The sequence below is a fragment of the Paenibacillus dendritiformis genome, from assembly GCF_945605565.1.
Classification (GTDB): domain Bacteria; phylum Bacillota; class Bacilli; order Paenibacillales; family Paenibacillaceae; genus Paenibacillus_B; species Paenibacillus_B dendritiformis_A.
Genome location: NZ_OX216966.1, coordinates 3,672,924 through 3,903,609 on the forward strand (window position 1 = coordinate 3,672,924; position 230,686 = coordinate 3,903,609).

At 52.2% G+C, this 230,686-nt stretch carries 205 protein-coding genes, 5 pseudogenes, 4 riboswitches and 1 other annotated feature (1 of these 215 running past the window's edge); of the genes and pseudogenes, 141 read left to right on the forward strand and 69 right to left on the reverse strand.

Annotation, left to right across the window (positions count from 1 at the left end; genetic code table 11):
* The 8 genes and pseudogenes from NNL35_RS16240 to NNL35_RS16275 form a co-directional block, all read left to right on the forward strand.
* Window positions 1–539: the 3' portion of an ABC transporter ATP-binding protein gene (locus NNL35_RS16240; protein ID WP_006674536.1), read on the forward strand. It extends 1,309 nt beyond the left edge of the window; the window shows 539 of its 1,848 coding nt (coding positions 1,310–1,848); its start codon lies beyond the left edge, outside the window; it ends in the stop codon at window positions 537–539.
* Entirely contained in the window at window positions 536–2,275 is a 1,740-nt protein-coding gene (locus tag NNL35_RS16245) for an ABC transporter ATP-binding protein (protein ID WP_006674535.1), read from the forward strand. Before NNL35_RS16240 ends, NNL35_RS16245 begins: the two co-directional genes overlap by 4 nt.
* 145 nt (window positions 2,276–2,420) lie before the next feature.
* Complete coding sequence (locus tag NNL35_RS16250) at window positions 2,421–2,819, forward strand: hypothetical protein (RefSeq protein WP_006674534.1); 399 nt, start codon at window positions 2,421–2,423, stop codon at window positions 2,817–2,819.
* Between the two features lie 2 nt (window positions 2,820–2,821).
* Complete coding sequence (locus tag NNL35_RS16255; RefSeq protein ID WP_006674533.1) at window positions 2,822–3,418, forward strand: gluconate 2-dehydrogenase subunit 3 family protein; 597 nt, start codon at window positions 2,822–2,824, stop codon at window positions 3,416–3,418.
* Window positions 3,415–4,989, forward strand: a complete 1,575-nt coding sequence (locus NNL35_RS16260) for a GMC family oxidoreductase (RefSeq protein WP_006674532.1) — start codon at window positions 3,415–3,417, stop codon at window positions 4,987–4,989. The genes NNL35_RS16255 and NNL35_RS16260 overlap by 4 nt, the downstream gene beginning before the upstream one ends.
* Before the next feature lie 229 nt (window positions 4,990–5,218).
* On the forward strand, window positions 5,219–5,950 hold the full coding sequence (locus NNL35_RS16265; protein ID WP_006674531.1) for a hypothetical protein: 732 nt from the start codon (window positions 5,219–5,221) through the stop codon (window positions 5,948–5,950).
* Between the two features lie 32 nt (window positions 5,951–5,982).
* Complete coding sequence (locus tag NNL35_RS16270; RefSeq protein WP_006674530.1) at window positions 5,983–6,429, forward strand: Imm63 family immunity protein; 447 nt, start codon at window positions 5,983–5,985, stop codon at window positions 6,427–6,429.
* A 363-nt stretch (window positions 6,430–6,792) separates the two neighbouring features.
* Window positions 6,793–7,740: pseudogene (locus tag NNL35_RS16275) on the forward strand (SMI1/KNR4 family protein); the annotation flags it as partial.
* A gap of 202 nt (window positions 7,741–7,942) precedes the next feature.
* Here NNL35_RS16275 and NNL35_RS16280 read toward each other — a convergent pair.
* Window positions 7,943–8,558, reverse strand: a pseudogene (locus NNL35_RS16280) (GNAT family N-acetyltransferase).
* A gap of 110 nt (window positions 8,559–8,668) precedes the next feature.
* Here NNL35_RS16280 and NNL35_RS16285 point away from each other — a divergent pair.
* Entirely contained in the window at window positions 8,669–9,328 is a 660-nt protein-coding gene (locus NNL35_RS16285; protein WP_006674527.1) for a GntR family transcriptional regulator, read from the forward strand.
* Window positions 9,315–10,307 (forward strand): DMT family transporter, encoded by a 993-nt coding sequence (locus tag NNL35_RS16290; RefSeq protein ID WP_006674526.1) that lies wholly within the window; start codon window positions 9,315–9,317, stop codon window positions 10,305–10,307. Before NNL35_RS16285 ends, NNL35_RS16290 begins: the two co-directional genes overlap by 14 nt.
* 118 nt (window positions 10,308–10,425) lie before the next feature.
* Here NNL35_RS16290 and NNL35_RS16295 read toward each other — a convergent pair whose 3' ends face one another.
* Window positions 10,426–11,001, reverse strand: coding sequence for a DUF421 domain-containing protein (locus NNL35_RS16295; RefSeq protein WP_006674525.1), 576 nt, complete (start codon window positions 10,999–11,001; stop codon window positions 10,426–10,428).
* 248 nt (window positions 11,002–11,249) lie between these two features.
* Here NNL35_RS16295 and NNL35_RS16300 point away from each other — a divergent pair, with 248 nt between their 5' ends.
* Together NNL35_RS16300 and NNL35_RS16305 are read left to right on the forward strand one after the other, a co-directional pair.
* Entirely contained in the window at window positions 11,250–14,246 is a 2,997-nt protein-coding gene (locus NNL35_RS16300; RefSeq protein WP_254553598.1) for a P-loop NTPase fold protein, read from the forward strand.
* Window positions 14,247–14,376: 130 nt separating this feature from the next.
* Window positions 14,377–15,537: a DUF6348 family protein gene (locus tag NNL35_RS16305; protein WP_006674523.1), complete on the forward strand. Its 1,161-nt coding sequence runs from the start codon at window positions 14,377–14,379 to the stop codon at window positions 15,535–15,537.
* A gap of 137 nt (window positions 15,538–15,674) precedes the next feature.
* On the opposite strand, the gene NNL35_RS16310 is transcribed toward NNL35_RS16305, so the two are convergent.
* The gene (locus tag NNL35_RS16310) at window positions 15,675–16,451 is read right to left on the reverse strand and encodes a Cof-type HAD-IIB family hydrolase (protein ID WP_006674522.1); all 777 of its coding nucleotides are present in this window, start codon (window positions 16,449–16,451) and stop codon (window positions 15,675–15,677) included.
* A 186-nt stretch (window positions 16,452–16,637) separates the two neighbouring features.
* On the opposite strand from NNL35_RS16310, the gene NNL35_RS16315 reads away from it, so the two are divergent.
* Window positions 16,638–16,745 (forward strand): YjcZ family sporulation protein, encoded by a 108-nt coding sequence (locus NNL35_RS16315; RefSeq protein WP_238535238.1) that lies wholly within the window; start codon window positions 16,638–16,640, stop codon window positions 16,743–16,745.
* A 69-nt stretch (window positions 16,746–16,814) separates the two neighbouring features.
* Here NNL35_RS16315 and NNL35_RS16320 read toward each other — a convergent pair whose 3' ends face one another.
* Window positions 16,815–17,687 carry a ComEC/Rec2 family competence protein gene (locus tag NNL35_RS16320; RefSeq protein ID WP_006674521.1) on the reverse strand — a complete coding sequence of 291 codons (873 nt, stop codon included), beginning with the start codon at window positions 17,685–17,687 and terminating at the stop codon, window positions 16,815–16,817.
* Window positions 17,688–17,959: 272 nt separating this feature from the next.
* Here NNL35_RS16320 and NNL35_RS16325 point away from each other — a divergent pair, with 272 nt between their 5' ends.
* From NNL35_RS16325 to NNL35_RS16390, 14 genes are all read left to right on the forward strand, one after another.
* Window positions 17,960–18,466 carry a hypothetical protein gene (locus NNL35_RS16325; protein WP_006674520.1) on the forward strand — a complete coding sequence of 169 codons (507 nt, stop codon included), beginning with the start codon at window positions 17,960–17,962 and terminating at the stop codon, window positions 18,464–18,466.
* A gap of 794 nt (window positions 18,467–19,260) precedes the next feature.
* Window positions 19,261–20,718: a BglG family transcription antiterminator gene (locus NNL35_RS16330; RefSeq protein ID WP_158000413.1), complete on the forward strand. Its 1,458-nt coding sequence runs from the start codon at window positions 19,261–19,263 to the stop codon at window positions 20,716–20,718.
* 152 nt (window positions 20,719–20,870) lie between these two features.
* A complete protein-coding gene (locus tag NNL35_RS16335) occupies window positions 20,871–21,224 on the forward strand; it encodes a hypothetical protein (protein ID WP_006674518.1) in 354 nt (117 codons plus the stop codon).
* A 219-nt stretch (window positions 21,225–21,443) separates the two neighbouring features.
* Window positions 21,444–21,941 carry an MCP four helix bundle domain-containing protein gene (locus tag NNL35_RS16340; RefSeq protein ID WP_006674517.1) on the forward strand — a complete coding sequence of 166 codons (498 nt, stop codon included), beginning with the start codon at window positions 21,444–21,446 and terminating at the stop codon, window positions 21,939–21,941.
* Window positions 21,942–21,953: 12 nt separating this feature from the next.
* Window positions 21,954–23,162 carry a methyl-accepting chemotaxis protein gene (locus tag NNL35_RS16345; protein WP_254553599.1) on the forward strand — a complete coding sequence of 403 codons (1,209 nt, stop codon included), beginning with the start codon at window positions 21,954–21,956 and terminating at the stop codon, window positions 23,160–23,162.
* Between the two features lie 262 nt (window positions 23,163–23,424).
* Window positions 23,425–25,218 carry a metallophosphoesterase gene (locus tag NNL35_RS16350; protein WP_254553600.1) on the forward strand — a complete coding sequence of 598 codons (1,794 nt, stop codon included), beginning with the start codon at window positions 23,425–23,427 and terminating at the stop codon, window positions 25,216–25,218.
* A 260-nt stretch (window positions 25,219–25,478) separates the two neighbouring features.
* On the forward strand, window positions 25,479–25,964 hold the full coding sequence (locus NNL35_RS16355; RefSeq protein WP_254553601.1) for a hypothetical protein: 486 nt from the start codon (window positions 25,479–25,481) through the stop codon (window positions 25,962–25,964).
* Between the two features lie 22 nt (window positions 25,965–25,986).
* Window positions 25,987–28,254 carry a TULIP family P47-like protein gene (locus NNL35_RS16360; protein WP_006679593.1) on the forward strand — a complete coding sequence of 756 codons (2,268 nt, stop codon included), beginning with the start codon at window positions 25,987–25,989 and terminating at the stop codon, window positions 28,252–28,254.
* Between the two features lie 116 nt (window positions 28,255–28,370).
* Complete coding sequence (locus NNL35_RS16365; RefSeq protein WP_158000479.1) at window positions 28,371–29,846, forward strand: TULIP family P47-like protein; 1,476 nt, start codon at window positions 28,371–28,373, stop codon at window positions 29,844–29,846.
* 23 nt (window positions 29,847–29,869) lie between these two features.
* Window positions 29,870–31,606: a TULIP family P47-like protein gene (locus NNL35_RS16370; protein WP_254553602.1), complete on the forward strand. Its 1,737-nt coding sequence runs from the start codon at window positions 29,870–29,872 to the stop codon at window positions 31,604–31,606.
* 834 nt (window positions 31,607–32,440) lie between these two features.
* Window positions 32,441–35,005 (forward strand): binary toxin-like calcium binding domain-containing protein, encoded by a 2,565-nt coding sequence (locus NNL35_RS16375; RefSeq protein WP_006677557.1) that lies wholly within the window; start codon window positions 32,441–32,443, stop codon window positions 35,003–35,005.
* 56 nt (window positions 35,006–35,061) lie between these two features.
* On the forward strand, window positions 35,062–37,614 hold the full coding sequence (locus tag NNL35_RS16380) for a binary toxin-like calcium binding domain-containing protein (RefSeq protein ID WP_006677558.1): 2,553 nt from the start codon (window positions 35,062–35,064) through the stop codon (window positions 37,612–37,614).
* Between the two features lie 142 nt (window positions 37,615–37,756).
* Window positions 37,757–39,001 carry an anthrax toxin lethal factor-related metalloendopeptidase gene (locus NNL35_RS16385; RefSeq protein ID WP_006677559.1) on the forward strand — a complete coding sequence of 415 codons (1,245 nt, stop codon included), beginning with the start codon at window positions 37,757–37,759 and terminating at the stop codon, window positions 38,999–39,001.
* Window positions 39,002–39,076: 75 nt separating this feature from the next.
* Window positions 39,077–39,688 (forward strand): ADP-ribosyltransferase, encoded by a 612-nt coding sequence (locus NNL35_RS16390; RefSeq protein WP_006677560.1) that lies wholly within the window; start codon window positions 39,077–39,079, stop codon window positions 39,686–39,688.
* Between the two features lie 78 nt (window positions 39,689–39,766).
* Here the strand turns inward: NNL35_RS16390 and NNL35_RS16395 are convergent, their stop codons facing one another.
* The 4 genes from NNL35_RS16395 to NNL35_RS16410 all read right to left on the reverse strand — a co-directional run bounded on the left by NNL35_RS16395 (window position 39,767) and on the right by NNL35_RS16410 (window position 44,152).
* Window positions 39,767–40,006 carry a transposase gene (locus NNL35_RS16395; RefSeq protein WP_083835570.1) on the reverse strand — a complete coding sequence of 80 codons (240 nt, stop codon included), beginning with the start codon at window positions 40,004–40,006 and terminating at the stop codon, window positions 39,767–39,769.
* An 18-nt stretch (window positions 40,007–40,024) separates the two neighbouring features.
* The gene (locus tag NNL35_RS16400) at window positions 40,025–40,831 is read right to left on the reverse strand and encodes an N-acetylmuramoyl-L-alanine amidase (RefSeq protein WP_006677562.1); all 807 of its coding nucleotides are present in this window, start codon (window positions 40,829–40,831) and stop codon (window positions 40,025–40,027) included.
* Window positions 40,832–41,349: 518 nt separating this feature from the next.
* Window positions 41,350–42,768 carry an AcpB/EbpR/MafR family transcriptional regulator gene (locus NNL35_RS16405; RefSeq protein WP_254553603.1) on the reverse strand — a complete coding sequence of 473 codons (1,419 nt, stop codon included), beginning with the start codon at window positions 42,766–42,768 and terminating at the stop codon, window positions 41,350–41,352.
* 313 nt (window positions 42,769–43,081) lie between these two features.
* Window positions 43,082–44,152 (reverse strand): carbohydrate deacetylase, encoded by a 1,071-nt coding sequence (locus NNL35_RS16410; RefSeq protein WP_006677564.1) that lies wholly within the window; start codon window positions 44,150–44,152, stop codon window positions 43,082–43,084.
* 288 nt (window positions 44,153–44,440) lie between these two features.
* Here NNL35_RS16410 and NNL35_RS16415 point away from each other — a divergent pair, with 288 nt between their 5' ends.
* The 3 genes from NNL35_RS16415 to NNL35_RS16425 all read left to right on the forward strand — a co-directional run bounded on the left by NNL35_RS16415 (window position 44,441) and on the right by NNL35_RS16425 (window position 47,493).
* Complete coding sequence (locus NNL35_RS16415; protein ID WP_006677565.1) at window positions 44,441–45,766, forward strand: helix-turn-helix domain-containing protein; 1,326 nt, start codon at window positions 44,441–44,443, stop codon at window positions 45,764–45,766.
* A 257-nt stretch (window positions 45,767–46,023) separates the two neighbouring features.
* A complete protein-coding gene (locus NNL35_RS16420) occupies window positions 46,024–46,236 on the forward strand; it encodes an aspartyl-phosphate phosphatase Spo0E family protein (protein WP_006677566.1) in 213 nt (70 codons plus the stop codon).
* A 45-nt stretch (window positions 46,237–46,281) separates the two neighbouring features.
* Window positions 46,282–47,493, forward strand: coding sequence for a tetratricopeptide repeat protein (locus NNL35_RS16425; RefSeq protein ID WP_006677567.1), 1,212 nt, complete (start codon window positions 46,282–46,284; stop codon window positions 47,491–47,493).
* Window positions 47,494–47,592: 99 nt separating this feature from the next.
* Here NNL35_RS16425 and NNL35_RS16430 read toward each other — a convergent pair whose 3' ends face one another.
* Window positions 47,593–48,549 carry an alpha/beta hydrolase gene (locus NNL35_RS16430; RefSeq protein ID WP_006677568.1) on the reverse strand — a complete coding sequence of 319 codons (957 nt, stop codon included), beginning with the start codon at window positions 48,547–48,549 and terminating at the stop codon, window positions 47,593–47,595.
* Window positions 48,550–49,277: 728 nt separating this feature from the next.
* Window positions 49,278–49,613, reverse strand: coding sequence for an antibiotic biosynthesis monooxygenase family protein (locus NNL35_RS16435; RefSeq protein WP_006677569.1), 336 nt, complete (start codon window positions 49,611–49,613; stop codon window positions 49,278–49,280).
* A 181-nt stretch (window positions 49,614–49,794) separates the two neighbouring features.
* On the opposite strand from NNL35_RS16435, the gene NNL35_RS16440 reads away from it, so the two are divergent.
* On the forward strand, window positions 49,795–50,262 hold the full coding sequence (locus NNL35_RS16440; RefSeq protein WP_006677570.1) for an SRPBCC family protein: 468 nt from the start codon (window positions 49,795–49,797) through the stop codon (window positions 50,260–50,262).
* Between the two features lie 82 nt (window positions 50,263–50,344).
* Here the strand turns inward: NNL35_RS16440 and NNL35_RS16445 are convergent, their stop codons facing one another.
* Window positions 50,345–51,319, reverse strand: coding sequence for a DMT family transporter (locus tag NNL35_RS16445; RefSeq protein ID WP_006677571.1), 975 nt, complete (start codon window positions 51,317–51,319; stop codon window positions 50,345–50,347).
* Between the two features lie 107 nt (window positions 51,320–51,426).
* On the opposite strand from NNL35_RS16445, the gene NNL35_RS16450 reads away from it, so the two are divergent.
* Window positions 51,427–52,329, forward strand: coding sequence for an AraC family transcriptional regulator (locus tag NNL35_RS16450; RefSeq protein ID WP_006677572.1), 903 nt, complete (start codon window positions 51,427–51,429; stop codon window positions 52,327–52,329).
* A gap of 62 nt (window positions 52,330–52,391) precedes the next feature.
* On the forward strand, window positions 52,392–53,864 hold the full coding sequence (locus NNL35_RS16455) for a protein adenylyltransferase SelO (protein ID WP_006677573.1): 1,473 nt from the start codon (window positions 52,392–52,394) through the stop codon (window positions 53,862–53,864).
* Between the two features lie 240 nt (window positions 53,865–54,104).
* Here the strand turns inward: NNL35_RS16455 and NNL35_RS16460 are convergent, their stop codons facing one another.
* Window positions 54,105–55,625 (reverse strand): FAD-dependent monooxygenase, encoded by a 1,521-nt coding sequence (locus tag NNL35_RS16460; RefSeq protein ID WP_006677574.1) that lies wholly within the window; start codon window positions 55,623–55,625, stop codon window positions 54,105–54,107.
* Window positions 55,626–56,034: 409 nt separating this feature from the next.
* Here NNL35_RS16460 and NNL35_RS16465 point away from each other — a divergent pair, with 409 nt between their 5' ends.
* The 3 genes from NNL35_RS16465 to NNL35_RS16475 all read left to right on the forward strand — a co-directional run bounded on the left by NNL35_RS16465 (window position 56,035) and on the right by NNL35_RS16475 (window position 59,147).
* A complete protein-coding gene (locus tag NNL35_RS16465) occupies window positions 56,035–56,583 on the forward strand; it encodes a GNAT family N-acetyltransferase (protein ID WP_006677575.1) in 549 nt (182 codons plus the stop codon).
* A gap of 259 nt (window positions 56,584–56,842) precedes the next feature.
* Window positions 56,843–58,357 (forward strand): ABC transporter permease/substrate-binding protein, encoded by a 1,515-nt coding sequence (locus NNL35_RS16470; RefSeq protein WP_006677576.1) that lies wholly within the window; start codon window positions 56,843–56,845, stop codon window positions 58,355–58,357.
* 79 nt (window positions 58,358–58,436) lie between these two features.
* Window positions 58,437–59,147, forward strand: a complete 711-nt coding sequence (locus NNL35_RS16475; protein WP_006677577.1) for a DsbA family oxidoreductase — start codon at window positions 58,437–58,439, stop codon at window positions 59,145–59,147.
* Window positions 59,148–59,231: 84 nt separating this feature from the next.
* On the opposite strand, the gene NNL35_RS16480 is transcribed toward NNL35_RS16475, so the two are convergent.
* Window positions 59,232–59,594: a winged helix-turn-helix transcriptional regulator gene (locus NNL35_RS16480; RefSeq protein WP_006677578.1), complete on the reverse strand. Its 363-nt coding sequence runs from the start codon at window positions 59,592–59,594 to the stop codon at window positions 59,232–59,234.
* Between the two features lie 145 nt (window positions 59,595–59,739).
* Here NNL35_RS16480 and NNL35_RS16485 point away from each other — a divergent pair, with 145 nt between their 5' ends.
* Complete coding sequence (locus tag NNL35_RS16485; RefSeq protein WP_006677579.1) at window positions 59,740–60,339, forward strand: nitroreductase family protein; 600 nt, start codon at window positions 59,740–59,742, stop codon at window positions 60,337–60,339.
* 187 nt (window positions 60,340–60,526) lie between these two features.
* On the opposite strand, the gene NNL35_RS16490 is transcribed toward NNL35_RS16485, so the two are convergent.
* The 4 genes from NNL35_RS16490 to NNL35_RS16505 form a co-directional block, all read right to left on the reverse strand.
* Window positions 60,527–60,757 (reverse strand): hypothetical protein, encoded by a 231-nt coding sequence (locus tag NNL35_RS16490; protein ID WP_006677580.1) that lies wholly within the window; start codon window positions 60,755–60,757, stop codon window positions 60,527–60,529.
* Window positions 60,758–60,921: 164 nt separating this feature from the next.
* Window positions 60,922–61,668 carry a type I methionyl aminopeptidase gene (gene map, locus NNL35_RS16495; RefSeq protein WP_006677581.1) on the reverse strand — a complete coding sequence of 249 codons (747 nt, stop codon included), beginning with the start codon at window positions 61,666–61,668 and terminating at the stop codon, window positions 60,922–60,924.
* Window positions 61,665–62,957, reverse strand: a complete 1,293-nt coding sequence (locus NNL35_RS16500; RefSeq protein WP_050979434.1) for an acyl-CoA thioester hydrolase/BAAT C-terminal domain-containing protein — start codon at window positions 62,955–62,957, stop codon at window positions 61,665–61,667. Before NNL35_RS16500 ends, map begins: the two co-directional genes overlap by 4 nt.
* Entirely contained in the window at window positions 62,954–63,655 is a 702-nt protein-coding gene (locus NNL35_RS16505) for a TetR/AcrR family transcriptional regulator (RefSeq protein ID WP_083835572.1), read from the reverse strand. Before NNL35_RS16505 ends, NNL35_RS16500 begins: the two co-directional genes overlap by 4 nt.
* A gap of 333 nt (window positions 63,656–63,988) precedes the next feature.
* On the opposite strand from NNL35_RS16505, the gene NNL35_RS16510 reads away from it, so the two are divergent.
* The 3 genes from NNL35_RS16510 (at window position 63,989) to NNL35_RS16520 (ending at window position 67,019) form a co-directional block, all read left to right on the forward strand.
* On the forward strand, window positions 63,989–64,273 hold the full coding sequence (locus NNL35_RS16510; RefSeq protein WP_006677584.1) for a helix-turn-helix domain-containing protein: 285 nt from the start codon (window positions 63,989–63,991) through the stop codon (window positions 64,271–64,273).
* A gap of 133 nt (window positions 64,274–64,406) precedes the next feature.
* Window positions 64,407–64,844, forward strand: a complete 438-nt coding sequence (locus NNL35_RS16515) for a 6-phosphogluconate dehydrogenase (protein ID WP_254553604.1) — start codon at window positions 64,407–64,409, stop codon at window positions 64,842–64,844.
* Window positions 64,845–65,042: 198 nt separating this feature from the next.
* Complete coding sequence (locus tag NNL35_RS16520; protein WP_006677586.1) at window positions 65,043–67,019, forward strand: elongation factor G; 1,977 nt, start codon at window positions 65,043–65,045, stop codon at window positions 67,017–67,019.
* 52 nt (window positions 67,020–67,071) lie between these two features.
* Here the strand turns inward: NNL35_RS16520 and NNL35_RS16525 are convergent, their stop codons facing one another.
* The 4 genes from NNL35_RS16525 to NNL35_RS16540 all read right to left on the reverse strand — a co-directional run bounded on the left by NNL35_RS16525 (window position 67,072) and on the right by NNL35_RS16540 (window position 69,889).
* On the reverse strand, window positions 67,072–67,533 hold the full coding sequence (locus NNL35_RS16525; protein ID WP_006677587.1) for an SRPBCC family protein: 462 nt from the start codon (window positions 67,531–67,533) through the stop codon (window positions 67,072–67,074).
* A 43-nt stretch (window positions 67,534–67,576) separates the two neighbouring features.
* Window positions 67,577–67,954: a VOC family protein gene (locus NNL35_RS16530; protein ID WP_006677588.1), complete on the reverse strand. Its 378-nt coding sequence runs from the start codon at window positions 67,952–67,954 to the stop codon at window positions 67,577–67,579.
* Window positions 67,955–68,030: 76 nt separating this feature from the next.
* On the reverse strand, window positions 68,031–68,876 hold the full coding sequence (locus tag NNL35_RS16535; RefSeq protein ID WP_006677589.1) for a helix-turn-helix domain-containing protein: 846 nt from the start codon (window positions 68,874–68,876) through the stop codon (window positions 68,031–68,033).
* A gap of 23 nt (window positions 68,877–68,899) precedes the next feature.
* Entirely contained in the window at window positions 68,900–69,889 is a 990-nt protein-coding gene (locus NNL35_RS16540) for a zinc-binding dehydrogenase (RefSeq protein ID WP_006677590.1), read from the reverse strand.
* Between the two features lie 132 nt (window positions 69,890–70,021).
* Between NNL35_RS16540 and NNL35_RS16545 the strand changes: the two genes are divergently transcribed.
* The 21 genes from NNL35_RS16545 to NNL35_RS16645 all read left to right on the forward strand — a co-directional run bounded on the left by NNL35_RS16545 (window position 70,022) and on the right by NNL35_RS16645 (window position 91,063).
* The gene (locus tag NNL35_RS16545; RefSeq protein ID WP_006677591.1) at window positions 70,022–70,885 is read left to right on the forward strand and encodes a LysR family transcriptional regulator; all 864 of its coding nucleotides are present in this window, start codon (window positions 70,022–70,024) and stop codon (window positions 70,883–70,885) included.
* 85 nt (window positions 70,886–70,970) lie between these two features.
* The gene (locus NNL35_RS16550) at window positions 70,971–72,098 is read left to right on the forward strand and encodes a DUF3626 domain-containing protein (RefSeq protein ID WP_006677592.1); all 1,128 of its coding nucleotides are present in this window, start codon (window positions 70,971–70,973) and stop codon (window positions 72,096–72,098) included.
* An 87-nt stretch (window positions 72,099–72,185) separates the two neighbouring features.
* Window positions 72,186–72,719 (forward strand): hypothetical protein, encoded by a 534-nt coding sequence (locus tag NNL35_RS16555; protein ID WP_254553605.1) that lies wholly within the window; start codon window positions 72,186–72,188, stop codon window positions 72,717–72,719.
* Between the two features lie 130 nt (window positions 72,720–72,849).
* Window positions 72,850–73,140: an NUDIX hydrolase gene (locus tag NNL35_RS16560; protein WP_006677594.1), complete on the forward strand. Its 291-nt coding sequence runs from the start codon at window positions 72,850–72,852 to the stop codon at window positions 73,138–73,140.
* 61 nt (window positions 73,141–73,201) lie between these two features.
* On the forward strand, window positions 73,202–73,423 hold the full coding sequence (locus tag NNL35_RS16565; protein ID WP_006677595.1) for a helix-hairpin-helix domain-containing protein: 222 nt from the start codon (window positions 73,202–73,204) through the stop codon (window positions 73,421–73,423).
* 1,052 nt (window positions 73,424–74,475) lie between these two features.
* Window positions 74,476–74,796 (forward strand): ArsR/SmtB family transcription factor, encoded by a 321-nt coding sequence (locus tag NNL35_RS16570; protein ID WP_006678540.1) that lies wholly within the window; start codon window positions 74,476–74,478, stop codon window positions 74,794–74,796.
* 21 nt (window positions 74,797–74,817) lie between these two features.
* Entirely contained in the window at window positions 74,818–75,870 is a 1,053-nt protein-coding gene (gene arsB / locus NNL35_RS16575; RefSeq protein ID WP_040733050.1) for an ACR3 family arsenite efflux transporter, read from the forward strand.
* Between the two features lie 3 nt (window positions 75,871–75,873).
* Window positions 75,874–76,293, forward strand: coding sequence for an arsenate reductase (thioredoxin) (arsC, locus tag NNL35_RS16580; RefSeq protein ID WP_006678538.1), 420 nt, complete (start codon window positions 75,874–75,876; stop codon window positions 76,291–76,293).
* A gap of 158 nt (window positions 76,294–76,451) precedes the next feature.
* Entirely contained in the window at window positions 76,452–77,495 is a 1,044-nt protein-coding gene (locus tag NNL35_RS16585) for a helical backbone metal receptor (RefSeq protein WP_254553606.1), read from the forward strand.
* A 36-nt stretch (window positions 77,496–77,531) separates the two neighbouring features.
* A complete protein-coding gene (locus NNL35_RS16590) occupies window positions 77,532–78,512 on the forward strand; it encodes a FecCD family ABC transporter permease (RefSeq protein ID WP_040733046.1) in 981 nt (326 codons plus the stop codon).
* A gap of 3 nt (window positions 78,513–78,515) precedes the next feature.
* Window positions 78,516–79,328 carry an ABC transporter ATP-binding protein gene (locus NNL35_RS16595; RefSeq protein WP_111153685.1) on the forward strand — a complete coding sequence of 271 codons (813 nt, stop codon included), beginning with the start codon at window positions 78,516–78,518 and terminating at the stop codon, window positions 79,326–79,328.
* Entirely contained in the window at window positions 79,312–79,830 is a 519-nt protein-coding gene (locus NNL35_RS16600) for a HugZ family pyridoxamine 5'-phosphate oxidase (protein ID WP_006678534.1), read from the forward strand. Before NNL35_RS16595 ends, NNL35_RS16600 begins: the two co-directional genes overlap by 17 nt.
* Before the next feature lie 28 nt (window positions 79,831–79,858).
* Window positions 79,859–80,329 (forward strand): DinB family protein, encoded by a 471-nt coding sequence (locus tag NNL35_RS16605; RefSeq protein WP_006678533.1) that lies wholly within the window; start codon window positions 79,859–79,861, stop codon window positions 80,327–80,329.
* A 98-nt stretch (window positions 80,330–80,427) separates the two neighbouring features.
* Window positions 80,428–81,369 (forward strand): ABC transporter ATP-binding protein, encoded by a 942-nt coding sequence (locus tag NNL35_RS16610; RefSeq protein ID WP_006678532.1) that lies wholly within the window; start codon window positions 80,428–80,430, stop codon window positions 81,367–81,369.
* 11 nt (window positions 81,370–81,380) lie between these two features.
* Window positions 81,381–82,139 (forward strand): ABC transporter permease, encoded by a 759-nt coding sequence (locus tag NNL35_RS16615; RefSeq protein ID WP_006678531.1) that lies wholly within the window; start codon window positions 81,381–81,383, stop codon window positions 82,137–82,139.
* Between the two features lie 5 nt (window positions 82,140–82,144).
* Window positions 82,145–83,128 carry an ABC transporter permease gene (locus NNL35_RS16620; RefSeq protein ID WP_254553607.1) on the forward strand — a complete coding sequence of 328 codons (984 nt, stop codon included), beginning with the start codon at window positions 82,145–82,147 and terminating at the stop codon, window positions 83,126–83,128.
* A 101-nt stretch (window positions 83,129–83,229) separates the two neighbouring features.
* Window positions 83,230–85,818: a winged helix-turn-helix domain-containing protein gene (locus tag NNL35_RS16625; RefSeq protein ID WP_006678529.1), complete on the forward strand. Its 2,589-nt coding sequence runs from the start codon at window positions 83,230–83,232 to the stop codon at window positions 85,816–85,818.
* Window positions 85,819–85,953: 135 nt separating this feature from the next.
* Window positions 85,954–86,400 carry a DUF1854 domain-containing protein gene (locus NNL35_RS16630; protein ID WP_138985661.1) on the forward strand — a complete coding sequence of 149 codons (447 nt, stop codon included), beginning with the start codon at window positions 85,954–85,956 and terminating at the stop codon, window positions 86,398–86,400.
* Window positions 86,397–87,248 carry a GNAT family N-acetyltransferase gene (locus NNL35_RS16635; RefSeq protein ID WP_006678527.1) on the forward strand — a complete coding sequence of 284 codons (852 nt, stop codon included), beginning with the start codon at window positions 86,397–86,399 and terminating at the stop codon, window positions 87,246–87,248. Before NNL35_RS16630 ends, NNL35_RS16635 begins: the two co-directional genes overlap by 4 nt.
* 497 nt (window positions 87,249–87,745) lie before the next feature.
* Window positions 87,746–89,263, forward strand: a complete 1,518-nt coding sequence (locus tag NNL35_RS16640) for an alpha/beta hydrolase family protein (protein ID WP_006678526.1) — start codon at window positions 87,746–87,748, stop codon at window positions 89,261–89,263.
* A 105-nt stretch (window positions 89,264–89,368) separates the two neighbouring features.
* Entirely contained in the window at window positions 89,369–91,063 is a 1,695-nt protein-coding gene (locus NNL35_RS16645; protein WP_006678525.1) for an alkaline phosphatase family protein, read from the forward strand.
* A gap of 159 nt (window positions 91,064–91,222) precedes the next feature.
* On the opposite strand, the gene NNL35_RS16650 is transcribed toward NNL35_RS16645, so the two are convergent.
* Entirely contained in the window at window positions 91,223–93,271 is a 2,049-nt protein-coding gene (locus tag NNL35_RS16650) for a serine hydrolase domain-containing protein (RefSeq protein WP_006678524.1), read from the reverse strand.
* A gap of 443 nt (window positions 93,272–93,714) precedes the next feature.
* On the opposite strand from NNL35_RS16650, the gene NNL35_RS16655 reads away from it, so the two are divergent.
* The 3 genes from NNL35_RS16655 to NNL35_RS16665 all read left to right on the forward strand — a co-directional run bounded on the left by NNL35_RS16655 (window position 93,715) and on the right by NNL35_RS16665 (window position 99,050).
* Window positions 93,715–94,518: a GNAT family N-acetyltransferase gene (locus NNL35_RS16655; RefSeq protein WP_100226415.1), complete on the forward strand. Its 804-nt coding sequence runs from the start codon at window positions 93,715–93,717 to the stop codon at window positions 94,516–94,518.
* Between the two features lie 179 nt (window positions 94,519–94,697).
* Window positions 94,698–96,779, forward strand: coding sequence for a serine hydrolase domain-containing protein (locus tag NNL35_RS16660; protein WP_254553608.1), 2,082 nt, complete (start codon window positions 94,698–94,700; stop codon window positions 96,777–96,779).
* 189 nt (window positions 96,780–96,968) lie between these two features.
* Window positions 96,969–99,050, forward strand: a complete 2,082-nt coding sequence (locus NNL35_RS16665) for a serine hydrolase domain-containing protein (RefSeq protein ID WP_006678521.1) — start codon at window positions 96,969–96,971, stop codon at window positions 99,048–99,050.
* Between the two features lie 59 nt (window positions 99,051–99,109).
* Here the strand turns inward: NNL35_RS16665 and NNL35_RS16670 are convergent, their stop codons facing one another.
* Genes NNL35_RS16670 through trhO form a run of 3 tightly spaced genes read right to left on the reverse strand, consistent with a single transcriptional unit; the run spans window position 99,110 to window position 100,961 of the window.
* Window positions 99,110–99,382, reverse strand: a complete 273-nt coding sequence (locus NNL35_RS16670; protein ID WP_006678520.1) for a YuzB family protein — start codon at window positions 99,380–99,382, stop codon at window positions 99,110–99,112.
* Window positions 99,379–100,044 (reverse strand): helix-turn-helix transcriptional regulator, encoded by a 666-nt coding sequence (locus tag NNL35_RS16675; protein WP_006678519.1) that lies wholly within the window; start codon window positions 100,042–100,044, stop codon window positions 99,379–99,381. Before NNL35_RS16675 ends, NNL35_RS16670 begins: the two co-directional genes overlap by 4 nt.
* A 17-nt stretch (window positions 100,045–100,061) precedes the next feature.
* Window positions 100,062–100,961, reverse strand: coding sequence for an oxygen-dependent tRNA uridine(34) hydroxylase TrhO (gene trhO, locus NNL35_RS16680; protein WP_006678518.1), 900 nt, complete (start codon window positions 100,959–100,961; stop codon window positions 100,062–100,064).
* A gap of 345 nt (window positions 100,962–101,306) precedes the next feature.
* On the opposite strand from trhO, the gene NNL35_RS16685 reads away from it, so the two are divergent.
* The 7 genes from NNL35_RS16685 (at window position 101,307) to bshB2 (ending at window position 108,017) form a co-directional block, all read left to right on the forward strand.
* Window positions 101,307–101,843 (forward strand): NADPH-dependent FMN reductase, encoded by a 537-nt coding sequence (locus tag NNL35_RS16685; RefSeq protein WP_006678517.1) that lies wholly within the window; start codon window positions 101,307–101,309, stop codon window positions 101,841–101,843.
* Between the two features lie 78 nt (window positions 101,844–101,921).
* Entirely contained in the window at window positions 101,922–102,116 is a 195-nt protein-coding gene (locus tag NNL35_RS16690) for a hypothetical protein (RefSeq protein WP_254553609.1), read from the forward strand.
* Between the two features lie 1,060 nt (window positions 102,117–103,176).
* Window positions 103,177–103,629 carry a TroA family protein gene (locus NNL35_RS16695; RefSeq protein ID WP_138985635.1) on the forward strand — a complete coding sequence of 151 codons (453 nt, stop codon included), beginning with the start codon at window positions 103,177–103,179 and terminating at the stop codon, window positions 103,627–103,629.
* A 392-nt stretch (window positions 103,630–104,021) separates the two neighbouring features.
* Window positions 104,022–105,935, forward strand: a complete 1,914-nt coding sequence (gene thrS / locus NNL35_RS16700; RefSeq protein WP_006677386.1) for a threonine--tRNA ligase — start codon at window positions 104,022–104,024, stop codon at window positions 105,933–105,935.
* 17 nt (window positions 105,936–105,952) lie between these two features.
* Window positions 105,953–106,870: a GNAT family N-acetyltransferase gene (locus tag NNL35_RS16705; protein WP_006677385.1), complete on the forward strand. Its 918-nt coding sequence runs from the start codon at window positions 105,953–105,955 to the stop codon at window positions 106,868–106,870.
* 184 nt (window positions 106,871–107,054) lie between these two features.
* A complete protein-coding gene (locus NNL35_RS16710) occupies window positions 107,055–107,405 on the forward strand; it encodes a YojF family protein (RefSeq protein WP_040731646.1) in 351 nt (116 codons plus the stop codon).
* 27 nt (window positions 107,406–107,432) lie between these two features.
* Window positions 107,433–108,017 (forward strand): bacillithiol biosynthesis deacetylase BshB2, encoded by a 585-nt coding sequence (bshB2, locus tag NNL35_RS16715; RefSeq protein WP_006677383.1) that lies wholly within the window; start codon window positions 107,433–107,435, stop codon window positions 108,015–108,017.
* Between the two features lie 181 nt (window positions 108,018–108,198).
* Here bshB2 and NNL35_RS16720 read toward each other — a convergent pair whose 3' ends face one another.
* From NNL35_RS16720 to NNL35_RS16735, 4 genes are all read right to left on the reverse strand, one after another.
* On the reverse strand, window positions 108,199–109,317 hold the full coding sequence (locus NNL35_RS16720) for a mandelate racemase/muconate lactonizing enzyme family protein (RefSeq protein WP_006677382.1): 1,119 nt from the start codon (window positions 109,315–109,317) through the stop codon (window positions 108,199–108,201).
* Between the two features lie 81 nt (window positions 109,318–109,398).
* Entirely contained in the window at window positions 109,399–109,782 is a 384-nt protein-coding gene (locus NNL35_RS16725; protein WP_006677381.1) for a YmaF family protein, read from the reverse strand.
* Between the two features lie 156 nt (window positions 109,783–109,938).
* Window positions 109,939–112,572: a magnesium-translocating P-type ATPase gene (gene mgtA / locus NNL35_RS16730; RefSeq protein WP_006677380.1), complete on the reverse strand. Its 2,634-nt coding sequence runs from the start codon at window positions 112,570–112,572 to the stop codon at window positions 109,939–109,941.
* 376 nt (window positions 112,573–112,948) lie between these two features.
* Window positions 112,949–113,118: riboswitch (M-box (ykoK) riboswitch) on the reverse strand.
* Window positions 113,119–113,192: 74 nt separating this feature from the next.
* Window positions 113,193–113,429, reverse strand: coding sequence for a hypothetical protein (locus NNL35_RS16735; protein ID WP_006677379.1), 237 nt, complete (start codon window positions 113,427–113,429; stop codon window positions 113,193–113,195).
* A 242-nt stretch (window positions 113,430–113,671) separates the two neighbouring features.
* Here NNL35_RS16735 and NNL35_RS16740 point away from each other — a divergent pair, with 242 nt between their 5' ends.
* The 10 genes from NNL35_RS16740 to NNL35_RS16780 all read left to right on the forward strand — a co-directional run bounded on the left by NNL35_RS16740 (window position 113,672) and on the right by NNL35_RS16780 (window position 124,641).
* Window positions 113,672–114,103, forward strand: coding sequence for a ribonuclease domain-containing protein (locus NNL35_RS16740; RefSeq protein WP_040731627.1), 432 nt, complete (start codon window positions 113,672–113,674; stop codon window positions 114,101–114,103).
* Between the two features lie 16 nt (window positions 114,104–114,119).
* A complete protein-coding gene (locus NNL35_RS16745) occupies window positions 114,120–114,395 on the forward strand; it encodes a barstar family protein (protein WP_006677377.1) in 276 nt (91 codons plus the stop codon).
* A 337-nt stretch (window positions 114,396–114,732) separates the two neighbouring features.
* Window positions 114,733–114,921, forward strand: a riboswitch (cyclic di-AMP (ydaO/yuaA leader).
* Window positions 114,922–115,029: 108 nt separating this feature from the next.
* Window positions 115,030–115,211, forward strand: a riboswitch (cyclic di-AMP (ydaO/yuaA leader).
* A gap of 118 nt (window positions 115,212–115,329) precedes the next feature.
* Window positions 115,330–115,746: a hypothetical protein gene (locus tag NNL35_RS16750; RefSeq protein WP_006677376.1), complete on the forward strand. Its 417-nt coding sequence runs from the start codon at window positions 115,330–115,332 to the stop codon at window positions 115,744–115,746.
* 116 nt (window positions 115,747–115,862) lie between these two features.
* Complete coding sequence (gene kdpF, locus NNL35_RS30665) at window positions 115,863–115,940, forward strand: K(+)-transporting ATPase subunit F (RefSeq protein WP_083835564.1); 78 nt, start codon at window positions 115,863–115,865, stop codon at window positions 115,938–115,940.
* Between the two features lie 33 nt (window positions 115,941–115,973).
* Complete coding sequence (gene kdpA, locus NNL35_RS16755; RefSeq protein ID WP_006677375.1) at window positions 115,974–117,653, forward strand: potassium-transporting ATPase subunit KdpA; 1,680 nt, start codon at window positions 115,974–115,976, stop codon at window positions 117,651–117,653.
* Window positions 117,654–117,665: 12 nt separating this feature from the next.
* Window positions 117,666–119,699, forward strand: coding sequence for a potassium-transporting ATPase subunit KdpB (gene kdpB, locus NNL35_RS16760; RefSeq protein WP_006677374.1), 2,034 nt, complete (start codon window positions 117,666–117,668; stop codon window positions 119,697–119,699).
* A gap of 25 nt (window positions 119,700–119,724) precedes the next feature.
* On the forward strand, window positions 119,725–120,339 hold the full coding sequence (gene kdpC, locus NNL35_RS16765; RefSeq protein ID WP_006677373.1) for a potassium-transporting ATPase subunit KdpC: 615 nt from the start codon (window positions 119,725–119,727) through the stop codon (window positions 120,337–120,339).
* Between the two features lie 78 nt (window positions 120,340–120,417).
* Window positions 120,418–122,742: a universal stress protein gene (locus NNL35_RS16770; RefSeq protein WP_006677372.1), complete on the forward strand. Its 2,325-nt coding sequence runs from the start codon at window positions 120,418–120,420 to the stop codon at window positions 122,740–122,742.
* Window positions 122,743–122,881: 139 nt separating this feature from the next.
* On the forward strand, window positions 122,882–123,271 hold the full coding sequence (locus NNL35_RS16775; RefSeq protein ID WP_006677371.1) for a VOC family protein: 390 nt from the start codon (window positions 122,882–122,884) through the stop codon (window positions 123,269–123,271).
* A gap of 170 nt (window positions 123,272–123,441) precedes the next feature.
* Window positions 123,442–124,641, forward strand: a complete 1,200-nt coding sequence (locus NNL35_RS16780; RefSeq protein WP_006677370.1) for an oxalate decarboxylase family bicupin — start codon at window positions 123,442–123,444, stop codon at window positions 124,639–124,641.
* A gap of 213 nt (window positions 124,642–124,854) precedes the next feature.
* Here the strand turns inward: NNL35_RS16780 and NNL35_RS16785 are convergent, their stop codons facing one another.
* The gene (locus NNL35_RS16785; protein ID WP_006677369.1) at window positions 124,855–126,363 is read right to left on the reverse strand and encodes an alpha/beta hydrolase family protein; all 1,509 of its coding nucleotides are present in this window, start codon (window positions 126,361–126,363) and stop codon (window positions 124,855–124,857) included.
* 90 nt (window positions 126,364–126,453) lie between these two features.
* On the reverse strand, window positions 126,454–126,861 hold the full coding sequence (locus NNL35_RS16790; protein ID WP_006677368.1) for a MerR family transcriptional regulator: 408 nt from the start codon (window positions 126,859–126,861) through the stop codon (window positions 126,454–126,456).
* 174 nt (window positions 126,862–127,035) lie between these two features.
* Here NNL35_RS16790 and NNL35_RS16795 point away from each other — a divergent pair, with 174 nt between their 5' ends.
* The gene (locus tag NNL35_RS16795; protein WP_006677367.1) at window positions 127,036–128,079 is read left to right on the forward strand and encodes an NAD(P)/FAD-dependent oxidoreductase; all 1,044 of its coding nucleotides are present in this window, start codon (window positions 127,036–127,038) and stop codon (window positions 128,077–128,079) included.
* Between the two features lie 84 nt (window positions 128,080–128,163).
* Here NNL35_RS16795 and NNL35_RS16800 read toward each other — a convergent pair whose 3' ends face one another.
* Both NNL35_RS16800 and NNL35_RS16805 read right to left on the reverse strand, forming a co-directional pair.
* Window positions 128,164–129,825: an AraC family transcriptional regulator gene (locus NNL35_RS16800; protein WP_040731622.1), complete on the reverse strand. Its 1,662-nt coding sequence runs from the start codon at window positions 129,823–129,825 to the stop codon at window positions 128,164–128,166.
* Window positions 129,826–129,859: 34 nt separating this feature from the next.
* Window positions 129,860–130,144 (reverse strand): hypothetical protein, encoded by a 285-nt coding sequence (locus NNL35_RS16805; protein ID WP_254553610.1) that lies wholly within the window; start codon window positions 130,142–130,144, stop codon window positions 129,860–129,862.
* Between the two features lie 13 nt (window positions 130,145–130,157).
* Here NNL35_RS16805 and NNL35_RS16810 point away from each other — a divergent pair, with 13 nt between their 5' ends.
* From NNL35_RS16810 to NNL35_RS16825, 4 genes are all read left to right on the forward strand, one after another.
* On the forward strand, window positions 130,158–131,213 hold the full coding sequence (locus NNL35_RS16810; RefSeq protein WP_006677365.1) for a FecCD family ABC transporter permease: 1,056 nt from the start codon (window positions 130,158–130,160) through the stop codon (window positions 131,211–131,213).
* A gap of 5 nt (window positions 131,214–131,218) precedes the next feature.
* A complete protein-coding gene (locus tag NNL35_RS16815; RefSeq protein WP_040731634.1) occupies window positions 131,219–132,253 on the forward strand; it encodes a FecCD family ABC transporter permease in 1,035 nt (344 codons plus the stop codon).
* A gap of 51 nt (window positions 132,254–132,304) precedes the next feature.
* On the forward strand, window positions 132,305–134,035 hold the full coding sequence (locus tag NNL35_RS16820; protein WP_006677363.1) for an ABC transporter ATP-binding protein: 1,731 nt from the start codon (window positions 132,305–132,307) through the stop codon (window positions 134,033–134,035).
* A 137-nt stretch (window positions 134,036–134,172) separates the two neighbouring features.
* Complete coding sequence (locus NNL35_RS16825) at window positions 134,173–135,018, forward strand: ABC transporter ATP-binding protein (protein ID WP_006677362.1); 846 nt, start codon at window positions 134,173–134,175, stop codon at window positions 135,016–135,018.
* A gap of 439 nt (window positions 135,019–135,457) precedes the next feature.
* Here NNL35_RS16825 and NNL35_RS16830 read toward each other — a convergent pair whose 3' ends face one another.
* From NNL35_RS16830 to NNL35_RS16840, 3 genes are all read right to left on the reverse strand, one after another.
* Window positions 135,458–136,828, reverse strand: coding sequence for an ATP-binding protein (locus NNL35_RS16830; protein ID WP_254553611.1), 1,371 nt, complete (start codon window positions 136,826–136,828; stop codon window positions 135,458–135,460).
* 89 nt (window positions 136,829–136,917) lie between these two features.
* Window positions 136,918–138,903 carry a DUF4339 domain-containing protein gene (locus tag NNL35_RS16835; protein ID WP_006677360.1) on the reverse strand — a complete coding sequence of 662 codons (1,986 nt, stop codon included), beginning with the start codon at window positions 138,901–138,903 and terminating at the stop codon, window positions 136,918–136,920.
* Between the two features lie 53 nt (window positions 138,904–138,956).
* Window positions 138,957–140,162 (reverse strand): tetratricopeptide repeat protein, encoded by a 1,206-nt coding sequence (locus tag NNL35_RS16840; RefSeq protein ID WP_254553612.1) that lies wholly within the window; start codon window positions 140,160–140,162, stop codon window positions 138,957–138,959.
* A gap of 294 nt (window positions 140,163–140,456) precedes the next feature.
* On the opposite strand from NNL35_RS16840, the gene NNL35_RS16845 reads away from it, so the two are divergent.
* The 4 genes from NNL35_RS16845 (at window position 140,457) to NNL35_RS16860 (ending at window position 143,496) form a co-directional block, all read left to right on the forward strand.
* Entirely contained in the window at window positions 140,457–141,245 is a 789-nt protein-coding gene (locus tag NNL35_RS16845; protein WP_006677358.1) for a class I SAM-dependent methyltransferase, read from the forward strand.
* An 18-nt stretch (window positions 141,246–141,263) separates the two neighbouring features.
* Entirely contained in the window at window positions 141,264–142,148 is an 885-nt protein-coding gene (locus NNL35_RS16850; protein WP_006677357.1) for an aminoglycoside 3'-phosphotransferase, read from the forward strand.
* Entirely contained in the window at window positions 142,120–142,737 is a 618-nt protein-coding gene (locus NNL35_RS16855) for a DNA-3-methyladenine glycosylase family protein (RefSeq protein WP_006677356.1), read from the forward strand. Before NNL35_RS16850 ends, NNL35_RS16855 begins: the two co-directional genes overlap by 29 nt.
* A 75-nt stretch (window positions 142,738–142,812) precedes the next feature.
* A complete protein-coding gene (locus NNL35_RS16860; protein WP_006677355.1) occupies window positions 142,813–143,496 on the forward strand; it encodes a DNA alkylation repair protein in 684 nt (227 codons plus the stop codon).
* 177 nt (window positions 143,497–143,673) lie between these two features.
* Here the strand turns inward: NNL35_RS16860 and NNL35_RS16865 are convergent, their stop codons facing one another.
* Genes NNL35_RS16865 through NNL35_RS16880 form a run of 4 tightly spaced genes read right to left on the reverse strand, consistent with a single transcriptional unit; the run spans window position 143,674 to window position 146,336 of the window.
* Window positions 143,674–144,492: an SPL family radical SAM protein gene (locus tag NNL35_RS16865; RefSeq protein ID WP_006677354.1), complete on the reverse strand. Its 819-nt coding sequence runs from the start codon at window positions 144,490–144,492 to the stop codon at window positions 143,674–143,676.
* Window positions 144,493–144,504: 12 nt separating this feature from the next.
* Window positions 144,505–145,221 carry a 2OG-Fe(II) oxygenase gene (locus NNL35_RS16870; protein ID WP_006677353.1) on the reverse strand — a complete coding sequence of 239 codons (717 nt, stop codon included), beginning with the start codon at window positions 145,219–145,221 and terminating at the stop codon, window positions 144,505–144,507.
* The gene (locus tag NNL35_RS16875) at window positions 145,214–145,762 is read right to left on the reverse strand and encodes a methylated-DNA--[protein]-cysteine S-methyltransferase (protein WP_006677352.1); all 549 of its coding nucleotides are present in this window, start codon (window positions 145,760–145,762) and stop codon (window positions 145,214–145,216) included. The genes NNL35_RS16870 and NNL35_RS16875 overlap by 8 nt, the downstream gene beginning before the upstream one ends.
* A complete protein-coding gene (locus NNL35_RS16880) occupies window positions 145,746–146,336 on the reverse strand; it encodes a bifunctional transcriptional activator/DNA repair enzyme AdaA (protein WP_006677351.1) in 591 nt (196 codons plus the stop codon). The genes NNL35_RS16875 and NNL35_RS16880 overlap by 17 nt, the downstream gene beginning before the upstream one ends.
* Window positions 146,337–148,139: 1,803 nt before the next feature.
* Between NNL35_RS16880 and NNL35_RS16885 the strand changes: the two genes are divergently transcribed.
* The 3 genes from NNL35_RS16885 (at window position 148,140) to NNL35_RS16895 (ending at window position 151,477) form a co-directional block, all read left to right on the forward strand.
* On the forward strand, window positions 148,140–148,538 hold the full coding sequence (locus NNL35_RS16885) for a hypothetical protein (RefSeq protein WP_006677770.1): 399 nt from the start codon (window positions 148,140–148,142) through the stop codon (window positions 148,536–148,538).
* A gap of 151 nt (window positions 148,539–148,689) precedes the next feature.
* Window positions 148,690–149,124 carry a MarR family winged helix-turn-helix transcriptional regulator gene (locus NNL35_RS16890; protein ID WP_006677769.1) on the forward strand — a complete coding sequence of 145 codons (435 nt, stop codon included), beginning with the start codon at window positions 148,690–148,692 and terminating at the stop codon, window positions 149,122–149,124.
* A 64-nt stretch (window positions 149,125–149,188) separates the two neighbouring features.
* Window positions 149,189–151,477: an ATP-binding cassette domain-containing protein gene (locus NNL35_RS16895; protein WP_254553613.1), complete on the forward strand. Its 2,289-nt coding sequence runs from the start codon at window positions 149,189–149,191 to the stop codon at window positions 151,475–151,477.
* A 58-nt stretch (window positions 151,478–151,535) separates the two neighbouring features.
* Here the strand turns inward: NNL35_RS16895 and NNL35_RS16900 are convergent, their stop codons facing one another.
* Window positions 151,536–151,700 (reverse strand): DUF3918 family protein, encoded by a 165-nt coding sequence (locus tag NNL35_RS16900; protein WP_083835576.1) that lies wholly within the window; start codon window positions 151,698–151,700, stop codon window positions 151,536–151,538.
* Window positions 151,701–151,919: 219 nt separating this feature from the next.
* Here NNL35_RS16900 and NNL35_RS16905 point away from each other — a divergent pair, with 219 nt between their 5' ends.
* Entirely contained in the window at window positions 151,920–153,167 is a 1,248-nt protein-coding gene (locus tag NNL35_RS16905) for a TolB-like translocation protein (RefSeq protein ID WP_006677767.1), read from the forward strand.
* Window positions 153,168–153,259: 92 nt separating this feature from the next.
* Here the strand turns inward: NNL35_RS16905 and NNL35_RS16910 are convergent, their stop codons facing one another.
* Window positions 153,260–153,556, reverse strand: coding sequence for a hypothetical protein (locus tag NNL35_RS16910; protein WP_006677766.1), 297 nt, complete (start codon window positions 153,554–153,556; stop codon window positions 153,260–153,262).
* Between the two features lie 159 nt (window positions 153,557–153,715).
* On the opposite strand from NNL35_RS16910, the gene NNL35_RS16915 reads away from it, so the two are divergent.
* Window positions 153,716–154,666, forward strand: coding sequence for a LacI family DNA-binding transcriptional regulator (locus NNL35_RS16915; protein ID WP_006677765.1), 951 nt, complete (start codon window positions 153,716–153,718; stop codon window positions 154,664–154,666).
* Between the two features lie 79 nt (window positions 154,667–154,745).
* Entirely contained in the window at window positions 154,746–155,357 is a 612-nt protein-coding gene (locus NNL35_RS16920) for an HAD family hydrolase (protein ID WP_006677764.1), read from the forward strand.
* A gap of 148 nt (window positions 155,358–155,505) precedes the next feature.
* On the opposite strand, the gene NNL35_RS16925 is transcribed toward NNL35_RS16920, so the two are convergent.
* The 9 genes from NNL35_RS16925 to NNL35_RS16965 all read right to left on the reverse strand — a co-directional run bounded on the left by NNL35_RS16925 (window position 155,506) and on the right by NNL35_RS16965 (window position 162,167).
* Window positions 155,506–156,327, reverse strand: a complete 822-nt coding sequence (locus NNL35_RS16925; protein WP_254553614.1) for a polysaccharide pyruvyl transferase family protein — start codon at window positions 156,325–156,327, stop codon at window positions 155,506–155,508.
* The gene (locus tag NNL35_RS16930; RefSeq protein ID WP_254553615.1) at window positions 156,275–156,547 is read right to left on the reverse strand and encodes a hypothetical protein; all 273 of its coding nucleotides are present in this window, start codon (window positions 156,545–156,547) and stop codon (window positions 156,275–156,277) included. The genes NNL35_RS16925 and NNL35_RS16930 overlap by 53 nt, the downstream gene beginning before the upstream one ends.
* A gap of 18 nt (window positions 156,548–156,565) precedes the next feature.
* Window positions 156,566–157,699 carry a glycosyltransferase family 4 protein gene (locus NNL35_RS16935; protein ID WP_006677762.1) on the reverse strand — a complete coding sequence of 378 codons (1,134 nt, stop codon included), beginning with the start codon at window positions 157,697–157,699 and terminating at the stop codon, window positions 156,566–156,568.
* Window positions 157,689–158,411 (reverse strand): glycosyltransferase family 2 protein, encoded by a 723-nt coding sequence (locus tag NNL35_RS16940; RefSeq protein WP_006677761.1) that lies wholly within the window; start codon window positions 158,409–158,411, stop codon window positions 157,689–157,691. Before NNL35_RS16940 ends, NNL35_RS16935 begins: the two co-directional genes overlap by 11 nt.
* Before the next feature lie 26 nt (window positions 158,412–158,437).
* Window positions 158,438–158,632 (reverse strand): hypothetical protein, encoded by a 195-nt coding sequence (locus NNL35_RS16945; protein ID WP_254553616.1) that lies wholly within the window; start codon window positions 158,630–158,632, stop codon window positions 158,438–158,440.
* Window positions 158,633–158,648: 16 nt separating this feature from the next.
* Window positions 158,649–158,960 (reverse strand): hypothetical protein, encoded by a 312-nt coding sequence (locus NNL35_RS16950; RefSeq protein ID WP_254553617.1) that lies wholly within the window; start codon window positions 158,958–158,960, stop codon window positions 158,649–158,651.
* Window positions 158,961–159,238: 278 nt separating this feature from the next.
* Window positions 159,239–160,117: a sulfate ABC transporter permease subunit CysW gene (gene cysW, locus NNL35_RS16955; RefSeq protein ID WP_006677758.1), complete on the reverse strand. Its 879-nt coding sequence runs from the start codon at window positions 160,115–160,117 to the stop codon at window positions 159,239–159,241.
* Window positions 160,118–160,197: 80 nt separating this feature from the next.
* Window positions 160,198–161,061, reverse strand: a complete 864-nt coding sequence (gene cysT, locus NNL35_RS16960) for a sulfate ABC transporter permease subunit CysT (RefSeq protein ID WP_006677757.1) — start codon at window positions 161,059–161,061, stop codon at window positions 160,198–160,200.
* A 38-nt stretch (window positions 161,062–161,099) separates the two neighbouring features.
* Window positions 161,100–162,167, reverse strand: coding sequence for a sulfate ABC transporter substrate-binding protein (locus NNL35_RS16965; protein WP_006677756.1), 1,068 nt, complete (start codon window positions 162,165–162,167; stop codon window positions 161,100–161,102).
* 379 nt (window positions 162,168–162,546) lie between these two features.
* On the opposite strand from NNL35_RS16965, the gene NNL35_RS16970 reads away from it, so the two are divergent.
* Window positions 162,547–162,735, forward strand: coding sequence for a hypothetical protein (locus NNL35_RS16970; RefSeq protein WP_138985645.1), 189 nt, complete (start codon window positions 162,547–162,549; stop codon window positions 162,733–162,735).
* Window positions 162,736–163,028: 293 nt separating this feature from the next.
* Window positions 163,029–165,566 (forward strand): DUF4855 domain-containing protein, encoded by a 2,538-nt coding sequence (locus tag NNL35_RS16975; protein ID WP_006677755.1) that lies wholly within the window; start codon window positions 163,029–163,031, stop codon window positions 165,564–165,566.
* 114 nt (window positions 165,567–165,680) lie between these two features.
* Here the strand turns inward: NNL35_RS16975 and NNL35_RS16980 are convergent, their stop codons facing one another.
* Window positions 165,681–165,974, reverse strand: coding sequence for a YerC/YecD family TrpR-related protein (locus NNL35_RS16980; RefSeq protein ID WP_006677754.1), 294 nt, complete (start codon window positions 165,972–165,974; stop codon window positions 165,681–165,683).
* Window positions 165,975–166,236: 262 nt separating this feature from the next.
* Between NNL35_RS16980 and hppD the strand changes: the two genes are divergently transcribed.
* The 10 genes from hppD (at window position 166,237) to NNL35_RS17030 (ending at window position 176,612) form a co-directional block, all read left to right on the forward strand.
* Window positions 166,237–167,406 (forward strand): 4-hydroxyphenylpyruvate dioxygenase, encoded by a 1,170-nt coding sequence (gene hppD, locus NNL35_RS16985; RefSeq protein ID WP_420798534.1) that lies wholly within the window; start codon window positions 166,237–166,239, stop codon window positions 167,404–167,406.
* Between the two features lie 30 nt (window positions 167,407–167,436).
* Complete coding sequence (locus tag NNL35_RS16990) at window positions 167,437–168,048, forward strand: flavin reductase family protein (protein WP_006677752.1); 612 nt, start codon at window positions 167,437–167,439, stop codon at window positions 168,046–168,048.
* Between the two features lie 25 nt (window positions 168,049–168,073).
* On the forward strand, window positions 168,074–169,009 hold the full coding sequence (locus NNL35_RS16995; RefSeq protein WP_006677751.1) for a fumarylacetoacetate hydrolase family protein: 936 nt from the start codon (window positions 168,074–168,076) through the stop codon (window positions 169,007–169,009).
* Between the two features lie 58 nt (window positions 169,010–169,067).
* Window positions 169,068–170,249 carry a homogentisate 1,2-dioxygenase gene (locus NNL35_RS17000; RefSeq protein ID WP_006677750.1) on the forward strand — a complete coding sequence of 394 codons (1,182 nt, stop codon included), beginning with the start codon at window positions 169,068–169,070 and terminating at the stop codon, window positions 170,247–170,249.
* Window positions 170,250–170,286: 37 nt separating this feature from the next.
* A complete protein-coding gene (locus NNL35_RS17005) occupies window positions 170,287–171,015 on the forward strand; it encodes a CoA transferase subunit A (RefSeq protein WP_040731951.1) in 729 nt (242 codons plus the stop codon).
* On the forward strand, window positions 171,012–171,686 hold the full coding sequence (locus NNL35_RS17010) for a 3-oxoacid CoA-transferase subunit B (RefSeq protein ID WP_006677748.1): 675 nt from the start codon (window positions 171,012–171,014) through the stop codon (window positions 171,684–171,686). The genes NNL35_RS17005 and NNL35_RS17010 overlap by 4 nt, the downstream gene beginning before the upstream one ends.
* Window positions 171,687–171,706: 20 nt before the next feature.
* Window positions 171,707–172,825 carry a histidinol-phosphate transaminase gene (gene hisC / locus NNL35_RS17015; protein ID WP_006677747.1) on the forward strand — a complete coding sequence of 373 codons (1,119 nt, stop codon included), beginning with the start codon at window positions 171,707–171,709 and terminating at the stop codon, window positions 172,823–172,825.
* Window positions 172,826–172,947: 122 nt separating this feature from the next.
* The gene (locus NNL35_RS17020; RefSeq protein ID WP_006677746.1) at window positions 172,948–174,114 is read left to right on the forward strand and encodes an acetyl-CoA C-acetyltransferase; all 1,167 of its coding nucleotides are present in this window, start codon (window positions 172,948–172,950) and stop codon (window positions 174,112–174,114) included.
* A 305-nt stretch (window positions 174,115–174,419) separates the two neighbouring features.
* Window positions 174,420–175,475 carry an LLM class flavin-dependent oxidoreductase gene (locus tag NNL35_RS17025; protein ID WP_254553618.1) on the forward strand — a complete coding sequence of 352 codons (1,056 nt, stop codon included), beginning with the start codon at window positions 174,420–174,422 and terminating at the stop codon, window positions 175,473–175,475.
* 252 nt (window positions 175,476–175,727) lie between these two features.
* Window positions 175,728–176,612, forward strand: a complete 885-nt coding sequence (locus NNL35_RS17030; protein WP_006677744.1) for an endonuclease/exonuclease/phosphatase family protein — start codon at window positions 175,728–175,730, stop codon at window positions 176,610–176,612.
* A gap of 143 nt (window positions 176,613–176,755) precedes the next feature.
* Here the strand turns inward: NNL35_RS17030 and NNL35_RS17035 are convergent, their stop codons facing one another.
* Entirely contained in the window at window positions 176,756–177,640 is an 885-nt protein-coding gene (locus NNL35_RS17035) for a LysR family transcriptional regulator (protein WP_006677743.1), read from the reverse strand.
* A 168-nt stretch (window positions 177,641–177,808) separates the two neighbouring features.
* Here NNL35_RS17035 and NNL35_RS17040 point away from each other — a divergent pair, with 168 nt between their 5' ends.
* Window positions 177,809–178,558 carry an SDR family NAD(P)-dependent oxidoreductase gene (locus NNL35_RS17040; RefSeq protein ID WP_006677742.1) on the forward strand — a complete coding sequence of 250 codons (750 nt, stop codon included), beginning with the start codon at window positions 177,809–177,811 and terminating at the stop codon, window positions 178,556–178,558.
* A 312-nt stretch (window positions 178,559–178,870) separates the two neighbouring features.
* On the forward strand, window positions 178,871–179,845 hold the full coding sequence (locus tag NNL35_RS17045; protein ID WP_006677741.1) for an NAD(P)H-dependent flavin oxidoreductase: 975 nt from the start codon (window positions 178,871–178,873) through the stop codon (window positions 179,843–179,845).
* Between the two features lie 90 nt (window positions 179,846–179,935).
* On the opposite strand, the gene NNL35_RS17050 is transcribed toward NNL35_RS17045, so the two are convergent.
* The 3 genes from NNL35_RS17050 to NNL35_RS17060 all read right to left on the reverse strand — a co-directional run bounded on the left by NNL35_RS17050 (window position 179,936) and on the right by NNL35_RS17060 (window position 183,894).
* The gene (locus tag NNL35_RS17050) at window positions 179,936–180,484 is read right to left on the reverse strand and encodes a GNAT family N-acetyltransferase (RefSeq protein ID WP_006677740.1); all 549 of its coding nucleotides are present in this window, start codon (window positions 180,482–180,484) and stop codon (window positions 179,936–179,938) included.
* A gap of 201 nt (window positions 180,485–180,685) precedes the next feature.
* Window positions 180,686–182,026 carry a lytic polysaccharide monooxygenase gene (locus NNL35_RS17055; RefSeq protein ID WP_006677739.1) on the reverse strand — a complete coding sequence of 447 codons (1,341 nt, stop codon included), beginning with the start codon at window positions 182,024–182,026 and terminating at the stop codon, window positions 180,686–180,688.
* A gap of 389 nt (window positions 182,027–182,415) precedes the next feature.
* The gene (locus NNL35_RS17060; RefSeq protein ID WP_006677738.1) at window positions 182,416–183,894 is read right to left on the reverse strand and encodes an aldehyde dehydrogenase family protein; all 1,479 of its coding nucleotides are present in this window, start codon (window positions 183,892–183,894) and stop codon (window positions 182,416–182,418) included.
* 291 nt (window positions 183,895–184,185) lie between these two features.
* Window positions 184,186–184,284, forward strand: a riboswitch (glycine riboswitch).
* Window positions 184,285–184,433: 149 nt separating this feature from the next.
* Here NNL35_RS17060 and NNL35_RS17065 point away from each other — a divergent pair.
* From NNL35_RS17065 to NNL35_RS17095, 7 genes are all read left to right on the forward strand, one after another.
* Entirely contained in the window at window positions 184,434–185,774 is a 1,341-nt protein-coding gene (locus NNL35_RS17065; protein WP_006677736.1) for an alanine/glycine:cation symporter family protein, read from the forward strand.
* A 275-nt stretch (window positions 185,775–186,049) separates the two neighbouring features.
* Window positions 186,050–186,370 (forward strand): transposase, encoded by a 321-nt coding sequence (locus tag NNL35_RS17070; protein WP_040734339.1) that lies wholly within the window; start codon window positions 186,050–186,052, stop codon window positions 186,368–186,370.
* Window positions 186,371–186,381: 11 nt separating this feature from the next.
* Window positions 186,382–187,302, forward strand: a complete 921-nt coding sequence (locus tag NNL35_RS17075) for an IS3 family transposase (protein ID WP_276540154.1) — start codon at window positions 186,382–186,384, stop codon at window positions 187,300–187,302.
* A gap of 488 nt (window positions 187,303–187,790) precedes the next feature.
* The gene (locus tag NNL35_RS17080) at window positions 187,791–190,313 is read left to right on the forward strand and encodes a GH39 family glycosyl hydrolase (RefSeq protein ID WP_100226360.1); all 2,523 of its coding nucleotides are present in this window, start codon (window positions 187,791–187,793) and stop codon (window positions 190,311–190,313) included.
* Window positions 190,314–190,481: 168 nt separating this feature from the next.
* Window positions 190,482–191,777: an MFS transporter gene (locus NNL35_RS17085; protein WP_006677448.1), complete on the forward strand. Its 1,296-nt coding sequence runs from the start codon at window positions 190,482–190,484 to the stop codon at window positions 191,775–191,777.
* Window positions 191,770–194,070 (forward strand): beta-glucosidase family protein, encoded by a 2,301-nt coding sequence (locus NNL35_RS17090; protein WP_006677447.1) that lies wholly within the window; start codon window positions 191,770–191,772, stop codon window positions 194,068–194,070. The genes NNL35_RS17085 and NNL35_RS17090 overlap by 8 nt, the downstream gene beginning before the upstream one ends.
* Before the next feature lie 5 nt (window positions 194,071–194,075).
* Window positions 194,076–196,385: a glycoside hydrolase family 3 protein gene (locus NNL35_RS17095; RefSeq protein ID WP_006677446.1), complete on the forward strand. Its 2,310-nt coding sequence runs from the start codon at window positions 194,076–194,078 to the stop codon at window positions 196,383–196,385.
* 172 nt (window positions 196,386–196,557) lie between these two features.
* On the opposite strand, the gene NNL35_RS17100 is transcribed toward NNL35_RS17095, so the two are convergent.
* Both NNL35_RS17100 and NNL35_RS17105 read right to left on the reverse strand, forming a co-directional pair.
* On the reverse strand, window positions 196,558–197,286 hold the full coding sequence (locus NNL35_RS17100; RefSeq protein ID WP_006677445.1) for an SDR family NAD(P)-dependent oxidoreductase: 729 nt from the start codon (window positions 197,284–197,286) through the stop codon (window positions 196,558–196,560).
* 196 nt (window positions 197,287–197,482) lie between these two features.
* A complete protein-coding gene (locus tag NNL35_RS17105) occupies window positions 197,483–197,893 on the reverse strand; it encodes a tautomerase family protein (RefSeq protein ID WP_006677444.1) in 411 nt (136 codons plus the stop codon).
* A 110-nt stretch (window positions 197,894–198,003) separates the two neighbouring features.
* Between NNL35_RS17105 and NNL35_RS17110 the strand changes: the two genes are divergently transcribed.
* The 6 genes and pseudogenes from NNL35_RS17110 to NNL35_RS30680 all read left to right on the forward strand — a co-directional run bounded on the left by NNL35_RS17110 (window position 198,004) and on the right by NNL35_RS30680 (window position 200,906).
* The gene (locus NNL35_RS17110; RefSeq protein WP_006677443.1) at window positions 198,004–198,879 is read left to right on the forward strand and encodes a LysR family transcriptional regulator; all 876 of its coding nucleotides are present in this window, start codon (window positions 198,004–198,006) and stop codon (window positions 198,877–198,879) included.
* 78 nt (window positions 198,880–198,957) lie between these two features.
* Window positions 198,958–199,197 (forward strand): annotated as a pseudogene (locus NNL35_RS30670) (ISL3 family transposase); the annotation flags it as partial.
* A pseudogene (locus tag NNL35_RS30525) lies at window positions 199,151–199,327 on the forward strand (IS1380 family transposase); the annotation flags it as partial. The pseudogenes NNL35_RS30670 and NNL35_RS30525, both read left to right, overlap by 47 nt.
* Window positions 199,328–199,681: 354 nt before the next feature.
* Window positions 199,682–199,924: a hypothetical protein gene (locus NNL35_RS17115; RefSeq protein WP_040731680.1), complete on the forward strand. Its 243-nt coding sequence runs from the start codon at window positions 199,682–199,684 to the stop codon at window positions 199,922–199,924.
* 380 nt (window positions 199,925–200,304) lie between these two features.
* Complete coding sequence (locus NNL35_RS30675; RefSeq protein ID WP_420832880.1) at window positions 200,305–200,421, forward strand: hypothetical protein; 117 nt, start codon at window positions 200,305–200,307, stop codon at window positions 200,419–200,421.
* Window positions 200,422–200,825: 404 nt separating this feature from the next.
* The gene (locus NNL35_RS30680; RefSeq protein WP_083835566.1) at window positions 200,826–200,906 is read left to right on the forward strand and encodes an IS3 family transposase; all 81 of its coding nucleotides are present in this window, start codon (window positions 200,826–200,828) and stop codon (window positions 200,904–200,906) included.
* Between the two features lie 59 nt (window positions 200,907–200,965).
* On the opposite strand, the gene NNL35_RS17120 is transcribed toward NNL35_RS30680, so the two are convergent.
* Window positions 200,966–201,667 carry a hypothetical protein gene (locus NNL35_RS17120; RefSeq protein WP_006677442.1) on the reverse strand — a complete coding sequence of 234 codons (702 nt, stop codon included), beginning with the start codon at window positions 201,665–201,667 and terminating at the stop codon, window positions 200,966–200,968.
* A gap of 115 nt (window positions 201,668–201,782) precedes the next feature.
* On the opposite strand from NNL35_RS17120, the pseudogene NNL35_RS17125 reads away from it, so the two are divergent.
* The 4 genes and pseudogenes from NNL35_RS17125 to NNL35_RS17140 form a co-directional block, all read left to right on the forward strand.
* Window positions 201,783–202,084 (forward strand): annotated as a pseudogene (locus tag NNL35_RS17125) (beta-glucosidase); the annotation flags it as partial.
* A gap of 293 nt (window positions 202,085–202,377) precedes the next feature.
* Entirely contained in the window at window positions 202,378–203,268 is an 891-nt protein-coding gene (locus NNL35_RS17130; RefSeq protein WP_006677440.1) for a carbohydrate ABC transporter permease, read from the forward strand.
* Window positions 203,268–204,152, forward strand: coding sequence for a carbohydrate ABC transporter permease (locus tag NNL35_RS17135; RefSeq protein ID WP_006677439.1), 885 nt, complete (start codon window positions 203,268–203,270; stop codon window positions 204,150–204,152). The genes NNL35_RS17130 and NNL35_RS17135 overlap by 1 nt, the downstream gene beginning before the upstream one ends.
* Before the next feature lie 65 nt (window positions 204,153–204,217).
* Window positions 204,218–205,567, forward strand: a complete 1,350-nt coding sequence (locus NNL35_RS17140) for an ABC transporter substrate-binding protein (RefSeq protein ID WP_006677438.1) — start codon at window positions 204,218–204,220, stop codon at window positions 205,565–205,567.
* 95 nt (window positions 205,568–205,662) lie between these two features.
* Here the strand turns inward: NNL35_RS17140 and NNL35_RS17145 are convergent, their stop codons facing one another.
* On the reverse strand, window positions 205,663–206,124 hold the full coding sequence (locus tag NNL35_RS17145; RefSeq protein ID WP_006677437.1) for a VOC family protein: 462 nt from the start codon (window positions 206,122–206,124) through the stop codon (window positions 205,663–205,665).
* 77 nt (window positions 206,125–206,201) lie between these two features.
* Here NNL35_RS17145 and NNL35_RS17150 point away from each other — a divergent pair, with 77 nt between their 5' ends.
* Window positions 206,202–207,749 (forward strand): UDP-N-acetylmuramoyl-L-alanyl-D-glutamate--2,6-diaminopimelate ligase, encoded by a 1,548-nt coding sequence (locus tag NNL35_RS17150; RefSeq protein WP_254553619.1) that lies wholly within the window; start codon window positions 206,202–206,204, stop codon window positions 207,747–207,749.
* A 5-nt stretch (window positions 207,750–207,754) separates the two neighbouring features.
* Here the strand turns inward: NNL35_RS17150 and NNL35_RS17155 are convergent, their stop codons facing one another.
* The 3 genes from NNL35_RS17155 to NNL35_RS17165 all read right to left on the reverse strand — a co-directional run bounded on the left by NNL35_RS17155 (window position 207,755) and on the right by NNL35_RS17165 (window position 209,615).
* Window positions 207,755–208,459 (reverse strand): TioE family transcriptional regulator, encoded by a 705-nt coding sequence (locus NNL35_RS17155; protein WP_006677435.1) that lies wholly within the window; start codon window positions 208,457–208,459, stop codon window positions 207,755–207,757.
* Window positions 208,460–208,648: 189 nt separating this feature from the next.
* On the reverse strand, window positions 208,649–209,113 hold the full coding sequence (locus NNL35_RS17160; protein WP_006677434.1) for a hypothetical protein: 465 nt from the start codon (window positions 209,111–209,113) through the stop codon (window positions 208,649–208,651).
* Between the two features lie 22 nt (window positions 209,114–209,135).
* Window positions 209,136–209,615, reverse strand: a complete 480-nt coding sequence (locus NNL35_RS17165; protein WP_006677433.1) for a GyrI-like domain-containing protein — start codon at window positions 209,613–209,615, stop codon at window positions 209,136–209,138.
* Between the two features lie 109 nt (window positions 209,616–209,724).
* Between NNL35_RS17165 and NNL35_RS17170 the strand changes: the two genes are divergently transcribed.
* From NNL35_RS17170 to NNL35_RS17180, 3 genes are all read left to right on the forward strand, one after another.
* A complete protein-coding gene (locus tag NNL35_RS17170) occupies window positions 209,725–210,687 on the forward strand; it encodes a helix-turn-helix transcriptional regulator (protein WP_006677432.1) in 963 nt (320 codons plus the stop codon).
* Between the two features lie 178 nt (window positions 210,688–210,865).
* Window positions 210,866–211,267 carry a GNAT family N-acetyltransferase gene (locus tag NNL35_RS17175; protein ID WP_006677431.1) on the forward strand — a complete coding sequence of 134 codons (402 nt, stop codon included), beginning with the start codon at window positions 210,866–210,868 and terminating at the stop codon, window positions 211,265–211,267.
* A 102-nt stretch (window positions 211,268–211,369) separates the two neighbouring features.
* Entirely contained in the window at window positions 211,370–211,549 is a 180-nt protein-coding gene (locus NNL35_RS17180; protein ID WP_006677430.1) for an H-type small acid-soluble spore protein, read from the forward strand.
* Window positions 211,550–211,711: 162 nt separating this feature from the next.
* On the opposite strand, the gene NNL35_RS17185 is transcribed toward NNL35_RS17180, so the two are convergent.
* The 3 genes from NNL35_RS17185 to NNL35_RS17195 form a co-directional block, all read right to left on the reverse strand.
* Window positions 211,712–212,575 carry a cation diffusion facilitator family transporter gene (locus NNL35_RS17185; protein ID WP_476703980.1) on the reverse strand — a complete coding sequence of 288 codons (864 nt, stop codon included), beginning with the start codon at window positions 212,573–212,575 and terminating at the stop codon, window positions 211,712–211,714.
* A 203-nt stretch (window positions 212,576–212,778) separates the two neighbouring features.
* Complete coding sequence (locus NNL35_RS17190; protein WP_006677428.1) at window positions 212,779–213,999, reverse strand: cation:proton antiporter; 1,221 nt, start codon at window positions 213,997–213,999, stop codon at window positions 212,779–212,781.
* A 2-nt stretch (window positions 214,000–214,001) separates the two neighbouring features.
* Entirely contained in the window at window positions 214,002–214,493 is a 492-nt protein-coding gene (locus NNL35_RS17195) for a cation:proton antiporter regulatory subunit (protein ID WP_006677427.1), read from the reverse strand.
* 202 nt (window positions 214,494–214,695) lie between these two features.
* Here NNL35_RS17195 and NNL35_RS17200 point away from each other — a divergent pair, with 202 nt between their 5' ends.
* The 3 genes from NNL35_RS17200 to NNL35_RS17210 are packed head-to-tail and all read left to right on the forward strand — an operon-like array spanning window position 214,696 to window position 217,125.
* Window positions 214,696–215,352: a TetR/AcrR family transcriptional regulator gene (locus NNL35_RS17200; RefSeq protein ID WP_006677426.1), complete on the forward strand. Its 657-nt coding sequence runs from the start codon at window positions 214,696–214,698 to the stop codon at window positions 215,350–215,352.
* Between the two features lie 15 nt (window positions 215,353–215,367).
* Window positions 215,368–216,282 (forward strand): ABC transporter ATP-binding protein, encoded by a 915-nt coding sequence (locus NNL35_RS17205; protein ID WP_006677425.1) that lies wholly within the window; start codon window positions 215,368–215,370, stop codon window positions 216,280–216,282.
* Window positions 216,283–216,288: 6 nt separating this feature from the next.
* A complete protein-coding gene (locus NNL35_RS17210; RefSeq protein ID WP_006677424.1) occupies window positions 216,289–217,125 on the forward strand; it encodes an ABC transporter permease in 837 nt (278 codons plus the stop codon).
* Between the two features lie 187 nt (window positions 217,126–217,312).
* Here the strand turns inward: NNL35_RS17210 and NNL35_RS17215 are convergent, their stop codons facing one another.
* From NNL35_RS17215 to NNL35_RS17225, 3 genes are all read right to left on the reverse strand, one after another.
* Window positions 217,313–217,981 carry a uridine kinase family protein gene (locus NNL35_RS17215; RefSeq protein ID WP_006677423.1) on the reverse strand — a complete coding sequence of 223 codons (669 nt, stop codon included), beginning with the start codon at window positions 217,979–217,981 and terminating at the stop codon, window positions 217,313–217,315.
* A 33-nt stretch (window positions 217,982–218,014) separates the two neighbouring features.
* The gene (locus NNL35_RS17220) at window positions 218,015–219,472 is read right to left on the reverse strand and encodes an RtcB family protein (RefSeq protein WP_050979427.1); all 1,458 of its coding nucleotides are present in this window, start codon (window positions 219,470–219,472) and stop codon (window positions 218,015–218,017) included.
* Between the two features lie 313 nt (window positions 219,473–219,785).
* A complete protein-coding gene (locus NNL35_RS17225) occupies window positions 219,786–219,998 on the reverse strand; it encodes a cysteine-rich CWC family protein (RefSeq protein WP_006677421.1) in 213 nt (70 codons plus the stop codon).
* A gap of 509 nt (window positions 219,999–220,507) precedes the next feature.
* Window positions 220,508–220,766: a binding site (T-box leader), on the forward strand.
* A 72-nt stretch (window positions 220,767–220,838) separates the two neighbouring features.
* Between NNL35_RS17225 and NNL35_RS17230 the strand changes: the two genes are divergently transcribed.
* The 7 genes from NNL35_RS17230 (at window position 220,839) to NNL35_RS17255 (ending at window position 230,480) form a co-directional block, all read left to right on the forward strand.
* Complete coding sequence (locus NNL35_RS17230; RefSeq protein WP_006677419.1) at window positions 220,839–222,518, forward strand: glutamine--tRNA ligase/YqeY domain fusion protein; 1,680 nt, start codon at window positions 220,839–220,841, stop codon at window positions 222,516–222,518.
* A gap of 261 nt (window positions 222,519–222,779) precedes the next feature.
* A complete protein-coding gene (locus NNL35_RS17235) occupies window positions 222,780–223,433 on the forward strand; it encodes a FusB/FusC family EF-G-binding protein (protein ID WP_006677418.1) in 654 nt (217 codons plus the stop codon).
* 146 nt (window positions 223,434–223,579) lie between these two features.
* Complete coding sequence (locus NNL35_RS30530; protein WP_337999306.1) at window positions 223,580–223,912, forward strand: DUF421 domain-containing protein; 333 nt, start codon at window positions 223,580–223,582, stop codon at window positions 223,910–223,912.
* Window positions 223,913–223,947: 35 nt separating this feature from the next.
* Window positions 223,948–224,292 carry a DUF421 domain-containing protein gene (locus tag NNL35_RS30535; RefSeq protein WP_338111479.1) on the forward strand — a complete coding sequence of 115 codons (345 nt, stop codon included), beginning with the start codon at window positions 223,948–223,950 and terminating at the stop codon, window positions 224,290–224,292.
* Between the two features lie 48 nt (window positions 224,293–224,340).
* Window positions 224,341–225,153, forward strand: a complete 813-nt coding sequence (gene speD / locus NNL35_RS17245) for an adenosylmethionine decarboxylase (RefSeq protein WP_006677417.1) — start codon at window positions 224,341–224,343, stop codon at window positions 225,151–225,153.
* 162 nt (window positions 225,154–225,315) lie between these two features.
* Window positions 225,316–228,786 carry a BadF/BadG/BcrA/BcrD ATPase family protein gene (locus tag NNL35_RS17250; protein WP_006677416.1) on the forward strand — a complete coding sequence of 1,157 codons (3,471 nt, stop codon included), beginning with the start codon at window positions 225,316–225,318 and terminating at the stop codon, window positions 228,784–228,786.
* A gap of 32 nt (window positions 228,787–228,818) precedes the next feature.
* The gene (locus NNL35_RS17255) at window positions 228,819–230,480 is read left to right on the forward strand and encodes a hypothetical protein (protein ID WP_006677415.1); all 1,662 of its coding nucleotides are present in this window, start codon (window positions 228,819–228,821) and stop codon (window positions 230,478–230,480) included.
* Window positions 230,481–230,686: the final 206 nt, after the last annotated feature.

Here is a 230,686-nt window from a genome sequence, read left to right on the forward strand (position 1 = left end):
TCTACGATACGATTGCAGCGAATATCCGGATGGGCAATACGGCAGCGTCGATGGAAGAGGTCATTGCCACTGCGAAGACGGCTTGCTGCCATGAATTCATTGTCAAGCTGGAGCACGGGTATGACACCAAAATCGGAGAAGGCGGGACCTATCTGTCCGGCGGAGAAGCGCAGCGGATCGCGATTGCCCGGGCCTTGCTGAAAAACGCGCCGATCCTGGTGCTGGATGAAGCGACCGCTTATGCGGATGCCGAGAACGAGAAGAAGATCCAGCAGGGTCTGGCCGAGCTGGTCAAAGGCAAGACCGTCCTCATCATTGCCCACCGCCTGTCTGCCATTCGCGCGGCCGAACAGATTCTGGTCGTGAAGCAGGGAGCCATCGCCGAGCGGGGAACGCATGACGAGCTGCGCGCCTTGAACGGGCTGTACGAGCAGATGTGGCAAGCCCACATCTGCGCGGCTTCGTGGAGACTCGGAGCAGGCGACAGGCTGCCGCAACAGGCGGAGGAATGCTGCACAACAGGGGGGCTTAACGGATGAATCGGTATTTGTACAATGTTTCCGGGGGGAATCCCCGGAGCTTATGGCCGTCCAGCTTGGCGGCGCTCCTGGATGGATTCGCAAAAATTATACCCGCCGCGCTCCTGATCGATATCGTGAATACGATTTATATCTCGTTCGCGCATCCGGAGACGGGCTTGAATACCGGGCGTTTGTGGACGGTCTGCGCCATATTGTTCGCCTGGCTGCTTGTGTCCTATGCGGCATGCTCCTTGCTGTACGACAAATCGTTCAAAGCGGCTTACCGTCTGGCGGCATCCGGCCGGCTGACCTTCGCCGAGCATCTGCGGCATCTGTCGCTGGGGTATTTCAGCAAGCGCGACCCGGGGGATATGACCAACTTGCTGTTAAGCGACTACGGGCAAGTCGAGCATACGATCTCCCACAATGTTCCCCAGCTCATCAGCGCCATCCTGCTGCCTTTTTTGGCCTTGGCCGGACTCGTGTTTCTCGACTGGAGAATGGCGTTGGCCATGTTCATTTCCGTTCCGTTCGGCGCGCTGCTGCTGTGGCTGACCGACGCGCTTCAGGCGCGTCTGAGCGAGAATCATGTTCGAGCCAAAAATGAAGCCGCCAGCCGGCTGCAGGAATATTTGACCGGGATCCGCGAGATCAAGGCTCACCATATGGGCGGGGAGCGCTTCGAGCGGCTGCGTCTGTCCTTCGAACGGCTGATGCGGGCATCGATCCGGCTGGAAGGCATCGTGGGGCCCGTGATGATGGGCGCGATGCTGCTGATCCGTTCCGGGATGACGATCATGATCCTGGCCGGCAGCTATCTGCTCGCAGGCGGAACGCTGTCGCTGCCTGTCTTTCTCCTCTTCTTGCTGGTGGGGACCCGAATATTCGAGCCTTTGACGGTCGTGCTGATGAATTATGGGGAAATGCGCTATTCTGCCCACAGCGCGCAGCGCATTATGGAGGTACGGCAGGAGCGGCCGATGGAGGGAACGGGCAGCATCAATCCGCATGGGAAGATTGTGTTCGACCGGGTCGCCTTCGGTTACAATGCCAACCAGCCGGTCCTGCGCGACTTGTCCTTTACGATCGAACCGAATACGATTACGGCTTTGGTGGGACCGTCAGGAAGCGGGAAGAGCACGGTGACTCGCTTGATTGCCCGCTTCTGGGATGTTCAGCAGGGTGCGATCAGGATTGGTGATCAGCCGATTCAGCAGGCCGACCCCGAGAAGCTGTTGCAGCATATTTCGATGGTGTTCCAAGATGTATATCTATTCCAGGATACCATCGGCAACAATATCCGGATCGGGAAGATGGATGCGTCGCAAGCGGAGATTGAGGAGGCGGCCAAGCGCGCTTGCTGCCATGACTTCATCTCGCAATTGCCGCAGGGCTATGATACGCCTGTAGGCGAAGGCGGCTCGACGCTGTCCGGCGGCGAGAAGCAGCGGGTGTCGATCGCCCGCGCCTTATTGAAGAACGCGACGATCGTGCTGCTCGACGAAGCGACCGCTTCGCTTGATCCGGAGAATGAAGCGGCTGTTCAGCAGGCGATCAATGAATTGGTCGCGGATAAGACGGTCATCATTATTGCGCACCGGTTGAAGACGATTCAACATGCGGATAAGATCCTGGTGCTTGACCAGGGCCGGCTTGTTGAGGAAGGCACGCACCCTGAATTGGTTGCCCAGGCGGGACTGTATGCGAACCTGTGGGGCTTGCAGCAGGATGCCGACGGGTGGCGGGTGAGATAAGGCAACGCGTATTGAATGGAAGCTCCCTGAAGCCTTTGGGCGGACGGGAGCTTTCTTAATATGCGGTCTTGAAGCAGGAATAGCCGGTCATCATGCAGGAAATAATTGAATGTAATTTTAGAAATCTGGAAAAAGGGGTCGCTGCATGAATTGGTCTGCATGGTCGATGGATCGAGTTCTTATTTTGTTTGTCAGTCTGGCGTTTCTTTTAATGAGCGTTCAGGTGACAGTGTTTCATTATCGCCAAAATTTTCACCACAAAGCGATGTGGGTGCCTGTTATCCTCTCTCCCCTATTTTTCATTGCCGGGATTGTGTTGACCTGGTATAACCAGGCCTGGCTTGCCGCTCTGTTCCAGGTGCTGATGTGGCTCGGCGTCTTATCGGGCTTGATCGGCTTTTATTTTCATTTTCGGGGAGTCGGGGTTCGGGTTGGGGGATGGGCCCTGCGCAATTTTATGATTGGTCCTCCCGTCATTCTCCCGCTTATGTTCACCGCGCTAAGCGCGCTTGGCTTGATTGCGATGTACTGGAAGGTGGGTTGACCATGGCGCGGCACAGTCATTACCCGTCTTTTGATGTCATGAAGGAGCGGCATGAATGGGATGATCATACCCAGACCATCGTGATGTCCCGCGTGAAGCCGAACAATGCTCTGCACTTTTTTACGCCGCCTGAGGCCGGCATGATACGGCGTATCGCCTCGCTGCTCGTAGACGATGAGACACCGGAAGCGCTCGATTTCGTGCTTGTCCATATCGACCGCACGATGCATCGCTCTCCAGGGGAGAGCCAGCGCAAGGCGGGCGTTCCCGAAGCGCCGAAGCTGCTTCGGGCGGGTCTCCACGCGCTGGAGCAAGCGGCCCAAGCCCTGCACTCTTCTTCTTTTGCAGACCTGGACGCGGACATCCAGAGACAATATTTGCAGGACATGAGCCAATCCGCCGCCAAGCCGAAAGGGGTCTGGACCGGCATACCGCAAGCCGAACTGTTCAGGAAGCTGTTGAATCTGACGGTCGAAGCGTACTGTTCTCACCCGAAGGTCTGGTCCGATATCGGATACGCCGGTCCGGCTTATCCGCGGGGTTATGTCCGCACGCAGATGGGACAATTGGATCCATGGGAGGCTCAGCCGGAACAATGATGAACCGAAAATACGCGAACGAAGAAGTGGATGTCGTCATCGTGGGCGCGGGCGCCGCGGGCGGCGTGCTGGCCAAAGAATTAAGCGAAGCGGGCATGAGCGTGGTCGTCCTCGATGCCGGGCCGTTCCGCGATCCGCAGAAGGATTTTGCGAGCGATGAGCTTGCGATGAGGAATCTGGGGTGGCAGGATACCCGGATCGTGGACGGGAAGGACCCCTTGACGATGGGGCATAACAATTCCGGCCGCGGGATCGGGGGCGGAACCGTTCACTTTACGGCGGTGTTTTTGAGGTTTCACGAGGCGGATTTCAGAGCAAGGACGCTGGATGGCGTCGCGGAGGATTGGCCGATCGGCTATCACGACCTGGAACGATACTATGCGAGAAACGAAAAGGAAATTGCCGTATCCGGACCGAAGCATTTCCCGTGGGGCAACTACCATGGACCATATCCCTATCCGGAGAGGGAGCCGCTCAGCCCGAACGCGTACATGTTCATGAACGGCTGCGACAAGCTAGGCATCCGCTCTTCTGTCGCTCCGCTCGCGATTCTGTCCGCGCCGTTCGAGGGCCGGCCGCCTTGCATCAATCGGGGCTTCTGCAATCAAGGCTGCATGCCAGACGCCAAGTTCAGCACCCTCATCGTTCATATTCCGAAAGCGATCCAGGCCGGCGCCGAGGTATTGGCGAACTGCATGGTGACCCGGGTCATCATGGGCACGGACGGGAAGGCGAAGGGGGTCGCTTTCATCCATGATGGGAAATCGTATGAGCAAAAGGCGAAGCTCGTCATCTTATCCGCCTACGTGGTCGAAACGCCGCGACTTCTGCTCAACTCGGCGACCGCACAATTCCCCGACGGGCTGGCGAACCGCAGCGGCTGGGTCGGGAAGGCTGTCATGGTGCACAGCAGCCACGACGTCTATGCCAAATTCGACAACGAAATCAGACTGTATAAAGGTACACCTGTGCTGGCTACGACCCAGGATTTCTACCGGACCGACCCGAACAATAACTTCGTGCGCGGGTATACCCTTCATTCTCACGGGGCGCGGCCGGTCGAGTTCGCGAGCGGAATCTCGAAGGCGGAGGGAGGCCCGGTGTGGGGAGAACGGTTACGGGAGACGCTGCTCGATTACAACCATTATGGAAGAGTCACGCTGGTCGGCGAAGTGCTGCCCCATCCGGAGAACCGGGTAACATTAGCGGATGACAAAGACGAGTACGGCTTGCCCCGCGCCAAAGTCACCTTCAGTTACGGCGATAATGATCGCAAGCTGATCGACCATGCGGTCGCGAACATGAAGGCCATTCTCGATGCCGCGGGCGGCAAGGTCGAATTCGTCATTCCGGATAGCGCCCATATGATGGGGGGCTGCCGCATGGGGAATGATCCAGAGAGCTCGGTCGTCAATTCCTATGGCCAATCCCATGACATTCCCAATCTGTTCGTCTGTGACGCGAGCATATTTGTCACTTCTGGCGCCGGCAATCCGACGAACACGGTCATGTCATTGGCGCTCCGAACAGCCGATTATATTAAGGAAAAGGCAAAGAAGCTGGAGTTGTGACGAGACCGGAGCAGTGCCGCTGGCGGCATCTCGTTCCGGCAGCCAACTTGTAAACGAACCCCTTTCGCAGCGTTGCGGAAGGGGTTGCTGCGTTATTGTGCACCTCTCCCTGTGGAAAATCAATCGGCAGATTTCTCCAGCTTAGTTCCCGGGACGCATCGAAAACAAGACGAGACTTGGTATGATATAAGATAGGCTCAAAGACTTCCATAGAAAAGGCGGTTCGAACATGTATATCGTATCTCTACGGCTGGTTCCGGTTCCGTCCGGGCTGTTTCGCCAAGTCGAGCAAGACATGCAGGTCGCTTTTCCCGACGGCTACAGCCGCTTCCTTCAACAATACGGCGAAGGGACATACAGGGGATGGTTCGATATCCACTCGCCGGATCCTGACGTATTGCCGCCGTTCGCCGAATACGATCTGTGGGAGCATGAGGAGACAAGTCCGATCACCCGGGAGCAGCTTCGCCAATGCGTGGCCATCGGGACTACGATCGACGGCGATTTCCTTGCCGTGCATCCGCAGGTGGCGGGAATCGTGTGGCTGCCGAGGCATTCCGAGACCATACGGGTCATACCGTCCAAGTCCGCTTCCTATACAGACACGCTGGATCGAATCTATCAAGAGACGTTCGGCGATGCCGAGTCTGCTGTGCCCGCTTATTTTGAACCGTGGAATGAGACGAAAAAACATGCCTTTTTTCTCTTCACTCCCGAGAACGGCAGCAGCCTGACCTTGCGCGAACTGGGAACACGATGCCGAGGCTTTTTCCAGCCGGATCTGCTGATCGACAATGAACATACAGGTAAAATCTTCATACGGGAACTGGGCGGCTACATCCGGTTGAATTACGCCTATGGGCGGGAGGTTGCGGTGTTCTATGAAGAGGAAGCGGCCGAGCTATTCGGGGAGATTGCCCATTTACTGCAGAACAATCATTGCCGCCCAGCTCCATTGTGAGCTTCAGGGCCTCAAGGGGGAAGCACTTATCCATGATGCATACGGAACGGGAAATTACGGCTAGGATTATCCGCCTGCTGCGGCACACTCCCATCTACGATGACTCCTATGAGAAGATGGTGACGCAGCCTTTTCAACAAGACTATATCGGCGATCTCAGCCCCTGCGTGCGAATTCGAGATCATGCGTATGAGCTGGTTATGTATGAACGAGGCGTGCAGATGCTAAGCAAATCGACCAAAAATGTGGATGACGTTATCTATTGGATTTTGGAGGATACCGTGAGCACGATCGCTCATGTGAAGCTGCTGCACAAGTATAAGGCGGACAATGTGAATACCCGCTTGCGATACACGAAGGAGATTGTGCAGGAATTGACGAGCATGGTCAATCAGGCGTTCCATGACATCGGCGGCATATATGAGGAATGGCACAAGGCCGGCAGGCGGCGCGAGCTTGAATCCAATCGTCCGTTGTGAAGCGGATTTCCGCTCCTGTGAGTAAGAAGTTAGATCGTAGAGAGGGGCTTGGCTGACAAATGCTAACGCTAGATTACATATCGAACGCAGTTCATGGGGAGCTATTCTTTGAAAAAATATTTTCTACAGACATCGATTGGGATAAACAATTAGACAGACGCGACACGGGGGAATTCGATGAGAATTGGATCTCGAACCATGAAATCGTACAAAATGCCGAGGCCCCCTGGATTAGAGGGCTGATCCATGATTATATGGAAGGAACATTTCCGACTTCTTCGAGAGTAGACGAGAACGGAACCGATGAATAGAGGTGGCATCATGAACGAAGAACTGATGAAGCATTTTGGAAAAGTTGATTTTGCCGATTTCTGGAACGATAGCGAGTACGCGTTAAAGGAATATGTTAGCGAGCCGCTGACGGACGAGCTTATTGCTTCTATCGAGGAGGAGCTCGGATATAAGCTGCCTGCCTCTTACATTGCGCTGATGGAGCAGCATAATGGCGGGGTGCCGGTGAATACCTGCTTCCCGACAGAGGAAGCCACCTCCTGGGCCGAGGATCATATCGCGATTACCGGCATTATGGGTATCGGACGCGAGAAGCCGTATTCCCTGTGCGGGGAGTTCGGCAGTCCTTTTATGATTGAAGAGTGGGGCTATCCCGATATCGGCGTCGTGATTTGCGACTGTCCTTCCGCCGGGCATGATGTCGTGATGCTCGATTACCGGGCATGCGGCAGGGACGGGGAGCCTGCCGTCGTCCATGTCGACCAGGAGTTGGACTATGCCATTACGTTGCTGGCGCCGAACTTCGCCGCCTTCATTCAAGGGTTAGTGAATGAGGAGGTATTCGACACCTCCGAGGAGGACAAGCAGGAGGACTTGCGGAGAGTGGCCCAAGGCCAATTTTCACCGCTGCTGTCGGAATTATGCGCCCATGTTGACGATGTGGCGGATATCGAAGGCGTCATCCGTACTATCTGTACAGACATCGTAGAAGAGAAGGGGTATTTTGCTTTTCATGCGGATGAGCGCTCCGTACTGATGTACGATCTGCAATTTTGGCTGTATACGAAGGCCTATCCGCAGACAACCCGGGAGCAGTACCTGGCCAACTACGAGAAAATGATCGCCTTCGGCGGAGCCTTCAGCACGGGAGGCTATGCGCCGGCTTTTATTACCGACTGGCTGGACGCCCGGCTGCAGCAAGGGCGGATTACGGACAGCGGCGGCATCCTGGAGTTGACGCCCGCCGCGGCGGAGCAGTTGATCGGACGGCTGAATGCGGTTGTTGCGGCAGATAGCTGAATTGAAGCCGGATGGAGGCATGCCTTTTCTGTCTTGGGCCCGAAATAAGGCTGCTGCTGTAAGACATATGTTCTGGAGTAAGGTTGCAAATTGCGGCTTGTAAGGTTTGTTCCGGAGGCAGCTAGTTATCGGATCAACCGCAGATGGTTGATCCGGTGCGGCTTCCTGATTCCAAGTCACTTCATCTGTATGGGACGAGTGCTTAGGTTATCTTGAAGCGTTTCCGCAAGCGAAGCGGTCAATTCGCTCTAGGGAGGCCAATGGCACATGCTTGCCGATGCGAACCATCAGGCAGTTCGCCGGATGGGAGCATATTTCCGGGGCGTCGGTCTCGAATCTCACCATATCCACGCATGCCATAACTGTTCCGTCATTCTGCGATATTCCCACGCGCTAAGCTTGCTGTGTTCCAAATCCCAATACCAGCAATATTCGGTCGGGAATACGATGACGTCTTCCATTTGATCATGGGCAAAAGCGAGCTGGAGCATTTCCTTGCCTAATCCGAGCGAACGGTAATCACCGGCAACTTCAATGGCGCCGAATTCGATCAGATCTTCCATCCGCGCTTCTCCCCAAGGCTCTCTCCCGTCCGGATAGTGGAACATAATATAACCGACTATCGTATCGCCATCGCGCGACACAATAATTCTCCCCTCAGGAAGAGCCGTAATGTCCTCCAGCGCCTGCTGCTGATCCTCAGGAGCGCGAAACGTCTTCAGAGCCGAATGCATTCGGAGAATGCGCAGCCTCTTAGGAGCTACTGACCCTTCCACGACCAATACTTTTTTGTTCCGTTGCAGCCCACTGGGAGGAATAAAGCTTTAGAGCAATATTTACCAAACTTCAATGCCGCACAGAATGATACGCGGCTTTTTTTCTTTTTGAAACCGTTGCTCGAAAAACCAATATGCGATATATTGGATTTATGGAAAAGAATATCATCAAACCAATTAAGCGCATGTCGTTACGAGATGAAGTCTATCTCACGTTAAAGAAGGCCATCATTAATCTGGAATTACAGCCTGAGCAGCGGTTGCATGATAAGGAGTTAGCTGAAAAATTCGGAATTAGCCGCACTCCGGTCCGGGAGGCCTTGAAGCGCCTTGAGGATGAAGGGCTTGTTGAGTCGATTCCGGGTTCGGTTACTCGCGTTGCTCCTTTGCATCTGGAGGAGGCGAAGCATGCATTTCCAGTGGTAGCCGTCTTGCATTCTTTGGCTGCTCGTCTAGCGGTTCCGCTATTGCAAGAGTCCGATATGGAAAAATTGGAATTCAGCAATAAGGCTTTGCTGGCGGCTATGGAGAAAAAAGAGATTATAAAAGCCATTGAAGCTGATGAGTTGTTTCATCATGTTTTTTTGGACGTGGCAGGCAATCCTGAAATCATGCGCGCGCTGGAACGAAGCATGTCCAAAATTCAGCGTCTAGAAATTTCCCAATTTGCCTCTGTAAAGGGTCTCAAGTCAGTAGAACAGCATCGGCAAATTATAGAGGCTTGTAAACATAAAGACGGAGAAACGGCAGCTCGTCTTGTGGAACAGAACTGGTTCAGTCTTGGAGAGTTGCTCACTTATGAAGCAGATTGAAGCAGGTAAACTGCGTCCGATTTTGTTGGGTGTTTGTGCGGCTTTCTTTTTTGCGTTTACGTTTATATTGAATCGATCCATGGAACTATCAGGCGGAAGCTGGGTATGGAGCGCTTCGCTGCGGTTTATCTTTATGGTTCCGTTCCTGCTGCTCCTGGTGATGAGCAGGAAGCAACTGCGGCCGCTGTGGCAGGTGATGCGAGAAAATCCCGGGGCATGGTTTTTGTGGAGCTTTGTCGGGTTTGGCCTGTTCTATGCGCCCTTATGCTTTGCGGCCGCGCATGCGCCGGGATGGATGATTGCCGGGACTTGGCAAATGACGATCATATCAGGCTCTTTACTGGCTCCGCTGTTCACAGAGACCATTCAAACACCGGATGGACTCATAAAGACAAGAAGCAAAATCCCGATCAAAGGCTTGGTTATGTCGGTTCTCATTCTTCTTGGCATAATTCTTATGCAAGTGGAGCAAGCTCAATATCTTGCGGCACAACATATTTTGTTGGGGGTTATCCCCGTCATTGTCGCTTCGTTTGCCTACCCGCTCGGCAACCGCAAAATGATGGAGATATGCGGAGAGCGTGTAGATGCTTATCAGCGGGTACTCGGAATGACCTTGGCCAGCCTGCCATTCTGGTTTTTACTGTCCTTGTATGGTTTTGTTGTGGAGGGAGCGCCAAGCAAAGAACAAACGATACAATCAGTACTCGTCGCTGTTTTCTCAGGGGTCATCGCGACGGTATTATTTTTCCAAGCTACTGATATGGTCAGAGGGGATATGCCAAAGCTGGCCGCTGTGGAAGCGACTCAATCGATGGAAGTGCTGTTTGCCGTTATCGGAGAAATCGTGTTATTGGCGGCTCCGCTTCCTTCTGTGTTATCTTGGTGCGGCATGTTCATCATCATGCTGGGAATGATACTGCATAGTTATGTGTCTCATAAGGATGGAAAGATACGCAATCAAGATGTAAGTGACTAAATAAAAAACCAATATACACGTCAAGGACTATCAGTTGCGGTTGAGACACCAGGAGAACCTTTGGAGCGATGGCTTTGGTGGTTCTTCTGGTGTATAAGAGCTTGATACTCATCGCATTTTACTGAAGCTTGGGGTCGATTGGATTCGGATGACGGTTTTGGCTTACTTCCTGGAAAAGGGGGCCTTGTCCCGTTTCCGTTCCTGATTTCTTGTCAAGAAGGCGCTCTAAGTCTCCAACGGTTACCGGTTTGGCGTGCCTCATTAATTCGTACCCGATTTGGCCATTGGGCTCTAATGTCGCAATTTTAACGTCGCTGATATTAGCGATTCCCTGCTGCCTAAGTCGTATTTCCAGTTGATCAACGGTCATTCGGATAGCATGCAGGTTATTTTGATTGATTTGCCCATTTTCAATCACGACGACAGATTTCCCGCTCATAAGCTTTTCGAACCAATCAAATTTTAATTGTAAAATTTCAATGAGTAAGAGCGTTACGATGAACATTGCAGCTGAACCAATCGCTTTCCAGAGTTGGTTGTTGGCAATCGGTTGAACGATAGTCGTCCCAATCGAAATCATGATAACAGTCGTGGCTACGCTCATTTGCGAGATCGATTTTCTGCCTGCAATCCGAAGAAGCACCATGCCCGCAAAAACCAAAAAGGCGGACTTCCAAATCCAAGCCAGATCCACAAGCACAACCTCCTCTAAGGTTATATTGATTCTCTTATGCTGCGAAATTCATCGTTTATTTATTCACATAATCTAAGCACCTAAGCAGCGCTTCACATGATATATAGAGGTTCCCGCTGCTCATATCTCCTATTCGGCTTGCAGACATCTGGAAAAAAACTCAGTTATCTCTTTATTATGACATAAAGTTCCTAAATCGATATTAGACATAATACGAGAGGATAAACGAGCGTTGATGGAATAAAGGGATGGCGGAGGAACTGAAGATGCTGGACACAAACGATAAGGGTGAATTTAGGAAAATAAATCATTACCTGCTATGTAAATTGTTTTTATTTGGCGTTCTATTGGCGGAAATTGTACTTGGGTGTATAGGAATTGTTTTCAGTTTTTATAGCAGCTCCATTCATCATCATAAGGAAACCTGGTTCTGGATGATAGGCGCGCTGTATCTTCTCATCATGGGGTCCTGCCTGGTTAAACGGAAAAGAGAGCTCTGGAAACACGCCAGGTTCATCATAAGGAGCAGGAGATATGATCTCCTCATCGTTTTTGCTGCCGGCATACTCTCGATGTTCTTCATTGGAGGTATCGGAATAGGTGATCTCCGTAATTGGATTGCGGTGCAGGCTTGGTCCACAATGGCCGTGCTGCTCTCCCTTCCCCTTGCTTTCTTTGCGGCGATAACGGTGAGAGAGCGGCAGATGAAACGGATGACAAAGATTTATAGAGATTCGAGCTTCATCAGTGATAAAGAAGGCCGAAGCAGACATGATGATGCGTTTGAATTTTCAGACATGGCCGTGAGATTTGCCGAGAGGGTATATAACCAAGGTTCGCCGGAAAGCTTGGTATTCGGAATTGATGCGCCATGGGGAACCGGGAAATCGACCTTTGTCAATCTGTGCAAAGAGCATTGGGATCATCACTACCATGATAAAATTATCGTGTACATGTTCGATCCGCTTCGATTTGAGAGCAGTGATAACCTGATGGAGAAATTTGCGGAGGGCCTCATGAAGGTGATAAAAGAAAATTTTTTCGCCCCGGAACTGGAAGCTCTTATGGCACGGTATGTCAAGCTGCTACATGATTCGAAGTTAACGTTGTCCATTCTGGGATTTCGCTTTGGGTTGCCTTTCGACAAGTCTTCCATTGAGACGACATTTGACAGGCTAGGAATGGTCCTGAGAACGATCGATAAGAAAATCGTGATTGTTGTGGATGATTTAGACCGCTTAACCTTTTCCAATATCAAAGAGATCCTGTTCGTTATTAAAAAATCCTTTATCCTTCCGAATTTATCTTATGTGCTCTGTTATGACACCGAGAATCTTGCTGCACTCGAGCATCAAAAATTAGATACGGAAAAAATTAATGAGTTTTTAGAAAAATTTATCAATATAAAAACGAGCTTGTTCATTGATCATAAATTATTGTTGAAATATTTTACGGAAAACACAGATAAATCATTAGCCAGGAACCTGCTAAGCAACCCTGAATTGGTAGCCAAGGCGGTCGAGGGGCTCAAGGATATATTTCATTCGAAAGAATATGATTTGTACATTCCTTTTATAGGTGATGCAAGAAAACTGAAAAGACTCATTAATACGATGCTCTTGCTCGAGGTTGAACAGTTGGATTTTTCGAATTCGGATTTTGACAAGCATGATCTGATACATCTGCTGATTATCTACATCAATTACCCTAATATTTTCAGGAAAATATACAATACGGAGGCACAGGGAAAGCGAGGATTTTTTTCACTCATTCGAATCTATGATGATGACTATCCAACAGACGATGACTCGCAAAGCGAAGAAGATATCTATAAAAATTCCACGAAGTATACGGCATACTTGGAAGGACTGACTGAAAATCAAAGGGTTGTGTTAAATAAAGTGTTTGACGCCAAGCAAAGACTGGGATCGGGGAAGAATATTTCTCAGGAGCAATTCACTTCCTATGCTTGTTTTAATGGATCGAAGTGGAGCCCCGGCGGCAGAAATTTGGAACAGTACCTCAATCTTATCATTAAAGTATCCCGTCCAGCCCACACACAGCAGTATAAATTTTATGTCAATTTGAAAAATGAATTGTTACATAGAACAAGCATTACTCAGGTGTTGCAGCGTGAAGAGTTTTCCTTCTCAAGCGGAGAGGCCAATCATGAAAAAATTTGGCGAATTCTAATTAATTCACCGCACAGTGAATATACACCAGCAAAAGCAAATGAAATTATTTCTTATGCGCTGGATTCATTACCGCAATATTCAAGTCTTGACCTCCAAAACATGAATGTTGGTTTTCGAAGCTTTACGCTTATTTTTTTCATTGCGAAATTGTTGGATAAAATTGGATGGGTGGACGAAGAAGGGCAGCATTGGAATAACAGCGACAACCATGTCATTCAAATTGCAGAATGGATTTTTGGAGAAAAGCAGCATAGACAGAATGGAATATTGGATACCCTGGCCAAGCGGGAGAGAGGGCTTCTTGGGCTGCGCGATTTATTGATCTTCCGCTTATGCTGCTGCGCAGATAGAGGCGGGGATATGTTTAATTTGTCAAGGGCATTGTCTATACATGGCGGACCCAATAATCCTACGGAAGGCAGTGTCAATGACATCGTTATCGGAGAAATGCGTGAACTCTCTCAATATATATTCCAGGTATTCAAAAACAGATATATAGACAAGCACATCAATATTTTCGATGAAGTGATGGGGCTGGCTGCCGAAGAGATTTGTGGCCGCTCTTACGATTATATTCAATCGCAGATCACGAATAAGGATTTCAACAACAAACTTCAAAGATGGAAATCAAAATTGCTGAACTTTATTATCTATCAATTAGGGAGCACGATCTATAGCAGCGGCATACCTTGTGGTTATTACAATATGCAAGGCGATAAAGACGGGCAAGGCATCAATAAGTCTATCAATAACTATCTTTTTAACATTTGTTTTAATCCGAAGTTAAATGAAAAAGGCTTTGATTATTTTTTGTATTATCTTTTTATCAATTTTGAAACGACATTCGGCCATACCAAGCATCGTGTGCCTCGCCTGGAAGGTTTTTTGAAAGTCCTTGATAAAGAGCGCATAAAAAATTATTGGAAAGAGTATGGGGACAGGATAAAAGGAAGGCAATGGAACGGGGAAGATAAGTTAATCAGCAGCGAAGACGAGGCTTCCTATACCCGCCATTTAGAAGAGACGTATAAAGTATTGGATGAATTATGACAGCAGGATGAAACCTAATTCCTCGGCTTCCGTATTCCAAGATATGTATTGAAAACGCACTGAAATGACGATAAGTTAGAAGTAATGTCCCTGTAGTTGCAACTGTTGAAGTCGAGAGAGGAGCTGCAAGATGAGCACAGAAAGAGAAGAATGGGTAGATTGGGACAATGAAAACATCGAGGATCCCGCACATTTCCTGCTGCATCGCGGGATGAGGGGACTGTTCGAGGCGGAGGAGATCATAGAGGGGGATCGTATCGTTATTCCGGCATGGCAGGTTACGATCCGTCCTCATGTGGCCAGATGGTCGGAGCAGTCCGTTATGCTTCAGTTTCACTTGAGTTCCCCGAGATGGGATCGCGATATCTTCGAAACGTCGGCAGGCATGGGCAGCAGCTTAAAAGATGCTCTCGGCATGGCGATCGGAAGCTTTGCCCTGTCGTTAATGGAGGGTATCGCTTCCATGGAGCAGGATAGGGAGCCTGACCGCCTCCGCTCGGAATACGGTGACACGGAACATCACTGGAAGGTGTATAAGAGCAATATCGTGGGTCTCGGCGAGTCTTCCGACGACATGCGTGCAACCCCGTATTGGGAAGCGCTCAAGGATGAGATTGCGAAGCGGGTTGGCAATCAGAAGCTCTGTTACATCAAAATCTATGGCGCGAAGCATGGGGACGATATTACCGGCGAATGCCGCATTAATAATATTCCAAGCCCTGAACTTGGCCAGATCGTAGCTGACATCGTAAGCCAATGGCAAGTCGAAGGCATTGCTTCCCGGAAGCAATTTATTTTGCTTCGGCAGTCCGAGGAGACGTACACGCCGTATCCTTATCAGGCCGAGGAGATTGCGGCCGCTACACATACCGCCGTTCAGATGTTCATGGAATGTGATACGCAGGAGAAGTATGAGGAATTTCCGGAGCGGTTAGCGGAGCGCTTGCAGGATGCCAGCTTGGCGGAGGAACTGTATTCGTTTTTACCGGAAATTTGTGCGGAGCATGCCTTCGATTCGCTGACCTATAATGAGGAGTGCTTGCTATTTAGGGGCGAGGAATCTTTTCCGGTTTATCGGACTCAGTTTGCCAGCTATTATCTAATCTATGACGCTTTGTTTGAGGGCTTTCGCGCGGATCAATTTGATGATGAGGTGTATAGGCAGTACATCGGCACCAGTTCGATATACAGTGTGATTTGCAAAGCAAAAGAGGAGGGCGCGGATCTGCTGGAGTATGGCGGCGTGCTGACGCTTTCCTTCGGGATGTCCGACCGCTATCAGTTTAGATGAACAAGGGATGCGCGCGCATCCATGATAAGCCCAAAGCTCCTGTCGTACATACTGGCAGGAGCTTTATCTGTGAAGATAGGTGATACGCACAAAAGGGGTCAGCCGGACCATAGCCCGCTAACCCCCGATGCGATAATTTATGCAATTAACCCGGCATGCCGCAGTCCCTGGCGGATGCCGCCTTCATCTACCGAAGAGGTAACATAATCAGCAAAAGGCAGCAGTTCCGGATGAGAGTTGCCCATCGCTATCCCGAGACCTGCTTGCTGGAGCATCTCCATGTCATTGAGTCCATCGCCGAATGCGACGGTATTCTCCGGTGCCAGGTTCAATCGTTCCAGCATGGCTTTGATTCCGACGGCCTTGGAGCCGCCCTTGATCAAGACGTCGATCGCTTTGGAATGCCAACGGATCATCCGAAGATCATCGAACATGTTGTCATATAAATGCTCGTCCTGCGCTTCGCAATGCAGAAACACTTGATAGATATCGGCTTTGCTCCAGAAGTCAGGATCATATCCGGGCCGATCGATACGGAGGGAATCGATAGATTCGACGACGAAGGGATGGGCTTCGGCATTCGCGAAAAATTGCTCGCTGCCTTCAAACACAAGGGGATGACGGTTGCGGCCCGCATATTCCACAAGCTTCTCTACACTCTCGCGTGGGAGAGGGCGTTGATAGAGGGGTTCTCCTTTGTACACGACGTAGGCCCCATTTAAGCTAACAAAAGACTCAATCTGAAGCTGCTCGGCAAGCGGCTTGAAGAAGTAGGGGGCACGCCCCGTGGCGATGACGGGTTCAACCCCGTTTTCTTTTAACTCTGCAATTGCCTCGATCGTGTCTTGCGGCACTCGTTTCTCATCATTGACCAATGTGCCATCGATGTCAAAAAATACAATGCTGTAACTCATGTCAGGTCTCTGCTCCAATCTCTGTCTTATCAATGCTGTTCTGCTACCAGTGTAGCATTGATTCGGGTCTAGAATAAATAGCTTGCCGGAAATAGCCTAATTATTTTCTGTATGGGATATAGCCAAGTCATAACGAACGCAACTTCAATACTATGAGTATGAACCTAGGGAAAGGGGGTTACTCGGATGGGTGATGTTGGATCTTGCGGACTCGGCGGTCTCTGGACTTCGACGGGTGTGATCTTGGTTCTTTTCATTTTGCTTGTTATCGTTTCTCGGGCCTTTATTTACTAGTTACATGGCTGTATCCTGCGTCTGCGCTCAAGGATCACTTTCATCGCATGCCCTGCTGAAGAAGCAGGGCTATTTCATTGTCTCCCACCTTATTTCCGCACCGTCGCTGATTGCCGTTATTGTACCTTGCTTGTCTGTCCGGAATATTGTAACGCCGGTCTTCTTGAGCCTGTTCAAAATCGCTTGCTTCGGATGACCGTACTTATTGTCTGCTCCCGCGCTGATTACCGCGTAAGCTGGATGTACGGCGTTCAGGAACTCCTGTGACGTTGACGTGTCCGAACCGTGATGCCCCGCCTTCAACACGTCGGCATGCAGCAGCTCTGTCTGCTTCAGCATATCCGTTTCGCTTCGCTTCTCGGCATCCCCGGTAAACAAAAATGACGTATCTTTATACGTTACCTTCAGGACTGCACTCCATGCGTTCAGATCCTTGCCATATTCGCTAACCGGTGCGACAAACTCGGCAGTAACGCCGTCAAGCGGGATAGACAATCCAGCCTTAGCTGATTTGATTTTCAGCCCCCGATTTTTGACGGCCAGAAGGAAATCTTTATACGTTTGGGTTGTATGAGAGACCCGCGGCGCATATACGCTTATGGTCGGAATCGCATCGATCACTGTATCCAGTCCGCCTATATGGTCAGCGTCCGGATGTGTCGCAATCACGGCATCCAACTGCTTGACGCCGAGGCTTTCAAGATTTTCGACGACATTCTGTCCTTTAGGATTGTCTCCGCCGTCTATAAGGATATGCTGCCCTTTTGGAGTCTTAATCAGTGTAGAATCTCCCTGACCGACATCCAGATAATACACCTTCAGCGTGCCGGCTGCTGCCTGGTGCGGCGGCGCGGTGTGGCTGGCAGTTGGTAGGCTTGTTGGAGAGCAGGCCGTCAGCAGCAGCACCCACACAAGTCCAAGTATGTATAAATGCTTTTTCATGTTCATACCTCCACCCAGCAATTGTACAAAGAATGAGCCGGGATGTAAATAAAGACGAATAGCCTGGGGATTAGACCCGAGGCTCTTTTCTGTACACACCCGCTCATGGCAACATCTACCTATATAGAGGGGCATTAGTCTTATACGAATGAGGTGATGACGATAGGATTGGATATGCCCCCTTCCTGGCAATAGGATTTTTTGGTTCTTTAATTTATATTTTCTGGTAAAATATATGTAATGCACACTTGCCATTAAACAGGAGGGATAGAATGGAAAAAAAACATCGTCCCGTTCTTTCTGGGATTGTACTTGTCATTGCCCTTATTAATCTAGGGATATATGGTTATCCCTACTTTTATGATTATGTTCTGAATGCGAAATCCTTTGCATTCCACGAAGTACTTCAAGAATATTTGAAAGAAAAAGAAATCAAATCGATTTCAATAAGTAAAACCGAAGACGCTAAGACAGAAGAATCGGGATTTGTTTTTTTGAAAGACGAACAGGAAATAAAATTATTCATAAAATCTCTTTCTGAAATACAAGTAAGGGGCATTTATTCTTCTACATATCGGAATCCAATGTACCTGATTTTTATTAAAAGCGAAGTAAATGGAGTAACCAAGATCATATTATCTCTCAAAATTTCAGAAAATGGAACGATTGCAATGAGTAAATCTTATGAACCCGAGAAATTTTACACCATTTCAGATGAATCCGTAATCGATAAATTAAAGTTTCTTGAGCAAGCCATCAACAAAAAGGAACCCCAGTGATGTAGCCTTGTCCAATAACAAATCGAGTAGTTCCATCAACATTACGATACTCTAAAAACGGAAGTTTCGCTTTAACTGCGTCATATTCTCGATTGTCATCCAAAAAGTCTCGAAGTGAACTCAGATAGTCGATTCCATTTTGAAGATGTACCTTAAGCCGATCGTTTTCATTCGGCAGCAACGATGTGAATAAACCGACAAGACCAGTTGCCAATCCCCATACGGAATGCTTGGAGAAAGCAGTGATTATCCCTACTACTGTGGCAGCATTACCCAGATACCCTGCCCATTCTGAAACACTAAGATTTTGTTTTACATTATCAAGGATAACCTGCTGTGCTTCCCGGAGAGTCTTAATTTCCCGCAGACGAGATCAGGCGAACTTGATTGTCGTTAGAAATGAAAGCTATCAGTTGTACTATAGTCATTGGTGTGCCAATACGCTGCCGAGAGATTTATGCAAAAAAGTTGAGGTAAACCCGCGGGCTCTGATTGTTTCACCGCAAGAGGTAGCATTGGCGACACGCGAGGAGAAATGAAAGTTTGCCCATGTTGGCGAACCAAATTTGGTCTTAGGTCGTAGTTATAACCAACCAAGAACATGCTCATTTTTTGATAAAAAATAAGCACACACAGTGCTTTATACATATTATGAAAATATGCTCATATACTAAAGTACAAATTTTAGTTCTATTTATCTATGAACAGCTCTATTGGAATCCTCCATAATGAAAGATGGTTTACGCTCCTTAAAAGAAGGTAGTGAGCACGGAACACATCAGAGGTGAATGGAAGTGAAAACTACAGAGCGGCTTGTTGCTGTATACCAATATTTAGTGGAGCATGACGGTTGGATTACAACCCAACAATTAGCTGCGATGCTGAGTTGTTCTGTTAGTACGATAAGAAATGATCTGGAAATACTAAAGTCTTTTTTACCGGATACTTGGTTTATTGAAAGCCGGAGGGGCAAGGGGGTTCATATCAATCGTCCCTCTAACCAACCAATTGTACCATTTAAACAGTTACTAAATGAAACAGATAGAGTTCAACATCTAATAGCATATCTCATTCATAATGAGTCAGGGTGTACATTGACAGAACTCAGCCAAAAATTATTTTATAGTGTGAGTACAATCAGTAAAATTATAAAGATATTAAAACATGAGTTGAAAAAATACCATCTAAAATTAGGAACAAAACCTGTGAAAATTCATGGAAATGAGTTTCATTTACGACAATTCTATTTTGACTATTACCTGAATAAAAACAGTACGGCTTGGATACAACCGGATGCTTTAAACTCGATATGTACTTTTATGGGGTCAATTGAACAAAAAGGGAGATTTAAGTTTTCTGACACTTCCTATATCCAACTTCCGATTGTATGGTCTGTCTGGAAAAGTCGCCTTTTGAAAAAGCAGTACATTACAAAATTTGTTTATCCAACAGTCTTTTGTGAATCCAGTGATTCATTTCACTGGATTATTCCAATGATTGAAGAACATCTAAAAAAACTGCATATAAGGGCAGGCTCTCATGAATTGCAATATGGAGCGGCTCTGATCCTTGGGGTACCGCGAATTGAGGGAAAAATGGCAGGGAGCACGAAGACTCTTAATGAAATGGCAGAGCAGTGTCATATGGATCCTGTTAGTAAATTGATTCAATCCATAGAAGAAAAAGCACGGTTGCCCTTTTCCGACGACCCCATTTTGTTTCAACAATTATATGACTATTATAAATACGCAAGTATAAGATGGATTACCGGAATTCACAGTAATGCGAATCAATATACGATAAAGATTAAAGAGAGTGAATTCAGTATTTTTAAGTCAGTCCATGAGGCCATGCACCACTATTTTAATTATGTAGAATCCATGAGGGAAGATGATGTTGCCGACATTACGATGTTCTTTGTGGCCAGCAAGCTAGGCTATCATATGAAGCAGAAAGAAAAAACAATATTACTGTATGTAAGTGAAATCGGTGTTATGAGATATGTGAAGTTGAAGCTGCTTGAAAATATTTGCGGACGAATCAAAATGGTTACTACAAATCATGCCCATGAGATGCAATATCTAGCCTCAACGAAAAATATAGATATCATAGTGACGACCAATCAGCAAAGTTATACTCTGCTGCCCAATAACATTCCTATCATCCATATAGACCCAATACCGTCCAGCTATGATATTAATATTATTCAAGATGCATTAAAACGGGTGTCTGATCATGGTAACTGCGGGTAAAACGATTCCGTTTGTTCTGAACTCTCCGCACGTATCCCCTTCCGTCATTTCATCTATATTATCTCCCTTTATCTAGTTACACATTTTCTGATCATTAATCTTACTTTTGTTACCGTTAGCATACTTTAGAAATGAGGAAGGAACAACGTAGTATGAATACTAGTGTGAATAATAAGTCTATTTTATTTCAAGTGATCGGTGAGCTTACTAGAGACGAGCTTCAGTTTCAAATTTGCGAATGGAAGTTATTGATTGAGACGAAAAGATACCTTGAAGTTAAAGCAACGAATGGAATGGTAAAAAGAATCTACAAGGAAAAAATAAATGTCGTTATCGGGGACACAAAATACTATGCCGATGGACATCTGTCGTGTTCGGCCTTTTGCAGGGAGGAAGATATTTCAACAATAAAAAAAGCTATCGTAAAACAACTCAAGCATCAAATAGCTGCATTCATGACTGACCTTACAATAAACCAAAGTGCTTTCTCGAAAAATGATTACTAATGAACTGTAAATTAAAAAGTAATTTTGTATATTTATTCTCTACTTCAATGCTAAAAAAAAGAATGTACGTAAAATCAAATAAATTAAAATAATGATCTATGTAACTAGTCACTTAAGTTGAATTAATGAGAGAGGGATGAAGGGGGATAGCTATAAAAAGTTTTTTCAACGTCTTGCTTTCACTTGAAGCAAGTTATTTCAATAAAGAGGTGGAACTGAATGATTACGAAATTGAGAAATATATCGGCGGGAAAAAAGTTGTCACTATTGGTAGCCACATTAATTCTATTTGTCGCCATTTCCAACATTATCAGTATTAGTGTCTTGAATTCGATAACGAAAAACACGGAACAAATCATTAATGAGCGCTTAGTGCCTTCCATTATAATGGGTAGCTATTCTTTTTTAAATCAGTTTATACATACCCAAATTTTACAAGACATACTCGAGGGTGATTATCAAAAAAGAATAGACATAGAAAAAAATGTGATGGATGCGGTTGAAAAAAACAGAAAAAATCTTGCCGCTTATCAAGAAACGAACTTAACTCCTGAGGAGGAAGTCCTCATTAACTCAATGCTCAGTATATATCCTAAATACTTGGAGGCCGTAACCCACGCCTTAGGACTGTCAAGAGCGAATAAGAGCCAAGAAGCTTATGATTATATCCAGACAACAGGACTCGCTATTTTAAATGAAATGGATGATCATGTTTAATCTGTAAATAACTTGAATATCAAATTAGCCGAGCAATTACGTGATGTGAGCTCGAAACAAGCAGTCACCACTAGAAGTTTGCTTCTAGGGGTAACCGTCTTGCTCATGATAATTGGAGCCGGCATGGGCATCGCATTTACCAGAATCATTGTCAAGCCGCTCAAAAAAGTCAGTGAAGTCATGAAAAAGGCCGAAGAAGGGGATTTGACCCAGAAGATTGATTATCCTTTTTCAGATGAAATCGGCCAAACCTCAGATGCAATTGATTCTATGCTCAATAGGGTGAACGGGTTTACGAAACAAATTGCACAAACATCGCAACAAATAGGGTCATTTACCGAGCAGCTTAACGAAAGCGTATCTCAGACGAGTTCAGCAAGTGAACACATTGCACAAAATGTACAGGAAATAGCGGAGGGTGCGGATCACCAGGTGCTGCTGGTGGATCAGGCTGTAGAGAGTTTAAATCAGATGGTACAAGATACGAATGTGTTAATTACGACTCAAGTTGCCTCCGTTAACGAAGCCGTAACGAACGCTTCCCATAAATCAACGGAGGGGAATAAAGCGATTGAGTTCGCAGAAACCCAGATGCAATCGATTCATCGAGTCATCTCGAACCTCGAAGAGACCATTCAAGGCTTAAATAGACGCTCCGGCGAGATTGCGCAAATCATGGACTTGATGAAAGACATTGGAGAACAAACAAATCTGCTTGCATTAAACGCTACCATTGAGGCCGCGCGAGCAGGGGACAGAGGACGCAGCTATATGGTTGTAGCTAACGAAGTACGCAAGCTTGCTGAACAGTCTTCTCATTCAGCGGATAAAATCGGCAACTTAATTCACGCGATACAGGATGAAGCATCCGAGGCGGTGCAGTCCATGCAAAGGACAAAAAATGAGGTGATAGCCGGGGGGAACGCCGTTGGCGATGCAGGACAGCTTTTCGAGGGAATCAAGGAATCGGTAGATGAAGTAGCCATCCATATTGGAAAGGTGATCTCTTCCGTAAATCAAATGACAATTGACGCCGAAGCAATACAAAATACGGTTCAATCTGTTAATCATTCAGCTATACTTTCCTCTTCCCGTTCGCAAAATATTTCTGCGGCGACAGAAGAGCAACTCGCTTCGATGGAAGTAATCTCTGCATCCACCGGAGAACTGACTCAAATGGCTGCTGATCTTCGCTCTCAACTTTCCTACTTTAAAGTATAAGAGGAAATCCGAGCTTTTTTACCTCGATAAAACGGGCTGTTTCAGGTTTAAACCTGAACGTCCCGTTTTTCTTTTTTTGGCAGAACGGGCCCGACAAGATCGAGAGCGTTCACATTAAGGCATATATTTTTTCATTAATAGGTGAAAATATGTGTGCTTTTTTTTAGAAAGTTACAGATATACTTTGCTTGTTATCGTGATTTGCATAAGGTGAGGGTTATTTCCGTGTATAATTTTGACTCGTAAAAAGGAGAGGGTACTCATGAAAAAATTAATTGATGAAAAAGCAGCTAATGTTCTTCCAGACGGTACGTACAAAATACAAATCGATGGCAGCAAAGAAAGTAAAGTTTTACAACATGAAGGTACCTCAGCGGTAATTGCAGAATGGGCTGGAGAGCAGTCTCAAAAATGGGACATTAGGTATCAGTCCCCTAATTGGCAAGGGATTGGCGGATATGTTATCCAACCAGCAAATACGGATAGATATCTTGCATGGGATAGAAATAAGGGAAGTTCTGTCATTGTATCTACAATTCCTGCAGCAGATATACAGTATACACGTTTTTGGAGAGTTGAGAAAACTCAAAACAACACATATATATTTAAGAATAACCATGCTCCGAACCCTAATCTAACGATAAGCGCAAAAACACTTCAGGTACTAAGCGGACATAATTACGAGTTTACTTTGAGTACAGACTTGAATAAACCTATTCCTAAAGGAAGAGCGTTAGTCATTACTTCAGATCCGCAATATCCTTGGACCAAAAATACAGATAATAACGTGCCAGAAAGTGATAGTGAGAAAGAAAGAGAGTCTGAAAGGTTAATACGAGAGCAATATCAAAGTATTAATAGCTATAATAATACGAAACAACAATCTTCGGTTATTATCAATGGAGATATAACCGCATTCGGGCATTCTTGGCAGCGGACCAAAATGCTTCATACACTTCTTCCTATCCTCAATAGAAATTACTACTTTGGGCTAGGCAACCACGATATTGAAAATAATCAAGGTGACTGTGCTGATGATGCATGTTTTGGCGGATCGATGTTGATGCTAAAGAGTCACATTGAGAAACTTGGTTTGCCGACATTCCAATATGATATCAAAAAAGCCTCTACAAGTTGGAGTGAACCTTGGAAGGGGAGTTTTGCTTATGCAATTGATTTCGGTACAATCTATTCACTACAATTAAACAATTATCCAACCATGAACGCATATGGAGGAAGCTACTCGAATTATTATGAGATCCATCAAAACTTAGATTGGATTGAAGCAAATCTGAAACATGCTTCGAAACTTGGTAAACCAATTATTGTAAATGTACACAAAGCGGACGGCTGGACGGGGGGACCAAGCCAGAGATTTATTGACCTATTGGAAGAGTATGATGTGAAAGCTGTATTTGCTGGACATTATCACAAAAGCTTAGGAACTTATTCAGCAAGCAGATTTTTTGGTAAGGTACCTGTGTTTTTATCGGGTAGTGCATCGCAATCTACTTATTTGATCGTAGAATATGATATGGATACGATGAATGTGTACAAAGTAACAAATAATAATTGGGAAGAAAAAAAACTAGTGAAAAGTATTAAATTGAATAATGGCAATTCCAATAATTACAAAATTGCGAGCGCTTTAAATGACTCCAGTGTCGTTGATATGTCTTTACAAAAAAATGGGGATGTTCATTTATGGCAATACGGCGGTGCTTTAAACCAAAAATGGAAACTTATCAATGATGAAACGAAAAAGGCGTATCAATTTAAAAATATGTACGATGAGAGCCTAGTATTAGCCTGGAATGACTACATGGGCTCAAGGAATGTATTTGCTACGCCTAATCAAGGGAAAGATGAGCATTATTGGCTCCTTGAGGATACAGGAGACGGTTATCATATTTTAAAGAATAAAAAGTATCCTTATTTCGTTTTGGATGTAGATAAGGCTGACACTGACAATGGCACAAATATTAAAGTAAATGAGCAGCATGATTTTAGCAGCCCGTATATTAAAGCACAAAAATTTAAATTGATACAAGTTTGAAAGCCCTTTCGAATGGTTCTTTTGCATACAGTTCTCAGGCTGTCGAGAAAATCTCGACAGCTATTTTTGTATCAGAAAGAATGGGCAAGACCGTCTGCGGACACTGGCGATATGATTCGTGGGAAGCCGGAAGGTTATTACGATTTAAGTTTCTATACATTTTTTTCATTGATAGATGAAAATATGTATCCTTTTTAAGGAAATTCAAAAGCTATACTTTAATCGTAGCTGAAAGGGGGATTGATTTTATAGGGAAAAGATTGGGAAAAGATTTTATCTGTCAAGCCTTTTCAAAATCTTGCTCGGTATTGAAGGATGTGATGAAAGTGAATATTTTTCCTTATCATTATGATGATGCGCAGACCTCATTCCATGGCACATTTTCGATCAAGAAAATAAACAAAGAATACCATTACAATTATGCTTACTTTCAACTTCATTTTTTAGAAGGCCAATTCCTTTTGCAAGATGCGCATCAAAATAAGATGTATGAAGAAAATGTCACAGGAGTCAAGGCTGTCGTAGCTCTTAAAAAAGAGTACTTGCAAGAAATACCGCCGACTCAACAAAAAAACCTGATTTTTAGAAACGTACGTGGATTAGAGAAAAACAACTATGACTTGATGGTAGTAAGCACCGATTTAGAAAATAAATTAGCGAATAAGTTGGTTTTAAAAGGAATGCTGCATCAGAAAATAAAGGAGCTTTTTATAGGGAATGAAAAGTACCTGTTGACAATTACATGAGGAATATAGAGGAGGAATCAATATGAGTGCCGGAAAACTGGATACCCTTACAATCTATGATTGGAATCAAACAGTTAATGATGTGAAAAATCAAGGAAGCATCCTTGCAAGGAACTTTCCAAGCTTCTTCTCTCAAGAAATTAATGAGCAGACCATGAAGGCAAAAGTCACAGGAATATGGCTGAAATGGGAATTAACGAATGAAGGCACGGGACAATATCCTATTTATAAATGTTATATAGAAGATGGAACATTGGAAGTGGATGTAGAAAATAAAACAAATAAGTATGACTTAAAAAACAGCTGGATTAAAATTTGCGCGAAAATCGAAATCGATAAAAGCAGTTCCACTGAGATGTATAAGTTTTCAGAAAAAGAAGATGCCTTATACTCTATCCATCATTCTTTCCCATTTGATAAAGAGAATCGAGTTGCATCTAATCTGTTAGAACATTTGTTCGTCTCATGGTTTAAAGAACATAGAAATCTATTAAATAATCATGTCAACAATTACAGGATCCATGTTCGTACATCAAATGACTTGACCCTGGCTGGATGGGATACCGGTTATGTAACGTCGTTCTCAAATGTAAATAAAACCATTCTAGAGAAAGAACTGTATCCTAAGGATTTCAAATATGAGTTTGAGGATCTTGACTTTGGATTTTTGTTCAATATGAAAGGAACATTTGATTCTTGGGAAATCACCACAGGAGCAGACGGGCAAAATGTAAATTTTATTTGTAAAATTGGTCAAAATAGCTCGCTTACCAATGAAACCGGTAATAAAACCTACGACTTTTCTTCTGATGCGTTCTTGAAAGTTCAAGTGAGATTAGAATATTTCAATTCAACAGAAAAAACGATTGAAGATCCTACCGGTTTGAATGATGGGAACCAAGTCGAATTGAGAGTGAAAACAGACCGGGACCAAAATCAGAATCCCCCAGTGGTTCTTGTGGATTCGTACTATTCCGAAGACCTGGCAAGTCCGTTGTTGAACAGTATCGCAACGAGTATGTTCAAGGAATGGTTAAATGAAAATATCGATAAATTCGAAAATATTTTTTCCTACTTTCTTTTACAAGAAACCGCAAAAAACGAAGATTTCCAATGGTTGAAGCCGACGACCGCTTATTACGGAGTAGCAAGCGTCGAGGATGAAAATAAGAAGCCGGATTTGGACAAGAGTGTCTTTTCCGTTATGTCGATGGTCGAGAATCATGTAAATAAATTTCCACAGCACACAGTAGATGCCCGATTATTACACGCAGTGAACAATGAGTCAGCCTTTGGAATTGATATGCCATTATTTGTGGAGAAATGGGTGGAAAATGCGTTAGTTGCTATGCAGATTGGTACACCAGAACAATTTGAAAAAACAGATAATGGATTGGTTATCTCGAATAAAGAGAGAATTAAGTTTGCCACAATAGAAAATGACTCGGGGAATGACGTGCCTGGTTATGTTGATGAAGGTAAATTCAGACTGGGCATAATCAATAATCAGCTTGTGCTAGAGATGGAAGACCTGTACTGGGAACAGGCAAGAGGAATTATGGGCCATGTTAATTATAAGCAAAGCTTTGACATTACCCTAAAAAGCGGCGTTGATGAATTAGGTAAAGAATATAGCAACGTCTTGATTCCAATTGAAAATACGGATCCGACCATGTTAATGACCTTTACGATTGAAGATTGGAAGAAGAATGAGAATTTGATTATTGAAATCGTTACAGGGGTCGCTATCGGAATTTTGGTAGGTTTCATTCCTGTCGGTAAGATATTCACAAAATTAAAAGATGTTGTAAGAAAAGCTTTCCGGCAATCCGGTAACCGGATGTCAGCCGAACTAGGATCAAGTGTCGCGATCGCCATGAGAGAAATAGCTCAGGAATCCGGAGAAACAGGGGCAGCATTCTTCAGAAGAATGAGTCAGGAAGCAGCTGATGAAGTTACCTTATTCACTAGACCGGGAATCACTACTCAGCAAATCATAAATGAAGTAGCAAATAAGCCGGAGAGCTTTTTCTCAAAGATATGGAAAAATAAATATAAGGTTATAGGAGGAGTAGTCGGGGGAGCAGTAGGGGGAATGGTGCCAACGGCCATTATTGGAGCCATTCAAAATGCACAACAAGAACATTATTCATTACTCCCAACAATCCATGAATTTGTCGCGAATTGCGTAGGAACCGTAAACTGGCCCGATAACAGTGAATTTGAGATTGAAACCGCTCAGCTTCAAGGCATTTATTTAATGGGTGGAAAACTAAATAAGGAAAAGTAAAGATTTGATCAAAAGCAATCCTTCTATAGTAAAAAATTACACGTACATGCGGGGAGCGCCGGACAAGACGTTCCCCACTATTAAAATTTTAATAAAGTAATGAGGTGACGATGCACGTGACGATTACCCATTCAACCAGCACTTTTAATTGGGATACCGTATTTGCCATTCCTATTGCAGAGGTTAACCGCATTATAAGGGAGCAAAAAAGCAGTCCGCAACATTTTGAGCTGAATGATTCAACTCATAATTTCAAAGGGGATTTTGGAGAATGGCAAATTATTACCGGCGGTGATGGAAATAGCATTCGAATGAATATACCTGTTCGGAATTTTCAGACGTTTCTGAACGAGGATCTATTTATAGGTGAATTTGGATTTCAATCTGCGGATTTGAATGTCCAGGTTAAGCTTAATTATCTGCCACATGAAACTATATCGAATAAGGCAACGAATGAACAGTTATATGACTTGAAAATTAAATCAACAAGCGCTGATCCAATTTATGATCCTGTAGTGATAGCCATTTCGATCAAAAATGTTGAAGGTCTATTTTTCCCGTGGAGCTTGAAAAGCAGTTTGTTTATTGATCTCCAGACGATCTTGAAAGAATTATTTATGCAGCAAATCATTACATGGTTGACATTGAACCTGGAAGCGTTCAACCACACTTTTAGTGTCGTTAACTTGAATCTGTACATTAGCGATGAGGAACCATGGACTTGGTGCAAACCTTCTTATGTCGATTATGCATACACAGATATTGAAGAAAACCTGGACAAAAGCTTGTTGGGAGTATTGTGTATGACCGGAGGCAGAAAAGGGGGAATCCAGCAGCAACAAAAGTTGGATGCCTATGTCATTCCCGAATCATCGAATGCCGGGTTTCTAATTGCAGAAGAACGATTTTTACTAGATGTGTTATTACCCACTTTACCAATGAAGTTCGAGTATTCCACGATCAACGACTATGAGGTAATCAATGCAAGCGGGGAAGCAGGCCAATACCAATATATATTGAGATTGAAAAAAGACAAAAAAATTAAGTTGGATAGGGTAGAAGTGAATGGATCAAGATACGATCCGTATATGACGGAAATGAGTCTAAGCTTAGTGAATGACACATTAAAGCTTGAAGCGGCCACAGAAACTTCTATAGGAGTAGGCGGCGTGGTAGGTTGCAGAACGATCAATTGGTATAAGTTAAAACTGGCGGAAAACGGAAATGGCGAACAAACGATAGCATATGAAGAAGCTCTACAGCCTACGGTAACACATTATGTCATCAAAGAAGGTTCAAATTGGGTATGGGAAGTTATAGCCGTCATTATAGGACTTTTAGCTGAGGCTATCTTAGCCATATTTACAGCAGGGGCATCCTTATTGATAGGATCCATTGTCATCTTAATATTGACGGGTGTTTTAGCTAAAACCCCTGATATTATTCAAAACTGGAATATTAATACTTCACCGAGCATCGAACCTTTTTTAGAAAATACGACTTCCGAGATTATTTGGAATGCCAGTGAAACTTTTAAATTAGATTATGCCGGGTTAGCAGGACCGCTCCAATTAGGCGGGAAGTTTGCATGAAAGAGTAGAAAGAAGGTGTTAATGTGAATACTTACGGTTGGGACATCATTTATGTGAATTCAAATGAGAGTATAAATAAGCAACTAAAGAAGTATATGAATGAAAATAAAATAACCTTTACCTATGAGGATGAAAACACATCTGTGAGCTTAACTTTTGATAATTGGGAGATTGTTCCCGGGGGATCAAGTAAACTCTTGCGAATGAAAACCCTTGTGAAAGAGGGGGAACTGACCTTTATGGGGCAGCGCACAGTGGTAAACGGTATATGCCCTCTCTTCGAAGTTCAACTTGGTTTCTTTGATGACAAAAATGATTCCTATATTCAGAAGCTAATGTTTAACTTTCAAGTAAAAGGAGGGAAGGAAGGGGATCAAAGGGAAGGAGCAATTACGGTAATTAATCCGGATATAAATCATGTATTTGCGGAAGGAAGCATGATTTACACCCTTTTAAAGTTAACACTAGCAGATATGTTTATCGCAAACAAAGAGAAAATATCTTATATATTTGCACAACTGAATATATCGCCGGACATTCCGTGGATGCAACCTAAAAAGTACAAATATTCTTATTATTCTCCGACTTCGAGTAAAGATAAAGGTTTTTTGTCCGTTCTGTCTGTCGTAACGAATCGGGACATATCTGGACTCACAGAGGGGATTGATGGTTCAATCCTGGATAATAATCATGATAGCTTTCTGGTGCTGTCTGAACGATTGTTTCTGGAGCATATCATTATGCCGGAATTGCCAAATTCATTCGGTAACGGGACAACAAAAAACCATTTTACATTTGAAGGCACATCGAATACAAGCGGGGTCATTAAGAATAGCAGGAATATAAATTGCGGTTCGGTACGATGGGGTTTAATCGATTATTATCCGGTACTAACAGAGTTAAAAATACAAGTCGAAGGGAACAGCCTTCGGATGAAAGCAGCGGGAAATTGTGACATTACGGGACTGGCAAGCTCGTATGTAACATTTGAAGTCGAAACGAAAAATACTTTTTATTTTAATAAAGCTTCGAAGAAAATTGAATTTAAGACTGACAGCAATCCAAAGGTAAGTTACGAGCGCCATATTCCATGGTGGATATGGATATTAGGAATAGCAGCTCCTATCGTGGATGTGATTATCCATTTTGTCACTGACGCCATTTCCGGTTCTGTTGCAGGAAATATCAAAATTGACACCAATACTTCTATTGGTGAGTTAAGAAGTGAAGTAGTGAAGTGGAGTGGTATGGATGAAGAAGAGATTGCAGATTGTGTGTTTGATGTAGCTTTTTGTATAAAAGGTATGAAATTGAATAATGGAAATTCCAATACTTACAAAATTGTAACTGCTTTAAATGACTCAAGTGTCGTTGATATGTCTTTACAAAAAAACGGGGATGTTCATTTATGGAAATATGGCGGTGCTCTAAACCAAAAATGGAAACTTATCAATGATGAAACGAAAAAGGCGTATCAATTTAAAAATATGTACGATGAGAGCCTAGTATTAGCCTGGAATGACTACATGGGCTCAAGGAATGTATTTGCTACACCTAATCAAGGGAAAGATGAGCATTATTGGCTCCTTGAGGATACAGGAGATGGTTATCATATTTTAAAGAATAAAAAGTATCCTTATTTCGTATTGGATGTAGATAAGGCTGACACTGACAATGGCACAAATATTAAAGTAAATGAGCAGCATGATTTTAGCAGCCCGTATATTAAAGCACAAAAATTTAAACTGATTCAAGTTTGAAAGCCCTTTCGAATGGTTCTTTTGCATACAGTTCTCAGGCTGTCGAGAAAATCTTGACAGCTATTTTTATATTATAAATTTTCACACGACACAGTGCGAAAGAAAGAATGGGCAAGACCGCTCCGGACACCGGCTATATGATTCGTGGCGGGAAGTTGGAAGGTGATTACGGGGTGCCCTCCGTTTAGGTTTCTCTACACTTTTTTCATTGATAGATGAAAATATGTATCCTTTTTAAGGAATTTCAAAAGCTATACTTTAATCGTAACAGAAAGGAGGATTGATTTTATAAGGAAAAGATTAGGGAAAGATTTTATCTGTCAAGCCTTTTCAAAATCTTGTTCGGTATTGAAGGAGGTGATGAAAGTGAATATTTTTCCTTATCATTATGATGATGCACAGACCTTATTCCATGGCACTTTTTCGATTAAGAAAATAAACAATATTTTATATATTTGCACAACTGAATATATCACCGGACATTCCGTGGATGCAACCTAAATAGTATAAATATTCTTATTATTCTCCGGCTTCCAGTAAAGATAAAGGTTTTTTGTCCGTCCTTCTGTCGTACCGAATCGGGACATATCTGGACTCACAGAGGGGATTGCTGGTTCAATCCTGGATAATAATCATGATAGTTTTCTGGTGCTGTCTGAACGATTGTTTCTCGAGCATATCATTATGCCGGAATTGTCAATTCATTTGGAAATGGAACAACAAAAAACCATTTTACATTTGAATGGAGTGGCATGGATAATTCACAAGTTTCAGATTGCGTACTTGATGTAGCTTTGTGTATCAAAGGGAAAAATAAATAAGAAGGAAGGAATAATGATGAAAGAGACGAGGCGAACCGTGGAAAATCAACAAGATCAACAAGTATTAAAGTCTGTGGGACAATTTTTCTATGGAGAGAATTTGGACGAACCGGCTTTTGTCAGCGGGCGTGGGATGAATGGGTTTAAGATCGATCCTGGCCAGTTGGAAGGAGCCGATTTGAAAAAGAAAGTAAAATCAGCCCGATGGATTGCCGATTTTACACCAAAGCAAACGGGCCTATATCAATTTATAACCAGCTCAAATCCGTATACACATATCTTTGTGGACGGACAAGAAGTAAAAGATAATGAAGTAACATTGACAGAAGGCGAGCATTATACATTTGTTATCCTCTATTTTGGGAACCCGGACGTAAAGCAAGAAGACTTGCTTCAATTAGAAGTGAAATATACATGCAACCGGCAAGAAACCGAAGAGATCGCAGCAGAGGACTTCTCCATTCCCAGAGAAATTTCCTTCGATAGTCTCCCCGTGGGCATTGTACCTCGAGCGGAAGGGAATGAAGAAAAGCTTATAGATACGGATAAGGATGGAATTTATGATGAATGGGAAATAAACGGATATACAGTAATTAATAATGTGGCTGTACCATGGAATGAGAAATATGCCGCTCAAGGATACAAAAAATATGTGTCCAATCCGAACGAATCCCATACGGCAGGGGACCCCTACACTGATTTGGAAAAAGCCAGCGGAAGAATAGATCGCAATATACACAAAGTGGCTTGGGATCCGCTTGTTGCAGCGTATCCAAGTATCACGGTGGGGATGGAAAGGCTAATTCTGTCCGATAATAAAGAATTTAGTTCATCGTCAGGAAAGAGTGTCAGCCGGGAGACATCTTCCAGCTCCAGTGCCTCCAATACGGAAGGAATTGATGTTAGCGCGGGTTTTTCTCTCTTGCAAGGGTTCTCAGGATCCGTTACCGGCAGTTATTCGCATACGTCTACGCATACGGTTAACTCTGCACAGACTTCAGGACAGGACTGGTCCACACACTTAGGTTTACACGCTGCGCAGACAGCCTATGTAAATGCCAATATCCGCTATTACAATACCGGAACAGCCCCTGTGTATAAATTTCTTCCCACCACAAACTTAGTATTAGGGAAAGAGACGATTGCTACCATCACAGGAGAAAAGAATCAGGAAGCTTTCAGCTTGGCTCCGAGTCAGGCCTACCCTAAAAGACATTTACATGGTATTGCCTTAAATACGTTAGATCAGTTCAGCTCCACTCCTATTTCCATGAATATCAATCAAGTGGACAGGTTAGAAAATGGAGAGAAATTGAAATTGGAAACGACCCAATTTCAAGGAGCATTTGCAAGAAGAGATCCATCAGGAAGACAAGTCGTTACAGAGGAAAACGAGTGGGCCAATTATATCCCGCAAATTGAGCGCGTGACAACCGGAATCCTGATAGATATTACAGGCGGACCGATGATAGAGCGCCGTATTGCGGCAAAAGACCCTGATAATCCCAATGACCTTACACCGGAGCTTACATTGGGCCAAGCGTTGGAAAAAGCGATAGGGGCTTACGAAGAAAAGGATAGATGGTATTTTGACCGTGCGGATAACACGCATATTCTGAGTCCGAACCTGGTCCATTTTATTTATAATCGCAGAACGGAAAAAAAGATTAAAAAGGAACTGGAAGGGAACAAGAATATAAAAAATTTCTACGATATGACAATCCGGCCGGGGATGAATATTCACATCAGTGTCCCGCTAGTATGGGATGATTTCAAGGATGAAGAGGGAGACTGGAAGGGGGGTTCATATGACCCGACGAATGGGTTGAATAACGGCAGATGTTACAAGATAGATCCGAACAGAGAAGTGTACAAGGAAGGGATTGTTTTAAAAGCCAATTCAAAATATCTAGTTATCATGGATATGAAAGGAAATGGCGCGGGTAAGGCTACTATTGAGTTCGGTGGAACAACAAATGAATTCGATATTCCTAACGGATATCGCAGACAAAAGGTAATGGTTGAAGTATTTGATTTTCCAGCCGACTTTAATAAATTAAAAATTTCGACAAATAGTACGGGAAGCGCTTACTTGGATAATTTTTCAATTGTAAAGGTAGGAAATGCATGGGACAAACTGAAAGAGGAAAATGAAGATTATTCTAAAAAGGTTGCGGGGCGAACTTTTTCCTTTAAGTCCTTGAATCCAGAAAGATATATGACTAGCTTTGCAGGTGAAGCCATTATGGCAAATTCAACAACAATGTTTGATCAGAAATTCAGGTTAGAATACCGGAGGCCTAGGGGAGCATTCTACATTCTTAGTTCTTCCAATAAAGTCTTGACATGGGATAGAGGGAGCCAAAAATTGATTTTTGCAGACAATACATCTGTGCTAAGCCAGCTTTGGTTCTTTCAAAAATCCGGAAGCAAAGGCTATAACATCGTAAGCGCTGCAGATAGAAGTAAAGTGCTGGAATACGGCCTTGAAGCCGTAAATAATACAATCCCGATTCGAATCGCGACATTAGATGAAGCAAAAAACAACCAATATTTTACGATATCCCCTCCATTTTAATAAATGAAGCTATAACTCGAAATGAATAAGAAGTTCTACAGAAGGAGAGAAGAACAATGGAAATAACAAGCCGAATCGAGGAAAATCAACAAACACTAAAATCGGTGGGTCAATTTTTCTATGGAGAGAATTTGGATGAACCGGCTTTTGTCATCGGAAGTGGAATGAATGGATTTAAGGTAGATCCCAGCCAATTAAAAGGAGTCGATTTGAAAAAGAAAGTGAAATCAGCCCGATGGATTGCCGATTTTACTCCAAAGCAAACCGGTCTCTATCAATTTATAACCAGTTCAAATCCATATACACATATCTTTGTGGATGGAAAAGAAGTAAAGGATACGGAAGTAATACTGGAAGAAGGAGAACAGTATACATTTGTTATCCTCTATTTTGGCAACCCGGATGTCAAGGAAGAAGACTTGTTTCAATTCGAAGTGAAATATACATGTAACCAGCAAGAAACTCAAGCGATTGAAGCAGAAGACTTCTCCATTCCTAGACAGGTTTCTTTTGAATATCTCCCTGGAGGCATTGACAACACAGAAGATGAAGAGCCTCTTTTAGATACAGATAATGACGGAATTTATGATGAGTGGGAAATAAACGGATATACCGTAATTAATCATTTAGTTGTACCTTGGGATGAAAAATATGCCGCGCAAGGATACAAAAAATATGTGTCCAATCCGAATGAATCCCATACGGCAGGAGATCCCTACTCTGACCTGGAAAAAGCCAGCGGAAGTATAGATCGGAATATAAAAAAAGTAGCTTGGGATCCGCTTATTGCAGCATATCCAAGTATTACGGTGGGGATGGAAAGGCTAATTCTTTCCGATAATAAAGAACTTAGTTCATCATCGGGAAAAAGAATCAGCCGGGAGACGTCTTCCAGCTCCAGTGCTTCCAATACGGAAGGAATTGATGTGAGTGCAGGTTTTTCTCTCTTTGAAGGGTTTTCAGGGTCCGTTACCGGCCATTATTCGCATACGTCTACGCATACGGTTAACTCTGCACAGACTTCAGGACAGGACTGGTCCGAACAATTAGGTTTAAACTCTGCGCAGGCAGCCTATGTGAATGCGAATATTCGCTATTACAATACAGGAACAGCTCCTGTGTATAAATTCATCCCCACCACAAATTTAGTGTTAGGGAAAGAGACGATTGCCACCATCACGGGGCAAATGAATCAGGAAGCCTTCAGCTTGCCTCCAGATCAAACGTATCCTAGAAGACATTTACATGCGGTAGCCTTGAATACGTTAGATCAATTCAGTTCTACCCCTATTTCTATGAATATCAATCTAGTGGATAGATTGGAAAATGGGGAAAAATTAAAGTTGGAAACGACCCAATTTCAAGGGGCGTTTGCAAAAAGAGACCCTGCAGGAGGACAAGTAGTCATCGAAGAGAATGAGTGGGCGAATTATATCCCGCAAATCGAAAGTGTAACAACCGGAATTCTGATTGATATTAAGGGCGGACCCATGATGGAGCGCCGTATAGCAGCAAAAGATCCTGATAATCCAAATGACCTTACACCGGAGCTTACGCTCGGCCGAGCACTGGAAAAAGCGGTAGGGGCCTATAAAGACGGAGAAAATTGGTACTTTAAAGATGAGTATACAGATGAAGCACATATGCTGAGTCCGAACCTGGTACATTTTATCTATGATCGAAGAACAGAAAGAAAGATCAAAAAAGAACTCGAAGGGAATAAAAATATAAAAACGATTTACGATATGACAATCCGGCCTGGAATGAATATTCAAATCAGTGTCCCTGTAGTATGGGATGATTTCAAAATTAACAATGGAAACTGGGACGGAGGTTCATACGACCAAACGAATGGCTTGCAAAATGGCAGATGTTACAAGATAGATCCGAATAAAAATGTGACCTACGATCTAGATGATATTACATTAGAAGCAAACTCTAAATATCTTATTAGCATGGATGTTAAAGGAAACGGTACGGGTAAGGCCACTGTTGAATTTGGCGGAACAACACGTGATTTCAATATTTCTAACGGATACAAAAGGCAAAAGATGATGTTTGAAATATTCGAATTTCCAGATGATTTTGGAAGCCTCACTATTTCAACGAATAGTACGGTATATATTGATAATTTTTCAATTGTAAAAATAGGAAATGCATGGGATAAATTGAAAGAGGAAAACAAAGAGTTCTCCAAAATCAATGATCAAAAGGATTTTTATTTTGCATCTACCGATTTAACACAATATATTACCAATTATAAGGATGAAGCATTTATAAAAAAGTGGGATGTTAATTCAAAACAAGAATTTAAGCTGGTCTATCATGTGTATAGGGGAGCCTTTTACATTTATGACATACCGGCCAAGAAAGTTCTGACATGGGACAGAAGAAATCAGAAATTAATATTTATGAATGATTTGGGTGTACGATATCAGCTTTGGTTTTTTCAAAAATCAGGAAACAAAGGATATAACATTGTAAGCGCCGCAGATAGAAGTAAAGTGTTGGCTTACGACATTGAAAAACCAGATCTAACACCACTTCAAATTACGACATTAGACGAAGCAAAAGCGAATCAATATTTTGTGTTATCGCCCGTAAAATAATATGTAGCACCTAGGGAATATATCTAAAGATCGCAATTGGTTTTCCTGGACAAACCTTGCCTTTTCTGGCGGGTTTGTCCCCCCATAATATAGGTGCAGATATCAGGTAACTTTAATAAAACAAGATATGGTGGAATGAGTGATGGATAAAAAACCTCTGAATTTCAAGAAAGATGAACGTAAAGCCGAAGCATGGAGTAAAAAGCGTTATTCGGCTTGGGTAAAAGCACTGCCAGATAATCGTAAAAAAGCAATCGAAGACTTTAAAAGAAAATCAATGGAAATTAATAGTAGTTTGAATGAAGTTCGTGGAAATATTGATGAACTAACTGATGAACAATTAAGAAATCAAATAAAAGAAATGAACATCATTATTAAACAACCCGTTAATCTACTAAAGGAAAGACAAATCATATATACCCATTTTGATCCCAAAGATTTAGGTTATTCCAATGAATTGCAAATGTTGGTTGGAAGCGAGAGCAGACAGTTAGATCGCGGGAAAATTAAAACTGTCGTAAATGAGTATAAATATGGCAACTTGACCGATTTAAAAACAGGAAATTTAACACTTTCCGGGGGAGAAACAGGACAATACTATGTAGCGGAGTTAGAGCTGCCGAAAGGAACCTATGTAGGCCACTTTGAAGATGGACAAACGGTATTGCCAACAGATTATGCGATAGAAATCACGAATAACATGTTCAGTAAACCGAAGGTTATTAGAGAAAATGGAAAAGAACTAATTAAAGTAAATGCAAGATTAATCAAAAAAGAGAAGATTGAAAACAAAATACGAGTTACGGAAACTAACTTGACTAAATTATTCAAGAATGGTTCTTTTGTTGTCAAATTAGATATTGGTGGGGGATTTGAATCCTATGCAATAGATCATGCGAAAGAAGCCATTTCTACTTTAATCAAACAATTACCATCAAAGTTATTAAATGATGCTATTGATTATTTAGATTCCATAACATTTACGGATTTGAAACTTAATAATAATGAGGGAACATTAGGTTATCATGATTCGATGAATGTGTTTGTAAGAGTGAAACACGAAATATTGATTCAAAAATTAGATCCAATTGTTAATCAGTCTGCCGTGTTATTACACGAAATGGGCCATGTAGTGGATTCAATGTTATTAAATGATACTTCAAAAAATAGAAAATTTATTGATATTTATAATGAAGAAAAAGATAAACTGACGAGCTTAGTGACACACAACAATTATGGCAAGGAAGACTCGGTAGAATTTTTTGCGGAAATATTCAAAGCAATGTACTCCACAGATCCGAAACAACAAGATGCTGTTAAAAAAGAAGCACCTAATGCTGTTGCTTATATAAAAACTAAAATAAAGGAATATATAGAGGATAATTAAGTAAAATAACAAGCAAATTTGAGTTCGAAAATGTTTCCTGCCAAAATGCTGTGTAGGGAGTAGGTGAGTCGCAATATGATAGATTTTCGTATTGACACAGTAAAAGCAAAAAAATGGGGAGAGAAAAAATATTCCCGCTGGAAATCCGCATTAACGGAGAATGAAAAAAGACAAATTACGGACTATACCAAAAACGCCAATCCTATAAACAGTTATCTTAGAGAAAATAACGGCAACTTAGGGGCCAATCCTAATATGGACGAGAAAATTGAATTATTGGACAAAGCATTATATAAGTCAAAATTAAATGATACCATAACCGTATATCGTGGGACGGACGGAATCATTTTCGGAGAAGAATTCCAGACCACTTTAATGAAGGGGAATAAAGTTAATGAGGAGGTGGCCAGGAAGATCAAAGGACAATTCGAAGGCACTATGTTATTGGAGCGGGGCTACTTAAGCACATCAATCGTTCTTGGGAACAATTTTCTGGCAAGAAACGTTCTTATAGAACTAAAGGTTCCTAAAGGAGAGAGTGCCGGGTATGTAGATCCAATTAGCTATTTTCCTGGCCAACTTGAGATGTTATTGCCCAGGAATACTCAATATTATATTGATAATATAAGGACGATTGTTAATGGCGGATCACAAAGATTAAAAGTTGAAGCTAGAATCATAAGATAGAATCTTTGGCTTTGAGACATCGGAAGATGAGAATGATGAAGCCGGCTGCTGATGCAGTCGGCTTCCGTCTCTATATTGTTATTTCCTTAAGGCGCTTTTCCCTGTACTGTACAATCCGCAAGAGGTGAGGCCACAGACAATTCCATACATGACGCCCATTTTCAAATCGCCTGGAGCGAGATATATAACGCCTGCCGCGATACCAAGGATAATGGACAGTACCGGGGCCAGACGACTCGAAAGGCCGAGCCCTTTTGCTATTTCCACTAATCCGACAATGACGGCCACGATCATAACCTCAGTGATCTCCATATTCATCTCTTCCTCCTCTCCGGTTTACGCATCTCTCAGTTCATAGCTCCACCCGTGTTCTTGGAACCATGTCTCCGCACGCGCCAAATTTTCGCCGCTTAACGTTCCTGTAACCGCATAAGACGTGCCATTATTTAAAAACTGAATCTGTGCCCAAAATCTCTTCTCCAGGAACATCTGAGAGAGCTCATGAATAGCGGCTATACTCAATCCGCCTGTAACGATTTTCTTTTTGCCAGAGGATTCAGGCGCTTCTCGGCCAGTTACTGTCTCCACGATTGCAGACATGACATTTTCTTTCTTATTCAAAAGTCTCCGCATATCGTCAGGATTCGTGATAAAAGCCAGCTCTATTAATATGGCCGGGGCGTTCGTGGAATTAAGCACCCGAAGCTCTTTCCGTTCCTTAGCTCCTCTGTCCCTAATTCCAACGGCCTCAGAGATTGCCCGGCTAACGCTTGCGGACAAGGCTTGTTGATCGTAATAAAGAACTTCTACCCCTGTAGCCGTTGATGCGGCCGCGTTAAGATGCAAGGAAATGTCTAATCTTCCATCTTTATCGTAGCTGTTACAATTGCGGACGATGTTGGCCAGGTTCTCATTCTGCGTTTTCCCCATGTCATCCGTAGTGCAGGCAACAGCTTGTCCCGCTTGCGTGAAGGCATCTATGAGCATGGCTGCAAATTCTCTGGCGACTTCATGTTCCTTGTAGCCGCATCCGGTTGCGCCCGGAACAAATGCGTTGTGCCCCGCATGGACGGTAATCATTTTATATCCCATGTTTCTCTCTCCCTTTGTAACAATGTGTGATCTTTTGATGTCCTTTCTCATTGCAAATCTTCCTTGCAGTTACACCTAAAATATACCTTTCGAGATTCCCGAAGGATGAAATATATTTTCGCCTATGAATGAAAATGTCTATGCTTTTTTGGGGAAAGCGAGAGGCATGTAAATGAAGTGGCAACCGCGCAGCCCTGTGGACAGCTTGGACAGAAGTGGGGGCAAGCTACAAGACCATTCGCTATTCAGGCAAAGAGCTGGATGCCACAGGACTGTTTTATAACGGATTCCGCTAAGCTGGCTGAATGCGGACCCGGCCGGAACAGTAAATAGATTGAACGCGTCCCGCATGGTGAGGATTAAGCCTATAAGTTTGATGGATCTGGATGGGAATGCGCCAATAAACATGGCGGATTATTGTGCCGAGGATAGAATAGCTTTTAAAGGACACCTTCAGGACAAATGTAAAAAGCATCAGAGCTGGATTTAAGCTGCTGATGCTTATTTATTGGACCGAACGAAGTCTCTGCAAGTACGAATGGAGCTCGGTATTGTTATTACCCCCGTTTTTATAGAGAAAGATTAAGTAATTGTTTAATAGACTTTAGATCTTTCAGCATAAGTTTGTCTGGAATCCAAATTACAGGAATTTGATTATTACTGATTTTGTAATTGGTTATAATGAAATCGAATTTCATCGTATTGCCTGGTTCAGTTTGAAGGTTGAGCACGTTGCCCAATTCATTATTTAATTTATGATAAATAAATTTTTTCCAATTTGTTGGTCCGGATAAAAGCAATAAAACCTTTTTTTTATATTTGGATAGGAGAATAGATAAAATATGAAACGTGATGTGGTAAGTCTCATCTTCAGATAATCTATTTTCATTAATTTCTTTATTCCATGCGACAATAAGAGGGTGAATGATGTTGTACCCCTCTATTAATTCATGAGGAATCGTCTTGAATTTACCCCAAAAGTATTCTAACGGTAAATTGAGATTTTTAAATATATAGATCTTGTGGAAAGAAAAATGGATGTTATGTCTTATTTCTTCTATTACTTTGGCATTCATATTTACTTCACTTGAAATCATGTCAATTAAAGCAAGGTGCTTATCGTAAAGTTGTTTATATGATCCAAGATAGTAATTCTTGATTTTACTTTTTTCATTATCATCCCCCTCGGAGATGAGGAAAAAAAATAGAGAAAAAAAGGAAAGTTCATTTTGGCGGAAGCTAACCTTATAGAAATTTTCAATCTCAGAGATAATAGCATAGGTGCAGTCTAACTTATCAGAGCTAAATATGTAGTCAATATTAAAATTTTTAGAAATAAAATGTTTACATATATTTCTATTTACAGACACATTGATAAGTATCGTTAATAGATTATAATCGATCTCAATGTTATAAAAACTAATATAGTTCTCAATTTTCTGTTGCAGTTTTAGGTCCGTTTTAAAGATTTCTTTATACTTTTGCACGTGGAAAAAGAAAATCATGTAGAAGTATCTAATATTCAGTTCCTTTCCAATTAATTGAATCGTTGTTCTGAAATTAAAATCCAGTTTAAAGTGTCTAAGTACTTTTCTAAAATTATTCAATTTTTTCTTCAATGTTAGTTTATCTAAGTATAGTATTTGAGACCATTTTTCCAGGCTATAATATTTTTGATTGAATATACCGCATAAAATGTTGTAAAGTTCACTGTTTATTAAGTAAGTAGCGATAATATTGGAGATCTGATCTAAAGGATCTTTTTTTAAAATGTACCCTTTAGAATTAATGCTTACTATATCCCAGTTATTTGGAAGAGAATGTTTTAATTGAGAAATGTCATTTATAATCGTTCTGCTTGTACATTGCAGCTTATGGGCTAAAACACATGAAGATACTATTCCTTCGCTATCTATCAAGGATTCCAATATTTGAATTTTTCGAATAGCTGCTTTATTTTGAATTAAGTGAGCGGTGAAATTATTCATGTAGTCTCCCCCTCGAAAAGCGATAACCGGTCAATGTGCAGATGTTAGTATCCTTTGTTGATGCAAATCCCCGAAACCTGTCTTTGTAACAATGTTTGTCTCCTTAATAAAAATTTTTATTATTTTTCTCCTTCTCATAAATTAATATTTCAGTTAGAAAATAACGTAATTTTACAAAGAAAAAACATACATAATTTCATTAATAGATGAAAATATGTATGTTTTTTTATATGTTTGTATTGGTCAACTTAAGTTGTGCAAGGGGATTACCAGTGAATGCGGCGAGCAGGAAATCGCTGGGGGTCTTCCTGAGCTAAAAAGAGATCTCGCGTCTTCTTCTGCAGACTTTGCGCTTACCTCTTACGTGTCTCCGGACTCGAGAACGCGCAGTTCTTGTTCTCTTTCTGTGGGACTTTTTCTTTTTCCTCCGCTTTCTTTTTATTTTTACTCTATTTTGCCGTGTCAAGATTGAACGGTGGGGCGCTTGCAGGAGACGCGTGTCCTCTTCAGGTATCTGGGAAAGTGAATGCTCTGATGTTGGCAACGGTGGAGTATCAGCCTCTACGGCCTGTGAGATGGAGTCATCCGTTGTTGACAAGTGGGAACTATCCGTTTCGGAGTTCAGGGCGGAGCGGATGGCTGGTAGTTGGCCATAATGAATAACTTGAAGTATGCCATGGGCTTGAAGTTCTGCAATGCATCCAACAACCTGTGGATCAATGAATACGGCCATTTCCTCTTCTCTGGCCGTCGTCCAAGTGGATAGCCGGCGGACATCATCGTCAACATAGCCAGGATGGCATAAAAGCTCCGTTATTCCTTCCGGGATATTGCGTAGCAGGCTCAAGAGGTGGGGGACACCTGTCTGACTATCAAACGTATACATCAAAAGTTCATCTGTGGCCCATGGAAGTTCAGGGTCTGGACGGCTGGACGGCAGCCGCACAGGAAGCTGTTCGTGCTGCACGAGCTTTTTAACGAGAGAATACACGACTGGATTGTCTAAATGAATATGGTGGTGCGAATCGACATGTGTAGGACGGAGACCATGCTTCAGCATACGACCGTATTGGTTATCGAGTTCACAGGCGATATCATGAGCTCTCCATTCCGCGTGGTTCCCGTGAAAGGATCCTCCAGCCCGAACAAGGGAGGGAACAAGAAGAGGATTCGTCGCGGGCGTTCCATATGTTAAGTTGAAATGCAATCCCACTCCTAATGACGGAGCAGCTTTCGCTAATGACACGGCTTCCAGGAAGCCGGGAGTATTGACCATTAAGGAAGCGCTGCTTACAGTTCCGAGACGATGTGCTTCCATAATACCGCGATTAATGCTGCACGACAGCCCGAAGTCGTCGGCGTTAATAATAACGTATCGAGGCAAATCAATCCCACCTTGCTGTTTTGCTTATAATAGATGCTATCTCCGGAGCAATGGTCAGTGCATTTATCCTGTACAAACGATCTGTAAATTTGTGCCGATGTTAATCAAGACATCAAAAAAATAAAAAATGCCAAGTTCAAGGTTTACTTAGATGATTTGATCATCTTTGCCAAGTCAATGGAGTAAACATCTTTTCAAAGGAAAGTTAACGAAATTTGGATTTATTTGTTGGGTAGTGTTCACAAAACTCGAATTATATGGTAATCTATAGGTGGTCAATTATATGCAATGCCAAAGGAAGGTGAGGCTGTGAGTACCGTTGCTGCGAAGCCACAGAGCTTGGGGGAGCTAATACAGTACTATAGGCAGAAGAAGGAATTGAGTCTGTCGAAGCTGCAAGAAGCGGTCGGCATAGATAAAGGCAGCCTGTCGAGAATTGAAAACAGCGAGGTCAAACGCCCTGATTTTCAATCGATCCTGTCGATCGCTGCGGTATTGGATATTCCCCATGACGCCATCGTAGAACAGTACATCGAGATCGGACATAAATCGGAAGTCATTTACGCTATTTTACAGAATGAATTGACAACACTCGAGTATCCTTCGCTCATAACGAAAATTGCCGCCAAGTTTCTTGAATCGCCCAACGAAGACAGCCTGGATGCAGTAGAGAAGTTGTATCACACTGTAGACTCCATAGATCATGCCCCCACTCAACTATCGTTGTTCAACCTCATTGTCAATTACTCACGCGCCCATGGAATCATGCCTTACATTGCCAAAGGATTGTATCGGAAGTACATGATTGAACGAAATGATTTCAGCAGGTTGAAGGAAACGTATCAATCAGGGAAATATATTTTGGATTACGCTGATTTTCTCAATGACAGTGAAAAAATAACAATTAACTATAGTTTAGCGGTTCATGCATATAGTCTTATGCTCTACGACGACTCAATAAAGTTCAGTGAATACGTCATAAAGCATGATAAAGGGAAATACAAACCGTACGCAATTAATAATATCATCTTTTGCTATTACAATCTTAAGAGGTTTGAAGAAAGTGAACAATATTTGGAAGAGTACAAAAAGTTTGATCTTCCTTGTGTTATTGAAAATTCACCATTATTCGAAGCATTCATCAGTGAAAAAACAGGAAATATCAATTTATGCTTGAATCAATTGAGTGAATATTTAAAACACTCTTCCGAATACAATTTGGTCTATGTTGTATCTGAATTGTTCAGCTTACATATACAAGCCAACGACCCCGGCACTGCATTACAGCTGCTTGATTATGAAGAAAAAATGGTGAAGTCCCTGCAAGACATTCGTACAACACCTGATAAAAGAGCAAAGTTGGCTGATTTTTATCAATTAGCGGGAAATATCCTTTTACAACAAAGTGCCGAGAGAGCTTTTGACTATTACCTTAAAAGTTTCGCTGAATATCTGAAAATTGGATTATATGAAAAAGCTTTTGAAAGCATTACCTTTATCAATCAAGCGATAATAGGTGATTCATCACTATTGGATATTGAACTTGTAAAAAAGATAAATTCTATGTATATGCAGGCTATAAACAAAAAAATTAGAAAGGGTTGGTATACATGAAGAAGCTTATGTCAAAATTGCCGATTCTTTTCCTCGCCGTCCTGACAGCACCATGGGTGGTGGCTGATTTTATTAGTTATACAGCTCCGTGGATTTTACCAAAATAATTCAAGATAATACTATCTTAAAACGCCAGCCATGGCGTTTTTTTATATTTTATGTATAAAGTTGTTGCATATTAATCCAGAATCAAGTCATATTTACCAACTTCATCTATAATCAAGTCAAATAATACAGTTTATGGATGAGGTGTGGAAATGAACCATCAATCGGTATGCAAAGGCGATTTAATCCCTTTTACTTATAGCTATGAGAAAGCTGGCTGTTTAATTGAAATCATTGAGAGCACCCGACAGGAGCTTATAGAAGTAGCCACGGAAAAAGAATGTCTTACTGACGAAACTGTTGTAAGATTAAGCCAAAAGTTGGACACATACCTTTTGGAATTTCAAAGAAGGAGCTGCGGCTAGAAGAACAGGATCTGATATTCCGGATTATTAGGGGAAGGTGAGGCTGTGAATACCGGTGCTGTGAAGCCTAAAAGCTTGGGGGAGTTAATTAAGTCTTATCTGCAAATGAATATCGACATTGCAGATCAGTACATTGAGATTGAGCATAAACCTGAAGTCATTTACTCTATTTTGCAGAACGAATTGGAAACACTCGAACATCCAGCATTAATACCCGAAATAGCCGCCAAGTTTCTAGAATCATCAAATGGCGCGGATGGAGTAAAGAAGCTGTACCGATCAATAGACTCCGTAGATGATACCTCGATTCAATTATCCGTGTATAACCTTATTATTGACTACTCGCGCGCTCATGGAATTTTGCCCTATATTGCCAAGGGATTAAATCGTAAATACATGATTGAGCGTAATGACTTCAGCAAATTGAAAGAGACCTATCAACTGGGAAAGTATGTATTGGACTATGCACAGTTTCTTAACGACAAAGAACGAATCAATTTTTATTATTATATAGGTGTTCATGCATTCAGTTTAATGAATTATGACGAATCTGTTTTTTATATGAAACATGTAGTGGAGCACGATAACCCAGAGTATAGTCAATGTGTGGCTTATGCTTATTTCGGGCTCTGCAGTTCTTTCTATTATATGGGTGATTACAAGGCTAGCCAATTCTACCTTGATGAGTATAGTAAGTATCCTTTTCCCGATGTGGCCGATAATGTGCATTTTACGTCGGCTTGTATAGAAGGCAAGAAGGGGAACATTGAAAATTCGATTTGTAAGTTAAGATCTTATTTACAAAAAACATCCGAATACAATATTATTTTTGCTGTTGTTGAACTTCTTGAACTGTATATACAAAAAAACGATTCTCATTCGGCAAAGACGCTTCTTGCTTATGAACAACAAATGGTAAAGTCGTTGCAGGATATTCGGACAACGCCTTTCAAACGCTCCTTTTTAGCTCGTTATTACCAGCTTATGGGGGATATCTTGTATCACGAAGATATGGAAAAATCGTTGGATTATTACATGAAAAGCGTTTTGGAATATGCGGGCATTGGTCAATATGATAATTCAGTCAACAGCCTTAGCTATATCTTTCAAGCAATTGCGAAGGGTGCAATTGTAGATAAGGAGACCTTAAACAAACTTGAATCGTCAATAAAATCAGTGGGGCAACTCTTATGGTCCCGCTCCGCATATTTGGTTGACATGGCATCGCGGTGTTCATGGGAAGTAGCCCGGGGATAAGGGGAAGTTAAAGATATTCAGACGCCGTGTGGCGTCTTAAATTGTTGAGAAAACCCTGTCTTTTTCTAAAAAGTACAGGGTTTCTCACAGGAGAAGGACTCACGTAACGAACCTTCCGATGAACCCGGCCACGGTTTTCTCGTACGTTGCCCGATCCATCCGGTATGCTTCTCCATGTCCGGCTTTCGGAACGATGTATAGCTCTTTCTCGGCGGAGCAATTTTCGTAAACTTTATGCACCATCTCCGTCGGCACGAACGTATCGTTGGCCCCATGAATGAAGAGAGTCGGCGTTTTCGACTTTTTCACCTGCTCCAGCGCGGAGGCTTCGCCGAAAAAGTACCCTGCCCGCAGTCTGGTCAGCAGGCTGGTGGTATCCACGATCGGGAATGCCGGAAGATGATACATGCGCCGTAACTGGAAGGAAAGCTGATCCTTCACAGAGGTATAACCGCAGTCTTCGACGATGGCTTTTACGTTCGGCGGCAAGTCCTCACCGCTGGTCATCATCACGGTTGCCCCTCCCATCGACACGCCGTGGAGAACGATTTGCGAATTCGCCCCATTCGCGTCCAAAACCCGCTGAATCCATTTCAAATAATCCTTACGTTCGGGCCAGCCGAAACCGATATAATGGCCTTCGCTTTCCCCATGCCCCCGAGCATCTGGGAGCAGGATGTTGTAGCCCCATTTATCGTGGTACATTCTGGCGTAACCGCTCATTTGCGTTGCGTTCCCGGAGTATCCGTGCGCGATGATGACCGTTTTGTCCGACGGTTTGGATGCCGGCAAATAATACGCCTTCAGATGAATGCCGTCATCCGAATCCATCTCCCAGCGCTCAAAGCTTTGGTTGTTCCACCAATCCTTGTCCGCCCGCGTGGTTTCCTTCGATTCCTCTACCTCCGGACTGGTTTTCAGGTCGGGATTATCGCTCAAAAAGTCCTTCGGTGCGCGCGCAATCGCCACGTGATAAAAGTAAAAGCTCCCAGCGGTAAGGATTACAATGACAAGTACAATCAAGGAAATAAAGCCTGTTACCATTTTTTTCTTCAATCCAGTTCTCTCCTAATAAACTCCTATCTATTTATTTTAATATAGCATAATGATCTTTATCGTTTCCATGCTGCGAGACTTGCTCGTTAGCCTGAGAGACCTTTTCTTTCGCTAACCAGCGCCGATACGTTAAATAAAAAGTTCAGTATAAATTTCTATTGACATTATTTTCTGGCTAGAGTAGTATATCTGGAAATTACATGTTTCGTTAACATTCTGTGAAGAGAAAGAGTGTGTTATAAGTCTTGTTCCCCAGAGAGCTGGTCATTTGCTGAAAGCCATGTCCAGGGTAAAACTGAAAATCATCTTATATCTCGTCTCTTAATGAGACGAGATTTTGTTTTTTATCTATCAAAAATAATAAAAAATAAGGTAAAGCAGGTGAAGGTGTATGAGGAAACTATTATTGAGGGAGCGGCGGGGCGACTGGCCGAAGAGGGAGGGCAGCGAATCCTGCACAGATGCAGGAATTTTCACTAGTTCAGCTGCTATCTGATGCCAATCCTGCAAAAGTGCATCATTTTCGCCGATTTTTGCTTTCTATCCTCTGACATGGCTTCAATTCCTGCAGTTTTGCAGGAATTCCAGTGATGGAGGGATCGCCCCAAGGGAATGCTGTAGTTTTGCAGTTTTTTCGGCAAGCCGCGCTGTAAGAAGCAGGGGGGCTATCTGACTGCAGAAAAAAACGACTTTTGGGACTGCCCCTAGCAAAGGCGGTTCATTCAACTTCACTTCGCATTTACTGCTTCAAACCCGTAATCGCGCTCGACCTTGCACACTCTCGTTTTATAGGTGCGATACCATTCTGCCATTCCTTTACGCTGCGCAACGAGGTGTCTCTCGTTTTGCTTCCATTTTTGTATCGCTTCGAGAGAATCCCAATAAGACACCGTGATGCCTACACCTTCCCGGGCACTTTCCACTCCCAGGAATCCGGGTTGGAGCGATGCAAGCTTTACCATTTCCTCGGCCATTTCAGCATAACCATAATCGCCATCTGTTCGTTCGGAAGTAAAAATGACTGCATAGTAAGGTGGCTGTGGGGTTTGGGCAATCCCGCTCATAAATATCCCTCCCTTGAAAAAACAGTTACAAACTCATTCTAAGTCGTTCCTTAATCCCGAAATTTTCCATCTTTCATCGACCAGGCGTGCGGACATAATGCTATATTATATAGAGAAAAATGAATAATACAACAGCAAGCATTTCCTGATCATTAGGGATGGAAAACGAGGAGGACGACAGATGTTAACCTTGAGTGAAGTGCCCATTGTAAAGGCAGAAATGCTGATTCGCAAGCCAGTCGAAGAGGTGTTTGAAGCTTTTGTCGATCCTGCGATTACGACCCAATTTTGGTTCTCCAAGAGCAGCGGAAGATTGGAAGCGGGCAAGCGGGTTCGGTGGGAGTGGGAGATGTATGGGGTCTCGGATGATATTCGGGTAAAAGCGATCGAAACCAACAAGCGGATTCAGATCGAATGGTCGGACGGGACCGAGGTCGAATGGACATTTGAACCCCGCACCGATAACCATACGTTCGTGGCGACGCTGAACTCTGGGTTCACGGGAAGCGGGGACAACATCGTCAACCAAGCCATTGACTCCATGGGAGGCTATACGATGGTGCTCTGCGGGCTGAAAGCGCTCCTTGAGCATAACATCGTCTTGAATCTTGTCGCGGACAAGGCTCCCGACGCTCACGTCAACCGATAAAAATTGCCTTCATTGCTTATGCAAAGAAGGCGTGCTGGCCGCAGTATGAATGGCGGAAAAGAAAAGGCAGTTGAAGGTATCGTTAGGACCCGCTGCCTCTAGTGAACCTTTTTATACGCGGGTACTTCATTTCCTTTTGTTTCGCTTGGGCGGAAGCCGATTCTTTCTTGAAGGCCAATATGAAGATCATGCCCAGAATACAGGCGGCGCCGACCCATTGCAACAATCCGAACGGTTCATTCAGCCATAAGACGGTTGCGAATACAGCCGCCAATGGCTCTAAGCTGCCGAGAAGGCTTGTTTCCTTCGGGAGCAGACTTTGCAAGCTTTCGATATAGAACCAGAACGCAAGCATCGTACCGCATATAATAACAAAAAGAAGATATCCATACGCTTCGGCTGTTAAGCTGTGGAAGTCCATGCGCCATGGCGGATGGATGAAGCTTAAGGCCACACCGCCCAGGATCATCGCCCAGCCGACAATGACAAGGGAATCATATTGCGCGAGTAAAGGAACCGCATATAAAGTATAAAAAGCCAGCGCGATTCCAGATAGCACACCCCATACGACGGCAGGTGCCGGCACCGACAGCTGAGAGAGTGAACCATTCGTCAACAAAAAGAAGCAGCCTGCCAAAGCGAGAGTAACGGTAAACACATCCTGCCGCGTCAGCACGGATTGTCTGCGAATCAGGGAGTACAGAATGATCATGACCGGCGCTAAATATTGCAACAGCGTGGCAACGGCGGCATTCCCATGTTGAATGGAGGCCATATAGGTGTATTGAACCGCGAGCATGCCGAATAATCCGAAGATAATGAGCTGACAAGCTGTCTTTCTGTTTTTCCATACCCCTAGAATCTGTGAACGGTCTTTCCGGAAGAATTGAACAGTTAACAGCAGAACGCCAGCAATAAGCAAGCGTGTCGTGACAAGCCAATTGACCTCAATGGCGAATTGTTGAAATAGCTTTTGGGCGACCGTGCCCCCAATGCCCCATAGAATTGCCCCGGTGATAACTAGAAAAAAACCCATTCTTCTCGTATTTGTCTTCATCGTTGAACCCTCACCCTTAAATCCAATAATAGTGATATAATAAGGAAAAAATCCGGAAATTAATACTTCAATCGAATGAAAAAATATCAATATATTGAGGCGAGCCAGTGCAAATCAAAAATTTCAAGATTGACCATAACTTGAAAGAGCTGACCGAGCATCGCACCGTCGAATTGCCGATTGCCTGTTATGAAACAACGATTAGGCAAAATATCAATGGCTATATTCCGCTTCATTGGCATGATGAACTTCAATTTGTGCTGATCCGCAAAGGGGAAGCCGTCTTTCAAATCAATGAAGAAAAACTAACAGTTCAAGAAGGAGAGGGGCTATTCATCAACAGCGGCTGTCTTCATATGGCCGAAGATAAAAATCACTCGGGCTGCGTGTATATTTGTCTAAATGTGTCTCCGCAATTCGTCTTGCCTCAAGAGCTCTATACAAGCTATGTCTATCCCTACATTCAGGCGACGAATTTGCCATACTTATACTTGAATAGACATGAGCCGTGGGGGAACAACATTTTAGATGCCATCAGCAACATTCATCAATGGATTAAACAGAAAACACCTTACTATGAAATCGACATCAACCTGCAGCTCACGTTCACTTGGAAGAACCTAATCGAGAATGGATTTCCGCTCGAATATGATCAGACGGCCATGGTCAAGAGTGAGCGAATGAAGGAAATGCTACAATGGATACATCTCCATTACGCGGAGAACATCAGGCTGGACGACATTGCCAGAGCGGGTCAATTAAGCCGTTCCGAATGCTGCCGGTATTTTAAGCGAATGCTGAAAACAACACCGCTTAGCTATGTAATAGACTATAGAATTCAAAAAAGCTTGGTTTTATTGCAGCAAGCCGACGCCAGTGTGACTGAAGTTTCCTATCAAGTCGGATTCAACAGCACGAGTTATTTCATCGATAAATTCCGGCAGACGATGAATATGACCCCGTTAGCCTACAAAAAATCGAGCTTGAATAAAGAACAACCAGAATCGTGAGGCATAATTAATGAACAGGAGTAAACGCTAAATCCATGAAGACACAGGAAAAGGGAGATACGATGACGGAGAATAGAGCAATCCCGGAAGGATGGAATTTCGATAACAGTTATGCCCGGCTGCCGCAGTTATTTTTTACGAGGCAAAGCCCCTCCCCGGTTCGGGCGCCGAAGCTGAGTATATTTAATGAAAAATTGGCGGCATCCCTTGGACTGAATGTTCAGGCGCTGAACAGCGATGACGGGGCGGCGGTGTTCGCCGGCAACCGGATTCCCGAGGGTGCCGCGCCGCTTGCCCAGGCTTATGCGGGGCATCAGTTCGGGCATTTTACAATGCTGGGGGACGGACGGGCGCTGCTGCTTGGCGAGCAGATCACGCCCACGGATGAGCGGATGGACATTCAATTGAAGGGCTCGGGCAGGACGCCCTACTCCCGCGGGGGAGACGGCCGCGCAGCGCTGGGGCCGATGCTGCGCGAATATATCATTAGCGAAGCCATGCATGGACTTGGCATCCCCACCACCCGCAGCCTGGCGGTCGTGACGACCGGCGAGCCTGTGCACCGCGAGACCGAGCTGCCTGGCGCGGTGTTGACCCGCGTGGCGGCCAGTCATCTGCGCGTCGGCACGTTTGAGTACGCTTCGCAATGGGGCAAGGTGGAAGATCTGAGAGCTCTGGCCGATTATGCCTGGCAGAGACATTTTTCGGAAGCTGACGCGGGCGAGAACCGGTATCTATCCCTGCTGCGGGAAGTGGTCAGGCGCCAGGCCGAGCTGATTGCCCAATGGATGCACGCAGGCTTCATTCATGGGGTGATGAACACCGATAATATGACGATTAGCGGCGAGACCATTGATTACGGGCCATGCGCCTTCATGGATGCCTATGATCCGGCGACGGTATTCAGTTCCATTGACGTTCAGGGCCGCTATGCTTATGGCAATCAGCCGTATATGGCCGCATGGAATCTCGCGAGACTGGCCGAGGCGTTGCTTCCGCTGCTCCATGACAATCAGGAGCAGGCTATCGAGCTGGCCGAGAAGGAGATTGCGGCGTTCACTAAGCTATATCAACGCCATTGGCTGGCAGGAATGCGGGCGAAGCTCGGGCTCTTCAATGAAGAGGAGGAAGATGAGTCCCTGATCGAAGAGCTTCTTGAGCTGATGGAGAAGCATTCGGCCGATTATACGAATACGTTCCGAACCTTAACTCTGGGTGACTCGGAGGAGTCGGGGCTGTTCGGAACGGACGAATATGCGCAGTGGCATGAACGGTGGCAGGCGAGACGGGGCAGGCAGGAGGAGCCGGAAGCCTCATCGCATCAATTGATGCGGGACAGCAATCCGGCGGTCATCCCGCGCAACCACCGGGTGGAAAAAGCGCTCGAAGCGGCAGTGGAGCAGGGAGACTACAGCGTGATGGAGCGGCTGCTGGCTGTGCTCGCGAACCCTTACGCATACTCCCCGGAACAGGCTGAATACGCCGCCTTGCCTGAGCCATCTGCGTGTCCGTACCGAACCTTTTGCGGAACCTGAACCGTATCATATGGGCCGATCGGGGAGGCGGAAGCGGAACGAACGTTCTTGCAGCGCCTTCCCGATTTTTGCAGAAGAATAGAAAGAACAGGTTAGGGATAATCCTGCGATTCAGGGCCGCTGCTTGATTAGCGGCGAGAACGGCAGAGACAGACGAAGCCGAACCCGCTGACAGCCTGAGGGCGGCCGCATGCAGAGCATGATACTGAGCAGCGGCCCCCTTGGGCTGCATTCCCTTTGCTACACTCTAGCTTTGGATCCAGGAGCAGATAACATCCAGGCTCGCAGCCCTTGATACCAATCTTCCGCAGAAGTGTCGCCCTGTGCCATCACCCACGCGATGTGTCCGTCCGGGCGAACGAGCAGCGCCTCGATGCCCTCCATTCCAGCATCCTCGATTTTGGCGGTGATGACGTGGATATGAGAATCGGCGCATGATTCCAGCAGATCCTCCGGAAGCGAACCGGCTCCTGGATGATGAATAAGCACGAATTGCCCGCCATGCATCAGTTGATAGAGCGTCAGAGGAGCGCCATCTGGCAGGACGAGCCTCAGATTCGGGCAGCGCCGGCCTATCCACGGATTCGTGCCTGTGCCCGGAAGAGGCTGATAAGCGATGCCGGTCGCTCCGACCTGCTCCGCTATCGACCGATTGGCGTCAGGGAAGGAGAGGAGGCGCGATACCAATTGTCTGAGGGCGGTTCCCGTCTCCGAGAAGTCGGTCATCAGTTGACCCTGGGCTCTCGTATCGGCGAGAAGTTGCCGTCCTGCTTCATGTCTCTCGGCATGGTAGCTGTCCAGCAGCCAGTCGGCCTTCGCATCATCGCGGAGGGCGGCCGCCAGCTTCCAGCCCAGATTGAATGCGTCTTGAAGTCCGACATTCAAGCCTTGCCCTCCAGCCGGGAAATGGATATGGGCCGAATCGCCAGCGAGAAATACCCGGCCAGCCCTGTATATTTCCGCTTGCCGATTGGCATCGCCGTATCGGGACAGCCAGACGGTGGAACGAATGCGGAGCGTCTTGCCGGTAATCCGTTCGATCCCGCCCTGCAGCTCTTCAAGCGTGACCGGCACGTCTGCAGGCAGATGCTGATGGAGCGGGTCGATCATCGCGAACCGGTAGGTCTCCTTGCCAAGCGGAACCATGAGTAATAATCCATGCTTGTTGGTCATGGATAGAAATGGGTGCTCTGGCGGTTCCTCCGGCACGATGTCGCCTAAAATGCCCGTCGAAGCCGTGTCGGTCCCCGGGAAGGGAATGCCCGACTGCCGACGAACGAAGCTTCGCGCTCCGTCTGCTCCGATCACATACCGTGCCTCCAGCAACATGGCTCCATCCCGACTATGCGAGTGAACGTGAACCGCTTGAGCATCCTGTGTTAATCCGGTAACTTCATGCCCCCGCCATATGGCTGCCCCAAGCTCCCTCGCACGCTGCTCCAAAAGCTCCTCCGTAACAAATTGGGGAATCAATAGCGTTAAGGGATAATCCGTCTCCAGAGCATCGAACCGCAATCGGGTCTCCAGATTGGCATAATGGCCCGTCGGCAGCGTTTGTCCCCGGGCAAGGAAGCGATCCGCGATTCCTCGCATCGCCATCAGCTCCAGGGAGCGAGGATGAAGGGTAAGCGCCCGTGAATTCCGCACCCGTTCCGTGCGACGTTCGAGCACAAGTGCGTCAACGCCGGCGAGCGCCAGCTCACACGCCGCCATCAGTCCTGCCGGACCGCCTCCGACAATGATAACATCAGCCTTTTTCATACCAGTCACGCTCCTTTTAGGAAGATATAAAAGTCAAATAATATTGTTTCAAATGAAACAATATTATTGTTGCATGGAGTGCCCAAAATGTCAAATGAAGGAAAAGGTCGAACTCATGATATGTGAGTTATTCCTATTCTGCTTAGGAAAAGTAGACCCGCATGATGTGCAATTATTGTTGTATGGGAAACAATGATTGTGCGCCCGCAGAATTGTGGATGCACTAGACAATAATGAAATAGTGTTATAGTATTAAGACTATTTAACTCTTAATGAAGAATTTGGGGAATCCAGATTTAGTAATGGAAACGTAAGGGGAGGTGTTAAAACTTCATTCTACAGGAGAACAAAATGGGGATGTAAAGTTTACGGGGTATGCACTATATCTTTTTTTGATGGGGTGAACATAATGATTTATCGTAAAGCAGAAAAAACAATAGAAACAAATAGATTGCTTCTACGTCTATTTAAAGAATCGGATGCACAAAATGTTACCGAATTATGTAATAATTATAATATATACAAAAGCACATTGACTTTACCATTTCCCTATCCTTTAGAATGTGCTCTTTCATGGATTGCAAATCATGAACAAAACTTTGAATTAGACCGAATGTATGAATTCGCTGTAACCGACAAAAATACCGGACAGTTATACGGCGCTATTGGTATTTCCAATCATAAACCATACAAAAATGGTGAAATTGCTTACTGGATAGGAGAGCAATATTGGGGAAAGGGATATGGGACCGAAGCAGCCAAAGCAGTTATCGAATTTGTTTTTACAGAGAAGAATTACCATCGTGTGTATGCACGTTATCTTAAATCGAATCCGGCATCCGGAAAGATAATGGAAAAATGCGGAATGACTTACGAAGGTACTCTAAAAGATCATGTTTATAAAAACGATACTTTCGAAGATCTAGTTTATTATGGAATTGTTAATCCGATGAAATAAGGAGAATTTATCAGACCAAACCGCACATAACGAATGGGGTTCAACGCATAGAATGCAAGATAGGGTAATGGAACAACGGCTGATCAACAGCCGTTTTTTTCGTGACTTGACGCTCACATAGCGAGCCGCCTAATCCGTGCCCGATTCCCGATTGACCTGTGCGGTACTTGGACAATCAATACGATGATCATCCAATGATGCGGCGATGCCCGTCAAGTCCGCGTAACGGGAGCGAGCCGCAGGAAAGAGGTTCCGGTTCATGAGTATCCTGTTCGAGGTATTGAGAGAACGGCAAGACCAATTATTCAGCGCCCTGCTCGCGCATGTTCAAATTTCGTTCGTCACCTTGTTTCTTGCCTTGATGATCGCGGTTCCGCTCGGGATCCATATTACGCGCCATCCGAACATGGCGGAAGGGCTCATTGGCCTCTCCGCGGTGCTGCAGACGATACCGTCGCTGGCCCTCCTTGGCTTGCTCATTCCGCTCCTCGGCATCGGGACGCTCCCTGCGGTAACGGCATTGGTGGCCTATGCGCTGCTTCCCATTCTGCGCAATACATACACCGGCATCAAGGAAGTCGATCCTTCCCTCGCGGAAGCGGCCCAAGCGATGGGGATGAGCAATCTGCAGCGCCTGATCAAGGTGGAGCTGCCGCTGGCGCTTCCGGTCATTATGGCCGGCATTCGCACGGCGATGGTGCTCATCGTCGGAACGGCCACGCTGGCGGCTCTGATCGGGGCGGGGGGACTCGGTGACATCATACTGCTCGGCATCGATCGCAACGATTCCATGCTCATTGTGCTGGGAGCCGTTCCGGCCGCGCTGTTGGCCTTATTCTTCGATTTCCTGCTGCGTAAGCTTGAGCGCCTGCCCTTCAACCGGCTGCTGACTGCGTTCGGCGTCCTTTGCGCCGCGCTGCTGCTCCTGATAGTGCTTCCCTTGGCCGTAAGAGAGCAGCCGAAGGAGATCGTGATCGCCGGCAAGCTCGGCGCGGAGCCGGAGATTCTCATTCATATGTACCAGCTGCTTATCGAAAAGAATACGAACCTGAAGGTCGAGCTGAAGCCCGGCCTCGGGAAAACCTCATTTGTCTTCCATGCGTTGCAGTCGGGAAGCATCGATATGTATCCGGAATTTACGGGAACGGCCATCTCCGAATTTCTGCGAGAGACGGCAGCCAGCACCGATGCCGCGCAGGTTTACGATCAGGCGAGGACCGGTCTGAAGGAGAAGTTCGATCTGGTACTGCTGGAACCGATGCAATACAACAATACATATACGCTGGCGATGCCGGCGGCAATAGCCGAGAAATATCAGTTGAAGAAGATTAGCGATATGGAGGCCGTGCAGCACATGATGAAGGCCGGCTTCACACTGGAATTCGCCGATCGGGGGGACGGCTACCGCGGGATTCAGGAGCTGTATGGCATTGCGTTCCCTCAGATGAAGACGATGGAGCCGAAGCTTCGATACACGGCTATCGAGACGGGGGATATTAATCTGGTGGATGCGTATTCTACAGATAGCGAGTTGAGGCAGCATGATCTGGTCGTGCTGGAGGATGACAAGCATCTATTTCCGCCTTATCAAGGCGCTCCGCTTATGCGAAGCGGTACGGCGAAGCGGTATCCGGAGCTGGTAGAAGCCTTGAACCGGCTGGCAGGCCGTATTACGGATGACGAGATGCGCGAGATGAATTACGAGGTGAACGCGGAGGGCAGAAGCGCCCGGGATGTCGCGAAGGAATTTTTGACGAAGGCGGGGCTGCTGTAAGAAGGTTGGAATTATCTTTATTTCGAGATATAATGAGGGAGAAGGCAAATATAGGTTGGCAGTCAGGAGGAATGACAGGATGAAAGTGGAGATTTGGTCGGACGTTGCATGTCCATTTTGCTATATCGGAAAGCACCGGTTCGAGGAAGCACTGAGCCAGTTCGGGCACGGGGACAAGGTGGAGATCATCTACCGCAGCTTCCAGCTCGACCCGAATGCGGAGAAGCATCCGACGAAAGATGCGTATACGGCAATTGCCGAGAAGTATGGCGTTAGCCGGGAACAGTCGATCGCCATGCACGAAGACATTGTCCGTCAAGGCAAGGAAGCGGGGATCGATTATCACTTCGATTCAATGATCATGACCAATACAATGGATGCGCACCGCCTGATTCACTTTGCCGGACAGCACGGTAAGCGGGATAAGGTGGCGGAATTGCTGTTCAAGGCGTACTTCACCGATGGGAAAAACGTCAGCGAGAAGGATACGCTGCTTGCCGTGGCCGCAGAAGCGGGACTGGATCGGGAAGCTGCTGCGCAGATGCTGGAGAGTACGCAATTCACTTCCGAGGTCGAGCAGGAGATGCGCGAAGCCAATCAATTAGGCTGCCGCGGCGTGCCGTTCTTCGTCTTTAACCGGAAGTATGCGGTAGGCGGAGCCCAGCAGCCGGAGATGTTCCTCGAAGTATTGGACAAAGCCTGGAAGGAAGAGAACCCATTGACGGTATTGACTCCGGAAGGCGGCGAAGGACTGTGCACGGACGATTCCTGCGGCATTGGGGAAAAATAATCCGGGGATAGGAGCAGGCGGCATTCCCTGGGCATGATGGAACCAAGGTGCCAGGTGCAAGTGCAGGGCAGGGCCAGGTGGAACTCACCTGGTCTCCACGGCCTGCGGTTGCGCTTTTTTCTGATTCATCCGTTCGGAATGGGCCTTGCCCCAGTTATGCATCGCTTCCAGAATCGGCACGAGGCTCTGGCCATATTCCGTGATGGAGTACTCGACCTTGGGCGGGACGACCGGGTAGACGACACGCTGCACGAGATCCTGCTCTTCCAGCTCGCGCAGCTGCAGCGTCAGCATGCGCTGGGTGATGTCGGGATTCAGCCGCTTCAACTCGCTGAAGCGCTTCGTGCCTCCGGTAATGAGCTGCATGAGAATAATCGGCTTCCATTTGCCGACGATGGCATCCAAGGCGACGACGACTTCGCACGGCACTGGATTGTTCTTGTTCATTTCATTCGCTCCCCCTGTATAAAGACGGTATCTTTGGTGATACTACAGCACATAGATGTGCCTACTTATATTAAATCGATCTATCGTTTATTATAGCATGTGTAGGCAAGACGATATTATCGATAGATGAAGAGGAGTGGTTCAGATGAGTAAAGAGTTTCTCGACGCAGTCAAAAAAAGACGCAGCATTTATGCCATCAGCAAGGAGTCTGTACTGAGCGACGAGCAGTTGGAGCGTTTGATTGGAGAGGCTGTATTGCATACACCTTCCTCCTTCAACTCGCAGAGCGCCCGCGTCGTCGTCTTGTTGAACGAGCAGCACAACAAGCTGTGGGATTTGACGACCGAGACGCTGCGGCAGGTGGTGCCGGCGGAGAACTTCGGACCGACCCAAGACAAGATGACTGCCTTCCGCAACGGATACGGAACCGTTCTGTTCTTCGAAGATCAAGCGGTGATTCAAGGCCTGCAGGAGAAATTCGCTTTGTACAAAGACAATTTCCCGGTCTGGTCGGAACAGTCTTCGGGCATGCTGCAATTTGTCGTATGGACCGCACTGGAAGCGGAAGGCTACGGCGCAACCCTGCAGCACTACAATCCATTGATCAACGATGCGGTAAGCAAGGAATGGAACATTCCAGACACTTGGAAATTGATCGCGCAAATGCCGTTCGGCAAGCCGACCGCGGCGCCGGGCGAGAAGGAGTTCGCACCGCTCGAAGATCGTCTGAAAGTGTTCAAATAAGCCAAAACCAACAAGCATCCGCCGACATCCGGATGACAGCAAGAGGCTCAAGCGTCGATTCGCTTGAGCCCTTTTTTTTGCGTGTGCCATGAAGCACATCGTTCTAAGCCCACAAGAGATTCTTGACCCATTGCCCTCCATCCAAACAGTACGTGAGTCTAATATGTTTGCGATTTTCATTCCCCTGTCAAAACTCCACTTCGTTCGCTTCGACACGATACATCGTCCATGAAGGAAAGACTAATCCCGGGGTTTGTGCTACTCGCTTCATTTGCTCCTGTAACGCCTCGTCGAAGTCTTGTCGTTTTTCTAACACGGCGCTTTGCTTGCCGATAAGAGCGATGGCCCGGGCTACGGCGCCCCGGTTCAAATTTACCCGCAAGAACGATCCTTTATCCGCAGCCGCTGCCAACTTCATTCAACTGAGTCGCAGCAATCCTTAATGAGGCAGTACCCTGCGGAGGTCTGCGTCGTACAGGCTTCGCGTCATCCAGGAAGGGGCAGGCTTCCTCTGCGACGCGAAACAGTGGTGGGGGAGAACCAATAAAGCAGGACGAATCGCGAGATTCGTCCTGCTCTTGGCTACAGCTTCGTCAATATTTCTGGACCGTTGTCGGTAATCGCCACGGTGTGCTCATACTGGACGCAGATCGAGTGATCCGCCGTCCGGGCGGTCCATCCGTCACTCTCGACATAGGTGTGATAGTCGCCCAAGGTCAGCATCGGTTCGATCGCGATAACCATGCCCTGCTTCAGCCTCGGCCCCGTACCTGGGCGGCCGTAGTGGGGGATGGGCGGCTCTTCCCACAGATCCTGGCCGATGCCGTGCCCGGTGAAATCTCTGACATTGCCGTATCCATGGCGGTCGGCGAACGTCTGAATCGCGAAGCCGATATCGCCGACGCGATTGCCGGGGACGGCCTGCTCGATGCCGAGGAACAGGCTCTGATGGCAGACGTCCATCAACTGCCGGATGTCGTCGGAGACGGTGCCGACGGCGTATGTCCAGCCGGAATCGCCATGATAGCCGCGATAATGCGCTCCGATGTCGATCGTGACGACATCGCCTTCCTCGAGCGGCTCGTCATCGGGGAAGCCGTGGCAGATGACATCGTTCTTCGCCACGCAGATCGAAGCGGTGAAGCCGTGATGTCCGAGGAAGCTCGGCACGGCTCCGCGCGAGCGGATATGCTGCTCGACCAGCCGATCAAGCGCTGTCGTCTGGACGCCCGGCTTGATCGCCTCGGCCAGCTTGGCATGGCATTCCGCTACGATTCGCCCTGCCTCTCTCATAATCCCGATTTCTTCATTCGATTTTAGTATTATCATTGACTCTCCTCCTGATCTTCTGTCCGCTTGCAATGATTATCCAGGAAGTCCAGCATCTCCGCCCATGAGTCCGCGCAGGCCTCGGCATCCTTGTCGTCGCTTCCTCCGAGCAGCAGCGTGCCGCTGCGATGGACGGTGCTCGGCAAGTACGGCGCCTGAATCATATGGCCCGCGTCCGGATAGGAGAGATGCCGGACGGGATATGGGAATTCCTTCTCGCGCAGCCGCGCTGCGGCTACCTCGGAGAAGTAGGTGGAAGGCCAGGTCTTATCGTCTCCGCCGGAGATGAGCAGTACCGGTCCCTGGATACGCTCCAGCGGAATCATGGCGCCGCCCCAGTCCGGCTTCAGCTTGACGCTCTTCTCATACAAGGAGGCGAAGGAGATCGGTTGCTTCGTGAACCGCCTGCTCAGAATGCGGAACAGCAGCGCCAGATTCATGCGTAGCGGCACGAATGGCAGCGGTTCCCCCTTGTGCGTCCAGGAGGATGCCGGCGTTCCGCCGACGAAGCTCGAAAACAGATATGGGCTCGGCACGTAGCTGACGACGGGATGCAGCTCCGGATAGGTCGCCCCGAGCAGCAGCGCCAGCTCTCCGCCCTTGGAACGGCCGACGACCGCGATGGACTCGTGGCGGATGCCCGGCTGGGACTTCAGCCAGGAGACGGCCTTCTCGAAGTATTCAAGCGGGATCTCCCGCAGCTGGGAAGGAAGCGGGCCGACCCCGAAATAAGCCAAGGCAAGGGCAGCGTAGCCGCGCGAGGCCAGCAAGCCGGCCATGCATTCATTCACGCCGCCTCCCGAACCGGCCAGCACGAGGACGGCTGGGGGGCGCTCTGCCGCACGGGGCCGGAAGAAGGTGCCCGCTATCCCGAGTTCGTCCGGGTTGAGCGGAATGCGTTCCACCTCGTCGGCGATGACCTGCCGGACAAGCTGGCGTTCTGCCACGATTCTTCCATCGATCTCAACCGTCAATGTCACCTGAAGCGGATCCGAACCAGCCTTCCGGAAAATTTCCAGATCGGAAGCCGACGGCTTCATGGACCAGAAAAGGCCCATCGCGTCGGCCGTCCGGTATGTTCCTTCCAGCGGGGCCTGTCGTCCCACATCGATGATTCCGCTGTCGTCGCTTAGGAAGACGGCATAGGAATGCCATGCTGCGCCCTCCTCATCCTTCGTCACCGCCCGCAGCGTAACGGTCTCAGCCGTTGGAGCGTGACGGACGCGAATGTCCAGCCTGTCATCGAGCAGCGACGTCTCGGCGACTTCGAGCTGAAGCTGATTCATCATGAATTGCCTCCTTCATCGAGCCTATGCATTATGGCGTTTGGTGGTGTCATTTCCTTGGGCCTATGTATCATTCCGCCGCATAACAGCTCTACCGCTTCATTCACTAGGGCCTCCAGTTCCTCTCGGGCAGTCTGCCGGCCAGACAGGTTCGCCATCGCGCCGAGGAGGCCTCCCCAGTACAGATCGGCGGCCAGGGACGGGTCGGATCGGCGCAGGAGCCCGGCTGTCATGCCCTCCCGGAACGCACGGACAAGAGAGGGGCGAAGCCGGAGAAGATCCCGCTGCTCCGTGGCATGCTCGCCGAAGACGGCAGGCAGATCTTCTTCGATGCTGCGAGTTAGCCGAACGAACGACGGATCTTCCGCCGCACGCTGCATATAGAAGCGGGCATGGCGCTGCAGACGCGCGGTTGGCGCTTCCGTCGTGTCCAGCGTCCGTGCGGCCCATTGCCGGCTTTGCTCGATGAAGTCGAGAAAGAGAAGCCGGAACAGCTCCCATTTATCCTGATAATAATAGTAGACAGAAGCTCGGGCGACGCCGGCCCGCTTCGCGATCTCATTCATCTCGGCGCGGTGGATGCCCCGGTCAAGATAGACGTCGAATGCGGCCTGGCGAATGAGCTGCATGCGCGCGGCCCGCATTCGCTCGTTCTGTTCCTTGGTTCGCGGCGACATCGGATCACCCCGTTTCACTGACATATTTCACTGACATTGTTGTCAGTTTATTATATCTTTTCACTGACGTCCTCGTCAATTTATACGGACACCCGCAATAACAATAGAAGGACCGTCCCGGGGACGATCCTTTTGCAGCACAGATTGCTGATGTCATCAGCGCCATCAGATGGCTATTTCCTGCAGCTTGGCTTCCTTACTGCGCGCTTCCGCTTCTTCTGTGACCACCTGCAAAAATTCGGGCACGCTACACCGGACTCCTCAACGGCCACTTTCACGCTCCTGTCTGCTTGAAGTCCGGCGATGAACACTATGATGTGCTCTCCGCTCTGATCCAGAGCATCATCGTGGAGTTTAATGACGGAGAGCGAGGAGGCCGCTGCCGTCGCGAAGAGGAGCAGATTTCATTTCTGCCGGACTTTCAAGCAGACAACGGGTCGGACATTTATCGAATTTCTGAATCAATACCGCATTGACAAGGCCGTGGAATTGATTGCCGAGACCGAACGGAACATTACACATATCGCTGAAAAAGTCGGCTTCGGCAGCGTCAATTACTTCAGCAGATTGTTCCGTAAATACAAGCACATGTCTCCGGCGCAATGCCGCCGCCAGGCACGGAATGTCACACTCCGTTCATAATTGTCCATTCTGTGAAAAATATGTGTCAAAATTCGTAACGGTGATGATATAATAAAGGCAAAAGCTGCTAATGAGAGACCATCCGTAATCATCACTTTACAGAATGGAGCGGATCATTATGCATTATCGAATTATGTATCCGACAAGGACGAAGGAAGTGCTTGTGGCAACCTTCCTGTTCAGTGCAGCGATGCTGCACGTCGCGTTGATGACCGAACAGACTGTGCCTGTGCTGTTCTTCCTGCAAATGGCAGCCTTGGCGGTGCTCATTGGATCGCTGTGCGCGGAAGTATGCGTGCGAATGAAGAAGCGGACGGCAGACATTCGGGCGGAATCGGATTCCATTACGATTCAGGGAAAGTCCATTGCCGCGGATGAAGTGGAAGAGATCGTGGTGAAGGGGTATCGACAAGCCGCTGTAGGCATCCGGCTGAAGGGGGAGACCTCCATACCGGGCTATTGCTGCTTCCGGTTCCCGGGAATGGAGAACGGCGGCATGAACGAATTGACCCGTTGGGCCGAACGTCATCGCATCCCGGTGAAGCAGGGCTATTTCATGACCTGGCTGTAGATGACTCTATTATTTTGTAAGCCCTTACTTGATAGAAAAAGAACATCGCGGCGTTGTGCCGCGATGTTTTATTTTGTCATTTTTCCGATCTCTTATTATACTGAAGGTACATTATGAACGGGAGTGTGATTAGCATGCGGCAAAGAACCACATTGCGAAAGGAGAACAATATGAGAGAAGAAATGAGGATTTATATAAATGAAAACAATCAATATCGGGATCGTCGCCCATGTCGACGCAGGCAAGACGAGCCTGACTGAACGATTATTGTATGAGACGAAGGTGATCCGGGAGCTGGGCGGCGTCGATTCGGGCAGCACGCAGACAGACTCCCTGGAGCTGGAGCGAAGAAGAGGGATTACGATCAAGGCGTCGGTCGTCTCTTTTATAGTCAACGAGGTTAAGATCAATCTGATCGATACGCCCGGCCATGCCGACTTCATCGCCGAGGTGGAGCGGGCCTTCGGGGTGTTGGACGGAGCGGTTCTCGTCCTGTCGGCGGTGGAGGGCATTCAGGCGCAGACGAAGCTGTTGATGGCGGTGCTCGAGAAGCTGGCCATTCCGGTCATCCTGTTCGTGAACAAAATCGATCGGAGCGGCGCGCAGCCTGAGGCGGTCTTCGAGGCGGTTCGCCAACGGCTGTCCCGCAGCGCTATTCCGCTGTACGGGACCGTGCAAGCGGGGACGAGGCAGGCCGATATCGTCAAAAAACAATGCGGCAAGGAGAATCCGGAATTCTATGCGCAATGCATCGAGCTGGCGGCCGACCATGATGAACAACTGCTCGCTTCCTATGTGTACGGCGGCGAGATAAGCCGCTTCCGAATCGAGGAGACGCTGACCCGTCTGATCCGGGAGGCTCGCGTATACCCGATCCTGGCGGGTTCCGCCATGACCGGAATCGGCATCAACGAGCTGCTGGAAGCCATCACCCGATTCATTCCGGCACCGCAGCCATCCGCAGATGCGCCATTATCCGGAGCCGTGTTCAAGATCAAACGCGCATCCTCCGGCGAGAAAATCGCCTATATCCGCGTCTTCAGCGGAAGCTTCGGCGTCAGACAGACGATTCAAGTGAACCGGAAGCAGGATGACGGACAGATTGAGGCAGCTTGCTATAAGGTCAAGCGAATTCAGATCTTCGATCGCGGACGGACGGCCGACGCGGCGAGCGCCGGAGCAGGAGAATTTTGCAAAGTATGGGGCTTGAAGGAGGTCCGAATCGGCGACGTCATCGGAACCTGGTCGGAGCGGATTCGAGAGCTTCGCGTCGCTGCGCCGCAGATGGAATCGCGCATCGAGGCGGTTCCGAAGAGCGGAGATCATGCGCTGTACCAAGCCTTGATGAATATGGCGGAGGAAGATCCGCTCATCCATCTTTGGCGGGATGAGCATCATCGGGAGACGTATATTCGCCTGTTCGGCGAAGTGCAAAAAGAAGTAATCGAAGCGACGCTCAAGGAAGCTTATCAGTTGGACGTTCGCTTCGCGGAGACGCGGATCGTCTGCATCGAGAAGCCGCGAGGGACAGGGAAGGCTGTGGAATTCATGGGTGCGGAAGGGAATCCGTTCTATGCCACGGTCGGCTTCCGAATCGATCCGGGCGAGGCCGGAAGCGGCGTGACCTATCGCCTGGAGGTGGAGCTGGGGTCGCTGCCGCTCGCGTTTCAGGCGGCCATTGAGGATACGGTGTATGCCACGCTGCGCCAAGGCTTGTACGGCTGGGAAGTGACCGACATAGCCGTCACCTTGACCCATACCGGATATGCCAGTCCGGTTACCGTAGCCGCCGATTTCAGGAAGCTGGTGCCGCTCGTGCTGATGGAGGCGTTGTCCCGGGCCGGAACGGATGTGTATGAGCCGATCCATGAATATGAGCTTACCATTCCTGCTGGCAGCATCAGCTCCGCCATGCACCGCTTGGCTGGCTTGCAGGCGGTGATGAAGGAGCCGGTTATGTCCGGCGATACCTGTCTGCTGACCGGAACGATCCCGGTCAAGACGGCGGAGACATTCAAGCGCAGTCTCCATGCGATTACGGAAGGGGAGGGCGTGTTCATCGCGCGGCCGTGCGGCTTCATCCGGATGGAATCCGGGTATCCGGTGCGGAAGCGGTCCGACTATAATCCACTGAACCGCAAGGACTATCTTCTTCACGTGCTGCGCGCATACTAGGGAGAGCGGCACCATAAGAGAAGAGCCCCGGGACAGTTCCCGGGGCTCTTCGTTATGGGCAGCATCCGGCTCCTTCGCCGGACTCAAGCATCGCCTTCAGGCTGGCCAGCATCTGCCGCCACGCCTCGACATGCCACTGCCGCGCCTGCTTCCATGCTTCCGTGTCCATCCAGCCGCTATGCTCCAGCCGAACCGCCGTACCCTGATCCGCCGGCTCCAGGGTGACCTTCACCAGCGTCAGCTGCTCCTGCCGATTCATCGTATCGGCGAACGGATCGGGTCCCTTCCATTGGAACGTGAACGAGCGGGGCTCGTCGTAGCGGACAATTTTGCAGCCGATCGTGCTCATGCTGTCTTTGCTGGCGGGATTGAAGTACAGCTCGAATTTGCCGCCGGCCATCGGCTCGATGTCGGCAGCCGGGGCGAACCACAGGGTAATACGATCGGATTGGGTCCACGCATTCCATACATGCTCCGGCTCGGCTTCAATCCAGATTTCCTCGGTAATCGTCATCTATTGATTTCCCCTTCCCGAATGACAGAAGTCCGCTTGCACATCATTGCCCGGACAGTTTCTTGCTGAATTCCAATAACTCGATGACATTGCCGAATGGATCTCGGAACGCGTTGTAGGCTCCCGGCGGGCATGGCTGCGGCGAATCGTAGATGGCCTCGATCCCTTGGGCTGCCAGTTCGGCGATGGTGCCGGCCAGGTTGTCCGTCTCCAGGCCGAGCACGACTTGGGCCTGCTGCGGATAGTCTGCCCGGGTGGGCTGCTCAACCTGATACAGCACGATCGGGATGTCTTCATGCTTCAAGCTGACCGTATTCGCATCGTACTCCCGCGATACCTCGAACCCCAATTTGCCGCAGTAGAACTGCTTCGCCAGCTCCAGGTCGGATACATAAATCGAAATGACACATAGCTTCGGCATTTTGCTCCCCCTTATCTTATCAGGTCAGTGATTGTACCGCTTCCATTATATCGGGGAGCGCTGCCGGGAAATTCTTCTACTTTGCGGTGTTGCTCTCCTTCTTCTTCTCGAAGAGGAGCTGCGGCAGGCTGACGACGATCGGCGGATCGTACGGCAGCGGATTCCGCAGTTGAATCGCAATGCCCAACTCTGTCCGATCATTCACCTCGATGGCGGAAGGATATTTGCCGCGGATGGCGCGATCGAGCACGAAATAATCCTTCGGACGGAGACTCCACGGGATGCCGGCAGCGAGCGCGTAATAGGTCCCCGACGGCACGTCCGCGAACACGCATGTCCGCTTCCCTCCGGCGAGCGCCGTGCCGGCAACTGGCCGCTGATCCGGGATCGGATGGGGGAACAGGCCGACGAAAATCAGGCCGCGGAAGGAGGCCGGCGCTTCAATCCGGCATGTAATCTGCGGAGCCGCTTCCTTCCCGGGAACGGGCAGCGACAATTCGCGATGCTCGAATTGATTCATATACGCCGTCAATGCTTCGGAACGGATGCGGAATGCCCGCGGCGGCACGCCGACTTGCTGCTTGAACCGCGTGTTGAACGACCCCGCGCTGCGGAATCCGATCGACAGCAGCACTTTGACGAGGAGCGACGGTTCCTTGAGCAGCGCCGATTTCCCGGATTCCATCCGCAGGGCGGACAGATAATGGCGTGGGGAGATGCCCGTCACGCTCTTGAATATTCGCGTGAAATGATACGGGCTGTATCCCACATGAGCCGCCAGCTGTTCGGACGTGATCTCCTCCTCCAGATGACTTTTCATATACACAATGGCTTGTTCCGCCGCTGCGATATGCTCGTCCTTCATCATCTGCGTCTGCCTTGTTTGCCCTTCCCGGGTGTTGAGCTCGCGCTTCGCGTCCACCGGACGTCAGCCTCCTTGGTCTCTTATTCTATGGTTAACCCAATATTACCAAATTGCTCCGCCTGCCGCATCCGCTCGAAGGCTTGAACCGTATCTTGCAGCGGGTATACACGGTCGACAACCGGCCGGATGGAATGGCGCTCCATGAACTTCAGCATGTCTTCGAACTCCTGGCGGCTTCCCATAGACGTGCCGATAATGCTAATCTGCGGGAAAAAGATCGCCCTAACCGGAATCTCCATCCGATCGCCCGAGCTGGCGCCGAACGTGACGATGCGGCCATTCGGCTTAATGACTTCGAAATATTGCCCGAATGTCGCCGGGCCGATGCTGTCGAGGATCAGATCGGCCGCTTCTCCGCCGATCTCGTCCTTCCATTCACACTGGCTGTCGAAGGCATGGTGCGCCCCAAGCTCCAGCGCCTTGTGCCGCTTCACCTCGCTCCGCGATGTGACGCTCACTCTCGCTCCCGCCGCGATAGCCATGAGCAGGGCATAGGTTGCCACCCCGCCGCCAATGCCCGGAATGACCACATGCTCGCCGGGCTGAAGCCGCCCTCTCGTGAATAGAGCCCGGTAGGCTGTCAGGGCGGACAAGGGGAGCACGCCTGCTTCTTCCCAGGTCAGGTATCCCGGCTTCAGGAAGGCATTGCGGGCGGGAATGATAATGCTCTCCGCGAAGGTGCCGTCCGAAGGACCGCCGACGATGGCCGGGAGGGCAGGGACGATATCCGGCGTCTCCCAGTCGAGGCAAGGATGAATGATGACGTCGCGGCCCACGAGTTCGGGCGCTACCTCTTCCCCGACGGCTTCGATCGTCCCGGCGCCGTCCGAGCCTAGAATGAATGGCGGGTCTTGGGGCGTTCGACGGGCCATCAGGAACAGATCCCGATGGTTCAGACCCGCGGCCCGCAGCCGCACCTTCACTTCTCCCGGTCCCGGCTGCTTCCCGTCCGTCTCCTTATATGACAAGCCTTCCAGGCCGCTCTGGCCCGCGTGCACAATTGCTTTCACATGAATTCCTCCTTATCAACATCGGTTGTTGCGCTGATTCGGTTTGATTGTACACAACGGAGATCATCAAGTAAAATGAACAAAAACGAAGGTGAGTATCATAAACTTTTATACCAAGCAGGTGACATTGTAGTGGAAAGCGGAGATTTGAAAATATTTCAGGCTGTGGCCCGGGAAGGCAGCATCACGAAGGCGGCGCAGGCGTTGAATTACGTCCAGTCCAATGTGACCACCCGGATTCAGCAGCTGGAGGCTCAATTGAAGACCCCGCTGTTCCGCCGCTCCAATCGGGGGATGACGCTCACTCCCGCAGGCGAGAATCTGCTGGAGTATGCGGATCGGATATTGAGCCTGCTCGACGAGGCGGAGAAATCGGCGCGCTATTCGGAGCATCCGTCCGGCCCGCTTCGCATCGGTTCCATCGAGACGGCGGCCGTTACGCATCTGACGCCGCTTCTGAAGTCCTATTGCCTGCAATATCCCGATGTGCAGCTGTCGCTCCAGACCGGGGAGACGCACCGCCTGACGCGGCAAGTGCTGAACGAGGAGCTGGATGGCGCCTTCGTCTATGGCCCGGTAGACCATCCCGATATCGGGCATGTCGCCGCGTTCCGGGATGAGCTGGTGCTTATCTCGGAACCGGGAGCGGGCCGTCTGGAGGAATGCCTGGCGAAGCCAATGCTGTTCTTCGACGTCGGATGCTCTCACCGCGCCCGCGCCGAGCGCTTCCTGAGCGAATCCGGCCATCCGTCCGGCCCGGTCATGGAATTCGGCACCTTCGAGGTGATTCTTCGCGGCGTATCCGAGGGGCTCGGCGTGTCCATGCTGCCGAAGTCGTCGATCGCCGAGGCGGCGGAAGCCGGCCGGATCGCAACGCATCGCTTGCCGGACAGGTACCGCGATTTGCATATCTGGTTCGTGCATCGGCAGGAGCCGGTCTGCTCCAGCGCTTTGACGGCATTCATCGCGATGCTGGATGCCGAGCCTGCAATGTAATTCGAATACAGTTCAATAGCGGTGGATGTCGGGCGAACCAAGCGGGAACCGGCAATCCATTTATCGGGGAAAAGAGGTGAGGCCCATGGTTGACCCATTCCATAGCAAGCTTAGCAAGCAAGCATTGACGCCAGCGCAGGCTCAAGCGATCCAGCATGTAAGGGCGTCCGCCAGCTCGGTGCGGCAGCACGCTCGCGAGCGCAGCGAAAGGCACTTGACGCGAGCGGGCTTCCCATCCGCCACATTGCGCGACATTCTTGCCGCCGTGCGCGAATCGGGCCGGGTCACGGTCAATTTCCACCCCGACCGCATCCTTGCCGACGGTTCGCTCGTCGTGGATGGACTGCTGCGGGACGGGGTGTACCGCAGCCAGTTCGAGACGGGCGTGACGAGCGCCAGCCCGACGGCTTACCCCGGCGGGGACCGCGACCGCTGGGAGCGGAGTCTGTTCGGCGGCGCCTATCATCAGGCCGGGATTGCCCCCCGCGAGCGCCCGAAATACGGGGCGCTGAATCTGATGCAGCACCCGGACGGGGGCGCGCCGAACTTCGGCTCCTGCTATTTGGTGCTGCGCAGCGCTATGCTATCCCGATGCACGTATACGTTCGGGGACAGCTATTCCGAGCCGGAGCATAGCGGCACGATCGACGTCTTTGAGCCGCTGCTCGCGGAGATGCTGGATGAGGCAGCGGCTGCAGGCTCCGCGCTGGGCCGGGATGCCGGCGCTAGCGCTGCGCTGATTCGCCGTCTCCTTGCATCGGGCGAAAAAGCGCCCGCCGTAATCGGCAGGGAGCTGGACCAATACATCGAGGCCCAGATTCACAGCGATATCGCGCTGGCCTCGGATGTGGAGGCGATTGTGGCCGACCCGTCCTTCCGCGGGACGCGAATCGGCGATCAGCTTGCTGCACTTGCCTCCCGGTATCGCGTGACGCTGCTCTGGCATCACGGATTCCAGCTCGCGGCCTCCGACGTGCCGGATGACTTCCGGGGGCCGAAGATGCCGCCGTTGGCGCGCCGGGTCGTACGGGATTTCGCAGCCGTACCGGGACAATTGGATGCGTACGCGATCGGGAACGCGGCCCGTTCGCTTGCCCGTCATCCCGAGCTCTGGGCGGACTGGGGCACGCAGGGAGAAACCTGGCAGCACCTCAAGCAGCTCTGGCATGTTCTCGCCAGGTTCGGCCATCCTTATCGAGGCCATAGGGAATGAGGAAATAGTTTGTGAGATTGGCTTGACCTCCAGCTGATGCATTCTATACAATCGGATGGAGGAGTGATATGTATATTGTTGGAAAATATGAATCGTCATATGTTGGAACGGCTCGATGATTGGGCGCTTGTGTCTGCGTGCCATGAACCGTTGATCCTGGCTTACAAGGCAGCGTCGGCCCAAGGGGAAGACGGGCGGCAGCTCTTCTCCGAGATGACTCCGGCGCAGCAAGCGTTGTTCATTTTCAAGGTGTACCATGATCACGTCCGCCAATCGGTTGAAGAGCTGTACTGGTGGAGCGCTTATTTCATGGCGGAGTCCGGACGGTGGGCCGCATTGATCGCCAGCCTGCGTCAGGCGGACGACCGGCATCTGCTGCCGCTGCTGCGGGATATCGAGACCATTCTGGCGGAGCGTCAGCATCCTCGCCCTCTGGAGCATTTCGACGTATCCCGGCAAGATCTGGAGGAGGACGCAGAGCTGCGCTCCCTGTTCGGTGGGCTGCATGACAAGTACGAGGCGGCCGCTTCGTGCACGGTGGCGCGAATCGCCGGGCATATCCGCCTTCATCCGGAACAATATGGCGTCGTCTGTGACGAGGACGATTCGTTAACATCATAGAAAAGTAATGCCCCACAATCATGTAGGGGATTGCGGCTGGCGACAGCCGCTTTTTTTGTAACCCGGGGATATTTACCCGCTGCTTGAAGGGCAGCTAGTCTAGATAGCGATCACGGGAAGGGAGGCTATTATGATAACGATCCCAACTCATATCGTAGCCGTAGACGGTATCGTAGAGAACGAACAAGGACATATTTTGTTAGTGAAGACGAAGCATGACGGAGTAACCGATGTTCCCACCAAGCTCATGCTGGACAATATATGCACCGCTGTGGGCGGACAATCGAGCACATCGGATGAGACGTCCGATGTCCGCTGGGTTGCGAAGGAGAACGTGCTCGACATGCTTGCGGCGCCCGCTTTCCGCATTCGCTATCAAGCTTACTTGGATGGCAACGGCGGCATCAATTATATGGAGTAAGTGACAAAGCCAGAGTTTGAGCTGAAGCTGGCACGAATGATATAGGAAGGAGAAGATGAAAATGACCTCGAACCATGATCCCGGCCAAGCGATTGATCTTCCTGACAAGCTGGCCAAGCCCGCCCGCAGAGCGCTTATCGCGGCTGGTTATGTGCGTCTGGAGCAACTGGCGAAGCTTCGCGAATCGGAACTGCTGAAGCTGCATGGCATGGGACCGAAAGGGATTGACCAGCTCCGGCGCGCACTTGCCGATAGAGGCTTGTCATTCGCAGACGGGAAATGAAGAACGGAGCGGCGCTCCGTTTTTTCTTTCCGCGGTGTTATTTCTGCTCCTTGCTTGGCAAGCATTCTCCCAACCATCCTCCCAAGCATCCACCCCTCCGCTCAGCCGCTGCCGCATGACCTGAACGCCACGTAACTAACTTGTCTCTCAATCCGTAGTAAGTGTATGTCATGCCTGAATGCCAAGCCCCTCAAGACTCTTACAGCCATTCTCCCATCCACTCAGACAGAACTAATATCTGCTGATATATAATTTCACATTTCACTTGTCGAGACATGTAGTTTGAACTCCTTATAACCAATATCCCCATCACTCAGCCAGAAAGGATATGCACATAACCCCTTATCATCAATCTCCCATCCGGTCAGAAAAGATATATTCACAGATTTCCTTTCGTACAGTATCCCAATCATTCATGTACTATTTTCAGGATTCATATGACTTGTTGAAATAGAGCGAATTAACCCGGTGCGTTGGCATGCCTTTGATCAAAGGAGATCCAGGGTCAACCTGACCCGACGGGAGAATGGAGCAAAGGCCGAGCAACATCGGGACCTGACCCAACGGGAGAGTGAAGCAAAGGCCGAGCAACACCGGGACCTGACCATGAAGCAAAGGCCGAGCAACACCAGAACACTGACCCGACGGGAGAGTGAAGCAAAGGCCGAGCAACACCGGGACCTGACCCGACGGGAGAGTGAAGCAAAGGCCGGTCAACACCAGGAACCCTGACCCGACGGGAGAGTGAAGCAAAGGCCGGTCAACACCAGGAACCCTGACCCGACGGGAGAGTGAAGCAAAGGCCGAGCAACACCGGGACCTGACCCGACGGGAGAGTGGAGCAAAGGCCGGTCAACACCGGGACCTGACCCGACGGGAGAGTGGGCAAATGTAATAAAGGTGGGATGGAGGTCACAATGTTGCGTAGGGAAACGAGCAAGCTCTATACTCAATCCACATGCTCCGGAGCATGAAATTATAAACAAAATAATCACTTGATTATATAATTGATTGATTATATACTGATGACGAATCGAAGGAGGCATGTTGCTATGGTAACGATTGACGCAATGGCGGATCAATTCAAATTGCTGGGCGATAAGACGCGTTTGAGCATTATCTCCATCCTATTGCGCCAAGAGGCGTGCGTATGCCATCTCGTTGAGATTTTGAAGACGACGCAGCCGAATATCAGCCAGCATTTGCGGAAGCTGAAGGATGGAGGAATCGTAAGGGAGGAACGCAGAGGGCAGTGGATCTACTACTCGCTCACGATCGAGGATAAGCCCCATATTCGAGAAGCCCTAGCGCATTTGCCGGAGTTAGGGGAAGAGGCCGTATCTATTCTGAGCGGTCTGCCGTGTAAATCATGATAATGAGGGGGGAGATTGGATGTGAGTCAGCCTAACAAGCGATTGTCTTTTCTGGATCGCTACTTGACATTATGGATCTTCGCTGCTATGGCCATCGGCATCCTGTTGGGGAGTCTGGTTCCAACCGTATCCGGCGCGTTGACCGAGATGCAGGTCGGCACGACTTCGATCCCGATCGCGATCGGGTTGATTATCATGATGTATCCGCCGCTGGCGAAAGTTCGTTATGAGAAGCTGGGCCGGGTCTTCAAGGATTGGAAGGTGCTGATCGTATCTCTTTTGCAGAACTGGGTGATCGGCCCGATTCTGATGTTTGTCCTTGCCATTCTGTTCCTGAGCGATATGCCGGAATATATGATCGGCCTGATTATGATTGGTCTTGCCCGCTGCATTGCGATGGTGCTTGTATGGAGCGATCTGGCAAAGGGCGATCCAGACTATACGGCAGGTCTGGTCGCATTCAACTCGATATTTCAGATTCTGTTTTATTCCGTGTTTGCCTACATCTTCATTACGGTTCTGCCGGAGTGGTTCGGCATTCAAGGTGTCGAAGTTCACATTACGATGGGACAGATTGCGGAGAGTGTGTTTATTTACTTAGGGATTCCTTTTGTAGCCGGCTTCCTGACGCGGTTGATTCTCGTTCGGGCCAGAGGAGAACAATGGTATGTTCAGAAGTTTATCCCGAAAATCAGTCCGTTAACGTTAGTTGCGCTGCTCTTCACGATTATTCTAATGTTTTCGCTGAAGGCCGACATGATTGTCAGTCTCCCTTGGGATGTTGTCCGGATTGCGATCCCGCTTATTCTTTACTTTGTCATCATGTTCGTTGTCTCTTTCTTCTTATCGAAAAAGACGGGAGCAAGCTACCAAGTATGCACCTCACTTTCTTTTACGGCAGCAAGCAATAACTTTGAGCTAGCGATTGCAGTGGCCATCGGCGTGTTCGGCATTCACTCAGGGGCGGCGTTTGCCGCTGTTATCGGTCCGCTCGTTGAGGTGCCTGTATTAATTGGATTGGTATCTGTCGCGCGATGGATCGAGAGAACCTACTTTTTGAATAAGGAGTCGTGAAAAATGACGAAGCCGCTCGTTTATTTCTTATGCACAGGCAACTCTTGCCGAAGTCAAATGGCCGATGCGTGGTTGAAGCATCTTGGCGGAGAACGTTATGAAGTGCTCAGCGCGGGGCTTGAAGCTCATGGATTGAATCCAAGAGCCGTTCAAGTGATGCAGGAATCCGGGATTGATATGACGAGCCATACTTCCGATGTGATTGATCCGGAGATATTGAATCGCGCCGCATACGTGATCACCTTATGCGGACATGCGGATGAACACTGTCCCGTGATTTCGAACCCGAATGTGAGCAAGTGGCATTGGGGATTCGATGACCCAGCCAAGGCTACAGGCACGGAAGAAGAGATCATGCAGCAATTCCGAGCCGTTCGCGACGCCATACGAGCGCGGATAGAGCAATTTGTAAGAGAAAAATAATACGCGCTGAAAGGGGGGAGGAGATCCTCCCTTTTTTGATGAGGAAATTCTTTTCAAATTTTAATTGAAAAAGATTCTCACTCGATATATAATGAGAACCGTTATCATTTAATAGATAACGATTCTCATTATCATTTATAAGGGAGGAAGCTCATAGAATGATACATAGAAGGGGAAGGGCGATCGTCATTGTCTTGCTTCTGATGCTGGTTATGGCGGCTTGCGGCAAAGCGGGATCGGATCAAGCGGGGAGCACAGATCCGAATCAAGCGGCTGCGGAGGATAACAAAGGCTCGAGCGGAGACGCCCCTCAGACAGAGAATGGTGCTGAGGGCAATCACAGCGAATCCGGCAGCGAGCAAGCGGCGAGTGAAGAGGATGCGGAGATGGCGGAGCTGCTGAAGCAGTTCGGCGAGCAGACGCCTGCCCGCATCGTGACGTTATCCGTCTCGATTACAGAAATATTGCACGAACTGGGCATCGAGCCTGTCGGCGTGCCGACGACAAACAGCAAGCTGCCGGAGTCGCTGGCAGACGTCCCGCGCATCGGTTCGTCCCATCAGCCTGATCTTGAGCAGATTGCGAAGCTGCAGCCGGATGTCGTCCTGGGCCCGGCTTCGATTAAGGACAGCATGGAGAAGAAGCTCGGACCGGCTTCGCTGCCGAGCGCTTATATGCCAGTCGATTCCTTGGAGCAGCTGAAGCTGTCGACGAAGACGCTAGGCCGCCTGCTCGGCCGTGAAGACCAGGCTAACGCGTTCCTTCAAGACATCGAGCGGCAGGAACGCGAAGCGATCGAGGGAGTGAAAGGCAAGCCGGCGCCCAAGGTGATGTTCCTCTTTGGCTCGGCGGAAGCGCTCATGCTGATGAACGACAATACGTTCGCCGGAAGTCTGGCGCGCAATCTGGGGGCGGTCAATGTCGTGTCTGAAGAACTGAAGCTCACAGAGGCCTATGTCCCGTTCAATATGGAGAGCATCGTCGCGGCGAATCCGGACGTTATTCTGCTCGTCGCACACGGCGACCCGGATGCCGTAGCGAAAAAATTCGAGGAGGACGTGAAGAAGAACGGCGCCTGGGAGAAGCTGAATGCCTTCCAGAATGGGAAGATGGCTTCCCTTGACTTCGAGCTGTTCGGTATCGCCTCGATTGTCAAGGCGCCGGACGCTTACAAGGAAATGGCGCGCGTCCTATATGACTAAGACGGAGGTTCCGGGATAGTGACGGAGAACAAACAGATGCGCAAGACCGCCCTGGTGGGAGGAGCGGCCGTATTGCTTGGAGCGGCGGTGCTGCTCTCCATCGGCATAGGCAGCGTCGCCTTGTCTCCGCTCGAGACGCTCCTGACTGTGTTCGGACGCGGGGATGCCGCCGCAGATACGATTCTGTGGGACATCCGGATACCGCGCGTCCTCCTCGCACTCCTGATTGGCGCCAATCTGGCCGTTTCCGGCGCGCTGCTGCAAGCCGTCATGCTGAACCCGCTGGCTGACCCGGGATTGACCGGCGTATCCAGCGGGGCCGCCGTCGCCGTGCTGTTCATCATGCTGGTCGTCCCCGGGTACGCTTCCATGATACCGCTGGCTGCGATTGCAGGCGGCGGGATTGCGGCCGTGATGGTATATGCCCTGGCTTGGAAGAAGCTGCAAGGGGGATTTACGCCGGTCCGGATTATTTTGTCGGGGGTTGCGGTCAATGCGGTATTCGGAGGCATCATCGGACTGCTGTCGATTTTGCACAGCGATAAGCTGCCGTCCGCATTGCAATGGCTGAACGGCAGCCTGTCCGGCACCGGGATGCGGGACGTTGCCGTCATCCTCCCGTATTCGCTTGCCGGCTGGCTGGCCGCGCTGCTTTGCATCCGGCAGGCGAATATTTTGCGGCTGGGCGAGCAGGCCGCGCATAATCTGGGGCAAAATCTGAACCGCATCCGGTTCACGCTCTCCTTCATTGCGGTGTATCTGGCCGCGATCTCAGTCTCGACCGTCGGTCTGGTCGGCTTCGTCGGACTCGTCGTCCCGCATATCGCCCGGATGATGATCGGCTCCGACTATCGCCATCGCCTGCCGATGAGCCTCGTGCTCGGCGCGCTCGTCCTGCTCGTGGCCGATACGATCGGGCGCACGGCATTCGCTCCGCTGGAGATTCCTGCGGGCATCGTCATGGCGATGGTGGGCGGACCATACTTCCTGTATTTGATGCGGAAAGGAGGAGCGTGACACATGCTGAAGGTGCAGTCGCTGAACATCCGGTATGCGGACAAAACCGTGGTCCATAACTTTTCCCTCGATGTGAAGGAAGGGGAAGTCGTCTCGATTATCGGTCCGAACGGCTCGGGCAAATCAACGATACTGAAGGCGATGACCCGTCTCATTCCTTGCGAGAGCGGCCAGGTATGCATTGCCGATCGGGAGCTTCGTTCGCTCAGCACGAAGCAAGTGTCCCGTCTCATGTGCATGCTCTGCCAGTCGAACGCCAGTCCGGCGGACATGACGGTAGGGGAGCTGGTCAGCTACGGCCGCATGCCGCATAAGAAATGGTATGAGCGCCTCGACACGGAGGATGAAGAGGTGATCCAGTGGGCGTTGGAGCAGACGGGGATGCAGGCATTCAAGGATCGGCTCGTCGTCTCCTTATCCGGGGGAGAGGCGCAGCGGGCCTGGCTGGCGATGGCGCTGGCCCAGCGTCCGAAGGTGCTGCTGCTCGATGAGCCAACCACGTATCTGGACATCGCGCATCAATTGGAGGTGCTGGAGCTCGTGCGGACGTTGAATCGCGAGCTGGGGCTTACGGTCGTCATGGTGCTCCATGATCTGAACCATGCCAGCGCCTACAGCGATCGGGTCTGTGTGATCAAGGACGGGAGTCTGCGCCTGTACGGCACGCCGCAGGACGTGTTCACGATGGAGCTTATCCGCAGCGTGTACGGCGTGGAGACCGAGATCCAATACGGGCCGGACAGCGATTGTCCGCGGATTCATGTATTGCAAAAATGGAATAGAAAAGCGGGGGATGTTCATGAAGCCATTGGATAACGAAACGGTTAAGCTTCAATATATGAAATTGGCGGATCGCGTGAAGACATTGATGCTGGGCACGATCGACGAGAACGGCCGGCCATTTGTCTCCTATGCGCCTTTCGTGAAGAAGGACGGGAAGCTGTATATCTATATTAGCCGCATTGCCAATCATTATCGGCATCTGGAGGCCAATCCGGACGTCGATGTCATGCTGATTGAAGATGAATCCAACTCGGTGAACCTGTTCGCCCGCGAGCGCGCCCGCTTCGTGTGCCATGCCGTCAACATCGGCAATGAAGGCCATGAGGAGCTGTTCGAACGGTTCGAAGCGTCGTTCGGCGCTCCCATGCTCCGGGTGCTGCGCGGGCTCGACTTCTCGCTGTTCGAGCTTACGCCGCTGGAGGGCCGGTATGTCGCGGGCTTCGGCCAGGCGTATGATATCGATCTGAATGCCGACCGATTCGAGCATGTCGCGCGGGATGGGCATACGCAATCCGCCAAGCAAGCCGCCACATGACAGTACGATGGGAAAGGAGCCGAATGCAATGACCTATTCATCCGTAGCCGTGATATGGAACACGCTTCATGAACGCTTCTACAATATGGCCAGCAGCTTGCCGGAGGAAGCTCTGGGCTTGCGCATCGGGCCCGCCTCGATCGGCTATATGCTTCGCCATAATGCGGAAGTCGAGTATTTGTTCTCGGAATGGTTCTTCCGGCGCGAGCTGCCTCCCGGGCTGGAGATTCTGACGAGCCGCGGACCGGCGGCAGGCCGGGATCGGGGCGAATTCGCGGACCGGGAAGGGCTGCTGGCCCTGCTGCGCGCCTCGAATCACCACGTGACGGAAGCGATGCGCGAGCTGCCCGACGAGGCCTGGCATGTGCCGGTGGATTCGCCGATGGGAGCCTCGACGCCGCTGGAGGCGGTCAGCCGTCTGCTATACCATACCGGCCTGCATGCGGGCCAGATTTCCCTGATTCAGAAGCATGCCCAACCGGCCGGGCAAGCAATGTGACAGAGCCGGCGACAAGAATCAACCTTCGGAATCAACCGAACGGTTGATTCTTTTTTTGTCTCTTCATCGTAACATGAAGGCCAGAAGGAGTGATACGCATGGGTCAACCGATATTGCAGGTGACGGGGTTGGAGAAGCGCTTCAACGATTTCCGCGCCTTGCAGGACATTTCGTTCGAGATTTTTCCGGGAGAAATCGTATGCTTTCTCGGGCCGAACGGAGCGGGGAAAAGCACGACCATCAACATTTTAGCTGCGTTATTGCGATATGACGGCGGGGAGATCCGGTTCCAGGGGGAACGGGTGGAGAAGCACCCGGCCCGCTTGAAGGAGAGCCTCGGCATCGTCCCGCAAGATATCGCGATATATGAGAATATTCCGGCGGAGGCGAATGTAAGGTTCTTCGCCTCCTTGTACGGATTGCGCGGCGAAGCGCTCCAGCGGGCCGTCGAGGAAGCGCTTGACTTCGTCGGGTTGTCCGGGCGGAAGGGGGAGAAGCCGAAGACGTTCTCCGGCGGCATGAAGCGCCGGTTGAATATTGCCTGCGCGATTGCGCACAAGCCCCGCCTCATCATTATGGATGAGCCAACCGTTGGGATCGATCCGCAGTCGCGCAATCATATATTGGAATCGATCAAGGCGCTGCGCGACGAGGGGGCAAGCATCATTTATACGACGCATTATATGGAAGAGGTCGAAGAGATTGCGACCCGCATTATCATCATCGATCATGGCCGCATCATCGCCAGAGGCACGAAGGACGAACTGAAGGAGCAGCTCGAGGAAGAGAAGCTCTACGATGTCGAAGTGGAGGACGCCAGCGTCGCCAATCCGGATGAACTGTACCGGATCGATGGCGTCAAAAAGGTGTACGTGGACAACAACCGCATCCGGATTACGACCTTAAAAGGAATCGAGAACCTCGATAAAATCATTGCGCTTCTGATGAGCCAAGGTATGAAAATTATCAATATGACGAGCGTGGCCGCCAGCCTGGAAATGGTCTTTCTCAAACTGACCGGCCGGACGCTGCGGGATTGAGGTGGCTAGAGATGCCGTCAGCTCTGTATAGATTCCATGTCATCCTGAAGCGCGATATCGTTAATCTGGCGCTAAATCCGGTGCTCCTCTTGTCGAATACGGTGTTCCCGCTGTTGCTGATGCTCATACTCGGTTATTTGACCCGTAGCATCTATGGCGGCGGCGAAGTCTCTTCCTACGATTATTACGGGGTGACCATTGTCATCTTTGCGTCCCTGAACGTATCGATGATTGCCTCGAACAGCTTCATGGAGAAGAGCTTGAGGAAGAGCAACTTGCGGATCCTGCACGCGCCTGTGCGGACTTCCTATCTGTATATCTCGAAATTCGCAGCCACCTTCTTCTTCTCGACGTTGTGCACGCTGCTGCTGCTTGCCCTGGCCCACTGGGTGCTCAATGTTCACTATGGCGGCAGCGGCTGGATCGTGGTCGCGCTGATTCTCATCGGCTTCAATCTGTTCTCCTCCGCCCTCGGCGTGCTGATGTGCTGCCTGTTCCGAAGCGAGGAGACAAGCAATAAAATATTGAGCTTCGTCAATAACCTGCTTGCCCTGATCGGAGGCCTGTTCTTCCAATGGGACGGCCTGGGACGCGCCGCGGAGATACTATCCTATCTCTCGCCGGTGAAGTGGGTGGCGGAAGCGGTCTTCCGCGTCATCTACGATCAGGATGCCGGCATGGCGCTGCCGTTGCTGGGCGGCTTCGCCGCCGGATCGCTTGTGCTGCTGTGGGGCTGCAGCAGGATCTTTCATGCGGAGGACTATGTATGAGGGAAATGGCATATGTTTTGCATCAAAATTGGTTGAGACTGATGAGCCGCAAGGCGATTGTGGCGATTACGTCGGTCATGACGATCGCTGCGGTGGCCGCTGCGCTGCTGTTGACATCGTCGAATGATTCGAGAGGCAGTCTCGTCTTCGTATCCGCCGCTTCCGAAGCGCAAGAGGCTTCCATCGCCGGATTGCACGACTTCCAGGTGAAGCGGCTTGCGGAAGCGCCGCGCAGGTCCGAGCTGGTGCGCAACAAATATGATGCCGTCATCATCGATGAAGGGGACGGGAGCTATACAATCGAGACGATTAAGAGCGAGGAGTATGCCACGATGGTGCGCCAAGCGCTGGAGCATCCGGATCAGCCGCTGCCGGAAGCGGAGAAGCGGGGCACCGGTGCGAACGTTGCCGGGTTTATCATGATGTTCGTACTGCTGCAGGGCATGTTCTATATGAATTTCTTTGCGGAGGACAAGGTTCAGGGCACGCTGCGGCGAATTGTGGCCTCTCCGATGTCCGTCATGACCTATCTTGCGGCTCAGGTCCTGTTCTGCTTCCTGCTTATCAGCGTGCCGGCCTATCTGTGCATTGCGGGAGCAAGACTCCTTCTGCATGCCGATATCGGCTTCACCCTGTTGCAGTATAGCTGGCTTATCACTGTATTGTCCCTGCTGGCCGCCGCATTCGCGCTGTTCATCACGGTCTGTATCGACGAAATCGACAATGCGGTCACAACGGCCTCCAGCCTGATTCTCGTCACTTCGCTTCTGTCCGGCGGCTTCTACACCGTAGAGCATGAAGGGGTGATGAACATGCTTACCTATTGGCTCCCGCAGCGGCAGTATATGGCTGCCGTGACCAGCTTGGAGCGGGGAGCTGCGTATGGAGACGCGGTCTGGCCTGTGCTGTATGTGCTCGTTCTGTCCGGCATCCTGTTCGCGGCTGGCGCCATGATCTGCAGAAGAAGATGCCGGGCAGGAAGATATTGATACGTGCAAGCGGCTCCGGCGTGGTATAGTAAGAAGAGCGGATTCCCAGATGCTGGGTTCCCGTCATGCGGCATTACACAATTAGGTGGGGTAGAGGACATATGGATAGCATCAGGTTGATTTCCGCCAAGCTTATGGCGCCGGTTCCGCGCAAGCATTATATTCGGAGGGAGCGGCTGTTCGCCAAGCTGCGGCAGTTGCAGGAATGCAAGGTCGTTGTCGTGCAGGGATCCGCCGGGAGCGGGAAGACGACGCTGCTCACCTCCTATATGAAGGAGTCGGGCCAGCGTCATTTCCGCTGGATTGCGCTGGACGAGGATAATAATGACCTGTACTCGTTCTGGTATTATGTGCTGGGGGCCTTGAAGGAGGATCTAGGCAGCAGCACTGAGAACTTGTATCAAGTATTCGAAGCGATCCCGCACAAGCATGATATGGAAACGATCTTGACGTTGATCGTGAATCAGCTCCATCGGATGGAAGCGCTCACGCTTGTCCTGGACGATGCTCATGTCCTTGATAAGGAGGAGGTGCTTCGTTCCCTTGAATTTTTCATCAAATATAGCCCGGAGCAGGTCCGGCTCGTGCTGCTGAGCCGCGAAGCGCCGAAGCTGTATTTGGGTGAATGGATGATGGACGGCCAATATGCGGAAATCAATGAATCCGAACTGAAATTTTCTGATGAGGAGGCGGCTCAGTTCCTGCAGCAAACGCTGGCATTGGAGGTTGATCATGATACGGCCGGCAGATTGAATGAGCAGACGGAAGGCTGGGCGGGAGGACTGCAGCTTATTGCGCTTGCGATGTCCCATAAGACGGAGATGCCACCTGGCGAGGGCAGCGGAGTGAACAAATATATGGTGACGTATTTGTCCAATGAGATTCTTCGCTCGCTGGACGGGGATGAGACGCGGTTCTTGCTGCATACGTCCATTCTGAACTATTTTGATGAAGCGATCTGCAATGGTCTGCTTGGGATAAGGGATGCCAGGATGTTCATCGACCGGTTGCAGGACAGAAATCTGTTCCTGGTCACGATTGATGAGACGGCCGGTTTATACCGGTATCATCATTTATTCCGCGAGTTTTTGCGCTATCGGCTGTCCACGGAAGGCGAGGAGGCGATTCACGCTTTGCATGCCAAGGCCGCGGCGATCTATGAGCAGCGGGGCGACCAGGCTGAGAGCGTGAAGCATTATATCCAGGCTCGGCGGTATCCGGAAGCGATGGATGTGATCGCCCGCATGCCGCAGTCGATGCAGGGCTGGGTGCTGCTAAGGCAGATTCCGCTGGCATGGTTGAGCGATAACCGGGATTTGCTGTTCCAGCGGCTGTTCTATCATTTCTGTATTCAGGAGTTCGATCAATGCAGATTGCTGCTGGAAGCGCTGGAGCCGGAGCCCGGCAGGGAAGGGGATGGCAGCATCCTGCAGTTCACCCGCTTCTTCATGGACGAGGCCGGTCCCGGCTTGGACTTCGAGCCCTTGTCGCTGCAGGAGATGGAACCGATCGGCTTCTCGGATGCGACAAGTGCGATTATTTATGTAACGAGTTCCATGATGCTCGGTCTCCGGGATCAATACGCGCAAGCGCTTCATTGTGTCGAGCAGGCGCTGGACCTGGAGGAGCGCAACCCGAACCCGTATATCCGCTTCTTCGCGTTGACGTGCAAGAGCCAGCTGCTTGAAGCCATCGGCGAGTTCGCTGCGTGCGAGCGGCTGTATGCAGCGTTATTCCAACTGATCGAGGATCATCCTTATCTGTCACCGGCGATGGCGACGATTCTGATTGGAATCGGCGGCATTAATATGAAAATGATGCGGCTCGAGGAGGCGGAACACTGGTTCGGAAAGGTGAAGCGCCAATTCCCGGCCAATTACCCTTCCATGGATATGGGGTATGCCTACAATCGGTTGGAAATGGCCTTGTTCCGCGGGGACACGCGTGCGACGCAGGAGCTGATGAGAGAGCTGTGGGAGGAGCCGGCGTTCCGCCATCATCCCTACTACCATCTATCGCTGTTAAGATACCAGCTGATACTCGGTGAGCCGGATGCCGAGCTGCTGCAGCGGTTCCTGGCACGAGTGCAGGAAGGGGAAGCAAGAGGCCGGCTGCGCTATGACGAGCGGCTGCTCTATGCGAGAGTGCTGGCCGCCCGGGGAGAAGCGGAGGAAGCGCTGAAGCAGACCGATGATATTCTAATGCAGGTGCGTAAGCGCAAGCTTCCGCTGATCCTGGTCGATGCACTGCTGCACAAGATAATCATTCTGCATCAAGAAGGCTCCCGGCGCAGGCCCGAAATCTTGAATCTCATCCGGGAAGCCGTCCATTACAGCTATGCGAACGAGATTGCCTATCTCTACCTGTTGGCCGGAGAAGCAGCGCAGCAGGCGCTCCGTCAGCTGCTGCAGGAGAAGGAACAGGATCTGCTGGCGAAGGAGAAGGCGTTCATTCAGCGGGTCAGCTCGTTCTGGAAGCGGGATTCCGGCGGAGGAGATGTGCTGAGCGAGCGCGAACTCGAGGTGCTGCAAGCCGCGGCCTCAGGGCTGAGGAACAAGGAGATCGGGGTGCAGCTCTGCATTTCGGTTGCCACGGTCAAGACCCATATGATCCATATCTATTCCAAGCTCCAAGCCTCCAACCGGGTTGAAGCGGTCGAGAAGGCGCGGCAGCTTGGATTGTTGACCTGAACGGAGTGCCGGAAGGGGCACGGGCATATACACAGAAGACAGCATCAGAGGGCCGGCACGAAGACTCGAAGAGGATGTATTCCTGAAGGAGGTCGGGATGGTGATTGCTGAACTCCCCGCGAATGCCCTGCCCAGATGCCGCTGCCCCGCGGGGAACGAACCTGCCCCCGGTGCAAGGATCATCGCAAAGTGCTGACGCGGATGCTCAGCTACGCCCGCCAATATAAAAAGCAAATGCCGCTCGCCGCCTCGATGCTCATCGTCACCACGTTGATTGAGCTGATCACGCCCTACATAACGAAGGTGATCGTCGATGGCGTGCTGCAGAACCGGATATCGCTCGGCGTCCTGATGGTAATCCGGACTGTGCAAGTGCGGCACCATCATGATCTGTGGATATCGCAGCTGGAGACGGATGCCGGCCAGATGCTGATGACGATGCGCAATCTGCATGAACATGTACAGCTTCACGTGGCGGACCGTCTGCTCTTGACGGATGTACATGGAAGACGCGCGGAGATTCGCGATCTTCAGGCGCTGGATGGCGCCAGCAAAAAATGGCTAGAGGATGTGTTCAGATGATTCAATACGCTCGCTGCACGGAAACGGCAATGGAGTTAACTTATGAAGCGTTTCGCATCGGATTTTCCGACTACATCGTACCGATGGAGATCAAGCAGGAAGACTTCGTCAAGCGATTCTTCGGCCCGGAAGGGAATCAGCCGGAGCATTCGTTCATCGCGCTGGACGACGGGAAGCCGGTCGGGGTTATTCTCGGAGGAGTCAAGCAGTACGAAGGACGCCAGACGATGCGGTGCGGGACATTGGCCATTCATCCCGATTACCGCGGCAGCGGCATCAGCAAAGAGCTGTTCGCCCGGCATAAGGAGGAGGCGATTGCTTGCGGCTGCACCCAGCTTTTCCTGGAAGTAATCGTCGGGAACGATCGCGCGATCCATTTTTATCGTAAGCTCGGTTATCGCAAAATATATGATCTGTCGTATTATCAGTTAAAGGATCTGTCAGGATTGGCGGCGGCACATGTGGAGGGGCTAGAAGTAAAGAGCCTGTCGCATGAACGGTTTGAACAAGAGATTCGGGGTTGGCTTCACTTTCATATCAATTGGCAGAATGATGCCGACTATATTCGGCTGTCGGAAAACAACTCCTTCGTCGCCGCCTATCTGGACGAGAAGCTGGTTGGCGGAATGTGCGTGAACCAGAGCGGGAAAATCAGCTTCTTGTACGTCGACCCGGCCTATCGCAGCCGAGGCATCGCGTCGGCGATGCTGGGGGAAGGCAGCCGCATGCTCAACCTCGCCGGCTTATCAATAGGTTTTCCGAACAACCACGGGTTGGAAGGGTTCCTGCTTGGCAAGGGCTTCGAGAAGAACAAGTTTGAGCAATATGAAATGTATTTGTTTTTGTAAATTTCAGCAGTATCTAAAATCAGGTACGCTCCCCTTCTCCTGATTGGAGGCGAGGGGAGTTTGTCTATGTGCACATGGAAGAAGCGCCTGCGAGCCGAATCGTGGGCGCCTTTTGCTTCGGCCAGGAACGGATAGACAGGATGCGCCGCGTCCGGTTGGGCCGGCTCGATGGGGCTGCTTGCCGTTATTGCCCGAAATCATATAGACGAGCTCTGCCTCGTTCGGATGCCAGTGCGGTTCGACGGTATGGCCTTGGCTCAGGAAAATATCAAGGGTTCGCTTAAGTGCAGTATATGCGAATGCCCAGACCCGGGTGACCCGGCAAGGCCAGGGCTGCCATTGTGGAGCGGGTGACGCGTCAACGGTTCCGATGGATGACAAAAATGTCACGCTGAACAGGGAAGTTGTCATGTGAATCAATGGATTCTCCTAATTTTGGCAGGGTATGATTGCATCAGACCGAATGGGAAAAAAAGCTGAGAATAAGGAGAATAAAAATGAGACCGTTTGAGCTGCTATTGGTTCTATCCAGCTTCACACTGCTGCTGACCGTCAGATGCTCCGGCCGCCTTGGGCAGCGGATGGCTTGGGGGGCGGGCCTTGCAAGCGCGGCGCTCGTTGCCCTTCAGCTTGCCCTCGAGGGGTATCGGTGGCCGTTGATTCCCGTGTATATGGTGACGGGATCGCTGATCCCCATTTTGCTCTTCAAGGTTTTTCGCACACGCGCTCGCTTTCGGCTCCCGCGGCCCGTTGCATTTAGCGGCTATGCTGTTGCCGTGATGCTGCTGGGTGTGTCGGTAGCGCTCCTATCCTTCTTTCCGGTCTTTCATTTCGCGAAGCCGAACGGAGCCTATGAAGCAGGAACCATGACATTTCATTTTACGGATGAACGCCGTGAAGAAATGCATACCGCATCCGCCGCTGACCACAGAGAGCTCGTCGTTCAGATCTGGTATCCGGCTGTCCCTGCCGATCGGCAAGAGACCGGGCATCTGTTTCCGGAATCGGAAGACAGCTTCAATCGGATGATGTCATCGTTTGCGGAGAAAATGCATGTGCCTGCTTTCGTATTGGACTATTGGAAATATATCCGCACCAACTCCTATGTCGAGGCCGATCCCCGCCAGGACGCGGCGCCTTACCCCGTCGTCATCCTCAGCCATGGAATGGGAACGTCCCGGCTGCTGCATACGTCGCAGGCGGAGCAGCTGGCCAGTCACGGCTATATGGTCGTTGCCCCGGATCATACGTATAACACGATGGCCACCGCTTTTCCGGATGGACGCGTCACCGGCTTCGAGGAACCGTTCTCGGCGTCAGGATTTTTTGATACCGCTCCCAGCACGGGTGCCGTATGGTCGCAAGATGTAGACTTCATCATCGATCAACTGGAATTGCTCCATGACGGCACGATTTCAAGTCCGTTGCAAGGGACAATCGACCTGAACCGGATCGGCATGATGGGGCATTCGTTCGGAGGGGCCACGGCGTTTGAAGCCGTCTATTCGAATCCGCGCATTAAAGCCGGCATCAACATGGATGGCGCTCTGTATAATCCGGATAACAAAGGAACTCTTCCGAAGCCGTTTCTATTTATGGAAGCGGAGGATTTTATGGCGAGAAAGCGGCAAATCGAGCAGATGAACGAGACGATCACGGACGAAGAATTGAAGAAGATGTACTTAACGAGGGAGATACTGCACGGATTGAAAACGCAATACAGCCTGATCGATCGCGTGGCGCAGCAGGGAGCGACGCTGGTTTACATCGAAGGGGCGGCCCATTATAATTTCACGGATTTCCCGCTATTCTCGAACCTGCTCCGCTACACTGGCATGGCGGGTGACTTGAAGGGGACGAGAGGAGCAGACATAATCAATCAATATGTGCTCGATTTCTTCAACAAGCATCTCAAGGGAACCGGGGGCAAGCTCCTGCAGGGACCGAGCGCGGAGTACCCGGAGGTGAAGTTCCCATATCTGTCGGAGCGGCAGAAGCGGCCTATGGGCCAATAGCATGAGGAACGCAGCATCGGCTGCCTGCGCCATCGGCGTATTTTTCCAACAAAAAAGCATAAAAGCCCGTTTAATTCGCACCCTATATATTGTATGAGGTTATTCATGCCAAGACGGCAGGGAATTCGTCCGGTCATCGCGGATTCGCCGGTCTCCGCCTGCCATTGGCTCGTAGCCTACTTCATGTATAGGTGGGGTGACACGTTCTTGCGGCTCAAAATGAGGTTGTTCATTGTATTGCTCTGCATCTTGGCAGTCGCTCCCGGTTGCCAGAAGCCGGACCCGAAAGCGAAGGAAGACCGAATACAACTGCAGTCCATTCAAGGCACCGGTTCCAAGAAGGTTATCTATCTGATGATTGATTCCTTGATGGCGCAAGCCATCGATAGGGGCATCGAACGGAATGAGCTGCCTGCGCTTCAATTTCTGATCAAGTACGGACAATATTATAAGAATATGGTCTCTTCTTTTCCGACGATGTCGGTTACGATTGACAGTTCTCTGCTGACGGGCACGTATCCTGACGAACATCGAATCCCGGGGCTGACCTGGTATTCCGCGTCCGAGAAGAAAGTCATTAATTACGGGACGGGTCCGATGGAGGTGTTGAAGCACGGCGTTAACCCGGTATTGACCGATCTCTTGCAGCATCTGAACGGCTCGCATCTGAATCCCAAAGTTCCGACCATCTATGAGGACCTGGCCCGGCGCGGGCAGACAGCTGGCTCCATTAACGGGTTGGTCTTCCGAGGGACGAAGAAGCATACCTTATCGATTCCCGCCTGGGTTCAGCGTCCTGCCTCCTTGCCGCGGCAGATAGAGGTCTCAGGCCCCGATCTGCTGGCGCTTGGCGCATTTTCCAACCCATTCGAGGGGAAGACCGATCTTCGTGACGGCATCACCCGTCGTATAGGATTGAATAATGCCTATTCCGTGGAAGCGGCGAGATATTTGATAAGCAACAACCAACTGCCGGATTTCTTATTTGTCTATTTGCCGGATCTGGATCAGAAGCTGCACAAGAATGGACCCGGGGAACGAAGGGGCGTCCAACAAGTGGATCGGCAGCTTCGTTCGTTGCTCGAAGAATTCGGCTCGATGGAAGATGCTTTGCGGCAGGCGGTATTTATTATTGCCGGGGATAGCGGCATGACGTCCATTTTGCCGGCCCGGGACAATCCGGTCATCGAGCTGCCTTCTATCCTGACCAACTATCGCGTGCTGCGGCCAGGCGAGCCGGTGTCCGATGAGACCGACTTGATTCTCGCGGTCAATGAGACGATGGCCTATATTTACACGAACGGCAAAGATAAGCCGCTGCGAAAGGTAGCCGAAGCGCTGTCTTCTGATCCGCGCATCGACCTGATCGCGTGGAAGGATACCGGCTGGGTACATGCGGTTCCAGGGAATAAGAGACAGGAGATCCGGTACCGTGCGGACGGGCCGCTGCTCGATGCCTATGGGCAGACATGGATGATCGAAGGCGATGCGAAGGTGATGGATCTTCAGGTTGATTCATCTGCGAAGACGGTTAGCTATGGCCAATATCCTGACGGACTGCGGCGATTATCGGCAGCTCTGCATTCCCATGCGGGCGAGTTCCTCGTCGTAACCGCGAAGCCGGGCTATGAGCTGGCGGACAGAAGTTCCCCGACGCATAAAGGCGGCGGGGGACATGGGTCGATGCGAAGCGAGGAGTCGCTCGTGCCGCTGATTATTTGCGGGACCGATCGGAAGCCGGAGCATTTGCGCATCATTGACTTGAAGCCGTTTCTGCTCGAATTGCTCACGCGCAGGTAAGAGTCTTAGAAGTTTTGCCGAGATGATGAAGCGAAGCACTTTTGCCGGCTGGAGCTTCGGAACGGTAGGGGAGATCGACGAAGGCCGAACCTATCCTTATCATCCATAACGGACAACAATAGGAAGCAGCTCCCGATGGGCATGGGAGCTGCTTCTTCGCTAGAACAACCCGCCTTCGCGATATAACCCCTGGAAGGCGTGGTACAGCATATATGCCGCTTCCTGGCGCAGCAGGGGATCCGTGGCCCGGACATCGATGGTGCCGTCAGCGCCCGGCGCTGTATCCGGGCCGAACAGCCGGCGGGCCGCGATGCTCTGCACCGCTTCCAGAGCCCAGGAATCGGCCGTCCCGGCAAGCGCCGCTTCGGAAGGCTTCGCTGGTGCGACCTGGACGAGCGTCCGCCACAGGATGGCTGCCGCCTCCTGACGGCTGATCATGCGATCCGGCTCGAATGCGCCGCCGGCCGCGCCCTTGATGATTCCGCGCTCTGCCAATGTATTGATATGCTGCAGGTACGGGCTGTCTGCGGTATCCGTGAATGCGGCCGCGCTCTTGGACACCGGCAGATCGAGCATGCCGGTCAGCAGGCGGGCGAATTCGCCCCGGGTCACGGCTTCCTCGGCGCCGAGCGGATGATCCTCTTGCTCCTTCAGCACACCCAGCTTCTGCAGCTGTTCCATCGCATCGCGGTACGGCTGAGCGGCCGTCGCGGCGGTGTCGGTGCTTGGGGGCTGATCCGGAGTCTTCACCGCCATGCTGTACGGATTCAGATACATCATATATCCGATGGATCCGTCCTCCCTCTCCTTGAATGCCATCGTTAACCCATAGTCATCGATGAACAGCAGCGGGTCGATCTGTCGCAATTCAACTTTGCCGCCAACGCTGTCCTCGACGATCAGCTTGCCATCGCCGGATGCGGCAACGCGGGTCAAGTTCATTCCTTTGCGAGCGTCGCGATAGAGGCCGGAGAACCGCTCCAGCTCCGTCCGGCTCGGCTTGAGAAAGACCGGCTTGGCAGACTCTTCCGGGAAGAACCGGTTCATGAATGCCTGCATGAACTCCACCCGCAAATGAGCGTTTTTCATATTATAGGCGATGAAGATGCCGACTTTCTCTTCCGGCAGCAGCCACATCCACGAAGAGAATCCGTCCGTGTCTCCTGCTTTCTCGATCACGTGCCGGCCGTTATGCAGCGGATGCAGCGCCGCTTCGAACCCATAGGTCATATTGGGCTTCTTCGGGTGGATGGCATAGTGGAAGCGGTGCATCTCTGCCACGGCTGATCCGGATAGGATCCGATTGCCATCGAGCTCGCCGCTGTTCAGATGAGCCATCATGAACCTGGTCATGTCACTTGAGGTCGAATGCATGCTTCCGTGCGGTGCGATGGTTGGCGTATAGGCATATGGGGCAATTGCCGCCCCGGAAGAGCCATAGCCGACAGCCATGGCGGATCTGGTGTCTGCATCCATAACGAAGCCGGAATGCGTCATGCCCAATGGCTTGAATATCTTGTTCTCCATATAGTGCTCGAACGGCATCCCCGAGACCTGTTCGACAATATAGCCTTGGAGCAGATTGGCAAAGTTGTCGTATTTGAACATATCGCCCGGCTTCCGAACAACGGACGGCATGCGCTCCCGAAGATATTGCTCCATCGATGTGTATTTGCCGAAATCGGTATGGGTATCCTTCGCATCCATATCCGTATAATCGAAGCCGGTCGTATGGGTCAGCAAATGCTTGATCGTTACCGGTTCCTTGAACGGATTATTCAACCTCAAGCCTTCGCCCAAGTAAGCTTCGATGTTGTCATCCAGCCCGATCCGGCCTTGATCGGCGAGCTGCATGACGGCTGTCGCGGTAACCGATTTGCTGATGGAGGCAATCCGGACGACCGTATCCGCCGTCATCGGTATCCGTTTCTCCGCGTTCGCCATGCCATACCCTTTATCGAGAAGAACCTGATTGTCCGTCACAATGGCAACCACTGCGCCGGGAGCTCCGGACGAGCGGAAAGAATCGCTTGCAAAAAACTCATCTGCAAATGCCTCCACTTCCTTCAGATCGCCGGGGCCGAAGCGCGCGGCTTGCGCCTTCGTTCCGATATTATCAGATCCCTTTGCCGCAGCGGACGGACCGAACGCCATGATGGCGGCCAGCGCCAGCGTTAGAACGCGGGCGGCTGTCTTTCCTTGTTTCATTTTTCTTTTCCCCTTTCTCACAGCCTGCTTTATCAAGCCTTGTTCGAGTATATCCGCTGACGCGGCGTCACTTTCAACCCCCAACTTGGCAGCATGGAACATGAGCATTTTCCGGGTGCGGCCGGGCGGAGGGGCAGACATGCGGCTGGCGGGCTGTGTGATTGCGCATTATTGGACACTGCCATATAATTTAGATGCGATGGAAGCATTTTTCTGACCGCTTTTACCTCAAACGCAAGAAAGGGTGATCGTATGTTTTTTCCATCGGCCATCATCTTCAGATCGCTCCATGCAACGTCTGCACGATAAACAGATGGCGATAGCTGCATGGAGATAATGTGAAAATATCGCCGACATTCATTCTGACGGGCTATTCTGTTTTGACGGCAGACTTGCGATCCTTACGAATTTTAAAGAATAAGGAGCGAGTTGGAATGAAAGAAATGGATCAACGGATTTCCGCTTATATTCAAGATAATTTTATGGAGAAAGTCTCGTTCGTCGCTCGGGAGAGCGAAGGCATGTCCGTCCAGTCCACGGAACAATATATGCTGGTCGATTGCGGCATGCCCGCGGATACGTTCAATATTGGTGTCCTGCGGGCAGATGACGCCGACTCAGAGGGTGCTGTGCGGCAGATGACGGATTATTTTGCGGCGCGTGCATTCCCGATGTCGCTATGGTGCTGGGAGCCGCTGGGCCCAAGCGCCCGGCAGGCGATTGAACATGCCGGGCTAAGTCTAGCGGAGGTCAATGAGGGCATGTATGCGTACGCGGAGGATTTGTCGCCGGAAGCGCAGATGCCGGAGGGCTTTGCCGTGAAGCAGGTTCGGACTCCGGGGGAAGTGCGGCAATTTGGAGCGGTCCTGTCGTCTTTGTTCGGGGACGGCAGCGAAGCCAAGCATGTCAGCCTGTACTATGAGCGGCTTGCCGAATCGCCGCTATGGACCCGGCCTGAGATGGCATTGTATATCGGAGTGCTGAGCGATGGCACGCCTGTCAGCGTTGGCTCGACCATACGCTGCCGGGACAGCGTCGGCAACTACGATATCGCGACCTTGGACGAATACCGGAAGCGAGGCTTCGGCTCTGCCATGTTCCATCATATTGTGTCTGACATCTTGACCTGGCATGACGGACTTATTGTCCTGCAGGCTTCCGAAGCGGGGGCAGGCCTGTACAAGCGGGCAGGCTTCCGCCCGGCATGCGCCATTTGCGTCTTTGAGAACGGGCTTGGAATCGAGTAGAGTCGAATAGACGTTGATATCGCGCTCGGCGAAATCGGGCATAAGGCGGCGCCCCTTCCTGGATCTTCGGATCAGGAGGGGGCGTTTTTTTGTTGAGCTATTCTTTTTCGAACTTGATTGAACCGATCGCGCTACCAGATCGTACTATATTTATAGATTCACAATAAGGAGGAATTGGAATGAAGAAAAGGCTCTCTTGGGTGCTGGCCGTAGCGCTTGCGCTGTCAATGATCGCGCCGTCAGCGGCGATGGCATCCCCGTCCGGCAGCAGTTCTGTCGCGGCTGCCAGTCAGGGCTTGGAGAAGATTGCGGCCGAGAAGGCGGCGCTGCTCACCGAATCGTATGGGACGATCAGCGTCCAATATGCGCTGATTGACAACGGCAAGATTACGGTGTCCGGACAGACCGGCATGAACGATATGGAAGGGAAGATGCCGTTGACCAAGGATACGATGTATGGCATCGGATCGACGAGCAAAGTGTTCACGGCCGCTGCCGTCATGAAGCTGGCCGACGACGGGAAGATTGATCTCGATGCACCCTTGGTCAGATATATAACCGACTTCAAGATGAAGGACGAGCGGTACAAGCAGATTACACCGCGCATGCTGTTGAACCATTCCTCCGGCCTGCAGGGCTCCAGCCTCGGCAGCTCCTTCCTGTTCGAGGACAATGACACCTATGCGCATGATACCTTGCTGAAGCAATTATCCTCCCAGAGCCTGAAGGCAGATCCGGGAGCGTTCTCGGTCTACTGCAACGACGGATTCACGCTGGCCGAGATTTTGGTAGAGAGAGTCAGCGGCATGGACTTCACTGCATTTATTCATAAATATTTTACCGAACCATTGCAGATGACCCATACGAAGACATCACAGGACGAATTGGAAGCAAGCAAGATGGCCGGGCTTTATTCCCCTGTGTACCAGGGACAGCTTCCGAATGAAACCGTAAATGTTATCGGGACAGGGGGAATTTACTCCACGGCAGAAGATCTGGCGCGATTCTCGCAACTATTTACGGGCCAGGCGGACGGTATCCTCTCTGACAAGGCGGTACAGGCGATGGCACAGGAGGAATACAAGAATGGCCTGTGGCCGGGAGATGCGGATAATGTCTTCAACTACGGTCTCGGCTGGGACAGCGTGAAGCTGTTCCCGTTCAACGAATACGGAATGAAGGGCTTGGCCAAAGGCGGGGACACGATACTGTATCACGCTTCCCTCGTCGTGCTTCCGGAGCAGAAGATGGCGGCAGCGGTGCTGTCCTCCGGCGGTTCCAGCATGACGAACGAGCTGCTGGCGAACGAATTGCTGCTGCAAGCGCTGAAGGAGAAGGGCGCAATTAAAGACATCAAGCCGGAGAAATCCTTCGGCAAGCCGGTTAAGGCGGAGATGCCCGCAGAGGTGGCGAAGCATGCAGGCTATTACGGCACCTTAGGCCAGCATATCCAGATTGAGATCAAAAAGGACGGAGAGCTGTTCTTGCCATTTACCTTTATGTTGGACAATTCGAAGGAAAAATATGTGTATACAGCGGATGGAAGCTTCGTCAATGAAAACGGAACGTCCAAGGTCAGCTTCGTAACCGAGAAGAATGGACGCACCTACTTGTGGTTGAGCGAATATGTGATGATGCCGGGACTGGGGCAGCTTGCCATATCCCATTATGCGGCCGAGAAGCTGGAAGACAATGAACTGCCGAAGGAGACGGCCAATGCATGGGCAAAGCGGGAAGGCATTACGTTCTATCCCGTGAACGAGAAGTATACTTCCCTCATGTATCTCACTATGCAGCCGACGGTACAGATTACCCGCACTGACGAGCTGCCAGGCTATCTGGGGGACAAAAAAATTACAGGTCCGAACACGGCGGCGAGCCAGCTTCAAATCCCGGGAATGGCAGGCCGGGATATGGCGGAAGCCCGCTTCTTTACGCAGGATGGCGTCGAATATATGGAAGGAACCGGAAGATTATATGTGAGCGGGGCGAAGGTAAAGCCGCTGTACGCGGGCAAAGAATCCAAGCTCACGCTGCAAGCGAACGGGCATGCCAAATGGTTCACGGTTCCGAAAGCGGCCGCAGGCAAGACGATGACCGTCGCGCTGCCGAAGAAGGGCGCGTTCGCGGTCTATGACGAACAAGGCCTATGCGTGAATTTCACGGTCGTCAGCGGCAATAACGAAGTGACGCTGCCGGAGAACGGCACGATCGTATTCGCTGGCGCGCCGGGCTCGGAATTCGGCATTTCCTTGAAATAGTCGCACGAACAAACCATTGAATATAAGCGGTAACATCGGGCCCGCCAATGCGGGCGTAAGGCAGCGCCCCTTCCTGTAGCTGAGGATCAGGAAGGGGTGTTTTTTTTGCTATTTATTTCCGATTTTTTTGAACCAATCGCGCTGGAAAATCGTACTGATTTATAGCTTCACAAATAAGGAGGAATGGGAATGAAGAAAAGGCTCTCTTGGGTACTGGCCGCAGCGGTTGCGCTGTCGATGATCGCGCCGTCGGCGGCGATGGCATCCCCGTCAAGCAGCAGTTCTGTCGCGGCTGCCAGTCAGGGATTGGAGAAGATTGCGGCCGAGAAGGCGGCGCTGCTCACCGAATCGTACGGGACGATCAGCGTGCAATATGCGCTGATTGACAACGGCAAAATTACGGTGTCCGGACAGACCGGCATGAACGATATGGAAGGGAAGAAGCCGTTGACCAAGGATACGGTCTATGGCATCGGGTCAACGAGCAAAGTGTTCACGGCCGCTGCCGTCATGAAGCTGGCTGACGAGGGCAAGATCGATCTCGATGCGCCCCTGGTCCGCTACATAACCGATTTCACGATGAAGGACGATCGGCACAAGCAGATTACGCCGCGCATGCTGCTCAACCATTCCTCCGGCCTGCAGGGCTCCAGCCTCGGCAGTGCGTTCTTGTTCGAGGACAATGACAGCTATGCGCATGATACCTTGCTGAAGCAATTGTCCGGCCAGAGCTTGAAGGCCGACCCGGGAGCGTTCTCGGTCTACTGCAACGACGGATTCACGCTCGCGGAGATTTTGGTAGAGAGAGTCAGCGGCATGGATTTTACCGCATTTCTTCATAAATATTTTACCGAACCAATGCATCTGACCCATACGAAGACGCCCCAGGATGAAGTGGATGGAAGCCAGCTCGCCGCACTCTATTACCCCGTATACCAAGGGCAGCTTCCGTATGAATCCGCCAATGTGATCGGGACAGGGGGAATGTACTCCACGGCCGAAGATTTGGTCCGGTTTGCGCAAATCTTTACGGGAGAAGCGGATGGCATTCTCTCGGACCAGGCGGTGCGCGCCATGGCGCAGGAGGAGTACAAGAAGGGGCTGTGGCCGGAAGATACGGACAGCATGATCAACTACGGTCTGGGCTGGGACAGCGTGAAGCTGTTCCCGTTCGATGAATACGGAATACAGGGCTTGGCCAAGGGCGGGGATGCGATGCTGTACCACTCTATCCTCGTGGTGCTTCCAGAGAAGAAGATGGCGGCAGCGGTGCTGTCTTCCGGCGGTTCAAGTTCAACCAACCAGATGCTGGCGACTGAATTGCTGCTTCATGCGTTGAAGGAGAAAGGGGCCATCAAAGAGATCAAGCCGGAAAAGTCCTTCGGCAAGCCGATCAAAGCCAAGATACCTGCGGAAGTGGAGAAGCTGGCAGGCTATTACGGTTTCCTGGGCCGGCAGATTCAGGTGGAGATTAGCAAAAGCGGAGAACTGTCCTTGCCGATGGCCTTTCTAATCGACAATTCGCAGGAGCACTATGTATATACGGCGGACGGGAGCTTCGTGAACGAAGACGGCAGCTCGAAGGTCAGCTTCGTGACCGGGAAGAACGGACGCACCTACTTGTGGTTAAGAGATTATATGTCGCTGCCGGGATTGGGACAGCTTGCCTTGTCCCATTATGCGGCGGAAAAGCTGACAGACAATCCGCTGCCGAAGAAGACTGCGGACGCATGGGCGAAGCGGGACGGGAAAGCGTACTATCTCGTGAATGAAAAATATACATCTATCATTTATCTTTTGATGCAGCCGACGCTTCGGATCAACCGCGCAATTGATCTGCCGGGCTATCTGGGAGATAAAAAAATCACGGGCCCGAACACGGCGGAAACCCAGCTTCACATTCCGACTGTCGGAGGCCGCGATACGGCGGAATTCCGCTTCTTCAAGCAGGATGGCGTCGAATATATGGAAGGAGCCGGAAGCTTGTATGTAAGCGGGGCGAAGGTAAAGCCGCTCTACGCGGGCAAGGAATCCAAGGTCACGCTGCAAGCCAACGGGCATGCCAAATGGTTCACGGTTCCTAAGTCAGCCGCAGGCAAGACGATGACCGTCGCGCTGCCGAAAAAGGGCGCGTTCGCGATCTATGACGAGCAGGGCCTATGCGTGAACTTCACGGTCGTCAGCGGCAATAACGAAGTGACGCTGCCGGAGAACGGCACGATCGTATTCGCTGGCGCGCCCGGCTCGGAATTCGGCATCGCCTTGAAATAACCGCACGAAAAAACCAGTAAGACACAATGACATGTGTTTTACTGGTTTTTGCGTTTCCTTTATTCTTCGTACAGATCTTCCTCCGCATATTCATCCAGTTCTGCCGCGATTTTCTCCTTCACGCGGTCAAGACATTCGTTCACGGAACGCGCCGTGACGCGCTTGCCATTGACGAGCGCATAAGGCTGCCGGGCGCACAGGCCGCACAGCGACAGACATTCCATGCGGAGGACGGCAATGTCCGGGTTTTCCGCTTCGAACTCCTCCAGAGCGTCGGAGTTGATGCCGTTATTGGCGCAGATTTCCACGATGACGAAGCCCATATTGTTCATGATGTTCCCCCCTTGGCTGACCGGATTCCGCCATCGGCCGCCTGGATGCGGTAGACGCACTTCCTGTCTCCGCTGGCCAGGCAGGATGTCCGTTCCACTTCCGCGCCGAGCAAGTCTGCGAACAGCCGCAGCTCGCAAGCGCAGGCGTGGTTATACTGATTCGCAATCCGGGCAATCGGGCAATTATATTCGGTCAAGACGAACTCGTTCTCGCTTATTTTATCCCATTCGGCCATATAGCCGCTCTCATTCTGAATATCCGACAGCAGCGCGACCTTATCCGCCAGTTCCTTCCCGCGCAGGCGGGACTCGTATTGATCGTATAAGGAGCGCTGCCGGAGATCGAACAGGCGGTTCACTTTGTCTTCTCCGGAATCGTGAGCGAGCTCGGCCAGGAGTTCCAGGGCTACGGCATGATACTTCTTCGGAAAATAATCATCGGCGCCTGGAGTTAAACGATAGACGGACATCGGACGTCCCATCGGCTGGCGGACGGTGTCGGATTCGATCAGATGATCGCGCTCCAGCGTATTCAGATGCCGGCGCACAGCCATCAAGGTGATTCCCAACTGCTCGCTCATCGCTTTGGCGCTCAGCTCGCCATCCGTCTTCAGCATGTTCATGATTTTCTCGCGCGTCGACAGCGGCGCGTTATCCATCATGGGCAATCACCGCCTTGTTAACGGGCTGCTGCCGGGGAGGCCGAGTCATGCTGCCGGCATTCCTCGGAGCAATACCCTTCGTACTCGGCTTGGCACGCATCGCAGCACAGGTGCTGGCGATGGCAGGTATCATCCGCGCAGTTGATATAATTTTCGCTCGGCTGGCCGCAGTGATAGCAGGTGCCCACGACGACGTTCTCGTCCGTATGGTTGATCGGAACCGAGATCCGTTCGTCGAACACATAGCAGCTGCCATCGAACAGCCGGCCTTGCGTAACCGGGTCTTTGCCGTATGTCACGATGCCGCCGTCCAATTGATATACATCCTCGAAGCCTTCCTTGCGCATGACGGCGGTCAGCATCTCGCACCGGATTCCCCCCGTGCAGTACGTAAGGATGGTCTTGTCTTTATGCTGCTCCATATTGTCCCGAAGCCAGCCGGGGAATTCCCGGAAGCTGTCCAGATCCGGACGGATGGCGTTCCGGAAATGGCCCAGATCATACTCATAGCCGCTTCGCCCGTCCAGCACGATGACATCGTCACGCTGCAAATATTGCTGGAACTCGACCGGACTGAGCCGTCCGCCGCCATCCGTGTTCGGGTCAAGCTTCTGATCGTAGCGAAGCGTGACCAGTTCCTTTTTGTGGCGTACGAACAGTTTTTTGAAGGCATGCCCGTCGCTGTCGTCGACCTTGAAGAAGAGATCCTCGAACAGGGGATGGCTGTGCATATCCGCCATATACCGTTCAGTCTGTTCCACCGTTCCGGACAGCGTGCCGTTGATCCCTTCGCTGGCAATCAAAATGCGTCCCTTGATGCCAAGATCCTTGCAATATTGCAGATGTTCGGCCGCAAAGGCTTCCGCGTCGGGAATCGCAACATATTTATAAAAAAGAAGCACTCGATAGTCTTTCATCGTGCGTACTCAATCCTTTCGTTATCGGAGTCGTCAACAAGAAGAGCGGAAGAGAGAGGGGGACCTCTGCCTTCCGCCGCAATTCCATTGCATAATGCAGCTTACCAATGCTTGTCAATCACAATAGACTTATTCTAGCGAACGACACCTACATAGTCAACATAGAAGTTTATAATGTATCTTATAAGTGAACCCGGATGTCACAGAGACGTCCGGGCGCTCTCGAATTGACAAATCCAATGAGTGTGTTCCATAATTATTATACATTAATGTTGCAAAAGTATCAAAACCATGATATGGATGTCGAACCACTTCACGGTCGGCAGAAGAGAGGGAGTGTCGGGAATGAAATTACTCGGTATATCAGGAACGATCGTTGGTTCCAAGACAGGAATCGCGGTGCAAAGCGTGCTGGATGCGGCGAAGCAATTCTATCCCGAGATCGAGACCGAATATCTCGATATGAAGGATTATCAGGTCCAGTTCTGCGACGGGAGAGATCCGTCGGCTTATACGGGGGATACGAAGACCGTCATCGATATCGTGTCTTCCGCGGATTGTTATATTATCGGGACGCCGATTTTCCAGTCTTCGATCACGGGCGTGCTGAAAAATCTGTTCGACTTGGTTCCGACCGCGGCCTTGTACAATAAAGTGATGGGATTTGTCGCAACGGGCGGCACGTACCAGCATTACCTCGTCGTCGAGAATCAGCTGAAGCCGATCGCCGGTTATTTGCGGGCGTTCGTCGCGCCAAGCTACGTCTATTTGCATGACGATCATTTCAACGCGGAGCGGCAGATCGCCGATCCGGATGTTCGCGACAGGCTGGAGAGACTTGCCCGTGAAGTCGTATTCATGAATCAGAAGCTGAAAGGCTGAGCTCCGCTGAATCAAGCATTCATTGCGTAATGCCGCTCCTAGAATCTGAGGCGGTCCTGTGCTGCCGAATCCGTGCACATGCCGGTTCATCCGCCGGTTGGCAGCGGAGCCATTGAGCGGTTGGTGACCCACTCCGGCATGGAAATCGTGTCTGCCGATTACCGCCTGGCCGAGAACCATGCCATCCATTTCTCTTCGGAAGGAGCGATGGTCGACCAATACGGCACGATTGCGTACGGTTATTTGCGGGACAATCGCTGGAGCATGCGATGAAGCTGCTCCTTGGAGGAAGGTGAACGTGACCGAGGCGGCGGCCGGGTCGGGTAGGCCAATCTTAGTCACTTTGCCGAAGTATTCCGCAAGAATAATGGCATCAATCCTTCCGGGTTGCTGCGCCGATGATAGGATAACATGACCGTTCCGTTGGCGGCAGGAACATATGGTACCGTTATCGGATAAGACGTCAAGACGATTAGGTCTTGGCGTTTTTTTCTCAGCATACGAAAGCAGGCGCTGCAAAAATTGGCCCACTGCGCCAATTCGCTAAAGCCTGCGATTCTCAGGCTGTTGAGAAAGAAGTTTTGAGTAGGGAATGGATATTTCTACCGGCCTGAAAACTGCACCATTTCCCTAGACACGTCTATCCGGTAGACGAAATCCGCAAAACTACACGATTTCTCCAGACACTCTATTCGGTAAGCGAAATCCTGCATAAATACAGCAATTCGATATGGACGACTTTTCCAGAAAGGGAATCCTGCAAAACTGCAGGAATTTCACCCGTGTCGCTTCGACTTGAAGCAAAAGGGCCATAAATGATGTAGATTTGCAGCAATTCCTCGGGATGTGGACTTATTGAGCCGAAATTCCTGTAAAATAGCAGCAATTCCCTCCACACGTTCAAGCCCCGAGAGGCAACGATGCCTCCTGAAGGCAACGAGGCGATGATACCTCCTTGAGGCGATGATGCCCCCAGGATCCGACGCGGTCTCTTGGATCCCGTAAAATCAGGCCGTTGAGAAGTCTGTGGGAGTTTTATCCACTTCATTTTTATATGGCGGATCTCGTCTCTCCGTAGAAAAAATCGACTTAAAACGTTTTGAGTGCCAAGTTTTGATTAAGTAAATGGACATCTCCACCCCTTCGTAAAAAACAGGGGTTTTCCAACAGCCTGCGATTCTGCAGTAATTTTCCGCCGTAGCAGGGTGATCTCATGATATTGCTGCACAGGAATTCACCTTATATTTTCTTTAAAAATCAACTTTAGTGCGAAATTGATGTATATTTGTAAGAATCCCTGCCGCGACATCGTCCCGACTCTAGGGAACTGCAGTTGTGCAGCTTTGTTCTCGTTCGTGCAAAAATCTATGGGCAATCCGATGGAGAGCGGTTCGCATTCGTGGCGGAAATATTCGGCAAGCAGCAAGAGATGGACGCATGGCTGAAGGAGTATGACAAGCGTGCGGCGGACATGAAATTCAATGATATCAAGCTGCCGCAAGCGCCGGGAACGCCCGCTCCCGATGGCTGGGGAGGCAAGGTGACGAGTCTGGAAGGGGTGTCTACGCTGAATCCGGACTATCTGATCCTGATGAGCGAGAGCGAGAGCGAGAGCAATGTGCTCGAAGGCAGCAGCATATGGGAGGGGGGCCGCGGTGAAGAGCGGTCGAATCTACCGGATGACAATGAGGCCTTCACCGCATGGGGCAAGCTGTCCGTGATGGAGCAGCTAGCACATGAAATTTTGCAGAAAATCAACGTGAGCAAGGGACTTGACTTTTTTTGAAATGCGCGTGTAATATAAAATTCATATTCATCAGGCGATGACCAAAGACATGATTCCCTGCACGGGCTGTCCAGAGAGAGAAGCGCAAGCTGCAAGCTTCTTCGGCTACGGTGGTGGAATTACCCCTTTGCAGCCGTGGCGTTGAACCCGTCGAGCGAATGATGTGCGGCGGCAGTAAGCGGCACCGTCTCATCCTCGTTACCGGATGTCCAATGAAGGATCTTGCATCTGCATGGCTAGTGAATCGAAGCTGCCAGAGGCCTTGCAAGGTCGAAGTAGGGTGGAACCACGAGCAGAACGCACTCGTCCCTGTCAGGGAGAGCTGCGTTTTTTTGCGTTCCCGCGTGCGTTCGCCAGTGTTGGACCCATAATGAGGAAAGGGAGGCTGAAGCATGGAGATCAAGGTTACATTTCCAGACAATTCGAACAGGGGGTATACGCAAGGCACGACCATCGCGGACGTAGCGGCTTCGATCAGCACCAGCTTGAAGAAGCAGGCCATTGCCGGCAAAATCGATGGCGTGCTCGTGGATCTGAACCGGACGATCGAGCATGACAGCCTTGTCGAAATCGTAACGCAGGACAGCCTGGAAGGTCTGGGCATTCTACGTCACAGTACGGCGCATACCATGGCGCAAGCCATTCAGCGGATATATGGAGCCGATCAAGTCAAGCTTGGGATCGGTCCGGTCATTGAGGATGGTTTCTATTACGACATCGATATCGAGCGGCCGCTGTCCACAGAGGATCTGGCCGCCATTGAGCACGAAATGTCGCGCATCATTCAGCAGAATCTGCCGGTAGAGCGGCAAGTGGTCAGCCGCGAGGAAGCGCTGCGGCTATTTGAACAGCGGGAAGAGCCGTTGAAGCTGGAGTTGATTCATGATTTGCCTGCGGACGCGGTCATCAGCATTTATAAGCAGGGCGAATTTGTTGATTTATGCCGTGGTCCGCATCTGCCGTCTACCGGACGGATCAAGGCGTTCAAGCTGCAGAAGGTATCCGGGGCCTACTGGCGGGGAGACGCCAACAACAAAATGCTGCAGCGCATTTACGGCACGGCGTTCGTGAAGCAGGAGCAGCTTGACGAGCATTTGCACCGGCTGGAAGAAGCGAAGAAGCGCGACCATCGCAAGCTGGGCACGGAGCTGGGCTTGTTCATGTTCTCCGAGGAAGCGCCGGGCATGCCGTTCTATTTGCCGAACGGGATGACGATCCGCACGGAGCTGGAGAACTTCTCGCGCGAGTTGCAGCGGCAGCGCGGATACGAGGAAGTGCGCACGCCGTTCATGATGAACAACCGGCTGTGGGAGCAGTCGGGGCATTGGGATCATTACAAGGACAATATGTACTTCACGAAGGTCGACGAGACGACATTTGCGCTGAAGCCGATGAACTGCCCGGGACATATGCTGATTTACAAAAATGGCCTGCACTCCTACCGCGAGCTGCCGATCCGGCTTGGCGAGTTCGGTCAAGTGCATCGCCACGAGATGTCGGGCGCTTTGAACGGCATGCTTCGCGTCCGCACGTTCTGCCAGGATGACGCGCATATTTTCGTCCGCCCGGATCAGATCGAGGACGAGATCAACGAAGTCATGTCCTTGATTGACGAAATCTACAACGTATTCGGCTTCGAGTACAAGATCGAATTGTCCACCCGGCCGGAGGATTCCATGGGATCGGAGGAACTGTGGAACGAGGCGGAGCGGGCGCTGAAGCAGGTGCTCGACCGCCGCGGCGTCGATTATCGGATCAACGAGGGGGACGGCGCCTTCTACGGGCCGAAAATCGACTTCCACATCCTCGACGCCCTGAAGCGGAGCTGGCAGTGCGGAACGATTCAACTGGACTTCCAGATGCCGGAGAAATTCGACCTCGCCTATATCGGCGAGGACAGCCAGAAGCATCGACCGGTCGTTATCCATCGCGCGATGTACGGCTCCATCGACCGGTTCATCGGGATTTTGACGGAACATTATGCCGGCGCGTTCCCGCTGTGGCTGGCGCCCGTTCAAGTGAAGGTGCTGCCTGTATCCGAGATGTTCATCGATTATGCGCTTCAAGTGAAGCAGGCGCTGGCAGCACGCGGCATCCGCGCCGAAGCCGACGGCCGCAATGAACGGCTCGGCTTCAAAATACGCGAAGCCCAACGCGGCAAAATTCCATACATGCTCGTCGTCGGGGAGCAGGAGCAGCGGGATGGAAGCGTGTCTGTGCGCAAGCGGGGCGAGGGCGATCTCGGATCGCAATCCGTTCACGAGCTGGCGGAGCTTATCGAGACAGAAATCCGGAATAGACAGTAAAGGGAGTTGAGTGGGCAATGAACCAGGATGGCGTACATGCGTTCAAGCGGCTCGATACACAGCAGCTTGCCGCCATTCGTCAATTGGCTGACCTATGCAATGAGTATGACCGCATCATTCTCAAGCTCAACTGGGAGATGCTGCAGCACCGGAAGGACGATGCTATCATTGCTTTTCTGTCTTACGCAGGCGGGCAAGTTGTCGGATTTCTTGGCCTGTATCAATTCCAATCGTCAGAAGCGGAAGCGAGCGGCATGGTGCATCCGCAGTATCGCCGCAAAGGCATTTTCGGCAAGCTGGTTCGCGCCGCTCAGGAAGAATGCGTCCGCCGGAATATGGGGAAGCTTATCTTCATTTGCGAGCGGAACTCGGCCTCGGGGCGCGCTTATGCCAAGAGTGCAGGAGCGAGATACAGCTTCTCGGAATACTGGATGCAGCTGGGCGGGTGGACTGAAGCGGCGCACAGCGGCACACTGGACGCGGGGATAGCGCTCCGCGAGGCGCAAGCAAGCGACATCGAGATTCTTACGCGTCTGAGCGCGGATGGCTTCGGCATGGATGAAGCAGACGCGCGGGACTATGTGCAGGCTTCCTTCCAAACGCGGAGCGACACAGCCTATATCGCAGAGCTGCGGCAAGAGAACGGAGAAGCGCTGCCCATCGGTAAAATCCATGTCATGCTCGAAGAAGGCGAGGCGTTCATTTCTGGATTTTGCATCTCGTCGCAGCATCGGAAGCAAGGATACGGAAGACGGGTTCTCCAGCATATGCTCCATCTCATTAGGGAGCAGCATGAAGCGGCGGGCGCAGCTCTCGAAGTGGCGGTGGAGAATGAGAACGCGCTTGGGTTGTACACATCCTGCGGCTTCCGAATCCGCAATGCGAACGACTATTATGACTTGGATCTGCCAGCGGGGAAGCCGCGGACTGAATAGGAACGGGACGCGTTAGGATCGGATATGCTGAAGATCGCTTCCCATATCTCAGAAATTCCGGTACACTAAAAGCAATGGATTCACAATAACCGCCGCCGATGCATGCGTCGGCGGCGATATCAAGAAGATAGCCCCTTGCGCCTTCCGGCGGACGAGGGGCTGTTCCATGTCCGGGGGAATGAACATGCAGTTGATACAGCCAGAGAAGGTGCAGCATGCGCTGCAATTATGGCGGGAGAAGCCACTATATCTCCATCTCGAGATGACGACCGGGGCCTATGCGTCCCATCGCGACAAGACGAAGCATACCGCTTCCGCCTTCATCACCAATACCGTCATCCGTTATTCCGACGGCTCGATCGCCGGGAAGGGACCGTACCGGGTCGGACTGAAGACGCCGGACGGCTGGGTGTATGCGGAAGGCTTGACTCATTGGGACGAGCAGGCGCATGCGCACGCCAGACTGATTATGGCGGGCCATGATCAGGAAGGCAGACTGATTGTCAGTCTCCAGCTAAGCGAAGAACCATTTTGAGATGACGAAGAGGAGAGCAGACATCTTATGAAGAGACAGCGTCATATTGCCGTCATCCTGCCGCATCCGGATGACGAAGGGATCATCGCCGGCACATTGGCCGCACATATTCATGAAGGAACGCAGATCACGTACGTCTGCCTGACATTGGGGGAGATGGGACGGAATATGGGCAATCCTCCGTTCGCGAACCGGGCTACCCTGCCGCTTATCCGCAAGGGAGAGTTGGAGGAGGCGTGCCGCCGCATCGGCATTCGCGACCTGCGGATGTGGGGATACCATGACAAAACGATAGAATTCGAAGACGAAGAGAAGCTCGCGGACCGAATCGAAGCCTTGTTGGCGGAATTGGCCCCCGAATGCGTCTATACCTTCTATCCCGGATATAGCGTTCATCCGGACCACGACGCAACCGGGGCCGCCGTCGTCCGGGCAGTCGGGCGGATGCCGGCGGCCAAGCGTCCCCGCGTCCTGTGCATCGCGATTGCAACCGGCCGCGAGAAGCTGCTTGGCCCGGCGGATGAGGTTCACGATGTCAGCGATTATGTCGAGCAGAAGATCCATGCGATTCATGCGCATAAGAGCCAGGTCCGGCACCTGCTTGGCGGCTGAACGCTGGATGATCCGGCGTTCCGCGCGCGATACAGCCGGGAACGGTTCTGGACGTATCGCTTCCCCGAGGAAGGAGAAGGGGGCAGCCCCACAGGCTAGGCGGAGCTTGTCCCGATCTCATATCCAGCCGGAGCGGGGATAGAGGCGGCACTCCGGCAGATGCCTAGGAGGGACGGTATGCCTATGTGTAGGCGCTGCCGTCCCATTGATAGAACGCGAGCAGTTCTTGATCCAGCTGAACTCCAATCCCTGTTCCTTCTGGAAGGGTGACGGCTCCGTTCTCCGGCCGCAACGGGACAAGGCGGGTGAACGGATTGTCCATCACGTCCCATTCCACCGGCTCGATCGAATCCGTGTCCATTTTGGTCCACGGCTCGATACATGCCTGGGCGAACATGGCGTATAGACGGGACAGCGCCCCGTCATAGGCGTGCGGGGCCGCGCGCATGCCGAATGTGCGCGCCATGGACACCGTATGCCTGTACTCGTCGATCCCGGCCATATGCAGCGGATCGGGCGTAATGATATCGATCGCCCGGCGCGTCAGCAAGGGCAGGAAGGCCGTGGCCGAAGCGAGGTTTTCTCCTCCGGCTAGCGGCACGGCGATCCGCTGTCTCAGCAGCGCGTACTCTTCGGCTTGCGCGACAGGAAGCGGCTCCTCCAGCCACATCAGATTGGACCATGACTGCAGCAGCGGCTGCCATTGAAGCGCCGCCGCGGCGTCATAGCTCTGATTGGCGTCCAGAGCCAATCCGATGCCGCTCGACAGCAGCTTCTGCACCTCACGCACATGCTGCTGATCCTCCGCGACAGACTTCCCTCCGATTTTTAGTTTGATCTTGTCAAAACCGTCGTTCAATGCTTTTTCCACTTGCTGCAGGGAACGCTGCTTCCAGTCGGCTTCTTCGCTATATGATTGGAAGGATGCATACACGGGCACGCGATTCCGATATTTGCCGCCCCACAGATCGCATACCGACAGCCCGCACGCTTGGGCCATAATTTCGGTGCATGCCATGCTGACGGCTGCAGCCGCGCGCGAATGCCAATTCCGGATCGTGCGCAGCCAGGTTCCGCGCTCGGCGACGGACTTGCCTATCACAAAAGGAATAATCCGCTCATGGAAGCCGGAGTGCAGCGTCGGCAGCCAGTCGGCGCATTCTCCCCAGCCGGTAACGCCGGTGTTGGTTGTCAGCCGGATAATATAACTCGTCCGGTACATTTTAGGGCCATTGGCGTCGCCATATGGCCGGGCAAGACGATAGAAGAGCGGAAAAGTCTCGATCTGCTGTATCCGCAAGGAATGGCTCCTCCTTAATGTCGTTATGCCGCTTAGTATGTGCCGGGACGGCCATTTTATGAAGAAATAGGGAATCGCCACTTAGCGGGAGAGTTCATTCCCCGTTCTGCCTTCATAATGATGGACGTGGGGAGTGCTTCCATTCACCGTCGTGACGCCTTCGAAGAGATGAATATGACCGCCGCCAGGCAGGGGAATGGCCGGGCCCGTCGTGCCTCTGATAATATGCGAATGTCCGGCATCGAATGAGGTCGCCGCATAATATTGATGCGTATGCTGAACTCCGCTCGGAGCCGCTTCCGTCGTTCCGGCGTATTTATGCCGATGACCGACATCTACGGACGTGACGCCGGAAAACTCATGCACATGCACAGGTCTCCCATTCCACGAAGTAATATATAACTTGTGGGAGTGCATGTCTCCCTCCTCGCTATGATGCACAAATCCAGTAATCGGAACCTCCATGATTGCAATCTCCTTCCCTCGATGATTACCCACATCGTATGATCGGGGCCGTTCGATGTTTACCGCGCAAGGTAAATTTTTAGCAATGAGACAAGCCCGTTCCTCATCCAAACGGGGACAGGGCATGGCTGGGGATTCCGATACACTCCACATAAATTACAACCATTCTCCGAATTTACGAATATACCAGGTTTTGACCGTCTGGGTCAGCACGCAATAACAGAGCAATGTCGCAACTAGCCAAGGGAAGAACGACAGCGGCAGCGGCACAAGACCGATGGCGGCGCCCATTCCGGTAAAAGGAAGCGCGATCCCGCACGCCATGACCAGCCCCGTCAGGACCAGCACGGGAGTGCTGGCTGTGCTTTGGACAAAGGGTATTTTCTCGGTTCGGATCATGTGCACGATCAGCGTCTGCGACAGCAAGCCCTCGATGAACCAGCCGGAATGGAACAGTGCTTGCTGGTCGACGGAATTGGCCGAGAAGACGTACCACATCAAGGCATACGTCGTAATATCGAAAATCGAGCTGATCGGGCCGATGAACACCATAAATCGGCTGATCGACTTGGCATTCCATTTTTGCGGCTTCCGCAAATACTCCTTATCCATCGTGTCCCACGGAATCGAGAGCTGTGAAATATCATAAAACAGATTTTGCAGCAGCAAATGAATCGGCAGCATCGGCAGGAAGGGAAGAAAGGCGCTGGCGGCCAGAACGCTGAACATATTGCCGAAATTGGAGCTTGCGGTCATTTTAATATACTTGATCATATTGCCGAACGTCTTCCGTCCTTCGATGACGCCTTGCTCCAGCACCATTAAGCTTTTTTCCAGCAAGATCATGTCCGCTGATTCCTTGGCGATATCGACCGCGGTATCGACAGAAATGCCTACATCCGCTTCCTTCAATGACACGGCGTCATTGATTCCATCGCCCATGAAGCCCACCGTATGGCCTCTGCTTTTGAGGACACGAACGATTCTCGCTTTTTGCAGCGGATTGATCTTGGCGAACACGGTGGTCAGCTCCGCGATCTCGGCCAGCTGCTCATCCGTCAGCGCATCCACGGCCTCGCCAAGCAGAACCGCCTCGGTCCGGATCCCGACATCTCTGCATACTTTGCAAGCGACTGCCGCATTGTCCCCCGTGATAACTTTCACATTGACTCCGTTGTCTGCCAGCGCCCGGATAGCCTCCTGAGCGGAAGGCTTCGGCGGATCAAGGAAGGTGAGGCAGCCAACCAGCACGAGGTTCTGCTCATCTGGGATTCCGTAAGGCTCATCGCGGGAAGGGGTTCGCTTCATCGCTACGGCCAGCACGCGCAATCCGTCCTCATTCATCTCTCGGGCGAGCCGCTGCGCTTTGTCCGCCTGATCGGCTGTGAGCGGGATGATCTGGCCATGCTCATAGACATGCGTGCAGATGTCGAGCACTTCTTCCACCGCTCCCTTGCATACGAGCAGATGCTCTTCCTGGGAAGCGCGAAGGACGACAGACATCCGGCGCCGGTTGAAGTCGAATGGAATCTCATCAAGCTTCGTATAGCGGTTGATCATATGGGAATATTCGGTATGCTTCAATATGGCGGCATCGAGCAGATTGCTCAGGCCGGTCTGATGATAGCTGTTCAAGCAGGCATATTCCAGCACGCTCTTGTCCGGATTGCCATTGATGTCAAGATGCTGTTCCAGCACGATTTGGTCTTCCGTTAACGTTCCCGTTTTGTCTGTGCACAGAATATCCATCGCCCCAAGATTCTGGATCGCGTGGAGGCGCTTCACGACGACTTTGTTGCGGGCCATCGTTGCCGCTCCTTTGGCCAGATTCCCGGCCACGACGACGGGCAGCATTTCGGGCGTCAATCCGACCGCCACCGACAGGCCGAACAAGAGAGCGTCCCACCAGTCGCCTTTCGTGAATCCGTTAATGAAAAAGATGACCGGAACCATAATCAGCATAAAGCGGATAAGGAGATAGGTGATGCTCTTCACGCCGAGATCGAAGCTGGTGAGGGGAGCTTTGCCCGTCAGATGGCTGGCCATCGAACCGAAATACGTATCGGATCCGGTCGCAATGACGACGGCCGTAGCCGTGCCGCTGATAATATTGGTTCCCATGTAGCCAATATTCGTCAACTCAAGCGCGTTCGCGGCCTTGCTTCGGTTCGCGCTTGCCAGCCGGGATATGCCCTGCGGCAGCGCATCGAATTTTTCCACTGGAAGCGCCTCGCCTGTCAGGGCGGATTCGCCGGCATAGACATCTTTGGCGGCGATCAGCCTGACGTCGGCCGGAACCATGTCCCCGGCGGACAAGTAGATAATATCACCAGGCACCAGCAGTTCGTTGTCGATCTCCTGGCGGCGTCCCTGCCGGCATACCGAGGTAGTCGTTCGGACCAGGGCCGACAGCTTCTCCGCCGTGCGCGACGAGCGGAATTCCTGGGTGAACGTAATGATGACACTGACGGTTACCATCGTCGAAATAATGAGAACGGCTTGGATATCCTGCTCGGCGATATAGGAAAAGGCTGCCAGAAAAAGCAGTATCAAAATAAATGGATTGCCAAAGCTAGACAACAGTTGAATATACCATGCAGGCGGCTTCTCGCGGGCCACTTGATTTTTGCCGTACTGCCCGATTCGCGCGCTAGCTTCGGCGTCGGTCAGACCTTGGGGGCGGGTATGCCATTCCTCCATTACATCTTCTTCCAGCGAGATGGATGCCTGAATGAGGCGTTGTGCGGTTTTTTGCGCCAGTTCATCTTTGTTTTTCGCTTTCCGTGCCATTGTAAATTCCTCCTCTCGCAGGTCATCTCAGAATCCCTACGGTATCGATTCGTTCGAACATGTAACATAAAAAAGCTCCCCCTGTATTCCAGAGGGAGCCTGAACCGTATACCGATGCCCGTTCAAGTCACATACGCATGCTTAAATAAACCCGCCGCCATCGATTTTTTTCGGGGGAATAAAATAAGTCCGGTATCGCTTGAAGAGCAACAAGCAGACGGCTCTTCCTCAGTACAGGATGTTGTCGCCTATGCGGCTGTTGACTGCTAGGTCCGCTGTCCATGGACGCATTCCCCCTTTTCACAACAGAAATGAAAAAACCCTCTAGACAGATCTAGAGGGTTGGATACACGCAGAAATAGAGGCTACAGCGTCATTTGCTCCCCCTAGTCTAGTTTTAGCACTATACAACGTAAAGAGCGTCCGCTCTTAGCCACGTTAAGAAAAGCCTTAATCCGGCAGTTCCTGTTCTACCCATTGGTATCTTTCGATATTTCCGGGCAGTGGCCTATGTTTGTATAGGAGCCTCACCTAACGAGGATTTTATGAAAAATTACTTTGTTATCATAAGACTTGTTTCATCCGTTTGTCAATGATAAGGAGTGAAATGGAAATAATTATTATCTTCTCGCTCTTCTCCGTTTTCTTGCGCTGGAGCAAAATACATCCTTCTCTTTTACGGGAAACACATGCTTGAATACCGGCAGGCAGAAATGTTGATTAATGACTTCGATCGGGTGAACCACATCGACTTGCTGCGGATGGTACGTTTTGTTGAAGATATATTGCGGCGGATCGAAAACCGCTTTGCTCGGGCAAAACTCTTCGCCAGCGATTTTTTTGCATCCATGAGACATGAGTCTCAGCTCCTCTCTCTCATTAGTGTCGAACCTAGTGGCATTATATGCAAGGCGTTTTGGCCTTGATTGGACATTCTTCCCGCAGACAGCCACCTAGAATTTGATAGAAGCGGATCGGGAGGGATAGTCGCAAGCTAGGGGTTGAAAATTGAGAAAAGATAGTTGATACTACAGCGAGAGGGCAGGAAGAACATCATGAAGCTTTCTGCTCTACGAAGAGCGAAGCGGGGTAGACATTGTTGAAAGTCATCAAATCAGTGCTGGTCTTTCTATTGAGCTTGCTGCTGCTTGCGGGCTGCGGTCTGGACAGCAAGCCGTCCGCAATTCCGGATTCGGGCAGTAAGGAGCTGACCGGCTTCGAAGAGGTTGCGAACTATATCAAGTCGCACCAGCAATTGCCGGACAACTTCATTACGAAGGAAGAAGCCAGGAGGTTGGGCTGGGATGCCCGCCAAGGCAATCTGCATGAGGCAGCTCCAGGCAAAAGCATCGGGGGCGACATATTCCGCAACCGGGAAGGGAAGCTGCCCAAGAAAAAGGGCAGAGTCTGGTATGAAGCGGATATCAACTATACGAAGGGCCATCGGGGGAAGGATAGAATTGTATTTTCGAACGACGGGCTGATCTATAAGACCGAAGATCACTATGAGACGTTCGAACCGATAGAATGAGAAAGGGGGACGTTCCGTGCGTAATGTAGTCCTAGAGGGAAGCTCCATCGCGAGCAAGGAGCAGCTGCATGCGTTCTTGCAGGAAGCGCTCGAATTGCCGGAGCATTACGGCCGCAACCTGGACGCGCTATGGGATTGTCTTGCCGGATATGTCGAGCTGCCGCTGACGGTTACCTGGCTCGATTATGAGGCAAGCGAGCAAAGATTGGGAGAGTACGGCCGCAAGCTGTTGGAGCTGTTCGAAGAGGCGGCGGAGGAGATTGAAGGATTTTCGTTCGTCGTCCAGACTTGAATAGACGGACGGAAGGGTTCTTTCAAAACAAAAAGAAACCGTTTCTGAGTCAAATGGAGGCATCGCCGCAACCATTTGTGAGGAGACGGTTTTTTTGTGCATTCCCGGGAGCGGAAACGGACATTTCATTCGAAGTTCCGCAACGAGAGGACGTTCTCCGGCCGAATCAGAATATAAGCGAAAACACGAGCTACAGCGAGCCAGGTAAAGAAAGCTCTGCTTGTAAACGCTGCCGTTTCTCCTACTCTTGCAAAAACGGAATTTTTCTGCCTTTCCGCTTCCTTTACAAAGCGTGGAGGCAAGCGTAATATACGATTCATGAATTTCAAATATTTGCATTTCACAATCGCTGAGTTTCCGCAAGGAAAGCGGGGGAACCAACGGTGCGGCCTGATCGGTGTGAGAGTCGATCAGCGGCACATGGGGTGAATCCTGAGCGCGGCGCCTAGGGCCGCATCACTCAGGTAGGGCGACTCTCACCGCCCGAATCCGACAGCTAACCTCGTAAGCGTTGTTGAGTGCGGCATTCCGCGATCCGCGGCTGCTGCGCTCATGAGGGAGAGGATGATGAACTTGTGACCATTGCGGCCGCAGGGGGTTCCTCTGCGGTCTTTTGTATGCCAACTGCACATGATTGTCTGTATCGCTGAATCCCTGTATGACAGGGAGCGGGGGAACCAACCGGATGTCTGCGGACATTCATGGGGTGAATCCCGGGGCATGCGAAGGCGCGGATGATGCGCCATGTCCCGAGGTAGGGCGACTCTCTCGCCCGAATCCGACAGCTAACCTCGTAAGCGTACCGAGAGAGGCAACGAACGTCGTGAAAGACACGGTTAAATTTGCTGTGCCTGGAAGCCGCGAGAAGAGTTCCTCTTGTTGCCGGCTTCTTTTTTGTTGCTGTCTCCGGACGAAGAATCGGAGGAGAGAAGAAATGGATCAACAGGAAGTCGTACTGGTGTCTGCGCCGAATGCCGCAGGCGAAGCGTTCGTCAAGCTGCTGCTGGAGAAGGACATTCCCTTCGCCGCCCTGGCGAACAACCGTAGTGAGCTTAAGCGGATGCGGGCTCTGGGCGCTCGCCATCTGATTCTGCTCCATACGTCCGATGAGAAAACATGGGTCATCCCGCAGTTGGCCGTCGGCAAAATCTTTTTGTTCGAACGAAGCTTGAATCTGTGCTGCCGTTACCTGCAAATCTGCCGGAGCTGGACGTCGAAGCCGATTTATGTCATTACGGAAAATCAAAATCCGCGGCTCGTCTACCGCGGGTTGGGCGCCAACTATGTCATTTATACCGCGAGCCGGAATTATTCGTTTTTGGTAACGGATGATTTCGCCGCTCATTCCTAAGGAGGTATCCGCATGTCTGATCTCGTTATGGCCGTGCTGATTGCTGCGGCATTCGCCCTGTTCTATGGCTTCTTGGCCTGGTGCGGGCGGGTCGTGGATGAAGGAGGAGAGCGCGGATGATTGTCATCGGGATTGTTACTGTCTTTCTCTTCTTATATTTAGGCTATGCTCTGGTTCATCCGGAGAAATTCTGAAGCAATAGAAGGAAATTAAGGGAGGCAAGCTCTATGGACTGGCTGCAAATCGCCGTCGTGCTGCTGGCGCTGTTATTGCTGGTGAAGCCGCTCGGCACTTATATATACGCTGTGTTCTCCAATGAGCCCCATCGCACGGACCGGCTGTTCGGACCGGTGGAGTACGCAATCTACAGATTGGGCGGGCTTGCCCGCCGTCCGGATATGAGCTGGAAAAAATATATGTTCAGCCTGCTTGCCACGAATCTGATGCTCGTCGCGGTTAGCTACGTCATCTTACGGGTCCAGCATCTGCTGCCGCTGAATCCGAACGGAACGGATCAGATGGAGCACACGCTGGCGTTCAATACGGTCATCAGCTTCATGACCAACACGAATCTGCAGCATTACAGCGGCGAGACGGGAATGTCGTATTTCTCGCAAATGGCGGTGATTACGATGATGATGTTCACTTCCGCCGCGACGGGCTTGACGGTGGCGATCGCGTTCATGCGCGGCTTGACGGGCCGAGCCATCGGCAACTTTTTCACCGACTTCGTCAAGGCGCACACGCGTCTTCTCCTGCCGCTCGCCATCGTGATGGCACTTGTCCTGGGGGCGCTCAAGGTGCCGCAGACGCTGGCTCCGGTGACCGAAGCGGCGATGCTGCAGGGCGGGACGCAGCATATCGCTGCGGGCCCGGTCGCATCGCTTGTATCCATTAAGCATGTCGGGACGAACGGCGGCGGCTTCTTCGGCGTCAACTCCTCGCATCCGTTCGAGAATCCGTCTCCGCTGACGAACGTGCTCGAAATCCTGATGATGTGGTGCATTCCGGCGGCGCTTACGTATACATTCGGCCGCTTCGCGTCGAACCGGAAGCAGGGATGGGTTATTTTCAGCGCGATGTCCATTCTGTTCCTGCTGTTCCTGAGCCTGGCCTGCTATGCGGAGAGCGCGGGCAATCCCGCCTGGAACGCGCTCGGGGTGGATGCGTCTCAGGGCAACATGGAAGGCAAGGAAGTGCGCTTCGGCATCGCCCAGTCCGCCCTGTTCACGACGGTGACAACTGCCGCGACGACCGGTTCGGTCAACAACATGCACGACACACTTACTCCGCTGGGCGGATTGGTGCCGCTCGCCCAGATGATGCTGAACTGCGTCTTCGGCGGGGACGGTGTCGGGCTGGTGAACATGCTGATGTATGCGATCCTGGCGGTGTTCCTCGCCGGACTGATGGTCGGGCGCACGCCCGAATTTCTGGGGCGGAAGATCGAAGCGAAGGAAATGAAGCTGATTGCGATCGCGATCCTGGCGCATCCGCTTATCATATTGGCGCCGACCGCGATTGCGTTCCTTACCGATCTGGGCCGAGGGGCCATTACAAATCCGGGCTTCCACGGCATTACCCAGGTGCTCTACGAGTATACGTCCTCCGCCGCCAACAACGGTTCGGGCTTCGAAGGGCTGGGGGACAACACGCCGTTCTGGAATCTGTCGACCGGACTCGTCATGCTGCTGGGACGCTATATCTCGATGATCGCGCTGCTTGCCGTGGCCGGATCGCTGCTGCGCAAGCAGCCCGTTCCCGAGACGGCCGGCACGTTCCGGACCGATAACAAGCTATTCATCGGCATTTTGGTCGGAACCGTCCTAATTATCGGGGCGCTTACGTTCCTCCCGGCTGCGGTGCTTGGTCCTATCGCGGAGCATCTGACGCTCCGGAATCTGTGAGGTGAATCGGTTATGAATACGACAAATCGCAAGCGCATGCTGACGAAGGATATTGTCAAGCAAGCAGGGAAGGACAGCCTTCGGAAGCTGAATCCGGTGACGATGATGAGAAATCCCGTCTTGTTCGTCGTCGAGGCAGGCACCTTCGTCGTCCTGCTGATGCTCCTTTTCCCGGGCTATTTCGGTACGGAGGAGAATATGGGCTTCAATCTGGCCGTGTTCCTGATCCTGCTCTTCACGCTGCTGTTCGCCAATGCCGCGGAAGCGTTAGCGGAAGGGCGGGGCAAGGCCCAGGCGGGCGCTCTGAAAAAAACGAAGCAGGACATCGTGGCGAACCAAGTGACAGAGAACGGCATCGCCGCAGTGGCCGCATCGGAGCTGCGCAAGGGAGATATCGTCCTCGTCTCGCAAGGGGAGATGATTCCCGGCGACGGAGAAGTCGTCGAGGGGCTCGCCACCGTGGACGAATCCGCGATTACGGGGGAATCAGCTCCCGTCATCAAGGAAGCGGGCGGCGATTTCAGCTCGGTGACCGGCGGCACGCGGGTTGTCAGCGATGCGATCAAGGTACGAATCACGAGCGATCCGGGAGATACGTTCCTGGATCGGATGATCTCGCTCGTCGAGGGAGCGAAGCGGCAGAAGACGCCGAATGAGATTTCGCTCAATACGCTGCTTATTAGCTTGACGCTCATTTTCCTGATTGTGGTCGTCACTCTGGCCCCGATTGCAGCTTACCTGAATATTCAGCTGGATGTTGCGGTTCTCATTGCGCTTCTTGTCTGTCTGATTCCGACGACGATCGGCGGGCTGCTGTCTGCCATCGGCGTAGCCGGCATGGACCGGGTGACGCAGTACAATGTGCTGGCGATGTCCGGAAAAGCGGTAGAGGCTGCGGGGGATATCAACACGATGATTCTCGATAAGACCGGCACGATCACCTTCGGCAACCGGATGGCAAGCGAGTTCGTGCCCGTCGGGAATGAACAGATGCGCACCGTGGCCGAATGGGCCGCGATTAGCTCCATGAACGACGATACGCCTGAAGGCCGCTCCGTGCTTGAGTTGATGAAGAAGGAGAACCTCGCCTTCAATCCTGCTCTTGCCGAGGGGGGAGAGTGGATTGAATTCAGAGCGGAGACCCGCATGAGCGGCGTCGATCTGATGGATGGGCGCCAAGTGCGCAAAGGGGCCGTCGATGCGGTCAAAAAATGGGCGGCCGGACAAGGCGGGACGATTCCCGCGGATCTGGAGGAGCAGGGGAACCGGATTGCCGCGCAGGGCGGCACCCCGCTCGCGGTCGCGGTAGACGGGCGGATTGTCGGACTGATTTATTTGAAGGATACGGTCAAGCCGGGCATGCGCGAACGCTTCGAGCAGCTCCGCAAGATGGGCATCAAGACGATCATGTGCACGGGCGACAACCCGCTGACCGCCGCGACCATTGCCGCCGAAGCCGGCGTGGACGACTTTATCGCGGAGAGCAAGCCGGAGGACAAGATCGCCGTCATCCGCCGGGAGCAGGCCGCAGGCAAGCTGGTCGCCATGACCGGCGACGGCACGAATGACGCGCCGGCACTGGCCCAGGCCGATGTGGGACTGGCGATGAACAGCGGCACGATCGCGGCGAAGGAAGCGGCCAATATGATCGATCTTGATTCCGACCCTTCGAAGATCATCGAAGTCGTAGGGATCGGCAAGCAATTGCTCATGACCCGCGGCGCGCTGACCACCTTCAGCATCGCGAACGATATCGCGAAGTATTTCGCGATTATCCCCGCCATGTTCATGGTCGCGATACCCGAGATGAACATGCTGAATGTGATGGATCTCGGTTCGCCCATGTCGGCCATATTATCGGCCTTACTATTTAATGCCATTATTATTCCGCTGCTGATTCCGCTGGCGATGAAGGGTGTCTCCTATCGTCCGGTGAGCTCCGCGCGGCTGCTCAGCCGCAACCTGCTCATCTATGGCCTCGGCGGCGTCGCAGCGCCATTCATCGGCATCAAATTAATCGATCTGGCCGTTCATCTATGGGTATAACCGAATCGGGAAGGAAGGATGAAATATGATGAACCATTCTGTAGAGGCGCCGGCAGCCCGAAGCGGCGTAGCGGCTGTCATCAGCATGGCAAGACTCAGCCTCGTCTTCATCGTGTTGTGCGGCATTCTCTATCCGCTCGCATGCACCGGCTTGCTGCAGGCCTTGGTGCCGGAACGCGCCAACGGGAGTCTCATCCGCGACAGCAGCGGAGCCGTCATCGGCTCCGAGCTGATTGGCCAGCCGTTCGACGATCCGCGTTATTTCCATGGCCGGATATCGAGCATCGGCTATCAGGCGGAAGCGTCCGGCTCGAGTAACTATGCTCCGTCCAATCCGGAGCTGCTGGCGCGGATGAAGGAATCCGTCCGCGATTGGGAGCGCAGCAATCCGGCTGTGCCGGCCGATCGGCTTCCGATCGATCTGGTCACCAACTCCGCTTCGGGGCTGGATCCGCATATTACGCCGGAAGCGGCACGGGTTCAGATTCCGCGCATCAGCGGCTTGACCGGAATCGCGCCGGCCGAGCTGGAGAAGCTGGTTGGCGAGCATACGGAAGGACGCGATCTCGGGTTGTTCGGCGAGCCGCGGGTGAATGTGCTGGCGCTGAATCTGGATCTCCGGGCGCTGCTGAACCGGTAACGGAGCGGCCCTGCAGGCTTGCCCATACGCTTGTCGCTCAAGCGGAAGCAGGGCCTTCCCCTTAAGGAGGGATCACATGTGGAAGAGCAACGGCGCGAGACGCCGGATGAACGATTATTGCCGCTCCCGAAGCGGCGGCATGGCAGATTGAAGCTGTATATCGGCCCGGTCAATGGCTGCGGGAAAACGTATGAGCTGCTGCAGGAAGGGCAGCTGCTGAAGGCCCGGGGCGTCGATGTGGCGGTCGCAGGCGGCTCAACCCAATACCCGGCCGGTCTGGCGGAGCCGGGAACGGAGCTTGAATCCATTCCCGGCATTCGGTGGCCAGGGAATGCGGTCAAGCAGGATCTCGATGTGGAGGCGATCCTGGCCCGCAATCCGGACGTGCTGCTCATTGATGGCCTGGCCCATCGCAATCGCCCGGAGGCGCGGCGCCGAACGCGGCTAGACGATATCCGCTGCCTGCTCGCCCATGGCATCAGCGTCATTACGACGGTGAACGTCTATGAGCTGGACGGGGCGAATGAGGAGGCTCGGGCCTTATCGGGCCTCGCGGGTGAAGCCGCGGTAAGCGCCGACGTGCTGGCGCTGGCCGACGAAGTGAGGCTCATCGACATCACTCCGGAGACGATGATCGCCCGCTTGGCGGCGGCCGAGGGCGCTGGCGGGGAAGGGGCGACGCTTCCGGGCGCCCCCGCATTCCGGCGCGATCATGTGGCGCTGCTGCGGGAGCTTGCGCTGCGGCTGGTCGCCAAGGACGCGCACGCCTCGCTCGCGCAGCGCCGGGAAGCGAAGGGCATGGTCGGGCCGGCCGGTTCGGCGGAGCGCATCCTCGTCGCCGTGCAGTATCACTGGAACGGCTCCCTCTATATACGCCGCGGCCAGCAGATAGCCAGGCGGCTTAATGGCGATATGCTGGTCGCCGCGTTCATTCGGCCGGGGAAGAAGCTGACCCGGGAGGAGCGCGCCTTCCGGCGTTCGATGCGGAAGCTGACGGAGAAAGTAGGCGGACGATTCGAGGAGCGTCCGCTTCCTTCCCGCCGCTCCTTCCCGGACGCGCTTAACCGCTATGCGGCCGAGCAGAAGGCGACCCGGATCGTATTGGGCCATTCCAGGCAGACCCGGCTCCAGGAGCTCTGGCACGGCTCCGCGGTCAATGGCTTGCTGCGGAGGATGGATCGCATCGATCTGTTCTTCATGGCGGATCGTTCTCTATATGAAGGGGAGCGTGTGTTGGCAGCCAAGATGAGGGGGCCCGCCGCCGCCGGAAGTCAGGGGCGTTCGGACTCGCCGAGAGGAGAGGACGCGGCCGCCGCGCCGAAGCGAGGCAGCTTCAAAGTATATGTCGGATCTGCTCCGGGCGTGGGCAAGACGTACGCGATGCTGCGCGAAGGCAATGAGCTGCAGCGCAAAGGGCTTCATGTCATAATCGGCCTGCTGGAGACTCACGGCCGCAGCGATACGCAGGCGCAAGCGGGGAGCCTCGCCATCGTGCCGCGCCGGATCGTCACGTATCGGGGAGCGCGCCTCGAGGAGATGGATACGGAGGCGGTGCTTCGATTCCGGCCGGATGTCGTGCTCGTGGATGAACTGGCTCATAGCAATGTGCCGGGAAGCGCACGGAAGAAGCGGTATATGGATGTGCTAGAGCTGCTGAACGCAGGAATATCGGTCATCTCGACCGTCAACGTGCAGCATCTCGAGAGCTTGAATGATGCGGTAGGGCAGCTGACCGGCATTCGCGTACGCGAGACGGTGCCGGACCGCGTGCTCCATGCGGCGGACGAAGTGCAGCTTATCGACGTGACTCCACAGATGCTGCGGCAGCGAATGAGGGAGGGAAAAATCTATGCGATGGAGAAGGTGGAACAGGCGCTAACTCATTTTTTCAAAACGGAAAACTTGATTGCCCTGCGGGAATTGGCTCTGCGGGAGATAGCGGACGATGTCGATGAGCGGCTGGAATCGTGGGAACGGACCTCTTCGCTGCGCGGACCGTGGCGCCGTCATGAGGCCATTATCGTCTGCGTGCCGAATGCGCCATCTGCGGAAACATTGATTCGCCGCGGATTCCGCATCTCCTGGCGCCTCAAGGCCGAATGGCATGTGATCCATGTGCGTCCGCGAGGAAGGGAAGCAGCGGAGGAAGAGCTCAGCCGGATCGCCGGGCTGGAGGAGATGACGGTCCGCTTGGGCGGGACGTTCCAGGTTCATGACGCGGCGAAGTCTGAACTCGTACACCAAGTCATTCTGTGCCAAGCTGCCGCATGCCGGGCGACCCAACTGATTGTCGGCCAACCGAGGAAGCGGACGCTGGCGAAAGAGCTTGTCCGCGGCTCGACGGTCCGGTCGCTGCTGCGCCATGCCCGCGATATGGATGTGCTGGTCGTATCCTGTCAGTGACATGGCGGCTGACGAACACGAATACCGTAGTTATGGCGAATCTATGCTTCTATGTGTACGGGCGCTGCTCTGAAATGCCGTCTGCCACACTATCACTTGGCATAAGTGCAGGAACCTTTTAAGGAAAGGAAGAGATCAGATGTTGACTATCGAAGCGTTGGATCATCTCGTCTTGACAGTAAAAGATATCGAAAAAACGATTCATTTCTATCATCATGTGCTGAACATGGAAGTCGTTACTTTCGGCGACAACCGGAAAGCATTGCGGTTCGGCCGGCAGAAATTCAATCTGCATGAAGTGGGCCAGGACATCGAGCCGAGAGCCAGGAAGCCGGTTCCGGGCTCTGCCGACCTATGCCTTATTACCAAGACGTCTATCGAACAGGTCATTGAGCATCTGGAATCATGCGGCGTTCCGATAGAGGAGGGGCCGGTGGTTCGCACCGGCGCCGTCGGCCGCATCATCTCGGTCTATGTGCGGGATCCGGATGAAAACCTGATTGAGATATCCGTCTATGTGGATAAATGAGATGTGATCCGGAAGCATCCCGTGTCTGTCTCGTTTATTTGCGGGAATAATCGTCGCCTCCGCCTCATATGGTTCAAGTGATTTGTACGGGGAGATAACCTGCAGATCCTCAATGGTTCGTCTAGGAAAGATGCCAGGCTACAACAAATTGAGGCGGAGGTGGTTAACGGGTGCAACATAATCCGAAGCAGGCGGATCCGGAATGCATCCCGCATCCGATTCGGAAAAGCGACGGCGCCGGTGCAACCGATTATGGCCCGCGTGATGTGATGCGCGATCGGGAGAACCCGGACATGTTCGTGCCGCCGGTTACGGACGAGGGACTGGTGCCGAACTTGAAGTTCTCGTTCTCTGACGCGCATATGCAGCTGAATCAGGGAGGATGGTCACGCGAGGTTACGGTGCGGGATCTGCCGGTCGCGAAGACGCTGGCCGGCGTGAACATGCGTCTTACGCCGGGAGGGGTAAGAGAGCTCCATTGGCATCAGCAGGCCGAATGGGCCTTCATGATATTGGGCCGGGCGAGGATTACGGCGGTCGATCAGAACGGCCGCAATTTTATTGCCGATGTCGGTCCGGGTGATTTGTGGTATTTCCCCCCGGGCATTCCTCATTCGATTCAGGGGCTGGAGGAAGGCTGCGAGTTCCTGCTTGTCTTCGATGACGGCAATTTCTCCGATCTCAACACCCTCTCGATCTCCGATTGGTTCGCGCACACCCCGAAGGAAGTGTTGTCGGCCAATTTCGGAGTGCCGATCAGCGCATTTAAGCATGTGCCGGCCGAGCAATTGTATATTTTCCAGGACGAGGTTCCGGGTCCGATCTCGGAGGCGCAGGTGCCGGACCCGAGCGGCACCGTCGAGCAGAGCTTCGTGCATCGTCTGCTTGCCCAGCCTCCGCTGACGACGCCGGGAGGCTCTGTCCGCATCGTCGATTCCTCCAACTTCCCCGTATCCGTTACGGTGGCCGCCGCCCTGGTGGAGATTAAGCCCGGCGCGATGAGGGAGCTGCACTGGCATCCGAATAATGATGAATGGCAGTATTATCTTAGCGGTCAAGGGCGAATGACAGTCTTCGCCGGCAACGGAACGGCACGAACGTTCAATTATCGGGCGGGCGATGTCGGATACGTGCCGTTCGCATTCGGCCATTACATTCAGAACACAGGCACGGACAGCTTGTGGTTCCTGGAAATGTTCAAGAGCGACCGCTTCGCCGACGTATCTCTCAACCAATGGATGGCGCTGACTCCGCATGATCTGGTGAGAGACAATGTGTATGGGTCGCCGGAGCTGATGAAGGCGCTGCGCAAGACAAAATGGCCTGTCGTCAAGTATCCGGGAATTCAGCCGGTGATCGAACAGGATTAGGCCGGCCGGAGCGTCTCTGCGATGTTGCTCGGCGAGGCGGAAGCGAAGTCATGCAGGGCGTGCCATATGAGGGGAGCACGCGGGTCCTGCGGACTGAGGCACTCAGGCTGGTGCCCATGTGCCGCGCGGACCCGGTACTCGGTCGGCGCGGATTGCGGCGGCTCTGAACCGTTCAGCGGAGGTGCGGTGCAGAGCCGCGGCCGGATCCGGCGTCTACCGGGATGGCGTCCCCGCCGCTCCGGTCGTTGTCAGCTTCGGATCGAACTCCACCTCGGGATACTGAGGCGACGGCCCGTCCAGCAGCGGCGCTTCCTTGCCGAGCAAGTAGCGGTCGAAGAAGGAGCGGACATAGTCACGGTTAATGCGGCCGGATTGGTCCGCAGACACCTCCTTGGCGAACAGCGGAGACAGGAGCGCGACATCCGCGAAGCTTTGATGGAAGAAGCCCTTGACGGTCAAGTAATAACGGTCGGCAGAGCTTTTCTCGAAGACGGACTGCAGATCCGGAATATATTCCTCGTAGAATAGCTTCTCCCGCGTCCCTTGGCCGATCCCGTCTTCCCCGGCGGACTGCTTCCCTTCAAGCTGCTCCCGGATCATGTCCGCCGTATCGGAGGTCAGCATGTACATGAACGGCTGCTTCAAGCCCGTGTGCGCCACGCTGCCCCAGAATCCGCCTTCCAGACTTACGCCGGCCTTGAAGCGGCTGTCCTTGGCCAGCGTCTCGGCCGTTGTCGCGCCGCCGTAGGAATGCCCGAAGATGCCGACCCGATCGAGGTCGAGCTTGCCGCGCAGCAGATGGTCCGCATCGCCCATGCCGGAGTTCCATTCGGTCAGCGTGTCCAGCACGAAGCGGGCATCCTCGGAACGAATGTCAATTCCGGTCACGTTCGCTTCATACTGCGCTGCGGAAGTAGGGTACTCCGGATCGGGGCGGTACAGCACGCTCCTTCCTTCGGGGAAATCCACCTTCGAAGACGTGTACGGATGATCGATGCCGACGACGATATATCCGCTGCTGGCCAGCTCTTCGACTATCGTCATGCTCTGATAGCGCGTGGAACGCACCCCGGGAGAGAACAGCAGCAGCGGATATTTCGCCTGCCCGCCCGAGACGCCGGCTCCCTCGACCGTATGCGTCGGAATGGCGTCCAGATATCCGAACAGGGACTGCGGGAAATGGAATACAAGACTCATTGCTTCGGTCACTTCCTTCGGATAGGGCTTGCGCGGCAGCTTGGCCGCGGCATCGGAATCGGCCGGGTACCAGACAGTAATCATCAATTCCCGGTTATCGCCCTTATCCCCTGTATAGGTCTCCTTCCGGCTCTGATCGACCAGGTGATAGGATGCGGTGCCGATCGCATAGGAGCCGGTCGGTTCCGGCAGGGCGAAGACCGGGAACAGATACGTCAAATAGGCGGATGCTCCGGACAAGGCCAGCACGAGCAGCGACAGCACTGCGATCGCGAGGCGAGCCGGGCGGAGCCGGCCATTCCCGCTGCGAATGATTCGGGCGAAAAGCACCAGGCCTAAAATCATAGCCAAGATATAGGCGGGGATCATTTGCAGCCGAAGCTGGCCGAGACCGGCATGCAGCAGGAAGGCGGCGGCCAGCAAAGACAGTGCCGACGCGTCCCGTCCCTTATTCTTCTTGCCGAAGCAGATCCAACCGGCCGCCAGCAGGTTGGCGGCGGTGACGACAATTTCCAATCCTGTCATGTTACATACCTCCAGTGCAACGAACTCGTTCCCGGATTCAGGGAACGGGTTCTCTGTTGTTATCACCCGTAGTATAAAGTCTGTAGCATGCTACAATGTCAAGTCCTGGTTATCATCGTCCGAACGGAATGTCCGCAAATATTGGTGGATATCTTCCTCCGCTGTCGCCAGCAGTTCACTCAGCAGCCCTTTCATCTTTTGCAGCGCTTCGATTCGGGCTTCGAGCTGGCCGATTTTGTCCCGCACCACCTCTCTAAGCTCATTCGCCTCCATTCGGGTTGACAGCAGCTGCAATACTTCTTTAATTTCATTCAGTGAATATCCGAGCGACTTGGCGTCCTTGATGAATTTCAACCGTACCCGATCTTTATCGGTATAGACCCGGTAGCCGTTAGCCGCCCGTTCGGGAGCAGGCAGCACTCCTTGGAGTTCATAGTAGCGGATCGTCTCCTTGTGCAGTCCGGTAAGCTTGGCGAGATGGCTTCTTGTCATTCTCATCCTTCCGATTCCTCCGTCACATGCAGATGTAATGATTGAAATTGTACAAAGAAACGCTCTTGTTTGTCCATTGCCGTCCGGAAGCAGGCGGGCTACAATGGCAAGCGAACGATTGAGAATCAATATCAGTAGACCGGAACATGCATACAGGAGGAATGGAACGTGGAGAAACCAATGGAATTGTATGACGTCACCATTATCGGCGGAGGCCCGGCAGGGATGTACGCCGCTTTTTACAGCGGAATGCGCGATATGAAGACGAAGCTGATTGAAGCGAGGGAGGAATTGGGCGGACGCTTGCTCATTTACCCGGAAAAGATGATCTGGGACGTGGGCGGCTTCGCGCCCGTCCGGTGCGATCGGTTGATCGGGCAGCTTGCGGAGCAGGCGAAGGTGTTCGAGCCGACCCTCGTCTTCGGGCAGCAGATTAAGGGATTGACCCGCCGGGAAGACGGAACGTATCTGCTTACGGCCGAGACGGGAGAGACGCATTGGACCCGCACGATTATACTTGCGCTCGGGCGCGGCATTCTGAAGCTGGAGAAGCTGGAGATCGAAGGGGCGGAGCGTTACGAGTCGGCGAATTTGCACTATACCGTGCAGGAGTTGGAGCCATTCCGCGGCAAGCGGGTTCTGCTGTCCGGCGGCGGCAATTCGGCCGTGGACTGGGCCAATGAATTGGAGGCGATCGCCGCCAGCGTGACCGTGGTCCACCGGCGCGACCGCTTCGGCGGACATGAGAACAATGTAGCACGGATGAAGTCGTCGTCCGTCCAGGTTCGAACCCCGTATGCGGTAACCCGGCTTCATTCGGGGGACGGGCAATCGATCGAGAGCGTCACGATAAGCCATATCGAATCCGGCGAAGCGGAGAGGATCGAGGTCGATGCGGTTATCGTCAATCATGGCTTGAAATCCGATTTCAGCGGAATTGCGGAATGGGGGCTGGAGATGGACGATTGGAACGTATATACGGGCGGCAAGCTCGAGACGAATATGCCGGGCATTTACGCCGCCGGCGACTTCGCCAGCTTCCCGAGCAAGGTCAATCTGATTGCCGGAGCGTTCACGGACGCGGCACTGGCGGTCAACAGCGCCAAGCTTTATTTGGAACCGGAGGCGCATTATATGGCGTATGTATCCTCGCATAATGAACGCTTTGCGGAGAAGAACCGGGCCCTCGGCGTTGTGGAGGATGAAGGTCCGCAGGCCCAGTGATGGGGGGGAAGCCCCTTTACCGCGCAGCCGCGCTCGGCGGCACGGTGTTCCACGGGAAGAGAGGGGATTGCCGCCCAGGGGATGTTAACCGATGTTGCCCATGAGGCGAGGCAGCGCATCGAGCAGCAGTTCTCTCGTGAGGGCATCCGCGTAGTTCCATGTCACGGCGTCGACCAGATGGACGCGGCCGCTTCGCACGGCAGGGAGACTGTGCCAAAGCGGGCTGCGCATCATGCGCTCCATCGCGGCCTTGGACTCGGCGTTCTCCGGAATGAGCATAAATATCCGGTCTCCCGCGTAAGCGGGCAGATCCGGCTCCGCAATTTCCTCGAAGCCTGTGCCCGCATCGAGCATTCGCTGAATGGGCTCTACCGGACGAAAGCCGGAAGGATGGTACAGGGCAGACGAGAATCCGGTCGTGCCCATGACAAATAGCCGTCTGCCATGCTCATAGATGAACACGGATGCGGTCTCTCCCAGAGCAAGCAATGAGCCTAACCGCTGCCAGGCGGCCGCAGCCCTTGCATGATAGACGCGAAGCCATTCATCGGCTTCGCGTTTTTTGCCGAGCCAGCTGCCGAGCGTATGCAAGCGGTGCTCCAGCGGAGCGAAGGAATTGAACGTGACCGTAGGAGCGATTTTGGAGATGCGGCTGTATTGCCGCTCATCTGCGTTGGCGAAGATGATCAGATCCGGATTGAGTCCCATCACTTTGTCCGGATTGATCGGATGACCGACGTCTGCGACAGAGATGAACCGATCATGAAAAAGCGAATGATTGCTGAAACGGTTATGACAGCCAATCGCATCCAAGCCAAGCGCCAGCAGATCCCCGAGCGTCTCCCCATAGTAGAAAATCCGCTCTGGCCGAGCCGGAATCTCGACTTCATGCCCCGTCCAATCCCTTACTCGCGTATGGCTTCTCATGGAACGGGCATATTGTCTCGGCGTCACCCCCGTTGTCTGCCGGAAGCGGCGGTTGAAGTAATATTCATCGGAGAACCAGACTTGGCGGGCGATCTCCCGCAGCGGATCCTGCGATGCGATCAAGAGCTGCTTGGAGCTGTTGATGCGCAGCTCGGTCACATAGTCAAGCGGCTTCTTGCCGGTCAACTCCTGGAAGAGGGCCGTATATTGCCACTGCGGCAGCCGGGCCATCTCGGCAAGCTGCCGGACCGTTATCGGCTCCCCATAATGGCTCTGCAAATAGTCGATCGTAGTCTCGACCGACTGGGCCGGGTTCGGCGCATGCTCGGAACGGCAGTTCTGCTCGAACAGAAATTGGAGGATCTCCTGAAAACGCAGCTGCCACCGGAAAGACTCCAAATCGGAACGGTGATGTCTCCCTGCATACAGCTCGTCCACGATACGAATAAGCCGGGAGAACGGATAGGCCGCAAGAGCATAGCGATCCGGCATCAGGCTGCCCGCATAAGGCGTATACCTGGAATGTCCTGTCCGGATGGCGGCGAAGGCAAGCCGGAAGAAGCGGACAGCGCTATCGTATCCGCTGCTGATGCGGGCCGCGTGTCCGGGCGCCAGCAAGTAGCATTTGTCAGCGGCGAAATGGAAGGGACGGCCATCCACGGTGAGGCTGCCCGAGCCGCTTGTAAAAATAAGTAACGAATGGCTGTTCTCCGTTTGTATGTCGCCGGTCCAGCCGACAGGCTGGCTGAACAGCTCGATCTGCGACAAATGAAAGAGCAAAGAGCGGAGTGGAGCGGAAGCGTGCGCGTCTTCAGTCATCAAATTGCTGCCCCTCTCTAATTGATAATGATTATCAGTGATTATTGTAGTAGAAAAATACAGGTTTTTCAATGGCGGTTGAATAGAGGAGCATTTTATTTTGTGCAAAAGAAAAGGGGAGGGAATAAGGACGGCGGGAAGCCGCCCGCTTGGCTGAGGGACCGCCGCTGAGGGAGTTAGCGAGTAACCTGTCCATCGATGGAGGAGGAAGGGCTTTCGATTTTGTGCAAAAAATCGCTTTCGTTTGTCCATTGCCACCACTGTGCGATCGACCTAGAATGGTATTGATGAAAATGAGAATCAATATCAAAACTACCATAAGGGTGACAGGCATGAATCAAGTGGCAAACGCGTTACGCAAGGAAACCGTCCCAGAGGAAGTCGAATTCCGGTCGCGTCCGTGGGCGGGCGTCATCATTATTGTAGGCGGACTGATTGCATTGGCATTCGGCTTCGTCTTATCGATATCGTTCGGTGCGGCGGATATCAAGTTCGCGACCGTATGGGAAGCGATCTTCCGCTTCAATCCCGATGTGACGCAGCATCAGATTATTCAAGAGCTCCGATTGCCGCGCGTCTTAGGCGGGGCGATGGTCGGCGCTTGCTTCGCTGTGGCCGGAGCCATTATGCAAGGCATGACCCGGAACCCGCTAGCGGATTCCGGACTGCTGGGGCTCAATGCCGGGGCCGGATTTATGATGGCCATCTGCTTCGCCTTTTTCCCGGGCCTGCCGTTCATGTATCTGATATTGTACGGCTTCCTGGGCGCCGGGCTCGGGGCCGGGCTCGTCTATGGCATCGGCTCGCTGGCCAAGGGCGGACTGACGCCGGTGCGCCTTGTACTGGCCGGAGCGGCGCTTAGCGCGCTGCTGTCGGCGCTAAGTGAAGGAATCGCGCTCTATTTCAAAATCGGGCAGGATCTGGCCTTCTGGTATGCGGGCGGCGTGGCCGGGACGAAATGGTTCCAGCTCAAAATCATGTTTCCCTGGATAGCGGCCGCGCTCATCGGCGCAATCGCCATCTCGCGCTCGATCACGATGCTCAGTCTGGGCGACGAGATCGCGAAGGGGCTTGGCCAACGCACCGGACTGGTGAAGCTGGCGGGTACGATCATTGTCCTGATTCTGGCCGGTGCCGCCGTGTCCGTTGTCGGAGCCGTCGGGTTCGTCGGTCTCATTATCCCTCATCTGGCGCGTTATCTGGTCGGCGTCGACTATCGCTGGATCATTCCTTGCTCGGCGGTGTTCGGCAGTCTGCTCGTCGTGTTCGCCGATCTGGCCGCGAGAATGATCAATCCGCCGTTCGAGACGCCTGTCGGCGCGCTGATTGCGCTTATTGGCGTTCCGTTCTTCCTCTTCCTGGCGCGTAAAGAAAGAAGGGAGCTGTGAGCAAAATGGCACAGATTACACCATTGACGCCCGAGCGCCGCAAGCGAAACCGCAGCCTTGCGATTATGGCCATATTGGGAATCTTGATTATACTCATGTTCATCGTCAGCATGAATACCGGATTCATCCGGCTGTCTCCGCTGGATCTGGTTCGCACTCTGTTCGGGGCGGGAACCGACAAGCAGCAGCTGATTCTATTCGAATTCCGCCTGCCGCGGATCGTCCTCTCCCTGCTTATTGGGGCAGGCCTGGCCGTATCGGGCTGCGTCATGCAAGGCATCTCCCGCAATGCGCTGGCCGACCCGGGCATTCTCGGCATCAACGCCGGCGCCGGACTTGTCGTGATGCTGTTCATCTCGTTCTATCCGACGACGGCCGCGGCGCCGGTGTTCCTGCTGCCGGTGCTGGCCTGGATTGGCGCGGGACTGACGGCCGCCCTCATCTGCGCGCTGGCCTATAAGCGTCATGAAGGGATGCGGCCGACGCGACTGCTGTTGACGGGCGTGGCGGTGGCGGCAGGCATCAGCGCCGCCATGATCGTGCTGACGCTGCGGCTAAGCCCGGAGAAGTATCAATTCGTGGCGACCTGGCTGGCGGGCAGCATCTGGGGAACGAACTGGAAGTTCGTGCTGGCGCTGCTGCCGTTCATCGTCGTGCTGCTGCCCTATGTATTCTGCAAGGCGCGTGTCATGAACGTACTGAATCTGGGCGAGCAGACGGCGACCGGGCTCGGCGCGAATGTGTCGCGGGAGCAGCTGACGCTGCTCGCGGCAGCGGTCGGTCTGGCCGGCTCCAGCGTCGCCGTAAGCGGCGGCATCGGCTTCGTCGGCCTGATCGGCCCGCATCTGGCCCGGCGCCTGGTCGGGCCGAAGCATCAGCTGCTGTTGCCGGCTTCCGCGCTGACCGGCGCGCTGCTTGTGCTGGCAGCAGACACGATTGGCCGCTGGATTTTGCAGCCGTCCGAGGTGCCGACAGGCATCGTCGTCGCCGTTATCGGCGCCCCTTATTTTCTCTACCTGCTTGCACGGTCCAAAGCGTAAGCAGGCGATGGACAGACGTCCTGATCATGAAGGAAAAGAGAGGTTATCACTGTGCTGCGACGTTTTTTTGCTTACTATCAGCCCTATAAATGGCTGTTCATTCTCGATTTCTCCTGCGCCATCCTGGCCGCATTGCTGGAGCTGGCCTTTCCGATCGCCGTCAACGGCGTCGTCGATCAGCTGCTGCCGAGCGGCAACTGGCGATGGATTCTGTATGCCTGCCTCGGGCTGCTGGGCATTTATGTCGTCAGTGCCGTGCTGCACTTCGTCGTTACATACTGGGGGCATAAGCTGGGCATTAACATTGAGACGGACATGCGCAAAAAGCTGTTCGATCATGTGCAGAAGCTGTCGTTCCGCTTCTTCGACAACAACAAGACGGGCCATCTCGTGTCCCGCATGACGAACGATCTGATGGATATTGGCGAGATTGCGCATCACGGGCCTGAGGATCTCTTCATCGCCGTCATGACGCTGGCGGGCGCCTTCGGCATTATGCTCGGCATCAACTGGGAGCTCGCCGTACTGACATTCATCATCGTGCCGCTCATGATTTATTTGTCGCTCTACTTCAGCCGTAAAATGTCGCGAGCCTTCAAGCGAATGTTCGCCGATATCGCCGACTATAACGCGCGGGTAGAGAACAACGTGAGCGGCATCCGGGTCGTTCAGGCGTTCGCCAACGAGAAGCATGAGATTCGCCGCTTCGCCGAGAACAACGCCCGCTTCCGGTTGACGAAGCTCATTACGTACAAGATTATGGCCTGGAACTCCTCGATCAGCTTCATTCTGATGAAGCTCATCTCGCTGTTCGTGCTCGTATGCGGCACATGGTATGTCATCAACGAGCAGATGACGTATGGGGAATTCATTGCCTTCGTTATGTTGTCTAACGTATTTCTCGGTCCGATCAAACAGATCAACGCCGTCATCGAAATGTATCCGAAGGGGATCGCCGGCTTCAAGCGCTATCTTGAGCTATTGGAGACGGCTCCCGATATCGCCGACGATCCGGATGCCCGGCCGATTGACAAACCTAAGGGGGATATTCGCTACAGCGGTGTATGCTTCGGCTATGAGAACAAGGAGAAAATATTGAACGGCATCGACTTGAGCATTCGAGCAGGGGAGACCGTCGCGCTCGTCGGCCCGTCCGGCGCAGGCAAGACGACGCTGTGCAGCCTGCTGCCGCGCTTCTATGAGATTGACGAAGGCTCGATATCGATCGATGGGACAGATATCCGGAAGATTACGCTCGAATCGCTCCGTTCTCATATCGGGATCGTGCAGCAGGACGTGTTCCTGTTCGACGGCACGATTCGGGAAAATATCTCGTACGGCAAGCTAGGCGCAAGTGAGGAAGAAATATGGGAAGCCGCGCGGAAGGCTCAGCTGGAGGATTTGATCCTGTCGCTGGAGGAAGGAATGGATACGCTCATCGGCGAGCGCGGCGTCAAGCTGTCGGGCGGTCAGAAGCAGCGGCTGTCGATTGCCCGCATGTTCCTGAAGAACCCGGCGATCCTCATTCTGGATGAAGCGACCTCGGCGCTGGATACGGAGACCGAAGCGGCGATTCAGAAGGCGTTGGCCGCACTGTCGCTGGGGCGGACGACGCTGGTTATCGCGCATCGGCTGGCCACGATCAAGAATGCCGATCGGATCGTCGTCGTCACCGAGCAGGGCATTACCGAGGAAGGGAAGCATGATGAGCTGTTGGCCGCCCGAGGCATCTACTACCGGCTGCATCAGGCTCAGTTCGGCGCTGGCATGATGATTTCATAGATTTACCGAGGTTGTTTAAAAAGTCCGCTTTTGATCACGAAGTGACACAGAAAGTATGCTGAAAATGGACCCTTTTGACACGTATTTCATGAAATTTATAGTATAGAATACCGGAGCGAAGGGAAGGGAGCAGAACGATGCAGATGAAGGAACGGCTTCAGACACAGAAGCTCGACATTGGTTACAGCGAGAGGGCGATTGTGCATAATTTGAACCTGTCCATTCCGCACGGCAAAATAACGGCCCTCGTCGGAGCGAACGGTTCCGGAAAATCCACGATTCTGAAAGCGATGGCCCGCATTATGCGGCCGAGCTCGGGGGGCGTGCTGCTCGACGGCCGATCCATTCACTCGATGTCGACGAAGGAGGTGGCGAAGCAGCTTGCCATCCTGCCGCAGAACCCGTCGGCCCCGGACGGACTGACGGTCGCCGAACTGGTCGGATACGGCCGCTTCCCGCATCAGAAGGGGTTCGGCTCGATGTCGGCGGACGATCGGGATACCGTCGCTTGGGCTATCACAATGACGGGCATGAATGCCTTCCGCGAGCGCCCCGTCGATCAATTGTCCGGAGGCCAGCGGCAGCGCGCCTGGATTGCGATGGCGCTCGCTCAGCAGACGGACATTCTGTTCCTTGACGAGCCCACGACCTTTCTCGATATGGCCCATCAGCTGGAGGTGCTCCAACTGCTGCACAAGCTGAATCGGGAAGAGGGCCGCACCATCGTGATGGTCGTCCACGACTTGAATCATGCCTCCCGCTATGCTCAGCATATGGTCGCGATCAAAGCGGGTACGGTCGTGCGCGAGGGAAGGCCGGAAGAAGTCATGACACCGCTGGTGCTGCGGGAGGTGTTCGGCATCGAGGCGGATATCGTGCCTGATCCGAGGACCGGCGTACCGCTCTGCCTGCCTTATGAATTGGCGGGCTGCGCGGCTGCCGAGCCCGATACCGTGGAGGAGCGAAGCCTCGACACCGCATGAGTAATAGGCAGTAATAGGCGAAGCACTTGAGAAGGGGCTGTCCCATAAGTAGTTTTAGCTACTGTGAGACAGCCCCACCCCTGATTCCTCACAGCGAAGTGGTTGAAAATACTGTAAATATGCAGTTTTTCTTTATGTCGTGTTCTCCGTTGCCGGAAGTCCTGCAAAACTACATCAATTTGTGACTATGCGATAGGCAAAAGACAAAAATTGATGAAAATAATGTAGTTTTGCAGGAATTTCATCAGGGAGGGGCTGAAATAGCGTAAATTCCTGCACCAATGCAGGATTGGCTGCCTCAACCATCTTCAGCCGCTCGTCCTGTTACTCATCCCGCTGATCGTCCTACGCCGCCTTTCCCACATCTACCTTCTCTGTTTTCCCGTCTTGCCTGCGTCATGATTCAAGGCCGATGGGAAAGTCCCTATTGAGCGATGATTTAAATCCGCCGGCCGTATGTGCGCAAATAATCCTCCACGTCATTATATGCCCCTGTCTGATTGGCGTATTTGACGTAGTTCTTCGCTTTGCGCAGCCATTCCAGCGTAGACGGGCGCGCGGTCTCCAGCAGCGCTTCGAAATCGGACATCCGAATCGGACGCTCCTGGCCGGATTCGAGTATTTCGCCGAGCACCCGCTCGGCCGCGCTCTCGCATAAATGTTCAATGTCCGCCCCGGAGAAGAATTCGGTCCGGCTCGCCAGCCGCCTGGTGTCGATGTTCTCGATATAGCGGCCTTCCAGCTTCAAGCGGAACATATGCTCCCGCGCATCCTCATCCGGAGGCGCGACAAAGACGAGCCGATCGAAGCGGCCGGGGCGCTTGAGCGCGTCATCGACGTCCCAAGGCATGTTCGTCGCGCCGATGACGAGCAGCTGATCCGTGCTCGTATCGATACCCTCCATCTCGGCCAGGAACGTATCGATCATGCCGCGCATGCTGGACGAAGACTTCGAGCGGTTGAAGCCGACTGTATCGATTTCGTCGAAAAACAGAATGCTCGGCCTATGCGCACGCGCTTTGTCGAATAAGTCTCGCAGATTTTGCTCGCTGACGCCGATGTATTTGTCCAAAATGTCCGCAATATGGATAGGGAAGAACGCAGCCCGGCATTCACCCGCGGTCGCCTTGGCCATAAACGTTTTGCCGCAGCCCGGCGGACCGTACAGAAGCACGCCTCCGCCCGCCTTTTTGCGGAACTTGGAAAACAGCCCCTGGTTCTGGAACGGGCTGATGATGCGCAATTGTATCGTCTTCTTCAGTTCCTGCAATCCGGCGACATCCGCGAACGTCACTTTGTGGGACGTGTCCGCTGGCTGAGCCGCTGCGGATTTTCCGCCATCCAGCACCTGCAGACCGATCCCCGAACGGGCAAAGACGGCCGCATGGCCGGCTTGAGCGGCCTCCCATTCATCGTCAGCGACATCCTCATCTTCGATCTGCTCGCCATCTTCATCGTCTGCCTCTGCGGATTCCGGCGCACGGCTTCCCGTGCCAGTCACGGACACGGCGCCAGATTCGCCGCTTCCCGTGCCGGTCAGCGCTTCGGTATGAGGCTCAGAGCTTCCCGCGCCGGCATCTCTGCCAGCGCTGCCCGCCGCAGCGGACGTGTCCGCCGGAACACCGCCATGCTGCAGCCGGGCGGTCGCTTCCGTCAGCCCCGCCAATAAGGCAGCGCGAAGCGCATCATCAGTGCAGACGGCAAGCGCAGCGCTGTATTGCCCGATTGCGTCCACCCATTGTCCGCGCGCCGCGTATTCCGCCGCCAGCCAGTAGAGCGCTTCGGCATCGTCCGGATGCTGCCGTGCCATGCGTTGCAAAAATGATAGCCTGTCCATCCTCTTCATCTCCTTGCTTATGTTCCCTCATTCTTATGTTCTATTGATGTTATCCTTCGCGATTAGACAAAGCCGGCGGCTTCTGCCGCAATCCATGCCGGCAAGCCTTTTTTCCAGCAGCGGGTTCGTGCCGGATCCAGTTGTCCCGTGTCGGCGGCCCATTGCAGCTCCGAACCGCTATACACGCCGCGCAGCATCCCGCCTTCCGCCACAATCCAGCGCTCCTCTTCCGTATTCCGCACCGGAAGATTCCAGCGCGGCGCGTAGGAAGCGTCGTAAGGATAGCGCACGGGATTATCCGCCGCCGTCAACGATGCCGCATACACTTGGAGATCGCTGAGCATGGCGAGCAGCGATGCGGCGTCTCCGCGGCGGAACATTTCTTCTTCGCCAGCATAGAGCGATTTGTTGCGCACAGTTAGGCGCAATTCAGGCAGTCCGGCCAGCGGGAGAATGGCTCGCGCCCGCTTGCAGTAGAGCGTATCGTTGCAGATACTAACGGCCCGACCCGTGATGGCCAAGCCGTATTTCCACGGGGTTCCCGGTTCGGTCTTGCGGAACGCCAACACCGGTTCTGTGCCGGATATGCGGAAATACTCGCGGACAAGCCGTTCTTTCTCTTCGTCCATATCGTAATCATTCAATTTGTCAAAAAAAGAATGCGCGCGGCAAACCGCTGCAATGAACTCCTCATCCAGCGGCGGAGAAGTATCGTCAGGGTAGACGGCAGCGATCGGAGCGTCAAGTCCGGCCAACTGGGGCAGGGCTTTAATTTTCTTAAGCATGTCAAGCCATTCCGCTCCGTCGATCGGACTGCCGTTGACGGAATACGTTTCTTCATCATCCAGAACCAAATTATCCTTATTGGGCACAAACTCCAACTCGACTTGACGGAGCCGGTACCAAGGGATAAAAGCGCAGCCTTCAGCCAGCCCTTTCCAATAAAACCCCTGATCGGTGAATACGACGCCATTTTTTCCTTTGCTGATAAGCGCAAAATCAAAATACGCCCAGACGGGCCAGTCCGCAGGAAGCGGATAATTTCTCCGTAAGCGCTCATGAATTTTATCCGGCAATGTCTTCTTATAAATGGCATCGCCGCCGTACGGCTGCAAGACTTGCAATATCGCCTGCCGCAGGGATACGGCTTCCTCCGGACGGTCTCCTGAACCCGTCGAATGCGGCGTCTCCGCTTCTTGACACATAGCGGCCAACTGCGGCAGATCACGTATATCGATGAGCAGGTCAATCCATTCCGCATGCTTGAGCGGACTGCCGAACAAGTTGATCTCGTTCCCGGCCACACGCAGCCTCGTATCATCGGAGGGCTCCCGGGCCGGGGGGGTGAACTGCCGCCAGGACAGGAAGTTGATCGTGATGACCTTCCAGTACATACCTTCTTCGGTGAATGCGATCCCGCCCTTGCCTTTGCCGAAAATCGTGAAATCAAAAAAAGCGAGCACGGTCTCGTCCCGCGGGATATTGCATCTGATACGAACGGGATCCAGCAAATCATCGGGAATCGGGTGAAGATAGACTTTATTCCGGCGATAAGTCTGGCAGACGCGAAGCAGCGCTTCATGCAGCGTCTCCTTGTTCTGCGCGTCGCTTCGCTCCTTCTCATGCTCCGAAGCTTCCTGCGAAGCGAACTCGAGCGCCGTCTCCCGAAGCCGGGTCACTAACGCTGTCAGCTGCTCGCCGGGTATAGGCGAGGAGGACAGGCCGAGCTGGAGAATCGAATCGAGAACCAGGTTTTTCTTTTGAATTTCAATCGTTTTGAGCTTTGCGATTTTTGTCCACGGGATGAACGTTTTGGTCCATACTTCTTTGCAATAGAGCCCGCTTGCGCCGATGGCGATCCCGTCCTTGCCGTATCCGAAAATCGTGAAATCGTAAAAAGCGATCAGCCGCTCGTCATCCGGCACGGCGAATTTTTCCTTTACTCTCGCGAGAATGTGATCGGGGATCTCTTCGGGATAACATTTATCTCCCTTATAAGGGGAACAAGCTTCTCTTATTGCTTGAATGAATGCTGTAGAATGCTCCAAAGATACTGCGACTCCTTTCCTGCAATCCTTGCACCGAATCTAGTAAACCTTTCTTATTTCCGTCTTGTAAACAATTGCCCGATAAGATAAAAAGGCGCGACAATTAAAAATAGTAAAATCCAGTACGGATAGTGGATCAAGCAGCGATACAACCATCTTCGAACCGGAGCGGAATACAGCTTGATCCGATTCATCTGGGATATCGTATCCCGCCAGGATTGAATATGGACGTTCCCCGGGAACAATGTGTCCAGCTTGCGGAAATGCCGCTGGGCCGACAAGTACTGCTTGTCGTCATACAGCAGCTTCCCATAGGTGACCTGCATCTCCAAGTCGGTGGGCTCCAGCTTCAAATAGGTTCTAAGTTCCTTCAACGGCCGGGCGCCGTAGGCCAGGTGGATATGAGCGGCCTGCCGCCAATGGTCAGCTACTGCAGGATGTATCCGGCAAATGGCCTTCCAATATTGTTTTTTGGCGTTGTAATACGATTCGGCATTTTGACGGTAGGCATCGATCTTTTGTTCCACCGTGAGCGCATCCGAGTAATTCGGAGCCAACATCAGCGCCATCTCGCAATGAGACTGGGCAGAGCCCAAGTCGCCATGCATCATGTAATAACAAGCAAGGCGAACATGAATGTTGATATGCTCCGGATCGAGGAGGATGCCCTCCTTCAGATGTTCGAATTCCTTTTCCGGAATGCGCAGCGCTTCATAGCACAGGGAGATCAGAAAATGGGATTCGGAATCGGGCTCCAGCCGGAGCGCCTCATGCAGCATCGCGATGGCCTTGTTCACTTGGGTCTCGTATTCCGGCCGGAACTTGCGGCCGAACCGTCGGAAGGCCCGATGACGATCCAGGCCTTGATACCATACTCTTGCCAGCCATTTTCGATAATAAGGGGATTCCGGGTTCAACTCGACACATTGCTCGAAATAGTTTGCCGCCTGTCCGAAGTCACCTGTCTCATAGCAAAGCATGCCCATCAGATCCAAGCCCGCTTCCGCGCCTGGATGAGCAGCGAGCAGCTCGCGCGCCGAATTCTCCGCTTCTTCGTACCGCTCCATTCGGAGATAACATAAGGACATCAGATACAATGCACCTTCGTGCTGGGGAAAATAGCGCAGCATCTCGACAGCGCTTGCGATCGCTTCCTCGTGTCTGCCTGCATTCGTCAAGTCGTCCGTTTTCAAGTATAACTGTTTCTCCAGCTCCCAATCATCCAGTTCTATTGTTTCGCTTTCTGTTGTCTCGCTCATTCATCATCCTTCTCCTGTCGGCATCTCTATGTAATCCTCTTCGTCCGCGCTCATAGCCCGTGCATTTTTGCGAACGGGACCGGATGAGCACACTTTACATCTTTCGGCAAAATATGCGAGGATACCTGCTTCCCGAATAAATTAGCGGAGATCGCATCGTTTTCTAGCGGCGAGTTTATCGACGGCAGCGGCAAGTAAAAGCGCAAGATTCCGGTATTGATTTTTCCAAAAGGGATGGTAGACTTGATGTACTTTTGAAATGGGCAGGTTCAATTTGTATCCGGAGGTGTTCACATGTACCCGAAACTGGAAGATCCAAGGAATCACCAGGAATGGCTTCCGCCACACGCCTTCGCTTGGTACGCTCAAATCGCGGCTTTATCCGGCGCATATGCGTATTCATGGAATTCGACGATAACGGAGCCGAATGCCGAAGTTCGATTCGAGCAGGAAGTGCGGGACATGGTCCGCGATCGCATCGTGCTTGACGTAGGCTGCGGCCACGGGGAATTCACGGTGCGATGGGCTTCGATCGTGAAGCGAATCATCGGCTTGGATGTGACGAGCGGCTTCATCACGGCGGGTAGGAAGCAGCCTCCGTCCAATGTAACCTTCGTCACCGCCAATACGAAGGAACGGCTTCCGTTCGCGGACGGGGAATTCGATTGCGCCTACAACCGCAGAGGTCCGACCTCATGCTATCAGCATATTGCCCGGGTCGTGAAGCCCGGCGGGCGCATTCTCGCGCTCCATCCGGGCGATCGGCTGTCGATGGAGCTTCCGCGTTTGTTCCCAGGATTTTTCGAGCCTGCGCCGGACGGAACCCCTATATTGGATCGCCTCGCGGATAGACTGGAGCAGGGAGGGCTGAAGCAGGTTGAGATCGAGACCGTCACCAGCGTTCAATATTTGCATGAGCCGATGGACGTGATCCGCATCCGCTGCTTCGGACAATCGCCTGCGCTCATCGCGAAGATTATCGATGAGTCTTTGTCCGGCATTGAAGCGATCTTTCACAGCCATGCCACGGTTGAGGGGTTGCCGGCAACCTATGAACATTATCTGGTACGAGCCGTCATCTAACGGCGGAAGGGGTTGGAGATGAGCACAGACACGATAATCAGGTTCGCAGCTTATCCGGAAGCGTTACAGGCGTATTGCAGAGGAGCGGCTGTTACGGTTGTGAAGGACAAGCCCCGCTCCGCCGTGTATCGGATGGATCGCGCGGACGATGCTTTTTATGTGAAGGTGACCGCAGCGGGTCAGATGGTGAACGAAGCGCGGATGACGGCCCATCTGTCGAAGCTCGGCGCCTGTCCGAACGTAAGAATGTATAGGATCGACGATTACCGGGATTATCTCATCACGGATCGAATCGTCGGCACGGATGCGGCCAGTTCCGAATATATCGCCGAGCCATCCCGCTTGTGCGACGTCTTTGCCGACAGCTTGTCCTATTTCCATCGGCTTCCCGGCACGGACTGTCCCTGCACGAACGGGTTAGAGGAGATGGTCAGCCGGGCGGAGGAGAACTATCGGAGCGGCAGGGCGGAGTTGAGCCTGCTCCGTTACGCGGGTTATACGAGCGGCGATGCCGCTTATAAGGATATGATCGCTCTATTCCGCGGCGTATCCGGCTATGGGGAACGGACACTCATCCACGGCGATTACTGCCTGCCGAATCTGATGCTGCACCAATTCGAGCGGAGCGGTTACATCGATGTGGGCTACGGCGGATGGGGCGATCCGCATTATGATCTGTTCTGGGCGCTGTGGTCGCTGCAATTCAACCTGGGGAGCGACCGCTATGCGGAACGCTTCATCGTGGCCTATGGAAGAGAACGGGTAGACGAAGATCGGCTGCGGCTGTGCGGACTCGTGTCCGTGTTCAACGGCTTCCGCGGGCAAGACTATTACGAACGGCAAGAACGGAAGCCGGACGGAGGAGGCGAGCGGATTGGGGACCGTCGTGACGAAGTATTTTGATTATGGGGAGCGGGAAATTAATTACTTGCGAAGCGCCGATGCGGCGCTTGGGGCTGCGATGGCGCGGCTCGGCCGGGTGGAGCGGGTCATAATGCCCGATCCGTTCGCCGCGCTCGTTCACGCCATCGTGGGACAGCTCATCTCCGTGAAGGCGGCCAACACCGTCTGGGAGCGGATGCAGGAGCGGCTGGGGGATATCTCTCCCCGGAATCTCGCAGCGCAGCCGGCTGAACGGATTCAAGGCTGCGGCATGCCAATGACGAAGGCGGAGCGCATTCGGGAGATTGCCCGGCTGGTCGCGAATGGCGAATTCGACCTGCAGGAGCTGCATCGCTTATCCGATGCGGAGGCAGCCGCCCGCTTAATGACGCTTCCCGGAGTCGGGAAGTGGACGGCGGAGATGCTGCTTATCCACGCATTGGAGCGGCCGGACGTCGTGAGCTGGGGCGATATCGCTATTCGCCGCGGCATGATGGCCTTATACGGACTGGACGCCATGACGAAGGCGCAGTTCGATCAGTACCGGAAGACCTATTCGCCGTATGGCTCGGTCGCATCCATTTACTTGTGGGCCTTGTCTTTCGAATAAGAGGCTCGGGACATGGCTGGTCGGCGAGCGGGAACGAGGCGGACGTCACGACAAGCAAGCGGGAGGAGACTAGATATGGACACCACGATTCGAGCACAGATTATGGCGCTGGCGGATGAGAAATACCGGCAATTTTCCGCCTCCCTGATTCCGAATATCAATAATGTCGTCGGGGTGCGGCTGCCGGAGCTGCGCAAGCTCGCCCGGAATATAGCGAAGAGCGACTGGCGGGCTTATCTCGCGCAGGCGGACAGCGATTATTTCGAGGAAGTGATGCTGCAGGGCATGGTGATTGGCAGCGCCAAGGCGGACGTGGAGGAGATTCTGCATCACGTCGCCGCATTTGTTCCCAAAATCGACAACTGGTCCGTATGCGACAGCTTCTGCTCGGGGCTAAAAATCGCCTCATCGCATCAAGAGCAGGTCTGGGAGTTCATCCAGCCTTACCTCGAATCGGACCAGGAATACGACATTCGCTTCGGCGTCGTCATGCTCCTGAATTATTACATCGATGAACCTTATATTCACCATGTGCTGGAGCGGCTGGATCGGATTAAGCACGAGGGCTACTACGTCAAGATGGCGGTAGCCTGGGCCGTGTCCATCTGCTTCGTGAAGCTGCCGGACATCACAATGGACTATTTGCGCAGCAATTCGCTCGACGACTTCACCTACAATAAAGCGCTGCAAAAGATTACGGAGTCATACCGCGTCGCTCCGGAGACGAAAGCGCTGATTCGAAGCATGAAGCGGAAATAAGGAGTTGAGCCTCGGTGCGGGCGCTTCTCGAAAGCGGCAAATCGCCGGCAGAGGAGAGGTGCTTGCGCTTGCGCAACGCGAAGAAGCAGAGCCATTGCGGCAAACATGCCGAAGCGGCTCTGCTTCTTCGATTTTTTACCCCGGGTATGTCTCCGGACTCCACCACTACATAGAGCGTCAAGGCTCGAATCCCGCCTGGCTGATGAACAGCTCTTCCTCGGAGAAATGCCGCCGCAGCCGGTCATAGACGATGCGATAGGCGGAGGGATGATACCATTCCTCCAGTCCCAGCTGCTGGTACAACCCTCGAATGTTCAATTGGCCTGTTCTTTTTCCGCCGCTGCCGTCGCCCATAAAATAATCGTCGATGCATACCCGGTTCACGAGCGGGCGCAGCACGGCCCCGAACGCTTCGCTGCTCGGCAGCACCGGCGCGATCGTGGCCTGGGCCGGCACGCCGGCTTCCGCCAACAGCTCGAGTGTCTTGAGCCGTGCCGGAATGGGCGGAGCTTGGGGCGAGAAGTGCTTGCGTACCTCTTCAAGGTCCGTCTCTACCGTCATGCTGACGCGAACGGCATCGCCAAGACGGACGAGCAGATCGATATCCCTGCGCACCAGCGGGCTGCGCGTCTGCACGAGCAGGAAGTCGGGCGGACACTCGGCCATAATCTCCAGCAGCGAACGGGTAATCCGCTCCTTATGCTCGATCGGCTGATACGGATCGGTGCTGGACGACATGAAAATGGTGACAGGCCCTTTCTCCTTCGCCCGCCGGTATTCCTTCCGGAACAGCTCGGCCGCGTTCTGTTTGACATCGATCCAGCTTCCCCATTCCTCGTCGCGGAAGAGCGACACCGGCATGCGGCGCACATAGCAGTAGGAGCAGCCGAATGCGCAGCCTGTGTAAGGATTAAGCGAGTGGCTGTAGCCCGACAGGAACCCGGTACCTTTATTGAGAATTGTCTTTGGAGATTTGTAAGTGCATGCCGGCTTCATGTCCTTCCTCCTTTACTTCGCATCATGGAAGATGATGCCCAGACTATATCTCGTGCCTTCCGTTACCGTGCTGACACCATGCCGAACCGCAGTTCGATAATACCCGCGAAGGCCTTGCACCGGGCGATGATTCGTCGGGAAGACGAGCCCTTCTCCTTGCGCCAGCGACAGGGCGTGTCCCCGGCTCTGCGCCCGCGGCCGCTGCTCCACCAGCAGGAATTCGCCTCCCTTGTAATCTGTGCCCTGGCGGTTCAGCACGAATACAACCTGGAAGGGGAAGAACACATCGCCGTACATATCTTGGTGAAGGCAATTATAGCCGCCCGCTTCGTATTTCAGAATAAGCGGAGTAGAGCGGGTCTGGCCCGCTTCGCGGCAGCGCTCCAGGAATTCGGCCAGACGTTCCGGGTATGCTGCGGCGCCGCGCCCGAGCTGCTCCGTCCAGTCATTGGCTATGCGGGCCAGCTCCGGGTACAGCGTTTCTCTGAGCTGCTGCAGCAGCGGCGGAAGCGGAGCATCATAATACTTATATTCTCCGATTCCAAAGCGATATCTTGCCATATCAATCGTCTTGCGGAAGTTTGCTTCCTCCGTATAGGTGCCGATAATTTGCTCGCAGGCGGCCCCATCGAGCAGCGCAGGAAGCTTCGCATAGCCGTGATCGTCCAACGAACGCCGGATGGAGTTCCAATCAAGCAGGGACATCCGTTCACTCAGGCGGTCAAGCATGCATCCGCGCTCCCTCTGCGGTCAGGACGTCCCGCTCCAATCGCAGCAGCTTCGCTTTCATGTCCAAGCCGCCGCGATAGCCCGTCAGAGCTCCGTCCTTGCCGATGACGCGATGGCAAGGAACGGTGATAAGGACGGGATTGGCCCCGATCGCCGCTCCGACGGCCCGTATGGCCGACGGGCGCTGAATCTGCTCGGCAAGCTCCGAGTAGGACAGCGTCTGTCCATACGGGATGCCGCAGAGCGCGCGCCAGACCGCCAATTGAAAAGGCGTGCCCTGCAAGTCCAACGGCATGGCGAAGCTGTGCTGCTTGCCCTGCAAATAGGCGGAAAGCTCCGCCGCATAGGGCTGCAGCTTCCCGTCATCCCGCTGCAGCGGTCTGCCCGTCCAGCGGCGGCCTGCCCATTCGGCGATGGGGGCGAGCGGCTGTTCCGGAGAGCCGACATAACAGAGTCCGTCGTCTGTCGCCGCAATGATGAGATTCCACTCCTCGTACGCGGCAACGGACCAATAGATGGGTGTGTCAGCTTTCTTTTTCATAGTCGATATCCTCCTTTGCAGCCTCCTGCTGGCTCTTCCGGTACTCGGCCGGGGTACAGCCGGCAGTCTGCTTGAATAATGTAATGAAGTAGGGGGGATTGGACAACCCGACGGACTGCCCGACCTCGGCGATCGCCAGCTTCGTTGATCGAAGCAGTTCCTTGGCTTGCCCGATCCGCCGCCGCTGAACATATTCAACCGGGGTCACGCCCATAATTCTTTTGAAAATCCGGTGCAAATGATAGGGGCTTCCGTGACTGATCTCGGCCAGACGGCGGAGCGTCAGCTTCTCCGCATAGTTCCGGTCGATATACGCGGTCACAATCGCAATCCATTCGTCATCCGGCAGCCGCTGTCCGGTCGGCTTGCACCGCTTGCATGGGCGGTAATGCGCTGACAGCGCCGCTTCCGGACTGCGGAAGAAGCCGACATTCTCGCGCTTGGGCGGCCTGGACTTGCAGGAAGGGCGGCAAAATATGCCCGTCGACTTCACGGCGTACCAAAATTGGCCGTCATACGCGCTGTTATTGCTGACAATGGCCTGCCACATTTCTTCGGTTACTGGCTCCGGCATGGGCGCTCACCTCCACCCCTAGTATATCCTTCGGAACAGGCGTTTGTACGGAAATAAGAATAGAATAGCAAGATAACGAAATTGTATACGATAATTATACTTCAGACCGCGCCCCTGGAGCGGCACAGGAAAATACTTCCAGATGAAACCGCGAACCCGGAATCCGTACCGTCCAAACTCCCCATGTTCCAGGGAGTCGTATATGCCGTATCTCCTTTTACCTAATCTCCCCGCAGGTCAGGGAGTCGTATATGTACGGAGATCCTTTTAACCAAACTCCCCATGTTCCAGGCAGTCGTATATGTACGGAGATCCTTATGACCAATCTCCCCATAGGTCAGGGAGCCGTATATGTACGGAGATCCTTATAACCAATCTCCCCATAGGTCAGGGAGCCGTATATGTACGGAGATCCTTATAACCAATCTCCCCATAGGTCAGGGAGCCGTATATGTACGGAGATCCTTATAACCAATCTCCCCATAGGTCAGGGAGCCGTATATGTACGGAGATCCTTATAACCAATCTCCCCATAGGTCAGGGAGCCGTATATGTACGGAGATCCTTATAACCAATCTCCCCATAGGTCAGGGAGTCGTATATGTTCGGAGATCCTTATGACCAATCTCCCCGTAGGTCAGGGAGTCGTATATGTACGGAGATCCTTATAACCAATCTCCCCGTAGGTCAGGGAGCCGTATATGTACGGAGATCCTTATGACCAATCTCCCCATAGGTCAGGGAGTCGTATATGTACGGAGATCCTTTTAACCAAACTCCCCATAGTTCAGGGAGCCGTATATGTACGGAGATCCTTATGACCAATCTCCCTGTAGGTCGGGGAGCCGTATATGCACGGAGATCCTTATAACCAATCTCCCCATAGGTCAGGGAGTCGTATATGTACGGAGATCCTTATAATCAATCTCCCCGTAGGTCAGGGAGCCGTATATGTACGGAGATCCTTATAACCAATCTCCCCATAGGTCAGGGAGTCGTATATGTACGGAGATCCTTTTAACCAAACTCCCCGTAGGTCAGGTAGTCGTATATGTACGGAGATCCTTATAACCAATCTCCCCGTAGGTCAGGAAACTCGTATATGCTCGGATTCTCTTACAGCCGATCTCCCCATCGGTCAGTAAGCGAATACACTCCGATTTTCCATATAGCCAATCTCCCGATGATTCAAGAAGTCCACCATGCTCGGATCTCCCCATAAATCAGAAAGAAAGCAAAAAATATCCATATAAGAAGTGTTACTTAGAATTAGAACCCGAGAAGTTGAGCGCGGGAAGGTTCTTGTTTTGAAACAAAATGCATTTGCTGATTATCTAGTTATGAAATCCATGTGAATCGGACTCGATGGGAGAGAGAAGCAAAGAGCTGAAATAGAAGACTGTCCTGACTCGACGGGAGAGTGGAGTAAAGAGCTGAAATGGAAGACTGTCCTGACTCGATGGGAGAGTGAGGCAAAGAGCTGAAATGGAAGACTATCCTGACTCGATGGGAGAGTGGAGTAAAGAGCTGAAATGGAAGACTGTCCTGACTCGATGGGAGAGTGGAGTAAAGAGCTGAAATAGAAGACTGTCTGACTCGATGGGAGAACGGAGTAAAGAGCTTCAAAGGGGTCGCTTTTTCTGTGTCTTTTTTTATTTCATGTAGAGCCTGCCTTAATGCTGACACATTCCCCCTGTATTGTATGGATTGTAGCCGCCGCAACGTATGACAAAGGGTTCTCGTACAGATGCGGCAGGAAAAACCATGATTGCAGCAGCAATCACAACCAGGAGGAGATTTAGCATGAAAAAGAGATTGTCAGTAGGTATCGCATCGTTAGCAGTTCTTGCTATGGCCGGTTCGGCCTATGCGGCGGAAGTACCGACCAGCAGCATCGCCAGCAAAATAGTGAAGGTCTCTGCGGCTGATGCGCATGGGAAGGGCGGGAATAACGGATTGCAGGCCCAGGTTAAAGTGATTCCGGCATCGTCTGCGGTGCAAGCCGAAGCCGTGGCCGGAGGTCAAGCCAAGCAGCAGATGCTCAGCAAAAATATCGTCCGTGATGGCGCTGAGATCGCGGTTAGCGTGACAAGTCTGGATGAGCTGGCGAAGGAAAAGGGCATTACTGTGGAGGAACTGATTGGTCAGTTGAAGCGGGAAGCAAAGACAAGCAAGAGTGGACAAGTGATGATGAAGAAGTAAGACTGACAAGCCTCTGGCCGTGATGCCGGAGGCTTTTTTTATAGGAGAGATTGGGCGTTCTGTCTATTTAGGTACATATCAAGTAATTGCCTAAAGGAAACTATATTGCTATAATAATATCAAATAAGCATCAGAGAAATGGGGTAAGGTCATGCAGCCTGAACAACCGGGAACGCTGGAAAACGCGCTCTCGCATCTGCAATGCGTATTGGTTGCGAGACGTGCACGCATCAATCCGGAGCAGCTTACATGGGCGCAGTACGATATTTTGGAACTGCTGCGCATTCGTGGTCCGCTTATGCCTTCGGAGATTAGCGACAGGTTGGGCATGTCGCGCTCGGCCATCTCGAAAGCTCTGCGAGTATTGAAGGACAAGCAATTCATCGAACAGACGGCAGGCCAGCAGGATCGGCGGGAACAGACGACGTCATTAACCGCCGAGGGCAGAACGTTCCTGTCGATCGCCGCGCACAGCCGGCGGGAAGCCGCGGACATCGCTGCTTCCGTCCTGACGCCCGGGGAACAGGGCATGTTCGCTGAGCTATGCCGGAAGGTAGCGGATGCGCTCGACGCTTCATCCAAATAGCAGTCATATAATTGCGAATAGGAAATTAACTCTCGATTTTTTTCACAAAAGGCAGGAGATCAGCATGACCGTGAAAAGTCAATTTCCCGACCATCGGCACAATTGGATTCATGTGGCGGGCGCCAGGGAAAATAATTTGAAAAACGTAACGTTGAGCATACCAAAGAAGAAGATTACGGTGTTCACCGGCGTGTCCGGCTCCGGCAAATCCTCGCTCGTCTTCGACACGATCGCGGCGGAATCGCAGCGGCAGTTGAACGATACGTTCACCAGCTTCGTTCGCCATCGGCTTCCGCATTACGGACAGCCGGATGTCGATTCGCTCCAAAACCTCTCGGCCGCGATCGTCGTCGATCAGAAGCGCATTGGCGGCAACGCCCGCTCCACGGTCGGAACCGTGACCGATATCTATTCGCTGCTGCGGCTGCTGTATTCCCGCATAGGGAAGCCGTTCGTCGGCTACTCCGATGTTTTCTCCTTCAACAATCCACAGGGGATGTGCCCGAAGTGTGAAGGCTTGGGTACGGTAGCCGCCATCCACGTCGAACGCCTGCTCGACCGGAACAAGTCTTTGAACGAAGGCGCGATACAATTCCCGACCTTCCGGCCCGGCGAGTGGCGCTGGAAGCGCTACGTCTGCTCCGGCCTGTTCGATAATGACAAGAAACTCCGGGGTTATACGGAGGAAGAATGGGACACGCTGCTGTACAAGACGGATATGAAAATTAAGGATCCGGGGCCCGGGTGGCCGCCGACCTCCAAATATGAAGGCATCATTCCGCGCTTCGAGCGGAGCTTCCTCGCCAAGGAATCCGAGGAGGCCAAGACGCGCTACAAGGATGAGTTCGACCGCATCGTAACGCGGGAGCAGTGTCCGCTCTGCCACGGTGCCCGGCTTCAAGCGAGCGTCCTGAATTGCACAATCAACGGCAGAAGTATTGCCGATTGCGCTGCGATGCAAGTTACCGATCTCATTCCCTTCATGCGCGCAATCGATGCGCCTGCGGCCGCCACAGTCGTCTCCGCTATTCTTGAACGGCTGGAGAGCCTTATCGGCATCGGACTGGGCTATCTCAGTCTGAATCGCGAGACCTCCACGCTGTCCGGCGGCGAATCGCAGCGGGTCAAGATGGTGCGACATCTCGGAAGCAGTCTGACGGACATCACTTATATTTTCGATGAACCGAGCATCGGCCTGCATCCCCGTGATGTCCATCGGCTGAATACGCTGATGCAGCAGCTTCGGGACAAGGGTAATACGGTGCTAGTCGTCGAGCATGATCCCGATGTGATCGCGATCGCCGACCATATCGTCGATATGGGGCCGGAAGCCGGCTCCAAGGGCGGCCGGATTGTCTATGAAGGCAGCCTGGAAGGGCTGGCCGCCTCCGGGACGCTCACCGGGCGGCATCTCGGCCATCGGCCGCCGCTCAATCGGTCGCCGCGGCATCCGCAGGGATGGCTCGCGATCAAGCGCGCTTCGCTGCATAATCTGAAGGACGTCAGCGTGAACATACCGAAGGGCGTGCTGACGGCCGTCACCGGTGTCGCCGGCTCCGGGAAAAGCTCGCTTGTGAACGGAGTGCTGCCTGATTTTTATCCCGAAGCGGTCTTCATCGACCAAGGCTCGCTTCGCGGCTCGAAGCGTTCCAACGCCGCGACCTATACTGGAATCATGGATCCGATTCGCAGCCTGTTCGCTCAAGCGAACCGGGTCAGCGCTTCGCTGTTCAGCTTCAATTCGGAGGGGGCCTGTCCGGAATGCAAAGGTCTCGGGAAAACCTACACCGATCTCGCCTTCATGGATCCGATAGTCAGCGTCTGTGAAGTATGCCAAGGCCGAAGATTTACCGAGGACGTGTTAACACATACGCTGCGCGGCAAGCATATCGGCGACGTATTGGAGATGAGCGTCGCGGAGGCGAAGGAATTTTTCCGGGATGATGCGATTCGGCCTGTCCTGGAGCGGTTGAGTGATGTCGGGTTGGACTACATTACGCTTGGGCAGCCGCTCAGTACCCTATCCGGAGGGGAGAGACAGCGGATTAAGCTCGCCGCTGAGATGGAGAGCGGCGGCCATATTTATGTGTTCGATGAGCCGACGACCGGATTGCATATGTCCGATGTCGCACGGCTGATCGGGCTGATGAACCGGCTGGTTGACAAGGGCAGCACGGTGATTGTGATCGAGCATAACCTGGATGTCATCAGCCAGGCCGATTGGATTATTGATATGGGCCCGGGGGCCGGACATGAAGGCGGACAGGTTATATTTGAAGGTTATCCGGAGGACCTGATTCGCAGCCGTCATTCCGTCACGGGGCAGTACGTGAAGCGGCATGTCCGAATGTAACGGCGGTTCATGGAATAACAGCCAGACCTGCAAAGGAACTGGCTGTTATTTATTTATATTATCCGGTGCGAAGTTTTTTGCGAAGCTGCTTTACGGATTGGTTTCTTCTTCCGTTCATGCGCATGCGCTGCTGTGTCAATCCGACGGCTGCCGCGCCGACGCCAATCGCCAATAAAGACCAAATCGTTTTCCGATTATTCCAATTTCTTAGAAATCCGAACATTCCGATCCCACCCCCTTAACGGAATTTGAATAATGGCATTCGCCCGCCGCTTTTATTGTGCGCCGGCTGGGGCTGTCACATGCAAGGAATCCTTTCCGGCTGGAGATCGGCTTATGGAACAACGCGTTACGGACATGGATCGATTGTCATAATTTCGGCGTTTACGGGGAACGATAGTCTCACATACAGGAGTACCCGATACGGCAGGAGGAATTCGGCATGAAAAACCGCTTGATCGCCCTTATCGTCTTCGCTTTCGTATGCTCATGCTTCCCGGCGACAATCCGGGCAGAGCACGGGACGGAACGGCAAGCGGCCGCCGCGTTTATACGCGGCAACGATCTGTGGATTGCGATTGGCCCTGAGGAGAAGCAGCTGACCCGCGGAGAATATATCCGAAGTCCGCGCTGGTCCCATGACGGGAGCTGGCTTGCCTTCTTGAAGGGCAAGGAGGAGAAGGAAGTATGGCTGTATCATGCCGCAACGGGCAAGATGCGCCAGGCGGGGCAGGGTCATAACGTACAATGGTCGCCATCGCGCAGCGTCTTGGCTTTTCAATCGCAAGAAGCTCGCCGCACCCTGTACGTCATCGATGCGGGAGTCCAGCGGGAGCCGCAGCGCATTGCGGACCATGTCGGCAACTTTTCCTGGAAGCCGGATGGCGCAAGTCTGCTGTACTCTGTGGAAGCCCGCCTGCTGCCGGACGGAACATGGTCGGATATCGAATTGTATACCGTCACGGTGACCCCGGGCCAGGAGGCTCCCCGCCAGTTATTTTATACCATTACAAGCCAATCGCAGGACATCTTCGCCATCACGACAAGCCGCTTCAAATGGTCTGCGGATGGAAAATGGATTGCGTTCATCGCCGTTCCGACCGCGTCGTTGTCGGCCGACAGCAACACGTTATGCTTGTTGTCCGCGGATGCGAGGACATTCTTGAAGGCAGGGCAAATGCTGAATTATGAAGAATGGTTCCAGTGGGGGCCGCAAGGCAGCACACTCGCCTATATCGAAGGCTATGGACGGGAAGCGACTAGCAACAAGCGGCTTACCGTCTTGACCGGCATGCCGTCGCTCCTGCAAAAATCATATACGCCATCGGGATATGCCGATCGGGATCTCGCCTGGTTGGATAATTATAACCTTGTCGCCGCCCGGTCAAAGGAAGCTGCCTGGTCCGGCGATCAAAGCGAACGCCCGCTTCCTTCTCTCGTGCTCGTGAATCTGGGAGGAGGGCGGCAGCCACAGCTTACTCGTCCGCCTCGGAACGTAGGCGATTTCTTCCCGGTCCTGCTTAGGGAAGGTGGCCGTCTCGCCTGGATAAGAACGGACCGAAGCAAGGCGCATGTGATGCTGGCTCAGCCGGATGGAAGACGGCCGGTGCAGTGGATTCGCAACCTGACGGTGCCTGCCGGTTACTACGAGCACTGGAGCTGGAGCGAGGTCATTGACTTTCGGGGGTGAGTCCGCATGCGAGACAAGGAAATAACATGGAAAAAGCCGCAGATATCATCTGACGGCTTTGATTGCGTGGGGGACAGCTTGCAATTGAGTTATTAGATGAAGAAGGGGAGAAGAAACACATCTACGAAGCTGAAGAAAGGAATTCGGCGGTGAAAGAAGCGCCGTCTCGGGAAAAAGCCTGGGTGGAAGCCGAATTGTCTGTAGTAGGAAGGCTGTGCCGGCATACCGCTCATCTCGGTCATCATCTGCTCGGATGGAACCGCCAGCGTAATGCCATCTTGATCAACATGGGCAATAAATCCGTCGTAACAGTGACCATCCTTCGTGCGGATTCCGACATACTTGTTCATACAGCACCAGCTGAGCTGGTGAAAATCATGTGGACTCATTGGTGACCTCCTGTTCGCATGGTTCATCACACCATTAGTCTATCCGCTCCTCCCCATTTCGCTCACGGCATTTGCCCAGAGATGCATTATATCGCTATGATAGAAGGAGCCATACCTGGTTCCTCAATAACGGGGCTCATATAAGGAGGATATGATCCTGTGCCAAATATACACGATATCGCCAAGAAAGCCGGGGTATCGGTCTCGACCGTATCCAGAGTGCTGAACAACTACAAATATGTGTCTGACGAAAAAAGAAAAGCCGTGCAGAAGGTTATCGATGAATGGAGCTTCGCTCCCAACCGCAATGCGATTGGCTTGATTCGAGGGGAAACAAGGATGATCGGGGTTATCATGCCCTACAACAACAATCAGGCCTTCGATCAGATGCTTCACGGCGCATTGAACCGATCGCGGGAACTGGATTATTCCGTCGCCGTGCTGCCGACGAAATACGATAAAAGCAAAGAGCTGGAATATCTCTATATGCTGAAAAATAAATGGTTGGATGGCGTAATTATCACCTCCCGCGCGAATGATTGGGATCAAATATTGCCTTATGTCGAGTACGGAGCGGTGATCGCCTGCGAATTTACCGAGCATCCCGAGATTGGATGCGCTTATATCGATCGGTATGCCTCTTATGTAGACGCCTTTCAGTATTTGAAGGAGAAGGGACATGCCGCAACGGCCTTCACGATCGCGAGGGGAGGGGAGAGCAGGAGCACGCAACAGACGTTCGCGGCGTATGAAAACGTATTCGGCAGCGTGCCGGACGGTTACGTCATCTCGAATTGCTATTCGTTCGAGGATGGATATCGAGCGGCCGAGAAGCTGCTCAGCCTAGAGGACAGGCCGACGGCCATATTCGCCAACGGGGATGAGGTGGCCGGCGGGATATACCGGTATGCGCTCTCGAACGGGCTGGCCATTCCGCATGATCTGGCGATTATGGGGCAGGAAAACCAGCCGGTCGGCGTAGCCCTCGACCTGTGCTCCATCGACCATCGGCTCGTGCAGGTCGGCGAGCAGGCCTTCGACCTGGCGGTGCGTCGTTCACGTGACAAGGTGAACATTCCTTACCGGATCCTTGCCAGATCATCGGTATAAATTTTTTTCGGGGCTTGACTTGAAATCCATTTCATCCTGTACCATTGGTTGCGAACAAGGATAGAGGAGGATGAATGGGATGTATCAAGCTTTTCTCTTTGATCTGGACGGTACCATTATCGATTCGGAGCTCATCGGGCTTCGTGCGCTGCAAGAGACGATGGCCGAGTTGGGGCTCACGTATCATCTGGACGAGCTTCGCTTCTCGCTGGGAATTCCAAGCTACAAAACGATGGAAATGTTAAACGTGAAAGACATTCCTGCCGCCATAAAAATATGTGTAGAGAAAGAAAAACCGTATATGAGCAAGGTTCCCATTTTCCAGGGAATGCGGGACGTCATCGCCAAGCTTCCGGCATGCGGGATCGTAACTTCCAAGACGGCAGAAGAAATGAAGGATAGCTTCTATTTGCTCGGCATCGATCATTATTTTCAAGCGGTTGTGTGCGCCAGTGATACGAGCAAGCACAAGCCCGATCCGGAACCGCTCGAATTGGGGCTGCGGCGAATGGATTGCACAGCGGATAACGCGGTTTATATCGGGGACTCTATCTATGATATGAAGTGCGCCAAGGCGGCGGGAGTCGATTTCGGCCTCGCGCTGTGGGGGGCGAAGTCGGCATCCGGATTCGAGGACGCCCGGTATATTTTCGAGACGCCGCACGATATTATGAAGCTGCTGCATCGGTAAATTGCTTTCGAGGAAGTCGAAGGATGGTGGGAATGAGGTGTCGGGCAGCCCATTGCTGGATGGGCCGGTTGATATGATAGTTTCGAAGGAATAATAGATCGGCAGAGGCCATCCTTGGGCGGGATGGCCTCGCACGGTTCCTATTCATTTAAAATAAACGCTCCAGAAAAGGCTTTTCCAAGCTTGCGGTGACCGCTTGCCGGTGGCTGCCGATTTGGTTGATAATCGAAATCTTGTTGGCTTGCGCATAAGCGGCCGTGTCGCGAATACGATCGGCCAGCTGCGCCGCGTCCGTGGAGATGGCCAGTTGCGGAAGACCGATGGAATGGGTGAAATCGAACGATTTGAAACGGTACCCCAGGCAAATGAAAGGAACATCCGCCGCTGCAGACAGAACGTTGGCGTGAAGCTTGAAATTGATGGTCAGGTCAAACCGTTTCATCAGCTGCAAATATTTTTCATACGAATGCACTCCTGCATCATATACGACTTTGTCGGAAGCGCCGATCTTATTGCACAGCCGCTTGCATGCCTCCCGGTCCGGCCCCCATACCGGATACACATATATCTTGTAGCCTTCCTCGATGAGGAAGCGAGCTGCGGAAGCGACCTGATTCTCGACGTACGCTTCATCTTTGCCGTAAATCCGGTTATAGGAGGTGCCCCAATTGATGCCGATCCATCGTTCGCCGGTCTGATCGCCATCCGCATCAGACGCTGGCGGGGACGATAGCATGGCCGGATCGCCGCTGATCGTCACCCGATCCGTCGCGACGCCCATTTGCCGCATATATTCAAATGTCCACGGCCCGCGTACGCCGCAGTAGGCCGCATGATCGACAACTTCTTTCACCTTCAGGCAAAACTCTTTGCTTTCAGGAAGAGCACTGGAACCGAAGCTGAACGGGTTCAAGCGATCATGGCCGCTGCCCCAAATGATTACGCGCTTTTTTTTGTCGTACGGCTTCATGCAATATATCGAGATAGCCTGGGATGAGCAGGGAACCGCCCCCCATGACTACCGTGTCATACTTCGTCATGTCCTTGATGTCCACTCCGGGTACAGAGGGAATGACCTGGTATTCCTCCGGGCTCAAATGAAGCTTCGCCAATTGCTCGAACATAGCTCGCATCCATTCGTCGCCCAAATTATTGAATCCAATCCATGCTAGATACAATACTTTTTTCACGTTATTTTCACACTCCCGTCATTGGGTTCGGGCTTGAACGGCCGTATAGATTTCATCCATCCGCGCAACGATCTTTTGGATATCAAAATGCTTCAATGTCCATCTTCGGCCTTGCGTTCCGATTTCTTTGAGAGCGTCCCGATCGGCCAATGCTTTTTGCAATGATTCAGTGATGGCCTCTTCCGTCGCCTTGCATTCGGAATCATGGTCGCCGAAATAATAGTCCCACGCTTGTCCATATACAGATGGCTCGACAAGGCCGAAGAAGCCATGGTTGCCGATGGCCAGCACGGGCTTCCCGCAAGCCATCGCTTCGAGAGCAACCCGGCCGGTGCCGACTACAATATCCCCAAGGGCGTAATATTCACGGATCCTCGTCTGATTCCCGGCCATATGAATAAAGGTTTGTCCGGTATCATGATGAATGGTATTGACCATCTCATTAATTTCGGAGAATTGGATGCCATCGCCGACCACGACCAGATGCAAATTCGGCACCTCCGCTTTGCGCAGCCGTTCGGCGGCTCTTATCAACATCGTGCAGACTATAGCCTTGTCCCACGCCAGCCGGCTTGCATAGACGACAACGTTCGCATCATCCGGAATCTGGAGCGACTTCTGCAGTTCATGAGAGGGCGCGGGATAGAACTCCTCCGGGTCGACCCCGTTCGGCACTAGCAGGGAAGGTATCCCATGATGATGCAAATAGCGCTGCACAGGCTTGCTCACGCTGATGACCGCGTCGCTATGTTGAGACGTGCGGACAAGCTGTTCCTCGGGATAGTAAGCCCCGTGAACCGTAAAGACGACAGGTATGCCCAATTCTTTGGCGGCCATAGCCGCATACATTCCCGACGGCGTTTGATGCACATGGACGACATCGATTTTGCGGTAGCGCATGATCTGCTTCAAGGTGCGGAAGGTCTGCTTCAGCGAGCTGTCCAGCATAAAGGCGCCCGCTGTTAAATCGACGGCATGAATCGGGCATGCCGCTTGTGCGAAGGAATTGTACATGAGGCCGCCTGCTCCGGCGTATACCGGTTTAACTCCTAATGCTTGCAGCCCCTTAACTAGACTTAGCACATGGGTTTCCGTGCCGCCGACGGCCAAGCTATCCATCACCATCAGCACCCGGTAGCCTTTATGTCTCATTGCGCTTCAGCCGATCTTTTCCAAAGTATTTCCGGGACCGCTGATTCGGATGCCTGCGGTAATAATACAGGATGTCGGGTATATTTTCGATATTCAGGGGCTTCACGTTCAACGCTCTGGCTATAAATTCATAGTCCTCCGCACCTTCTATCCTCCTTGTATGCCCGCCGATCCGATCGAACAGCTTCCCCCGAAGCATGATGGTTCCATGGCATACACAGTGGCCGCCGTTGGCATATACTTTGCGTATTTGTTCTCCGTACCGGATCCAGCCCGCTTTTGATTTCTGTTCCAATTGCCCATGCTCGAACACTTCATAGTTGGTTCCCACCAGCTCGATTTCCGGGCGGCCCTGCAAAAAGGACACTTGCCGCTCCAGACGTTCATGATGTGAAATATCATCCGAGTCCTGGGCAGCGATATATTCTCCTGCAGCCGCATAGAAGCCGGTCGTCACCGCCCCGGCATAACCGATATTGCGGGGCAGGGGGACCGTAATAAACGTCCGGTCGGCGAGTTGCTCCCGATTGACTTGCAACCAGTTCTCCACTTGCAGCAAAGAATCGTCTGTCGAGGCATCGTCGACGAGAATGATTTCCCAGTTCGGATACGTTTGCCGTAAGATGCTATCCAAGCAATCTATCAAAAAAGCTGATTTGTTGTAGTTTGTTATCACGATGCTGACAAGACCGGGTATTCTTGGGCAGGTCATCATTTTCACCACCTCGTTCCAACTTGTTATGAGACAATGCGGACATAGGATACCATGTTGAGTTGAAAGATGGCATACTGTCCATTGTCATATCCCGTCAACCGGGAAGTGCGGACAGTCAGCTTCGTATCGTCGACGGATACGAGAACGCCTGTTGTCAAGTCCAATGCACTTGCCACCTGGACTTGTTTTCCGATCAAGGAACGGAGCTTTTCTTTCATTACAATCACCTTCCTCTTATTGAATTTGGAACGAGATAACTTGATTCAGATGCACGAGCACCATCGATCCATCCGACTCTCTAATTTCTGCATAGTCCTCTCCGACCTCGGTGATAATGCCTTCAATCGTTCCCCCGAACGAGGTCAATTCAACCTGGCGCTGAACGTATCTTTCGATCGATGGCTTAAGCGGAGAATCCGAGCCTCGGTTCCTTTCACTCCCTATCTCTTCCCGAATCGCAGTACGGAGTGCTTGAACGAGCTTGCTTGCTTGGAGCTCGTCCCCTGTGAGGGACTCCTTGAAGCCTTGCTTCATGAGTTGAGCCATTCCCTCAAAATATCGCTGCAACTCCTTTTCATTTACTTTCAATTTCATTAAATTTCACCTGCCTTTCATTTCCATATAATAGAGTATATTAAAAGGAGAATGCTTGACTAAACTTCTCTCTATCTTTTGGAAAATTTGTTCGTTTGAACGATAGAAATAGATGGGGAATGCGGCCTATCACGAAGCGAAGCCAAAGTCGAACCCAAATTTAGAGTTCACAAGATAATAGAAAAAAAGAACATCTATCGCAGATGTTCTTCGATAAGGCAGGATCGCACTCAGGTGCGCGTCCGCTCGAGCCACTGCTTCGCCGCAAGCGTGAGCAGCGCCAGGGCGACCAGCAGCGAGGCCGTGGCGAACGCGGCGGAGAACTGGTACTCGTTATACAGGATTTCCACATGCAGGGGGAGCGTGTTCGTCTCGCCGCGGATATGACCGGAGACGACCGATACGGCTCCGAACTCGCCCATGGCACGGGCGTTACAAATAATAATGCCGTAGAGAAGCCCCCATTTGATGTTCGGGAGCGTAATGTGGCGGAACATCTTCCATCCCTTCGCGCCAAGCGTGGCGGCCGCTTCTTCTTCCAGCCTGCCCTGAGCTTGCATGATCGGGATGAGCTCCCGCGCCACGAACGGAAAGGTGACGAACAGTGTGGCGAGCACGATGCCCGGGAGCGCAAACACGATCTGCACGTCATGCGCCGCCAGCCAGGAGCCGAACCAGCCGTGGGCGCCGAACAGCAGAATGAAGAGGAAGCCCGCAATGACCGGCGATACGGAAAAGGGCAGATCGATAAGGGTAATGAGCCATTGCTTGCCGCGAAAAGCGAACTTGGTCAGGCACCATGCGGCGGTGATGCCGAATATCGTATTCAGCGGCACGGCGATGAGGGCCGTGATCAGCGTCAGCCGGATGGCCGCCAGCGCGTCCGGCTCGGTCAGCGCGGCGAAGTAGACATCCGCGCCCCGCTTGAACGCCTGCGCGAAGACGGCCGCGAGCGGGACCAGCAGGACGAGACCGATGAAGCCGAGCGCGACGGCGATGAGCAGCCGGCGGACGAGCGGCGATTCGGTCGTGCAGCCGGCGCGGGGCGCAAGCTTGCGCGACGCTGGCGGCGGGGAAGGGGAGAGGGTAGCGGACTGAGGAGCGGCCATGCGTTAATCCTCCTTCGGGATGAAAGTAACGTGATAACGGGCGGATGCCAATGAATGAATCCGGCAGGCGTTCATGAGGTTCATAGCGAGGTCATGCGGCGAGCCGCCTTCCATTGCAGCGTATTGATAAGAAGCTGCAGCAGGAAGGACAGGATGAGCATGACGAGCGCGACGGCGGTGGCGCCAGCGTAATCGTACTGCTCCAGCTTGGTCATGATGAGCAGCGGCGCGATCTCCGTCTTGTACGGCATATTGCCGGAGATGAAGACGACCGAACCGTATTCTCCGATGCCGCGGGCGAAGGCAAGCGCGAATCCCGTTAGGAGCGACGGAAGGAGCTGCGGCACGATGATGCGTCGGAAGACGGTCAGCCGCTTCGCGCCGAGCGTGGCGGCCGCTTCCTCGACCTCCGTCTCCCACGACTCCAGCACGGGCTGAACGGTGCGGACGACGAAGGGGAGACCGATGAAGACGAGGGCGATCGCGATGCCGATCGCGGAGTAGGCGCTCGGGATGCCGAGCGCGTACAGCCATCGGCCAATCCAGCCGTTCTCGGCGTAGATCGTCGTGAGCGCGATGCCCGCCACCGCGGTCGGCAGGGCGAACGGCAGATCGATGATGCCGTCGATCAGCCGCTTGCCGGGGAACCTGTAGCGCACGAGCACCCAGGCGACGATAAAGCCGAACACGACATTGACCAGTCCGGCCGCGAACGCCGTCGCGAAGCTGATGCGGTAGGCCGCCAGCACGCGCTCATCGAAGACGGCAGCCCAGAAGCCGCCCCAGCTCAGCTCAAGCGACTTCAGCACGACGGCGGACAGCGGGATGAGCACGAGCAGCGACAAATAGCCGACGGTGAATCCGAGCGTGATGCGGAATCCGGGCAGAACCGCATACGGCTTGCCTTTATGCGGGGGGCGCTTTGGGGATGGTGTGGCAGTCATGGGGCATTGCCGCCTCCTTTTTCCGAGAGATTGAACGTTTACCGTTTATAGATTTCATCGAACAACGCGCCGTCGGCGAAATGCTTCTTGTGGGCCTCGGCCCAGCCGCCGAACTGCTCCTGGATGGTCAGCAGCTTCACTTTCGGGAAGCGCTGCTCGTACTTGCCGGCGACGGACTCCAACCGCGGCCGGTAATAATGCTTGGCTGCGATGTCTTGCCCTTCCTCGCAGTATAAATAGTTGAGGTATGCTTCCGCCGCCTCGCGCGTTCCCCGCTTATCCACGATCTCGTCCACGACGGCGACCGGCGGCTCCGCCAGAATGCTTAGGCTCGGCACCACGATCTCGAATTTATCCTTGCCCAGCTCGTTGGTGGCCAGGAACGCCTCGTTCTCCCACGAGATCAGGACGTCGCCGATGCCCCGCTCGACGAAGGTGGTCGTCGCCCCGCGCGCGCCGGAGTCGAGAACGGGCACGTTGCGGTAGAGGCTGCGCAGCCATTCTTTCGCCTGCTCCTCATCATTGCCGCTTGCCGCGAGCGCATACCCCCAGGCAGCAAGATAGTTCCAGCGCGCACCGCCCGAGGTCTTCGGATTCGGCGTAATGACCTGGACATCCGGCTTCACGAGATCGTTCCAATCGTGGATTCCTTTCGGGTTGCCCTTCCGCACGAGGAAGACGATGGTAGAATAATAAGGGGCGCTGTTGTCCTTCAAGCGCTCCTCCCAGCCGTCCTTGATCAGGCCAGCCTGTTGGATGGCATCGATATCATAGGCCAGGGCGAGCGTGACGACATCCGCCTGCAGCCCGTCGATAACGGATCGCGCCTGCTTGCCGCTGCCGCCATGGGATTGCTTCACCGTAATGGACTGACCTGTCTTTTTCTGCCAATAAGCCGCAAATGCTTTGTTATAATCCGCGTACAGCTCGCGCGTCGGATCGTAGGATACGTTCTGAAGCACAATCGGCTCCGTGCCATTGCCGTTTGTTCCGCTTTGCGCATCGGTCTTTGCGCTGCCGGCTCCGTTTCCGCAGGCGGCGGTCAGGCTCAAGGCCGCGACGAGTGCCCATAGCATCGCTTTTTTTCGGTATGGTCTGCCGTTCATCTTGCATGCTCCTCTCTCTCGGCCGCTTGCTGGCTCATCGCTGCCCCGTGTACAACCCGCAGCGTATGGTTTGTGCGCGCCACTTTTACTGCATAACTCCGATGGGACAACTTGGTTATTTGAGCGTATGCAAGTATGGTATCAGCCCTTTCGAGCGATAGTCAATAAAGATTTGCAGGGCTGCAACTTATTCCCATCATCGTCAAAAGGAGCGGTCATTTCCCTTGTAAAACCCTTCAAAGTGCTGCCCTTCCAGCGAAGGGAGGTCCGCTTTCATCCAAATTGCGCATTACGGAACAGAGGGCTTTTCTCCTCATGGATTCAATAGAAGCAAATCTATGTTGGAGCAAGAAAGTGAGAGATTAGCGCTATCGAGTGATTGGCGAGATTAAGTAACGGCCTCTATACGGAGCTGCTGGAGATGCTTGGCCACGCCCGGATGCCGTCCCGGCGCGTCAAACACCACCTCGGGGAGCTGCCCCGCGCCTTCGACGCGGCGGTGGCCGTCGCCAGGACGCCAGGTCATTCGGTTCCTCCCCAAGCTGTGGGATACGGCGGAGGCGATTAGGCGCGAGAACCCGGACATCGTGGAGAAATAACATTTTGCTGCCAGTCATGAAAGGGGAAGATCTTGCGGACATAGAAGGTAAACAACTGTATATAAAAGTCATAAGAAATCTCTTTCCTGCGGGGCAGACGGTCTTTTATTGTTATATTGAAGACGCTTACATACACGGCTTCGAAAGCTCCAAGACCTGTGCGTCTCCTGGAAGGGAGGGAATTGATATTGGTCGGGCGCGAGACTGTCGTGCCTTGAGAAGCGGCATGGGGGATTGTAATCCACACTCAGGAGGGAAAATGATGCTATCTTTGAAAAAGAGAATATCCCTGGCCTTATGCATGATCATGCTGTTCACCTTCATCCCGGTTCCGAATGCGCATGCGGCCGAGAACGAGCCGGAGCTGCGCAATCTGGCCAGGGACTCCACCTATGTATGGTCGGAGGCGCCGGATTACCGCTACCCGGATACCGGTAACAAGCTGACGGACGGCAAGACCGGCGGCACGAACGTGCTGGATCCGGCATGGACCGGACATTTGCAGAAGCAGACGCGGGAGATCGTATTCGATCTGGGCGAGGCGAAGTCGATCTCCAGCATCAAGTCACACTTCATTCAGGATTGGCCCGGATCGGCCATCCTGTTCCCATTGACGGTATCGATGTACGTCTCGAACGATAACGTGAATTGGGGAGAGGTATCCCACAAGGCGACCGAGCTGCTGTGGGTGGACGGTCCGCCCAAAGATCAGTACTATGTGTGGGACGGAAGCAAGGACGGCATTCCTTCGGCGGGACCAGACGCCAAAATGGCATATGCGCGGTACGTTAAAGTGATGTTCTCGATGCACCCAAAAGCCTGGACCTTCCTCGACGAGATCGAGATTATCGGAGCGGACGGCAAGCTGGAGGGCGCCAAGGAGGTGCCGGCCAAGTCGTTCGAATATTTGCGCCCGGGCGCGGACACGGCAGGAATCCGCAATCTGTCGCTCGTCTATAATGGGTACTACAGCGATGTGCCGGAATGGACGAAGGAGAATCTGATTCCGGAGATTGGATATGTCAATAAAGATGGCGAGCTTACGGACTGGTTCTTCGATGGCGTGCTGATGCTCGGCTTGAAGTCATCCGAAGGACGCGATTTCGGCTTGGACTCGCTCTTGCCGGACTGGAAATGGTATCTCGACAAAACCTTCAAGCCGCAAGGCGATATGAGCCAGTTGAATGAAGCGGTGAAGGAAGTCGGGCAGAAGTTGAATCAGCCGGACTACAAGATGAAGGTAGTGGCGATGATCCCGGTTCCGGCCGAGCATGTGACGGACTTCGGCGATGTGGACGGGGACGGCGTATCCGAGAACTTCAATGAAGGAGTCGTCGGCCGGGATCAGTCGTTGGCCAATCGGCAGAAGGCGGTCCGCTGGTGGATTCAGGAAGTTCTCAAGCGTTGGGAGGACAACAATTACTCCAACCTGGAGCTTGTCGGCCTGTACTGGCTGGATGAGTCGATTAGCACCAGCGAATCGGGTCCGGATTTCCTCCGCATGGTCAATGCCGACGTGCATGCGCAGGGCTTGACATCGTTCTGGATTCCGCACTCCATGGCGTATAAAGCCTATATGTGGAAAGATGTCGGGCTCGATGCGGCAGCATACCAGCCGAATTATTTCTTCGAGCCGTTGTCTATCGATCGCCTGGTGGATGGAGTCACAACGGCGAAGCGGTTCGGCATGGGCGTAGAACTCGAGTTCGACAACCGCATGCTGTCAGACGAGGCATTCCGCAAGCGGTTCCATGAATATCTCGACGCTGGCTATGAGTATGGCTTTGCAGGCCAAGACACGTTCAAGGCGTATTACAAAGGAAGCGGCCCGGTGCTGCACGATGCGGCGAACAGCCAGGATCCGCAAGTCCGCGAGCTGTATGACCGACTGTATCAATTCGCGAGCGGCCAAAACCCGGGCGGCAATACGGCGCCTGTAGCGTCGGACGCCTCGTTCCGCACAGCGGCCAATACCCCGGTAAGCGGCACGCTCACGGCTAACGACAACGACGGGGATGCGCTGACGTACAGCATTGTGGACAACGGCACGCAAGGCAAGGCCGTTGTAACGGATGCGTCGACCGGCGCCTTCACCTACACGCCGAATGGGGGAGAGACGGGCACGGACACGTTCACCTTCAAGGCGAATGACGGCCAATCGGATTCGAATATCGCCACCGTAACGGTCACCATCGATACGGCAGCGGCAGGATGGCAGACCCAATTGACTGGGGCTAGCAACGTTCAGCCTGGGGAGAAATTCACCGTAACGTACGGCTTGAACGGCGGCTCGCAGAACATCTATGCGCAGGATATTCGAGCCGAGTATGATCCGGCCTTTATGGAACTGGTGTCCGTCAAATCGGTTAAGAAAGGCATCAGCCTGATCGATAGCGACAAGAAGACGCCCGGCAAGCTGCATCTGATTGTGGCCAGCCAAGGCGCGGGCAACGCGGTTAACGGCACGGCGGATCTGCTGGAATTGACCTTCCGCGTGAAGAAGGAGATCGGTTCGAATACGGGCGTTATCTCTATCTCCAGCGCGGTGCTCGGCGATGAGCAGGGACGGGAAGCGCAGGCGACGCCCTCTTCGAAGACCATTCAAGCCGGGGCATCGCTTCCCGGGGATTACAACGGGGACGGCAAGGTAACCGTTGGCGATCTGGCTATCGTCGCCTCTCATTACGGCAAGACGAAGCACAGCCCGGATTGGGAGCAGGTGAAGCATATGGATGCGAACGGCAACGGAAAAATCGATGACCAAGATCTGGCCTTCATCAGCCGCAAGCTGATGAACTAGAAGGGGCCGACACGCGCTAAGCGCTTCTGCTTAGCATGTGTCGGCTTTTTTGCCGCCACGAACTCTGACCGTGACTGGAACGCGGAGAGCGCCGCATGCCCCGATTTTAGATTGCTATTGCTGTTCAAGCCTGCCTAGCATGAGCCGGTAACTTCCGTTGCCATCGTGCAGGATTCGTTTGACGCGTGAGATAATGGCCGTGCTTGCCCCGGTCTCCGCTTCAATCTCCATATACGTGCTGCCGTTCAACAGCATTTTGGCAACTTCCAGCCGTTGGGACAAGGCCTGCAATTCTTTTGGAGTCGTCAAGTCTTCGAAGAAATCATAACATTCCTCCATGCTTTGCAGCTTCATAATGACCTCCAGCAATTGCTCGATTGCCGGATCGCCGGAACGCTTGGCATACATATCGTCCTATCAACTCCAATTCGAAATGAATACCACGAATGCGCATACTCCTTATTTTTTTGACAAGAAGCCGCCTAATTCCTTCTGTTTGTTCAAAAAACATTCACAAATTCAAAAAAGAAGTCTGATGATTTTTTGATGCTTTAATTCGATATCGTAACGACGCGGTTCATTCCTGCTGTTTTCATGCGAATATGTGCCGCAGCGGCGATTCCGCCGTGCGTTGGAGCAGACTCGCGTTCGAGTACGCTTTTGCTAGATATTGGAATGCATCATATACTTTCAGTGGCAACAATCAAGCGATTGTAGGAGGGTGTTTATGAAAAAACAAGCGGTAACCGACAGAACGGAGCAAGAAATTTTCCCGATCCAGGACATCGACTACATTGAATTTTATACGGGGAACGCGAAGCAAGCGATGCACTATTTCGTCAAAGGGTACGGATTCCGCCCTATCGCCTATTCCGGCTTGGAGACCGGCAACCGGGAGCAAGTCTCGTATGTTGTCGAGCAGAACAAAATTCGGTTCGTTCTCTCCGGCGCTCTCTCCGACAGCCATCCGATTGCCGAATTTGTCAAATTGCACGGCGATGGGGTGAAAGATGTCGCATTGCGGGTCAGTAATGTTGAAAAGGCTTACAAGGATGCGGTCTCACGCGGCGGAATCGCCATAATGGAACCGGCTGAATATTCGGATGAGCACGGCAAGGTCAAAAAAGCGGTTATCGGCACGTATGGCGATACGATTCATACGCTGATAGAGCGGGACGATTATAACGGATTGTTCCTGCCGGGCTATCAGTCGATCGAAGACAGCCTTGCGAACCAGCCGGCCGGACTGATCGGCGTCGATCATGTCGTCGGTAACGTCGAGCGAATGGATGAATGGGTTACTTACTATGAAAAAGTGATGGGCTTCAAGCAAATGATTCATTTCGATGATGAGGATATCAGCACGGAATATTCGGCTCTCATGTCCAAAGTGATGCATAACGGAGGCAGAATCAAATTCCCGATCAACGAGCCGGCGACCGCCAAGCGCAAATCGCAGATCCAGGAGTATCTGGAATATTACAACGGCCCGGGCGTGCAGCATCTTGCCCTGCTGACGAACGACATCGTCTCGACCGTGACGGCGCTCCGCGCGAACGGGGTAGAGTTCCTCGGCACGCCGGATTCCTACTACGATATGCTGACGGAACGGGTAGGACGGATCGATGAGGATATCGCCAAGCTGAAGGAACTGAAAATTTTGGTCGATCGCGATGATGAAGGCTATTTGCTGCAGATCTTCACGAAGCCGCTTGTCGACAGACCGACGCTGTTTTTTGAGATCATTCAGCGCAAAGGAGCCGTCGGCTTCGGCGAAGGCAATTTCAAGGCCTTGTTCGAATCGATCGAACGGGAGCAGGAACGCCGCGGCAACTTGTAGACCCGCGCCGCAGGAAGGAGTAGAAGCCGCATGAATATTGCACCGCACGAGCTGCACTGGAGAGACGCTTACAAGCTGATGATAGGCTCCATCCTGCCGCGTCCGATTGCGTTTGTATCCACGATCGATCCGTACGGTACGCCGAATCTGGCTCCGTTCAGCTTCTTCACGGCCATCTGCGCGGAGCCGCTTCTGATCTGCTTCGCTCCGATGCGCCGGGGGACGGATGGCCGCAAGAAGGATACGCTTGTCAATATTGAAGCGACCGGCGAATTCGTCGTCAATATCGTCGGGGAACGGATCGTCGAGCCGATGAATGAGACCGCCGCCGAATTCGATCCGGAGGTGGATGAGTTCCAGGCGGCGGGCCTGACCCCGATCCCGAGCCAGGTCATTCGTCCTTACCGGGTGCAGGAAAGCGCCATCCATATGGAATGCGTGCTCCATGATATCCTTCATTTCGGCGATCAGCCGGGCGCCGGCAGTCTCGTCATCGGCAAGGTCGTGCTGATGCATATAAGCGACGAGCTGTACGCCGACGGCAAAATCGACATGGAGAAGCTGCTTCCGATCGGACGCATGGCCGGCCATGTCTACACCCGGGCCGTCTCCGACACATTTATGCTGGAGAGAAAAAAGTAGCGGCATACGGAAAGCGGGAGGTTCTATGAAGTTCGTGACATTTGACACCGGCACAGGCGAGCCGCGTTCCGGATGGCTCAGGGAAGGCTGCGTCGTCGACATGCAAGCCGCCAGCGAAGGGCGGCTGCCTGGCGAGATACTGGAACTGGTGCGCCATCATGAGGACTATATGGAGGAAGCAGGGCGGATCGACCGCAGCCTTGGCCCGGATGCGGAGTCGATGCTCGCGCATGCGGGCGTCTATCCTGCATCCGATGTCGCCCTGCTCGCGCCGATCCCGAAGCCGCCGAGCGTGCGCGATTTCTATGCCTTCGAAGCGCATGTGATCGCGGCCAGGCGGCGCCGGGGGCTCGATATCGTTCCGGAATGGTACCAGTTCCCGGTGTTCTATTTCAGCAACCATCAGGCCATCGCCGGCCCGGACGCGCTCATCCGCAGACCGGCCGCCTCCACCGCCTTGGATTACGAGCTGGAAGTGGCCTGTGTCATCGGCAAGGAAGGACGCGATATCGGGGCAGAAGAAGCGGACGCCTATATTTTCGGTTACTGCATCATGAACGACTGGAGCGCGCGTGATCTTCAGCGGGAAGAAGTCAAGGTCGGCCTCGGCCCGGCCAAGGGCAAAGATTTCGCCACGTCGCTCGGTCCGTATCTGGTCACCAAGGACGAGCTGGAACGCTATCGCGCCGGCGGGCGCCACGAGCTGGAGATGGCGGCTCGCGTCAACGGCGCCGAGCTGTCGCGCGGCAATCTGCGCGACCTCCACTATACGTTCGGGGACATGATCGCGCGGGCTTCGGCTGACGCCACGCTGTACCCCGGCGATATTATCGGATCGGGCACGGTCGGGACCGGCTGCATTCTCGAGCTGGGACCGGAAGTACACCGGTGGCTGGAGACCGGCGATGTCGTCGAATTGGAAGTAACGGGACTCGGCCTGCTGCGCAACACCATCGGTTGAATCGGCGAATAAGCCGCGATTGACCGGTACTGAATTGAGAGAGAGGAGGATTCATGTCATGGCCTATTACCGCCGCATGGGAGACATTCCGGGCAAAAGGCATACGATGTTCCGCAAGCCGGACGGCACCCTGTACCGTGAGCAAGTCATGGGAACGAAGGGCTTCTCCGGCATTCAGTCGATCTTGTATCATCATCATCCGCCGACGGCTGTCGGCAAGGCGGAGGTGCACGCCGCCTTCGACATTGAATTCGAAGAGCAAGGTGCGCTGCGCCACCGTCATCTGCTGACCGGCGACTGCACGGATACGGGCGATGCCGTCGCGGGCAGACGCTATATGCTGGGCAACGAGGACTTGCTCATTGCCATTGCGAACGTCGATCAGCCGATGGATTATTTCTACCGGAACGGGGACGGGGACGAGCTGTTGTTCGTGCATGAAGGGGAGGGGACCGTCGAGACGATGTTCGGCACCCTCCGTTACCGGCCGGGGGATTATATTGTCATCCCGATCGGCACGATTTATCGCGTCACTCCCGAACCGGGGCGTACGAAGCTCTTGGCCGTGGAGACGAACAACTGGATTACGACACCGAAGCGCTACCGCAACTCGCATGGCCAGCTTTTGGAGCACAGCCCATTCTGCGAGCGGGATTTCCGCGGTCCGGAGAAGCTGGAAACGTATGCCGAGCTCGGCGAGTTCGAGGTGAGGACAAAGTCTAGGGGATATATCCACCTGCATATGTTTAATCATCACCCGTTCGATGTCGTAGGCTGGGACGGGTATTTGTATCCGTGGATTTTTAACATAGCCGATTTCGAGCCGATTACGGGCCGCATTCATATGCCGCCGCCGATTCATCAGACCTTCGAGGGGAATAACTTCGTCATCTGCTCCTTCGTTCCCCGGTTATACGATTATCATCCCGAGGGGATTCCGGCCCCTTATTTCCACAGCAACGTAGACAGCGACGAGGTGCTCTATTATGTCAGGGGCAACTTCATGAGCCGCAAGGGCGTGAAGGAAGGCTCCATCACCTTGCATCCGTCGGGCATTCCGCACGGTCCGCATCCCGGCAAGATCGAAGATAGCATCGGCAAAAAAGAAACTACGGAGCTTGCGGTCATGATCGATACGTTCCGGCCGCTGCGCGTCGTCAAGCAGGCGCTGTCGTACGAAGATGACCAATACATGTACAGCTGGTGCGCCGGCTCGCCGGAAGCGTCGCGCAGCGTGTAAGAGACGGTGCGCTAAGCTGATGAAAGGGGCACATGGCATGAAGGATGGGAAAGTCGTGCATTCCGCTGCCGAGGCGATACAAGGCATTCAGGACGGCGCCACCTTGCTAGTAGGCGGATTCGGCCTGTGCGGTATCCCCGAGCTGGCCATCGCGGCGCTGAGGGACAGCGGGGTGAAGAATCTTACCGTCGTCAGCAACAATTGCGGCGTGGACGACTGGGGGCTCGGTCTTCTGCTCGCGAACCGCCAGATCAAGAAGATGATCTCCTCCTATGTCGGGGAGAACAAAATATTCGAGCGCCAGCTTCTGAGCGGCGAGCTGGAGGTGGAGCTCGTTCCGCAGGGCACGCTGGCCGAGCGCATTCGCGCGGGCGGAGCCGGCATCCCGGCTTTCTATACCGCGACGGGTGTCGGCACGCCGGTGGCGGAAGGCAAGGAGCATAAACAGTTCAACGGCCGCACATACATGATGGAAGAGGCGATTGTCGGCGACTTTGCGTTCGTGAAGGCGTGGAAGGGGGATACGCTCGGCAATCTGGTCTACCGGAAGACGGCCCGGAACTTCAATCCGCTGGCAGCGGCGGCGGGCAAAATTACGATTGCTGAAGTGGAGGAACTGGTCGAGCCGGGACAATTGGATCCGAATCATATTCATACGCCCGGCATCTATGTGCAGCGGGTGCTCCACGGGACCGGATATGAGAAACGGATTGAACGGCGCATCGTGCAGCCGGCGGCGCGGCAAGGAACGGGGGGATTCGCATGAGTGACGCACGCCAGGCCATCGTCCGGCGCGCCGTGCTGGAGATTGCGGACGGGATGACGGTCAATCTCGGCATCGGCATGCCGACGCTCATCGCCGGCATCATACCGCCGGAATTCAATGTCATGCTCCATTCCGAGAACGGCCTGCTCGGCCTCGGCCCGTACCCGCAGGAAGGGAGCGAGGATCCGGATCTGATTAATGCGGGCAAGGAGACGGTGACCGCCGTGCAGGGCGCCTCCTATTTCGACAGCGCCGAATCGTTCGCCATGATCCGGGGAGGACATATCGATCTCGCCATCCTGGGCGGGATGGAAGTATCGGAGAAGGGCGATCTGGCGAATTGGATGATCCCCGGCAAAATGATCAAGGGCATGGGAGGCGCCATGGATCTGGTGAACGGCGCCCGGCGCATCGTCGTCATTATGGAGCATGTGAACAAGCACGGCGAACCCAAGATCAAGCGGGAATGCAGCCTGCCGCTGACAGGCAAGCGAGTGGTCGACCGGTTAATTACCGATTTGGCCGTGTTTGATTTTACCGAAGAAGGCATGGTCTTGATCGAGACGCAGCAGGGAGTTGACGTGGAAGAGATACGGCACAAAACCGAGGCGCCGTTCCGGGTAAGTCCCGCGTTGAGCGCGGGGAACGCGGCGCCCCGGGCATCGGAGTAAAGGGGTAAGGAGGATGGTCTATGCAAGTCTCTGTCAAGATTCCGACGAGAAAAGAAATCAAACCGTTAGGCGTATACGTGCCTGGCAAACCGATTGAAGAGGTAAAAAGGGAGTTCGGCCTTACTGACATTATCAAGCTCGCGTCCAATGAAAATCCGTACGGCTGCTCGGAGCTGGCTACCCAAGCCGTCGTGCGCGAAATGGAGAAATGCGCCCTGTATCCGGAAGGCACCGCCCCTGAATTGGCGGCGAAGCTGTCCGCGCGTCTTGGCGTGGCGCCTGAATATTTCATTATCGGCAATGGGTCCGACGAGATCATTCGCTTATTGACGCGGAGCTATATTGCAGCAGGGGACGAAGCAATAATGGCCGATGTCACGTTCTCCCGCTACGAGACGAACGTCCTCATCGAGGGCGGCGTTCCGGTCACGGTGCCGCTTATCGACGGCGTTCATGATCTGGCTGGCATGCTGAAGGCGATCGGCAGCAGGACGAAGATGATCTTCGTATGCAATCCGAACAATCCGACAGGGACGATCGTGGGGCGCAGCGAGCTGCTTGCCTTCATCGAGCAGGTGCCGAGCCATATTATGCTGGTCATCGACGAGGCTTATTATGAATATGTGTCCGATCCGGACTACTTGCAGACCGTGCCGCTGCTTGCCAGTCACCCGAATCTGGTCATCCTGCGCACGTTCTCCAAAATATACGGTCTGGCGGCGCTGCGGGCAGGTTACGGCATGATGCATCCGAGCATCGTGCAGGAGCTGATCAAAGTGAAGGAGCCGTTCAACTCGAATCGGATGGCGCAAGCCGCAGCTATCGCCTCATTGGACGATGCGGCGTTCGCCGCGGACTGCGCGCGGCGGAATGAGGCGGCGAGAACGAAGCTGGTCTCGGAACTAAAGCAGCTGGGACTGTCCTGTTATCCTTCGCATGCCAATTTCCTGATGGTGAAGCTGGGCCGATCCGGAGATGACGTCTTCCACTCCTTGCTGGCGCAGGGCGTGGTGGTGCGCGCGGGCAGCCTGCTCGGCTATCCGGACACGATCCGCGTATCCATCGGAACGGAGCAGGATAACCAGGTGTTCATCGAGGCCCTGCGGCATATTGTTGCTCCTGGCGGCAAGCCGGCGTGAACGAAGCGGGAGGCATTCTCTTGCCTGTCTATTATCTAGTGCGTTGGGTCTTTGATGATCTATTGCACAGCGTCTTTGATAATCTTGCATAGCGGAATGGGGGTGACGTTCTGACGGACATCGTGATTGCAAGTGCCGTACGGACGCCGATCGGCGCGTTCATGGGCGGATTGAGCGAAGTGCCGGCTGTCGAGTTGGGAGCGCTGGTCATCGCGGAAGCGCTGCAGCGGGCCGGGGTTCGCCCGGAAGCGGTGCAAGAGGTGATGATGGGCAATGTGCTGCAGGCGGGCATCGGCCAAGGCCCCGCTCGCCTGGCCGCGATGAAGGCGGGCCTGCCCTGTGAGGTGCCGGCCGTAACGATCAATAAAATATGCGGCTCGGGGTTGAAAGCGGTCATTATGGCCGCGCAGGCCATCAAGGCGGGCGATGCCGATCTCATCGTCGCCGGCGGCATGGAAAATATGTCGATGGCGCCTTATTTGCTGGCGCAAGGAAGAGCCGGATATCGGCTGGGGGACGGCGTGGTCGTGGACAGCGTCCTCAAAGACGGGCTTACCTGCTCGATCTGCGGCATCCATATGGGGCAGACCGCGGAAAATATCGCAGCGAAATATCGGATTGCAAGGGAAGAGCAGGATGCCTTTGCCTTGACGAGCCAGCAGAGAGCCCGCGAGGCATGGGAGCGCAGCGAGTTCTCCGCCGAGATCGCGCCGGTGGAGATTCGGACCAAAAAGGGCTTATCGAGGATCGAAGCCGATGAACATCTTCGTCCGGATGTGACGGCCGCTGGCCTGGGGCGGCTCAAGCCTGCCTTCCAGCCAGACGGCACGGTCACGGCCGGCAATGCCTCCGGCATTAACGACGGGGCGGCGGCGCTTGTTGTCTGCTCCGGCCGCATAGCGAAGCAGATGGGGCTGCCGGTGCTCGCGCGCATCCGCGCCTACGCCTCCACGGGCGTAGACCCGGCCTTGATGGGCATGGGCCCTGTATCGGCCGCGCAAGCGGCAGTGAAGAAGGCGGGGATGTCGCTTGCGGATATTGATGTGGCGGAATTGAATGAAGCATTTGCCGCCCAGGCGATCGCCGTCATCCGCGAGCTCGGGATCGATCCGGCGATCGTCAATGTGAACGGCGGCGCCATTGCGCTCGGGCATCCGATCGGCGCCAGCGGCGCGCGCATTCTCGTGACGCTGCTGCATGCGATGAAGCGCAGGCAGGCGGCCACCGGACTTGCCGCCCTGTGCGTCGGCGGCGGTCATGGCGTCGCTGTTGTCGTCGAGCAAATGTAACATATAGAATAGGGAGCACCTCCGATCTTCTTGGGTCGGAGGTGTTGTTGTGTGATCGCAAGGCACAGTAGGGGCAGCTGCCTTACTGTGTGGAGCATGGGATTTCAGAAGCTGCATTTCCTCATCAAGATGGAGTTGCTGCAGTTCAGGGTTCCATGTCATGTGGAACTCGATTTTTTATACAGAAAATAATTGAAAATTACAAGAATAACCTATGAAATAATGAAAATAAGTGATAAATTAATATACCGTCTGTAGTGTGCGTATTATGAACATGATCATCAATGGAAAAGAGGAAATGGATAGTGGAACTAGGTATAAGCACGTTTGTCGAGACAACACCTGATGTCAACACGGGAACAACGATAAGTCACGCGGAGCGGCTGCGTGAAGTAGTGGAGGAGATTGTTCTCGCGGATCAGGTAGGACTGGATGTATATGGGGTAGGTGAGCATCATCGTCATGATTTTGCGGCATCATCTCCTGCGGTTGTATTAGCTGCTGCAGCATCTAAAACAACGAAAATTCGGCTGACGAGCGCTGTCATGATTTTGTCATCTGCTGATCCCGTACGTGTATTTCAAGATTTCGCAACACTTGATGGCCTGTCTAACGGACGGGCGGAGATTATGGTCGGCCGAGGCTCCTTTCTCGAATCATTCCCATTGTTCGGTTACGATCTGGACGATTATGAAGAGCTGTTCGAGGAGAAGCTGGAGCTGCTGTTGCACATTCAGAAGTCGGAGAAAGTAAGCTGGAGCGGGAAGCATCGCCCTGCGATTCAGGATCTAGGCATATATCCGCGCCCCGTACAGGATCCTTTGCCGGTCTGGATTGGAAGTGCAGGAAGTCCGGAATCCGCGATTCGTGCAGGGGCATTGGGACTTCCATTTGTTCTCGCCATTATCGGAGGAGTGAAGCCGCTCGACTACGCTTCACAGGTTGAGCTGTACAAGAAAGCGGCTGCTGAAGCTGGTCACGATGTAACCCGTTTGCCAATTGCTTCTCATTCTCACGGTTTTGTTGCGAAGAATCAAAAGCAAGCAATCGAAACGTTCTTCCCGTCTACATTTTCAAGAACGAACGTGAGAGCCGCTGAAAAAGGGGCGCCCCCGTACACGCGAGCGGACTACGATGCGGCCTGCAGCTTGGAAGGTGCCCTATATGTTGGCGACCCGGAAACGGTAGCCCAAAAAATTATTCATCTTCGCAAGCATGTTGGCGTCACCAGATTCATGTTACATATGCCGCACGGTACAATGCCTCATGAAGAGGTCATGGAAGCGATACGGCTCTTCGGAACGGAAGTAGCGCCTCGTGTAAGAGAAGAGGTAGCACGTTGGGAGCAACATCATTGTTGAGCTAGATTCGAATAGGCGCTGCCTGAATGAGGCAGCGTCTGTTTATCGTCTTTTTTGTTATAAGCAGAATGAAATCGCCGTTGTCGTTCCGCTATTCAGTTCAGGGGTAAATGCTGCCCGCTCTAAGCCGCAGCGCTGAAATTTATGGGAGGGGCAGTTCCAATCGGGGATCGGGTGAGATAGAATAGAAGAGTGCAGCCTGCACCAACCATCGCAAATCGAACGCCACATCGCCAAGAGGAGTGAAGAGTTATGATGCTACATAATGAGAACCAATCATTGCGATGCATGTCTTTTAACATTCGGTATGGTAGCGATAACATAGAGGATGGGGATCAGAGATGGAGCCGCAGGGCGGATATGGTCGCCAGCATGATTCGCTTTCACCGCGCGGATACGGTCGGCCTCCAGGAAGCGCTCCGCCATCAGATTGCCGATTTGGAACGCATGCTGCCTGATTTCGGCTGGGTAGGCAAGGGCAGAGACGACGGCGCCGACGGAGGGGAATTTTGTGCCGTAATGTACCGCAAGAGTCGTTTGGAGCCGCTCGACCATGGGACATTCTGGCTGTCCGAGACGCCGGAGGCTCCCGGTCGCCTTGGCTGGGATGCCGCTTGCCCGCGCATCGTGACGTGGGTTCGATTTGAGGATAAGCTGACGGGAACGCGGTTCATTCATTTCAATACTCATTTCGATCATGTAGGGACTGTAGCGATGGAGCAGAGCGCGCACTTGCTGTTGAACCGGATCGCGGCCCGGGAAGAACGCTGCCCTGTCATCGTCACAGGGGACTTCAACTGCGCCGAATCATCCGTGCCGTACGGCATCCTTACCGGAGCCGGAGCCGGCTCCGGCGCGTTGCGGGACGCGCGCTACGCGGCGCAGCATCCGCACTTCGGACCGTCGTTCACGTTCCACGGCTTTCAGCTTCAGCGGCTGATCGAATGCCTGTACCGTGACGGCGAATGCTTCAAGGGCGATAATGGGGAGGATCTTGACTCGCCGATCGATTATATTTTCGTCAATGAGCAGGTTCGCGTGCTGCAATACGGGGTTCTGGCAGATCAGCAGAACGGCCGCTTCCCTTCGGATCATATGCCGGTTGTGGCCGATATCCTGTGGTCTGAGCAGCAGTAGCAGAAGAGACGGCAAATCCACGACTGTTCACGCGACTGGCAATAAGGGCAATCCCCGGCGCAGTCTTTAGACGTCCGCAAGAAGGGCGCAGGACGAACCGGGGACTGCCTTTTATTATGCAGCCGCAGCATCGCGAATGAGGATTAGAGCTCGGCTTGAAGCCTGTTCAGAAACCGCTTTGCCGACCGTGCGATATGCTTCTCCTCCGGATGGACCCATCCGTAATAAACCGGTTCGGTAGCGGGAGATTCCAGTGGCAGCGTGATGATATGCTCTCCGTCTTCCTTGAACGAATAATCGAGTCCGATCGTCACCGCGATGCCTTCCTTGACCGCATTGTAAATCGCCTGCGTATTGTTGCTGATGAACAGAATATCCACCTCGCCATAGGCCGCGACGAACTGATTCATGAAGTCTCGGATATGCTCGTCGTCATACAGCACGAACGTCTGCTTCGCTAATTTATCGGGCGTTATCGCGCTTTCCAGACGAAGAGGGGACTGCTCATTGACGCCAACGACCATTTTGCCTTCCAGGAGCCGTTCGAAGGCAAGGCCGCGTTGTTGATGGAGCAGGCTTTCCGACAGTGCGATTAATCCAATGTCAATCTTTTCATGCTTCAGCAGCTCCAATATTTCCTTCGGGCCCTTCTCCATAATTTCAACCTTCACTCCCGGATAATCCCGCTTGAAGCCAGAGACGACATGCACCAGCAGATGCATCGGTCCCGGTATGGTGGCGATTCGCAATTGTCCGCTCAAGGCGTCGCTGTAGGATTGGGCTTCGGCCCTAAGATCATGGAGCGCGACCAGCGCTTCATTCGCCTTGGCGATAAGGGCTCTGCCTTCCGGCGTCGGGACGGCCCCCAGTCCTCGCGAGCGGTGGAACAGGCTGACGCCCCATTCCGATTCGAGCAGGGAGATGGACTGGCTTATCGCCGACAGCGTGACATGCGATTGCTCCGCCGCTTTCGTAAATGATCCGGTTTTGGCCACTTGGACAATGTATTCGAGTTGTTCGAGATTCACAGGCTTCCACCTCTTATTAAGCATTACTTAACTATATATTAGTTTATATAAATTTTAGTTAATAACAAGCGGTGCTACAATAGGGGCATCAGAGGATGCTTGAAGTCAATGAGCTTTCTCACAATTCAGCAATTCAGTTCTAAATGACAACATAGGGAGGAACGAAGCATGACGGAGAACAGAGTAGCAATCATCACTGGCGGAGCAAGCGGGATTGGCAAGGAAACGGCGCTGAAGTTCGCGCGGAAGGGCGACCGCGTCGTGGTCGCGGACTTCAATGAACAAGCGGGACAAGCCACGGTCGATCTGATTCGGGAACAGGGCGGACAAGCCATCTTTGTCAAGACGGATGTATCCAAGCTGGAAGAGGTGGAGGCCTTGGTGGACAAGGCGGTTGAGACGTTCGGCCGCATTGATGTCATGTTCAATAATGCCGGCATCGGACGGGTTACGCCGGTGCTTGACCAGAATGTGAAGGATTATCATGATGTCATCAACGTGAATCAGCACGGAGTAGCCTATGGGATTATCGCGGCCGGGCGCAAAATGAGAGAGCTGGGCATCAAGGGCGTCATTATCAATACCGCCTCGGTATTCGGCTTCCTGGCTTCGCCGGGAACGTTCGCTTACCACGCGACGAAGGGCGCCGTCATCATGATGACCAAGTCGGCGGCGCTAGAGCTGGCGGCTTACGGCATTCGCGTCGTGGCGGTCGCGCCGGGCGCCGTCGATACGCCGATTATTCAGGGCTACAAGGATAGCGGCATGTTGGAGGAGATGAAAGCCAAAGTTATCGGCAACAAATTGACGCAGCCGGAGCAAGTGGCCGATGCGGTCTATTTGATGTCTCTCGAGGAAGCCAGCGCGATCAACGGCAGTGTCGTGATGGCGGATGAAGGGTATGCTTCCTTTAAATAAACAGAACGCAGCGGTATTCCGATTGCAACCATAGGATAGCTGAACATAAGCGCTGAGCCTTCCAATCCGATAGGCTCGGCGTTTTTTCTACTCGATCTGGCGGTGATGAGGAGTGGCGCCATAAGACACATGTGATAACGGGAAGATCAGGATCGTATAATTGAAATAACTGGTCATTATTGGTAATCTGTAGAGAGGAGTGTCTTGCACCAGCACCTTTTCTGCTTATTTTTTCTGCCTTCGATGACAAATCAACAGAATAGGTTATTAGAGAGACAGTACTGTACAGAAATGGTTGAAGGGATGAGGAACATGTCGCAACAGCAATTCGCACGGATAAAAGAGCGGCTCGCAGTGCCTGTGATTGCCGCTCCGATGTTTCTGGTATCAAGTCCGGAAATGGTGATTGAAGGCTGCAAAGCCGGTATTATCGGCTCGTTCCCGCTGCTGAACGCCCGTACGACAGAAATTTTGGAAGAGTGGATGGAGCGGATTACGCAAGAGCTGGCCGCAGCCCGGGAAGAAGACACTGCACAGCCCGTGGCTCCCTGGGCGGTAAATCTGATCGTGCACCGGACGAACAAACGGTACGAGACTGATCTCGATCTGATCAAGAAGTTCCAGCCGCCGATTGTGATTACATCGCTCGGGAATCCGCAGCCCGTTGTCGACATCGTGCATGAATATGGCGGGCTTGTTTTTTCCGATGTGATCAATCTGACTCACGCGAGAAAAGCAGCCAATACGGGAATTGATGGCTTGATTCTCGTGTGCAACGGCGCCGGCGGACATGCGGGAACGCTCAACCCGGTTGCTTTTCTGAGCGCGGTACAAGAATTCTGGAATGGCATTACGATTGTAGCCGGATGCATCTCTCGCGGGCAGGACATTGTCGCGATGGAGGTGCTCGGCGCCGATATGGTCTATATGGGGACGCGCTTTATCGCAACGGCCGAGACCTTTGCAAGTGAAGCTTATCGAAGCATGCTCATGGCATCGAATGCGGAAGATTTGATTTATACGGATGCATTTAGCGGCGTCCATGGCAATTATCTCGCTCCCAGCATTCGCAATGCAGGGCTTGATCCGAACCAATTGCAGAAGAAGGACACGATGGATTTCTCTTTTGCGCAAGTCAGCGAAGCAAAGGCATGGAAAGATATTTGGTCGGCCGGGCAAGGCGTGGGGGCGATCAAGCGGACGGCGCCCATTGCCGATGTCGTCGCCGAGCTGCGGGAGGAGTATGAGCAAACCTACGCTTCTCTCGTCTCAGCCCGCAAGGGCTGACATGTAGGCCAAGTGATGCTGGCCGCAAATGTATTGGCAAGCGGAAAGGGGCGGTCAGCCCCTTTTCTGTCGTTACGGGCTTCCAGGTTACTATAGATACAGCTCTTGAAACTCTTCCTTGGTCATGCCGAAATAGACTTCGTCATAATATTGCCCGCCCGTATAAATCATCCTTCTTAATCTTCCTTCTTCCTTAAATCCCAGCTTGCGATGCAGATTGATCGACGCCTCGTTGAAGGAGTACACATTTATGGTCGCCTTCTCGTAGCGCAGCTCCAGGAAGTAATGCTTCAGCACGGTGATAATCATATCTTTCGCGTAGCCTTTGCCCCTGTAGGCGGGCAAGACGGTTATGCCGTAATCAAAGGTCCCGTTTTTGGAATCGCAGCCCGCGACTTCGATCGTTCCGACCACATTTCGATCCTTATCTTCCGCAATCCAGAAGAAATCATCGCTGTCTTTGGATGCCCCCTGCGATACTTGTTCCATCCACTCCTCGATTTGCGCCTTCGTTCGCGGAAACGCGATCGAATCATGACTTTGGAGGATGGCATCGTCCAAGTCTTCAAAGACGTGAGTATCTTCTGTGTCGGGAGCGCGAAGCTGTACGGCGGCGCCCTTCCAATATGTAATGTGCATGTTCCTTGCTGCCTCCTGTATGTCTATGTACGGATGATGTTCATCCATATCTTTCTATTATTTTAGTGGAAATAGACTAGAATTACCACTTGCTGCCGCTCGTTGCCGCTAGATGGGGGGACTCAGCATCGGGCAGACAGGCTTATAAGAAAGGAAGAAGCCCTGGCGATGAGGGCTTCCGTTCGCGTTCGCTGCTGCACTTTATTTCAACAACCACAGGGCAGGGACATTCGGCGGCTCCCAGCCGACAAGCGAGGTATGCGCGACCCGCGCCTCATAGGTCTTGCCGTTGTAAATGACAAGCGCGCCTGCCGCATACGAGGTGTTCGGAGCCCAAGGCGTCGCAGCAGGGGCGGGCGCTGTCGTTACGTTCAACGCGCCGCTCGGCGGGGATGCGTTGCCGGCTTCATCAAATGACACAACCGTAAACGTATAGGAGGTCTCCGGCTGCAAACCGGACACGGTGTAACTCAATCCGTTCGTCGTCCCCGCCAGTTCCGTTCCGTTATAAATGCGGTACCCGGCAACGCCTACATTGTCCGTGGATGCGCTCCAGGTCAAGGTCACGCTCGACGAAGTGATAGCGGAAGCGGTCACGGATGATGGCGCAGAAGGAGACTCCGTATCGGGCTGCGGGGCCAAGGTGGTGAAGGTGACGACATTGCTGTTGGCCGATTGATTGCCGGCGCCATCCACGGCCCGGACTGAATACGAATAGGAGGTGCTCGGCGTCAACCCCGTAAGCGTATAGGTTAACGTAGTTCCGTTCGTGGAAGCCGCCAACATGGATCCTCGATAAATCTTATAGCCCGTGACGCCGACGTTGTCGGTCGATGCATCCCATCTCAAAACGGCGCTCGTTGACGTAACGTTCGATACGGCCAGGTTGGCCGGCGCTGTCGGAGGGGTCGGATCGACCGGGGAACCGCCCCCGAAGTCCACATCGATGACATTGTAGAACGCATTCGCCGTATCCGCGATTTCCCATACCGCCAAAATGACCTGATAGCCAGTGCGGCTTGGAACTTCGCACGTATCCGAATAGGAATGAGGCGGCTGCTTGCCTTTGTAATCGACGCTGCAGAACGGGGTCAGGTCGAAGGAAGCGCGAGTGAGCGGTTCATCCGGATTCCAGTTCTGCTTCGTGATGTAGTACTTCCAGCTTGTGGTCGCATGATTGGCTTCAATGGTCCAATGGAACGTCGTCGTTCCCGGCCTAATGCTGACCTTGCTCCAGCGGGTGGCCGACTGCTGATCCAACTCCGGAAAAGCGCCGTCCGCGCTTGCAATCTTGCCGTCGGCCGGACCGGCGGCAGGGAAGCCCTTGTGCGCTTCCAGGCTTTGCGGTTCGTAGATGATGAATCCGCATTTTTTGTTGACGCCCTTGGCGCACAGGTCGGCGCGGCTGCTTGGGGAATCAATGTAGCCGTGGGCAAGCGCTTTGCCGGAGAAGACGATGATGACGAACATGAGGGCGAGCGCCATGCCGCTGGCAAGCAGCCAGCTCCGGAACAATGGATGGGGTACACAACGATTTGCCAACTTTATTTTCCTCCTTGCGATTGGATTGGATGTATAAGAACTCAAGCTGAGCTTATACCGGATGAGGCAGTAGGCCGCCGTACGGAAAGCGAGATATGCGCTTTAACTTTGCGGCACGTGTATGCGTGTATGGATGATCGGGGGAACGGTGGATTCGATATGTATTTTTATTCATGGGATTTACGTCTTATTAACATAAAATAGAAAAAATATGAGGAACGGCTGCTGCGCCTGGGCCGGGAACGGACTTGAGCGAACGGCAAAAAGACGCCAAGCCGCGCGCGGCTTGACGTCTTGCCGAATCCCGGGTTCAAGCGATTACGTTCCGGATGCGGCCTGAGCCGTCCGCCGTAATCCTGGCCCCCGCAGTCCCATTTCCAGTCCCAGCCCTACTTCAGGTTCACCCAGACGGTCTTCACTTCGGTATAGTTGTCGAGTGCGTAGGAGCCCATCTCGCGCCCGAGGCCTGATTGCTTGTAGCCGCCGAACGGAGCGGCCGCATCGAAGACGTTATAGCAGTTCACCCAGACCGTGCCGGCTTTCAGCTTGCTTGCCAGATAGTGGGCTTGCTTCAGATTTTGCGTCCATACTCCCGCAGCCAAGCCGTAATCGGATTGGTTGGCCTGCTCAATCAAGTCGTCGAGGGTATCGTACGGCATCGCCGCCACGACAGGCCCGAAGATTTCTTCGCGGGCGATCGTCATCTTCGGATCGACATGCGCGAATATTGTCGGTTCGACGAAGTAGCCCTGCTCGCTTGGCACTTTGCCGCCGGCAACCAGCTCCGCGCCGGCCGCTTTCCCGGCTTCAATATAGCGCTTCACGATGTCATGCTGCTCGGACGAGACGAGCGGACCCATCTCCGTATCCGGATCGAGGCCAGTTCCTACCCGGATCCGCTTTGCCTCCGACGCCAGGTCGGCAACGACGTTATCATACAATTTCTTCTGCACGTAGAGTCGTGAGCCTGCCGAGCACACCTGCCCCTGATTGAAGGTGATGCCCCGCAGCGCGCCGGGCACCGCCCGGGACAGGTCGGCGTCCGGGAGGATGATGTTCGGCGATTTGCCGCCGAGCTCGAGCGTTACTTTTTTGACGGTGTCCGCAGCTTCGCGCATGATCGATTTCCCGACAACCGTCGAGCCGGTGAAGGCGATCTTGTCGACTTGCGGATGCCGGACGAGCGGAGCGCCCGCCGTCTCGCCGAAGCCGGGGATGACGTTGATGACGCCAGGCGGGAACCCGGCTTCCTGGGTTAGCTGAGCCAGGTAGAGGGCAGACAGCGGCGTCTGTTCCGCCGGCTTCAGGACGACGGTGCAGCCGGTGGCTAGGGCGGCGCCGAGCTTCCAGGCGGCCATCAGCAGCGGGAAGTTCCACGGAATGATCTGGCCGACTACTCCGACCGCTTCATGTCTTGTATAGGTGAGGAAGTTGCCTGCCGTAGGAATGGTTTGTCCGACGATTTTCGTAGCCCAACCGGCATAATAACGGAAATGCTCGATTGTCAGCGGAAGATCGGCCGACCTCGTTTCCCGCAGCGGCTTGCCGTTGTCCAGCGTCTCCAACTCGGCCAGTTCTTGCTTGTTCGCCTCGATGAGATCGGCCAGCTTATAGATGAGACGGCTGCGAGCCGCCGCGCTCATGGTGGACCACTCTCCATGATCGAATGCATGGCGCGCCGCCTTGACCGCCCGGTCCACATCCTCCTCCCGCGCTTCCGACACGACCGCGAGCACTTCACCCGTGGCCGGATTGATCGACGAAAAGACGTTGTTCTGGACGGATTCGACCCACTCACCATTGATGAACAGCTTCTTCGTGCCTTGCAAAAAAGCTTCAACCTTCGGACTGATTTGGAACGATGACAAGCATAATCACTCCTTTGTGAGAATATTCATTGACAATGATTGCAGGCTCTCACAAGATATGTATTCTCCAGGAGGACGAATCATGCCCGTTGTGAGCGGGAGAAAGCAGGTGTGGTTCTTTTTTCCATATACAAGATCCTTGCGGAATCTGAGATGGTTCTCTATAATGGATGAACAACTTCATAACTGGATGAAGTATACGGGAGACAGGATCAAGCCTGGCCGAAGGGGCAAAGCTCTCAGGCGCTTGTTATCGTTCGTGACCGAATTGGATGAAGCAGGACCGTATACGGACAGGACTCTGGAGAGACTCCATCACGGAGCACCGAAGGGGCAAGACGTGGCAAGACGCGCGTTAAAACTCTCAGGTAAAAGGACAGGGATTGCAGATGTCAGGCATCTTTATGTTGGTATTGTGATTGTATTCACATATCGTTCTTTTTGCTGTTCTGCAAAAAATGTCCCCGGAGTCAAATCTATCGATTTGGCTCTTTTTTATGTCATTAGACATTGATTTCAAGATGAAGAGGGGAATTGTAATGCATGGATTGGAAGTATGGCTGGATCGGGTGAATCAATTTGTATGGGGGCCGCCGCTATTAATCTTATTAGTAGGAACGGGGATCTTCTTGACGATTCGGCTCGGGCTGCTGCAGGTGCTTCGTCTGCCGCTGGCGCTCAAGCTCATATTCACGGCGAAAAATGACGGCAAAGGCGACGTGACGAGCTTCGGCGCGCTGGCTACCGCCCTGGCGGCCACGATCGGAACGGGGAATATTGTCGGCGTCGCCACCGCGATTCAGATAGGCGGGCCGGGCGCGTTGTTTTGGATGTGGCTGGCCGCTTTTTTTGGCATGGCGACGAAGTATGCCGAAGGCCTCCTGGCCGTCAAATTCCGGAAGATAGATGCGAACGGGCAAGTGTCGGGCGGACCGATGTATTATATTGAGCAAGGTCTGGGCGCGAAGTTCAAGCCGCTCGCGATCTACTTCTCGATAAGCGGGGTATTGGTCGCTCTGTTCGGAATCGGCACCCTTCCCCAGGTGAACGCTATCGTATCCTCCAGCGAGTCCAGCCTGGGGATTCCCGTAGCGGTAACCGCGGGAGTGGTGACCCTCGCGGTAGCTCTGGTGACGATTGGCGGTCTCAAGAGCATTGCAAGGGTGACCACCAAAGTCGTGCCTGTGATGGCTCTCGTCTATGTCGCAGCCAGCGGCATCGTTCTGATCGCGTTCTCCGACAAGATTCCGAACGCGCTGTCGCTTGTCTTCCAGAGCGCCTTCAGCGCGACGGCGGCCGGAGGCGGATTCCTCGGCGCGACCGTCATGATGGCCATTCGGAGCGGCATCGCGAGAGGAGTGTTCTCGAATGAATCCGGGCTCGGCAGCGCCCCGATCGCAGCGGCGGCGGCCAAGGTGAAATGGCCCGCGGAACAGGGACTTGTATCGATGACCGGTACGTTCATTGATACGATTATTATTTGTACGCTGACCGGCCTGACGCTGATTGTGACCGGGGCTTGGAACGGTACGGCGGAAGGCGCGGCGATGACGCAGGCGGCGTTCGATGCCGCGATGCCCTTCGGTTCTCTCGTTCTGATGGTATGTCTTGTTTTATTTGCTTTTACGACGATTCTGGGATGGAATTATTACGGCGAGCGCTGCATTGTCTATTTATTCGGTGTACGGGCGATCTTGCCTTACCGCATCGCGTTCATCGTGATGGTTGCGGCAGGCGCGTTCATCAAGCTGCAGTCGATCTATTTTCTCTCGGATATCGTGAACGGGCTGATGGCTCTTCCGAACTTGGTCGCTCTGTTGGGATTGTCCGGCGTGGTCGTGGCAGAAACCCGTCTTTATTTGCGGCATATGAAGCAGTGAGGAACGCAAGCGCAGGCAATGCCGCGAAATTGCAAGACTGGCCGAACATGTTGTTCGGCTTTTTTTGTGTATGGAGGGGGGCTGAGCGTGGTGTGATAGGGTTGGAAGGACAGGTTCAGGCAGGCTGGTCCACATCAAATTGCTGCACAGGCGCAGCATTTTGAGACCCAAGAGGCAAAATTACGAGAAAATCCTGCAAAACCTCCTAGGCCCCCTAATTAAACTGGAGCTCTTGGCCCCAATATTATAAGCTGTTATCAGAGGGGGCAATAAGTATGGGAAAGCACTTTAGCAAAGAAATACGCTTGGAAATCGTAAAGGAAGCACTGGCCGGCATTAAGGTGGGAACTCTCGCCCGAATGTACGGTGTACATCCGGAGACTGTACGTGTTTGGGTTAGAGACCACCGTGACGAAATTAGTCAAGAGGAGATACCTGCAGCAGACGAGCATCTTCAAGAACTCCGTCGACTTCAAGAGGTGGAGGCCAAGTTTGAACAGGCAAAAAAGCTCCTGGGTGAAAAAGAACTTGAGATCGAAATCCTGCGAGAACTCGTAAAAAAGAAGAACCCCGCTTATCTGAAAGACTTGAAGTAGCAGAATCGTTTATTAAGCGGGGGCATGCAACAGCTAAGGTTCTGCGTATCCTGAAAGTTCACGAATCGACGTACTATGGCCGGAAGAAACGAGAGGCATGCAACACCGAAGAACGTGCTTCATGCGGCCTAAAAGGGCGTCCTGTACCTGGATTTTCCTCTACGAACACGGGCCGGAAAGTTGCAGATGAACAGATTAAAGAATGGATGCTCGAACTCCTGGAAGGAGAAGAGCACGTGTATGGGTACAAGAATTTGGCGCTGTGCCTCCGCAGACAACGTGGCTTGATCCTAAACAAGAAAAAGGCGTACCGCATTTGCAAGGAGTTAGGAATTCTTCAGAAACAACGAAAGAAAACAAGCAAACATCCTCGCAGAGTACCGAGAAACCGAACGGTAACCGGGGTGAATCAGCTATGGCAAATTGACATTAAATATGGGTACGTGGTTGGGCGTCAGCGATTCTTTTTCGTGCTCAGTATCATCGACGTATTTGACCGCGTCGTCGTCGGACAATACCGGGGTTCCGTCTGTGAGGCCAAGCACGTCGTGCAGACACTATGCCGTGCGCTGCAAGAACGTCTGAATCCCGGCGATGACTTACCTACCATCCGCACCGACAACGGGCCTCAGTTTGTCAGCAAGCTGTTTGGTGATACGTGCGAGAGTCTGGAGATCGTCCATGAACGGATCCCGCCGCGTAGCCCGAATATGAACGCGTACATTGAGTCATTTCATAGCATACTCGAACGTGATCTGTTCAGCCTGACGGAATTTATGACATTTGAAGAGGCCTATGAAGCACTTGATCGTTATATGGATTTCTACAACAACCGCAGAATGCATGGTAGCCTAAAGAGCATGTCACCATCGCAATTCTCGAAGTGGGTCATGACGCTGGAAGACCGATCAAAATATCATCGGGCCATGTAATTACGCGAAATAGGAAGCAATTCTAAGAACGCATATTTTTTGGTGGGCAGGACTCCGGATATAGGGGGCCTAGCCGAAACTACATCTTTTCGCCCATTCTGACATCTATCCGCGCCATCTCGCAGGTAATTCCTGCATTTTTGCAGCATTCCTTTTTTCGCAAACTCGTGTCAATGAAATTGCTGTAATTTTGCAGCATTGGTGGAGCAGATGAACGGAGGAGAGGGAGATAATGCGGCTATGATGGTGGAGCAGATGAACGAAGGGGCGGAAGCAAATCCAGTTTGCTGTGCAGAGGAATGAAGTGACTGGAGCAAATGCAGCTTTTGATGACGAACGGATGGAGCTGAGGCTAATGTAGCTTTGGCGGACTCGCTGAACGAATGGGCAGCCGTGACGATTTTTTTTGCTTTCAGCCCGGCTTCATATAAAATGTAGGTATAAGGATATACGCATCGCTAGAAATCGTACTAATGGAGGATATCCCGGTGAGTCATCCAATTTATGAATTCGTGGAAACGGACGAGGCATTGCCCTTCGATGTGTCGCTGCACAGCGTGAACTACGTGCCCAATCATTGGCATAACAGCATGGAAATCATCTTCGTGATGCGGGGCACCTTGGAAGCGACGGTGAATCAGCGGAAATATGCCTTGTCCGAAGGGGATGTGCTGCTGATCAATCAAGGCCATGTGCACGAAGTCATTGGGCTGGACGTCAATATTATCGCGACGTTTCTTATTCCGTTCAAGTATATGAAGGATAACGTAAACGGCATCGAAGCCATCAATTTCGCCTGTTATTCGGGAGAGGCCAGCAAGGAGGAGAAGCTGGCGCTGGACCGCATTCGCCAATGCTTGGCGGAGATGGTGCAGTTGAAGCATAAAAAGGGGGAGGGCTATGAGCTCGACATGCAGGCCCGCATGCTGAGCGTATTTTCCATCCTCCTGAAGCGATTTAAGCGGCCCGCGATGGAAAGCGTCATGAATGAGAAGTATATGGACCGAATGCTGCGCATCATTACCTTTATCGACGAGCATTACCAGGAGCCGATCACGCTGCAGGCGATCGCCGAGCGCGAATATTTGTCGGTGCCGTATTTGTCCAAATTTTTCAGCGAGAATATCGGTCTGAACTTCCAGGCTTATCTGACCAGCATCCGCTTGAAAAACACGGTTGAGGATCTATTGCGGCATGCCGACGCGCCGATCGCAGACCTTGCCATGCATCATGGATTTCCGAATGCGAAGTCTTTTTACGCCGCCTTCAAAGCAAAGTATCATATGACGCCCAACGAGTACCGGAAGCAGTACCGGCCGCTCACGGATCAAAAGGAAAAGCCATCGGCCAACTATTTGGCGTTCAATCAGTCGAGCGCGCTGGGCATCATCAATCAGTATTTGCAGCGCAGCCAATCGCTTGGCATAGGGGATGATATTCGCGAGGTGGAAGAGGCTGCCTATGAAGTGGACCTGTCCGTCCCCGGCGAGCCGATTCGGCATACGTGGAAGCAGCTGATTACGATCGGCAAAGCCAAAGAAGGCTTGCATGCCGATGTTCAGGAACAGCTGCGCCATGTTCAGCGGATATGCCCCTTCCGCTATTTGCGGTTCCACGGCATCTTCGACGATGCAATGATGGTATATGACGAGGACGAGGCGGGACAGCCCCGGTTTAATTTCCGGTTCGTGGACCAGTTGTTCGATTTCCTGCTCTCCGTCGGTCTGAAGCCGTTCGTGGAGCTGGGCTTCATGCCCTCCTTGCTGGCGGACGATCCGGGCAAGAAGGTGTTCTACAAGGCAAGCTGCGTCAGCAAGCCGAAATCGATCGACCGGTGGTGCCTGCTGGTGGACCGGTTCCTTCGCCACTGCATGAACCGTTACGGCGCGGAGGAAGTGGAGACCTGGAACTTCGAATTCTGGAATGAGCCGGAGCTGCAGACGTTCTGGCCGGGAACGATGGCGGAATATATGGAGCTGTATCTGCGAACCTATCAGACCTTGAAGGGCGTATCGGAGCGGCTGCGCATCGGCGCGCCCGGCCGCATCATTACCATTCGTTCGCATCGGCTGAATGACGAATTTTTTGCGTTCTGCCGCAGCAATCAGTGCTTGCCGGACTTTATTCCGTTTCATTTCTATCCGCATGAAAATATTGAAGGCGTACTCTATTCAGAGCCGGCGGATTCGCTGCCGCTGCAGCCGTACCGCCGAATTTTGGAGGAGTTCATCGGGATATCCCCGAATCCGGATTTTTTGCGGGATATGCTCGCGCGCGAGATGGAGCTGCTTGCCGAGCATGGGCTGTCCGAGAAGGAATTGGTTCTCACGGAATGGAATTCCACCGCGTATCACCGGGAACTGACGAATGATACCGTGTATAAGGCGGCCTATCTCGCCAAAAACATTATCGATAATCTGGACCGCATCAGCGGCTTCGGCTACTGGGTGCTGAGCGACAATATCGAGGAGACCGCCGCTTCGGCCCATCTGTATCACGGAGGTCTTGGACTGATCGCCCAGCACGGCATTCCGAAGGCCGCGTTGGTTGCGTATGAGCTGCTTGCCAAGCTCGGAGACCGCCTCCTTGCCCGGGGGGATCGCTACATCGCGACCGCCGGCCGCGGAGGATATCAGATCCTGACCTTCAATTATTGTCATTTCGACGATCTGTATGCGATGGGGGATACGTCCTTCATCAATGCAACGAACCGGTATAACGGGTTCAAGGATGAAAAAACGGTAAAAATGCAGATCGAGCTACAAGGAATCCGCCCCGGAACCTACCGGCTGGTTACGTATACGATCGGCCGCAAGCACGGGAGCAGCTATGACCGCTGGGTCGAGATGGGAGCTCCCGAGCCGCTGTCTGTCGAGGATATCGCTTACCTCAAGGCGAATTCCGGCCCCAGGATGCATGTCCAGTATGTCGATATGGAAGACAGCAGGACCTATCTATCGGTGCTGGAGCCTCACGGGGTGCAGCTGATGGAGCTCATCCCGGTGTACTGACATTTGGGTCACTTTTTAATCTCGGTTCCGGCTGCCATGTAAGCGTTTCTAAAAAAGACGTTAAAAATAACTACAGAAGTCTATAAATAGCCGCCTGTCTCGGAACAGGGGCTTTTTTTTATAATATATTTGCAAACGTTTTCAATTCTCTCTTAGGAGGCAGTTACGATGGCTGAACCAATGATAAAAGGGCAAGTCCGAACTCCGCTGGGCCGATTAACGTTCGGCATCATCTTCGGTTATGGCTGCATGATGCTCGGACTGATGACTCCGGCAATGCTGCTGCTCACCTTCAAAATGATCGAGGTCGATCCGAACGGTTACACCGCTTCGTACGGCTTAGTCGCCGGCGTCGGCGCATTCTTCGCCCTGATTGGCAACCCGCTCGGGGGCGCGATCAGCGACCGGACGAACATCTCCTTCGGGCGCAGACGGACATGGATTTTCCTCGGCCCGCTGGTCGGCTGCGCTGCGCTGCTGTGGGTGGGGATGGCCACGGAAATATGGCAAATCCTGATCGGCTGGGCGATTGCGCAGCTGTTCTTCAACTTCGGCATGGCGGCTTATACCGCGCTCATCCCGGATCAGGTCATGGAGGAGAGACAGGGAACGATATCCGGCATCGTCGGGCTCGTCCTGCCTGCGGCCGTATGCATCGGCATGGTGCTGATGATGCTGATGAACTCCGCCTCCTCGGACATGAAATGGCTCGTAATTGCGATTATCGGCATTGCGGGACCGATCGTCAGTTTATTTGTGATTCGCGACGGGAAGGTAGAGATCGTGAAGGCCGAACAGCAGAAACTGTCGCTCGGCGAGAAAATCAGCAAAATCTATCCGAGCCCAAGAAAGTTCCCGGAATTCACCTGGGCTATCGTCTCGAAGTTCCTGCTGATGATGGGCTATTGCAGCACGCTGTACTTGACGGTCATGCTGGTGAACCGGATGGGCTTCACGGAGAGTCAAGCAACGAACAGCGTCGGCACCTTGAACATTATTTGCCTGATCGCTTCGGCCGTGACGAGTATATTCGGCGGCGTATTGTCCGATAAATTCAAGAAACAGAAGCCTTTCCTGTACGGCTCGGCGCTGATTATGGTGTTCGGCATTCTGCTGTACGCCTTTGTGCCTCAATATACGGCATATATTGTAGCGTCAGCCATCATCGGCTTGGGCTTCGGCTGCTTCAGCGCCGTCGATATGGCATTGGTTGCCCGGATTCTTCCGCGCAAGGAGGATGCGGCCAAAGACTTCGGCTTGATGAACGTCGCCAATGCGCTGCCGCAATCGATCGTGCCTGCGATCGCTCCGCTGCTGCTCGGAATCGGCGGGTGGACTTTCTTCTATATCGTGTTGGCGCTCTGCGTCGTGCTGGGCATGGCCGCCGTCAAGCCTTTGCCGGAAATCGGACAGACGAACAAAGACATTTCATTACCGCATACGGGAGGATTATCGCATGAATAGGCAAGTGAAAGATATCATGAAGCGAATGACGCTGGAGGAAAAAGCAAGTCTCTGCTCGGGACTGAATATGTGGCAGACCAAAGCGGTCGAGCGGGTGGGCATCCCGTCCATCGTCATGACCGACGGCCCGCACGGGCTTCGCAAGCAAGCGAATCCGGCGGATATGTCGAGCAAGACCGTTCCGGCAACATGCTTTCCGAGCGGCGCCGGTCTCGCGTCCTCATGGGATCGGGAGCTTATCGAGGAAGTGGGGGCTGCCCTCGGGGAAGAATGCCAGGCGGAGGATGTTCAGATCCTGCTCGGCCCTGCGGTGAATATTAAGCGTTCCCCGTTGTGCGGCCGCAACTTCGAATATTTCTCGGAGGATCCGTATCTATCCTCGGAAATGGGCGCCCATCATGTGCGGGGCGTGCAAGGGCAGGGCGTCGGCACATCGGTCAAGCACTTCGCGGTCAACAATCAGGAGACGCTGCGGAATTCCATCAATGCGGTCGTCGACGAGCGGTCATTGCATGAAATCTACTTGCGCAGCTTCGAAGGTCCGATTATGGACGGGAAGGCGTGGACCGTCATGTGCGCCTACAACCAGGTGAACGGGGAGTTCTGCTCCGAGAACTCGCAGCTGCTGACGGATGTACTGAAGGAGAACTGGAAGCATGAAGGCTTCGTCATGACGGACTGGGGCGCGATCAACGAACGGGTGAAGGGATTGAAGGCAGGGCTGGAGCTGGAAATGCCTTATGCCGGTCCGGAGCACGACCGGATGATCGTGGATGCGGTGCGATCGGGCGAACTGGATGAAGCCGTCCTGGATCAGGCGGTGGAGCGCCTGCTGACCGTAATTTTCCAAGCTTATGACAATAAGAAGCAAGGCTTTACCTACGACAAGGAAGCGCATCATGCCTTGGCGCGGCGGGCGGCGGCGGAATGCATGGTCTTGCTCAAAAACGACGGCGGCCTGCTCCCGCTGGACAAACAGCAATCCGTGGCGGTAATCGGCGCCTTCGCGGCGCAGCCTCGCTACCAGGGAGGCGGCAGCTCGCATATTGTGCCGACGCGGATGGACACCGCCATCGAGTTCATGACCTCGATGGCGGAAGGGGAGGTCGCCTTCGCTCCAGGCTACCGGCTGGAGGAGGACGCGATCGATGAAGCTCTGATCGCGGAAGCGGCGAAGCTGGCCGCAGGCAAGGATGTCGCCGTTATTTTTGCCGGTCTGCCGGATGCGTTCGAATCGGAGGGGCTGGACCGGACCCATCTCGAGATGCCGGCATCGCATTGCGCCTTAATCGAGCGTGTAGCGGCCGTGCAGCCGAATACGGTCGTCGTTCTGTCCAACGGAGCGCCGGTGGCGATGCCGTGGCTGCCGAAGGTGAAGGCGGTGCTCGAAGGCTATTTGGGCGGGCAAGCGACAGGCAGCGCGGCGGCGGACGTCCTCTATGGACATGTCAATCCGAGCGGCAAGCTGGCGGAAACGTTCCCTGTCTCGCTGGAGCAAACGCCATCCTATCTGAACTTCCCGGGCGGGAAAAAAGAAGTGTTTTACGGGGAAGGAATATTCGTCGGTTACCGCTACTATGAGGCGAAGAAAGAAACGCCGCTGTTCCCGTTCGGGCACGGACTCAGTTATACGACGTTCGCTTATGAACAGATCCGGATCGACAAGTCGAGCATGAAGGATACGGACACGGCGACCGTAATCGTTACGGTGCGCAATACGGGCAGCCGCGCAGGAAAGGAAGTCGTGCAGCTCTATGTGAAGCATGCCGGCAGCAGCGTGGTCAGACCGGTGAAGGAGCTGAAGGGATTTGCCAAGATCAGCCTGGAGCCCGGCGAAGCGGCAGAGGTCAGCTTCATCTTGGATAAACGATCCTTTGCCTATTTTAATACGGATATCCATGAGTGGTTCGCCGAGAGCGGAACCTATGACATTCTGGTCGGCCCTTCCTCGGCGGATACGCCGCTGACGGCAGCAATAGACGTTCATTCGACGGCGGTTCCGTTTACGAAGGTGACCCGCACGACGCGATTCCATGAGTTGCTGGCGATTCCGGCCACGGCCCAACTGGCCGAACAGGCGATGAACGACAGCATGGAGAGCGTGAAGCAAATGGGGGCGATGTTCGCGGAGAGCATGGATGACAGCGGCCTGGCGCAGCTGTTCGAATCCGTCGTGGAGTGGAAAAAATATGACGGGCTTCGCTCCTTGTCGGGCATGATGGGAAGCGGCATGACCGAAGCCGAGCTGGAGCAGCTGATTGAGCGGCTCAATCAAGCGCTGGGATTGAACTAGAGAGAATGGATAGCGGAGGGATTGGAGACGTGACACAGAAAAAGACAACAGTCAACCGGCAAGAAGAAACCATTGCGTATGTACGCAACCAGCAAGGGCCGACGCTTGGATATTCCAAGGCGTCAGGCGTCTCGATATTGGAGCAGGACGGATTCTATTTCAAGGATTTGAATCGCAATGGAAGCCTGGATAAATACGAAGATTGGCGGCTGCCCGCGGAGGAGCGGGCGAAGGACCTCGCTTCCAAGATGTCGATTGAGCAAATCGCGGGCTTGATGCTATACAGCAGACATCAAGCCATTCCGGCGGCAAGCGGCGGATGGTTCGCCAGCACTTATAGCGGCAAAGCCTATGAAGAGAGCGGCGCGAACCCGTGGGATCTGACGGATGAACAGATCAAGTTCCTGACGGAGGATCATGTGCGGCACATCCTGGTCACCTCGGTGGAGAGCCCCGAGACGGCGGCCCAATGGAGCAATGTGGTGCAGGCCTTCGCGGAAGGCACGAGCTTGGGGATTCCGGCCAACAACAGCTCCGACCCGCGCCACAGCTCCGATTCCAGCTCCGAATTCAATGCCGGGGCAGGCGGCGCCATCTCGATGTGGCCCGAGCCGCTTGGGCTGGCGGCCACCTTCGACCCGGAGCTCGTGCGCCGGTTCGGCGAGATCGCGGCCAAGGAATACCGGGCGCTTGGCATTGCCACGGCCCTATCGCCGCAGATTGATATCGCCACCGACCCGCGCTGGTTCCGGTTCAACGGCACCTTCGGCGAAGACTCGCGTCTGGCGACGGATATGGGGGGCGCTTATATCGACGGCTTCCAGACCTCGGCGGACGACGCCGAGATTGCGAACGGCTGGGGATATGATAGCGTCAATGCGATGGTGAAGCATTGGCCGGGCGGCGGCTCGGGCGAAGGAGGAAGGGACGCGCATTATGCGTGCGGGAAATACGCGGTTTACCCAGGGAACAACTTCGAGGAGCATTTGAAGCCGTTCACGGAAGGCGCCTTCCGGCTTGACGGGCCTACGAAGATGGCCTCCGCCGTCATGCCGTATTACACGATATCGACTGATCGGGATACCGTGAACGGAGAGAATGTCGGCAATTCGTATAACGCCTATCTCATCCGCGACCTGCTGCGGGGCCAATACGGCTACGACGGCGTCGTCTGCACGGATTGGCTGATTACCGCCGATGAATCGGGCGGCAAGGACAGCTTCCTGTCGGGCAAGCCGTGGGGCGTCGAGGAGCTGTCCGTCGCCGAGCGGCATTATAAGCTCCTGATGGCCGGCGTCGATCAATTCGGCGGCAACAACGAGGTCGAGCCTGTGCTGGAAGCATACCGCATGGGCGTGGCGGAGCACGGCGAGGCGGCTATGCGGAAGCGGTTCGAGCAGTCGGCAGTGCGGCTGCTGACCAACATGTTCCGTCTCGGTCTCTTCGAGAACCCGTATCTGGACGTCGAGGCGAGCGCGCGGGTTGTCGGGCACCCAAGCTACATGCAAGCCGGTTATGAAGCGCAGCTCAAGTCGATCGTGATGCTCAAGAACAAGAGCGGTGTCCTGCCGCTCAAGCCTGGCAGCACCGTCTATATTCCGCAGCGTTACACGCCGCCAGGGAAGGACTGGTTCGGCAATCCGACGCCGGAGACGCTCGAATATCCCCTTAACCTGGAGATCGCCGCGAAATATTTCAAGGTGACGGATCATCCGGATGAGGCGGACTTCGCGCTCGTCTGCATGCGCAGTCCGAAGTCGGGGACGGGATTTAGCCAGGAAGATGCGGACAATGGCGGGAACGGGTATGTGCCGATCAGCTTGCAGTATCGGCCCTATACGGCAGCGCAGGCGCGGAAGCAGAGCCTGGCCGGAGATGTTCGGGAAGGAGGAGCGCAGAACCGTTCCTATTCAGGCAAAACAGTGACGACGCAGAACGCGGCGGATTTGGACGCCCTGCTGGATACGGTCGAACGGATGAAGGGCAAGCCGGTCATCGTCTCGCTCATGCTGTCCACCCCGGCGGTCGTCGCCGAGTTCGAGCCGGCGGCGGACGGAATCCTCGCTCACTTCGGTGTGCAGGATCAGGCCATCCTCGATGTGCTGACCGGCGCCGCCGAGCCATCCGGACTATTGCCGATGCAAATGCCTGCCCATATGGAGACCGTGGAGGCGCAGCTCGAGGATGCCGCTCATGATATGGAGTGTCATGCCGATTCGGAGAACCATCGGTATGATTTCGGGTTCGGGCTCAATTGGGGCGGCGTTATTCAGGATAGCCGGACGGAAAATTATAAAAAAAATCCCGGCGAATGATCGGGCCAGCAACGAATGAGGGGAACAGGCCGTGCCGCAGGAAGTGGCCGGCCTGTTCGCACCCAATGCCAGATGCGGACAGGCCGTATCAAAAGGAGGGGAGCTTCTTAAGATGCACCCATTGCTTCGGTAGTCTCCGGATACGAGCTAAGCGGGGCTGGGGAATCGTTGCTTACATCGTCTGGCCATTGTCCACGGTTATGATTTGTCCTGTCAGTGACTTTTGAACCAGTGTATAGCACACCGTTTCAGCAATGTCCTCAGGTGTCGATATCCTTTTTAATAAAATATTCCCGGCGAGGGCTTTCATTTTTTCTTCATTTCCCTTCCACCATCTCGTGTCTACGGCACCGGGAGCAATACAATTCACTCTTATGTCCGGCGCTAATGAAAACGCAAGTGACTTGGTTAATCCGTGAACAGCCGATTTGGTCACGGCATACGGTACGGAAGAACCTAACCCGGTTATGCCTGCCACACTTCCGATATTAACGATTGCCGGATCTTCCCCTTTTCTTAAAAAGGGTAGGGCCGCCTTAATACAATAAAATGTTCCTTTCACATTGACATGCCAAAGTTTATCCCAGATTTCATCAGTGGCTCCGTCAAAATCATCCATAGCCAATTGATGCGTAATGCCCACATTGTTAACGAGATAATCCAATTTTCCAAACGTCTGAATACAAGCATGAATCATTTCCTTCACTTGACGCTCATCACCAATATCTGCTTGATACAGCAGCCCGGGATTCGATAATTGATGGTAGGTGTCCTGCGCTTCCTGAAATGACTTGGAATAGTTGACAACGACCTTGGCTCCAAGAGAGGACAGCTTAATACAGGTTGCGCTCCCAATCCCCGTTGCGCCGCCGGTCACCAATACCACTTTATCTTTAAACATTCCTTTCCCCCCTGTTATATGCTTCTTCATCCAGATTCCCGATACTAATAGAACAGCAAATATAGTCAAACTTCTTTCTTGGGACGATATCGTTGGATCTCTCCATCCCTTTTCGAATAATCTAAGTTCGGATAACTAACAAAATCGGGAACGATATTTCTCATTTTCTTCGGTATGTCAGCTTCGCTACGCTCATTCACAACTTTTTTTCCTCTTCAACTAATTGTGCTCTTCCTTGACCAAATGACCAGTTTTCAGCAGGTGTCTCAATTAATGTAATAAACACGTCGGCTGCGGAGATGTGTACATGACGGCGGCAAGCTTCTGAAATGGCTTGATATAACTTCGTTTTCTGAGTTACGGTTCTCCCTGGTCCGCATGTAATGGAGACATGCATGATGTTATCGGTTCTCTTTGCCCCATCCTGTAAGAGATAATACGGATCGTACAAAAATGAATGGGAGGGACAGGGGAAATACATGTGAAAATAATCATTTTCCGGAATATTAAAATGCTCAATCAACGCATGATGAATACAGGCGCTTACCTCTTTCACCTCCTCCTGATGCAATAGACCTTCTCGATAATAAACATGAACCAACGGCATATCGTCACTCCCTTTCATGTGACTTTATTTTACTTCCACTCTTTTGATTTGTATAATTGAAAATTAGTTATATCATTATCGAAAAATCCGATAGAGATAAGGTGTTACACATGGAAATCAAGGAGTTAACCACATTTAAAACGATTGTCGAAGAAGGGACCTTTTCCCTTGCGGCAAAAAAATTAAACTATGCTCAGTCAACCGTAACAACACATATCAAGAAGCTGGAAAAGGAACTTGGATTTCTGCTATTTGAACGAGGGTGGGACGCTCGCTTAACCGATGAAGGTGCATTATTTGCAGAGGAAGTAGATAACTTATTAACGCATTGGGATTATTCGATATCTCAAGCGCAGCGTATAAGCAAGGAGGAGACAGGAACCTTAAAAATAGGGTTATTGGAATCGGCGGCAGAAAAATTAATCCCAACGATCCTGCAATATTTACACAATGAAAAGCCGTATATTCATTGTGATTTTGTCGTAGGCAACACAGCGCTTCTCTCCCAACTGCTAGAGCAGAATCAAATTGATTTTGCTGTCTGCGGAAATAACAGAAATAATTCTCATGTCCATTTCACTCCACTTGGAATGGCGCAAATCGAATTTTTTGTTGATGATCCTCATCATCCCATATTACACAAAGAGTCAGTTGAAATATCTGATATCATTGAATACCCTATTGTCATTGGAGAAAATCGTTGTTATTACTCTCGATCTGTGAATGCTTTCTTGTCAGAACACAATTTGGTGTTTAAAAGAGTCTACAATTGCAGTGCGCTTCATCTCATTCCACGAATGGTTTTCGGGGACGCGATAGGCATTATCCCCAAGGGAACGAGTTTACGGCCAAGTAACATAACCTTTCAGGTGAAGGGATTTGATCCCCAAATGCCTATAGGAATCTTAATTTCCTCGAGAAAAAGAAACTATCTGAGTCAGACCAAACAACAAATTATGAAATTGATTCAATCCTCGTTGGAATGATAGTCTCTTCCTTCACCGAACATTCCGATAGGGAAATGGGAGCGAAAATCTAAAGCGCAGTTCGGCCGTGCCACGCCAATTCCGGAACCGTGGTACATTCGTCAGGTAGAGTTCAGCCTGGAAGCCAAGCAATTGGACGTATACGTCAAATTTAGAGAGCGGGCGTTATTTCCATGTGCAAAGTGTGGTGAGCCCAATCAACCAGTTCGGGATATCGCTAACCACGACCGTACGTGGCATCATCTCAATTTTTTGAATAGCCGATCAAACTGCTTTCCATTTGTTCGAGTGCTTCAAGCGCGACTGCTGCGAACCGATACATGTAGGCTGCACGATTGCCCGGTTCCGGCTGGAGTTCTTTCATTGCGCAGCGACTCTCATTCGGCATAGCCATTCTGTCGTGGTAAAGTTGATGAATGATTTCGTCAACCGTAATGCTTGGAAACAGACTGGCTCAATTGGAATGAGTATTCCCCAAAATTTCACATGGAAAATGGGGGTGCCTCTTCAGTGGGGAGGGGGAAAGACCATTCACAACAACTCCCTGTCTCTATCAAATATGGGTACTTCCCACATTTATAACATCTCAATTTGCTATTGACCCGGTCACTTGACTCAATCCTATGGGCTTTCGAAATTTAGGGTAATTTTAAGTGGCAAACATATTGATAATCTCGTTATATTCCTTAATAGTGAGAATGAAACAATTGATTTGTGAATAAACATTAAAAATGGTAAAATTAACTTTGTTTGAAAAACGGCCGACATCTGTTTGAGGAAAATTATTTAAGGGGGGAGAAAGTTGGATAAAAATAAAGATATTATCTTAAAAATACTTTCTATAATATGCGTGTTAGTAGGTGCTTATTTTTTATTAAATAGCACAAGAATGGGCGATGATCAAGCAAGTAAGTTTGTAAAGAGTATGGGAGGGAGTGTAGATACTGAAAATTTGCTGGCTCATTTTAATGCGTATACAGGAACCTATCGTATATTTGGTGGTGTACTGTTAAGTATAGGATTAATTCGTCTCTTGAAAAAATAATGATAGGCTGTCCCTGTAGTTTCTAATATGCTTCCCTTATAAAACCTGTGTAAGGGGAGTTTTTTATGGCTAATAAAAAATATGATGCGTCCTTGCGAAATTGGTGTTAAGGTTGCAGCCAAGAAATACGGTAGCAGCAAAACGACTTTGGTGAAATGGCGTCCTCGTTACAGGGTGTATGGTTATGAGGGGTTAGAAAAACGAAACCATAATCGAAGTTATAGTGCTGAGCTTAAGCTTCAAGCGATGAGGAATACATAGAGTGAGAGTTATCTCAATATGCAGAGCAGACGTATGTCATGATGCCATTTATGTGAAAGTCGAGCGAACCTTCGATACCGTCAATAAACATTGCAGATGCGCCGCCAAACGGGAAAACGATTAACCAAAAGCGCGTGTACCGGCTGATGAAGATACAAGGAATTCAATCCGTCATCCAGAGGAAGAAAAAGAAATATGCGAAATCTACACCAGAGAGGCGGCTGAGAACGTGCTGATCCGCAAATCACCGCAGATGCGCCAAATGAAAAAATAGTTACGGATGTGACGGAATTCCAGTACAGCAATGGCTAACAAGCGTATTTAAGCGCTATTCTTGACCTTCATGATAAATCCATCGTCTCCTATGTATTCGGGCGTTCCAATAAGAATCCTCTTGTATTTTAGACGTTAAAAGGGGCCTTGCAAGAAGCGCCAGGAAGCAAGCCGCGACCGGGGGTTCCAATATGCCTCCCTGGACTTCAAGAAGCTCTTGGACAACAACGCTCTGCGTATGTCCCGTGTTGGACGATGCATCGATAACGGTCCAATGGAATCTTTCTGGGGAACTCAAATTTTGTGAGAAATATTATTTACACACCTACTATACCTTTGAGGAGCTCGAAAGGGATATTCAGGGCTCATCTACTATTACAATTACGAACGTTTACAAACAAAACTAAACGGCTTCAGTCCGATGGAATTCAGGACCAAAGCCGCTTAATTAATGATTATTTTTTGTACTGTCTACTTGACGGGGGGAAGTTCATTCACGGGACATCTTTAATAAATTACAACGGAAAAACAAACACCTGTTGGTTTCTGAGCCCACCCGTAACCTTCATAAGAGTCAGAGAATATGCCTTTTTTGTATATATCATACTGCCAGACATAAACTACCGGAAACGCTTTAACACTTGCCCTTTTTCCAAATGGTACCTCTACGTTTTGTGAATCTGAAACTGCATAAGAATGAGTTACATTGAAACTAACTGATGCGTTTATAATCTCGGCAGATACGGAAACGGCTCCCCCATACGAGGCTTGTACGCTTTGAGACACACTCATTGTTCCACCTGGATAATCATAGTAGGAATGTTTAAGTAGTTCTGAATCGCATGCTTCTCTGGGACCTTCAAGGTTTTTTATATAAAGATCCCCTATCCAAAGAGGTTGATTTGTTGGTGTGGATTGATCAGCAATCTCGGTGACAGGGCTAATATGAAGAATTTCCGCATCTGGTGAGGGGAGAGTGATTCCAAATTTCTTTGCGTATTCTTCGACATCACTAACTTTAGTTATTTTCTTTACAATTTTACCACTTTCATCTTTTTGATAACTAACCTCGCCTCTGATGTCTTCGCATGCAACAGTTGATTTTGGAGATGCAGAGTGAATTTTTGCATTAGCGGAAACTGAAGTAGAAAAAACTAATAACAGTGAAAAAAACGCGACCAAACCGGTGATAAACTTCTTTTTCAACAACCACATTACCTCCTTGTAATTACGAATTTATGCACAAATTATTTGTACACGTATACATTATTCTGCAAAACATTATAATTCCTTCCAGAAATATGAATTTTTGAAAATAATTTTTGGCTGGTTCACCAGCACCTATGGCGGCAAAGCCTATGAAGAGAGCGGCGCGAACCCGTGGGATCTGACGGATGAACAGATCAAGTTCTTGACGGAGGATCATGTGCGGCACATCCTGGTCACCTCGGTAGAGAGCCCCGTGACGTCGGCCCGATGGAGCAATGCGGTACAGGCCTTCGCGGAAGGCACGGGGTTGGGCATTCCGGCCAACAACAGCTCCGATCCGCCCACAGCTCCGATTACAGCTCTGAATTCAATGACGGGGCAGGGGGCGCCATCTCGAAGTGGCCCGGCCTGTCCGCACCCGGTTCCAGATGCGGACAGACCGTATAAAAAAAGGTATTGTCAAATCGAACGGAACTGGTTATTATTAACTCATATTCATTCACGGCCTATAAAGTTAAAGCCCTTTAACTTTTGATAGAGAGCTTCGTAAGCGTGTTCATTGAGATGTTATCGATGGATAAGACCCATGCTTGGGTGAGGAGAATGAACTGCGGAGAAGAGGGCTGTTTTTCATCAAAGTTAAAGCGTTTTAATTTAATGAGGCTTGTGAGGCACCTATGACTACATAAAAAGGGGGAGGGGTTGTGAGGATGAAGCTATCTGAGTCCAAGCGCGACAATATGTATTTCTACTTATTTATTTCGCCGTGGCTGATCGGATTTATCGTCTTTGCGTTATACCCGATTCTGGCGTCACTGTATTACAGCTTCACGGATTATGACATTATCAGCAGCCCGCATTTTATCGGTCTCGACAATTACAAAGAGCTGTTCGAGGATGAATTGTTCTATAAATCGATTGTCGTCACGCTGAAGTACACCTTGATTAGCGTTCCGTTAGGGCTGTTTTTATCGTTGATCTTCGCGATGCTCATCAATATGAAAATCCCTGCGCGCGGTTTTTTCCGCACCGCGATGTACTTCCCGAGCATGGTATCCGGCGTGTCGATGTCGCTGCTCTGGTTCTGGATTTTCAATCCGGAGGTAGGGGTATTCAACTATATTCTGTCCTGGTTCGGGGTGAAGGGACCGGCATGGTTCCTCGATGAGAACTTTGCCATCTGGGCGTTAATCATCATGACCTTCTGGGGCGTAGGCGCGGGGATGATCATTTTCCTGGCCGGCTTGCAGGGCGTACCGAGCAGCCTGCTCGAAGCGGCGAAGCTGGATGGCGCGGGCCGCTGGAAAACGTTCTGGAATGTTACGTTCCCGATGATTTCACCAGTATTTTTATTCCAGCTGATTATGTCCGTCATTGAATCATTCCAAGTCTTCACCCAGGCCTATGTCATGACCCAAGGCGGCCCGAATTATTCCACCCGCTTCTATGTCTACAACGTGTATGTAAGCGCGTTCAAAGACTTCCGGCTCGGATATGCATCGGCGATGGCCTGGCTGCTGCTGCTTGCGATTCTCATCATTACGGTCATCATTATGAAATCATCGAATCGATTTGTCTACTATGAAGGAGGGCGGGAATAATGAGCGACATTGCGATGGATGCGAATCCGAAGCTTATCGGGGTTCGCAAGAAAAGAATGACCCTGGGCGAGATTTTCGCCTTCATTTTATTGATTGCCATTACGGTGACGATGCTGTTCCCGCTCGTGTTCATGGTATCGACGGCATTGAAAACATCGAAGGAAATGCTGCAATTTCCGCCGACCATTATACCGCATACGTTGGCTTGGGATAATTTCAAGACGCTGTTCACCGACAACGAAATCAAGTTCGGAATTTTATACAAGAACAGCCTCATCATTGCCGGATTCTCGGTGTTCGGCACGGTTCTCTCTTCCTCCCTGGTGGCCTACGGATTTTCCAGATTCCGGGCGAGAGGCAAAAAGCTGATGTTCATGCTGATGATCTCGACGATGATGCTGCCTTATCCGGCCGTTATGATTCCGCAATTTTTGCTCTTTTCCAAGCTGGGGTGGATGAATACCTTTTTGCCGCTCATCGTGCCGACGTTTTTCGGTTCTGCTTATCAGATCTTTTTGCTGAGACAGTTTTTCATGTCGCTGCCGAATGAATTATATGACTCCGGTAAAATCGACGGCTGCGGCGAATTTCGGATGTTCTGGAAAATCGCGCTCCCGCTGTCCGGTCCGGCCTTGGCTACCGTAGCGATCTTTACGTTCATTTGGACATGGAACGATCTGCTGGGACCGGTCTTGTACTTGAGCTCGCAAGATAAATTCACATTGCCGGTCGGTCTGGCGGCGATGATGTCCTCCAAGTTCCGGATTGCCCCTTACAACTTGTTAATGTGCGCATCGATTATGACCACCTTGCCGGTCGTCGCGATCTTCGCCGTCGCGCAGAAGCGCTTCACAGAGGGGATTGTTCTTACAGGTATTAAGTAATTGATTCCGCGCTCCGCCCTCAATTACTTGATATACATAAATACGTTTAAGGGGGATGTATGGAAATGAAGCAAGGCAACAAAAAGTGGTTCATGCTGCTGAGTCTCACCCTCGCTGTCGCGATGCTCTTGTCCGCTTGCGGCGGAGGAGAAGGGGATAACGGCTCGGGACCGGTGACGATTACGTATTACACCATTGACTCTCCGGACCGGACGTATGTCGAGAAGCTGATTCCGGACTTCGAAAGCAAGCATCCGAATATTAAAGTCAAAGTAGAAAAAGCGCCTTATGAGCAATTCGATTCCAAATTGCAGGCGAATATTGCGGCCAAAAACGCGCCCGATGTGACGTCTCATTTCGGCTACGGCGGCTTCGCCGAGTATTATAATAAAGATTTGCTCATGGATTTAACCGACATCATGAAGGAAGACAACTTCAACCCGGGCGATTACGGCATCAAAGAAGAGCTGATGGACATTTACAAGGTGCAGGGCAAAACATACGGCATTCCATTCAGCAACTATGTAACGATACTACTCTATAATAAAGACCTGTTCGATAAAGCAGGCGTGCCGTATCCTCCTTCGGACTATGAGGATTCGAGCTGGACGTTCGACAAAATGGTCGATCTGGCCGAGAAGCTGACGATTCGCGACGATGATATTGAGAAAGCGCAGTATGGCGTAGACTTCAACTGGGGCGAGCTGGATATGAGACCGGCCTACTTCGGGGCCAAAGTCTATTCCGATGATACGTGGACGAACGGCGGCAAGCCAAGCGAGACGCACTTCGATTCGCCGGAAGCGATTGCCGCGTATAAAAAATGGATCGGACTTATCTGGGATAAGCAGGTCTCTCCGTCTCCGGCCTGGTCCAAGTCCGTGGCAGGTCAATTCGGGGATCCGTTCCTGTCCGGCAAGATCGGCATGTCCGTGGGCGGTTCCTGGAATTTGGCGAGCCAGGACCAATTCAACTTCAAGGTCGGCGTCGCTGCCGTTCCGTTCGGCGGCAATGAGAAGGAACGAAGCGTACTGTATGTTGACCCGCTATTTGTGCTGAAAGACTCCAAGCATCCGAAGGAAGCGTATGAATTCATTAAATTTATGATCTCCAAGGACGTGCAGGAAAAATCGATCGAATTGAGCGGCGGCACGCCTCCGATCAATGAGCAGGCGAAGGAAAAATACTATAACAGCTTCGAAGGCGTAGATCCGGCCGTTATTAAAAACGTATATGACGGAGCCAACAAATATGGCGTGGAATCCTTCAACCACCTGGTCGCGAACTACTCGCAGATTAATGAATTGTTCATTAACGAGTTCGCCGCCGCCCAGAACAACACCAAAACCGTGGAAGAAGTGATGCCGGAGATTCAGAAAAAATTAGATAAGCTGTTGGAACGGGTAAATCGATAAGTTGATGATAGGGAAAATGTTAAGATCAGTTTAACGAGAAATATGGACGGCATCGACAGCGATGCCGTCCTTTTGCATTTTTTGCATGCAACTCGTTACCAGTCTGCCTGCCGGCCATGCGCCGTTTCCCATTCATCCCAGGGCACGACGCCCAATTCCGGCTGCGGCTCATCGGGCAGCATGGTTATGAATTCCAGGGAATGCCCGTCTGGATCGGCAAAGTATATCGACACGGCGGGCATCCATGCGAAGACAAAGGGGCGTTCCGTACCATCATTCAAGAAGTTCCGCACAGGAAGTCCGCGCTCTTTTAAAAACGGAACTGCATGCTTCATATGTTCGATCGTGGTGTGAAAGGCAAAGTGCTGTCGAATAACTTGGGCAGGTTCTTTTTCCCATATGCCGAGCATTGCTTTACCTCTGTGTCCAATCCAATAGAATCTTACTCGCCGCTTGTCCTGATAGGCAAATTCCAGTCCAAGCGTGTTCTCGTAAAATTCGGCCGATCGTTCCAGATTGGTCACATGGATATGTGTCTCAAACAGACCTTGGATCAAAGCATTCACCTCCTTATTGGAAAGTATATTCCAACTTGACGAAAAGGAAAAACACAACATTTCGGGAATAGGTATAGATGGATGTCAATATTGCCGCGGCTAAGGGGGAGAGGGGCTTGAAACTAAGGGAGCTTGTTGATCTGTTAACAATGGCTCAAGTTCGGGGGGAACTGGACGTCGAGATTACCGGTATCAGTATTCACTCTCAACAAGTGGAGTCGGGGGAGCTTTTTGTCTGCATTCCGGGCACGCCCGGACTGCAGAAAGACCGCCATCTATTTATCAATGAGGCGATAGCGGCGGGGGCTGCTGCTCTCATTGTGGAACGGGATGTTACGGCCAATGTGCCGGTCATCCAAGTGCCAAGCGCCCGCTACGCTTTGGCAATCCTTGCGGCGCATTTATACGGGTATCCGAGTCGGGAGCTCCATCTCATTGGCGTGACAGGGACGAACGGGAAGACGACGACAAGCCATATGATTGACAAGATTTTGGCGCATGCCGGTTATCGTACCGGGTTGATGGGGAATATCGGCACCAAGATAGGCAGAGAATTGCTGCACACGGATATCAATACGCAGCCCCCCCATCGCCTCCAAGCGAATCTCAGGAAGATGAAGGACCTGTCCACGGATTATTGCGTGATGGAAGTAACCTCCCAAGGGCTGCACATGGGGCGAGTCCTCGGTTGCGATTATCGAATTGCGGTGCTTACGAACGTAACCCAGGACCATCTGGATTATCATGGCACCATGGAGAACTATATGGCGGCCAAGGGATTGCTCTTCTCGGGTCTTGGGAATTCGTTCTCGCCGGATCGCGCTCGGCGGAAATTTGCCATTTTGAACGCAGATGACGATGCTTCCGCCTATTTCCGGGACCTGACGTCAGCACAGGTGATTACTTACGGAATTCATAAGGCGGCAGATGTGAGAGCTGCGGAGATTCAATTGACTTCGCGAGGAACAACCTTCATGGTGCATTCCTTCGCAGGAACGATGGCAATGGAGTTGAAGTTGGTCGGCATGTTCAACGTATATAACGCGCTTGCTGCGATCAGCACGGCGCTTGCGGAGCGCATCCCTCTTGACGTGATCCGGCAAGGATTGGCCGACTTGACGAGCGTACCCGGCCGCATGGAGGTCATTGACGAAGGACAGGAGTTTCTTGTGCTGGCCGATTACGCCCACACGCCGGACGGCTTAGATAAGGCGCTGGCCGCTCTGCGTGAATTCGCGGAAGGGAAGATCATCACCGTATTCGGCTGCGGCGGGGACAGGGATCGGACCAAACGGCCGCTTATGGGCCAACTGGCCGCAAAGTACAGTGATGTTGTCATCATCACTTCCGATAATCCTCGCAGCGAGGATCCCGTTCGCATCCTGAAAGATATCGAGAGGGGACTGCATGAACATGGAGCCTGCGAGGCAGCGTATGTCCTCATCGAGGATCGCAGGCAAGCGATTGTCCGTGCGATTGAGATGGCCGGCCCTGGCGATATCGTGCTCATTGCGGGCAAAGGTCATGAAACCTATCAATTGATCAACGATTGCGCGCTGCATTTTGATGACCGGGAAGAGGCGAGGGAAGCAATCCGGCAGAAGATGATGGCCGGGAGGCAGTAATATGGTCACATCAGCCCTAGCACGTTGCACAGCTCGACCAGCCGGTGAACCCCCTGGAACTGCTGGCGATTGCGCTCGTGGATGATGAGGAGGGCATTCTCCGTCACTTTTTTGACCTGTTCAATGCTGTGGTTGTCCAAGGCCTGCACAATATCCTTCATGCTCTTCAAAAAGTAGACAGTGCTTCGCAGCGTACGAATCAGCAAAATTTTCCGGATATGCGTCGGCGTGAACAGGCGGTAGCCATTTTCCGGATCGCGCACCGGCGTCAGCAATCCTTCCTTCTCCCAATGGCGTATGGCAGATGTGGTCACGCCGGTGAATTCGGCGGTCTCGCCAATCGTCATGTACTCCTTCAGCTTCTTGTTCGCGATCGGAGGAAGCTCAAGATGGTGCAGCAGCTCCAGCGTGTGGTCAGCGGCGACTTTATCCTGCTGAAGGTTCGCCTGCTCCTTGTTCACGATCCAGAAGGCGGCGTCGACATTCGCCGCTTGAATATGGCGCAGCACCTTGCAGGTGACCGCGACGCCGAAGCCGGGGAACATGGCGCGCAGGCAGCGGAAATACGCCAGATGCTCTATCGTATACAGGCGATACCCGTTGGCGGCGCGCGCGGGGGCAGGGACGACTCCCCATGCTTCATAGTGGCGCAAAGCGCTCGTGCTGATGCGAAGCTCCTTCGCGATCTCGTTTGGCTTGTAGTAGCGCATCTATCTCGACCTCCTTGTGGCGTCGTTCGGGATTCCACTATACCAGACGAAGAGGCGAAGGGCAATTCTTAGAAAAGTACATATAAGCTATTACGTGACCCAAGGGAAGGCACTTTTTTCAAAATGTCCCTTCTCTCGGGTCACTGTTCATTGATGGAGAGGTGCTGTTTTGCGATCTTAATGCCGGCTTTAATAGTCTCCTTTGATTACAAAATACGAGCCCCGAATGGTTCCAGCCAGTTTAGATTTCTGCCGGGCAAACTTAAAAACCCCTTCTAACTCCTTCGGTACCTCCATCCCTTCGGAAAGCTTAAAACCAACGGCCCGCTTCTTAGGGTCATCAACCGTATACATGACGTTGACCTCAAGACCGTCCTCATAAAAGACGAAGGCCCATTTGATATTTTCCACTTGAAAACTTGACGTTTCTAAAGGCTTGGCCGCAAACTCAATATCACGTTCTTCTTTCAAAACCCGGTTCACGTAATCAAGGGTCTCCTGGCTTTCGCTCGCGGGTACAACCGTAAATTCATGCTTATATTTGTTCATAAAATAACGGGCCTCATTCGCTCGTAAACCGGCAAGAGATTCTGCTACTGGCGAAGACTCTAAACCGACCGTAGACACGTTTTTAAAATCAACGATATAGGACATTTCCATCGCTCCTTTTATTTCATTATTTCCTAACGACAGGAATCCACATTTCACCATATACGAAGCCGTTACGCTGCCCCATCTCGACCGATGCATTTGGCCCGCCAACATAGGCAAAGTTCTTTGCTTCCGGCAAGACTTGACCGAAGGCAATGCCAGTAAGAAGATTACTCAATTCCTCAGCCGTCTGTCCTTCCCCTTTAACAACGAGGTATTCCCCCTTAGGGAATTGGATAACCCTGGATGCTTCCGGTACCGATTGCTCTGTCATGACGCCGGCATAATACATCAATTTGTTATTCACCGCTTCGTTCACGGCAAAAATGTAGTCATTTGCGGCGATGGCCTTTAAAGTGTCCAGCCTTCCATCTTGTTTGATGGCCGACCAAAAGTCTGCCTTTTCCTTGTTCAATCCAGCAAAGTCTGTGTACTTGCTCTTAAGCTCAGTTCCAATACCTAAAACGGTAAAGCTATCTTTTTCTTCCAGAGTATATTCTGCCATGTTCATAACCTTCCTTTGTTTTAAATTTATCAACTGATTTTTCTTTTCACTTGATAGGTTTATAATAGTCTTGAATCATGTCAAAAAATGATACTGTTTAGGAGTCTCAATGAAAAAAGTTGAACGGATTAATATCATTATGCGGTATATCAACAACCGGGCTCATTTTACGATTTCCGAAATCATGCGGGAATTTAATATCTCTCGTTCGACAGCGATTAGAGATATCAGAGAAATTGAAGCCATGGGGATGCCGCTTGTCGCCGAAGTCGGAAGGGATGGGGGTTATTTTGTCATGAACAACTCCGTCCTGCCCACTGTTCGCTTTACCGATAATGAGATTAAAGCTCTTTTTATTGCCTTTATGGCCACAAGAAATCTACAGCTCCCTTATCTAAAGAGCCGTCAGTCTTTAGCTGAGAAATTGCTGGGTCTCCTCTCGGAAAACCAGCAAGATGACCTTGTTCTGTTAAATCAAATCTTGCTTTTTGAAGGGACTAACCCCTATAATCCAGACCTGCTTGATCTGTCGGACCTGCCTCATCCCATGTTGGAAAAACTCATCCAAATCCTTCTTTCGGATCGCTATTTATGGATTGCCATCCAAGAAGAGAAGGCAATAAAGTCTTATCCGGTTTATCTCTTGCACCTTTATCGTGAAAAAGGCCTTTGGTTAATTGAAGGCTTTGACCTACAGGATGAGAGGAGGAGGATTTATCCTGTCGACAATCTTACCGATGTCAAACCATACTCTGCGAAAAAAAGATTAAGCAAGAAAAAGATTTTTGAAAAACTAAGTAAGCAAGAAGAAGTCATTAATCTTGTCGTTGAACTTGGTCCAAAGGCGATTGCCCAGTTCAAAAAGTACCACCCTTTAAAAGTTTCCATTTCCTATATGGATCCTTTCCAAACCTCAGCCATTCTAAGGACTTTTATCAATGTGAATCATTCCGAAGAATTGACCGAAATGACGAATTGGCTGCTTTTTCTTGGGCGGGATATCAAGATCAGGGAAGTGCCGCAAGAAGTCTTAGCAAGTTTGCAAGAGAAATTATGTTTATACTGCCCATAATCGGTACTGATTATTTATGTCTGCTTATAAAAAAACATTTAAGCTGCTTGACAGGGTTTACTATTTCTTTTCTCTAGCCCCCGGCGAATCCTATTTCAGAGCTTTAGCACTTGCATACATGTTGTATGGTGGATAATGAAGGAGCTTTTTTGAAAAAGGACAAAAGGAGGACATCTCGATGAACATTTTGCATGAACGGCCCGGCATTGGAGAGTATGTGGAATTGCGAGCCGCGGCAGGTCTCGATCCGAAGGAGGAGGAGGCTGCCCATACGGCATTAAGGAATTCGCTGTATTGCATCGTGATGAGAGGCGACCATGGGCAACTGCTTGGAATGGGGAGAATCATCGGCGACGGGGCTTGTTATTTTCAGATCGTAGACGTCCTGATCCATCCCTCCAGCCAAGGCGAGGAATGTCAGCAGACGATAATGAACGCATTGATGGAGTATTTGGAGCAGCAGGCGCCGCAAGGGGCACACATCCTGCTTATGGCCGATGTCCCATCCGTTGGCTTCTACAGGAAATACGGCTTCGAGCTGACTTACCCGAATTCGTTGAGCATGACCCGGAGGCTATAAGGCATGTTGAGCTTACTGCATTGAGCCAACGTATAACAACATGACATCTTACGTATATTATAGAGCGTATCATGATAGAGGCCCAGATGGAGGTTGATAGGAATGAATACGCAAAGAGCTATCGAAATCTCAGCATCGCCGGTTATGACAGACGTTACTTACCTAGGGGAGCCCGTATACATTCAACATGTGAATGAAGAGAGTGGCATCGCAAGAATTTACCCCCTTAGCAATCCGGAAGAGGAACGGGACGTTCCGGTTAACATGCTTATCGAAGGTTAAATAACAAGGAGGCGCGGCAAGCCCGCCTCCCGTACCCTCTTCAGAACATCGCATACGCTCGCTATCTCATGCGGGCGATGCTTCACCACATTGATATCTTCCGCAACCCTCCTCCGCAGCCATCGATTCCAATGAACAGCGCAGACCTTTTTTCTGAGAGTGTTAGCCCCTATTCATTCGAGCTGCCAATCGTTCATGCTCCGGTTCGATATGTATGAATACTTGCGCACGGCGGAACGCCGCCGTAATCGCCTGCTCGATGTCATCGCATAGCTGGTGAGCTGTAGCGATATCCAGCTTGGAGGGGACCACGAGATGGAAATCGACGTATTCGACGGGACCGGATCGACGGGTGCGCAAGTCATGGAACTCAATATATTGTTCTTGAAAAGATTCAATCACTTGCACAATTTCTCTTTCCTCTTGATCGGTCAAGCGAGCGTCCAGCAGGGGAGGAAAGGATTCCTTCATCAGCTTATACGCCTCTCTCATGATGTACAGAGCCAGGATTATGCCGATGATCGGATCCAATATCGTCCATCCGGTCAAGGTGGCCAATAACAGGCTGCAACCGACGCCTAAGGATGTATACACATCGGTAAGCAAATGCAGCGCATTGGATTTCATGGCGACCGAATTCAGCTCTGATGCCGCTTTGCTTACTCGGCGAGATACGATGAAATTGATGCCCGCCCCGACAAACATGACGATGACGCCCAAATAAGGCAGTTCAATCGGCGCAGGCTCGAACAGCTTGTGAACACATTCATACATAATCCAGGCGCCCGCAATAAAAATAAGCAGCGTCTCCACGGTTCCCGATATGTTCTCCACCTTGCCATGCCCGTATGGATGATTCTTATCCGCGGAACGGCCCGACAGCCGCACCGAGAAAAAAGCGATCAAGGAAGCCGCCAAATCCAGCGAGGAGTGGATCGCTTCCGAGATGACGGCAATCGAGCCGGTAAACATGCCTACGACGAGCTTCAACAAGACGACGAAGGCATTACTGAGCACCGATAACATAGCTATTTTCGGACCATTCACATGCATCACAACCCCAAGCTTCGTTATTGTTCATATACAATAACAAACGAAAGGCGAGTGGGTCTACAGAAACCTTTTTTCATGCTCGCCGTCATGTAGCGCCTACTTAAAAGTGTTGCTTCTTCGCAAACCGGCTGCGGCTTCCATTGAGCCATCGACGCATATGACCTATTGCCGGCGGATTATTCCGCTCGCTTGTGAACGCTTCCTTTGCTTTTTTCCCAGCGAAAAATTTTGTTCAAGCCTCTGAAAATGAGCCGGGATTCCTTCGTCAACAGCGGCCCCAAAATGGCAAGGATGAGGACGTACAGCGCAGCGAAGGGCTGGAGCAGCTCAAGCAGTCCGCCGGATTTGCCGAGGTTCGCCATGATAATGGAGAACTCGCCGCGGGATACAATGGTCAGTCCGATATTGGCCGACGCCTTGGGCGACAAGCCTGCGCTCTTGCCAGCAAGCATACCGGCCAGGAAGTTGCCGAACAAGGTCACCGCTACGGCTCCCACCGACAGCCACAAGGCTCCGCCGAGCGCGGAAGGAACGATGGTCAGTCCGAAGCTGAAGAAGAACAGCGCGCCGAAGAAATCACGGAACGGCAAAATCAGCTGCTCGATTCGTTTCATGTGCATCGTCTCAGCGAGTATGAGCCCGGTCAGCAGCGCTCCGATCGCTTCCGCTACGTGAATCGTCTCCGAGAACCCGGCTACGAGGAATAAGAAGCCGAACACAAGCAGCAAAAACAATTCATTCGAACGGATGTTGAAGACCTTATTCAGAAGAGGCGCAGCTGAGCGCCCTGCAATCAGCAAGAGAAGCATGAATCCCAGAGCATACAAGGCTGACAATATGACGCCGCCGACAGAGGACGAGTCGCTCAGGACCAGCCCGGACAGGACGGAGATGTATACCGCCAGGAAAATGTCCTCGAACATGATGATGCCCAAAATCATCTCGGTCTCGGGATTGGCCGTTCGCTTCAGATCGACGAGCACCTTCGCCACAATCGCGCTGGATGAAATAGTCGTAATGCCGGCCATAACCATCGTTTCCTCAATAGGGAAGCCGTTGACCCACCCATAGAGCAAGCCTAAAGTAAAGTTAATAAGGATATAGATCGTTCCGCCCATGACGATGGAGCGGCCTGATTTCATTAAGCGGCCGATTGAAAACTCCAGCCCCAAATAGAACAGCAGAAAAAGCACGCCAAGCCGTCCCATAAATGCAATGACCTCCGCGCTCTCGATAAATCGGAAGTCGAATGCGCCAATATGCGGCGCATGGGGGCCTACGGCCATGCCGACCAAAATATAAAAAGGAATGACCGAAGTCCGAATGCTGGCCGCGAGCAGTCCAACCAGGGCAATGAGAAGAACGGCAAGTCCAACTTCCAGTACGAGATGATCCATGATCAGCGTCTCCCGGTTTGCAGCAGCTGCTTCAACTGCTTCAATTGGTGGCGTTCGCCCGCAACGACGAGGATCGTGTCTGCCTTAAAGGTATACTCCGGACCGGGATTGATATGCTTGGCGCCTTTCTCAATAGCGGCAATAATCGTGACTCCCGCCGTCTGACGGATATTCGCTTGGCCGATCGTGCTGCCGACACAGGCAGCATCAGGCGCGACTCTGTACCATTCAATCGTCAAATCCTCTAAAGCGACATCCATCGTCTCCAATGCCTTCGGCCGGTAAGTCATTCCCCCGACGATCGCCGCAAGTTGTCTTGCTTCTTCATCCTCGAGCGTAACCATGGATGTGCAATCATCCTGATCATGGTTATCAAAATGATACATTTCGCGCCGGCCGTCATCATGGATGACAACGACCAGCCTATCGCTGCTTTGCGTTACCATTTCGTATTTATGACCGATGCCTGGCAGGTCGGTTTCTTTAATGTACATGCCCTCAACCTCCTCAACTGCGGTTAGTGTGTGAATAAAGCAGGGATTTTAATCAGGAAATGGGGGAAATGGCAGCGAACGAGCCGTCCGTGCCGTAGGGTCAACACTGAAGAACTGGCAAAAATGCCCTTGACTTACGAACTGGAAAAATGTTAAGATTCTTATCGACCGACAGTCAGTCGGGTGCGTGGGGGTATGAACAATGAGGATTTCTAAAAAACCGGAAGAACGAAGAAACGAAATATTGGACGCCGCCGAGTTGCTTTTCACGACAAAAGGTTTTTCCAAAACAACGGTTAACGATATTTTGCACATGGTTGGGATCGCCAAGGGCACGTTCTATTATTACTTTCAATCCAAGGAAGAGGTCATGGACGCGATTGTCATGCGTTTTATTGACTTCGGAGTCGAAGCCGCTAAGGCAGTCGCCGCCCATCCCGAGCTGACGGCTCATGACAAAATATTTCAGATCATGATGTCGCAGCAGCCGGACGCAGGCCGGAAGGAACAAATGATCGAGCAGCTGCACCAAGTGAACAATGCGGAAATGCATCAGAAAAGCTTGATAGAAACGATTCTTCAACTAACCCCAGTCTTGACGGAAGTCATTGAACAAGGAATAGCGGAAGGGGTGTTCGATACTCCTTATCCCAAAGAAACGGTCGAAATCCTGCTGGTGTCTTCCCAATTTATATTTGACGAAGGAATTTTCCAGTGGCAGCCCGATGAATTGATGACCAAAGCAATTGCATTTACTTCCATGATGGAAAAAATGTTGGGAGCGGAAAAAGGCAGTTTCGACTATATGATTGGTAAATTCGGCCGATCTCTGAAAAATGGAAATTGCAATGAAAATTAGGAAGCGGTGATTGGGATGGACAACATTATCGTGGTGAAAGATTTTGTGAAGAAATATGGGGATTTCACAGCGGTCGACCGGGTATCCTTTGAAGTCGAGAGTGGAAGCATCTTCGGTTTTTTAGGACCTAACGGCGCGGGCAAAAGCACTACAATCAACACCTTATGTACGATCATGGAGAAAACGTCGGGCGTGCTGCTTATCGACGGCAAGGATGTAAACCGGGATAAAGACAAGGTCCGAAGCGTGATTGGGGTTGTGTTCCAAGACTCAACCCTCGACAACAAAATGACGGTTGAAGAAAATTTGAAGATGCACTGCTATTTTTACGGTTTGCCGAAATCCATTATGAATGAGCGTATTGATTTTGTGCTGGAGATCGTTGATATGACGGACTGGAAAAAGGCAATGGCCGGCAGCTTGTCGGGAGGCATGAAAAGAAGAGTCGAGATCGCCAGAAGCCTCCTGCATTTTCCTAAAGTTTTGTTTTTGGATGAACCTACGACAGGGCTTGATCCGCAGACGAGAGCGAATACTTGGGAGTACATTATCAAGCTCCAAAAGGAGAAAAATTTGACGATATTTTTAACGACTCATTATATGGACGAGGCTGAAATTTGCAATAAAGTGGCTGTTATGGACCACGGCAAAATTATTGCGTTCGATGAGCCGCACGCATTGAAGCAGCGATACACCAAAGACAAAGTTCATATCGCTAGCAGCGACGAGCGTGCATTAGAATACTTGTTGCAACATTTTGAGATGAGCTATGAGAGAAAAAACGGTTACTTCGCCGCAGAATTTACCCGATTATCCGACCTGCTGGACATCGTCAGCGAACATCGGCCGGCGATTACCGATATCGAAATTAAAAAAGGTACGTTAAACGATGTGTTTCTTGAAATTACGGGCAAGGATATAAGGGGGTAACTGGGGATGCGCATTGTTGCGGCGATATGGTTTCGAAATGTCAAACTATTTATCAGAAATCGTGTGCAATTGGTTTTAATGCTGATAATGCCGTTTTTTTATTTATATTTGTTAAGCTCCGCTTTCGCAAGCACATCGATAACCAATCCGTTACATTATGTGCTGGCCGGTATTGTAATCATTGTCGTGTTCCAGACATCGCTGAATATCGCAACCTCGACGATCGAAGATATCGTGTCCGGGTATATGAAAGAAGTGCTTGTTAGTCCTGTCAAAAGAATACAGATCGCGGCCGGACAAATGCTGGCCTCGGCAACGATTGCTACGTTCCAAGGGATTATGATTTTGATCATCGGTTATTGTATCGGCATGACCTATGCATCCATTTTGACCCCCTTTGCCATTATCGGCTTCATGATTTTAGTCGGACTTGTATTTTCGGCGTTCGGATTATTTTTAGCGACATTAGCCAAAAATTCGCAGACCTTTCAGATTGTCTCGGTCGCCGTTACAACGCCGTTCACTTTTTTATGCGGCGTGTACATTCCGCTTAGCTTGCTGCCGGACGGCTTGCAGTATATGGCGTTGTTTAATCCGATGACCTATGCCGCGGCATTTTTCAGAGCGCTTAGTTTAGAAAAAATGTCTTTGCCGCCAGACGAGTTAGTCGCCGAACAGCTCGCGTTTAAAGTAAGTGATTTTGTGATAACTCCTCAACTGGGCATCATCTTTATCATTTCATTCGGGATCTTATTTTTATTGCTCTCGACGATTGCCTTTGCCAAAGTTGATTTTTCAAGAATGAACCGGGCGCAAGGAACGAAAGATATTTTTCAGCAATAGAAAATAGGAGCAGTGCGGACCTTGGTTCCGTTATTTGTACACGATTAACGGATTCCCGGTCCGCATGACTGCCCCTCAAAATCATTCAGATTCTCCTATTTCATCGCAGCGCTAATGATTCATATACCAATGCAATGCTCTTTTTTCCAGTTCCTTCACAAACGCATCTTTTCCGTCCATATAAGCTTCAATATTGCATCATATCAATGATCGGCTTGGCCTTTAGCCCGGGTACCGAGGTACCTCCATTTTCCGTCCCGTAGACCACCAGGTCGGCTCTTTGATGGGGGAGGTGCTTCGCCATATAGATGTCCTCCGCAACCATCCAATTAGTCACCCACATATCGCGCGCTCCTTCTCCGTCTCTAGCTAGTCCTCTCGACAGTCTCGTCTCTCTTGGGCAATCGACCCATATCGCAACATCGTATTGCTCCGCCAATTCGTGCCGGATGGAGTACACTCCTTCCACAATGACCACCCCGCCCACCGGAACCGTATGCCATTCCGCCAATGTATCGCTATCCCAATCATACCGTTGATAGCGGCCTTCCCGGTCTTGGCTGAGTGGGCACAGCACTTGGCGCCGCATGCGCTGCCAATCGAAATCCGCGCCGACGGGCTTCTCCATCGGGGAGCCTTCGACGATATCAGCGAATGGCAAATAAAAATCGTCCATATGCACAACGGTTGCATTCGGACATTCCGCCGCTAATTGAGATGCGAGTGTGCTTTTGCCCGAGCCGCCGCAGCCATCGATTCCGATGACCAGCGTCGCATGTCTTCGCGGAACGATGTCTATCGCTTGAATCAACTGCTCGATCGTTTGAAATGCGCTTTTTTTCATCACAAACTCCATCCGGCCCTCCACTACTCCTCTTTAGTGTAAGCGTTAACCGCCTTTGACTGTCGCCAATGGCTTGCATCTTGCCACGACGCCGGCAAGACCTGCTCCGACGACGCTCTCGATAATCTGCTCCACATCCTTGTAGGCTTGCGGCGCTTCGTCGATAATCGACTCCAGCATGCGCTGATTCACGACGACTTCGTCGTCCGTGCCGACCTGAAGCGAGGCCGCGAACTCGTCTACGGTCACAAGCTGCTTCGTGGCGCTGCGCGAACGGACGCGCCCTGCGCCGTGGCAGATGGAGTAGTAGTTCGCCGCACCTGGGTCACGGCCGACCATCAAGTAAGATGCGCTGCCCATGGAACCCGGGATAAGCGCCGGATGTCCGGTCGCCGCATACGGCTTCGGATTATCCGGATGGTGCGGCGGCAGCGCGCGAGTCGCCCCTTTGCGGTGCACGAACATGCGGCGTCCGTTATGACTTTCTTCCCATGCATAGTTGTGCATCAAATCATACAACGTTGTCATCTCGACCTTCGACCCGAGCACATCGCGGAACGCTTCGCGAATGCCGAACGCCATCAGATGGCGGTTCACAACCGCATAGTTCAGCGCTGAATACATCAGATGGACATAGCGCTCCGCCACCGGCTCCGACAACGGGGCGAACACTAACCTTGGATCGGCCGTCCCGACACCGGCTGACCGCATCCATTGCGCCATCTCTTTGCTGCACTGCTGACTGACAGCGCCGCCCCAGGCTCGCGATCCGGAATGGATCATGACGATGACCTGGCCGTCGAACAATCCCCAAGCTTCGGCCGTATCCCGGTTCGACTCATCGATCTCCACCGCCTGGATTTCCGCGAAGTGGTTGCCGCCGCCGAGCGTTCCGAGCTGGCGGTGGGAACGATGCCATGCTGCGGCCGGCATCTCGTTCAGCATCTCTGCGTCGAACGCGAATTTGCTGTGTTCCACATGGGTGAGGGAGGTCATCTTTTTCGGCGTATACGAGTCCGGCACGTATTTTTTGGGCAAGCCATGAAGCCCTTTGACCAGCACATGCTCCAGGCGGATGTCCGAGAAATGGCCGCGCGCATGAGAGTCGACAGGAACCAGCTTCTCGATCGCCTTCACCAGCTTGCGCCGCAGCTTCACATCCTGCAAGGCGTCGCGGTGGACATTCGTCAGATGCACCCGCATGCCGCATCCGATATCGCTCCCAACGATAGAAGGGGAGACATAACCATCACTGGCGTTCCATACGGCGGTCGTGCCGATGCAGGTGCCGACACCGACATGGACGTCCGGCGTATAGCTCATATAGACACGGTTCGGGATTTGCAAATTATTGTTGGCCATTTCAAATACTTTGGCCCCCAGATCTTGATAAAGAGCGTTATTGGCATAAACGTGGAGCGTGCCGGCAGGCAGCTCGATGGTGCGGTAATAGCATTCTTGAGCAGGCAGGTCACTGCCATATATAAAATTATCCGTATGCATATATATCGTAATTCCTTTCTCATTTCCGTTCGAGTTTATTGAATAATACAAAATAAAAAAGACCGCAGACTCTCGTCCCGCGGCCATTTGATCATAATAAAAAGCCATAGACGTCATCGTCTACGGCAAGCAACCGATTAAGCCTCCCCGCGAGGGGGATCACCCGATTATCTTGTTCTCACTCCGTAGAGGCCGACGAGAGACTGTTCCCAATCGATATGCAATTGCAATGCCGCAGCTTGATTCCATGTCATCTTCATCAACCTCCTTTTCCAAAATATACATTCATCATAAAATGGCAGTGCTCTCGATGTCAATCTTTATTTTTCTCCACGAACGCTTTGACGCACTCTTCGCACACGCATGCTTTCCGGCGCTGTTCCGCCGGTATCTTCTCCAGCAGCTCCTGGGGAACGGAGCGCTTCATGCACCAGCATTCGGTATGAGGCCGCCCGGCCGCATACGCGCAATGATTGGGCTGTCCGCATAACGGACAGCGTTGAGGATCGATTAGAACGGTATTCATATGTACTGTACACCTGCTTCGGACTGAAATTTGTACGCCTGTACCAAGTATACCAGAATGCGCCGATTCCAAATACGGCACTGATCACAGGGAGCAGTTCACGCAACTCACACGATATCCCGTTGGCAGATTCACAAAAAATCCCCGTCAAAAAAATAGAAAGGAAGGAATCGGATTGAGGCGCTTGACTTGCCAAGATCTGAAGTGCGGAAATAAATGTGGGCGTGAATACGGTCTTGCGCCACCTGGTTGAACGGCTGCTCCATGCCGAAGCATTGGATTGCGAGCAATTGGCAGTGATGAACGATGGATATAGACAAACTGTATCTCTCCATTCCGCTTGTCGCAGGCACATTGCTAACCGACATTTTCCCTCATTTGCAAGCCAGATATATGAACAGATGAATGAACGATTGGGGAGGTATTATATTGATTGGTCCGAGGAGTAAAACCGATCGCTGCCGCGTATGTTTACTTTCGTCATCATTGATGATACTATGTACCAAATAAGAAACGCCATGAAGAGAAGAGTAGATGAATGAGGAAGCCTTGCAGAGAGCTCCGGCAGCTGAAAAGGAGCAGGATTCCCTTCGTTGAACCAAGCCTCTGAGCGGCGCATCGGAACGGGTTGCCGGGATGGTGCGACAGGTGCTCCTGTTACAGAGCTAGGGTATAAGCATCCGATGCGGCTGCCGTACCTGATGAGGCGGATATAGCGATATATCGGCGAACCGGGGTGGCACCGCGACAGCAAATCTCGTCCCCAAGACAGCAGTCTTGGAGGCGGGATTTTTTTATTTTCCTGCATGAAGAACAAACCATACAAGGAGGTTGTGCATGATGAATCCTGGCAAGGAAACGGCGGAAGCCGCGAATTTTTTGGAAAAGCTGGTGCGGGATGATATCGCGCAAGGGGAGTATCACAGACCTGTCGCCACAAGATTCCCCCCGGAACCGAACGGGTATCTGCATATCGGGAGCGCGTATGCGATCCATGTGAATCATTCTATTGCGAGCAAGTATAACGGGGCGTTTCATCTGCGCTTTGATGACACGAATCCGCTGAAGGAGGATAACAAATATGTGGATGCGATCCGGGAAGACATCGAGTGGCTGGGATATGAACCGGCGGTCTACTTCGGTTCGGACTATTCGGAACAAATATATGAGTATGCCGTCAAGCTGATTCACAAGGGGAAAGCTTACGTCTGCGATCTGACGCCCGAACAAATGACCGAATACAGAGGGACATTGACCGAACCGGGAACAGATAGCCCATTCCGCAATCGGCCCGTGGAGGAGAGCCTGCTCTTGTTCGAACGAATGCGGAAGGGAGATTTCCCGGCCGCATCCAAAGTGCTTCGCGCCAAAATCGATATGTCCTCGCCCAACCTGAATCTGCGGGATCCCGTGCTATATCGTATCGTGCATGCGGAGCACTATCGGACGGGGAATGACTGGTGCATCTATCCAATGTATGATTTTGCCCACCCGATTCAGGATTGGATCGAAGGAATTACCCATTCCTTCTGTTCTGCCGAGTTCAAAGACCATCGTCCGCTGTATGAATGGGTGCTCCGTGAGCTGGAAGCTCCGGAGCCGCCGAAGCAGCGGGAATTCGGACGATTAAGTCTATCCGGGATGGTGACAAGCAAGCGGTATTTGCGCGAGCTGGTGGAAGGGGGCTTCGTGGACGGCTGGGATGATCCGCGTCTTCCCACTCTCCGCGGGCTGCGGCGCAGAGGGGTCACCCCGGACAGCATTGCACGATTTATGGAGGAGATCGGGATCCTGAGACAGAACAGCGTCATTGACTCTGCCATGCTCGATCATTTTATCCGCCAGGATTTGAAGGAGAGAACGATCGGTTATATGGCTGTCCTGAACCCGTTGAAGGTGATTATAACCAACTATCCGGAAGATCGGACGGAAATACTCCGCCTTAAAAATAAAGAAGGAGATGAAGCGTTAAGCACCAGGGAGGTGCCCTTCGCCAGAGAGCTGTTCATCGAGAAGGAAGACTTCATGGAGGAGCCGATTGCCGGGTTCCACCGGCTGTCTCCAGGAACGGAGGTGCGGCTGAAGGGGGCGTACTTCATCCGGTGCGAGCAGGTGGTGAAGGAGCCGGTGACGGGGGAGATCGAGGAACTGCACTGTACCTATGATCCCGCGACCAAGAGCGGGTCCGGATTCAACGCCAGAAAGGTGAAAGCGACGATTCACTGGGTGTCTGCGGCGCATGGCATTCCGGCTGAGGTTCATGTGTACGATGCGCTGCTGCGGCCTTCCGCCGTGCTGAAGGAGTCGGGAAACTGCTGGGAGGAGCTGGTCAATCCTCATTCGCTCGTCCAAATGAAGCACGCCGTGCTGGAGCCCGCCTTAAAGGACGCTTCCGCCACTGAAAAAGTTCAGTTCGTGCGGCACGGCTATTTCTGCCTCGATACGAAATATACGACGGAGGACAGACGCGTGTTCAACCGGATAGTCTCTCTCAAGGATTCATGGAAGAGAGAAAGATAAGCTGCTCGGCCGCAAAAAAAGGGAGTTGCCGTTCAGGCCGTATTCCCCTTATAATGGACAGCACAAGGGAGGTCGGTAGAAATGGCAAAGCAGTTTGCCGGAATCGGCAACGACTCATGCAAAGCCTAATATTGGGGCGATACTTTGCATGGGGCGGACAGTGATCATAAGGACATGTCGCCCGAGAGAGCTTGATATCGTTTCTAATAATGGGCTTTGCACCTTATTTCCATTCCATCAAAAATAAGGGGCTGTAAAGCAATGTTGAAACCATTTATTAGAAACCATCAATATAATCTGATTAAGAAGCAGACCGATCTTCTGCAGCATGCCTGCAACACGGTGACCGATCCGAAAGTCGTGGAATCGGTACGATACAGCACGCTCACCAAAATCGTCGAAGCGTTCCCGGATGCGGAAGAGGCGCAGAAGCAAGCGCTGGAGAAAATCTCGACGCTGCATTCAACGGTGGAATTCCAGGACTATTTGGAGTCGCTGGTGCCGTACATGACGGAATTTGCGCCCGTGACGGAAAAGCAGATCAGGAAGCTGTTCCCTAAAATCAAAAAGCTGAAGGTTCCCAATGCCGCTGACATCGATTTCCGCTATGTCACCTATGTGGGCTGGACCGACATCGCGACGAATCGAATGTTCTTTGTGTACCATCTGAACGGCCAGCTAGTCGGCATCGAAGGAAGATATACCCCGACGAGCAAGAAGAGCGTATGCTTTTTGTGCAACCGGCATCAAGAGGTCGCGTTATTCTCGGCGGTAACGAAATCGAAGCCGGCGAACGCCTCGCCTGATTACTACAAGGCCATCGGCAACTATGTATGCATGGATAGCGACGCCTGCAACAAGAGCATTACGAATATCGGCACATTGGAAAAATTTATAGGCAACGTTATAGGTTGAACGTATCGATACAGACAGAGGCTGCTGGAGCATATCCGGCGGCCTTTTCTATTCAAAGCGCCATTTCGACCGTCATCTTGCATAACAATCGGCGGGAACGAGGGATACTGTAATAGCAGCCCATCTTGATAGCGAGAAGGTGAAGAATGGAGACGGTAAAAGAATTATTGCTGATTACGGGACGAATCGCCCCGATATTTCCGCTTATATTAATAGTTACACCGTATATGGGGAAGCGATCTATCGGCGAATTGCCGGTATTCGATTTTCTCGTCATTATCGCGCTGGGTGCCGTAGTCGGCGCCGATATCGCCGATCCGAAGATCGAGCATCTTCATACTTTTTTTGCTATCGTTCTCATTGGCCTTATGCAGAGAGCCGTCTCTTCTCTTGCCATCAGATCAAGAAAATTCCGCAAATGGATTGCCTTCGCGCCGACCGTCGTCGTGCACCAGGACAGATGGTCAAGCGAAATCTGAGAAAAGGGCGTTATTCCGTCGATAACATCCTTCAGATGCTGCGAGAGAAAGATGTGTTCAATATAGATGACGTCGAACTCGCCGTGCTGGAGGCGAACGGCAAATTAACGGTGTACAAAAAACCGCAAAAAACAACCGTTACCGCAGAGGATTTGGGAATCGCCAAAACAAAAAAGGGACTTGCTTACCCGATCATCGTGGATGGTTCGGTTTCCGAAGAAGTGCTGTCCTACTTGAAAAAAGATATGACATGGCTGGAATCACAGATGCAAGCCAAAGGTTTGCTAGCGAAAGATATCTTTTTTGCCTCTGTAGATGAGGATTGCCGGCTTCATATTTCGCACCCCGCATCTGGTCCCATCCCGGCGATACGGCATTAAAGACACAGGCTTGGCGACAGATTCGAATCAGAAAGGAGCGGCTCCGTCATGGAAGCCAAAACAAAACCGCGAATCAAGCTGCACGGCTTCAACAATTTGACAAAATCATTAAGCTTCAATATGTACGATATTTGTTATACGAAGACCAAAGAAGAGCGTGAAGCTTATATCGAGTATATCGACGAACAATATAACGCAGACCGGTTAACGGAGATATTGGAGACCGTAACCGAGATGATTGGCGCGAATATCGTCAACACCGCCAAGCAAGATTATGTTCCTCAAGGAGCGAGCGTGACCATGCTCGTATCCGAGGGACCCGTGATCGAGGTTCCCCGCACATCATCCGACGCAATTCCCGAGCCTCTTCCCGAGGCGGTGGTCATGCAGTTGGATAAAAGCCATATTACGGTTCACACGTATCCCGAATACCACCCGAATGAAGGGATCAGCACCTTCCGAGCGGATATCGATGTAGCCACTTGCGGCGAAATCTCGCCCTTGAAAGCCTTGAATTATTTGATTGACTCCTTCGACACCGATATTATGACGATTGATTACCGGGTTCGGGGGTTCACGCGCGATATCGATGGCCGCAAATTATATATCGATCACGATATCCGCTCGATACAAGACTATCTTGACGACAGCATCATCCGGCAATTCGATCTGATCGATGTCAATGTGTATCAAGACAACATATTCCATACGAAGTGCCGGCTCAAAGCGTTCGATTTAGACAATTATTTATTCGGATATTCCAAAGAGGAAATAACCGCAGAGGAACAGCAGGCCATCACGAAAAAAATTAAAACGGAAATGGACGAGATCTTTTTTGGAGTCGCTTCCTTGCGTTCCTGAAGCCATCAAAGCAGCTTGAGCAGTCGCTCACGCTGCCTTTATGGTTTCTTTTTTTTGCCGCGAGAGAACTCCAATGTAGATCATATGAATGTTTGGTGTGATAAATATCACACTTGATGTGTACACTAAGCAAAACTTGAACTGGGATAAGGAGGTAATCGAATGACAACGAGAACCCCAGAGCTGGATTCCCTCATTATTGGAATTGACGTCGGCTCGACGACAGTCAAAGCGACCGTGGTGGATCCAGACAGCAAGCAGATCGTATGGTCGGATTATCAGCGCCATCATACGAAGCAGGCAGAAAAAGTGTTAGAGTTGCTGGTTGCCATCGGCAACGAATTTCCGGATGTGAAGCCGGAAAATATCCGTGTCTTTGCGACCGGCTCCGGCAGTGGTCCTGTCGCTCCTCATATCGGCGCGAAATTCGTGCAGGAGGTCAATGCGGTCACGATGGCCGTGGAGCATCTCCATCCCGATGTCGGGAGCGTTATCGAACTCGGAGGGCAGGATGCGAAGATTATTATTTTCAAGGAAAACAAGGAAACGGGCAATAAGCAGGCGCTTACCTCGATGAATGACAAATGCGCCTCCGGTACGGGCGCCACGATCGACAAGTGCATGATTAAAGTAGGGATGCCTGCAGAAGAAGTAGGCAAGCTGCGCTTTGACGATTCGAAATTGCACCATGTCGCCGCCAAGTGCGGCGTATTTGCCGAAACGGATATCGTTAATCTTGTGAAAAGCGGCATTCCATCAGGGGAGATCATGTGCTCGCTCGCAGATGCCATCGTCATGCAAAACCTCTCCGTGCTCACTCGGGGCAACACGCTGCGGCACCGGGTCCTGCTGCTGGGCGGGCCGAATACCTATTTGCCTTTCTTGCAGGAATGCTGGCGGTTGCGAATTCCTCAGACCTGGAAGGAGCGGGGCTACGAATATCCGACAGATGTGCCCATCGACAGCTTGATCTTCGTTCCGGATAATTCGCAGTATTATGCGGCTTACGGCGCTGTCCTGTACGGCCTGCATGAACCGGCGGATGTCGGCTTATACACGGGATTGGAGATGCTGAAGGAGTTCATTGCCCACGGCCGCAAGGCGAAGCTGGGCGAGAAGGCAGGCCCGCCGCTGGTGGCCAGCGAAGCGGATCTGGAGCAGTTCCGCCGGAGCTACAGCATTCCCAAGTTCACTTCCGCTACGTTCGCGCCAGGTCAGAAGGTAAGGGCGGTCATTGGATTAGATGGCGGTTCCACTTCGTCCAAAGCCGTTCTGGTCGATGAACAAGGGGATATTCTGCTGAAAGAATATCAGCTGTCCAAAGGCAATCCGCTGGAAGATACGAAAGAAATGCTGAAGCGGATCCGGGATACGCTGATGAGACAAGGGGCCGAGCTGGAGATTATCGGCTTCGGCGCTACGGGATACGCCGCAGACGTGCTGGAAAAAACGTTGCGTGCAGACGTGAACATTGTAGAGACGGTCGCGCATATGATGAGCGCCGTTCACCAATTCGGCGACATCGATGTGATTTGCGATATCGGCGGTCAGGACATCAAGGTTCTCTTCCTCAAAAACCGGGATATTCGCAATTTCAAGCTGTCCAATCAATGCTCCGCCGGCAACGGAATGCTCCTGCAAGCGATGGCGGATCAGTTCGGCATTCCGGTTCAAGAGTATGCAAATACGGCTTTTCATGCCGATTTGAGTCCCAAATTTTCATACGGGTGCGCGGTATTCCTCGATGCGGACCGGGTCAATTTTCAGAAGGAAGGGTATTCGAAGGAGGAATTGCTCGCTGGACTCGCTCTCGTCCTGCCCAAAAACGTATGGCAGTATGTCGTGCAGATTCCGCGCATGTCCGAACTCGGGCGCAAGTTCGTGCTGCAGGGCGGAACCCAATACAATCTGGCAGCCGTCAAGGCCCAGGTCGACTATATCAAGGAGCGGGTTCCCGATGCCGAGGTATACGTTCATCCGCATCCGGGGGAAGCGGGGGCGATCGGAGCCGCCATGGAAACGCTGCGCGTGGTGAAGCGGCGGGGCTATTCCAGCTTCTTGGGCCTGGATGCCGCGATTGATCTGCGTTATGTAAGCCGCAACGATGAATCGACCCGCTGCAATTTTTGTCCCAACCACTGCAGCCGGACGTTTATCGATTCCGAGACGCCGGACGGCCAGACGGCCCGTTATATTAGCGGGTTCTCTTGTGAAAAAGGAACGGTGGAAGATCAGGAAGCGGTCGTGAAATTAACGAAAGAGCGGCAAGCGTTGAAAAAGCATTATCCGAATCTCGTCGAATATGAAGCACGGCGCATGTTCCAGCACTTCTACGATGCGGAACCGCTTCCGGAAGCGGGGCTGGAGATGGAGGACGTCCTGTTGACACGCCGCTTGTTCGGATTTGGCATGCGCAAAATACCGCAGAGGCGTCCGTTCGCACGCTCTTCCGCCGAGTCGATGGAGCGGCGCCAGCGGATCCGGATCGGGATACCGAAAGTACTGAACATTTGGTCCACCGCTCCGTTCTGGCGCACGTATTTCGAGACGCTCGGCATCGATAAGCGCAACATCGTATTCAGTGATAACACGAGCGAGGAAATGTGGCAGGAAGGCGGAAAATATGGCTCGATCGATCCTTGCTATCCGTCGAAAGTGGCCCAGGCCCATGTCCATAATCTGCTGTTCAAGCACCATGAGTCCAAACCGCTGGATTACATCTTTTTCCCGTGCATCACGCATATTCCGACCCATCTTCACAATGTGATGGACTCGGCAAGCTGCCCGATTGTGGCGGGCGCTCCGAACGTGATCAAAGCCGCCTTCACCAAGGAAGTCGATTTTTTCGAGACGAGAGGAATCACCTACCTGGACCCGGCGGTTACCTTCACCGAACCGAACATGCTGAAAAAACAGCTGTTCGAAGCATTCGCCGAGCAGCTGCAGATCACCGAAGACGAGAGCGATTTTGCCGCAGAGCAGGGATGGAAGGCGATGGATCGGTTCGATGCCGAAATGCAGGAGAAGGGCAAGGAGATCCTGGAGCAGATCGAGCAGGAAAATCGTCTTGCCATTCTGATGATTGGCCGCCCTTATCATTCCGACCCCGGATTGAATCACGGCGTGCTCGAAGAGTTCCAGGTGCTCGGTTACCCTGTATTGTCCATGCGCGCCATTCCGAAAGACGAGGCATGGCTGCAGCGCTTTTTCAGCGAAGATCTGAAGAGCGGCCGCGTCGAATATGCTCTCGAAGTCAGCGATGTATGGCCTGAAAATTTCAGCTCCAACAGCGTGCAAAAAGTATGGGCGGCCAAGTTCGCCGCGCGTCATCCCAATGTGGCGGTATTGGACTTGTCCAGCTTCAAATGCGGCCATGATGCGCCTACCTACGGCCTGATCGAATCGATCATATCGACGGCCGGGACGCCGTATTCGGCGCTGCATGATATCGACGCCAACAAACCGGGCGGCTCGATCAAGATCAGGGTGAAGACGTATGCGCACAGTCTCGGTCTGCATGAAGAGCGGCTTCAGGATCTGGCGCGCAAAAAGGCGGAGCTGCAGCAGCGGCTGGATCAAAAGCTCGCCGAGCTCACGGGCAGAAAACCGGGAGATCAAGCTGAGGTTATATAGCATTCAAATCTAACGAAGGAGTGACGTAAGAGATGTCTGTTGCAGGAAGCAAGCAAAAAGTCAAAGATCAGGCGACTATCGAGGAGATGCTGCTTAACTTTCAGAAGGAGCAGGAAGAAGCGCTGGGCCTGGATCAGCAGACGGCGAGTCAATGGTTCGATCCGGTACCGCGGCAATTCTTGGCCAAGGACAAAGCGACGACAACCCTTCTCTTCGGGGGCTTGACGATGGCTCACGATTATTTGGTCGAGGGCGCGCTGACGGGGATGGGGTATCGGGTGAAGCATATGGATTGTCCGGACAATGAGTCCCTGCGCTACGGCAAAGAGTTCGGCAATCGCGGACAGTGCAATCCAACCTACTTCACGGTAGGCAATCTGATCAAATATCTGCATCATCTGCGGGATGTGGAAGGGAAATCAAAGGAAGAGATCATATCCAGCTATTTGTTCGTCACGAGCGGTTCCTGCGGCCCTTGCCGCTTCGGCACCTATGTGACGGAGTACCGGAAGGCCTTGCGCGATGCGGGATTCGACGGGTTCCGGGTACTCATTTTTCAGCAGACGGACGGGTTGAAGCAGGCGACCGGCAGCGAATCGGCATTGAAGCTGGATACCGCGTTTTTTCTCAGCTTTTTGAAGGCCGTGCTTCTGGGAGACATTTTGAATGCCCTCGCTTATCGTATCCGCCCCTATGAAGTGGAAGCCGGTGCGACGGATGCCGCGCTGGAACGGTGCAAGCGGTATCTCTATGAAGCGCTGAGCGAACGCAAACGGCTGCGGCAGGCTCTGCTCAAATCCCGCAAGGAACTGCAGGCCGTCCGGGTAGACCGGACCAAGGTCAAGCCAAAAGTAAGCATTATCGGGGAGTTCTGGGCCATGACCACCGAGGGAGACGGGAATTATCAGCTGCAGCGTTTCCTCGAAAATGAAGGGGCTGAGGTTGAAGTGCAATCGATGACGGCCTGGATCTTGTTCCTGATCTGGTCCGGGCGCTTCGATACGAAGGAGCGGATGACGCTTCGTCAAGCCGACTCCGGGAAGCATGGCCTGGAAGGGAAAAATCCGCAGAAGCGGCTGCGGATGCTGTGGCTCGCCGATCGCGCACTGCGGGTCATGTTCCACGCGTATGCGCGGGCCATCGGTCTGTATCACTATCACCTGCCGGACATGGAGGAGATTGCCCGGGTCGCCCATGAGCACTACAACAATCATCTCCGGGGCGGAGAAGGCCATATGGAGGTCGGCAAGCTGATCTTGAACGTCAAGAAGCGAAAGGTGAACATGACGATCTCCGTCAAGCCGTTCGGCTGCATGCCATCTTCCGGAGTATCCGACGGGGTTCAATCGTTAATTACCGAGAAATATCCCGACGCGATCTTCCTGCCGATCGAGACGACGGGAGACGGGGCGATCAACGTGTACAGCCGGGTGCAGATGATGCTGTTCAAGGCCAAGCAGGCGGCGCAGCAAGAATTTGACGAGGCGTTATCGAAAAAAAGCATGACCGCGGATCAGCTGCAAAAAATAAGCGATCGTTCGCGCTTTACCCGTCCGCTGCGGACAAGCCGTCATGTCGTCGCATGCACGGCGGCGAACGGCGTATATGGGGTCCATCGGATATTCAATGGTTCAATGGCCACAAGCTGGCTCTCCCGGTCGCTGCGGATCCTGTCGCCACGGTCATCGCGATAAGCGGGGATGCAGCCTCAGGCTGTCGACAAAGTCCTGTCGACAGCCTATTTCTTATGATGCGCGGGGCTGGGGAAGGCAGGACAGGTTAGGTTAGGGCGCAAGCTTGTCCCTGTGTGAGGCAAGATGGCCTGCGGATGGAGCAAGCTGGCCCGCGCATAAGCAAGATGGCCTGCGAACATGAAAATGCTGCACAGGCGCAGCATTTT

Excerpts from the sequence above, each read along its gene's own strand:
- NNL35_RS16455 (WP_006677573.1), top strand. The coding sequence starts at position 52,392 with ATGACGGAGAATAGAGCAATCCCGGAAGGATGGAATTTCGATAACAGT.
- NNL35_RS17195 (WP_006677427.1), bottom strand. The coding sequence starts at position 214,493 with ATGTACATTAAAGAAACCGACCTGCCAGGCATCGGTCATAAATACGAA.
- NNL35_RS16775 (WP_006677371.1), top strand. The coding sequence starts at position 122,882 with ATGTTGACTATCGAAGCGTTGGATCATCTCGTCTTGACAGTAAAAGAT.
- NNL35_RS16670 (WP_006678520.1), bottom strand. The coding sequence starts at position 99,382 with ATGAACAATATGGGCTTCGTCATCGTGGAAATCTGCGCCAATAACGGC.
- NNL35_RS16475 (WP_006677577.1), top strand. The coding sequence starts at position 58,437 with ATGAAAGTGGAGATTTGGTCGGACGTTGCATGTCCATTTTGCTATATC.
- thrS (WP_006677386.1), top strand. The coding sequence starts at position 104,022 with ATGGAGATCAAGGTTACATTTCCAGACAATTCGAACAGGGGGTATACG.
- NNL35_RS17045 (WP_006677741.1), top strand. The coding sequence starts at position 178,871 with ATGTCGCAACAGCAATTCGCACGGATAAAAGAGCGGCTCGCAGTGCCT.
- NNL35_RS16320 (WP_006674521.1), bottom strand. The coding sequence starts at position 17,687 with ATGAAAAAGCATTTATACATACTTGGACTTGTGTGGGTGCTGCTGCTG.
- NNL35_RS16500 (WP_050979434.1), bottom strand. The coding sequence starts at position 62,957 with ATGATGAATCAGCTTCAGCTCGAAGTCGCCGAGACGTCGCTGCTCGAT.
- NNL35_RS16935 (WP_006677762.1), bottom strand. The coding sequence starts at position 157,699 with ATGAGACATAAAGGCTACCGGGTGCTGATGGTGATGGATAGCTTGGCC.
- NNL35_RS16785 (WP_006677369.1), bottom strand. The coding sequence starts at position 126,363 with ATGACAGGATTGGAAATTGTCGTCACCGCCGCCAACCTGCTGGCGGCC.
- kdpB (WP_006677374.1), top strand. The coding sequence starts at position 117,666 with ATGAATACGACAAATCGCAAGCGCATGCTGACGAAGGATATTGTCAAG.
- trhO (WP_006678518.1), bottom strand. The coding sequence starts at position 100,961 with ATGAAAGACTATCGAGTGCTTCTTTTTTATAAATATGTTGCGATTCCC.
- NNL35_RS16465 (WP_006677575.1), top strand. The coding sequence starts at position 56,035 with ATGATTTATCGTAAAGCAGAAAAAACAATAGAAACAAATAGATTGCTT.
- NNL35_RS16305 (WP_006674523.1), top strand. The coding sequence starts at position 14,377 with ATGAGCACAGAAAGAGAAGAATGGGTAGATTGGGACAATGAAAACATC.
- NNL35_RS16805 (WP_254553610.1), bottom strand. The coding sequence starts at position 130,144 with ATGGTAGTTTTGATATTGATTCTCATTTTCATCAATACCATTCTAGGT.
- NNL35_RS16840 (WP_254553612.1), bottom strand. The coding sequence starts at position 140,162 with ATGAGCGAGACAACAGAAAGCGAAACAATAGAACTGGATGATTGGGAG.
- hisC (WP_006677747.1), top strand. The coding sequence starts at position 171,707 with ATGCAAGTCTCTGTCAAGATTCCGACGAGAAAAGAAATCAAACCGTTA.
- NNL35_RS17175 (WP_006677431.1), top strand. The coding sequence starts at position 210,866 with ATGAACATTTTGCATGAACGGCCCGGCATTGGAGAGTATGTGGAATTG.
- NNL35_RS16895 (WP_254553613.1), top strand. The coding sequence starts at position 149,189 with ATGACCGTGAAAAGTCAATTTCCCGACCATCGGCACAATTGGATTCAT.
- NNL35_RS16655 (WP_100226415.1), top strand. The coding sequence starts at position 93,715 with ATGGATCAACGGATTTCCGCTTATATTCAAGATAATTTTATGGAGAAA.
- NNL35_RS16485 (WP_006677579.1), top strand. The coding sequence starts at position 59,740 with ATGAGTAAAGAGTTTCTCGACGCAGTCAAAAAAAGACGCAGCATTTAT.
- NNL35_RS17050 (WP_006677740.1), bottom strand. The coding sequence starts at position 180,484 with ATGCACATTACATATTGGAAGGGCGCCGCCGTACAGCTTCGCGCTCCC.
- NNL35_RS17250 (WP_006677416.1), top strand. The coding sequence starts at position 225,316 with ATGACAACGAGAACCCCAGAGCTGGATTCCCTCATTATTGGAATTGAC.
- NNL35_RS17010 (WP_006677748.1), top strand. The coding sequence starts at position 171,012 with ATGAGTGACGCACGCCAGGCCATCGTCCGGCGCGCCGTGCTGGAGATT.
- NNL35_RS16255 (WP_006674533.1), top strand. The coding sequence starts at position 2,822 with ATGGCGCGGCACAGTCATTACCCGTCTTTTGATGTCATGAAGGAGCGG.
- NNL35_RS17165 (WP_006677433.1), bottom strand. The coding sequence starts at position 209,615 with ATGGCAGAATATACTCTGGAAGAAAAAGATAGCTTTACCGTTTTAGGT.
- NNL35_RS16315 (WP_238535238.1), top strand. The coding sequence starts at position 16,638 with ATGGGTGATGTTGGATCTTGCGGACTCGGCGGTCTCTGGACTTCGACG.
- NNL35_RS16435 (WP_006677569.1), bottom strand. The coding sequence starts at position 49,613 with ATGAGCGGGATTGCCCAAACCCCACAGCCACCTTACTATGCAGTCATT.
- NNL35_RS16905 (WP_006677767.1), top strand. The coding sequence starts at position 151,920 with ATGAAAAACCGCTTGATCGCCCTTATCGTCTTCGCTTTCGTATGCTCA.
- NNL35_RS16505 (WP_083835572.1), bottom strand. The coding sequence starts at position 63,655 with ATGTCAGTGAAACGGGGTGATCCGATGTCGCCGCGAACCAAGGAACAG.
- NNL35_RS17110 (WP_006677443.1), top strand. The coding sequence starts at position 198,004 with ATGGAAATCAAGGAGTTAACCACATTTAAAACGATTGTCGAAGAAGGG.
- NNL35_RS17180 (WP_006677430.1), top strand. The coding sequence starts at position 211,370 with ATGAATACGCAAAGAGCTATCGAAATCTCAGCATCGCCGGTTATGACA.
- mgtA (WP_006677380.1), bottom strand. The coding sequence starts at position 112,572 with ATGGCACGGAAAGCGAAAAACAAAGATGAACTGGCGCAAAAAACCGCA.
- NNL35_RS16340 (WP_006674517.1), top strand. The coding sequence starts at position 21,444 with ATGATTACGAAATTGAGAAATATATCGGCGGGAAAAAAGTTGTCACTA.
- cysW (WP_006677758.1), bottom strand. The coding sequence starts at position 160,117 with ATGGCCGCTCCTCAGTCCGCTACCCTCTCCCCTTCCCCGCCGCCAGCG.
- NNL35_RS16815 (WP_040731634.1), top strand. The coding sequence starts at position 131,219 with ATGGCACAGATTACACCATTGACGCCCGAGCGCCGCAAGCGAAACCGC.
- NNL35_RS16285 (WP_006674527.1), top strand. The coding sequence starts at position 8,669 with ATGGAAAAGAATATCATCAAACCAATTAAGCGCATGTCGTTACGAGAT.
- NNL35_RS16890 (WP_006677769.1), top strand. The coding sequence starts at position 148,690 with ATGCAGCCTGAACAACCGGGAACGCTGGAAAACGCGCTCTCGCATCTG.
- NNL35_RS16250 (WP_006674534.1), top strand. The coding sequence starts at position 2,421 with ATGAATTGGTCTGCATGGTCGATGGATCGAGTTCTTATTTTGTTTGTC.
- NNL35_RS16325 (WP_006674520.1), top strand. The coding sequence starts at position 17,960 with ATGGAAAAAAAACATCGTCCCGTTCTTTCTGGGATTGTACTTGTCATT.
- NNL35_RS16675 (WP_006678519.1), bottom strand. The coding sequence starts at position 100,044 with ATGATGGATAACGCGCCGCTGTCGACGCGCGAGAAAATCATGAACATG.
- kdpA (WP_006677375.1), top strand. The coding sequence starts at position 115,974 with ATGGACTGGCTGCAAATCGCCGTCGTGCTGCTGGCGCTGTTATTGCTG.
- NNL35_RS16665 (WP_006678521.1), top strand. The coding sequence starts at position 96,969 with ATGAAGAAAAGGCTCTCTTGGGTACTGGCCGCAGCGGTTGCGCTGTCG.
- NNL35_RS16910 (WP_006677766.1), bottom strand. The coding sequence starts at position 153,556 with ATGAGTCCACATGATTTTCACCAGCTCAGCTGGTGCTGTATGAACAAG.
- NNL35_RS17140 (WP_006677438.1), top strand. The coding sequence starts at position 204,218 with ATGAAGCAAGGCAACAAAAAGTGGTTCATGCTGCTGAGTCTCACCCTC.
- NNL35_RS17155 (WP_006677435.1), bottom strand. The coding sequence starts at position 208,459 with ATGCGCTACTACAAGCCAAACGAGATCGCGAAGGAGCTTCGCATCAGC.
- NNL35_RS16735 (WP_006677379.1), bottom strand. The coding sequence starts at position 113,429 with ATGTCTCATGGATGCAAAAAAATCGCTGGCGAAGAGTTTTGCCCGAGC.
- NNL35_RS16310 (WP_006674522.1), bottom strand. The coding sequence starts at position 16,451 with ATGAGTTACAGCATTGTATTTTTTGACATCGATGGCACATTGGTCAAT.
- NNL35_RS16810 (WP_006677365.1), top strand. The coding sequence starts at position 130,158 with ATGAATCAAGTGGCAAACGCGTTACGCAAGGAAACCGTCCCAGAGGAA.
- NNL35_RS16630 (WP_138985661.1), top strand. The coding sequence starts at position 85,954 with ATGCCGCTGCCCCGCGGGGAACGAACCTGCCCCCGGTGCAAGGATCAT.
- NNL35_RS17065 (WP_006677736.1), top strand. The coding sequence starts at position 184,434 with ATGCATGGATTGGAAGTATGGCTGGATCGGGTGAATCAATTTGTATGG.
- NNL35_RS16705 (WP_006677385.1), top strand. The coding sequence starts at position 105,953 with ATGAACCAGGATGGCGTACATGCGTTCAAGCGGCTCGATACACAGCAG.
- NNL35_RS16610 (WP_006678532.1), top strand. The coding sequence starts at position 80,428 with ATGGGTCAACCGATATTGCAGGTGACGGGGTTGGAGAAGCGCTTCAAC.
- NNL35_RS17170 (WP_006677432.1), top strand. The coding sequence starts at position 209,725 with ATGAAAAAAGTTGAACGGATTAATATCATTATGCGGTATATCAACAAC.
- NNL35_RS16645 (WP_006678525.1), top strand. The coding sequence starts at position 89,369 with ATGCCAAGACGGCAGGGAATTCGTCCGGTCATCGCGGATTCGCCGGTC.
- NNL35_RS16350 (WP_254553600.1), top strand. The coding sequence starts at position 23,425 with ATGAAAAAATTAATTGATGAAAAAGCAGCTAATGTTCTTCCAGACGGT.
- NNL35_RS16245 (WP_006674535.1), top strand. The coding sequence starts at position 536 with ATGAATCGGTATTTGTACAATGTTTCCGGGGGGAATCCCCGGAGCTTA.
- NNL35_RS16550 (WP_006677592.1), top strand. The coding sequence starts at position 70,971 with ATGGTTGACCCATTCCATAGCAAGCTTAGCAAGCAAGCATTGACGCCA.
- NNL35_RS16640 (WP_006678526.1), top strand. The coding sequence starts at position 87,746 with ATGAGACCGTTTGAGCTGCTATTGGTTCTATCCAGCTTCACACTGCTG.
- NNL35_RS17040 (WP_006677742.1), top strand. The coding sequence starts at position 177,809 with ATGACGGAGAACAGAGTAGCAATCATCACTGGCGGAGCAAGCGGGATT.
- kdpC (WP_006677373.1), top strand. The coding sequence starts at position 119,725 with ATGATGAACCATTCTGTAGAGGCGCCGGCAGCCCGAAGCGGCGTAGCG.
- NNL35_RS16850 (WP_006677357.1), top strand. The coding sequence starts at position 141,264 with ATGAGCACAGACACGATAATCAGGTTCGCAGCTTATCCGGAAGCGTTA.
- NNL35_RS16595 (WP_111153685.1), top strand. The coding sequence starts at position 78,516 with ATGCTGAAGGTGCAGTCGCTGAACATCCGGTATGCGGACAAAACCGTG.
- NNL35_RS16650 (WP_006678524.1), bottom strand. The coding sequence starts at position 93,271 with ATGAAACAAGGAAAGACAGCCGCCCGCGTTCTAACGCTGGCGCTGGCC.
- map (WP_006677581.1), bottom strand. The coding sequence starts at position 61,668 with ATGATAATACTAAAATCGAATGAAGAAATCGGGATTATGAGAGAGGCA.
- NNL35_RS17100 (WP_006677445.1), bottom strand. The coding sequence starts at position 197,286 with ATGTTTAAAGATAAAGTGGTATTGGTGACCGGCGGCGCAACGGGGATT.
- NNL35_RS17030 (WP_006677744.1), top strand. The coding sequence starts at position 175,728 with ATGATGCTACATAATGAGAACCAATCATTGCGATGCATGTCTTTTAAC.
- NNL35_RS16615 (WP_006678531.1), top strand. The coding sequence starts at position 81,381 with ATGCCGTCAGCTCTGTATAGATTCCATGTCATCCTGAAGCGCGATATC.
- NNL35_RS16510 (WP_006677584.1), top strand. The coding sequence starts at position 63,989 with ATGACGGAGAGCGAGGAGGCCGCTGCCGTCGCGAAGAGGAGCAGATTT.
- NNL35_RS16530 (WP_006677588.1), bottom strand. The coding sequence starts at position 67,954 with ATGCCGAAGCTATGTGTCATTTCGATTTATGTATCCGACCTGGAGCTG.
- NNL35_RS16865 (WP_006677354.1), bottom strand. The coding sequence starts at position 144,492 with ATGAAGCCGGCATGCACTTACAAATCTCCAAAGACAATTCTCAATAAA.
- NNL35_RS16555 (WP_254553605.1), top strand. The coding sequence starts at position 72,186 with ATGAATCGTCATATGTTGGAACGGCTCGATGATTGGGCGCTTGTGTCT.
- NNL35_RS16825 (WP_006677362.1), top strand. The coding sequence starts at position 134,173 with ATGCAGATGAAGGAACGGCTTCAGACACAGAAGCTCGACATTGGTTAC.
- NNL35_RS16975 (WP_006677755.1), top strand. The coding sequence starts at position 163,029 with ATGCTATCTTTGAAAAAGAGAATATCCCTGGCCTTATGCATGATCATG.
- NNL35_RS17205 (WP_006677425.1), top strand. The coding sequence starts at position 215,368 with ATGGACAACATTATCGTGGTGAAAGATTTTGTGAAGAAATATGGGGAT.
- NNL35_RS30530 (WP_337999306.1), top strand. The coding sequence starts at position 223,580 with ATGGAGACGGTAAAAGAATTATTGCTGATTACGGGACGAATCGCCCCG.
- NNL35_RS16390 (WP_006677560.1), top strand. The coding sequence starts at position 39,077 with ATGATAGATTTTCGTATTGACACAGTAAAAGCAAAAAAATGGGGAGAG.
- NNL35_RS16380 (WP_006677558.1), top strand. The coding sequence starts at position 35,062 with ATGGAAATAACAAGCCGAATCGAGGAAAATCAACAAACACTAAAATCG.
- NNL35_RS16690 (WP_254553609.1), top strand. The coding sequence starts at position 101,922 with ATGCCGGTTCATCCGCCGGTTGGCAGCGGAGCCATTGAGCGGTTGGTG.
- bshB2 (WP_006677383.1), top strand. The coding sequence starts at position 107,433 with ATGAAGAGACAGCGTCATATTGCCGTCATCCTGCCGCATCCGGATGAC.
- NNL35_RS16270 (WP_006674530.1), top strand. The coding sequence starts at position 5,983 with ATGATGCATACGGAACGGGAAATTACGGCTAGGATTATCCGCCTGCTG.
- NNL35_RS17225 (WP_006677421.1), bottom strand. The coding sequence starts at position 219,998 with ATGAATACCGTTCTAATCGATCCTCAACGCTGTCCGTTATGCGGACAG.
- NNL35_RS17135 (WP_006677439.1), top strand. The coding sequence starts at position 203,268 with ATGAGCGACATTGCGATGGATGCGAATCCGAAGCTTATCGGGGTTCGC.
- NNL35_RS17190 (WP_006677428.1), bottom strand. The coding sequence starts at position 213,999 with ATGGATCATCTCGTACTGGAAGTTGGACTTGCCGTTCTTCTCATTGCC.
- NNL35_RS16375 (WP_006677557.1), top strand. The coding sequence starts at position 32,441 with ATGATGAAAGAGACGAGGCGAACCGTGGAAAATCAACAAGATCAACAA.
- NNL35_RS17130 (WP_006677440.1), top strand. The coding sequence starts at position 202,378 with ATGAAGCTATCTGAGTCCAAGCGCGACAATATGTATTTCTACTTATTT.
- NNL35_RS17085 (WP_006677448.1), top strand. The coding sequence starts at position 190,482 with ATGGCTGAACCAATGATAAAAGGGCAAGTCCGAACTCCGCTGGGCCGA.
- NNL35_RS16490 (WP_006677580.1), bottom strand. The coding sequence starts at position 60,757 with ATGAAGTTGGCAGCGGCTGCGGATAAAGGATCGTTCTTGCGGGTAAAT.
- NNL35_RS16845 (WP_006677358.1), top strand. The coding sequence starts at position 140,457 with ATGTACCCGAAACTGGAAGATCCAAGGAATCACCAGGAATGGCTTCCG.
- NNL35_RS16870 (WP_006677353.1), bottom strand. The coding sequence starts at position 145,221 with ATGCTTGACCGCCTGAGTGAACGGATGTCCCTGCTTGATTGGAACTCC.
- NNL35_RS16460 (WP_006677574.1), bottom strand. The coding sequence starts at position 55,625 with ATGAAAAAGGCTGATGTTATCATTGTCGGAGGCGGTCCGGCAGGACTG.
- NNL35_RS16515 (WP_254553604.1), top strand. The coding sequence starts at position 64,407 with ATGTATCCGACAAGGACGAAGGAAGTGCTTGTGGCAACCTTCCTGTTC.
- speD (WP_006677417.1), top strand. The coding sequence starts at position 224,341 with ATGGAAGCCAAAACAAAACCGCGAATCAAGCTGCACGGCTTCAACAAT.
- NNL35_RS16635 (WP_006678527.1), top strand. The coding sequence starts at position 86,397 with ATGATTCAATACGCTCGCTGCACGGAAACGGCAATGGAGTTAACTTAT.
- NNL35_RS17005 (WP_040731951.1), top strand. The coding sequence starts at position 170,287 with ATGAAGGATGGGAAAGTCGTGCATTCCGCTGCCGAGGCGATACAAGGC.
- NNL35_RS16965 (WP_006677756.1), bottom strand. The coding sequence starts at position 162,167 with ATGAACGGCAGACCATACCGAAAAAAAGCGATGCTATGGGCACTCGTC.
- NNL35_RS16590 (WP_040733046.1), top strand. The coding sequence starts at position 77,532 with ATGCGCAAGACCGCCCTGGTGGGAGGAGCGGCCGTATTGCTTGGAGCG.
- NNL35_RS16625 (WP_006678529.1), top strand. The coding sequence starts at position 83,230 with ATGGATAGCATCAGGTTGATTTCCGCCAAGCTTATGGCGCCGGTTCCG.
- NNL35_RS17215 (WP_006677423.1), bottom strand. The coding sequence starts at position 217,981 with ATGGAGTTTGTGATGAAAAAAAGCGCATTTCAAACGATCGAGCAGTTG.
- NNL35_RS16925 (WP_254553614.1), bottom strand. The coding sequence starts at position 156,327 with ATGAAGCCGTACGACAAAAAAAAGCGCGTAATCATTTGGGGCAGCGGC.
- NNL35_RS17230 (WP_006677419.1), top strand. The coding sequence starts at position 220,839 with ATGAATCCTGGCAAGGAAACGGCGGAAGCCGCGAATTTTTTGGAAAAG.
- NNL35_RS17210 (WP_006677424.1), top strand. The coding sequence starts at position 216,289 with ATGCGCATTGTTGCGGCGATATGGTTTCGAAATGTCAAACTATTTATC.
- NNL35_RS16800 (WP_040731622.1), bottom strand. The coding sequence starts at position 129,825 with ATGACTGAAGACGCGCACGCTTCCGCTCCACTCCGCTCTTTGCTCTTT.
- NNL35_RS16290 (WP_006674526.1), top strand. The coding sequence starts at position 9,315 with ATGAAGCAGATTGAAGCAGGTAAACTGCGTCCGATTTTGTTGGGTGTT.
- NNL35_RS16900 (WP_083835576.1), bottom strand. The coding sequence starts at position 151,700 with ATGTTCGGATTTCTAAGAAATTGGAATAATCGGAAAACGATTTGGTCT.
- NNL35_RS16360 (WP_006679593.1), top strand. The coding sequence starts at position 25,987 with ATGAGTGCCGGAAAACTGGATACCCTTACAATCTATGATTGGAATCAA.
- NNL35_RS16405 (WP_254553603.1), bottom strand. The coding sequence starts at position 42,768 with ATGAATAATTTCACCGCTCACTTAATTCAAAATAAAGCAGCTATTCGA.
- NNL35_RS17000 (WP_006677750.1), top strand. The coding sequence starts at position 169,068 with ATGGCCTATTACCGCCGCATGGGAGACATTCCGGGCAAAAGGCATACG.
- NNL35_RS17095 (WP_006677446.1), top strand. The coding sequence starts at position 194,076 with ATGGATAGCGGAGGGATTGGAGACGTGACACAGAAAAAGACAACAGTC.
- NNL35_RS16940 (WP_006677761.1), bottom strand. The coding sequence starts at position 158,411 with ATGACCTGCCCAAGAATACCCGGTCTTGTCAGCATCGTGATAACAAAC.
- NNL35_RS16520 (WP_006677586.1), top strand. The coding sequence starts at position 65,043 with ATGAAAACAATCAATATCGGGATCGTCGCCCATGTCGACGCAGGCAAG.
- NNL35_RS16750 (WP_006677376.1), top strand. The coding sequence starts at position 115,330 with ATGGATCAACAGGAAGTCGTACTGGTGTCTGCGCCGAATGCCGCAGGC.
- NNL35_RS16395 (WP_083835570.1), bottom strand. The coding sequence starts at position 40,006 with ATGAATATGGAGATCACTGAGGTTATGATCGTGGCCGTCATTGTCGGA.
- NNL35_RS16860 (WP_006677355.1), top strand. The coding sequence starts at position 142,813 with ATGGACACCACGATTCGAGCACAGATTATGGCGCTGGCGGATGAGAAA.
- NNL35_RS16605 (WP_006678533.1), top strand. The coding sequence starts at position 79,859 with ATGACCTATTCATCCGTAGCCGTGATATGGAACACGCTTCATGAACGC.
- NNL35_RS16995 (WP_006677751.1), top strand. The coding sequence starts at position 168,074 with ATGAAGTTCGTGACATTTGACACCGGCACAGGCGAGCCGCGTTCCGGA.
- NNL35_RS17160 (WP_006677434.1), bottom strand. The coding sequence starts at position 209,113 with ATGTCCTATATCGTTGATTTTAAAAACGTGTCTACGGTCGGTTTAGAG.
- NNL35_RS17070 (WP_040734339.1), top strand. The coding sequence starts at position 186,050 with ATGGGAAAGCACTTTAGCAAAGAAATACGCTTGGAAATCGTAAAGGAA.
- NNL35_RS16440 (WP_006677570.1), top strand. The coding sequence starts at position 49,795 with ATGTTAACCTTGAGTGAAGTGCCCATTGTAAAGGCAGAAATGCTGATT.
- NNL35_RS16400 (WP_006677562.1), bottom strand. The coding sequence starts at position 40,831 with ATGAGAAAGGACATCAAAAGATCACACATTGTTACAAAGGGAGAGAGA.
- NNL35_RS16570 (WP_006678540.1), top strand. The coding sequence starts at position 74,476 with ATGGTAACGATTGACGCAATGGCGGATCAATTCAAATTGCTGGGCGAT.
- NNL35_RS16265 (WP_006674531.1), top strand. The coding sequence starts at position 5,219 with ATGTATATCGTATCTCTACGGCTGGTTCCGGTTCCGTCCGGGCTGTTT.
- NNL35_RS16335 (WP_006674518.1), top strand. The coding sequence starts at position 20,871 with ATGAATACTAGTGTGAATAATAAGTCTATTTTATTTCAAGTGATCGGT.
- NNL35_RS16480 (WP_006677578.1), bottom strand. The coding sequence starts at position 59,594 with ATGAACAAGAACAATCCAGTGCCGTGCGAAGTCGTCGTCGCCTTGGAT.
- NNL35_RS17255 (WP_006677415.1), top strand. The coding sequence starts at position 228,819 with ATGTCTGTTGCAGGAAGCAAGCAAAAAGTCAAAGATCAGGCGACTATC.
- NNL35_RS16470 (WP_006677576.1), top strand. The coding sequence starts at position 56,843 with ATGAGTATCCTGTTCGAGGTATTGAGAGAACGGCAAGACCAATTATTC.
- NNL35_RS17150 (WP_254553619.1), top strand. The coding sequence starts at position 206,202 with ATGGATGTCAATATTGCCGCGGCTAAGGGGGAGAGGGGCTTGAAACTA.
- cysT (WP_006677757.1), bottom strand. The coding sequence starts at position 161,061 with ATGACTGCCACACCATCCCCAAAGCGCCCCCCGCATAAAGGCAAGCCG.
- NNL35_RS16830 (WP_254553611.1), bottom strand. The coding sequence starts at position 136,828 with ATGGCACGGCAGCATCCGGACGATGCCGAAGCGCTCTACTGGCTGGCG.
- NNL35_RS16790 (WP_006677368.1), bottom strand. The coding sequence starts at position 126,861 with ATGAGAATGACAAGAAGCCATCTCGCCAAGCTTACCGGACTGCACAAG.
- NNL35_RS30535 (WP_338111479.1), top strand. The coding sequence starts at position 223,948 with ATGCTGCGAGAGAAAGATGTGTTCAATATAGATGACGTCGAACTCGCC.
- NNL35_RS16420 (WP_006677566.1), top strand. The coding sequence starts at position 46,024 with ATGAACCATCAATCGGTATGCAAAGGCGATTTAATCCCTTTTACTTAT.
- NNL35_RS16945 (WP_254553616.1), bottom strand. The coding sequence starts at position 158,632 with ATGAAAGAAAAGCTCCGTTCCTTGATCGGAAAACAAGTCCAGGTGGCA.
- NNL35_RS16950 (WP_254553617.1), bottom strand. The coding sequence starts at position 158,960 with ATGGCTCAACTCATGAAGCAAGGCTTCAAGGAGTCCCTCACAGGGGAC.
- NNL35_RS16585 (WP_254553606.1), top strand. The coding sequence starts at position 76,452 with ATGATACATAGAAGGGGAAGGGCGATCGTCATTGTCTTGCTTCTGATG.
- NNL35_RS17105 (WP_006677444.1), bottom strand. The coding sequence starts at position 197,893 with ATGCCGTTGGTTCATGTTTATTATCGAGAAGGTCTATTGCATCAGGAG.
- NNL35_RS17200 (WP_006677426.1), top strand. The coding sequence starts at position 214,696 with ATGAGGATTTCTAAAAAACCGGAAGAACGAAGAAACGAAATATTGGAC.
- NNL35_RS16685 (WP_006678517.1), top strand. The coding sequence starts at position 101,307 with ATGAAATTACTCGGTATATCAGGAACGATCGTTGGTTCCAAGACAGGA.
- NNL35_RS16600 (WP_006678534.1), top strand. The coding sequence starts at position 79,312 with ATGAAGCCATTGGATAACGAAACGGTTAAGCTTCAATATATGAAATTG.
- NNL35_RS16445 (WP_006677571.1), bottom strand. The coding sequence starts at position 51,319 with ATGAAGACAAATACGAGAAGAATGGGTTTTTTTCTAGTTATCACCGGG.
- NNL35_RS17185 (WP_476703980.1), bottom strand. The coding sequence starts at position 212,575 with ATGTTATCGGTGCTCAGTAATGCCTTCGTCGTCTTGTTGAAGCTCGTC.
- NNL35_RS16990 (WP_006677752.1), top strand. The coding sequence starts at position 167,437 with ATGAATATTGCACCGCACGAGCTGCACTGGAGAGACGCTTACAAGCTG.
- NNL35_RS16710 (WP_040731646.1), top strand. The coding sequence starts at position 107,055 with ATGCAGTTGATACAGCCAGAGAAGGTGCAGCATGCGCTGCAATTATGG.
- arsC (WP_006678538.1), top strand. The coding sequence starts at position 75,874 with ATGACGAAGCCGCTCGTTTATTTCTTATGCACAGGCAACTCTTGCCGA.
- NNL35_RS16260 (WP_006674532.1), top strand. The coding sequence starts at position 3,415 with ATGATGAACCGAAAATACGCGAACGAAGAAGTGGATGTCGTCATCGTG.
- NNL35_RS16880 (WP_006677351.1), bottom strand. The coding sequence starts at position 146,336 with ATGCCGGAGCCAGTAACCGAAGAAATGTGGCAGGCCATTGTCAGCAAT.
- NNL35_RS16725 (WP_006677381.1), bottom strand. The coding sequence starts at position 109,782 with ATGGAGGTTCCGATTACTGGATTTGTGCATCATAGCGAGGAGGGAGAC.
- NNL35_RS17235 (WP_006677418.1), top strand. The coding sequence starts at position 222,780 with ATGTTGAAACCATTTATTAGAAACCATCAATATAATCTGATTAAGAAG.
- NNL35_RS16415 (WP_006677565.1), top strand. The coding sequence starts at position 44,441 with ATGCCAAAGGAAGGTGAGGCTGTGAGTACCGTTGCTGCGAAGCCACAG.
- NNL35_RS16300 (WP_254553598.1), top strand. The coding sequence starts at position 11,250 with ATGGCGGAGGAACTGAAGATGCTGGACACAAACGATAAGGGTGAATTT.
- NNL35_RS16660 (WP_254553608.1), top strand. The coding sequence starts at position 94,698 with ATGAAGAAAAGGCTCTCTTGGGTGCTGGCCGTAGCGCTTGCGCTGTCA.
- NNL35_RS17090 (WP_006677447.1), top strand. The coding sequence starts at position 191,770 with ATGAATAGGCAAGTGAAAGATATCATGAAGCGAATGACGCTGGAGGAA.
- NNL35_RS16525 (WP_006677587.1), bottom strand. The coding sequence starts at position 67,533 with ATGACGATTACCGAGGAAATCTGGATTGAAGCCGAGCCGGAGCATGTA.
- NNL35_RS16560 (WP_006677594.1), top strand. The coding sequence starts at position 72,850 with ATGATAACGATCCCAACTCATATCGTAGCCGTAGACGGTATCGTAGAG.
- NNL35_RS16795 (WP_006677367.1), top strand. The coding sequence starts at position 127,036 with ATGGAATTGTATGACGTCACCATTATCGGCGGAGGCCCGGCAGGGATG.
- NNL35_RS16885 (WP_006677770.1), top strand. The coding sequence starts at position 148,140 with ATGAAAAAGAGATTGTCAGTAGGTATCGCATCGTTAGCAGTTCTTGCT.
- NNL35_RS16620 (WP_254553607.1), top strand. The coding sequence starts at position 82,145 with ATGGCATATGTTTTGCATCAAAATTGGTTGAGACTGATGAGCCGCAAG.
- NNL35_RS16980 (WP_006677754.1), bottom strand. The coding sequence starts at position 165,974 with ATGTATGCCAAGCGTTCCGGCGATCCGGCAATCGAGCAATTGCTGGAG.
- NNL35_RS17220 (WP_050979427.1), bottom strand. The coding sequence starts at position 219,472 with ATGCATACGGATAATTTTATATATGGCAGTGACCTGCCTGCTCAAGAA.
- NNL35_RS16385 (WP_006677559.1), top strand. The coding sequence starts at position 37,757 with ATGGATAAAAAACCTCTGAATTTCAAGAAAGATGAACGTAAAGCCGAA.
- NNL35_RS16565 (WP_006677595.1), top strand. The coding sequence starts at position 73,202 with ATGACCTCGAACCATGATCCCGGCCAAGCGATTGATCTTCCTGACAAG.
- kdpF (WP_083835564.1), top strand. The coding sequence starts at position 115,863 with ATGATTGTCATCGGGATTGTTACTGTCTTTCTCTTCTTATATTTAGGC.
- NNL35_RS16920 (WP_006677764.1), top strand. The coding sequence starts at position 154,746 with ATGTATCAAGCTTTTCTCTTTGATCTGGACGGTACCATTATCGATTCG.
- NNL35_RS16875 (WP_006677352.1), bottom strand. The coding sequence starts at position 145,762 with ATGAAAAAGAAAGCTGACACACCCATCTATTGGTCCGTTGCCGCGTAC.